This is a genomic window from Streptomyces sp. NPDC091387 (assembly GCF_044756945.1).
Taxonomy (GTDB): domain Bacteria; phylum Actinomycetota; class Actinomycetes; order Streptomycetales; family Streptomycetaceae; genus Streptomyces.
Map to the genome: position 1 here is coordinate 55,827 of NZ_JBIVTZ010000006.1, position 230,686 is coordinate 286,512.

177 protein-coding genes, 9 pseudogenes and 2 riboswitches (1 of these 188 running past the window's edge) are annotated in these 230,686 nt (G+C 71.4%); of the genes and pseudogenes, 110 read left to right on the forward strand and 76 right to left on the reverse strand.

The window, feature by feature from the left end; all coding sequences use genetic code 11:
- The 3 genes in view from ACIQM0_RS14095 to ACIQM0_RS14105 are tightly spaced (each overlapping or abutting the next) and all read left to right on the forward strand, a layout consistent with a single transcriptional unit that may run on beyond the window.
- Positions 1-611: the 3' portion of an FAD binding domain-containing protein gene (locus ACIQM0_RS14095; RefSeq protein ID WP_401286193.1), read on the forward strand. Its footprint begins 382 nt before the window's first position; the window shows 611 of its 993 coding nt (coding positions 383-993); its start codon lies beyond the left edge, outside the window; its stop codon occupies positions 609-611.
- Complete coding sequence (locus ACIQM0_RS14100) at positions 608-2,749, forward strand: xanthine dehydrogenase family protein molybdopterin-binding subunit (protein WP_401286194.1); 2,142 nt, start codon at positions 608-610, stop codon at positions 2,747-2,749. The genes ACIQM0_RS14095 and ACIQM0_RS14100 overlap by 4 nt, the downstream gene beginning before the upstream one ends.
- Positions 2,742-3,890: an XdhC family protein gene (locus ACIQM0_RS14105; RefSeq protein WP_401286195.1), complete on the forward strand. Its 1,149-nt coding sequence runs from the start codon at positions 2,742-2,744 to the stop codon at positions 3,888-3,890. Before ACIQM0_RS14100 ends, ACIQM0_RS14105 begins: the two co-directional genes overlap by 8 nt.
- A gap of 52 nt (positions 3,891-3,942) precedes the next feature.
- On the opposite strand, the gene ACIQM0_RS14110 is transcribed toward ACIQM0_RS14105, so the two are convergent.
- Both ACIQM0_RS14110 and ACIQM0_RS14115 read right to left on the reverse strand, forming a co-directional pair.
- On the reverse strand, positions 3,943-4,203 hold the full coding sequence (locus ACIQM0_RS14110; RefSeq protein WP_401286452.1) for a glycoside hydrolase family 95-like protein: 261 nt from the start codon (positions 4,201-4,203) through the stop codon (positions 3,943-3,945).
- Positions 4,204-4,311: 108 nt separating this feature from the next.
- Positions 4,312-4,673, reverse strand: a pseudogene (locus ACIQM0_RS14115) (winged helix-turn-helix transcriptional regulator); the annotation flags it as partial.
- 349 nt (positions 4,674-5,022) lie between these two features.
- On the opposite strand from ACIQM0_RS14115, the gene ACIQM0_RS14120 reads away from it, so the two are divergent.
- The gene (locus ACIQM0_RS14120; RefSeq protein ID WP_401286453.1) at positions 5,023-5,736 is read left to right on the forward strand and encodes an NPP1 family protein; all 714 of its coding nucleotides are present in this window, start codon (positions 5,023-5,025) and stop codon (positions 5,734-5,736) included.
- A 24-nt stretch (positions 5,737-5,760) separates the two neighbouring features.
- Here ACIQM0_RS14120 and ACIQM0_RS14125 read toward each other — a convergent pair.
- Positions 5,761-5,955, reverse strand: a pseudogene (locus ACIQM0_RS14125) (sugar kinase); the annotation flags it as partial.
- Positions 5,956-5,995: 40 nt separating this feature from the next.
- On the opposite strand from ACIQM0_RS14125, the gene ACIQM0_RS14130 reads away from it, so the two are divergent.
- Complete coding sequence (locus tag ACIQM0_RS14130; RefSeq protein ID WP_401286196.1) at positions 5,996-7,054, forward strand: alpha-galactosidase; 1,059 nt, start codon at positions 5,996-5,998, stop codon at positions 7,052-7,054.
- A gap of 51 nt (positions 7,055-7,105) precedes the next feature.
- Here ACIQM0_RS14130 and ACIQM0_RS14135 read toward each other — a convergent pair whose 3' ends face one another.
- The 3 genes and pseudogenes from ACIQM0_RS14135 to ACIQM0_RS14145 form a co-directional block, all read right to left on the reverse strand.
- Positions 7,106-7,336, reverse strand: a complete 231-nt coding sequence (locus ACIQM0_RS14135) for a hypothetical protein (protein WP_401286197.1) — start codon at positions 7,334-7,336, stop codon at positions 7,106-7,108.
- Between the two features lie 37 nt (positions 7,337-7,373).
- Positions 7,374-8,321 carry a TauD/TfdA dioxygenase family protein gene (locus tag ACIQM0_RS14140; protein WP_401286198.1) on the reverse strand — a complete coding sequence of 316 codons (948 nt, stop codon included), beginning with the start codon at positions 8,319-8,321 and terminating at the stop codon, positions 7,374-7,376.
- Positions 8,322-8,874: 553 nt separating this feature from the next.
- A pseudogene (locus ACIQM0_RS14145) lies at positions 8,875-9,582 on the reverse strand (glycoside hydrolase family 76 protein); the annotation flags it as partial.
- 10 nt (positions 9,583-9,592) lie between these two features.
- On the opposite strand from ACIQM0_RS14145, the gene ACIQM0_RS14150 reads away from it, so the two are divergent.
- Complete coding sequence (locus tag ACIQM0_RS14150; protein ID WP_401286199.1) at positions 9,593-9,850, forward strand: glycoside hydrolase domain-containing protein; 258 nt, start codon at positions 9,593-9,595, stop codon at positions 9,848-9,850.
- On the opposite strand, the gene ACIQM0_RS14155 is transcribed toward ACIQM0_RS14150, so the two are convergent.
- Positions 9,840-12,131: a glycoside hydrolase family 3 N-terminal domain-containing protein gene (locus ACIQM0_RS14155; protein ID WP_401286200.1), complete on the reverse strand. Its 2,292-nt coding sequence runs from the start codon at positions 12,129-12,131 to the stop codon at positions 9,840-9,842. The two genes, ACIQM0_RS14150 and ACIQM0_RS14155, sit on opposite strands and share 11 nt — an antisense overlap.
- Positions 12,132-12,402: 271 nt before the next feature.
- On the opposite strand from ACIQM0_RS14155, the gene ACIQM0_RS14160 reads away from it, so the two are divergent.
- Together ACIQM0_RS14160 and ACIQM0_RS14165 are read left to right on the forward strand one after the other, a co-directional pair.
- Positions 12,403-13,002: a TetR/AcrR family transcriptional regulator gene (locus ACIQM0_RS14160; protein ID WP_401286201.1), complete on the forward strand. Its 600-nt coding sequence runs from the start codon at positions 12,403-12,405 to the stop codon at positions 13,000-13,002.
- A gap of 95 nt (positions 13,003-13,097) precedes the next feature.
- Positions 13,098-13,562, forward strand: coding sequence for a hypothetical protein (locus ACIQM0_RS14165; protein ID WP_401286202.1), 465 nt, complete (start codon positions 13,098-13,100; stop codon positions 13,560-13,562).
- A gap of 22 nt (positions 13,563-13,584) precedes the next feature.
- On the opposite strand, the gene ACIQM0_RS14170 is transcribed toward ACIQM0_RS14165, so the two are convergent.
- Entirely contained in the window at positions 13,585-15,555 is a 1,971-nt protein-coding gene (locus ACIQM0_RS14170) for a SpoIIE family protein phosphatase (protein ID WP_401286454.1), read from the reverse strand.
- A 298-nt stretch (positions 15,556-15,853) separates the two neighbouring features.
- On the opposite strand from ACIQM0_RS14170, the gene ACIQM0_RS14175 reads away from it, so the two are divergent.
- The 4 genes from ACIQM0_RS14175 to ACIQM0_RS14190 all read left to right on the forward strand — a co-directional run bounded on the left by ACIQM0_RS14175 (position 15,854) and on the right by ACIQM0_RS14190 (position 19,432).
- Positions 15,854-16,108, forward strand: a complete 255-nt coding sequence (locus tag ACIQM0_RS14175; RefSeq protein ID WP_401286203.1) for a WhiB family transcriptional regulator — start codon at positions 15,854-15,856, stop codon at positions 16,106-16,108.
- A 74-nt stretch (positions 16,109-16,182) separates the two neighbouring features.
- Positions 16,183-16,500: a YkvA family protein gene (locus ACIQM0_RS14180; protein WP_401286204.1), complete on the forward strand. Its 318-nt coding sequence runs from the start codon at positions 16,183-16,185 to the stop codon at positions 16,498-16,500.
- A 153-nt stretch (positions 16,501-16,653) separates the two neighbouring features.
- Positions 16,654-18,822 carry a discoidin domain-containing protein gene (locus ACIQM0_RS14185; protein ID WP_401286205.1) on the forward strand — a complete coding sequence of 723 codons (2,169 nt, stop codon included), beginning with the start codon at positions 16,654-16,656 and terminating at the stop codon, positions 18,820-18,822.
- Positions 18,823-18,922: 100 nt separating this feature from the next.
- Positions 18,923-19,432: a DUF664 domain-containing protein gene (locus tag ACIQM0_RS14190; protein ID WP_401286206.1), complete on the forward strand. Its 510-nt coding sequence runs from the start codon at positions 18,923-18,925 to the stop codon at positions 19,430-19,432.
- 6 nt (positions 19,433-19,438) lie between these two features.
- On the opposite strand, the gene ACIQM0_RS14195 is transcribed toward ACIQM0_RS14190, so the two are convergent.
- Positions 19,439-20,257, reverse strand: a complete 819-nt coding sequence (locus ACIQM0_RS14195; protein WP_401286207.1) for an AraC family ligand binding domain-containing protein — start codon at positions 20,255-20,257, stop codon at positions 19,439-19,441.
- 141 nt (positions 20,258-20,398) lie between these two features.
- On the opposite strand from ACIQM0_RS14195, the gene ACIQM0_RS14200 reads away from it, so the two are divergent.
- A complete protein-coding gene (locus tag ACIQM0_RS14200; protein WP_401286208.1) occupies positions 20,399-20,830 on the forward strand; it encodes a DUF2000 family protein in 432 nt (143 codons plus the stop codon).
- 60 nt (positions 20,831-20,890) lie between these two features.
- Here the strand turns inward: ACIQM0_RS14200 and ACIQM0_RS14205 are convergent, their stop codons facing one another.
- The 4 genes from ACIQM0_RS14205 to ACIQM0_RS14220 form a co-directional block, all read right to left on the reverse strand.
- Positions 20,891-21,940, reverse strand: coding sequence for a polyprenyl synthetase family protein (locus ACIQM0_RS14205; protein ID WP_401286209.1), 1,050 nt, complete (start codon positions 21,938-21,940; stop codon positions 20,891-20,893).
- Positions 21,941-22,065: 125 nt separating this feature from the next.
- Positions 22,066-23,358, reverse strand: coding sequence for a phosphoribosyltransferase family protein (locus tag ACIQM0_RS14210; RefSeq protein WP_401286210.1), 1,293 nt, complete (start codon positions 23,356-23,358; stop codon positions 22,066-22,068).
- A gap of 152 nt (positions 23,359-23,510) precedes the next feature.
- Positions 23,511-24,209: a formylglycine-generating enzyme family protein gene (locus ACIQM0_RS14215; RefSeq protein ID WP_401286211.1), complete on the reverse strand. Its 699-nt coding sequence runs from the start codon at positions 24,207-24,209 to the stop codon at positions 23,511-23,513.
- A 57-nt stretch (positions 24,210-24,266) separates the two neighbouring features.
- Positions 24,267-24,659, reverse strand: coding sequence for a nuclear transport factor 2 family protein (locus ACIQM0_RS14220; protein ID WP_401286212.1), 393 nt, complete (start codon positions 24,657-24,659; stop codon positions 24,267-24,269).
- A 70-nt stretch (positions 24,660-24,729) separates the two neighbouring features.
- Here ACIQM0_RS14220 and ACIQM0_RS14225 point away from each other — a divergent pair, with 70 nt between their 5' ends.
- From ACIQM0_RS14225 to ACIQM0_RS14250, 6 genes are all read left to right on the forward strand, one after another.
- Positions 24,730-25,293, forward strand: a complete 564-nt coding sequence (locus tag ACIQM0_RS14225) for a PadR family transcriptional regulator (protein WP_401286213.1) — start codon at positions 24,730-24,732, stop codon at positions 25,291-25,293.
- Positions 25,294-25,334: 41 nt separating this feature from the next.
- Positions 25,335-26,036 (forward strand): alpha/beta fold hydrolase, encoded by a 702-nt coding sequence (locus ACIQM0_RS14230; RefSeq protein ID WP_401286214.1) that lies wholly within the window; start codon positions 25,335-25,337, stop codon positions 26,034-26,036.
- Positions 26,037-26,142: 106 nt separating this feature from the next.
- On the forward strand, positions 26,143-26,820 hold the full coding sequence (locus ACIQM0_RS14235; RefSeq protein ID WP_401286215.1) for an ABC transporter permease: 678 nt from the start codon (positions 26,143-26,145) through the stop codon (positions 26,818-26,820).
- Positions 26,817-27,494, forward strand: coding sequence for an ABC transporter permease (locus tag ACIQM0_RS14240; protein WP_401286216.1), 678 nt, complete (start codon positions 26,817-26,819; stop codon positions 27,492-27,494). The genes ACIQM0_RS14235 and ACIQM0_RS14240 overlap by 4 nt, the downstream gene beginning before the upstream one ends.
- Positions 27,491-28,444, forward strand: a complete 954-nt coding sequence (locus ACIQM0_RS14245) for an ABC transporter substrate-binding protein (RefSeq protein WP_401286217.1) — start codon at positions 27,491-27,493, stop codon at positions 28,442-28,444. The genes ACIQM0_RS14240 and ACIQM0_RS14245 overlap by 4 nt, the downstream gene beginning before the upstream one ends.
- A gap of 216 nt (positions 28,445-28,660) precedes the next feature.
- Positions 28,661-29,809, forward strand: a complete 1,149-nt coding sequence (locus ACIQM0_RS14250; RefSeq protein WP_401286218.1) for a serine hydrolase domain-containing protein — start codon at positions 28,661-28,663, stop codon at positions 29,807-29,809.
- A 42-nt stretch (positions 29,810-29,851) separates the two neighbouring features.
- Here ACIQM0_RS14250 and ACIQM0_RS14255 read toward each other — a convergent pair whose 3' ends face one another.
- A complete protein-coding gene (locus ACIQM0_RS14255) occupies positions 29,852-31,015 on the reverse strand; it encodes an ABC transporter ATP-binding protein (protein WP_401286219.1) in 1,164 nt (387 codons plus the stop codon).
- Positions 31,016-31,120: 105 nt separating this feature from the next.
- Here ACIQM0_RS14255 and ACIQM0_RS14260 point away from each other — a divergent pair, with 105 nt between their 5' ends.
- Positions 31,121-32,416, forward strand: a complete 1,296-nt coding sequence (locus ACIQM0_RS14260) for an alpha/beta fold hydrolase (protein WP_401286220.1) — start codon at positions 31,121-31,123, stop codon at positions 32,414-32,416.
- Positions 32,417-32,488: 72 nt separating this feature from the next.
- On the opposite strand, the gene ACIQM0_RS14265 is transcribed toward ACIQM0_RS14260, so the two are convergent.
- Complete coding sequence (locus ACIQM0_RS14265; protein ID WP_401286221.1) at positions 32,489-33,061, reverse strand: rhodanese-like domain-containing protein; 573 nt, start codon at positions 33,059-33,061, stop codon at positions 32,489-32,491.
- Positions 33,062-33,245: 184 nt separating this feature from the next.
- Complete coding sequence (argG, locus tag ACIQM0_RS14270) at positions 33,246-34,697, reverse strand: argininosuccinate synthase (protein ID WP_401286222.1); 1,452 nt, start codon at positions 34,695-34,697, stop codon at positions 33,246-33,248.
- A gap of 150 nt (positions 34,698-34,847) precedes the next feature.
- Between argG and ACIQM0_RS14275 the strand changes: the two genes are divergently transcribed.
- Together ACIQM0_RS14275 and ACIQM0_RS14280 are read left to right on the forward strand one after the other, a co-directional pair.
- Positions 34,848-35,579 (forward strand): PIG-L deacetylase family protein, encoded by a 732-nt coding sequence (locus tag ACIQM0_RS14275; protein WP_401286223.1) that lies wholly within the window; start codon positions 34,848-34,850, stop codon positions 35,577-35,579.
- Positions 35,580-35,670: 91 nt separating this feature from the next.
- Complete coding sequence (locus ACIQM0_RS14280; protein ID WP_401286224.1) at positions 35,671-36,504, forward strand: enoyl-CoA hydratase/isomerase family protein; 834 nt, start codon at positions 35,671-35,673, stop codon at positions 36,502-36,504.
- 1 nt (position 36,505) lies between these two features.
- Here the strand turns inward: ACIQM0_RS14280 and ACIQM0_RS14285 are convergent, their stop codons facing one another.
- Positions 36,506-37,468: an SDR family oxidoreductase gene (locus ACIQM0_RS14285; RefSeq protein ID WP_401286225.1), complete on the reverse strand. Its 963-nt coding sequence runs from the start codon at positions 37,466-37,468 to the stop codon at positions 36,506-36,508.
- A 145-nt stretch (positions 37,469-37,613) separates the two neighbouring features.
- Here ACIQM0_RS14285 and ACIQM0_RS14290 point away from each other — a divergent pair, with 145 nt between their 5' ends.
- The 5 genes from ACIQM0_RS14290 to ACIQM0_RS14310 all read left to right on the forward strand — a co-directional run bounded on the left by ACIQM0_RS14290 (position 37,614) and on the right by ACIQM0_RS14310 (position 44,128).
- A complete protein-coding gene (locus ACIQM0_RS14290; RefSeq protein WP_401286226.1) occupies positions 37,614-40,292 on the forward strand; it encodes a beta-N-acetylglucosaminidase domain-containing protein in 2,679 nt (892 codons plus the stop codon).
- A gap of 175 nt (positions 40,293-40,467) precedes the next feature.
- A complete protein-coding gene (locus tag ACIQM0_RS14295) occupies positions 40,468-41,436 on the forward strand; it encodes an NADPH:quinone oxidoreductase family protein (RefSeq protein ID WP_401286227.1) in 969 nt (322 codons plus the stop codon).
- A complete protein-coding gene (locus ACIQM0_RS14300) occupies positions 41,433-42,620 on the forward strand; it encodes an acyl-CoA dehydrogenase family protein (protein WP_401286228.1) in 1,188 nt (395 codons plus the stop codon). Before ACIQM0_RS14295 ends, ACIQM0_RS14300 begins: the two co-directional genes overlap by 4 nt.
- Complete coding sequence (locus ACIQM0_RS14305) at positions 42,617-43,735, forward strand: acyl-CoA dehydrogenase family protein (protein ID WP_401286229.1); 1,119 nt, start codon at positions 42,617-42,619, stop codon at positions 43,733-43,735. The genes ACIQM0_RS14300 and ACIQM0_RS14305 overlap by 4 nt, the downstream gene beginning before the upstream one ends.
- Before the next feature lie 198 nt (positions 43,736-43,933).
- Positions 43,934-44,128, forward strand: a complete 195-nt coding sequence (locus ACIQM0_RS14310) for a hypothetical protein (protein ID WP_363022616.1) — start codon at positions 43,934-43,936, stop codon at positions 44,126-44,128.
- A gap of 30 nt (positions 44,129-44,158) precedes the next feature.
- Here ACIQM0_RS14310 and ACIQM0_RS14315 read toward each other — a convergent pair.
- Positions 44,159-44,518, reverse strand: a pseudogene (locus tag ACIQM0_RS14315) (MerR family transcriptional regulator); the annotation flags it as partial.
- 26 nt (positions 44,519-44,544) lie between these two features.
- On the reverse strand, positions 44,545-45,306 hold the full coding sequence (locus tag ACIQM0_RS14320) for an SDR family NAD(P)-dependent oxidoreductase (protein ID WP_401286230.1): 762 nt from the start codon (positions 45,304-45,306) through the stop codon (positions 44,545-44,547).
- A 261-nt stretch (positions 45,307-45,567) separates the two neighbouring features.
- On the opposite strand from ACIQM0_RS14320, the gene ACIQM0_RS14325 reads away from it, so the two are divergent.
- Positions 45,568-46,335 (forward strand): hypothetical protein, encoded by a 768-nt coding sequence (locus ACIQM0_RS14325; RefSeq protein ID WP_401286231.1) that lies wholly within the window; start codon positions 45,568-45,570, stop codon positions 46,333-46,335.
- 58 nt (positions 46,336-46,393) lie between these two features.
- Here ACIQM0_RS14325 and ACIQM0_RS14330 read toward each other — a convergent pair whose 3' ends face one another.
- The 3 genes from ACIQM0_RS14330 to ACIQM0_RS14340 all read right to left on the reverse strand — a co-directional run bounded on the left by ACIQM0_RS14330 (position 46,394) and on the right by ACIQM0_RS14340 (position 49,178).
- Complete coding sequence (locus ACIQM0_RS14330; RefSeq protein ID WP_401286232.1) at positions 46,394-46,756, reverse strand: DUF779 domain-containing protein; 363 nt, start codon at positions 46,754-46,756, stop codon at positions 46,394-46,396.
- A 128-nt stretch (positions 46,757-46,884) separates the two neighbouring features.
- Positions 46,885-47,583 carry a response regulator gene (locus ACIQM0_RS14335; protein WP_401286233.1) on the reverse strand — a complete coding sequence of 233 codons (699 nt, stop codon included), beginning with the start codon at positions 47,581-47,583 and terminating at the stop codon, positions 46,885-46,887.
- Entirely contained in the window at positions 47,580-49,178 is a 1,599-nt protein-coding gene (locus tag ACIQM0_RS14340; RefSeq protein WP_401286234.1) for an ATP-binding protein, read from the reverse strand. The genes ACIQM0_RS14335 and ACIQM0_RS14340 overlap by 4 nt, the downstream gene beginning before the upstream one ends.
- Before the next feature lie 218 nt (positions 49,179-49,396).
- Between ACIQM0_RS14340 and ACIQM0_RS14345 the strand changes: the two genes are divergently transcribed.
- The 3 genes from ACIQM0_RS14345 to ACIQM0_RS14355 are packed head-to-tail and all read left to right on the forward strand — an operon-like array spanning position 49,397 to position 52,162.
- Positions 49,397-50,212 (forward strand): ABC transporter ATP-binding protein, encoded by an 816-nt coding sequence (locus ACIQM0_RS14345; protein WP_362963665.1) that lies wholly within the window; start codon positions 49,397-49,399, stop codon positions 50,210-50,212.
- Positions 50,202-51,065, forward strand: coding sequence for an ABC transporter permease (locus ACIQM0_RS14350; protein ID WP_401286235.1), 864 nt, complete (start codon positions 50,202-50,204; stop codon positions 51,063-51,065). Before ACIQM0_RS14345 ends, ACIQM0_RS14350 begins: the two co-directional genes overlap by 11 nt.
- 59 nt (positions 51,066-51,124) lie before the next feature.
- Positions 51,125-52,162 (forward strand): ABC transporter substrate-binding protein, encoded by a 1,038-nt coding sequence (locus ACIQM0_RS14355; protein ID WP_401286236.1) that lies wholly within the window; start codon positions 51,125-51,127, stop codon positions 52,160-52,162.
- A gap of 88 nt (positions 52,163-52,250) precedes the next feature.
- Here the strand turns inward: ACIQM0_RS14355 and ACIQM0_RS14360 are convergent, their stop codons facing one another.
- Positions 52,251-52,568: a hypothetical protein gene (locus tag ACIQM0_RS14360; protein WP_363022603.1), complete on the reverse strand. Its 318-nt coding sequence runs from the start codon at positions 52,566-52,568 to the stop codon at positions 52,251-52,253.
- Positions 52,569-52,779: 211 nt separating this feature from the next.
- On the opposite strand from ACIQM0_RS14360, the gene ACIQM0_RS14365 reads away from it, so the two are divergent.
- Entirely contained in the window at positions 52,780-53,616 is an 837-nt protein-coding gene (locus ACIQM0_RS14365; RefSeq protein ID WP_401286237.1) for a PepSY domain-containing protein, read from the forward strand.
- A gap of 87 nt (positions 53,617-53,703) precedes the next feature.
- Here ACIQM0_RS14365 and ACIQM0_RS14370 read toward each other — a convergent pair whose 3' ends face one another.
- Complete coding sequence (locus ACIQM0_RS14370; protein WP_401286238.1) at positions 53,704-55,605, reverse strand: ABC transporter ATP-binding protein; 1,902 nt, start codon at positions 55,603-55,605, stop codon at positions 53,704-53,706.
- Positions 55,606-55,753: 148 nt separating this feature from the next.
- Positions 55,754-55,996 carry a hypothetical protein gene (locus tag ACIQM0_RS14375; protein WP_401286477.1) on the reverse strand — a complete coding sequence of 81 codons (243 nt, stop codon included), beginning with the start codon at positions 55,994-55,996 and terminating at the stop codon, positions 55,754-55,756.
- A 149-nt stretch (positions 55,997-56,145) separates the two neighbouring features.
- Here ACIQM0_RS14375 and ACIQM0_RS14380 point away from each other — a divergent pair, with 149 nt between their 5' ends.
- Positions 56,146-56,307: a hypothetical protein gene (locus tag ACIQM0_RS14380; protein ID WP_164494445.1), complete on the forward strand. Its 162-nt coding sequence runs from the start codon at positions 56,146-56,148 to the stop codon at positions 56,305-56,307.
- Positions 56,308-56,447: 140 nt separating this feature from the next.
- Positions 56,448-58,325: a SpoIIE family protein phosphatase gene (locus ACIQM0_RS14385; RefSeq protein ID WP_401286239.1), complete on the forward strand. Its 1,878-nt coding sequence runs from the start codon at positions 56,448-56,450 to the stop codon at positions 58,323-58,325.
- Between the two features lie 64 nt (positions 58,326-58,389).
- On the opposite strand, the gene ACIQM0_RS14390 is transcribed toward ACIQM0_RS14385, so the two are convergent.
- The 5 genes from ACIQM0_RS14390 to ACIQM0_RS14410 all read right to left on the reverse strand — a co-directional run bounded on the left by ACIQM0_RS14390 (position 58,390) and on the right by ACIQM0_RS14410 (position 65,496).
- Positions 58,390-59,355 carry an ABC transporter substrate-binding protein gene (locus tag ACIQM0_RS14390; RefSeq protein WP_401286240.1) on the reverse strand — a complete coding sequence of 322 codons (966 nt, stop codon included), beginning with the start codon at positions 59,353-59,355 and terminating at the stop codon, positions 58,390-58,392.
- A gap of 1 nt (position 59,356) precedes the next feature.
- Positions 59,357-61,315: an ABC transporter permease gene (locus tag ACIQM0_RS14395; protein ID WP_401286241.1), complete on the reverse strand. Its 1,959-nt coding sequence runs from the start codon at positions 61,313-61,315 to the stop codon at positions 59,357-59,359.
- Between the two features lie 97 nt (positions 61,316-61,412).
- Complete coding sequence (locus ACIQM0_RS14400; protein ID WP_401286242.1) at positions 61,413-62,462, reverse strand: glycine betaine/L-proline ABC transporter ATP-binding protein; 1,050 nt, start codon at positions 62,460-62,462, stop codon at positions 61,413-61,415.
- Positions 62,459-63,997, reverse strand: coding sequence for a GMC family oxidoreductase (locus tag ACIQM0_RS14405; protein ID WP_401286243.1), 1,539 nt, complete (start codon positions 63,995-63,997; stop codon positions 62,459-62,461). Before ACIQM0_RS14405 ends, ACIQM0_RS14400 begins: the two co-directional genes overlap by 4 nt.
- 14 nt (positions 63,998-64,011) lie before the next feature.
- Entirely contained in the window at positions 64,012-65,496 is a 1,485-nt protein-coding gene (locus ACIQM0_RS14410) for an aldehyde dehydrogenase family protein (RefSeq protein WP_401286244.1), read from the reverse strand.
- Positions 65,497-65,908: 412 nt separating this feature from the next.
- Here ACIQM0_RS14410 and ACIQM0_RS14415 point away from each other — a divergent pair, with 412 nt between their 5' ends.
- Both ACIQM0_RS14415 and ACIQM0_RS14420 read left to right on the forward strand, forming a co-directional pair.
- On the forward strand, positions 65,909-66,766 hold the full coding sequence (locus ACIQM0_RS14415) for a class I SAM-dependent methyltransferase (protein WP_401286245.1): 858 nt from the start codon (positions 65,909-65,911) through the stop codon (positions 66,764-66,766).
- Between the two features lie 139 nt (positions 66,767-66,905).
- Positions 66,906-67,643 (forward strand): SAM-dependent methyltransferase, encoded by a 738-nt coding sequence (locus tag ACIQM0_RS14420; RefSeq protein WP_401286246.1) that lies wholly within the window; start codon positions 66,906-66,908, stop codon positions 67,641-67,643.
- Positions 67,644-67,782: 139 nt separating this feature from the next.
- Here ACIQM0_RS14420 and ACIQM0_RS14425 read toward each other — a convergent pair whose 3' ends face one another.
- Complete coding sequence (locus tag ACIQM0_RS14425; RefSeq protein ID WP_401286247.1) at positions 67,783-68,970, reverse strand: MFS transporter; 1,188 nt, start codon at positions 68,968-68,970, stop codon at positions 67,783-67,785.
- 618 nt (positions 68,971-69,588) lie between these two features.
- Here ACIQM0_RS14425 and ACIQM0_RS14430 point away from each other — a divergent pair.
- Positions 69,589-70,239, forward strand: coding sequence for a fasciclin domain-containing protein (locus ACIQM0_RS14430; RefSeq protein ID WP_401286248.1), 651 nt, complete (start codon positions 69,589-69,591; stop codon positions 70,237-70,239).
- A 122-nt stretch (positions 70,240-70,361) separates the two neighbouring features.
- Here ACIQM0_RS14430 and ACIQM0_RS14435 read toward each other — a convergent pair whose 3' ends face one another.
- Positions 70,362-70,670 (reverse strand): zf-HC2 domain-containing protein, encoded by a 309-nt coding sequence (locus ACIQM0_RS14435; RefSeq protein WP_401286249.1) that lies wholly within the window; start codon positions 70,668-70,670, stop codon positions 70,362-70,364.
- A 743-nt stretch (positions 70,671-71,413) separates the two neighbouring features.
- On the opposite strand from ACIQM0_RS14435, the gene ACIQM0_RS14440 reads away from it, so the two are divergent.
- The 3 genes from ACIQM0_RS14440 (at position 71,414) to ACIQM0_RS14450 (ending at position 76,069) form a co-directional block, all read left to right on the forward strand.
- Positions 71,414-72,979: a DUF4331 domain-containing protein gene (locus ACIQM0_RS14440; RefSeq protein ID WP_401286250.1), complete on the forward strand. Its 1,566-nt coding sequence runs from the start codon at positions 71,414-71,416 to the stop codon at positions 72,977-72,979.
- Positions 72,980-73,091: 112 nt separating this feature from the next.
- Positions 73,092-74,438, forward strand: a complete 1,347-nt coding sequence (locus ACIQM0_RS14445) for a tetratricopeptide repeat protein (RefSeq protein ID WP_401286251.1) — start codon at positions 73,092-73,094, stop codon at positions 74,436-74,438.
- Positions 74,435-76,069: a nickel/cobalt transporter gene (locus ACIQM0_RS14450; RefSeq protein WP_401286252.1), complete on the forward strand. Its 1,635-nt coding sequence runs from the start codon at positions 74,435-74,437 to the stop codon at positions 76,067-76,069. The genes ACIQM0_RS14445 and ACIQM0_RS14450 overlap by 4 nt, the downstream gene beginning before the upstream one ends.
- Before the next feature lie 113 nt (positions 76,070-76,182).
- Here the strand turns inward: ACIQM0_RS14450 and ACIQM0_RS14455 are convergent, their stop codons facing one another.
- Together ACIQM0_RS14455 and ACIQM0_RS14460 are read right to left on the reverse strand one after the other, a co-directional pair.
- A complete protein-coding gene (locus ACIQM0_RS14455) occupies positions 76,183-77,976 on the reverse strand; it encodes an ABC transporter ATP-binding protein (protein ID WP_401286253.1) in 1,794 nt (597 codons plus the stop codon).
- Between the two features lie 107 nt (positions 77,977-78,083).
- Positions 78,084-79,325, reverse strand: coding sequence for a benzoate/H(+) symporter BenE family transporter (locus tag ACIQM0_RS14460; RefSeq protein WP_401286254.1), 1,242 nt, complete (start codon positions 79,323-79,325; stop codon positions 78,084-78,086).
- A gap of 154 nt (positions 79,326-79,479) precedes the next feature.
- Here ACIQM0_RS14460 and ACIQM0_RS14465 point away from each other — a divergent pair, with 154 nt between their 5' ends.
- A complete protein-coding gene (locus ACIQM0_RS14465) occupies positions 79,480-80,094 on the forward strand; it encodes a helix-turn-helix domain-containing protein (protein ID WP_401286255.1) in 615 nt (204 codons plus the stop codon).
- 48 nt (positions 80,095-80,142) lie between these two features.
- Here the strand turns inward: ACIQM0_RS14465 and ACIQM0_RS14470 are convergent, their stop codons facing one another.
- The 6 genes from ACIQM0_RS14470 to ACIQM0_RS14495 all read right to left on the reverse strand — a co-directional run bounded on the left by ACIQM0_RS14470 (position 80,143) and on the right by ACIQM0_RS14495 (position 88,698).
- The gene (locus ACIQM0_RS14470) at positions 80,143-81,828 is read right to left on the reverse strand and encodes an ABC-F family ATP-binding cassette domain-containing protein (protein ID WP_401286256.1); all 1,686 of its coding nucleotides are present in this window, start codon (positions 81,826-81,828) and stop codon (positions 80,143-80,145) included.
- Between the two features lie 81 nt (positions 81,829-81,909).
- On the reverse strand, positions 81,910-83,544 hold the full coding sequence (gene abc-f / locus ACIQM0_RS14475) for a ribosomal protection-like ABC-F family protein (RefSeq protein ID WP_401286257.1): 1,635 nt from the start codon (positions 83,542-83,544) through the stop codon (positions 81,910-81,912).
- Positions 83,545-83,800: 256 nt separating this feature from the next.
- Complete coding sequence (locus tag ACIQM0_RS14480; RefSeq protein ID WP_401286258.1) at positions 83,801-85,087, reverse strand: VWA-like domain-containing protein; 1,287 nt, start codon at positions 85,085-85,087, stop codon at positions 83,801-83,803.
- Entirely contained in the window at positions 85,084-86,352 is a 1,269-nt protein-coding gene (locus tag ACIQM0_RS14485; RefSeq protein WP_401286259.1) for an AAA family ATPase, read from the reverse strand. The genes ACIQM0_RS14480 and ACIQM0_RS14485 overlap by 4 nt, the downstream gene beginning before the upstream one ends.
- A 60-nt stretch (positions 86,353-86,412) precedes the next feature.
- Complete coding sequence (locus ACIQM0_RS14490; protein WP_401286260.1) at positions 86,413-87,816, reverse strand: hypothetical protein; 1,404 nt, start codon at positions 87,814-87,816, stop codon at positions 86,413-86,415.
- A 123-nt stretch (positions 87,817-87,939) separates the two neighbouring features.
- Complete coding sequence (locus tag ACIQM0_RS14495) at positions 87,940-88,698, reverse strand: IclR family transcriptional regulator (protein ID WP_401286261.1); 759 nt, start codon at positions 88,696-88,698, stop codon at positions 87,940-87,942.
- A gap of 324 nt (positions 88,699-89,022) precedes the next feature.
- On the opposite strand from ACIQM0_RS14495, the gene ACIQM0_RS14500 reads away from it, so the two are divergent.
- On the forward strand, positions 89,023-89,379 hold the full coding sequence (locus ACIQM0_RS14500; RefSeq protein ID WP_385036201.1) for a VOC family protein: 357 nt from the start codon (positions 89,023-89,025) through the stop codon (positions 89,377-89,379).
- 268 nt (positions 89,380-89,647) lie between these two features.
- On the forward strand, positions 89,648-92,032 hold the full coding sequence (locus ACIQM0_RS14505) for an ATP-binding cassette domain-containing protein (RefSeq protein WP_401286262.1): 2,385 nt from the start codon (positions 89,648-89,650) through the stop codon (positions 92,030-92,032).
- Between the two features lie 84 nt (positions 92,033-92,116).
- Here the strand turns inward: ACIQM0_RS14505 and ACIQM0_RS14510 are convergent, their stop codons facing one another.
- Together ACIQM0_RS14510 and ACIQM0_RS14515 are read right to left on the reverse strand one after the other, a co-directional pair.
- Positions 92,117-92,800, reverse strand: a complete 684-nt coding sequence (locus ACIQM0_RS14510; RefSeq protein ID WP_401286263.1) for a glutathione S-transferase C-terminal domain-containing protein — start codon at positions 92,798-92,800, stop codon at positions 92,117-92,119.
- 290 nt (positions 92,801-93,090) lie between these two features.
- Complete coding sequence (locus ACIQM0_RS14515) at positions 93,091-93,216, reverse strand: putative leader peptide (RefSeq protein WP_363022557.1); 126 nt, start codon at positions 93,214-93,216, stop codon at positions 93,091-93,093.
- Positions 93,194-93,339, reverse strand: a riboswitch (SAM riboswitch). Its footprint overlaps the gene before it by 23 nt.
- Positions 93,340-93,458: 119 nt before the next feature.
- Positions 93,459-93,567: riboswitch (SAM riboswitch) on the forward strand.
- Between the two features lie 373 nt (positions 93,568-93,940).
- Between ACIQM0_RS14515 and ACIQM0_RS14520 the strand changes: the two genes are divergently transcribed.
- The 9 genes from ACIQM0_RS14520 to ACIQM0_RS14560 all read left to right on the forward strand — a co-directional run bounded on the left by ACIQM0_RS14520 (position 93,941) and on the right by ACIQM0_RS14560 (position 102,987).
- A complete protein-coding gene (locus ACIQM0_RS14520; RefSeq protein WP_401286264.1) occupies positions 93,941-94,945 on the forward strand; it encodes an amino acid ABC transporter permease in 1,005 nt (334 codons plus the stop codon).
- A complete protein-coding gene (locus tag ACIQM0_RS14525) occupies positions 94,942-95,799 on the forward strand; it encodes an amino acid ABC transporter ATP-binding protein (RefSeq protein WP_401286265.1) in 858 nt (285 codons plus the stop codon). Before ACIQM0_RS14520 ends, ACIQM0_RS14525 begins: the two co-directional genes overlap by 4 nt.
- 96 nt (positions 95,800-95,895) lie before the next feature.
- Positions 95,896-96,939: an ABC transporter substrate-binding protein gene (locus ACIQM0_RS14530; RefSeq protein ID WP_401286266.1), complete on the forward strand. Its 1,044-nt coding sequence runs from the start codon at positions 95,896-95,898 to the stop codon at positions 96,937-96,939.
- A gap of 118 nt (positions 96,940-97,057) precedes the next feature.
- Positions 97,058-97,828: a GNAT family N-acetyltransferase gene (locus tag ACIQM0_RS14535; protein WP_401286267.1), complete on the forward strand. Its 771-nt coding sequence runs from the start codon at positions 97,058-97,060 to the stop codon at positions 97,826-97,828.
- 116 nt (positions 97,829-97,944) lie between these two features.
- Complete coding sequence (locus ACIQM0_RS14540) at positions 97,945-98,061, forward strand: putative leader peptide (RefSeq protein WP_385036208.1); 117 nt, start codon at positions 97,945-97,947, stop codon at positions 98,059-98,061.
- Between the two features lie 76 nt (positions 98,062-98,137).
- The gene (locus ACIQM0_RS14545) at positions 98,138-99,352 is read left to right on the forward strand and encodes an LLM class flavin-dependent oxidoreductase (protein ID WP_401286268.1); all 1,215 of its coding nucleotides are present in this window, start codon (positions 98,138-98,140) and stop codon (positions 99,350-99,352) included.
- A 19-nt stretch (positions 99,353-99,371) separates the two neighbouring features.
- Positions 99,372-100,745, forward strand: coding sequence for an NtaA/DmoA family FMN-dependent monooxygenase (locus tag ACIQM0_RS14550; RefSeq protein WP_401286269.1), 1,374 nt, complete (start codon positions 99,372-99,374; stop codon positions 100,743-100,745).
- The gene (locus tag ACIQM0_RS14555; protein WP_401286270.1) at positions 100,742-101,845 is read left to right on the forward strand and encodes an LLM class flavin-dependent oxidoreductase; all 1,104 of its coding nucleotides are present in this window, start codon (positions 100,742-100,744) and stop codon (positions 101,843-101,845) included. The genes ACIQM0_RS14550 and ACIQM0_RS14555 overlap by 4 nt, the downstream gene beginning before the upstream one ends.
- Before the next feature lie 14 nt (positions 101,846-101,859).
- Positions 101,860-102,987: an LLM class flavin-dependent oxidoreductase gene (locus ACIQM0_RS14560; RefSeq protein ID WP_401286271.1), complete on the forward strand. Its 1,128-nt coding sequence runs from the start codon at positions 101,860-101,862 to the stop codon at positions 102,985-102,987.
- A gap of 159 nt (positions 102,988-103,146) precedes the next feature.
- Here ACIQM0_RS14560 and ACIQM0_RS14565 read toward each other — a convergent pair whose 3' ends face one another.
- Positions 103,147-104,061, reverse strand: a complete 915-nt coding sequence (locus tag ACIQM0_RS14565) for a serine hydrolase (RefSeq protein ID WP_401286272.1) — start codon at positions 104,059-104,061, stop codon at positions 103,147-103,149.
- Positions 104,058-104,930 (reverse strand): LysR family transcriptional regulator, encoded by an 873-nt coding sequence (locus tag ACIQM0_RS14570; RefSeq protein WP_401286273.1) that lies wholly within the window; start codon positions 104,928-104,930, stop codon positions 104,058-104,060. The genes ACIQM0_RS14565 and ACIQM0_RS14570 overlap by 4 nt, the downstream gene beginning before the upstream one ends.
- A gap of 238 nt (positions 104,931-105,168) precedes the next feature.
- On the opposite strand from ACIQM0_RS14570, the gene ACIQM0_RS14575 reads away from it, so the two are divergent.
- The 9 genes from ACIQM0_RS14575 to ACIQM0_RS14615 all read left to right on the forward strand — a co-directional run bounded on the left by ACIQM0_RS14575 (position 105,169) and on the right by ACIQM0_RS14615 (position 115,274).
- Positions 105,169-106,821 carry a penicillin-binding transpeptidase domain-containing protein gene (locus tag ACIQM0_RS14575; protein WP_401286274.1) on the forward strand — a complete coding sequence of 551 codons (1,653 nt, stop codon included), beginning with the start codon at positions 105,169-105,171 and terminating at the stop codon, positions 106,819-106,821.
- 156 nt (positions 106,822-106,977) lie between these two features.
- Positions 106,978-107,907 (forward strand): class A beta-lactamase, encoded by a 930-nt coding sequence (gene bla / locus ACIQM0_RS14580; RefSeq protein WP_401286275.1) that lies wholly within the window; start codon positions 106,978-106,980, stop codon positions 107,905-107,907.
- Positions 107,908-108,025: 118 nt separating this feature from the next.
- On the forward strand, positions 108,026-108,901 hold the full coding sequence (locus tag ACIQM0_RS14585; protein ID WP_401286276.1) for a glycosyltransferase family 2 protein: 876 nt from the start codon (positions 108,026-108,028) through the stop codon (positions 108,899-108,901).
- A 312-nt stretch (positions 108,902-109,213) separates the two neighbouring features.
- Positions 109,214-109,975 (forward strand): DeoR/GlpR family DNA-binding transcription regulator, encoded by a 762-nt coding sequence (locus tag ACIQM0_RS14590; protein WP_401286277.1) that lies wholly within the window; start codon positions 109,214-109,216, stop codon positions 109,973-109,975.
- Between the two features lie 125 nt (positions 109,976-110,100).
- Positions 110,101-111,465: an ABC transporter substrate-binding protein gene (locus ACIQM0_RS14595; protein ID WP_401286455.1), complete on the forward strand. Its 1,365-nt coding sequence runs from the start codon at positions 110,101-110,103 to the stop codon at positions 111,463-111,465.
- Entirely contained in the window at positions 111,462-112,442 is a 981-nt protein-coding gene (locus ACIQM0_RS14600) for a carbohydrate ABC transporter permease (protein ID WP_401286278.1), read from the forward strand. Before ACIQM0_RS14595 ends, ACIQM0_RS14600 begins: the two co-directional genes overlap by 4 nt.
- The gene (locus ACIQM0_RS14605) at positions 112,439-113,329 is read left to right on the forward strand and encodes a carbohydrate ABC transporter permease (protein WP_401286279.1); all 891 of its coding nucleotides are present in this window, start codon (positions 112,439-112,441) and stop codon (positions 113,327-113,329) included. The genes ACIQM0_RS14600 and ACIQM0_RS14605 overlap by 4 nt, the downstream gene beginning before the upstream one ends.
- A complete protein-coding gene (locus ACIQM0_RS14610) occupies positions 113,326-114,315 on the forward strand; it encodes a zinc-dependent alcohol dehydrogenase family protein (protein WP_401286280.1) in 990 nt (329 codons plus the stop codon). The genes ACIQM0_RS14605 and ACIQM0_RS14610 overlap by 4 nt, the downstream gene beginning before the upstream one ends.
- Positions 114,312-115,274 (forward strand): PfkB family carbohydrate kinase, encoded by a 963-nt coding sequence (locus ACIQM0_RS14615; RefSeq protein ID WP_401286281.1) that lies wholly within the window; start codon positions 114,312-114,314, stop codon positions 115,272-115,274. The genes ACIQM0_RS14610 and ACIQM0_RS14615 overlap by 4 nt, the downstream gene beginning before the upstream one ends.
- A gap of 12 nt (positions 115,275-115,286) precedes the next feature.
- Here the strand turns inward: ACIQM0_RS14615 and ACIQM0_RS14620 are convergent, their stop codons facing one another.
- Together ACIQM0_RS14620 and ACIQM0_RS14625 are read right to left on the reverse strand one after the other, a co-directional pair.
- Entirely contained in the window at positions 115,287-117,581 is a 2,295-nt protein-coding gene (locus ACIQM0_RS14620) for an FdhF/YdeP family oxidoreductase (RefSeq protein WP_401286456.1), read from the reverse strand.
- Positions 117,582-117,929: 348 nt separating this feature from the next.
- Positions 117,930-118,109 carry a hypothetical protein gene (locus tag ACIQM0_RS14625; protein ID WP_363022525.1) on the reverse strand — a complete coding sequence of 60 codons (180 nt, stop codon included), beginning with the start codon at positions 118,107-118,109 and terminating at the stop codon, positions 117,930-117,932.
- Between the two features lie 231 nt (positions 118,110-118,340).
- On the opposite strand from ACIQM0_RS14625, the gene ACIQM0_RS14630 reads away from it, so the two are divergent.
- Together ACIQM0_RS14630 and ACIQM0_RS14635 are read left to right on the forward strand one after the other, a co-directional pair.
- Positions 118,341-119,168: a hypothetical protein gene (locus ACIQM0_RS14630; RefSeq protein ID WP_401286282.1), complete on the forward strand. Its 828-nt coding sequence runs from the start codon at positions 118,341-118,343 to the stop codon at positions 119,166-119,168.
- Positions 119,169-119,239: 71 nt separating this feature from the next.
- The gene (locus tag ACIQM0_RS14635; protein ID WP_401286283.1) at positions 119,240-119,965 is read left to right on the forward strand and encodes a class F sortase; all 726 of its coding nucleotides are present in this window, start codon (positions 119,240-119,242) and stop codon (positions 119,963-119,965) included.
- Here the strand turns inward: ACIQM0_RS14635 and ACIQM0_RS14640 are convergent.
- Together ACIQM0_RS14640 and ACIQM0_RS14645 are read right to left on the reverse strand one after the other, a co-directional pair.
- A complete protein-coding gene (locus ACIQM0_RS14640) occupies positions 119,941-120,354 on the reverse strand; it encodes a hypothetical protein (RefSeq protein WP_401286284.1) in 414 nt (137 codons plus the stop codon). The two genes, ACIQM0_RS14635 and ACIQM0_RS14640, sit on opposite strands and share 25 nt — an antisense overlap.
- A gap of 866 nt (positions 120,355-121,220) precedes the next feature.
- Positions 121,221-122,567, reverse strand: coding sequence for a hydrolytic protein (locus ACIQM0_RS14645; protein ID WP_401286285.1), 1,347 nt, complete (start codon positions 122,565-122,567; stop codon positions 121,221-121,223).
- 216 nt (positions 122,568-122,783) lie between these two features.
- Between ACIQM0_RS14645 and ACIQM0_RS14650 the strand changes: the two genes are divergently transcribed.
- The 17 genes from ACIQM0_RS14650 (at position 122,784) to ACIQM0_RS14730 (ending at position 143,367) form a co-directional block, all read left to right on the forward strand.
- Positions 122,784-123,506, forward strand: a complete 723-nt coding sequence (locus tag ACIQM0_RS14650) for a LuxR C-terminal-related transcriptional regulator (RefSeq protein ID WP_401286286.1) — start codon at positions 122,784-122,786, stop codon at positions 123,504-123,506.
- 145 nt (positions 123,507-123,651) lie between these two features.
- Positions 123,652-126,834 carry a hypothetical protein gene (locus ACIQM0_RS14655; RefSeq protein WP_401286287.1) on the forward strand — a complete coding sequence of 1,061 codons (3,183 nt, stop codon included), beginning with the start codon at positions 123,652-123,654 and terminating at the stop codon, positions 126,832-126,834.
- Positions 126,831-127,535, forward strand: coding sequence for a DUF4255 domain-containing protein (locus ACIQM0_RS14660; RefSeq protein ID WP_401286288.1), 705 nt, complete (start codon positions 126,831-126,833; stop codon positions 127,533-127,535). The genes ACIQM0_RS14655 and ACIQM0_RS14660 overlap by 4 nt, the downstream gene beginning before the upstream one ends.
- Complete coding sequence (locus ACIQM0_RS14665; RefSeq protein ID WP_401286289.1) at positions 127,532-129,667, forward strand: ATP-binding protein; 2,136 nt, start codon at positions 127,532-127,534, stop codon at positions 129,665-129,667. The genes ACIQM0_RS14660 and ACIQM0_RS14665 overlap by 4 nt, the downstream gene beginning before the upstream one ends.
- Positions 129,668-130,009: 342 nt before the next feature.
- On the forward strand, positions 130,010-131,563 hold the full coding sequence (locus tag ACIQM0_RS14670; RefSeq protein ID WP_401286290.1) for a phage tail sheath family protein: 1,554 nt from the start codon (positions 130,010-130,012) through the stop codon (positions 131,561-131,563).
- Between the two features lie 34 nt (positions 131,564-131,597).
- Positions 131,598-132,038: a phage tail protein gene (locus tag ACIQM0_RS14675; protein WP_363022511.1), complete on the forward strand. Its 441-nt coding sequence runs from the start codon at positions 131,598-131,600 to the stop codon at positions 132,036-132,038.
- The gene (locus ACIQM0_RS14680; RefSeq protein WP_385040083.1) at positions 132,035-132,529 is read left to right on the forward strand and encodes a hypothetical protein; all 495 of its coding nucleotides are present in this window, start codon (positions 132,035-132,037) and stop codon (positions 132,527-132,529) included. The genes ACIQM0_RS14675 and ACIQM0_RS14680 overlap by 4 nt, the downstream gene beginning before the upstream one ends.
- Positions 132,526-132,684 (forward strand): DUF6760 family protein, encoded by a 159-nt coding sequence (locus tag ACIQM0_RS14685; RefSeq protein ID WP_164494501.1) that lies wholly within the window; start codon positions 132,526-132,528, stop codon positions 132,682-132,684. The genes ACIQM0_RS14680 and ACIQM0_RS14685 overlap by 4 nt, the downstream gene beginning before the upstream one ends.
- 2,773 nt (positions 132,685-135,457) lie before the next feature.
- Positions 135,458-135,805 carry a hypothetical protein gene (locus ACIQM0_RS14690; protein ID WP_401286291.1) on the forward strand — a complete coding sequence of 116 codons (348 nt, stop codon included), beginning with the start codon at positions 135,458-135,460 and terminating at the stop codon, positions 135,803-135,805.
- Positions 135,806-135,829: 24 nt separating this feature from the next.
- A complete protein-coding gene (locus tag ACIQM0_RS14695) occupies positions 135,830-136,255 on the forward strand; it encodes a phage tail protein (protein WP_363022505.1) in 426 nt (141 codons plus the stop codon).
- Positions 136,256-136,372: 117 nt separating this feature from the next.
- Entirely contained in the window at positions 136,373-137,095 is a 723-nt protein-coding gene (locus tag ACIQM0_RS14700; RefSeq protein WP_401286292.1) for a LysM peptidoglycan-binding domain-containing protein, read from the forward strand.
- Complete coding sequence (locus tag ACIQM0_RS14705; RefSeq protein ID WP_401286293.1) at positions 137,092-138,906, forward strand: VgrG-related protein; 1,815 nt, start codon at positions 137,092-137,094, stop codon at positions 138,904-138,906. The genes ACIQM0_RS14700 and ACIQM0_RS14705 overlap by 4 nt, the downstream gene beginning before the upstream one ends.
- A 101-nt stretch (positions 138,907-139,007) precedes the next feature.
- Positions 139,008-139,325, forward strand: coding sequence for a PAAR domain-containing protein (locus ACIQM0_RS14710; RefSeq protein WP_401286294.1), 318 nt, complete (start codon positions 139,008-139,010; stop codon positions 139,323-139,325).
- Entirely contained in the window at positions 139,325-139,747 is a 423-nt protein-coding gene (locus ACIQM0_RS14715) for a GPW/gp25 family protein (protein WP_362955306.1), read from the forward strand. Before ACIQM0_RS14710 ends, ACIQM0_RS14715 begins: the two co-directional genes overlap by 1 nt.
- Positions 139,747-141,705 (forward strand): putative baseplate assembly protein, encoded by a 1,959-nt coding sequence (locus ACIQM0_RS14720; protein ID WP_401286295.1) that lies wholly within the window; start codon positions 139,747-139,749, stop codon positions 141,703-141,705. Before ACIQM0_RS14715 ends, ACIQM0_RS14720 begins: the two co-directional genes overlap by 1 nt.
- Entirely contained in the window at positions 141,702-142,265 is a 564-nt protein-coding gene (locus ACIQM0_RS14725; RefSeq protein ID WP_401286296.1) for a phage tail protein, read from the forward strand. Before ACIQM0_RS14720 ends, ACIQM0_RS14725 begins: the two co-directional genes overlap by 4 nt.
- A gap of 4 nt (positions 142,266-142,269) precedes the next feature.
- On the forward strand, positions 142,270-143,367 hold the full coding sequence (locus ACIQM0_RS14730) for an NADase-type glycan-binding domain-containing protein (RefSeq protein ID WP_401286297.1): 1,098 nt from the start codon (positions 142,270-142,272) through the stop codon (positions 143,365-143,367).
- Between the two features lie 28 nt (positions 143,368-143,395).
- Here ACIQM0_RS14730 and ACIQM0_RS14735 read toward each other — a convergent pair whose 3' ends face one another.
- On the reverse strand, positions 143,396-144,169 hold the full coding sequence (locus tag ACIQM0_RS14735; protein ID WP_401286298.1) for an SDR family NAD(P)-dependent oxidoreductase: 774 nt from the start codon (positions 144,167-144,169) through the stop codon (positions 143,396-143,398).
- 206 nt (positions 144,170-144,375) lie between these two features.
- On the opposite strand from ACIQM0_RS14735, the gene ACIQM0_RS14740 reads away from it, so the two are divergent.
- Entirely contained in the window at positions 144,376-145,563 is a 1,188-nt protein-coding gene (locus tag ACIQM0_RS14740) for an amino acid--tRNA ligase-related protein (protein WP_401286299.1), read from the forward strand.
- Positions 145,564-145,618: 55 nt separating this feature from the next.
- Here the strand turns inward: ACIQM0_RS14740 and ACIQM0_RS14745 are convergent, their stop codons facing one another.
- Positions 145,619-146,770 (reverse strand): LLM class flavin-dependent oxidoreductase, encoded by a 1,152-nt coding sequence (locus ACIQM0_RS14745; protein WP_401286300.1) that lies wholly within the window; start codon positions 146,768-146,770, stop codon positions 145,619-145,621.
- A 252-nt stretch (positions 146,771-147,022) separates the two neighbouring features.
- Between ACIQM0_RS14745 and ACIQM0_RS14750 the strand changes: the two genes are divergently transcribed.
- A complete protein-coding gene (locus tag ACIQM0_RS14750; protein ID WP_401286301.1) occupies positions 147,023-147,217 on the forward strand; it encodes a hypothetical protein in 195 nt (64 codons plus the stop codon).
- 261 nt (positions 147,218-147,478) lie between these two features.
- On the opposite strand, the pseudogene ACIQM0_RS14755 reads toward ACIQM0_RS14750, so the two are convergent.
- Positions 147,479-147,684 (reverse strand): annotated as a pseudogene (locus ACIQM0_RS14755) (capsule biosynthesis protein CapD); the annotation flags it as partial.
- Positions 147,685-147,910: 226 nt separating this feature from the next.
- Here ACIQM0_RS14755 and ACIQM0_RS14760 point away from each other — a divergent pair.
- From ACIQM0_RS14760 to ACIQM0_RS14795, 8 genes are all read left to right on the forward strand, one after another.
- A complete protein-coding gene (locus ACIQM0_RS14760) occupies positions 147,911-148,294 on the forward strand; it encodes a VOC family protein (RefSeq protein WP_363022492.1) in 384 nt (127 codons plus the stop codon).
- A gap of 137 nt (positions 148,295-148,431) precedes the next feature.
- On the forward strand, positions 148,432-148,863 hold the full coding sequence (locus tag ACIQM0_RS14765) for an SRPBCC family protein (RefSeq protein ID WP_401286302.1): 432 nt from the start codon (positions 148,432-148,434) through the stop codon (positions 148,861-148,863).
- Between the two features lie 144 nt (positions 148,864-149,007).
- Positions 149,008-149,832, forward strand: a complete 825-nt coding sequence (locus ACIQM0_RS14770) for a FadR/GntR family transcriptional regulator (RefSeq protein WP_363022489.1) — start codon at positions 149,008-149,010, stop codon at positions 149,830-149,832.
- Positions 149,833-150,072: 240 nt separating this feature from the next.
- A complete protein-coding gene (locus ACIQM0_RS14775; protein ID WP_401286303.1) occupies positions 150,073-151,392 on the forward strand; it encodes an ABC transporter substrate-binding protein in 1,320 nt (439 codons plus the stop codon).
- The gene (locus ACIQM0_RS14780; protein ID WP_401286304.1) at positions 151,392-152,354 is read left to right on the forward strand and encodes a carbohydrate ABC transporter permease; all 963 of its coding nucleotides are present in this window, start codon (positions 151,392-151,394) and stop codon (positions 152,352-152,354) included. Before ACIQM0_RS14775 ends, ACIQM0_RS14780 begins: the two co-directional genes overlap by 1 nt.
- Positions 152,351-153,226, forward strand: a complete 876-nt coding sequence (locus tag ACIQM0_RS14785) for a carbohydrate ABC transporter permease (RefSeq protein ID WP_385036046.1) — start codon at positions 152,351-152,353, stop codon at positions 153,224-153,226. Before ACIQM0_RS14780 ends, ACIQM0_RS14785 begins: the two co-directional genes overlap by 4 nt.
- Positions 153,227-153,319: 93 nt before the next feature.
- A complete protein-coding gene (gene manD, locus ACIQM0_RS14790; protein ID WP_401286305.1) occupies positions 153,320-154,534 on the forward strand; it encodes a D-mannonate dehydratase ManD in 1,215 nt (404 codons plus the stop codon).
- Positions 154,535-154,604: 70 nt separating this feature from the next.
- Complete coding sequence (locus tag ACIQM0_RS14795; RefSeq protein WP_401286306.1) at positions 154,605-156,644, forward strand: prolyl oligopeptidase family protein; 2,040 nt, start codon at positions 154,605-154,607, stop codon at positions 156,642-156,644.
- Here ACIQM0_RS14795 and ACIQM0_RS14800 read toward each other — a convergent pair.
- A pseudogene (locus ACIQM0_RS14800) lies at positions 156,613-157,126 on the reverse strand (MFS transporter); the annotation flags it as partial. The gene ACIQM0_RS14795 and the pseudogene ACIQM0_RS14800 sit on opposite strands and share 32 nt — an antisense overlap.
- A gap of 503 nt (positions 157,127-157,629) precedes the next feature.
- Between ACIQM0_RS14800 and ACIQM0_RS14805 the strand changes: the two are divergent.
- The 5 genes from ACIQM0_RS14805 to ACIQM0_RS14825 all read left to right on the forward strand — a co-directional run bounded on the left by ACIQM0_RS14805 (position 157,630) and on the right by ACIQM0_RS14825 (position 162,502).
- The gene (locus ACIQM0_RS14805) at positions 157,630-159,201 is read left to right on the forward strand and encodes a flavin monoamine oxidase family protein (protein ID WP_401286307.1); all 1,572 of its coding nucleotides are present in this window, start codon (positions 157,630-157,632) and stop codon (positions 159,199-159,201) included.
- Positions 159,198-160,583: a glutamate-cysteine ligase family protein gene (locus ACIQM0_RS14810; protein WP_401286308.1), complete on the forward strand. Its 1,386-nt coding sequence runs from the start codon at positions 159,198-159,200 to the stop codon at positions 160,581-160,583. The genes ACIQM0_RS14805 and ACIQM0_RS14810 overlap by 4 nt, the downstream gene beginning before the upstream one ends.
- Before the next feature lie 149 nt (positions 160,584-160,732).
- Positions 160,733-160,957 carry a hypothetical protein gene (locus tag ACIQM0_RS14815; protein WP_363022474.1) on the forward strand — a complete coding sequence of 75 codons (225 nt, stop codon included), beginning with the start codon at positions 160,733-160,735 and terminating at the stop codon, positions 160,955-160,957.
- Between the two features lie 367 nt (positions 160,958-161,324).
- A complete protein-coding gene (locus ACIQM0_RS14820) occupies positions 161,325-162,068 on the forward strand; it encodes a hypothetical protein (RefSeq protein ID WP_401286309.1) in 744 nt (247 codons plus the stop codon).
- Positions 162,065-162,502 (forward strand): hypothetical protein, encoded by a 438-nt coding sequence (locus ACIQM0_RS14825; RefSeq protein WP_401286310.1) that lies wholly within the window; start codon positions 162,065-162,067, stop codon positions 162,500-162,502. Before ACIQM0_RS14820 ends, ACIQM0_RS14825 begins: the two co-directional genes overlap by 4 nt.
- Before the next feature lie 16 nt (positions 162,503-162,518).
- Here the strand turns inward: ACIQM0_RS14825 and ACIQM0_RS14830 are convergent, their stop codons facing one another.
- On the reverse strand, positions 162,519-164,366 hold the full coding sequence (locus ACIQM0_RS14830) for a flavin-containing monooxygenase (RefSeq protein ID WP_401286311.1): 1,848 nt from the start codon (positions 164,364-164,366) through the stop codon (positions 162,519-162,521).
- A gap of 208 nt (positions 164,367-164,574) precedes the next feature.
- Between ACIQM0_RS14830 and ACIQM0_RS14835 the strand changes: the two genes are divergently transcribed.
- Complete coding sequence (locus tag ACIQM0_RS14835; RefSeq protein ID WP_401286312.1) at positions 164,575-165,612, forward strand: SMP-30/gluconolactonase/LRE family protein; 1,038 nt, start codon at positions 164,575-164,577, stop codon at positions 165,610-165,612.
- Between the two features lie 12 nt (positions 165,613-165,624).
- On the opposite strand, the gene ACIQM0_RS14840 is transcribed toward ACIQM0_RS14835, so the two are convergent.
- From ACIQM0_RS14840 to ACIQM0_RS14850, 3 genes are all read right to left on the reverse strand, one after another.
- Positions 165,625-166,215 carry a TetR/AcrR family transcriptional regulator gene (locus tag ACIQM0_RS14840; protein ID WP_401286313.1) on the reverse strand — a complete coding sequence of 197 codons (591 nt, stop codon included), beginning with the start codon at positions 166,213-166,215 and terminating at the stop codon, positions 165,625-165,627.
- A gap of 97 nt (positions 166,216-166,312) precedes the next feature.
- Positions 166,313-167,446 (reverse strand): glycoside hydrolase family 3 N-terminal domain-containing protein, encoded by a 1,134-nt coding sequence (locus ACIQM0_RS14845; RefSeq protein ID WP_401286457.1) that lies wholly within the window; start codon positions 167,444-167,446, stop codon positions 166,313-166,315.
- A 163-nt stretch (positions 167,447-167,609) separates the two neighbouring features.
- A complete protein-coding gene (locus ACIQM0_RS14850) occupies positions 167,610-168,494 on the reverse strand; it encodes a GH25 family lysozyme (RefSeq protein WP_401286314.1) in 885 nt (294 codons plus the stop codon).
- A gap of 1,008 nt (positions 168,495-169,502) precedes the next feature.
- On the opposite strand from ACIQM0_RS14850, the gene ACIQM0_RS14855 reads away from it, so the two are divergent.
- The 3 genes from ACIQM0_RS14855 (at position 169,503) to ACIQM0_RS14865 (ending at position 192,225) form a co-directional block, all read left to right on the forward strand.
- Positions 169,503-169,721 (forward strand): MbtH family protein, encoded by a 219-nt coding sequence (locus tag ACIQM0_RS14855; RefSeq protein ID WP_362955353.1) that lies wholly within the window; start codon positions 169,503-169,505, stop codon positions 169,719-169,721.
- Between the two features lie 401 nt (positions 169,722-170,122).
- Positions 170,123-184,657, forward strand: coding sequence for an amino acid adenylation domain-containing protein (locus ACIQM0_RS14860; protein ID WP_401286315.1), 14,535 nt, complete (start codon positions 170,123-170,125; stop codon positions 184,655-184,657).
- Positions 184,654-192,225: an amino acid adenylation domain-containing protein gene (locus ACIQM0_RS14865; RefSeq protein WP_401286316.1), complete on the forward strand. Its 7,572-nt coding sequence runs from the start codon at positions 184,654-184,656 to the stop codon at positions 192,223-192,225. The genes ACIQM0_RS14860 and ACIQM0_RS14865 overlap by 4 nt, the downstream gene beginning before the upstream one ends.
- 136 nt (positions 192,226-192,361) lie before the next feature.
- Here the strand turns inward: ACIQM0_RS14865 and ACIQM0_RS14870 are convergent.
- Positions 192,362-192,576, reverse strand: a pseudogene (locus ACIQM0_RS14870) (endoglucanase); the annotation flags it as partial.
- Positions 192,577-192,856: 280 nt separating this feature from the next.
- On the opposite strand from ACIQM0_RS14870, the gene ACIQM0_RS14875 reads away from it, so the two are divergent.
- Complete coding sequence (locus ACIQM0_RS14875) at positions 192,857-193,306, forward strand: spore-associated protein (protein WP_401286317.1); 450 nt, start codon at positions 192,857-192,859, stop codon at positions 193,304-193,306.
- Positions 193,307-193,413: 107 nt separating this feature from the next.
- On the opposite strand, the gene ACIQM0_RS14880 is transcribed toward ACIQM0_RS14875, so the two are convergent.
- Complete coding sequence (locus ACIQM0_RS14880) at positions 193,414-194,319, reverse strand: NAD-dependent protein deacetylase (RefSeq protein ID WP_401286318.1); 906 nt, start codon at positions 194,317-194,319, stop codon at positions 193,414-193,416.
- An 87-nt stretch (positions 194,320-194,406) separates the two neighbouring features.
- Complete coding sequence (locus ACIQM0_RS14885) at positions 194,407-194,892, reverse strand: hypothetical protein (RefSeq protein WP_401286319.1); 486 nt, start codon at positions 194,890-194,892, stop codon at positions 194,407-194,409.
- 131 nt (positions 194,893-195,023) lie between these two features.
- Here ACIQM0_RS14885 and ACIQM0_RS14890 point away from each other — a divergent pair, with 131 nt between their 5' ends.
- Complete coding sequence (locus tag ACIQM0_RS14890) at positions 195,024-196,070, forward strand: Gfo/Idh/MocA family protein (RefSeq protein ID WP_401286320.1); 1,047 nt, start codon at positions 195,024-195,026, stop codon at positions 196,068-196,070.
- Position 196,071: 1 nt separating this feature from the next.
- On the forward strand, positions 196,072-197,139 hold the full coding sequence (locus tag ACIQM0_RS14895; RefSeq protein WP_401286321.1) for a Gfo/Idh/MocA family protein: 1,068 nt from the start codon (positions 196,072-196,074) through the stop codon (positions 197,137-197,139).
- Positions 197,140-197,230: 91 nt separating this feature from the next.
- Here ACIQM0_RS14895 and ACIQM0_RS14900 read toward each other — a convergent pair whose 3' ends face one another.
- The 5 genes from ACIQM0_RS14900 to ACIQM0_RS14920 form a co-directional block, all read right to left on the reverse strand.
- Complete coding sequence (locus ACIQM0_RS14900) at positions 197,231-198,493, reverse strand: phosphatase PAP2 family protein (RefSeq protein WP_401286458.1); 1,263 nt, start codon at positions 198,491-198,493, stop codon at positions 197,231-197,233.
- 547 nt (positions 198,494-199,040) lie between these two features.
- A complete protein-coding gene (locus ACIQM0_RS14905) occupies positions 199,041-199,382 on the reverse strand; it encodes a hypothetical protein (protein ID WP_401286459.1) in 342 nt (113 codons plus the stop codon).
- 244 nt (positions 199,383-199,626) lie between these two features.
- Complete coding sequence (locus tag ACIQM0_RS14910) at positions 199,627-200,511, reverse strand: NUDIX domain-containing protein (protein WP_401286322.1); 885 nt, start codon at positions 200,509-200,511, stop codon at positions 199,627-199,629.
- 177 nt (positions 200,512-200,688) lie between these two features.
- Positions 200,689-202,656, reverse strand: coding sequence for an ABC transporter ATP-binding protein (locus ACIQM0_RS14915; protein ID WP_401286461.1), 1,968 nt, complete (start codon positions 202,654-202,656; stop codon positions 200,689-200,691).
- Positions 202,657-203,159: 503 nt separating this feature from the next.
- On the reverse strand, positions 203,160-203,669 hold the full coding sequence (locus ACIQM0_RS14920; RefSeq protein ID WP_401286323.1) for a DUF4232 domain-containing protein: 510 nt from the start codon (positions 203,667-203,669) through the stop codon (positions 203,160-203,162).
- A gap of 469 nt (positions 203,670-204,138) precedes the next feature.
- Here ACIQM0_RS14920 and ACIQM0_RS14925 point away from each other — a divergent pair, with 469 nt between their 5' ends.
- From ACIQM0_RS14925 to ACIQM0_RS14935, 3 genes are all read left to right on the forward strand, one after another.
- On the forward strand, positions 204,139-204,993 hold the full coding sequence (locus tag ACIQM0_RS14925; protein ID WP_401286324.1) for a hypothetical protein: 855 nt from the start codon (positions 204,139-204,141) through the stop codon (positions 204,991-204,993).
- A 32-nt stretch (positions 204,994-205,025) separates the two neighbouring features.
- On the forward strand, positions 205,026-207,998 hold the full coding sequence (locus ACIQM0_RS14930) for a phosphatase PAP2 family protein (protein WP_401286325.1): 2,973 nt from the start codon (positions 205,026-205,028) through the stop codon (positions 207,996-207,998).
- 154 nt (positions 207,999-208,152) lie between these two features.
- On the forward strand, positions 208,153-208,704 hold the full coding sequence (locus ACIQM0_RS14935; protein ID WP_401286326.1) for a YciI family protein: 552 nt from the start codon (positions 208,153-208,155) through the stop codon (positions 208,702-208,704).
- 36 nt (positions 208,705-208,740) lie between these two features.
- On the opposite strand, the gene ACIQM0_RS14940 is transcribed toward ACIQM0_RS14935, so the two are convergent.
- The 3 genes from ACIQM0_RS14940 to ACIQM0_RS14950 all read right to left on the reverse strand — a co-directional run bounded on the left by ACIQM0_RS14940 (position 208,741) and on the right by ACIQM0_RS14950 (position 212,179).
- Positions 208,741-209,478, reverse strand: coding sequence for a class I SAM-dependent methyltransferase (locus ACIQM0_RS14940; RefSeq protein ID WP_401286327.1), 738 nt, complete (start codon positions 209,476-209,478; stop codon positions 208,741-208,743).
- A 163-nt stretch (positions 209,479-209,641) separates the two neighbouring features.
- The gene (locus ACIQM0_RS14945) at positions 209,642-211,249 is read right to left on the reverse strand and encodes an MDR family MFS transporter (protein WP_363025706.1); all 1,608 of its coding nucleotides are present in this window, start codon (positions 211,247-211,249) and stop codon (positions 209,642-209,644) included.
- 207 nt (positions 211,250-211,456) lie between these two features.
- Entirely contained in the window at positions 211,457-212,179 is a 723-nt protein-coding gene (locus ACIQM0_RS14950) for a TetR family transcriptional regulator (RefSeq protein WP_401286328.1), read from the reverse strand.
- Between the two features lie 205 nt (positions 212,180-212,384).
- Here ACIQM0_RS14950 and ACIQM0_RS14955 point away from each other — a divergent pair.
- A pseudogene (locus ACIQM0_RS14955) lies at positions 212,385-212,840 on the forward strand (GNAT family N-acetyltransferase); the annotation flags it as partial.
- Between the two features lie 147 nt (positions 212,841-212,987).
- On the opposite strand, the gene ACIQM0_RS14960 reads toward ACIQM0_RS14955, so the two are convergent.
- Entirely contained in the window at positions 212,988-214,964 is a 1,977-nt protein-coding gene (locus tag ACIQM0_RS14960; RefSeq protein ID WP_401286329.1) for a discoidin domain-containing protein, read from the reverse strand.
- Positions 214,965-215,298: 334 nt separating this feature from the next.
- Between ACIQM0_RS14960 and ACIQM0_RS14965 the strand changes: the two genes are divergently transcribed.
- A complete protein-coding gene (locus tag ACIQM0_RS14965) occupies positions 215,299-216,192 on the forward strand; it encodes a hypothetical protein (RefSeq protein ID WP_401286330.1) in 894 nt (297 codons plus the stop codon).
- Between the two features lie 287 nt (positions 216,193-216,479).
- Here the strand turns inward: ACIQM0_RS14965 and ACIQM0_RS14970 are convergent.
- A pseudogene (locus ACIQM0_RS14970) lies at positions 216,480-216,803 on the reverse strand (hypothetical protein); the annotation flags it as partial.
- A 219-nt stretch (positions 216,804-217,022) separates the two neighbouring features.
- On the opposite strand from ACIQM0_RS14970, the gene ACIQM0_RS14975 reads away from it, so the two are divergent.
- A complete protein-coding gene (locus tag ACIQM0_RS14975; protein ID WP_401286331.1) occupies positions 217,023-217,553 on the forward strand; it encodes a GNAT family N-acetyltransferase in 531 nt (176 codons plus the stop codon).
- A 576-nt stretch (positions 217,554-218,129) separates the two neighbouring features.
- Here ACIQM0_RS14975 and ACIQM0_RS14980 read toward each other — a convergent pair.
- The 5 genes from ACIQM0_RS14980 to ACIQM0_RS15000 all read right to left on the reverse strand — a co-directional run bounded on the left by ACIQM0_RS14980 (position 218,130) and on the right by ACIQM0_RS15000 (position 225,183).
- Positions 218,130-220,787: a family 78 glycoside hydrolase catalytic domain gene (locus tag ACIQM0_RS14980; RefSeq protein ID WP_401286332.1), complete on the reverse strand. Its 2,658-nt coding sequence runs from the start codon at positions 220,785-220,787 to the stop codon at positions 218,130-218,132.
- Positions 220,788-221,383: 596 nt separating this feature from the next.
- The gene (locus ACIQM0_RS14985; RefSeq protein ID WP_401286333.1) at positions 221,384-222,604 is read right to left on the reverse strand and encodes a metallophosphoesterase; all 1,221 of its coding nucleotides are present in this window, start codon (positions 222,602-222,604) and stop codon (positions 221,384-221,386) included.
- A gap of 253 nt (positions 222,605-222,857) precedes the next feature.
- Entirely contained in the window at positions 222,858-223,124 is a 267-nt protein-coding gene (locus tag ACIQM0_RS14990; RefSeq protein WP_401286334.1) for a MerR family DNA-binding protein, read from the reverse strand.
- Between the two features lie 163 nt (positions 223,125-223,287).
- Positions 223,288-224,202, reverse strand: coding sequence for a 2OG-Fe(II) oxygenase family protein (locus tag ACIQM0_RS14995; RefSeq protein WP_401286335.1), 915 nt, complete (start codon positions 224,200-224,202; stop codon positions 223,288-223,290).
- A 540-nt stretch (positions 224,203-224,742) separates the two neighbouring features.
- Positions 224,743-225,183, reverse strand: coding sequence for a hypothetical protein (locus ACIQM0_RS15000; protein ID WP_401286336.1), 441 nt, complete (start codon positions 225,181-225,183; stop codon positions 224,743-224,745).
- Between the two features lie 72 nt (positions 225,184-225,255).
- Between ACIQM0_RS15000 and ACIQM0_RS15005 the strand changes: the two genes are divergently transcribed.
- Complete coding sequence (locus ACIQM0_RS15005; protein WP_401286337.1) at positions 225,256-225,603, forward strand: hypothetical protein; 348 nt, start codon at positions 225,256-225,258, stop codon at positions 225,601-225,603.
- Here the strand turns inward: ACIQM0_RS15005 and ACIQM0_RS15010 are convergent.
- Together ACIQM0_RS15010 and ACIQM0_RS15015 are read right to left on the reverse strand one after the other, a co-directional pair.
- Positions 225,594-226,610, reverse strand: a complete 1,017-nt coding sequence (locus ACIQM0_RS15010; RefSeq protein WP_401286338.1) for a glycoside hydrolase family 16 protein — start codon at positions 226,608-226,610, stop codon at positions 225,594-225,596. The two genes, ACIQM0_RS15005 and ACIQM0_RS15010, sit on opposite strands and share 10 nt — an antisense overlap.
- Positions 226,611-227,277: 667 nt before the next feature.
- Complete coding sequence (locus tag ACIQM0_RS15015; RefSeq protein WP_401286339.1) at positions 227,278-228,681, reverse strand: DUF6056 family protein; 1,404 nt, start codon at positions 228,679-228,681, stop codon at positions 227,278-227,280.
- Between the two features lie 347 nt (positions 228,682-229,028).
- Between ACIQM0_RS15015 and ACIQM0_RS15020 the strand changes: the two genes are divergently transcribed.
- Entirely contained in the window at positions 229,029-230,471 is a 1,443-nt protein-coding gene (locus tag ACIQM0_RS15020; protein ID WP_401286340.1) for a ricin-type beta-trefoil lectin domain protein, read from the forward strand.
- Positions 230,472-230,686: the final 215 nt, after the last annotated feature.

Here is a 230,686-nt window from a genome sequence, read left to right on the forward strand (position 1 = left end):
CGTGCAACAAACGCGCCCCCGGCAGCGGTTGCCCGGCCATCGCGGGCGAGCACCACAACCACGCGATCCTCGGCGCCTCCGAGCACTGCGTGGCGACCCACCCCTCGGACATGGCGGTCGCGCTCGCGGCCTTCGACGCCGTCGTCTCGTACGAAACGGACGACGGGCCAAATGAGTTGCCGATCGCCGACTTCTATCTGCCGGTGGGCGACACCCCGCACATCGAGACCGCCCTGCCGCCCGGCGCACTGATCACCGGCGTCACACTCCCACCGGTCGCGGTCGCCGCGCACTCCCGCTACCGGAAGGTCCGCGAGCGCGCCTCGTACGCCTTCGCGGTCGGATCCATCGCCGCCGCGCTCGACGTCCGGGACGGCGTCGTACACGAAGTCCGCCTCGCGTTCGGGGCGGTCGCGTCCGGGCCGTGGCGGGCCCGTGCCGCCGAGCGGGCGCTGACCGGCCGGCCGGCCGGCGCCGAGGCGTACGCCGCCGCCGCGGACGCCGAACTGGCAGCCGCCGAGACCCTCCCGGACAACGGATACAAGGTGACGTTGATGCGCAACCTGGTCGTGGCCGTGCTCACCGAACTCGCCGAGGAGGCCGCCCGATGACCACGACGACCGACAGCGCGGCATTCACCGGCACCGCCGGCTCCGGCCGCACCCGGGTGGAGGGCCGCGACAAGGTCACCGGAGCGGCCCGCTACGCCGGCGAGATCCCCTTCGCGGAACTCGCCCACGGCTGGCTGGTGCTCTCGACCGTGGCACGCGGCCGGATCCGCCCGGTGGACGACGCGACCGTGCTGGCCATGCCCGGAGTCCTCGCCGTGCTGCACCACGGGAACGCGCCACGCGTCGACACCGACTACGTCGGCATGCTGGGACGGCCCAACCCGGTCGTCGGGCTCTTCCAGCACGACCGGGTGCCCTGCGTGGGCTGGCCGGTGGCGCTGGTCGTGGCCGAGACGTCCGAGCAGGCCAGGGAAGCGGCCGAGGCGCTGGTCGTGCGCTACGACGAGGAACCGCACGACGTGTCGTTCTTCGCCGGGCACCCCGGCGCGTACACGCCGGGGACCAGCACGATGGCCGACGCCGAGACGGCGAAGGGCGACGTGGAGGCCGAGCTCGCGGCGGCCGCCTTCGTCGTGGACGAGGAGTACACCACTCCGGAGGAACACCACAGCTCGATGGAGCCGCACGCGGCGACGGCTCGCTGGGACGGCGGCCGGCTCGACATCGTCGACTCCAACCAGGGCAGCACCTGGGTGGCCACCGAGCTCGCCCAGCTCTTCTCCCTCGACCCGGCCTCCGTACGGGTGCGGGCCGAGCACGTCGGAGGGGCCTTCGGCTCCAAGGGCGTGAGCCCCCATCAGGTGGCGGCCATCATGGCGACGACCCTCCTCCACCGCCCCGTACGCGTGGTGCTGACCCGGCGTCAGATGTTCTCGCTCGTCGGGTACCGCAGCCCCACGGCACAGCGGATCAGGCTCGCCGCCGACGCGGACGGTCGGCTGCGCGCGTTCGACCACCAGGCGCAGAGCCTGACGTCGACCGTGCACGAGTTCGTCGAGACGAGCGCCGCGCTGGGACGCGTCCTGTACGACGCCGACGCGCATCACACCCTTCACACCCTGGTACGGCTCGACGTGCCGTCCCCGACCTGGATGCGCGCACCGGGCGAGGCACCGGGATCCTTCGCCGTCGAATCGGCGCTCGACGAACTGGCCGAGAAGTGCGGCGTGGACCCGATCGTGCTGCGCACACGCAATGAACCCGCGGTGGGGCCGGTGTCGGGGCTGCCGTTCAGCAGCCGCAATGTGCTCGCCTGTTTCGAGGAGGGCGCCCGCAGGTTCGGCTGGGCCGACCGGGACCCGCGCCCCGGCCTGCGCCGGGAGGGGCGCTGGCTGATCGGGACCGGGACGGCCGCGGCCACCTACCCCTCAGGGGTCGGCCCGTCCACCGCGGCCGTGACCGCTGAGCCCGACGGAAGCTTCACCGTACGGATCAACGCGGCGGACATCGGGACCGGCGCCAGGACCGCGATGACCCTGGTCGCCGCGGACGCCCTCGAAGTGGAGCCGGACCGCGTCCTGGTGCGTATCGGGGACAGCGATCTGGGCCCGGCGATGATCGCCGGGGGCTCGATGGGCACCCGCTCCTGGGCCTGGGCGGTAAGGCTCGCGGCGGGTGAGCTGCGGGAGCGGCTGGCCCTGGGCGGAGCCATTGCGCCGGAGGGGATCACGGCCAGGTCGAACACCGCGGAAGCCATCGACGCCCTGCCGAAGATGGAACGGCACTCCTTCGGGGCGCAGTTCGCCGAGGCGGCGGTGGACGTCGGCACCGGCGAGGTGCGGGTGCGCAGGCTGCTCGGTATCTACGCCGCGGGCGCCATCGTCAACCCGCTGACCGCACGGAGCCAGTTCATCGGCGGAATGACCTGGGGGCTGTCCATGGCCCTGCACGAGGAAGCGATCAGGGACCTGGCCTCCGGCGGCCATGTCGGCGCCGACCTCGCCGGCTACCACTTCGCCTCGCATGCCGACGTGCCGGTCATCGAGGCGGACTGGGTGGACGACCAGGTGCCCGGCGACCCCGTCGGGATCAAGGGCATCGGTGAGATCGGCGTCGTCGGCGTGGCCGCCGCGATCGCCAACGCGGTGTGGCACGCGACCGGCGTCCGCCACCGTGAGCTGCCGATCCGTCCCGACCGTGTCCTGCGTGCGGCGGCGGGGGAAGCCCCGCGTGCTTGACATAGCGGACGCCCTGAGCCGCTGGTTCGAGGAGGGCCGGGACTTCGCGGTCGCCACCGTCGTGGCCGTCGGCGGCAGCGCACCGCGCGGTCCCGGCGCCGCCCTCGCCGTCGACAGCGACGGCACCGTCATCGGCTCCGTCTCCGGCGGCTGCGTGGAAGGGGCGGTGTACGAGCTGTGCGTCCAGGCGCTCCAGGACGGGCGGACGGCGCGGGAGCGGTTCGGGTACAGCGACGAGGACGCCTTCGCGGTGGGGCTCACCTGCGGCGGCGTCATCGACGTCCTGGTCACACCGGTGCGCTCGGCGGCGCCGGTGTTCCGGGCCGCGGTGTCGGCCGCGGACCGGGGCGCGACCGCCGCGCTCGCCCGGGTGGCCCGCGGACCGGGCGAACTGCTCGGCAGGGCACTGCTCGTGCACGCGGACGGCTCGTACGAGGGCGGCCTCGGCGGGCATCCGGAGCTGGAACGGACGGCGGTGGCGGAGGCCCGCGCGCTCCTGGACACCGGCCGCACCGGTACCGTCGAGATCGCGGAGGACGGCTCGCGCTGCCCCGGCGGCGTCACGCTGTTCGTGGAGACGAGCGTGCCGCCGCCCCGGATGATCGTCTTCGGTGCCGTGGACTTCGCCACGGCACTCGTGCGGGCGGGCAAGTTCCTCGGCTACCACGTGACCGTGTGCGACGCCCGGCCGGTCTTCGCCACCCGCGCCCGCTTCCCGGAGGCCGACGACCTCGTGGTCGACTGGCCGCACCGGTACCTGCGCGGCACCGCGACCGACGGCCGAACGGTGCTGTGCGTGCTCACCCACGACGCGAAGTTCGATATTCCGCTGCTGGAGACGGCCCTGCGGCTGCCGGCCGCGTACGTCGGCGCGATGGGCTCGCGCCGCACCCATGAGGACCGCGACCGACGCCTGCGCGAAGCCGGGCTCACCGAGGGCGAGTTGGCCCGGCTGCGCTCCCCGATCGGCCTCGACCTCGGCGCCCGCACCCCGGAGGAGACCGCGCTGTCCATCGCGGCGGAGATCGTCGCGTCGCGCCGGGGCGGATCGGGGGCACCGCTGACCGGTTCGGGTGCGCCCATCCACCACGACGCCGACGGACGGCAGGAGGGCGGGTCCCGCTCCCGGGCGGCGGCGTGACCCGTACCGGCCACGCCGCCCACCGTCCGTACCGGCCCCGTGCGGCCCGGGTTCAGAGCTTCCGCAGGGTGACCGAGCCGCCGGGCCGCAGCTCGATCCGCCGCGTCGCGCCCTGCCGGCTCACCTCGGTGATGCGGCCGCCGACGCTGCGGATCCGTGCGTCGCGCACCTTTCCGTCGTGCCAGCTCAGATCCACCAGGAAGCCGCCGCGCGCGCCCATCCCGGTGACGGACCCCGAGCCGGCCCAGGCCGCCGGCAGGGCGGGCAGGAGCTCGATGTGGCCGGGCCGGGAGCAGAGCAGCATTTCGATCATGGCCGTCGGGGTGCCGAAGTCGGCGTCGATCTGGAAGATGCCGCGGCCCGGCTCGGTCTGGTAGATGCCGAACAGGTTCACCGCGGAGGCGTTGCCGCTGCTGACCGAGGGCCGCAGCTTGGACAGCGGCACATGACGGGCCACCCTGACCCGGCAGCAGAGGTCCGCGAGAACGGCGATGACCTCGTCCGCGGTCACCTTGACGCCGATGAACAGGGCACGCCCCCCGTTGACCCGGCCCGGGTTGGCCGGCCGGCCGACCGCAGGAGGCGTGCTGCCGTCGGCGTCCTCGACGAAGTAACCCGTCTCCATGAGCGGGCGCACGGCCTTGGTCACGGCGGCCGAGGAAAGCCCGGTCCTGCGGGCGATCTCCACCCGGGAGAGCGGCCCTTGGGCAGGGCCGTGGTGAACACCAGAGAGGCAGCCGGCGTTGGCGCCGGGAACGTCTCGACGAGGTTGGTCGATGACATGGCCGGAAACGTAGAAAGTTAATTTCCTCTGTCAAGAAAAAAGTCAACCCCGACGAGACGTCGTACGGGCGGCTCGGAACCGCTGGAGCGGGCGCGCGGAGAACCGTGTTGAGCGGGTGCTCGACCATGCCCCGGTACGCCGGGCGGGCCTCTCCCGGCGCGCCGCCCGGCTGTTGGCCGAGCCTTCACCGCTGCGTGGTCCGTCGTACCCGGCAGGGCTTCGGGGTTCCCCGAGTGTGGACATGGGCATGTCATCGCATGGCATGGCCCGACACGCTTCGACCAGGAGGAAGCAGTGAAGAACAGACGACGGATCCGCAAGGTGTCACTCGTGCTGGCCGCGGCCGGGATGTTGGTCCTGGCCTCACCGGGCAGCGCCTTCGCGGACGTGCCGGGTGCTCTGCCCGCGAACGCGGACGGACTGGAACAGACCTTCCAGCCGGCCTACGACTACGACGGTGACGGCTGCTATCCGACCCCCGCCATCGGTCCCGACGGCACCGTCGCCCCCGGACTGAAGACCACCGGCGCCGTCAACGGGAGCTGCCACGACTCCTGGGACCTGGACAACACCAACGGCTACGCACGCTCCAAGTGCAACAACGGCTGGTGCGCCATCATCTACGGCCTCTACTTCGAGAAGGACCAGGCCGTGGCCGGGAGCGGTCTCGGCGGGCATCGCCACGACTGGGAGCACGTGGTGGTCTGGGTGCAGGACAACGAGGCGAAGTACGTCTCCACCTCGGCCCACGGCGGCTTCAGCGTCTACGGCCGCGACCGGATCCAGTGGGACGGGACCCATCCCAAGGCCGTCTATCACAAGGACGGGATCGGTACGCACTGCTTCCGCCCCGCGACCACCGGCGACGAGCCGCCCGAGAACCACTACCACCAGTGGCAGTTCCCCGACCTCGTCGGCTGGAACGGCTACCCCGAAGGCATCCGGGACAAGCTGGTGCAGGCCGACTTCGGCAGTGCCGTCTTCGGCCTGAAGGACGGAAACTTCGCCGCCCACCTGGAGAAGGCGATGCCCGCGGGCATCCCCTTCGACCCCAACGCCTGACGGGGACGGGGCGGCGGGCGCCGGTCAGTGCCCCGCCGCCCCGGACCGGGGGGGAAGCGGGGCGAAGACGCGGTGGGCCGCCATCGCCGCACCGCCGCGCGCCCACGTCTCGAACGGCAGTGGCCGCAGCACGAGTTCGGACCGGGCGGCTGCGCCGAAGGCCTGGTCGGCGAAGGTCCGGCGGATCTCGTCGGAGAACAGGTCGTACGCCGCCACCCCGCGGGTGTGGCCCGAGGGGCTGACCCCGCTGGCGGACCGGGTGCACGCCCACGGGATGCAGTTCGGGCTGTGGGTGGAACCGGAGATGGTGAACCTCGACTCGCGGATGGCCCGGGAGCATCCCGAGTGGATTCTCGGCCCGTCGGCGGGCGCGGGGCCGAGCTCCCGCCACCAGTGCGTGGTGAACGTCGCCGCCGCGCAGGCGTTCGCCCATCTGCTGGAGCGACTTGACGCCCTCGTCACCGAGTACGGCATCGACTACCTCAAGTGGGATCACAACCGGGACCTGCACGAAGCGGTGCAGCGCGGTGCGCACGGCGCCGACCGGCCCGGTGTGCACGCCCAGACGGCGGCCCTCTACCGGCTGATGGACGCGCTCAGGTCGCGCCACCCCGCGCTGGAGATCGAGTCGTGCTCCAGTGGTGGCGGACGTGTCGACCTCGGCGTCCTCGCCCGCACGGACCGGGTCTGGGCATCGGACTGCAACGACCGGCTGGAGCGCCAGTCGATCCAGCGCTGGACCGCGCAGCTGCTGCCGCCCGAGCTCGTCGGCGCCCATGTCGGAGGACCGCGCAGCCATACGACGGGGCGGGTCGCCGACGACTCGTTCCGGCTGATCACCGCGTTGTTCGGCCACGCGGGCATCGAGGACGACCTGACCGCGCGTACCCCCGCGCAACGCGCGGCGCTGGGCCGGTGGGCGGCGCTGTACAAGGAACTGCGCGGACTGCTGCACGGTGGACAGGTCGTCAGGGCGGACCTCGACGACGAGGCCACCCAACTGCACGGCGTGGTCGCTCCGGACGCCGGGTCCGCGCTGTACTGCTGGGCGCGTACGGAGACCTCCGCACCGGGCCAGTCCGGCCGGGTCCGCCTGCCGGGCCTCGCCCCCGGCCGGTCCTACCGGGTCCGGATCCGGACGGAGGCGGGGCTGCCGTCCCTCCACCAGGTCACGGGACCCGTGTGGTGCACGGCGGCACTCGACGGCTGGGTCCCGATGCCGGGCGCCGTGCTGACCGGTGCCGGGCTGCGGATGCCGACGCTCAACCCGGGGCAGGCCCTGCTGATCGAGGTCGCGGCCCAACTGCCCGCGAACTGAACGGCCGCACACCGGCCGGCCCCTCCCGGGCCGGTGTGCCGCCGTGCGGCATCACGGGCTCGCCGCGTCGTATCCGTAGCGCAGCGGTTCCTCGCCTGCGGGCAGGCCGAGCCGGTAGACGTACAGGGCCTCGGCCCGGACGCCGCCCGGCGGGGCCTCCACCTCGCAGGGGCGGGTGACCTGTACGACCGGTGGCCGGTCGGTGACGCGCAGGCGCAGGCCGTGGGCGGGGCCCCCGACGAGCACCGCGTGCTCCTCGCGTGTCGTGCAATCGCTATCCATGACCATACTTTAAAGGTTGCGCAATAAAAGAACTGTGTCATGTCCCTGAAGCTGAGGCGCCGGACGCGATACCGAAGGCCGGGTCGGGCACCTCCGTGGGGCTGATGAGGGTGGAAGGGCGGCCGTCCGTGCCGACGGGGACGTCTCCGTCGATGGTGACGCGGCGCAGCTTCCGCTCGTGGGCGCCGGAGTCGTCCACTCCGTAGTGCTGGGTGGCACGGTTGTCCCAGATGGCGACGTCACCGGGCTGCCACTGCCAGCGCACGGTGTTCTCCGGGCGCTCGATGTGGGACTGGAACAGCTCGACGAGGGCCCGGGAGTCACGGTCGGTCAGTCCACTGATGCGCTGGACGAAGTTGCCGAGGAGCAGGACCCGTTCGCCCGTCTCCGGATGGACGCGGACCACCGGGTGCTCAGTGAGGAACTTCGTCGAGGTGAACACCTTCTGGTACTGGGCGAGCGCCTCGGGCGGGGCGTCCGGACGCAGCGCGACGTAGTCGTAGTCGTTGGAGTGGACGGCCCGCAGGCTGTCGGCCAGAGTGCGCAGCGGTTCCGGCAACTCTGCGTACGCGGCAGCGGTGTTGGCCCACAGGGTGTTGCCGCCGTAGGGCGGGATGACGACCGCGCGCAGGATGGAGAAGGCCGGATAGGCGGGCACGAAGGTGACATCGGTGTGCCACTGGTTGGCCCGGCCGCCGTGGTCGGAGTCGATCCCGAGCGAGTAGCGGCCGTCGGCGGACGGGACGGTCGGGTGGGCGACCGGGGTGCCCAGCAGCCGGCCGAACGCCTCGTGGCTGTCCTCGTCCAAGTGGTCCTGACCGCGGAAGAAGACGACCCTGTTCGCCAGCAGGGCGGCCCGGACGGCCGCGACGGTCTCGGGGGCGAGGTCGCCGCCGAGGCGCACCCCGGAGATGACGGCGCCGATGCGGCCGCCTGCCTTCTGGACGGTGACGGGGGAAGCGGGGGCGGTGGTTGCCGAGGACATGGCGGCATTCCTTTCGAAGGGCACGCCCGGCCCCTGACCGTTCGTGGATCCGGTCAACGGCGGGCTTGATCGATCTCGGAGAGGAAGAAGACGGACCCTTGGGCGGTGAAGGGCCTGTCGCTGGACGCGGAACGGTCCGGGTGCGGATGCGTGGGCGCGGTGGGGCCGCGGGAAGCGGGATCGCGGTGCGACAGCGGCTGGTCAGGCAGCGCTACAGCGGCCCGGACACCCGGGCGGCACTGCGGTGCGGCCGGCGCGCGGGGCGGGCCGCGCATCGGGAGTGGCCGTCGCGAACATCCCCGGAGACTCGCAGCGCCCCGCCGCGTACGTCAAGCACGCACCCGCTGCCCGCGAGGCGTCCGGCAGTGGCCCGCCCGGCGCCCGCACGCAGCCCGCGAACCGTCCGGACGGGTACCACCAAACCCACGACGACCAGGGGGTTTTCCCGTCCTCCCGGACGGCCGCGCGCCCCGCACCGCAAGCCGGCGCGAGGCCCCGCACGATTTCACGCCGCCTTAACGTTGGGCCCGTCCCACGCCTTTGCGCCCGGCCGTCAGCCGTCCTGGGCCGCGTTGAGCAGGTCGAGGGCGCTGTGCTGGCAGCCGTTGCCCGTCGCGGCGAAGGGCCCCGCCCAGTGCGGGCCGTACTGGTCCAGCGAGTTGCGGTTGCGGGCGTACAGGGTGGCGGCCTGCCGGTCCAGGTAGGCGTTGTACGGGTGGTCCGGCAGTTCCTTGAGCTCGTTGGTCACGGCGTTCTTGTAGGGCTTGTCGGTCGCCCACCGCACCCCGCCGCCACACGTGGAGGCCCAGTAGGCGTGCATGTGGTCGGCATCCTTGCGCGCGGTCTCCGGATACCGCGCGTCGCCCGTCACGTCGTACGCGGCCACCCACGCAAGACCCCACCAGCCGGTGTCGTCCAGGTACGCGTTGGTGAAGTCGCCGTCATCGGCGCCGATGAGCTTGTCGTACGTGGTGGAGATCGCGTACCGGTAACTCGGCATCCCGCTGATCCGGATGTTGTCGATCAGGGAGGTGAGGGCGGTCGCCGACGTCCACCAGCCGGCGAACTTCCCGGTGTCCCGGTGGTACTCCGTCATGAGCGATGTCGCCGCGGCGGTGCTCCTGCTCGCCGCGTTCCGGTCGGTGCGCGCCCAGCCGGTGCACGCGATCTCCGCCCGGTTCCCGGCCTTGCCGCGGGCCCGGAGCGCGCCGATCCGGCCGGTGTTCCAGTCGTCCACGTTGTACATCTGTGAGCGCCAGCCGGTGGACAAGGTGCGCGTCGCAGGCCGGGTCGAGGACGAGCTGAAGACGTTCTACACCTCGCTCTACCACTCGCTCATGCACCCGAACACCTTCAACGACGCCGACGGCCGCTACATCGGCTTCGACGACAAGGTGCGTACCCTCCCCGAAGGCCGCACCCAGTACGCCAACTACGTGAACGGCGCGGCGCGGACCGGAGGATCCTTCGCCCCCGGTCCGCGCCCCACCCGGTCCGTCCCGGCGGGTGCGGGGTGGTTCAGCCCTTGACGGTGAAGGCCGCCCGCAGCAGTGCCTCGTCGCGCGAGGACGGGCCGACGAGCAGCCCGAACGCGCCCGGCTCGACGACACGGTGGCCCTCGGCGTCCACCAGGCTGCAGTCCGCGACGGGCAGTTCGATGGCGACCTCACGCGACTCGCCGGGTTCGAGCGTCACCTGACGGTAGGCCTTCAGCTCCTTCTCGGCCCACGTCACCGACGTGACGGTGTCGCTCACGTACACCTGCACGGTCTCCCGCACCGGCCGCTCGCCGGTGTTGCGGACCTGGACGCGCGCCCGCAGGGTGTCGCCCGCGCCGAGAACCGCGGTGAGCACCTCCAGCTCCGTGTACGCGACGCTCGTGTAGCTCAGGCCCTCCCCGAACACGAACGCCGGACTCTGCGTCAGATCGGCGTAACGGGAGCCGTGCTGGCCGCGCACCTGGTTGTAGTACGTCGGCTGCTGCCCCGAATGACGTGCGAAGGAGACCGGCAGCCGGCCGGACGGCTCGACGAGGCCGAGGGCCAGCTCGGCGACGGCCCGGCCGCCGAGCATCCCCGGGTTGAAGGCGTGCACGATCGCCGCCGCGTCGTGCGCCGAGGGCGGCAGCACCAGCGGCTTGGAACTGATGACGACCACCACCAGCGGCTTGCCCGTCGCGGCGAGCGCGTCGAGCAGCGCGACCTGGCCGCCGATCAGCTCAAGGGTCGCGGTCGAACGCCCCTCACCGACCAGCTCGATCCGGTCACCGACGACCGCGACGACGTAGTCGGCTCCCCGCGCCGCGGCGACGGCCTCGTCGATCAGCGAGGCGGACGGCTCCGCCGGGACGACGATCTCCGGCCGGGGCTGCCCGTCGGGGAAGAAGGCCCCCTGGGGGTCGGGCCCCACGGTGAGGATGTCGGCCCCCCGCGCATGGGTGACGGTCCAGCCGTCCGGCACGTGCTCCCGGAACCCCTCCAGCACGGTGCGGATCATGTCGCGCGGCTGACCGTCCGGCAGCCAGTCCGCCTGACCGGAGGACCCCGCCCAGTCACCGAGCTGGGTCTGCGCGTCATCGGCGTTGGGCCCGATGACCGCGACCGTGCGCGGCGCGTCCCCGGCGGCAGCGAGCGCGCGGCCGTCCTCCCCGGCCGTGAATCCGCCGGCCAGCGGCAGGGTGCCGTCGTTGGTGAGGAGGACCAGCGAGCGGCGGGCCGCTTCGAGGTTCAGCCCGGCGTGCCCGGCGCTGCCGATGACCGCGGCCTGCCGGTCCCGGTCGGGGTGGCGCGGGTTCTCGAACAGGCCCAGCTCGAACTTGAGCGTCAGGATCCGGCGGACCGCCGCATCGATCTCCGCCTCTTCGAGGGTGCCCCCGGCGACCGCTTCCTGCGCACCGTCGAAGAAGTCCGGCGTCGTCATCACCATGTCGTTGCCCGCGCGGACCGCGGCGGCGGCCGCCTTCGCGTGGTCGGCGTAGACCCGCTGCTCCCACACCATGCGGCCGACGTTGTCCCAGTCGGTCACCAGCGTCCCGGTGTAACCCCACTCACCGCGCAGCACCTCGTTCAGCAGCCAGTTGTTGACCGTGATCGGGACCCCGTCCATGGACTGGTACCCGAGCATGAACGTCCGGCAGCCCTCCCGGGCGACCCGCTCGAACGGCGGCAGGAACCACGAACGGAGCTTGCGGCGCGAGATGTCCGCCTCGCTCGCGTCCCGGCCCCCCTGGGTCTCCGAGTAGCCCGCGAAGTGCTTGGCGCACGCCAGGATCGCCGTCGGGTCGTCGAGGCCGTCGCCCTGGTATCCGCGCACCATCGCGGACGCGAGCTCGCCGATGAGGAAGGGGTCCTCGCCGAACGTCTCGCTGACGCGGCCCCAGCGCAGGTCCCGGGTGATGCACAGGACCGGGGAGAACGTCCAGTGGACGCCGGTCGCCGCGACCTCGACAGCGGTCGCCCGCGCGATGCGCTCCACGAGTTCCGGATCCCAGGTCGCGGCCATGCCGAGCTGGGTGGGGTAGATCGTGGCCCCCTCCCAGAACGAGTGGCCGTGGATGCAGTCCTCCGCGACGAGCAGCGGAATCCGCAGCCGGGTCCGCTCGGTGAGCGCGGCCGCCTCCAGGACGCGATCGGGGGAGGCGTGCAGGATCGAGCCCGCGTGCATGTCCTCGATGAGGTGCCTGACCCCGTCCTTCGCGTTCAACTGGAGCATCTGGCCGACCTTCTCGGGCAGCGTCATCCGGCCGACCAGATCGGCTACGCGCTCGGGGACGGACAGCGCGGGGTCGAGATAGGGCAGTGAGGAGCCCACAGGAGTTCCTTTCACAACGTCGGTGACGTTCTCATCGGGCGGATACCTGGGTGGTGGAAGGTGCCGGCCGGCGCACGGGCCCCCGACGATCGCCGCAGCCGCGTCATGTCCGTGCTCCTGCTGTCATCGTCCGAGGCCTCCTGCGGTCGGCACGGCACGGCTCAACTCGCCGCCCGGACCCACCGTACGCCGAATCCCGACCGGGTGGTAAGTATGTGGGTATGCGACTGTACTCAGTGATGCCGTCCGAGACGGCCGGGGAGGGTGGCACGTGACCGGCGATACGCGGCGTGGCTACGCCAAGGGCCGGGCCAGACGCGTGGAGATCCTCGACCAGGCCATGGCCATGTTCGGCGAGGTCGGCTACCGGGGCGCCTCGCTGCGCGTGATCGCCACCCGCTGCGGGATCTCGCACCCCGGTCTGCTGCACCACTTCCCGACCAAGCAGTCGCTGCTGCTCGCGGTGCTGGAACACCGCGACGAGGTGGACGGGCAATGGCTCGCCCTCGGCGATCCGAGGGGCGTCGACCGGCTGCGCCGCCTCGTCGCCCTCGCCGCGCTGAACGCCGAACGCCGGGGGATCGTCGAGCTGTTCTCCGTACTCGCGGCCGAGGCGACGTCCGCCGGACACCCGGCCCACACGTACTTCGTGGAGCGCTACCGCACCTCGGTCCTCACCACGGCCGTCTCCTACCGGGAGGCACGGGACGAGGGCGCGCTGCGTGCCGGGATCGAGCCCGACGAGGCCGGGCAGCAGCTGATCGCGCTGATGGACGGACTCCAGATCCAGTGGCTCCTCAGCGGCTGCGTGACGGACATGGCGGGCGTGCTGCGCGCCCACGTGCAGGCGCAGTTGACCGTGGAGCTCTGAGCCGGGTACCCGGGCGGCCGTTCTCTGCGAGCGGTCCGGTGGCCCGCTCACTATGATCGGCAGGGGGCCCTGGACCTGATCTGTGGAGGCTTCCGATGCTGTCGGTGCTCGAACCGCGTGACATCCCCCCGCGCCTCGCCACTGGCGCGTTCATCCTGAATTCCGGCCTGGGCAAGCTCAAGGCCGACGAGGCGACCGCGCAGACCCTGCACGGCATGGCCTGCACCGCGTACCCCTTCCTCGAGAAGATCGAGGCCGAGCGGTTCACCCGGCTGCTCGCCTGGTCGGAGATCGCGGTCGGCGGCGCTCTGCTGGTCCCCGTCGTGCCGACCCGGCTCGCCGGACTGGCGCTGGCCGGGTTCTCCGGCGGGCTGCTCGGCCTTTACCTGCGGGTTCCCGGGATGCGTGAGCCGGGCAGTCTGCGCCCCACGCAGGCCGGCATCCCGCTGGCCAAGGACGCCTGGATGTTCGGCATCGGGCTGGGCTTCCTCGGCGCGGGAGCGCACCGGTGCGGCCCGTCGGCCCGCCGTTGCCGCCGGCACCGCGGGTGCGGCCGCTGAACCACCCCCGCACCGGGCGGTGTCAGTCGCGCACCCGGGCCATCAGCAGTGCCACGTCGTCGTGGTGACTGGGGTCCCGCAGCTTGCGCAGCAGCCGGTCGCAGGACTCCTCCAGCGACGGATCCGGCTCGCGGAGCAACGCGCACAGGGCGTCCAGCCGGGTGTCTATGTCCTGATCGCGGGTCTCGACCAGGCCGTCCGTGTACAGGACGAGCCGGTCACCTGGCCCGAGGTCGAACGTGACGTCGCTGAACGGCACACCGCCCACGCCGAGCGGTGCCCCGGCCGGCAGACCGAGCAGTCGCGGCGGGCCCCCGGCCGGTATCAGCACCGGCGGAAGGTGCCCGGCGGTACTCACCCGGCAGGTGTTCCGGTCCGGGTCGTACACGCCGTAGACGCAGGTGGCGAACCACGGGTCCAGATCGGCGGTGATCTCGTCGAGATGCCGGAGCACCTCCGCGGGCCGGAGGCCGATCCGGGACAGGGTCTGGGTGGCGGTACGCAGCCGCCCCATCGTGGTGGCCGCGTTGATGCCGCTGCCCATGACATCACCGACCACCAGGGCGGTCCCGCCGTCCCGCAGCGGTATGACGTCGAACCAGTCGCCGCCGACCTCGTACCGGGAGGCGGCAGGCCGGTAGCGGGACGCCACCTCCAGCCCGGCCGGAATGTGGTGGTTGTGCGGCAGCATGCTGCGCTGGAGGGTGAGCGCGGTCTCCCGCTGCTGCCGGAACAGCCGGGCATTGTCGATACAGACCGCCGCGCGGGCGGCCAGCTCGCCGGCCAGCACTTCGTCGTCCTCGGTGAACGGCAGCGGATTGTCCGTCCGTATGAGGTCGAGAGCGCCGAGAACCTCGCCCCGGGCGATCAGCGGCACCGCCAGGTAGGAGTGGGCGCCCGCCTCCGCCAGCAGCCCCGCGGAACGGCCGTCGCGGGCGATGCGCGACAGCTTCTCGGCGTCGAGATACGGCTCCCGGACCGGCTTGGCCGTGCGCACGCAGCGGGTGATCAGCCGGTCGGCGCCGTAGTGGGCCGCGTGGCCCGGCGGATCGGCCGCCTCCACGACCGGCGTGGGCCGGGCGGCGACGACGGCCAGAGCCTGGATGAGGGCCGGGCCGTCGGTCTGGCGGGGGCGCCCCTTCAGCACACTGTCCAGGACGTCGACGGCCGCGACATCGGCGAGCTCCGGAACCGTGACCTCGGCCAGCTCCCTCGCCGTCTGCTCCAGGTCCAGGGTGGTTCCGATGCGCACCGAGGCGTCGGCGACCAGCGCCAGGCGGTGCCGGGCCCGCTCCGCCTCGGCCTCGGCCCGGTGGTGGTCGGTCATGTCGATCAGTGAGACGGCGAGTCCCAGTACCTGACCACCGGAGTCGTCCAGCCGGTACAGCGACATCGACCAGACGCGGTCGGTGTCCGGATCGGCCGCGGTGCGCCCCGCCACCTGATGGCCCACCCGCGGCACACCGCTCTTCAGCACCTCGCGCATCGCCGTCTCGACCACGTCGCCGCCGAGGAAGGGCAGCGCCTCCCCGGCCCGGCGGCCGAGATGCTCGGCCGCGCTCAGCCCGTTCATCCGCTCCAGCGCGGGATTGGCCGCCAGATACCGCAGATCGCTGCCCAGGACCGCCAGACCGATCGGGGACTGGTCGACCAGACGCACGGACAGCGCCAGATCGCGCTCCACCTGCCGCAGCGTCGCCCCGTCCGTGGCCAGCCCCAGCGCGTAGAAGTCACCGCGGTCGTTCTGCAACCGCATGTTGCGGAACTCCAGCGGTCTGGTGGTGCCGTCCTTGCACCGGACGGGGAAGCTGCCCGCCCAGGTCTCGCCGCCGCTCATCACCTCGGAGAACAGCCTCAGCACCAGCTCGAAGTGCTCGTCGTCGACCAGGATGCGGGCGGCGAACCGGCCCAGCGCCTCCTGCGGGGTGTAGCCCAGCAGCCGCTCGGCCTGCGGGCTCCACAGTGCGATGCGGCCCTCGGTGTCCAGCACCATCGCGGCGGTGCCGAGGACGTCCACCAGGCCGCCCTCGGGAGAGCGGCGCACGCCTGCCCGCCGGCCGTCGTCCCGGCCGGTCCGTATGTCATCGGTGCCGTCCACGGACCATCCTTCCCAAGCCGTCACCGTGCCCGGACACAAGGTTCGCTGACTCCCATGGTCGCCCCGGACCCACCGCCCCCGCAGCTCCGGCGGATCCAGAGATCCGGCCGCAGGGGGTTTCGGAAGCCTCACGACGGTCACCCGCAGCGTACTGAGCCGAACACCCGAACACGACTGTCAGGAGTGAGATCTCATGGAGAACTGGCGCGAGCACGCGGCTTGCCGCGACACCGACCCCGACCTCTTCTTCCCCATCGGAAGCACCGGCCCCGCGCTCGTACAGACCGAGGACGCCAAGGCCGTGTGCCACGGCTGTCCGGTACGGGAGGCGTGTCTGCGGTGGGCCCTGGAGAACGGCCAGGACTCCGGCGTGTGGGGCGGTCTGGGGGAGGACGAACGGCGCGCGCTGAAGCGCCGCAGCCGCAGGCGGGCCAAGGAGCGCGGATGACGACGAGGGCACTGTCACACCGCCGACGGCCCTTCCGCGTGATGATTGGCCGGCCGCCGGGTACACGATGAAGCATGGACACCACGGCCTGGCTCGTCATCGGAGCGGTTCTCGCGCTGCTCACCATGGGTGTCGCCGGCGTCCTCCTGGTACGGGTGTTCCGTGCCAGGAAACTGCTGGTCGACGCCGGAATCCCCCTGCACAACAAGGCGCTGGTCTGGGCGGCGGTGATCTACACCGTGTCGCCCGTCGATCTGCTGCCGGACCCCGTGTACCTCGATGACATCGGCTTCCTGATGCTGGCGCTGCGTTCCCTGCACGCCGCGGCGCGGGCCGCCGGGGCCGGCGGTCGCGCCGAGCGGGCGGGAGAGACCCGGCCCCTCGTGCCGTAGGACGCGGTCCTCGGCCCCCGCGCGCAGACGGTTCACCGAACCGGACGCGTCAGTCTCGTTGACAGCTGAACGGGTACACGTCACTCTCCTGGGAGAGCGCTCTCCCATTCGGTTACGGGACATCGGTCCCGCACTCTTCTGCCAGGAGTGAATGTGCACAGACCTTGCGCAGCCCTGCCCGCGAGACCGCGTTCGGGCACGCTGCTGATCACCCTTCTCGCCCTCCTCGCGTCGTCGCTCGTGATGCTCACGGCGTCGTCCGCCGGAGCGGCCGAGGCCCTGCTCTCGCAGGGGAGGACCGCCACCGCCTCCTCCCACGAGGGCGAGGGCTACGCGGCCTCCGCCGCCGTGGACGGGAACCTGACCGGCACCCGCTGGGCCAGCGAATGGCGCGACCCGCAGTGGATCCAGGTGGACCTGGGCGCCACCGCGGACCTGAGCCGGGTCGTACTGACCTGGGAGTCCGCCTACGGCAAGGCGTACGAGATCCAGGCCTCCGACAACGGCTCCGACTGGCGCACCCTGAAGACCGTGACCAACGGAGACGGCGGCACCGACGAACTGGCCGTCTCCGGCTCCGGACGGTACGTGAGGATGTACGGCACCGCACGGGCCGGCGGGTACGGCTACTCCCTGTGGGAGTTCCAGGTCTACGGCACCACCGGCCCGCCGCCCGCCACCGGCGGCGCCGTCCGGGTCACCGGATCGCAGGGCAACTGGCAGCTGACCGTCGACGGCAAGCCCTACCAGGTCAAGGGACTGACCTGGGGACCGTCCGTCGCCGACGCGGCGCGCTACCTGCCCGACCTGAGGTCGATGGGCGTGAACACCATCCGCACCTGGGGCACCGACGGTTCCTCCAAGCCGCTGCTGGACGAGGCCGCGGCCAACGGGATCCGGGTCGTCAGCGGCTTCTGGCTCCAGCCGGGCGGCGGTCCCGGCAGCGGCGGCTGCGTCAACTACCTCACCGACGACGCGTACAAGGCCTCCTCGCTCACCGAGTTCGCCAAGTGGGTCGACACGTACAGGAACCACCCCGGCGTGCTCATGTGGAACGTCGGCAACGAGTCGGTTCTCGGCCTCCAGAACTGCTACAGCGGTGACGAACTGGAGAAGCAGCGCAACGCCTACACCGCCTTCGTCAACGACGTGGCGAAGAAGATCCACACGATCGACCCCAACCATCCCGTGACCAGCACCGACGCCTGGACGGGAGCCTGGCCCTACTACAAGCGCAACGCCCCCGACCTGGACCTGTACTCGGTCAACTCCTACGGCGACATCTGCGGGGTCCGCGGGGCCTGGGAGTCGGGCGGCTACACCAAGCCCTACATCATCACCGAGGGCGGCCCGGCCGGTGAGTGGGAGGTGCCCGACGACGCCAACGGCGTCCCGGACGAGCCCACCGACGTACAGAAGGCCGAGGGCTACACCAAGGCCTGGAACTGCGTCACGGCCCACCAGGGCGTCGCCCTGGGTGCCACGCTCTTCCACTACGGAACCGAGCACGACTTCGGCGGCATCTGGTTCAACGTGGTGCCCGACGGCAAGAAGCGGCTCTCGTACTACGCGCTGAAGAAGGCGTACACCGGCTCCACCGCCGGCGACAACACCCCTCCGGTCATCAGCGGGATGACGGTCCAGAACGCCAACGGCGCCCCGTCCGGACGCGAGTTCACCGTCGGAGCCGACATCCGGGACCCGGACAACGACGCGCTGACGTACAAGATCTACCTGAGCGGCAACTACGCCACCGGTGACAAGGCCCTGGTCGAGGCCACCTGGCGGTCCACCGGCAACGGCACCTTCGCGGTGACGGCGCCGGCGCGGCTCGGGGTGTGGAAGGTCTACATCCAGGCCGAGGACGGACACGGCAACGCCGGCATCGAGACCAAGTCCGTGAAGGTCGTCGTGCCGCCGGTCACCGGCACCAACCTGGCCCTCGGACGGCCGGCCATCGCCACCTCCGCCCAGGCCGGCAGCACCGGCTGCCCGTGCACCCCCGCGATGGCGGTCGACGGCAGGATGGACACCCGCTGGGCCAGCGACTGGAGCGACCCCCAGTCGATCCAGGTCGACCTCGGTGAGCGGAAGTCCTTCCGCCACCTCCAGCTGGTGTGGGACCCGGCCTATGCCAAGTCGTACGAGGTACTGGTCTCGGACGACGGCAGCAACTGGCTCTCGGTGTACTCCACCACCACCGGGAACGGCGATGCCGACGATCTCGACATCGCCCGGACCGCCCGCTACGTGAAGCTCAACCTCACGCAGCGGGGCACCGCTTGGGGCTACTCGCTCTGGGAGTTCGGGATCTACGGCTGATCACCCGGCGGCGCCGGTGAGGCATGTTCACCTCACCGGCGCCGCCCGCCGGGGTGTGTCGGTGGCGGGGCCGGGGCAGGAGAGCGGCCATGGTGAGGACATGAACGTCGCAGACATTTTGGTGGAAGGTTTCACCCGCGTCCGGGAGACGGTGCACTCGGCCGTCGAGGGCCTCGAACCCGACGACCTCCACGCCCGGCTCGACGAGGGCGCGAACTCGATCGCCTGGCTGGTGTGGCACCTGACCCGTGTCCAGGACGACCACATCGCGGACGCGGCCGGGACCGAGCAGATCTGGTTCACCCAGGACTGGCCCGCCCGCTTCGATCTGCCCTTCGCCAAGGACGCCACCGGCTACGGGCAGACAAGCAAGCAGGTCGAGGCCGTACGGGTGGGCTCGGCGGAGCTGCTGATCGGGTACTACGACGCGGTGCACCTCCAGACCGTCGGCTTCGTCCAGGGCCTCGACGGCAAGGCGCTGGACCGTGTCGTGGACGAGGCGTGGTCGCCGCCGGTCACCCTGGGCGTTCGGCTGATCAGCGTGCTGTCGGACGACCTCCAGCACGCCGGGCAGGCCGCATTCGTCCGCGGTTCACTGGAACGCCGGTAGCCGTCGTCAGGCGGCGGGCGAGGTGAGCGGTCCCCGGGTGCGGGCGTAGTGCCCCGGGCTGGTGCCCACGACACGCTTGAAGTGACGCGCCAGATGGGACTGGTCGTAGAAACCGGCGGCCGTCGCCACCGCGGGCGCCGGCAGCCCCTGGAGGAGCAGCCGGCGCGCGAGGTCGACACGGCGCCCCGTCACGTACTGGTGCGGTGCCATCCCGAACTCACGGCTGAAGGCCCGCACCAGATGCGTGTGGTGGGCGTGCAGACGCAGCGCCGCCTCCTGGAGGGCGATCCCCTCCACGAACCGTTCGTCGAGCAGGTCGCGCAGCCGGTGCGCGACCCTGCGGTCGTGCACGTACCGGACGGGTTCGAGCTGGTTGCGCAGATGCTGGTCGAGGCGCTCGGCGACCAGGGCGAGCCGGCTCGCCGCCTCCAGCTCGTCGCCCGGTTCGGCGAGCGTCGTGTGGAGCCGGGCGATCCGGCGGCGCAGCGCCGGATCGTGCAGCACGGGGCTGTCGACGGCCGTGCCGATCAGTTCCTCGTCGACCTGCGCGGTGTTGAGATACAGGACGCGTTTGCGGAAGCCCTCCGCGGTCGCGGCGCCGCCGTTGTGCGGGACGTGCGGCGGCAGGAGCGTCACCACGTGGGTGAGCACTCCGTGCTCGTGGTGGTCCAGGTCGTAGCGGACCATGCCCTCGTCCACGATGAGCAGGGTCCACGCGTCGTGCGTGTGCATGGGGTAGGAGTGATCGATGAAGTGGGCGTGGAAGACCTCTTCGATTCCCTCCACGGGCGGACACCACGCGGTGATGTCCGGACGAGCAGCCATGACCCGATCGTACGCCCGGCGGACGCGGTGCCCGCTCCGTGCGGCGGTCGCGGGGCGGGCACCCGGGGCAGCGCCGCACCGCGGTGGTCATGCAAAGTTCGTACAAGACAGCCGGGGGGACGGCCGGGCAGGCTCGGAGCCATGACAGATGATCTCGCCCCCGTCCGTTTCGACACCAAGATCGCCGTCCTGCTCCGGGACGACCTGCAGACCTGGCAGCGGCTGAACGTCACGGCCTTCCTGGTCAGCGGCCTCGGCACGGCGGTGCCCGAACTGGTCGGCGAACCGTACGCCGACGCCGACGGCACCCCGTACCTGCCGATGTTCCGTCAACCGGTCCTGGTCCTCGAAGGAGGGAAGGAGATGCTGACGACGGCCCACACCCGTGCGGTCGGCCGGGGCGTCGCCCTGTCGGTGTTCACGTCCGACCTCTTCTCGACGGGCAACGACCGGGACAACCGGGCCGCCGTCCGGGCCGTGCGGCGGGACGGCATGGACCTGGTCGGGCTGGCCGTCCACGGTCCCCGCAACGCCGTGGACAAGATCCTCAAGGGCGCGTCCATGCACTCCTGAGCGAGGTCACCGCCGGCCCGGCCCGCCGCCCGCCCCAGCGCGGTGCGCCGGGCGGGCAGGTCACACGGTGCGCTCGACGAAGAACGGCAGGAGCGCCAGGAGCTCCCCGACGGCGTCCGGCTCCAGCGCGACGCTCTCCAGACAGGCGCGGGCGTTCTCCAGATGCCGATGCGCCTCGGCCACGGTGGCCGCGCGCCCGCCGGCCTCCTCGACCAGACCGGCCGCCCGCCGGGCCGCGCCGTCGTCGAGCGGCTCGCCCGTACGCAGCAGCGCGCCCAGCTCCAGCGCTGCCCGGTCGCCCGCGGCGAGCGCGGTCAGGACGGGGTAGGTCTTCTTCTGCCGACGCAGATCGCTGTGCACCGGCTTGCCCGTGACCTCCGGGTCGCCCCAGATGCCGAGCACGTCGTCCATGGCCTGGAACGCCACCCCGAGATGGCGTCCCGCCGCGGTGAGGGCGTCGGCCTCCGTCCGCCCGGCCCCGCCGAGCACGGCGCCCAGACCGGCGGCGCAGCCCAGTAGCGCGCCCGTCTTGCGCTCGGCCATCAGCCGGTACTCGTGCGGCCGCACGGCATCGGGACCCGTCCAGGGCCGGGACTCGAAGAGCAGGTCGTCGGCCTGCCCTCGGACCAGGTCGTTCAGCGTCCCGGACAGCAGCCGGATCGCCGGCACGCAGTGCGCCCCCGGGGCGTCGGCCAGGGTCTGCACGGCGAGCGCGAAGAGCGCGTCACCCGCGAGGACGGCGGGCCCGGTCCCGTAGGCCTTCCAGGCGGTGGCCCGCTGCCTGCGGGTCTCGTCGCCGTCCATGATGTCGTCGTGGAGCAGGGAGAACGTGTGGATCAGCTCGACCGCGACAGCGCCCCGCACCGCGCTCTGCGCCTTCGCGCCGACGGCCTCCGCACCGAGCACGGTGAGGGCCTGCCGGATGCCCTTGCCCTGCGCACCGGGGACGGCCCGGCCGTCGGGCCCGTCCCAGCCGAGCGAGAACGCGGTGATCTCGGCGTGCCACGGATGCAGCTGCCGCACGGCCCGGCCGAGAGCCGGACGGACGAGGGCGCGGCAGCGGGCGAGGATCTCCTGCGCTGTGGCCCGCTCGGCCACCGGGGGCGTCATCGGCGGCCCTCTTTGTCGTGTGCGGCGTGCCGCCTTGTTGCGGATCAAGACGGCTGACGCGCGCCGAGGGTTGCTTCGCGATTGGCCGATCCGTACAGAAATTCGTCTCGGAGGCGGTCGCCGGGTCAGCCGGACCGGTCCGCCAGGTGGTCGATGAACCACTCCCGGGCCAGCTCGGCGACCTCGTCCAGCGTGCCCGGCTCCTCGAAGAGGTGCGTCGCACCCGCGACGACGTCGAGCCGGTTCTCGCAGCGCAGTTCCGCCTGCGCCTGCCGGTTCAGCTCCAGGACCCGGGCGTCGCGGCCGCCCACGACGAGCAGTGTCGGCGACCGGACGTCGCCGAGGACGGACCCCGCCAGGTCGGGCCTGCCGCCACGGGAGACGACCGCACCGATCCCGGTGCCGCGCTCCCCGCCGACGGCCGCCGCTGCCCGCAGGGCGGCCGCCGCTCCGGTGCTCGCCCCGAAGACGCCGACGGGAAGGGACTCACGGCGTCGCAGCCAGCCGGTGGCGTCCACCAGCCGTTCCGCCAGGGTCCCGATGTCGAAGACGTGGGCGCGGACCGCTTCCTCGGCCGGTGTGAGCAGGTCGAAGAGCAGGGTGCCGAGGCCCGCCCGGTTCAGTGCCGCCGCCACCGAGCGGTTGCGCGGGCTGTGCCGGCTGCTGCCGGAGCCGTGCGCGAACACCACGAGGGCGCGGGCGGAACCGGCCGCGGTGAGCTCACCCGGCAGGACGACGCCGCCCGCCTCCACGTCCACCTCGACGGCCGTCCGCCCGGGGCCCCGGTCCGCGGCCCGCGCCAGCAGGGCGACGACCTCCTCGTCCGGGGTCTGGCCGAAGTCCCGGTACCACTCACCCACCGCGGAGAACCGGGGCGGCGTGGACAGGCACACCAGCGCGTCCACCCGGCCGCGCAGCCTCTCGGCGGCGTCCGGGGACGCCACCGGAACGGCCAGTACGACGTGGGCCGCACCCTGCGCACGTGCCACCTCGCACGCGGCCAGGGCGGTCGCGCCGGTCGCGATGCCGTCGTCCACGATGATCACGCGGCGCCCGTCGAAACGGATGCGCGGCCGGTCGCCGCGGAAGGTCCGGGCCCGCCGGAGCAGCTCGGCCGTCTCGGCGCGCTCGACGGAGGCGAGATCCGCCGCCGAGGCCCCGCTGCGGCGCAGGATGTCCTCGCTGATGACCCGTACACCGCCCTCGCCGAGGGCCCCGAAGCCCAGTTCCGGGTGGCGGGGGACGCCGAGCTTGCGGACCACGATCACATCGAGCGGTGCGCCGAGCTCCTGGGCGACCCGGAAGGCCACCGGTACTCCGCCGCGGGGGAGACCCAGCACGACGGGATCGCTCCCCGCGAGGGGGCGCAGAGCCTCGGCGAGCCGTTGTCCCGCGTCGGCGCGGTCGGAGAACAGCACGGGGATTCACCCCAGACCGGGAGAGGGGAGGCGGCTACCTGCACACCTCCTTCGAATCAACCCCATGCACCACGGGCCCGCAAGCCGGCGGCGTCCGCCGTTCCGCCGTTCCTCGGGAACGGCAGCAGCGGCGGACGCCGCCGCGCGGACCGTCACAGGACGGAACGCGCCACCCGGAACCCCGTGTCGTCGATCCGGAACGTCGGGTGGCTGCGACGCCGCACCGAGGCCCGGCAGCTCCAGCGCTCGTCGAACCAGCCGCCGCCGCGCAGCACCCGGTAGCTGCCGTAGACCTCGGCGTCGTAGACGTCCCAGCACCACTCCCAGACGTTGCCCAACGTGTCGTACAGCCCCCAGGCGTTGGGCTGCTTTCCGCCCACCTCGCGCATCCGCTCCAGCGAGTTGCCGCGGTGCCAGGCGATGTCGTCGAGCGGGCCGTACCGTGCGCCCGTCGTGCCGGCGCGGCACGCGTGCTCCCACTCGGCCTCCGTGGGCAGCCGGTAGCCGTCGGCCGCCGTGTCCCAGCCGACGTCCTCGGCGCTCCCGTCGCCCGCCGCGGCCTCGGCGCCGGAGCCGAGGCGGTACGCGGGCGTCAGCCCCTCGTGCACCGACAGGGCGTTGCAGAACCGGACCGCGTCCAGCCACGAGACGCCCTCGACGGGCAGCCGGTCGCCCTGCGCGGCACTCGGACGCTCGCCGGTGACCCGCGCGTACTGGGCCTGGGTGACCACGGAGGCCGCGAGCCGGTACGGGCTCAGCCCGACCGCCCAACTCCGCTGTGTGCGCCGGTCCGACAGCGTGACCTGCCCCGCCGGGACGGTGATCAGCTGGATGTCCGTGTCTGTGTCCATGGGGCGGTGATCGTATCAACGCCGTTGGCGGACCGGCCGGTTCGCGCCCGGCCGTGATCAGCCTGCCGATGCCTGGCGGGTGATCTCGCCGAACCGCTCGCCCATGGCCGCGGCCAGCGCCTGCGCCGCGGAGAGGGGCCGGACCATCACCGTCAGGTCGTCGATCCGGCCCGCCTCGTTCAGGTGCAGGAAGTCGCAGCCGTTGATCTCCCGGTCGCCCACTTTCGCGACGAAGACGAGGGCGTGGTCCCGTCCGTCCTCGCTCGCTGTCTCCCGGACGTACCGGAAGTCCGTGAACACCTCGGAGACCGCGCGCAGGATCGCGGCGGTGAGGGGCTTGCCGGGGTACGGCTTGAACGCCACCGGGCTGGTGAAGACGACGTCATCGGCCAGCATCGCCTCGATCGCGTCGAGGTCGTGCGTCTCGACGGCTTTGCGGAAGGGGTGCATGTGCCGCTCCATAGTCAATTCGTTGAATAGGCGTGAAAGAGATTAATCACATCGGTGTTAGCCTGTCCAGATGTCTCTCAAGTACGCGGTCCTGGCGGCGCTGCTGGAAGGTGAGGCCTCCGGCTACGACCTGGCCAAGGTCTTCGACGTCTCGGTCGCGGACTTCTGGTCCACCACACCGCAGCAGCTCTACCGGGAGCTGGACCGGCTGGCGGAGAGCGGCCTGATCGAGGCACGGGTGGTCGAGCAGCGGCGCAGGCCGAACAAGAGGGTGTTCACCCTCACCGGCGCCGGCCGCGCCGCGCTGGCCGCGTTCACCGCCGAACCACCCCGCCCCACCGCCATCCGGGACGAGCTCCTGGTCATGACCCAGGCGGTGGACGGTGGCGACCAGGACGCGGTACGTGCGTCGGTCGAGGAACGCATGGAGTGGGCGCGCGCCAAGCTCGCCCGCTACGAACGGCTTCGGGACCGCATGCTGGACGGCCGCGACGAGGAGACCTTCGTCGCGCAGGCGGAGCGCATCGGCCCCTACCTGACGCTGATGCGCGGACGGGCCTTCGAGGAGGAGAACCTGCGCTGGGGCGAGAACGTGCTGCGGATCCTGGACCGACGGGCGCTTCAACGGCGTTGAGGATCCTGTCGCTGTCAGACCCCTCGGTTAGTTTCTCCCCCATGACTGAATTCGTACTGGTGGCGGGTGCCTGGCTGGGAGCGTCGGCATGGGACGAGGTGGTGCCGGGGCTGCGCGCGGCCGGGCACGGCGCCCACCCGTTGACCCTGAGCGGTGTCGGTGAGAAGCGGGGCCTTCCGGTCGGCCCGCAGACCCATGTGGCCGACATCGTCGACGAGGTGGAGCGCCTCGGCCTGCGCGATGTCGTTCTGGTCGGCCACAGCTACTCGGGCATCCCGGTCGGTCAGGCCGCCGTCCGGATCGGCGACCGGCTGGCCCGTGTCGTCTTCGTGGACGCCGGTGTCCCGGCCGACGGGGAGTCCTTCGTCTCCGCCTGGTGGCAGGGTCCGGCGGCGCTGGAGGCCGAGCTCGCGGGCGACGGCGGCGTCTGGGCGCCGCCGACCGCGCCCGACTTCGACGGCCAGGGGCTCACCGACGAGCAGACCGCGCGGATCGTGGCCGGCGCAACGCCGCACCCGGGCGCCTCGCTGAGCGATCCCGCCGTGCTGAGCGGCCCGCTCGGCGGCCTGCCGGTCACCTACGTCAAATGCCTGCTCGACGGCCCCGAACCGGCCGACGACGTGGCCGCCTTGCTGACCGGAGAGAGCTGGGAGCTGGTCACCCTGGACACCGGGCACTGGCCGATGTTCTCCCGGCCGCAGGAGCTGGTCCGGATCCTGACCGGGGCGGCCGCGCGGTCCTGAGCCGTACCGGGCGGCGACGCCCCGTGCGCGGAACCCCCGCCCGCCGCGCCCACGAACAGTCGATCAGGACGCGCGCCCCCGAGGCGTTCCGGGCTGCAATGGACAGGTGACCGCGCCCCCCGACGACTGCCTCGCGCGCAACGAATGGATCTGCGGCGCCTATCTGACCAGCCGGCGGCACATCCTGTGGGACGCGGTGCTCCAGCACCTCCAGCTGACCGTGATCGCCGTCCTCATCGGCCTGGTCCTCGCGCTGCCGCTCGCCCTCGCCGCCCGCCGCTGGCGCTGGGCGGCCGGTCCGGTGCTCGGGGTGACCACCGTCCTCTACACCGTCCCGTCCCTCGCCATGTTCTCGCTGCTGCTGCCGGTGTACGGACTCTCCGCCGCCCTCGTCGTCGCGGGCCTCGTCCTGTACTCCCTCACGCTGCTCGTACGGAACATCCTGGCCGGACTCCGAGCCGTTCCGGAGGAGACCCGCCAGGCGGCACGCGGCATGGGATACGGCCCCGTACGCCTGCTCGTCGCGGTGGAACTGCCGCTCGCCCTGCCGGCCGCCATGGCGGGCCTGCGCATCGCCACCGTCTCCGCGGTCTCCCTCGTCACCATCGGCGCGATCGTCGGCTACGGCGGGCTCGGCAACCTCATCTACTCCGGGATGAACACCTACTTCAAGGCCCAGGTGCTCACCGCGTCCGTGCTCTGCGTCGTCATCGCCGTCGCCGCCGACCTGCTGCTCCTCCTCGTCCAACGCCTGCTCACCCCCTGGACGCGGAGGCAGTCGTGAACACCCTCGCCAAGGCCTGGTCCTGGCTCACCACCTCCGCGCACTGGTACGGCGACGACGGCATCTGGACCAGGCTCGGCCAGCACCTCTACCTCACCGTCGTCTGCCTGCTGATCAGCTGCCTCATCGCACTGCCCGTGGCACTCGTGCTCGGCCACCTCGGCAAGGGCGGCGCGCTCGCCGTCAACATCTCCAACGTCGGCCGGGCCGTTCCCACCTTCGCCGTCCTGGTACTGCTCCTGCTCACCCCCGTCGGACGGTTCGGAGAGGGGCCGACGATCGTCGCCCTCGTCCTGTTCGCCGTACCGCCGCTGCTCACCAACGCCTACGTCGGGATGCGGGAGGTCGATCAGGACGTCGTACGGGCGGCCCGGGGCATGGGCATGACGGGCAGGCAGCTGCTGTTCCAGGTCGAGGTGCCGCTCGCCCTCCCGCTGATCCTCACCGGCGTACGGATCGCGGCCGTGCAGCTCGTCGCCACCGCCACCATCGCCGCACTGGCGGGCGGCGGCGGCCTGGGCCGGATCATCACCGCCGGATTCAACCTCGCCTCCACCGCCCAGGTGGTCGCCGGAGCGGTGCTGGTCGCCGCGTTCGCCCTGATCGTCGAAGGGCTCTTCGAGGTGGCACAGCGCCTCGCCCCCGACTGGGTGCGCGACGGGAACGCCGGATGAGGGCCCGGCGCACGGCCCCGGTGCTCCCGGTGCTCCTCCTGGCCGTGACCGCATGCACGACCGGGCCCGCGCTGGAGAACCAGGGCGCGGTCACCGCACCGCCCGGCGACAGCGAACACCTCACCATCGGCTCCGCGGGCTTCACCGAGAGCGATCTGCTCGCCCAGATGTACGCCCTGCTGCTCGACCGGGCCGGATACTCCACGAAGATCATCTCCGTCACCAACCGGGAGATCTACGAACCGGCTCTGGAGAGCGGCCAGATCGACGTCGTACCGGAGTACGCCGCCACGTTCGCCGACTGGCTGAACGCCAAGAAGAACGGCGCCGACGCGGCCCCCGTCGGCTCGCCGGACCTCGCCACCACCATGAAGGCCCTGCGCGCCCTGGCCGCACCCCGCGGCCTCACCGTCCTGGACCCCGGTCGTGCCGTCGACCAGAACGCCTTCGCCGTCACCTCCTCCTACGCGACGGCGCACCACCTGAAGTCGCTGAGCGACCTGGGGAAGTCGGGGCTGCCGGTCCGGCTGGCCGCGGGTGACGAATGCGTGCAGCGCCCCTACTGCGCACCCGGCCTGAAGAAGACGTACGGCATCGACATCACCGCCGTCGACCCCAAGGGCGTCGGTACCACCCAGGCCAAGCAGGCCGTCCAGAGCGGACGGGACCAGATGGTGCTGACCACCACCACCGACGCCACCCTGGACACGTTCGGGCTCGTCCTGCTCGCGGACGACAAGCACCTGCAGAACGCCGACTACCTCGTCCCCGTCGTCAACCGGTCCCGGGCGGGCAGCGAGGGCGTGCGCACCGCGCTGGGCAAGCTGAACACCGTACTGACCACCGCGGACCTGGCCCGGCTGAACGAGCAGGTGGACAGCTGGCGACGGCTCCCCGAGGACGTGGCGCGCACCTACCTGCGGTCCAAGCACCTCATCCCGGCCGGCTGACCGCGTCCCGCCTCACCAGGGCAGCTCCGCGAGCCGGGCCGTGATCCGCTCCCGGTCCCACGCCCCGGCCGCGACCACCACCCGGCAGCGCCGGACCGAACCCAGGCCGCGCGCCACAGTGCGGTCAAGAGATCCGGACCGGGGGCGGCGCGGTCCGATGAGTTCGCAGCCCCGGTGGAGTCATCCTGTTGACCCCACAGCTGAGAAGGCGGAGCGATGAGCACCCTGCGCGAAGTACTCGAAACGCATGTCCGTCACGGATCGGTGCCCGGCGCGGTGGGCCTGGTGGCCCGCGGCGAACGCGTCGACGTGGCGGCGGTCGGCTCCGCCTTCACGGACGGCGGCGTGCCGATGGCCCGGGACTCGATCTTCCGGATCGCCTCGATCACCAAGCCGCTCACCGCGGCGGCGGCCATGACGCTGGTCGAGGACGGCCGGATCGCCCTGGCCGACCCGGTGGGGCCGTGGCTCCCCGAACTGGCGTCACCGAAGGTCGTACGCACCCCGGACGGCCCGGTCGACGACGTGGTCCCGGCCGTCCGGCCGATCACCGTGTTCGACCTCCTCACCTTCCGTGCCGGGTACGGATTCCCTTCCGACTTCTCGCTGCCCGCTGTCGCGCCCCTGTTCAGCGAGTTGCACCAGGGCTCCCCGGAGCCGGAGGCCGTCGCCGAGCCGGACGCGTGGACGGCGGCGCTGGCCCGGGTGCCGATGCTGCACCAACCGGGGGAGGCGTGGCTGTACAACACCTGCTCCGACATCCTGGGCGTGCTGATCGCCAGGGTCTCGGGGCAGTCGCTGCCGGAGTTCATGGCGGAGCGGCTCTTCGAGCCACTCGGCATGACCGACACCGGATTCGCGGTACCCGCGGACCGGCTCGACCGGTTCACCGGCTACTACCGGGCCGGTTCGGAGGGGAAGCTCGAACTGGTGGACGCCCCCGACGGCCAGTGGAGCCGCATGCCGGACTTCCCGTCCGGGGGCGGCGGACTCGTCTCGACCGTCGACGACTGGTACGCCTTCGCCCGGATGCTGCTCGACGGCGGGGCCGTGGGCAGCCGCAGTCTGCTGACGCCCGAATCGGTGCGTCAGATGACGACCGATCACCTGACGCCCGCACAGCGCGCGGCCAGCGGTCTCTTCACCGAGGGGCAGGGCTGGGGGTTCGGTGGCTCGGTCGACGTCGAGACGCTCGATCCGTGGAACGTTCCGGGTCGCTACGGATGGGTCGGCGGCACCGGCACGACGGCGCACATCATCCCGGCCACCGGCACCGTCGCCATCATGCTCAGCCAGGTGGCGATGGCCGGCCCCACCCCGCCCGTGCTGATGCGTGACTTCTGGCGGCACGCCACGGGCGTCTGAGCCCCGGACCGCGAAGCGCGCCGGCGGACCCCGGCGCACCCCTCACGCGTCCGCCACCGAGTCGAACTCCACCTCGTCGCGCCCGACCCCCTGCGCGTCCGCGTCCACCGACCGGCGCAGGGCCTCGTGGAGCTTGGACGGGGTCAGTACGCCGACGAACCGTGCCCCGTCCAGCACCGCCACCCACCCGGCGTCGTGCTGGAGCATCTCGCTGAAAGCCTGCTTCAACGGGGCGCCCACCGGCACCCACGCGTCCATCCGGCACGCGAGTTCGCCCACCGTGCCGTGCTCCCCGGCGATCCGCAGCGCATCCGCCGCCACCCAGCCGTGCAGCTCGCCGGCACCGTTCAGGACCACCGCCCACCGCGATCCCGCGGCGCCGAGCCGGGCCGCCGCCACCCGGGCGGGCTCGTCCAGCCGGGCGACCGGGGGCTCCTCCAGATCCTCCGGTTCGATCGTGGTGACCGACAGCCGCTTCAACCCCCGGTCGGCACCGACGAACCGTGCCACGTACGGGGTCGCCGGGGACCCGAGCACCGCACTCGGGGTGTCGAACTGCTCGATGCGGCCCTCTCCGTACACCGCGATCCGGTCACCCATCCGCACCGCCTCCTCGATGTCATGGGTGACCATCAGCACCGTCTTCCTGACCGTGGCCTGCAGGCTCAGGAACTCGTTCTGGAGCCGTTCCCGCACCACCGGGTCCACCGCGCCGAACGGTTCGTCCATCAGCAGCACCGGGGGATCGGCGGCCAGGGCCCGTGCCACGCCGACCCGCTGGCGCTGGCCGCCGGAGAGCTGGGCGGGGTACCGGGAGCCGTACGTCGCCGGATCGAGGCCGACCAGATCCAGCAGTTCGGCCGCGCGCTCCCGCGCCCTGGACCGCTTCCAGCCGACCAGCGCCGGGACCGTGGCGGTGTTGTCGAGGACCGTCCGGTGCGGGAAGAGGCCGACCTGCTGGATGACGTAGCCGATCCCGCGGCGCAGTTTCACCGGGTCGACCTCGGAGATGTCCTTGCCGTCCACCAGGATGCGTCCGGAGGTCGGCTCGATCAGCCGGTTGACCATCATCACCGTGGTGGTCTTGCCGCAGCCCGAGGGGCCGACCAGGGTGACGAGCTCGCCCTCGGCGACCTCGAAGGACAGTTCGTGGACCGCCGTCGTACCGTCCGGATAGACCTTGCCGACCTGCTCGAACCGGATCATGACTGCACGTTAGGAGGCGGCCGGACCCGCCGCACACGGGCCGGGACTGTCCGGGTCACGCGGGTGTGCTGAACTGTCCGGGAAACAACGGATTCAGGAGCACCCTTGAGCAGCTATCGTCAGCCCGGCCTCGTCCTCACCGACCGTCACTTCACCGTGCCGCTCGATCACACCGACCCGGGCGGTGAGCAGATCGAGATCTTCGGCCGGGAGGTGGTGGCCGGATCCAGGGCCGGTGAAGAGCTGCCGTGGCTGCTTTACCTGGAGGGCGGACCCGGCTTCGGCGCCCGGCGCTTCACCGGCGCGGAGGCCTGGCTGGGCCGCGCGGTGCAGGAGTTCCGGGTGCTGCTCCTGGACCAGCGCGGTACCGGGCTGTCCACCCCGGCGAACCGGCAGACCCTGCCGCTGCGCGGCGGCCCGCGGGAGCAGGCCGACTACCTCGCGTACTTCCGGTCCGACAGCATCGTCCGGGACTGCGAACTGATCCGTCCGCAGCTGACCGGCGGTGCCCCCTGGACGGTCCTCGGACAGTCCTTCGGCGGCTTCTGCGCGGTCCGCTATCTCTCCGCCGCGCCGGAGGGGCTCAGCACCGTCCTGATCACCGGTGGTCTGCCCTCGCTCGACGCCCACGCGGACGACGTCTACCGGGCCGCGTACCCGAGGATCGAGCGGAAGGTCGCCGCGCACTACGCCCGCTACCCGCAGGACGTCGAGCGCGCCCGTGAGATCACCGCTCACCTCGCGGAGCACCGCCCGGAGAGCGCCGGACACCGGCTGACGCCCGAGGGGTTCCAGTCGCTCGGCATCATGCTCGGCGGCGGCAGCGGCAGCCACCAGCTGCACTACCTGCTGGAGAACGCCTTCGTCCACACCCCGCACGGCACCGAGCTCTCCGACGCCTTCCAGGAGGCCATGCGCGCGGCCTCCTCGTTCGCGGGGCACCCGCTGTACGCGTTGCTGCACGAGGCCATCTACGGCCAGGGCGAGCGTCCCACCGGCTGGGCGGCCGAGCGGGTGCGCGCCGAGTTCCCGCAGTTCGACGCGGTGACCGCGCTCCAGGGCGACGGCCCGGTCCTCTTCACGGGCGAGAGCATCCACCCCTGGCACTTCGACGTGGACCCGGCCCTGCGCCCGCTGCGCGAGACGGCAGAGCTGCTCGCCAACCGCGGCGACTGGGAGCCGCTGTACGACACCGAGCGCCTGGCCGCCAACGACGTACCGGTGGCCGCCGCCGTCTACCACGACGACATGTACGTCGACACGGCCCACGCGCTGCGGACCGCCGCCTCGATCCGCGGACTCCGTACCTGGGTGACCGACGAGTACGAGCACGACGGCCTGCGCGCGGGCGGCCCGAGGGTCCTGGACCGGCTGCTCGCCCTGGTCCGCGACGAGGTCTGAGCCGCGACGAGGCCCGAACCGTGACGCGTCCGGGCCGCGACCGGTCCGGGCCGTCCGGTGGGCCGGCCGCGGTCAGCCCTGCAGTGCGTCCAGTGTCGCGTCCAGGTTGGCCGCCGCACGCGGGTCACGGTTGTAGGGGAGCCTGGACAGGACCGCGGCCATGCCGCAGGTGTTGGTCGCCGCGGAGAAGACGAGACCGGCGCCGATACCGGCGGACAGCCAGCGCGCGGCCGGGTACCTGACCCCCGCCAGCAGGCCGGCGACCACCAGCGAACCGGCGGCGAGCCGCACCTGCCGATCCATCGGCCAGGTGGCACGGGCGCCGGAGGGGCGGTCCAGGTCGCGGCCCTCGCCCTCCCAGGCGGATGTGCCGCCGGTCAGCGTGGCGGCGTCGATGTCGGCGGCCGAGAGGATGTCACAGGCCCGGGTGGAGCGGATCCCGGAGGCGCAGACCACGAGCAGGGCGCCGCGCGCGGAGGCCGACTTGAGTGCGGGCACCGCCTCGGAGAGGCGGTCGAGCGGGATGTTCAGGGCACCGGGAACGTGCCCGGAGGCGTACTCGCCCGGGGCCCGCACATCGATGACGGTGAACTCCGTGAGACGGGCCGCGGCCTGGGCCGGGGAGAGGGATACGGGGCTGGTCACGAGCAGTGTTTCCTTTCGTTCACCGGGCGGGGCAGGTTCTCGGTCTCTCCTGCCCCGGACAGGCCAGGGTACCCGTCGGGGTATCCGAAGCGGCGGTGTACGAAGCCGGGCGGGCCGCGGGGCCGCCCGGCCGGGGTGCCGCACCGGCACCCCGGCCCGGCGGTCGGACGCGCTCAGGCCCCGGTCAGTCGGTGCCGAACTCCATGGCGGCACGGTCGAGCATCTGGTCGTCGTCGCCCTCGGCCTGGTCGCGGGAGGCGATGACCTCGGCGCCGCCCTGCGGCATGGCGCCGATCAGCCCTGTCGAGGCCGCCTGGGCGGCACCGATGAGCGTGGCGTGCGTATTGCCGACGATGCCGAGATCGGCGTACTGCTCCAGCTTGGCGCGGGAGTCGGCGATGTCGAGGTTGCGCATGGTGAGCTGGCCGATCCGGTCCACCGGGCCGAACGCGGAGTTCTCGGTGCGCTCCATGGACAGCTTGTCCGGGTGGTAGCTGAACGCAGGGCCCGAGGTGTTCATGATCGAGTAGTCCTCGCCGCGCCGCAGCCGCAGCGTCACCTCACCGGTGACCGCCGCGCCCACCCAGCGCTGGAGGGACTCGCGGATCATCAGGGCCTGCGGGTCGAGCCAGCGGCCCTCGTACATGAGACGGCCCAGGCGCCGGCCCTCGTTGTGGTACTGCGCGATGGTGTCCTCGTTGTGGATGGCGTTGACCAGCCGCTCGTACGCGGCGTGCAGCAGGGCCAGGGCCGGTGCCTCGTAGATGCCGCGGCTCTTGGCCTCGATCACCCGGTTCTCGATCTGGTCAGACATGCCCATGCCGTGGCGGCCGCCGATGGCGTTCGCCTCCATCACCAGGTCGACGGCGGAGGCGAACTCCTTGCCGTTGATCGTCACCGGACGGCCCTGGTCGAAGCCGATCGTCACGTCCTCGGTGGCGATCTCGACCTCGGGGTCCCAGAACCGCACGCCCATGATCGGGTCGACGGTCTCGACGCCGGTGTCGAGGTGCTCCAGGGTCTTGGCCTCGTGGGTGGCGCCCCAGATGTTGGCGTCGGTGGAGTACGCCTTCTCGGTGCTGTCGCGGTAGGGGAGGTCATGGGCCAGCAGCCACTCCGACATCTCCTTGCGGCCGCCCAGCTCGTGGACGAAGTCCGCGTCGAGCCACGGCTTGTAGATCCGCAGGTGCGGGTTGGCGAGCAGCCCGTAACGGTAGAACCGCTCGATGTCGTTGCCCTTGAACGTCGAGCCGTCGCCCCAGATCTGGACGTCGTCCTCGAGCATCGCCCGGACCAGCAGGGTGCCGGTGACGGCGCGGCCGAGCGGCGTGGTGTTGAAGTAGGCACGCCCGCCGGAGCGGATGTGGAACGCGCCGCACGTGAGCGCCGCAAGGCCCTCCTCGACCAGCGCCGCGCGGCAGTCGACCAGGCGCGCGATCTCGGCGCCGTAGGCCGACGCGCGGCCGGGCACCGACGCGATGTCGGGCTCGTCGTACTGGCCGATATCGGCGGTGTAGGTGCACGGGACGGCACCCTTGTCGCGCATCCACGCGACCGCGACGGAGGTGTCGAGGCCACCGGAGAAGGCGATGCCGACGCGCTCGCCGGCGGGCAGGGAGGTAAGAACCTTAGACATGGGAAGAGTATGCGTCATTACGCATGATCATGCAACGTGGCGCCTTCGGGTGCGCCGCCGGTCGCACGGGGGAGCGGGGTCGCGTGTGCGGACCGGCGACGGGGCGTGCGACAGCGGGCCGGGCCGGTCCGGCCCGGATAGCCTGCCGGTATGACCGAGCAGCTGGAATCCATGCCCGTGGACTGGCACCGCGCACTCGCCGTCGTCGCTCATCCCGACGATCTGGAGTACGGCTGTGCGGCAGCCGTCGCCGTGTGGACCGACGGCGGGCGCGAGGTCGCCTATCTGCTGGCCACCCGGGGTGAGGCCGGCATCGACACGCTCGCACCGGCGACGTGCGCGCCGCTGCGCGAGCGGGAGCAGCGGGCGAGCGCGGCGGTCGTCGGGGTCTCCGGGGTGGAGTTCCTGGATCATCGCGACGGGGTGATCGAGTACGGCCTGGACCTGCGCCGCGACATCGCGGCGGCCATCCGCAGGCACCGGCCCGAGCTGATCGTCACGCTCAACCACCGCGACACCTGGGGCGGCGTCGCCTGGAACACCCCCGACCACCGCGCGGTCGGCCGCGCGGCCCTGGACGCGGTGGCCGACGCGGGCAACCGCTGGATCTTCCCGGAGCTGGCCGAGCGGGGTCTCGAACCGTGGAACGGGGTGCGCTGGGTGGCCGTCGCCGGATCGGTCACCCCCACGCACGCCGTCGATGTCACGGCCGGACTGGAGCGTTCCGTGCGCTCGCTGCTCGCCCACCGCACGTACATCGAGGTGCTCACGGACCAGGACCCCGAGGAGTACTGCCGCACCTTCCTGACCGGCAACGCCCAGGCGTCGGCCGAGCGGTTCGGCGGGCGGCCCGCCGTGACCTTCGAGCTCTTCGCGCACTGAGCCGGACCGGCTCTGGCCGCCTCCGGGGTTGCGGCCGTACCCTGTGCCGCACAACCTTTCTGACGATGCGTCAGCTACGGAGGGGGCGGCCGTGCTCGACATCCTCGATCACGACATTCCGCACGGCGAGGAGCGGATGACACTCCGGGTCGAGGGCGGCGTGGGCGTGCTGACCCTCTGCCGGCCCGATCGGCTCAACGGCTGGAGCTGGGAGTCCAGCAGGCAGCTCGGCATCATGGCGGACCGGATCAGGTTCGACGAAGCGATCCGGGTCGTTCTGCTGCGCGGTGAGGGCCGGGCCTTCTGCGCCGGGATCGATGTCACCGCGCCCGGCGGCGGCATCACCGGGCGTTCCCCGTCCGAGCGCACCCAGAACTACTACGAGGGCATCCGCTGGGTGCACGAACGCTTTGCCGCGTTCGCCGGGCTCCCGCAGCCGGTGGTCGCCGCGGTCCAGGGCTACTGTCTGGGCTTCGGTTTCGAGCTGGCGCTCATGGCCGATATCCGGATCGCCGCCGACGACGCCGTGTTCGCGCTGCCGGAGGCCGGGATCGGGGTCGCCGTCGACGCGGGCGGCGACATGCGGATCGCCCGCGAGGCCGGGGCGGGCTGGGCGAAGTACCTCGCGCTCACCGGCCGCCGGATCGACGCGCCGACGGCCGAGCGGATCGGGCTGCTCCAGGGCGTCACGCCGCCCGGTGAACTGGAGCGCACCGCGCGGTCCCTGGCCGACGCGGTGGCGGCCAACGCCCCGTTGGCCGTGAGGCACATCAAGCGTTCGGTGGACGCCTTCGCCGATGCCGGGATGGCGGCCGCGCTCGACCGTACGGCGCTGGCGGCGGCGCTCACCCTCACCTCCCGGGACTGCGCCGAGGGCTATGCGGCCAAGGCCGCCCGCCGGCCACCGCACTTCGAGGGCCGCTGAGTCACCGCGCGTCGTCGGCCGCGCTTCGGGGGCCGCCGGCTCCACGCCCCTCGGGGCCGGGCGGCGAGAAGGGGCCTCGGCCCAGTTGTTCGCGCACCGGCACCACGGGTGGGGCGACCAGGGAGCGCCGCTGCCAGTTGGCGCCGTCGACCACGAGGGAATGGCCGGTGATGAACCCGGCGTAGGGCGAGGCCAGGAACGTCGCCGCCCAGCCCAGCTCGCGGGGCAGGCCGACCCGTAGCGCCGGCTGCCGTGCGTCGTGCTCGGGGCTCGTCTCCCCGCCCCGGTCCAGGTGGCCGCGGATGTCGGCGGTCATGTCCTCGTGCGGCATCAGGCCCGGCACCAGCCCGTTGATCCGGATCCCGTACGGACCCCACTCCACGGCAAGGGTCTCGACCAGGTTCTTCACCCCGGCCTTCGCGGCGGCCGAGTGGGCGTAGCCGGGGCCACCGGTCCAGGCGTACGAAGCCCCGACGCAGACGATGGAGCCCGCCGTCCCGGCCGCGAGATGGCGCCGCCCGAACTCCCGGGTCATGAACCAGGTTCCGGTCAGCGTGATGTCGAGTACCGCCCGCCAGGCGTTCGGCGACAAGTCCTCCGCGGGGGAGGGGAAGTTGGCCGCCGCGTTGTTGACCAGCACGTCCGGCGGCCCCAGTTCGGCCCCGGCCGCGTCGAACACCTCGGTGATCCGGTCCGGGTCGCGGATGTCGCCGGGGGCGGTCATGACCCGGCCGCTTGTCAGTGGAGCGAGCTCTTCCCGGGCGGTGGCCAGCCGGTCGGCGTTCCGGCCGACGAGCACCAGATCGGCTCCCAGCCGGGCGAACTCGGCCGCGATCGCCTTGCCGAGCCCCGAGCCGCCGCCGGTCACCAGCACCACCCTGCCGTCGTACGTGCCGGGTGGTAACGCGCTCGCACCCAGCGGCGGCGGAGCGGCGAGTCCGGGGGTGTGCGGGGTCTCTGTCATGGCGCATAAGTACCGCTTCCGAAGGCAAAACTCCAGGTCCACGCAGTGATGTTGTCCAGACCATTGACATGCAAGCGCCAGGATGTTGAATTCGGTGCAGTTGTGTTGCGCGACTCTGATGACTTGAGTGATCAATGGAGGATCTGTGACGCCTCGCCCACCCCGCCTCACCGCTCTCGCCGCGGCGGCGACCCTGCTCGTCGGCGGCCTGCTGGCCGCCGGACCGTCCGCACAGGCGGCCGGCACCACCGGGACCGGCGCTCCGGCCAAGGCCCAGGACAGCCCCGGGACCCCGGCCATCACCCCGACCCCGCAGTCCGTGAAGCGCCGGTCCGACCGGATCACCATCACTCCCACCGTCACCGTGGTGGCGGGCGAAACGGCCGACGCGTCCTCGCTCGCCGTGGTGGAGACCGCCCTGAAGCAGGCGGGTGCCCAGCGCGTCGTCCGGGGCACCCGGGCGCCCGCGAGCGGGCTGACCGTCCACGTCGGCGACCCCGGCGCGCTCACCGCCCAGAAGCTCGAAGGCCCCTCCGGGCTGCCCGCCGACGGATACGTCCTCGGTATCGGCGCGGACCGCGTCGTTCTCGCGGGCAAGGACACCACCGGCACCTACTACGCCGCACAGAGCCTGCGCCAGATCCTGCCGCGGCAGAAGCGGCCGGGTGCCCGGGTCGGCGGGCTCGCGGTGCGCGACTGGCCGGGCACCGCGCTGCGCGGCGTCATCGAGGGCTTCTACGGCACCCCCTGGTCGCACAAGGCCCGCCTGGACCAGCTGGACTACTACGGCGAGCACAAGATGAACATCTACGTGTACTCGCCCAAGGACGACGCCTACCTCCGCGAGAAGTGGCGCGACGCCTACCCGGCCGACCAGCTCGCACAGATCAAGGAGCTCACCGGCCGCGCGGTCCGGCGCCACGTCGAGTTCACCTACGCGCTCTCGCCCGGACTGTCGGTCTGCTACAGCTCGGACGAGGACGCCAAGGCGCTCGTCGACAAGTTCCAGACGATCTGGGACATCGGCGTACGGACCTTCGCGGTGCCGCTGGACGACATCAGCTACACCGACTGGAACTGCGACGCCGACAAGGCGAAGTGGGGGACCGGCGGCGGTGCGGCGGGAGCCGCGCAGGCGCATCTGCTGAACCGGGTCAACAAGGAGTTCATCGCCACCCACCCCGGCGCCCAGCCGCTCCAGATGGTCCCCACCGAGTACTACGACGTCAGCGGATCGGCGTACAAGAAGGCCATCTCCGAGCAGCTCGACCCGGATGTGCTCGTCGAATGGACCGGCGTGGGAGTCGTCGCACCGACCATGACGGTGGCTCAGGCCGACGCCGCCCGTGAGGTGTTCGGGCACCCGATCCTGACCTGGGACAACTACCCGGTGAACGACTACGCGACCGACCGGCTGCTCCTCGGCCCGTACAACGGCCGCGAGAAGGGCCTGCCGGGCAGACTCGCGGGGATCACCGCCAACCCGATGATCCAGCCGTACGCGTCGAAGCTCTCGCTGTACACCGTCGCGGACTACTCCTGGAACGACGCCGCGTACGACCCGCGCACCTCGTGGGGCAAGGGACTCAAGGAGTACGCGGGTGGCGACGCCCGCACCGAGCAGGCGCTGCGCGCCTTCGCCGACGCCAACTACAGCTCCGCGCTCAACACCGACAAGGCACCGGAACTGGCGGCGGAGTTCGCGCGCTACTGGAAGTCCGGCGACTCCAAGCGGCTCACCACCGTGCTCGGAGACCTCGGCGCGGCCCCCGCCCGGCTGCGCGCGGGCCTTCCGGACCAGGGGTTCATCGAGGACTCCGGCCCCTGGCTGGACGCCACCGAGTCCTGGGCGACCGCGTCCCGCACCGCTCTGCGCATGGTCGACGCGGCCCGCGCGGGGAAGGGCGCACAGGCCTGGGAGCTCCGGCAGCAACTGCCGGCGCAGGTCGAGCGGGCCAAGTCCTTCGTGTACACCGGCCTCGACGGCCGCAAGGTGCCGGTCCTCGTCGGTGACGGGGTGCTGGACGCGTTCATCGAGGCGGCCACCGCCGAGCACGACCGGATCCTCGGCGTGAGCGGCCGGCCGACCGCGTCGACGAGCCTCGGGACGTACCAGAACAACACCGCCGCCCGGATCCTCGACGGCGACGACTCCACGTACTTCTGGAGCGACGACGCGCCGGCCGTGGATGACCAGCTCACCGTCGACCTCGGCGCGTCCAGGGACATCGGCGACATCACGCTCGCCATGGGCAAGCCCGGCAGCACCGAGGACTACCTCCACGAGGGGGTGCTGGAGTACTCGGCCGACGGCAAGAACTGGCAGCAGCTCACCGCCTTCTCCGGGAAGGCCGACGTCACGACGGCCGCGCCCGCCGGTACGAAGGCGCGCTATGTGCGGGCGCGGGCGACCGCGGGCCAGACCAGCTGGGTCGTCGTCCGTGAGTTCCACGTCGCGACCACGGACGGCGCGGTCACGGGCAACCCGCCCGCGGCCACCGGATCCGCGCTGAGCGCGGCGGCCGACGGGGACCCGGGCACGGTCTACCGGGCCGCACGTGCCCCGGAGGCCGGTGAGTTCCTCGAGCTGGGGCTCGGCACCGCGCGTGCGGTCGGCTCGGTCACGGTTCTCCAGCCGGCCGGTGCCAAGGGCGCCGCGGACATCCAGCTGCGGAACGCGGACGGCGACTGGCGGACCGTCGGCAGGCTCGGCGGGGCGTACACGACGGTCGACGCGCACGGCCGGACCGCCGACGCGGTGCGGCTGGCCTGGCGCGAGGGCGCCGCAGCGCCGCAGATCGCGGAGGTGGTGGTGGGGAAGTAGCGGGTACCTCCCGCCGTGCGTCCGGCGCCCCCGCGATCCCGCGGACGGGGCCGGGCGCACAGCCATGTCACCGTCCGGCGTGAACGGTCACCCGCAGGCTGTTCCCAGAGCGGCAAGCGACCGCTTAGTATGCGCCGGAGCAGTGGTAATGCCGACAGTGTTGTGGAGGCCCCTCATGCAGGCATGGCGAGTGCACCGGAACGGCGAGCCGAGCGAGGTGATGCGGCTGGAGGAGACGGACCGGCCCACGCCCGGCGACGGGCAGGTGCTCATCGAGGTGCTCGCGGCGAACATCAACTTCCCCGATGCGCTGCTCTGCCGCGGCCAGTACCAGGTACGGCCCCCGCTGCCGTTCACGCCCGGCGTGGAGATCTGCGGCAGGACCGGCGACGGGCGCCGGGTGCTCGCCACCCCCGCCCTGCCGGACGGCGGATTCGCCGAGTACGTCGTCGCGGACGAGGCAGCCCTGCTGCCCGCCCCGGACGCCCTGGACGACGCCGAGGCCGCCGCGCTGCACATCGGCTACCAGACCGGCTGGTTCGGACTGCACCGACGGGCGAACCTGCGGGCCGGCGAGACGCTGCTCGTCCACGCGGCGGCCGGTGGCGTCGGCAGCGCGGCCGTCCAGCTCGGCAAGGCCGCCGGTGCGACCGTCATCGGAGTGGTCGGTGGCGCCGAGAAGGCGAAGACCGCCACCGCGCTCGGCTGCGACCTGGTCATCGACCGGCGCACCGAGGACATCGTCGCGGCGGTCAAGGAGGCGACCGGTGGGCGCGGCGCCGACGTCGTCTACGACCCGGTCGGCGGCGACGCGTACGCCAAGTCCGTCAAGTGCATCGCCTTCGAGGGCCGGGTGATCGTCGTCGGGTTCGCCAGCGGCGTCATCCCCACCCCGGGGCTCAACCACGCCCTGGTGAAGAACTACTCGGTCGTTGGACTCCACTGGGGCCTCTACAACACCAAGGACCCGCAGGCGGTCCGCGACTGCCACCAGGAGCTGACCCGGCTCGCCACCGAGGGCGTCATCAAGCCGCTGATCAGCGAGCGCGTCACGATGGACGGGGCGGCGGCCGCCGTCCAGCGCGTCGCCGACGGCACCAGCACCGGCCGCATCGTCGTCCTTCCGTCAGGAGCCGCCCGATGACCGCCCCCGACGCGGCCGGACTCCGCCGCCTCACCCGGGAACTGCTGGCCGCCCACCCCCCTGCCACCACCGACCGCACCGACTTCCTGAAGGCGCGCTTCGACGCCGGACTCGCCTGGGTGCACTACCCGGCCGGACTCGGCGGCCTCGACGCCCCGCGCTCGCTGCAGCCCGTCGTCGACGAGGAACTCGCCGCGGCGGACGCACCGGACAACGATCCGCGCCGCATCGGCATCGGCCTCGGCATGGCCGCCCCGACCGTCCTCGGCTACGGAACCGACGAGCAGAAGCAGCGCTTCCTGCGCCCGCTGTGGGTCGGCGAGGAGGTGTGGTGCCAGCTCTTCAGCGAGCCGGGCGCCGGCTCCGACCTGGCCGCCCTCGGTACCCGCGCCGTCCGCGACGGCGAGGACTGGGTGGTCGACGGACAGAAGGTGTGGACGTCCAGCGCCCACGTCGCACGCTGGGCGATCCTCATCGCCCGCACCGACCCCGACGTGCCCAAGCACCGCGGCATCAGCTACTTCATCTGCGACATGACCGACCCCGGGGTCGAGGTACGGCCGCTGCGCCAGATCACCGGCGAGGCCGAGTTCAACGAGGTCTTCCTCACCGGCGTGCGCATCCCCGACAGCCGCAGGCTCGGCCCGGTCGGCGAGGGCTGGAAGGTCGCGCAGACCACGCTCATGAACGAGCGCGTCTCCATCGGCGGAGCCCGTATCCCGCGCGAGGGCGGCATGATCGGTCCGGTCGCCCGGACCTGGCGCGAACGCCCCGGACTGCGCACCCACGATCTGCACCAGCGTCTGCTCACCCTCTGGGTGGAGGCCGAGGTCGCCCGGCTCACCGGGGCGCGCCTGCGCCAGCAGCTCGTCGCCGGACAGCCCGGCCCCGAGGGCTCCGGGATGAAGCTGGCCTTCGCCCGGCTCAACCAGGAGATCAGCGGCCTCGAAGTCGAACTTCTGGGGGAAGAGGGCCTGTTGTACGGCGACTGGACGATGCGCCGGCCGGAACTCGTCGACTTCACCGGACGTGACGCCGGCTACCGCTACCTCCGCTCCAAGGGCAACTCCATCGAGGGCGGCACGAGCGAGGTACTGCTCAACATCGTCGCGGAACGCGTGCTCGGCCTGCCCGTCGAGCCGCGCAACGACAAGGACGTCGCCTGGAAGGACCTGTCCCGATGACCGCACGTACCGAAGAGAGCCAGGCGCCGGATCTGCTGTACTCCGAGGCCGAGGAGGACCTGCGGGCCGCCGTCCGCTCGCTCCTCGACGACCGGTGCGCCGCGCCGGCGGTGATCGCCCGCACCGAGTCGGGCACGCCGTACGACCCGCAGCTCTGGAAGGCGCTCGCCGCCGACATCGGCGCCGCCGGACTCTTGGTGCCCGAGGTACTCGGCGGGCAGGGCGCAGGCCACCGCGAGGCCGCGGTGGTCATCGAGGAACTCGGCCGCAGCGTCGCCCCGGCGCCGTACCTGACCAGCTCCGTCGTCGCCACCGAGACGCTGCTGGCGCTCGGCACCCAGGACGGACCGGTGGCCGGACTCCTCACCGAACTGGCCGCGGGCCGCAAGGTCGCCGTGCTCGCCGTCCCCTTCTCCGCCACCGAACCGGGCACGGCCACCATGACCGCCGCCCTCGACGGCACACTCGGCCCGGTCGCCGACGCGGCCGCCGCCGATGTCCTGCTGGTGCCCACCACCGACGGCCTGTACGCCGTCGCGGCGGACACCGCCGGTGTCGCCGTCGAGCCGTGCGTCTCGCTCGACCTGACCCGCCCGCTCGCCACCGTCACCCTGACCGGCGCCACCGGAACCCGCCTCGCGGACGCCGGGACCGCGCAAGCAGCGGTCCGCAGAGGGTTGCTGGCCGGAGCCGGACTCCTCGCCTCCGAACAGCTCGGACTGGCCGAGTGGTGCCTGACAGAGACGGTCCGGTACACCCGCGAGCGCCACCAGTTCAACCGCCCGGTCGGCTCGTTCCAGTCGCTCAAGCACCGGATGGCACAACTCTGGCTGGAGGTCGTCTCTGCGCGGGCGGCCGCGCGCAACGCCGCGGACGCGCTGGCCACCGGCAGCCCCGAGACTCCGCTTGCGGTGGCCGTCGCCCAGGCGTACTGCTCCAGGGTCGCCGTCCACGCGGCGGAGGAGTGCGTCCAGCTCCACGGCGGCATCGGGATGACCTGGGAGCACCCCGCGCACCTGTACCTGAAGCGCGCCAAGGCCGACTCGATCGCGTACGGCACCGCGGGCCGCCACCGCGACACCGTCGCGGAACTGATGGAGCTGCCCGCGCCGTGACACCGGGGGCGGGAACACGGGCCGGCGTGCTCCCGCCGACCAGCCCCGGTACGACTGGCTGACCGGGTCCGCCCTGACCCGTCGGCGGCATCCCAGCTCTACCCGTTTGGCGGGCACGCCAGCGCGCCGGACGGCTCCTCCGCTACGCCAAACTGGCCGCCGAATGCCGCAATTCGGGCGCGGCGGAGGAGGTTGGCCATGGCCATTTCGATCTCACTGGTGCTGCTTCTGCTGATCCTCGCGGTGATCTTCCTCCGCAACGGCGGGCTGAAGGTCTCACACGCGCTGGTCTGCGGCCTGCTGGGGTTCTTCCTCGCGGGGACGAGCATGGCGCCCACCATTCAGGAGGGCATCATGGCCACCGCCGACGTCGTCAGCAGCATCAGGCCCTGAGCCTCTCGCCGGTCCGGTGGCTCCGCCCGGCGGGGCCGGGTCACCGGACAGTGCCCGGAGCGCCGCTGCCAGCCGGTCCCGCGCCTCCGTCTGGGCGGCGATCCGCGCTTCGAGGACCCCCAGCCGCTCACGGGCGATCCGCAGGCCTTGCGCGGAGGGCGGGGTCGCGACGACATCGCCGTCCAGGCAGGACCGGAATGCCCGCACGTCGTCCAACGTGAGCCCGGCGGCCAGCAGATGACGGATATTGCGGACCCGGACCGTCGTGCGCGCCTCGTACACGCGGTAACCATTGGCGGCCCGCTGTGAGGTGATCAGTCCGGCCTGCTCGTAGTGGCGCAGCGCACGCGCGGTCGTACCGGTGGCCCCGGCGAGTTCACCGATCAGCACCCCCACCACCTCCCCGTTCACTCTTATCACCCGACCACCGCACCACCGTCGACGGGAAGAATCGCACCGGTGATGAACGAGGCGTCGGGTGAGGCGAGGTACGTGATCGAGCGGGCCACCTCGACGGGTGTGCCGCGCCGGCGCATGGGGGTGTGCGCCAGCTGCCATTCCCGGAGCGCTGCCAACCGCTCGGGCGTCAGCCCCTGGTGCTTGCCGATCGGTGTGCCGATGGCGCCGGGTGCGACCGCCACGACGCGGATGCCGCGCGGCGCGAGCTCCACCGCCCAGGTGCGGGTGAACAGCTCCATGGCCACCTTGGTCGCCGCGTAGACGGAGCCGCCCGGCCAGCCCCGCTGCCCGATCGACGTACTGATGTTCACGATGACGCCGTGGGAGGCCTCCAGCAGCGGCAGCGCGGCCTGGGAGAGCAGGAGGGGCGCGACCAGGTTGGTGGCGATCTGCGGCTCGATCATCTCGGTGGTCACGGTGCCGAGCGGGGCGCTGCGGACCACGGCGGCGTTGTTGACCAGTACATCGAGCCGGCCGTACGTCTCCTGCGCGGTGCGGATGATCCGCTCGGGCTCGCCGGGGCCCGTGATGTCGGCCACCAGCGGCACGATCCGGTCGCGTCCGGCGGCGGTCTCTTCGAGCGGGCCGGGGCGCCGCCCGATGACGAGGACGGTGGCGCCCTCGGCGGCGAAGGCGTGGGCGGTGGCGCGGCCGATGCCGGTTCCGGCTCCGGTGATGGCGACGACGCGGTTGTCGCAAGGCGCTGGGCTGCTGTTCATGGGGCAATCGTTCAACCCTGCCGCCAACGGTAAGGTCAAGCTGCGGCACGGAATCGCGCACGGGCGGTCCCAGCCGGTCCCGGTCGGTACGCGAACGTCTTGACCGCGGTCATTCGGTTACATCGTGCGGTCATGCGGGGACCCTGGGCATTCGGGTATGAAACGGTCCGCTGAGGCACGGGACTGCGCGTACCGTGGCCCCGTCCGGCACGGCAACGGCTGCCGGACGCCGCACCGAACCGGGACCCGGAGAACGCAGCCATGTCATTGCCGCCACTCGGACGTGAACCGGGCGCCGTGCACCACGAGCACTGCAACAGCAGCCGCTGCTGCCGCTGCCAGCAGCGCCCCTGGACGTCGGCCGTCGGCTTCGAACGGCTCTGCGGTCTGTGCGCCTCCTGCTGCCGGGAGTGCGGCCGGGCGCCCGCCCGGCATCTGGACGGGCTCGACCACGGACTGTGCGGCGACTGCAGAGGCCTGTGCAGCCGGTGCCGCACACCCCTGTCGGCGGACGGCGACTGCCAGTGCCGGAAGTGGCAGCGGGCCGGGGCGGACCCGGTCGGCTATCTCCTGCACGCCCTGCCGCCGCCGCTGATGAGGGAGTTCGGCGGCCGCTACCCGGCCGAACTCGTCGAGATGATCCACCGGGAGCTGGGCCGGCGCAGCGCGGATCAGCTCCTGGACCGGATCGAGCGTCGGTGGAACGCCCGCTGGGCCCACACGCTCCAGGAGAAGGACGAGGACGGCCGGCGCCGCTGGCCGCCCCTGGAGATCGCCGGACATCTGCTGCGCTCGGCTCACTGCGACGACCCGCAGTGCGAGGACGGCCGGCTGATCCACACCGATACGGCGTGCCCGCGGTGCGCGCACGCGCTGCACCGGTTCCTGCCCGCCCAGACGGACCGCAGGGCGACGCCGGACCGGGCCAGGAGCACGGCCGCCGAGATCCGCCGCGAGCTGCTCGACCGTCGCACCGGTGCGCGGCGCGCAGCCGGCGGACCGCGGCGGGGCAAGGGCCTCCCGGCGTGACGTACGGCGTACGCGGGCGGCCCCGGCCGCCCCCGGGACCGTGCGTGTCCGGCGTCGGTCAGCCGCCCACCAGCCGTGAGCGGATCAGGAACCGCACCCCCTCCGGGGCCTCGAGCGAGAACCCGCTGCCCCGGCCCTCCACCACGTCGACGATCAGCCGGGTGTGCGCCCACACCTCGAACTGGCTCCTCGACATCCAGAACGGAATGCTCTCCGCCACCCCGTCGACCTCCAGGGAGGCGAGCAGCACATCGGAGCCGCCGGTACGGAACTCACCGTCCTGGTAGCACATGGGCGCACTGCCGTCGCAGCAGCCGCCCGACTGGTGGAACATCAACGGCCCGTGCAGCTCGCGCAGCCGTCGCAGCAGATCGGCGGCCGCGGGGGTGAGTTCCACCGGGGGCGCGCCCGCGGAGCTCATGGCTGCCGTACCTCGGATCGGTTCACGGATCGGCCTCTCTCGTGGCACCGCGGGGGACGCGGTGCGCGCATGGCCCTCATACAACCCGGCCGGACGTTGCAGAGGGGTTGCGCGGACGGGCACCGTCCTCAGCCCGCCGCCGCCCAGGCGTAGCGGTGTTCCGGGCGGCCGGTGTCCCCGTACTTGAGACTGAGGCTGATCCGGCCCGCCCCCTCCAGGTACTTGAGATACCGGTGGGCGGTCGAGCGGCTCAGACCGGCCCGTGCGGCGACCTCGTGCGCGGACAACGGCTCACCGGCCGCCGACAGGACCTGGCGGATGACATCCGCGGTGGGCGCCGAGTGCCCCTTCGGGAGCCCGGCCGCGGAAACGGCCTCCGAGGTGCGCAGCGCCCCGAAGATCTGGTCGACCTGCTCCTGACCGGCCTCGCCGCGCCGGCTCTCCACCCCCTCCAGGGTGCGCCGCAGCGTCGCGTAGCTCTCCAGTTTGGAACGCAGACCGCCGAAGCTGAACGGCTTGACCAGGTACTGCAGAGCGCCGTAGCGCATCGCGGTCCGTACGGTCACCACGTCGCGGGCGGCCGTCACCATGATCACGTCGGCCGGATGGCCGATCTGGTGCAGCTGACGCACCAGGGTGAGCCCCGTCCGGTCCGGCAGATAGTGATCGAGCAGGATCAGATCGACATGCCGGCGTTCGAGAACCGACAGGGCCTGCGCGGCCGTGTGGGCGCGGGAGACGACGCGGAAGCCCGGCACTTTCGCCACGTACGCCGCGTTGATCTCCGCCACCCGGAAGTCGTCGTCCACCACCAGAACGTCTATCACTGAGCCTCTCCCACTTCGACTCGCTGCCGGACGGCCAGCGCCTCCGGCAGAACGACGGTGAAGACCGCGCCGCCGCCCGCCCTGGCCGTGACCCGGGCCGCGCCGCCGTAGCGCTCGGCGAGGCGGCGCACCAGCGCCAGCCCGAGCCCGCGCTCCCGGTGGGCGGGGGACTCCTTGGTGGACCAGCCCTCGGTGAAGATCTGCTCCCGCACGGCGACGGGCACCCCGGGGCCGTTGTCGCTGACCCGCAGCACGGCCGTGGTGCCCTCGGCGAGCAGCTCCACCTCGACGAGCGTGGCGACGTCCAGCGCGTTGTCGATGAGATTGCCCAGCACGGTCACCAGATCGCGCGGGTCCACCACGACATCGGGCAGCCGGGTGGCGGGGGAGACCAGCAAGGACGCGCCGCGTTCGGCGGCGACGGCGGATTTGCCCACGAGCAGCGCCGACAGCAGCGGATCGTTCACGCGCTCGGCGACCTGCTCGGCCGAGGCCCGGTGCCCGTCGGCCACCTCGGTCACGAACTCCACCGCCGCCTCGTGCCGGCCGAGCTCCAGCAGACCCAGCAGGGTGTGCAGCCGGTTGGCGTGCTCGTGGTCCTGGGCACGGAGAGCGTCGAGCAGTCCGTGCGTGGAGTCCAGCTCACGGCCGAGCAGTTCGAGTTCGGTGCGGTCGCGCAGCGTCACGACGGCCCCGCCGTCCCCGGTCGGCATCCGGTTCGCGATCAGCACCCGACCCCGGGAGACGGTGAGCAGATCGGCGCCGTCGACGCGGCCCGCCAGCACCTCCGTCGTGCGCCCCGGCGGCAGCACTTCGCCCAGCGGGCGCCCGACGGCGTCCGCAGTCAGCTCCAGCAGCCGCTGCGCCTCGTCGTTGAGCAGTCGGATCCGTCCGCGCGAGTCGAGCGCGAGCACCGCCTCCCGGATGCTGTGCAGCATCGCCTCGCGCTCGTCCAGGAGCGCGGAGATGTCCGCGAAGGCCAGACCGTGGGTGTTGCGCTGGACGCGCCGGGAGACGACGAGTGCCGCCAGCACCCCTGCGGCCAGTGCGGCTCCCGCGTACTGCAGGAGTACCGGAATGGTGCCGAGCAGCCCCTCCCGGACGCTCTTGTACGCGATCCCCACCGAGACGGCCCCGACCACGGTGCCCGTCCCGTCGCGCAGCGGGACCTTCGCTCGGGCCGAGCGCCCCAGGGTGCCGATGTCGATCTGCATGACCTCGCGGCCGGCCAGTGCCGAGCTCGGATCGGTCGAGACGCGCTCGCTGATCCGGTCGGTCTCGGTGTGCGACCAGCGCACCCCCCGGGTGTCCATCACCACGATGTACAGCGCCCCGGTGGCCTGCCGGATCCGCTCCGCCTCGGCCTGTACGGGCCCGGAGGGGCTCGGCCGGGTGTTCAGCAGCTTGTCCACCAGGCCGGGTTCGGCGGCGGTGGTCTGGGCGATGGACAGGGCCCGGCGCATCGCCTGGTCATCGAGTTCGTGGCTGAGCGGGGCGAGGAAGAGCCCGGTGACGAGCATGACCACACCCGTCATGATGACCACCTGGGTGAGCAGGACCTGGGCGAAGACACGACGGGGCCAGTGAATGCGCATGTCCGTGTCCTCTGTTCTCCCGCGGCCCTCGAATCCGGTTCTCCGATCCGTTCGGTGTAAACGCAAGGTAAACGCCGCTGACCTCGCTGCCTACCCCTCGTCTCCGCTTCGTTGTACGGGCGTGAGCACAATGAGCAGAACTGCGGGTAACAGGCAGAACCCGGAGTTGTGAGCGCAAGGCTCCCGCCGCGGCCGGACCGCCCCTAGCGTCCCGCCCCATGAACAGCGAAACGAGCCCCGCCATCGAGCTGCGGGGGGCGAGCAAAGCGTTCCCGACTCCGTCGGGGGCGCTCCACACCGCCGTACGCGACCTGGACCTGACGATCGGCAGGGGGGAGTTCGTCGCCGTCGTCGGCCCGACCGGATGCGGCAAGTCCACCACCCTGACCCTGATCAGCGGACTGGAGGAACCCACGGAGGGGGAGGTCCTGGTCTCCGGCGAGCCGGTGCGCGGCATCGGCGACAAGGTCGGCTTCGTCTTCCAGCAGGACGCGGTCTTCCCCTGGCGCACCGTCCTGTCCAACGTCATGGCCGGCCCCCGCTTCCGGGGCGTGCCGAAGGCGGAGGCGAAGGAACGTGCCCGCGAATGGCTCGCCAGGGTCGGCCTCACCTCCTTCGAGGACCGCTATCCGCACCAGCTCTCCGGGGGGCAGCGCAAGCGGGTCGCACTCGCGGCGACGTTCGTCAACGACCCGGAGATCCTGCTGATGGACGAGCCGTTCTCGGCGCTTGACGTACAGACCCGGGCCCTGATGTCCGACGAGCTGCTGGAGCTGTGGGGCGGCACCGGAGCCTCCGTCGTCTTCGTCACCCACGACTTGGAGGAGTCCATCGCGCTGGCCGACAAGGTGGTCGTGATGACCGCCGGACCGGCCACGGTCAAGGAGGTCTTCGAGATCGGCCTGCCGCGTCCGCGCAAGGTCGAACAGGTGCGGCTGGAGCCCCGGTTCCTGGAGATCTACCGCGAGATCTGGTCGTCGCTCGGCGAAGAGGTCCGCATCACCCGCGAGAGGGGTGCGGCCGATGCCGCCTGAGACCGTCACCATGGATGCCCCCGTGACCAGGACCCGGCGGACCGAGGCCAGGGCGAAGGCCGCCCGCAACCGCAGGATGCTGGTGCTCGCCAGCCGGATCGCCGTGCTCGTCGCGGTCGTCGGGCTGTGGGAGTGGCTGGCCAGGACGGCCGTCATCGACCCGTTCAACTTCTCCATGCCGTCGAAGATCTGGGACCAGATCCGCACCTGGGTGACCGACGGCACCGCCCAGGGCTCCCTGTGGGAGCAGATCTGGTACACGCTCTACGAGGCGCTGCTCGGCTGGGTCATCGGCGTGATCGCCGGTGTACTGCTCGGTATCGCGCTGGGACGCGTCCGCTTCGCCGCCGATGTGCTCGGCCCGTACATCAAGGTCCTCAACGCGCTGCCGCGCATCGTGCTCGCCCCGATCTTCCTGATCTGGTTCGGCCTCGGCCCGGCGTCGAAGGTCGCCTCCGCGGTTGTCCTGGTGTTCTTCCCGGTCTTCTTCAACGCCTTCCAGGGCGCCAGGGAGGTCGACCGCAACCTCGTCGCCAACTCCCGCATCCTGGGCGCCAGCAACCGGCAGGTGACCCTTCAGGTGGTCATTCCCTCGGCCACCTCGTGGATCTTCACCAGCCTCCATGTCAGCTTCGGCTTCGCGCTGATCGGCGCCATCGTCGGTGAGTACATCGGTGCCACGAAGGGACTCGGCCTGCTGGTGGCCGCCTCGCAGGGCACCTTCAACGCGGCGGGCGTCTACGCCGCCATGGCCATCCTCGCGGTCGTCGCGCTGCTCGCCGAGGGGCTGCTCACCTTCCTGGAGAAGAAGCTCTTCCGCTGGAAACCGGCCGAGGCCGACACCGCGCGCTGAGCTGCTCCTCCCTCCTCACCTCCCCTCCAGGGAACCCTCTTCACAAGGACGTGAACCAGATGCGTATGTCCTCTCGGATCCCGGCACTCGCCGTCGCCGGAGCGCTCGCCGCGGCGAGCCTTACCGCCTGCGGAGGCGACTCCACCTCCGCGACCGGCGACAAGAACGACAGGGTCAAGATCATGGTGGGCGGTCTGGACAAGGTCATCTACCTGCCCGTGATGCTCACCGAGCGGCTCGGCTACTTCAAGGACGAGGGCGTCGCCGTCCAGCTGCTGACCGAGCCCGCCGGCGTCCAGGCGGAGACCGCGCTGGTCTCCGGCGACGTGCAGGGCACCGTGGGCTTCTACGACCACACCCTCGACCTCCAGGTGAAGGGCAAGCACGTCCAGTCGGTGGTCCAGCTGTCCCAGGCCCCGGGCGAGGTCGAGATCGTCTCGAACAAGGCGGCGGACGACATCGGCTCGGCCAAGGACTTCAAGGGCAAGAAGCTGGGTGTCACGGGACTCGGCTCCTCGACCGACTTCCTGACGAAGTACCTCGCCGTGAAGAACGGCGTGCAGACCAGCGAGTTCACGCCCGTCGCGGTCGGAGCCGGCCAGACGTTCATCTCCGCGCTCCAGCAGGGCTCCATCCAGGGCGGCATGACGACCGACCCGACCGTGGCCACCATCCTGGACAAGAAGCTGGGCCGGATCCTCATCGACATGCGGACCCCCGAGGGCTCCAAGAAGGCGCTCGGCGGGCTCTACCCGTCCTCCAGCCTCTACATGCAGACCGAGTGGGTCAACGCCCACAAGGCGACCGTGCAGAAGCTGGCCAACGCCTTCGTGAAGACCCTCAAGTGGATGTCGACGCACAGCGCGGACGAGATCGCCGCGAAGATGCCGGCCGACTACGCGCAGGGCGGCGGCGCGGCCCTCTACGCGCAGTCCATCAAGAACACCCTGCCGATGTTCACCACGGACGGTGTGATGCCCCCGGACGGGCCGGCCACCGTCGAGCGCGTCCTCAAGGCCTTCAACCCCAACCTCAAGAACGCGGACGTCGACCTCTCCAAGACGTACACCACGGAGTTCGTCAAGAAGGCGAACTGACGAGCCACTGACACGTACCGACAGCCGCCCGCTCGCCCCGCGCGCGGGCGCGTCGGCATGTACCGCTTGTGACGACTCACGGACCGCGCTACTCGGAGCGGGATTTCCCGGCCTGCCGGTCCGGCTCCAGGAGCGCGGTCGGAACCCTGGCCGCGGAACCCAGCCGGACGGCCTCCACCACGGCCTCGTGCAGCGCCCGGCTGTCCTCCTCGGAGGAGCAGGGGACGGGGCTGCCCGACATGGTGAACCAGTCGGCCGCGCCGGTGTACTGCACGGTGATCTGTGCCGTGTCGTCGGCCCATGTGGTGTGGACGGTCAGGTCGCCGGACAGCGGGCCGACCTCCTCGGTGAGCACGCCGCCGTGCCCCGAATACACTCCGCGAGTCGTCCAAGACGCCCAGGTCATGTATCCAGGCTCGCACCAAAACGGCCGGATCGCGACCCGCCAAAGCCAATATCCCGTGCCGCGCGGGCGATCGGACCGGTTTCCACCGCGCCGCCCCGGGCCGTCCGCGGATCCGGCAGAACGCCGAGTCGGAGACCGGAACACGGTTGATCGGGTGACTCCGACCCGTCACCCCACATGCCTGAGCCCGGCTGCGGTTAAGCATCCCGGCATGACATGTGATCGCCGACCGAAGAACACCGGCCTCCTCCGTGCCCACCGCCTCCGCGCGGCCGGCGCCGCCTGCGTCGTCCTGACCGCAGCCCTGCTCACCGGCTGCGGCCAGGACAGCGGCAGCACGTCGACGGGGACGGAGACCTCCGAAGCCGCCCGCGCCGTCCCGGAGCGGACGGCCACCACCTCGCCCAGCCCGAGCGCTTCACTGACCAAGGACCAGCAGAAGCGCAAGAAGCTGCTGGACTCCACCAAGATCACCTTTGACAAGGCCGTCACCACGGCCGAGGGAGCCGTCGCAGGAAGCAAGCTGATCGAGCTCGACCTGAAGGGCCCGGGGAAGTCGGACGACGACACCGACGCGTCCGCGTCCGCGAGTGCCTCCACGAGCGCCTCCCCGTCCGGTGCCGGCTCCTCACCGAGCGGCTCCAGCGCGTCCCCCTCCGCAACAGGCTCGTCCCCGTCCGCCAGCCCGGCCTCCACCGGCCCGGAATGGGTCGCGACCGTCGCCGCCAAGGACGGCACCGAGCACACCGTGCGCATCGACGCGGTCACCGGCAAGGTGCTCCAGACCGTCGAGGACCAAGGCCAGGACGCGCAGGAGAAGAGCCGGACGGCCGAGCGGATCGCCAAGGCCACACAGACGCCCCAGGAGGCGGCCAAGACCGCGAAGGACAAGGCCAAGGGCACCGTGACCTCCGTCGACCTGGACGACAACGACAAGAACGTCCTCGTCTGGTCCGTCGACGTCGTCACCAAGGACTGGAAAGAGACCGAGGTCGACGTCGACGCGGCCAGCGGCTCCGTCACCGGTGAGCACGTGGACAACGACTGACACCTCCACGCCACGTCGTCCCACGAAAGCCGCCCCCGGTCCGCACGGACCGGGGGCACTTCCGTGTTCGGCTGTGTCACCCGGCTGTCATTCGACCGGGACGGACTCCGGGTGCGCCTGGTCCGCCGCCGGCGACTCGAACTGGGTCCGGTACAGCTCCTCGTACCGCCCGCCCGCGGCCAGCAGTTCGGTGTGCGTTCCGCGTTCGGCCACCCGTCCCTCCTCGATGACCAGGATCAGGTCGGCCGCCCGCACGGTCGAGAGCCGGTGGGCGATCACCACGGCGGTGCGTCCCTCCAGCGCCTCGGCCAGCGCCTCCTGCACAGCTGCCTCCGAGGTCGAGTCGAGGTGCGCGGTCGCCTCGTCGAGGATGACGACCCGCTGCTGCGCCAGGAGCAGCCGGGCGATGGTCAGCCGCTGACGCTCACCACCCGAGAGCCGGTAGCCGCGCTCGCCCACCACCGTGTCGAGCCCGTCGGGCAGCGAGGCCACCAGCCCGTCCAGGCGGGAGCGGCGCAGGGCGTCCCAGATGTCCTCCTCGGTCGCTCCGGGCCTGGCGAGCGTGAGGTTGGCACGGACCGACTCATGGAAGAGGTGCCCGTCCTGGGTGACCATGCCGAGCGTCTCGCGGATCGACTCCGCGGTCAGATCGCGTACGTCGACACCGTTCAGCCGCACCGAGCCGGAATCGGCGTCGTACAGCCGGGGCAGCAGCTGGGCGATCGTCGACTTGCCGGCGCCGGAGGAGCCGACCAGGGCGACCATCCGGCCGGGTTCGGCACGGAAGGAGACCTCGTGCAGGACCTCCGTACCGCCCCGGGAATCGAGCGTCGCGACCTCTTCGAGGGAGGCGAGGGAGACCTTGTCGGCGGACGGATACCCGAAGGAGACCCCGTCGAACTCCACCGACACCGGCCCCTCCGGCACCTTGCGGGCATCCGGCTTCTCGGCGATCAGCGGCTTCAGGTCGAGGATCTCGAAGACCCGCTCGAAGCTCACCAGGGCGCTCATCACCTCGACCCGGGCACCGGCCAGCGCCGTCAGCGGGGCGTACAGCCGGGTCAGCAGCAGAGCGAGTGCCACGACCGCGCCCGGTTCCAGACTGCCGCGCAACGCGTAGTAGCCACCGAGCCCGTAGACGAGCGCCAGAGCCAGCGCGGACACCAGGGTCAGCGCCGTGATGAACGTCGACTGCGCCATCGCCGTGCGGATACCGATGTCCCGGACCCTGCCGGCACGGGCGGCGAACTCGGCGGACTCGTCGGCCGGCCGGCCGAAGAGCTTGACCAGGGTCGCACCGGGGGCCGAGAAGCGCTCGGTCATCTGGGTGCCCATGGCGGCGTTGTGACCGGCGGCCTCACGCTGCATCCGGGCCATCCTGGAGCCCATCCGCCGCGCGGGCACGACGAACACCGGCAGCAGGACGAGCGCGAGCAGCGTGATCTGCCAGGAGATCGTGAGCATCACGCCGAGGGTCAGCAGCAGGGTCACCAGATTGGACGCCACACCCGACAGCGTGTTGCTGAACGCCCGCTGCGCCCCGATGACGTCGTTGTTGAGCCGGCTCACCAGGGCGCCGGTGCGGGTGCGGGTGAAGAAGGCGACCGGCATCCGCTGCACATGGTCGAAGACCGCCGTGCGCAGGTCCAGGATCAGCCCCTCGCCGAGCGTCGCCGACAGCAGGCGGGTCAGCAGACCGAGCCCCGCCTCGGCCACGGCGATGACGGCGATCAGCAGGGCCAGCCGGATCACCGTCCCGCTCTCCTTGCCCTGCACGATCGCGTCGACCACCCGGCCCGCCAGCACCGGTGTGGCCACCGCCAGCAGGGCGGTGACCACGCTCAGCACGAGGAAGCGGTAGAGCTCACGGCGCCGCGGCCGGGCGAAGGAGGCGATCCGGCGCACGGTGGCCCGGGAGAGGGGCCTGCGGTCCTGTTGGGCGTTCATCGCACTGTGCAGCGATGACCAAGCGGTGACTTCCATACTCATGCGGTGCCTCCGGGAACGAGTCGATGCTCCCGATGGCCGGACACGGCCAGGGGCGCAGAGAGAACGTTAGGATCTCAAGCTGACTTGAGGTCAACCGCCCGCTCCGCGCCCGGCGCGGGATCCTGGGCCGCGTCGACAACGCTCGTGATCAATACACCTGTCGCTCGTCCGGCGGACCGATCGGCAGGCACACCTGAAACCGGGTGTCGCCCGGCTCCGAGGAGACCCGGATGTCGCCGTGGTGCTTCTCGCGCAGCGCGTCGAGGGCGTCGCCACCGGAGAGCGCCCGCACGATGCGGTAGCGGTCGCCGTACTGACGCCGGAGGTCACGGGCGACCGCCCGGGACACCGCCGGGTCGTCGCCGACGCTCAGGATCGTGGGATTCGCCATGGCCCCATCATTCCCGCAAGGCCCGCGAAAGGGCGGCGGAAGATCGACCACTCCCCGGTGCCGCCCGCGGCTCCGGCGGCGGACCACGTAGAATCGGCCCCTGTTTCCGGCCGAACGATGGCATACCCAACCGATTGAGGCAGTTCGACGTGAGTTTCACAGACAGTTCCGAGGCACCGATCTACGCCGGTCTCGTGGAGGAGCACGGGGACGTCCTGGCGGAGGTGCGCCGAGTGGCTGAGGAGACTCTGCGCGAGGCCGACCGGGCCGTCGACTTCAGCGATGTCCGCAGATCGGCGGCGTACCGCTAACAGCTGACCGGCCCCACTCGGGCGGCACCGCCCCCGGCCTCCGCCACCCCGTCGATCTCCCGTGCCACGGCACCCGGCAGCACCGGTGCCGTGCGCCGCCATGTCCTCTCGCACTGCGGACCGGGCTTCCCCGTCGGAGCATGGAACGAACAGGCGGCGACGGACTCGGGACGAAGGGATGCCGGATGGGTGGTGAACGGCATGAACCGCCGCCGGACGAGTTCGAGGCCGAGCTGGACCAGATCGCCGCACTGAACCGTTTGGATGCCGCTCCTCCGGCGCCGCCCGACGACCGGGGGCCCGTCGCCGACGGCACCCGGTCCGGCGAGGCGGCCAGGCGCCGCGACTCGCTGCTGCTGTCCGCCGGTCACACCGTCGCGGAGTCCGACTCGCTCGACGAGACGCTGAGGCTGGTGGCCGGGCTGTACGCGCCGGAATTCCCCCTGGACGGCCAGTGCGTGTTCGGCGTCGGCGACGGGTCCCTCAGCGCTCTGGCGCAGTACGGATTCAGGCCCGGCGCCGGAGTCGACCAGGGATTCCGGATGCCGATGACCACCGGCTACCCGGCAGCCGAGGCCGCCAGGACCGGCCGGGCGGTGTTCCTGGCCTCGGCGCGGGAGTACCGCAGCCGCTTCCCGGCCACCTGGCACATGTCGGCCCGCAAGAACCGCGAGGCGTGGGCCTTCCTGCCGCTCGTCACCGCGGGGCGGGTCGTCGGAGTGTGGGTCGCGGCCTTCCGCTCCCCGGTTGCCTTCACGACGAGCGAGCGCGCCCTGCTGACCGTGACCGGCCGGATGATCGCCCAGGTACTCGAGCGCGCCCGCGCCAGCGGGGCGGAACTGGCCCTCTCCCGGGGCCTTCGCCGCAGCATGCGCACCGCGAGCCCGGCACTGACCGGCCTCAGCGTCGCGACGCGCTACGTGCCGACCGGGGGAGGGCTCATGGTCGGCGGGGACTGGTACGACAGCATCGACCTGCCCAACGGCCGTCTCGCCCTGGTCATCGGCGACGTGCAGGGACACGATGTGCACGCCGCGGGGCTGATGGCCCAGCTGCGTACGGCCGTGCACGCCTACGCAGCCGAGGGGCACGGCCCGGACGCCGTACTGGCACGGGCCTCCCGCTTCCTGACCACCCTGGACGACGACCGGTTCGCCACCTGCATCTACATCGAGGCCGACCCGTCCACCGGCGACCTGCACATCGCACGGGCCGGCCACCCGCACCCGGTACTGCGCACGCCGGACGGCACGTGCCTGATCAAGCACATCAGCGGCGGGCTGCCGCTCGGACTGATGCCGGGCGAGGAGGACTACCCCGTCGACATCCTGCGCCTGCACGACGGCGAGGTGCTGATGCTGTGCACGGACGGCCTCATCGAGAACGGCGGCCATGACATGTACAGCGGCTGGGTACGGGTGCGCGACGCGTTCTCGCCCGGCCCCGTCGAGGACCTCGAAGGGATGGCCGACCGGCTGATGGCGGCCGTGCTCAGCCCCGAACCGGGCGCCCGGGAGGGCGCCGCCGCACGCGACGGCGACGACATCGCCCTCCTGCTCCTGCGCCGCGACTCCGGACAGCCGCGCGCCGAGGTGAACCAGCGCCGGCTGATGCTGACCATCGGCCAGGACCATGGCGAGGGACTCGCCGAGGCGCGGGCCGAACTGAAGGCGCTGCTGCACGACTGGGCGCGGCCGGACCAGGTGGACACCGCGGTGCTCCTGGCGACGGAACTGCTCGGCAACGTACTCGTGCACACCGATCAGGACGGCTCACTCACCGCGTCCGTCACCGGTCAGACCGGCCGGCGCCGGCTGCTCGTCGAGGTCATGGACCGCGGCGACGAACTGCCTCACCAGCGGACTCCGGTCGAACTGGCCTCTTCCGGCCGGGGGCTGCTGCTCCTCGACATCCTGGCCGACCAGTGGGGCGTGCGGCCCGAACCCGAGGGCAAGACCGCCTGGTTCGCGCTCACCGAGGCGTCCACGGCCGAGTTGGGGGGCGGCGCCAAGGCCTGAGCGCAGGAGCCGGCCGGGCTGCCCCCGGCGGGGCAGGCCGACCGGACGGGAGCAGGCCGCGTCGTCAGCGGGGGATCCAGGCCCGCCACTCCCGCTCGTTCTCGTCGACCCATTTCTTCGCCGCGTCCTCGGGCGACAGCTTCTGATCGGCGATCATCAGGGCGACCTCGTTCTGGTCCTCGGTGCTCCAGGAGAAGTTCTTCAGGAACCCGGCCGCCTTGCCGCCGCTGCCCGCGAAGCGGGCGTTGAGGTACTTCTTCAGCGGTGTCTGCGGGTAGGCGCACCTGATCTTCTTCGCGTCGGCGTCGCAGCCGTCCTTGTACGGCGGCAGCTTCACCTCCGTCATGGGTACCTTCTCGAACAGCCACTGCGGCTTGTACCAGTAGGAGAGGAAGGGCTTCTTCTCCTTGGCGAACTGGTTGATCTGCGTGATCTGCGCGGCTTCGGACCCGGAGAACACGACCTGGTAGTCGAGGCCCAGATTCTGTACGAGCGCCTTGTCGTTGGTGACGTAGGACGGGGAGCCGTCCAGCAGCTGGCCCTTGCCGCCGCTCTCCGCGGTGCGGAACTGGTCGGCGTACTTGTTGAGGTTGTGCCAGTCCGTGACGTCGGGGTGCTTCTCGGCGAAGTACGTCGGGACGAACCAGCCGATGTGGCCGGTGACGCCGAGCTCGCCGCCCGGACTGATCGTCTTCTTGTCCTTGACGTACCGCGCCTCCTGGTCCGGGTGGCCCCAGTCCTCCAGGATCGCGTCCACCCGGCCCTGGCTGAGGGCGTCCCAGGCGGGCACCTCGTCGATCTGGACGGTGTCGACGCGGTAGCCCAGCTCGTGTTCGAGGAGGTACTGGACGACGGCCACGTTCGCCTGGGCGCCGACCCACGACTGCACGGACAGGGTCACGGTCTTCGCGCCCTGCGCGTTGGCGAACGGCGAGGACTGCTGGGTCATGTCGGCCGCGCCGCAGCCGGCCACGGCGACCAGGGCCGTGGCGGAGACGAGCGCGATGAGCGGAGTACGCGGACGAGCCATGTCAGGCTCCCTTTCCGGAGTGGCGCCTCGTCGGCTGGGTGACGCGGTCGAGCGTCAGGCCGAGGAGGACGATCGCGGCGCCGGCGACCAGCCCGGTCGCGAGGTCGCCCTGCGCGAGGCCGAACACCGCGGAGTAGCCGAGCGCCCCGCCCCCGACGAGACCGCCGATGACGACGACGGCGAGCACCAGGACGACGCCCTGGTTGACGGCGAGGAGCAGCGCCGGGCGTGCCAGCGGAAGCTGGACCTTCAGCAGTTGCTGGACGCCGGTCGCGCCGAGGGAACGCGAGGACTCCATGGTGACCGGGTCGACGCCGTTCAGGCCCTGGGTGGTGATGCGGACGACGGCGGGCAGCGCGTAGATGACGGCGGCGGCGACCGCCGGTGCGCGGCCGACGCCGAACAGGGCGACGACGGGGATGAGATAGACGAACTGCGGCATCGTCTGGAACACGTCCAGCACAGGACGCAGCAGCCGCTCCACCCGTTCGCTGCGGGAGGCGGCGATCCCGACGGCGAAACCGGCCACCAGGGTCACCGCGACACCGGCCAGCACCTGGGAGAGCGTGTCGAGCGCCGGGTCCCAGACACCGAGCACCCCGATGGCGGCCATCGCGAGGACGGCGGTCACCGTGGTGCGCCAGGTGCCGATCAGCATGGCGAGCACGGCGATCAGCAGCAGCACGGACCACCAGGGCAGCCACTGCAGTCCGTCGCGCACCGGGTCCAGGACCCAGGTGGTGAAACGTCCCGCCCAGTCCGCCGTGCCGCCGACGACCGGGACGCCGGAGTACAGGTGGTCGGTCATCCAGCCGACGGCCCGGTTGACGGGCTCGGCGACGGCGACCGTCCAGCCGCCCGGCCAGGTCGTCCCGGAGGCGAGGCGTGCCACGACGGCGACGATCACGGTGCCGGCCGCGGCGACGGCCCAGCCCAGCCGGGCGGATCCGGTCCGCGGAGCGGTGTCCAGCCCGTCGCCGGCCGCGCCGGTGACCCGGTCGAGGACCACGGCGAGCAGCACGATCGGGATCCCGGCGGCGAGCGCGGCGCCGACATCGACGGAGGCGAGCGCCTGGTACACGCGGTCGCCGAGACCGCCGGCGCCGATCACGGAGGCGATGACGGCCATCGAGAGGGCCATCATGATCGTCTGGTTGAGACCGAGCAGCAGTTCCTTGCGCGCCAGCGGGAGCCGGGCCGTCAGCAGCCGCTGCCGTCCCGTGGCACCGAGCGAGGCCGCGGCCTCCATGACGCCCGCGTCGGCGCCGCGCAGCCCGAGAGCGGTCAGCCGGGCCATCGGCGGCGCCGCGTAGACGACGGTCGCCAGCACGGCGGCCGGCACGCCTATGCCGAAGACGAGCACCACCGGCAGCAGATACGCGAAGGCCGGCATCACCTGCATGGTGTCGAGCACCGGCCGCAGCATGCGGAACACCCGGTCCGACAGTCCCGCGGCCAGACCGAGGAGCGCTCCGAGCGCCACGGAGACCAGGACCGCGACGACCATCAGCGCGAGGGTCTGCATGGTGGGCACCCACATGCCGAGCAGCCCGCAGCAGAGGAAGGCGACGACGGCGGACAGTGCGAGCCGGACGCCGGCCACCCGCCAGGCGATCAGCGCGACGGCGGCCGTGACACCGGCCCAGCCGGCGGCGAGCAGGACCAGGTAGACGCCCCGCACCGAGAGCACGACGCCGTTGCTGATGTGCCCGAAGAAGTAGAGGAACAGCGGGTGCGTGTCGCGGTTGTCGATGATCCAGTCGCTGACCCTGCCGAGCGGACCGGTGAGGTCGACGGTGAGATCCCCGGGCCAGGCGCCGCCACCGACGAGGAAGGTGCCGAGCACCAGCAGTGCGACGGCCGCGGCGAGCAGGAGCGCGGTGCGGTGCCGCACGAGGGAGCCGGCGGTTCCGGAGGAGGCGAACCCGGTGGGACGTGCGGCGGTGGTGGTCGCGGTCATCGTGGGCACCTCCCGCCCGTGGCGGCGGGCAGCGCGTCCGGCCGCGGGCACGGTGTGGCATGGCGGCCCGGCGGGGCCGGTGAACGGGTCATCCGCATCACGCGGCCTCCTTCACGGTCGGGATCCCCGCCACGACGCCGAGCAGGCACGCGTGGTCGACCACACCCAGGCAGCGGCCCCCGTCGACCACCCGCGCGGTCTCGCCTGTGCGGACGACCGCCTCGATCGCCTCGGAGACCGTGGTGTCCGGTGTCAGCGCCGGACCCGAGACGCTCTCCGCGCCGTCGGCGGGACGCATCGCCGCCCGCACCGTCAGGACCTGTTCGCGCGGGACGTCGCGCACGAAGTCCCGGACGTAGTCGTCGGCCGGTGAGCCCACGATCTCCTCCGGAGTGCCCAGTTGCACGATCCGGCCGTCCCGCATCAGCGCGATCCGGTCGCCGAGCTTCAGCGCCTCGTTCAGGTCATGGGTGATGAAGACCATCGTGCGGCCCTCCTCGCGGTGCAGGCGCACGACCTCCTCCTGCATGTCGCGTCGGATGAGCGGGTCCAGGGCGCTGAACGGCTCGTCGAACAGCAGCACTTCGGGATCGACGGCGAGTGCCCGCGCCAGCCCGACCCGCTGCTGCTGACCGCCGGAGAGCTGCCCGGGACGGCGGTCCTCCAGTCCTTCGAGGCCCACCTTGGTGATGAACTCGGCTGCTCGTGCGCGCCGTTGGGCCCGGCCCATGCCCTGGATCTCCAGCCCGTACGCGACGTTGTCGACGACCGAGCGGTGCGGCAGCAGACCGAAGTGCTGGAAGACCATGGCGGCGCGGTGGCGGCGCAGTTCGCGCAGCCGTCCGCCGTTCATCGACAGCACGTCCTCGCCGTCCATGGTGATCTCGCCGGACGTCGGCTCGATGAGCCGGGTGAGGCAGCGTACGAGGGTGGACTTCCCGGACCCGGACAGGCCCATCACGACGAAGACCTCGCCCTTGCGGACATCGAACGAGACGTCACGGACGGCGGCGGTGCAGCCCGTACGGCTGCGCAGCTCGGCGCCGTCGAGCTCGGCGAGTTCGGCGTCGCCGGGCACGCGGTCGGCCTTCGGCCCGAAGACCTTCCAGAGGTTGTTCACGGAGAAGACGTGCGGCGGTGTGTTCATCGGTCATGACCCCCAGTTGTGGCGCCGAGCAGATCCGCGCATTTCTCCCCGACCATCAGCACCCCGATCATCGGGTTGACGGTCGGCATGGTCGGGAAGACCGAAGCGTCGGCGATCCGGACGCCGTCCAGGCCCCGGATCCGCAGGTCGGGTGCGACCACGGCGAGCGCGTCGTCGGCCGCGCCCATCCGGCAGGTTCCCGCCGGGTGGTAGACGGTGTGCGCGACCCTGCGCGCGTACTCGCTCAGATCCTCGTCCGAGGTGACCTCTGGCCCCGGGCAGACCTCGCGCTTCAGCCAGCCGGCCAGCGGTTCCCGCGCGGCGATCTCGCGGGCGATCCTTATCCCGTCGACGAGCGTCCGTCCGTCGTAGTCCTCCGCGTCGGTGAAGTAGCGGAAGTCCAGGGCGGGTTTGACCTCGGGATCGGGGCTGGTCAGATAGAGCCTGCCGCGGCTCCTCGGCTTCGGGATGTTCGGCGTCATGGACACTCCGTGCTCAGGACGTTCGTACCCGAGCCGCTCCGGATTGTCCGTGAACGGGATCTGGTAGAAGTGGAACATCAGGTCGGGCCCGGGGCTCCGCGGGTCCCGCCGGACGAACAGACCGGCGTCGCTGTCCATCGCGGAGTTCTCGGGGATCGGCCCGTGTGTCTCCCAGACGATGACCGACTCGGGGTGGTCGAGCAGGTTCTCGCCGACACCGGGCAGGTCGTGCACCACGGGTATGCCGAGCTTCTCCAGCTCCGCGCGGTGGCCTATCCCGGAGTGCATCAGCAGCCGGGGCGTGTCCACCGCGCCCGCGCACACCACCACTTCGCGCCGGGCGCGTACGAGCCGCTCCTCGCCGTCCGCGGTCCGCACCCGCACGCCGGTCGCCCGGCGGCCGTCGAGCTCCAGCCGGAACGCCCAGGTCTCCAGCGCGATATGGAGGTTCGGCCGGTCGAGGAAGGGATGCAGATAGGCGACCGAGGCGGAGGAGCGCTTGTTGTTCTCGGGATGGTAGGCGAGGTCGAAGAACCCCACACCGTCCTGGAAGGGCGCCTTGTTGAAGCTTTCGACGCGCGGGACCCCGAGCGCCGTGCGGGCCGAGTCGACGAAGTCGCGGGCGATGGCGTTGCGGTCCGCCTCGTCGACGGGGACGATGTTGTTGCGCAGCCGGTGGAAGTACGGGTCCATCGACGAGGCGTCCCAGCCCTCCGCGCCGGCCGCGGCCCATTCGTCCCAGTCGGACGGCAGCGGCCTGAAGGCGATCAGGGTGTTGTGGGACGAGCATCCGCCGAGCACCCTGGCCCTGCTGTGCCGGATGTTCGAGTTGCCCCGGGGCTGCTCGGTCGTGGGGTAGTCGTAGTCCAGCTCACCGCCGAGGAGGCCCATCCAGCGGCGCAGGGTCAGGACGTCGTCCCGTCCCACGTCGCTCGGTCCGCCCTCGATGAGGGCGACTGTGATGTCGGGGTCCTCGGTGAGCCGGGACGCGATCACCGAACCCGCGGTGCCGCCGCCGACGATGACGTAGTCGTAGTGGGTCATCTGCTCCATCGCCTCTGCCCCCGTCAGCCCGCGAACCAGCGCACCGGGCGCGGGGCGAGGTTCTGGTAGATGTGCTTGGACTCGCGGTACTCGGCGAGACCCGTCGGACCCAGTTCCCGGCCGATGCCGGACTTGCCGAAGCCGCCCCACTCGGCCTGCGGCAGATAGGGGTGGAAGTCGTTGATCCAGACGGTGCCGTGGCGCAGCCGGGCGGCGACCCGGCGTCCGCGACCCGTGTCCGCGGTCCACACGCCGCCGGCCAGTCCGTACTCCGTGTCGTTGGCGAGAGCCACGGCCTCGTCCTCGGTGCGGAACGTCTCGACGGTCAGGACCGGTCCGAAGACCTCCTCGCGCACCACGCGCATGGAGCGGTCGCAGTGGTCCAGCACGGTGGGCCGGTAGAAGTACCCGGGCCCCTCGGGGCGCTCGCCGCCCGCCCGCAGCACCGCACCCTCCTTCAGCGCGGAGTCGACGAACTCCTCGGTCCTGGAAAGCTGTTGAGCGGAGACGAGCGGACCGCACTCGACTCCGTCGTCGGTGCCGCGGCCGATACGGATCAGCTCGGCTCGCCGGGCGAGTTCGGTGACGAACCGCTCGCGCACCGACTCCTCGACGATCAGCCGTGATCCGGCGGAGCAGACCTGGCCGCTGTGGATGAAGGCGGCGTTGAGCGCCTGGTCGACAGCGGTGTCGAAACCCTCCTCGGTGGCGCAGGCGTCCGCGAACACCACGTTGGGGTTCTTGCCGCCGAGTTCGAGCGCGACCTTCTTGACCGAGTCGGCGGCGGCCCGCATCACCTTCGTCCCGCTGGCGAGCCCGCCGGTGAAGGAGACCAGGTCGACACCCGGGTGGTCCGCGAGCCGGGCGCCGACGGTGGCGCCGGGGCCCGTGACGATGTTCGCCACCCCGGTCGGCAGTCCGGCCTCGGCGAGCAGCGCGATGAGCGCGACCGTGGTCAGCGGGGTGATCTCGCTCGGCTTGATCACGAAGGTGTTGCCGGCGGCGAGAGCCGGAGCGATCTTCCAACTGGCCTGGAGCAGCGGATAGTTCCACGGGGTGATGAGTCCGCAGACGCCGACGGGTTCATGCACCACGATGCTGTGGATCTCCTCGGACCCCGCATCGACGACCCGCCCGCCGCTCTCGTTCGTGACGAGGTCGGCGAAGTAGCGGAAGGCGTCGCGCACGCAGTCCACGTCGACCCGGCCCTCTTCGAGCGTCTTCCCGGCGTCACGGCACTCCAGAGCGCCGATCCGTTCCCGGTCGCGCTCCAGGAGACCGGCCACACGCCTGAGCAGTGCGGCGCGCTCCGCGACGGGCGTGTGCGGCCAGGGCCCCGCGTCGAAGGCGGTCCGGGCCGCGGCCACGGCGGCGTCCGCGTCCACGGTGCCGCCCTCGGAGACGACGGCGAACGCGGTCGCGTCGACGGGATCGAGGATCTCGCGCGTGGCGCCGGATGCGGCGGCTCGCCACTCTCCCGCTACATGGATCGTGTGTTGTGCCGACACGTCGTGTGCTGCCCTTTCGATGGCCCGTTCGTCCGACGCCGGGGGAACCCGGCGGTCTGGCCCTCTTCCCCGGAAGGCCGAAGCCATGCGTGGCGGGCGGCGCGAAGTGACCCGGCTCACGGGATCCGCACGTCAGGACGGGGTGCGGTCGGCGGAGAGGGGTCCGCGGCCTGGGTCCCGGAACCCCCTGCGGCGCGGCACGGAACAGCCGCCGGTTCGTCCACCGTCGGTGACCGCCCTACTACCCCCTGCGCTATTTGAGTCAAATAACTGGAAAGTCCATATATAAAACTATTTGGGTAACGTAGTGATTGCTCTGCCGGGCCGCGGGGACGACCGTCCATGATCCCCGCGGACCCCGCGGAGTCTGCGGGCCCCGGCCGGGATCGGACCGTAAGGAGTGGGAGCAGCCATGGCGGACGAGCAGTACGAGGTGCCGGACAACACCGCGGTGCGGGTCGCACTCTGGCGGGCGATGCACGTCCAGGTCGACGCGGAGCCACACGTGTTCGAGGACGAGATCGGCCTGCGGCTGGTGGCGCCCGACGAGGGGTGGCGCAGCCGCCCGGACATGGACCCGCGCGCCACCAGCGGGTTCCGGGCCTCCATCGTGGCCCGCGCCCGCTTCGTCGAGGACCTGGTCGCCGAACAGATCGACCACGGCATCGACCAGTACGTCATCCTGGGGGCCGGGCTGGACACCTTCGCCCAGCGCCGGCCGGAGACCGCCTCCCGGCTGCGGGTCTTCGAGATCGACCAGCCCGCCACCCAGGCCTGGAAGCGCCGGCGGCTGATCGAGCTCGGCTACGGGATCCCGGACCGGCTGCGCCTGGTACCGGTCGACCTCGAGGCGGGTGGGGACTGGTGGCAGGAGCTGGCGGACGCCGGCTTCGACACGGGCCGACCGGCGCTCGTCGTCTGCGCCGGTGTCACGGTGTACCTCACCAAGGACGCCACCGCGGCGACCCTGCGCCGGCTCGCCGGGCTGGCCCCCGGCTCGACGCTCGCCATGACGTTCATGCTGCCGGCCGAACTCGTCGATGACGCCGACCGCGCCGAACTGGAGGCGACCAAGCCGCGGGCGCGGGCATCCGGAACGCCCTTCATCAGCTTCTACACCCCGCAGGAGATGCTCGCACTGGCCCGCGCCGCCGGTTTCGCGGACGCCGGGCACGTGTCGGCAACCCGGCTCGCCGAACGCTACTTCGCCGATCGGACCGACGGATTCCGCCCGTCGAGCGGAGAGGATCTGCTCGTCGCCACCATCTGAAGCCCGCTCGGGCCGCGTTGTGGGGGAGCGCGGCTCAGGCCGGGCGGGATCCCGCGAGTCCGCCGAACCGTGGTGACATTGTCGTGCACCGGGCGGAAAAGCAGATGCACGTGGTCACCGGCGCTGTCACGATGCGCCGGTGAACAGAGAAGAGAGCTCCAGAATCGCGCACGCCCACCACCCGATCAAGTCCCCGCTCGACGACGCGTCGGTACGTCAACTGCTCGACCACGGCATCACACGCGGTGACGAGCGCGTCCTCGACCTCGGCTGCGGTGGCGGGGAGTGGCTCCTGCGCGCACTGTCCGCCCGGCCGGACGTGCGGGCCGAGGGCGTCGACATCTCGGAGGTCGCCCTGGCGGAGGCCCGTTCGCGCGCCGTCGGACTCGGGGTGGCGGACCGCCTGGTGCTCCACAACCGGCCGGCCGCCGACTTCGTCTCCCCGCACGCGTTCGACCTGGTGCTGAGCTTCGGAGCCGCTCATGCCTTCGGCGGGCTGCTCCCGACTCTCGCGGCGGCACGCGGGCACCTGGCTCCCGGAGGGCGCGTTCTGGTCGGCGACGGGTTCTGGGACCGCGAGCCCTCCCCGGAGGCCGTCGAGATACTCGGTGACTTCGCCGACCTGGCGACGACCGTGGACCGTGTCATGGCCGACGGCTGGACGCCCGTCCACGGTCACGTCAGCAGCCGCCAGGAGCTGGACGACTACGAATGGGCCTGTTGGGGGAGCCTGGCCGACTGGGCGCTGGACCACCCCGCTGACCCGGACGGCGCGGAGGCGCTCGCCCTGTCCGCCACCCGCCGCTCCGAATGGCTGCGCGGCTACCGCGACACCTGGGGCTTCGTCAGCCTGGTCCTGCGCCGGACCTCCGACTGAGCGGGGGAGGGCGCGGAATCGAGACCCGCGCTCCGGGGCGGGGGCGCGCCGCGACGGCATCCCCGCCAGGACAACTCGCATCCACGGCGCGGGAGTCGGCGTCCGATCGGCCCGGTGAAAGAGGCGTTCCCGCCGGTTCTCAGGCCCCCGGCGGCGGCCTGAGCGCCGCGTACGTTCCCGCGCCGGCCGCCAGCAGCAACACGCAACCGGTGAAGACGAGTCCGGCCTCGCGCAGCCCGAGCCAGGTGGCCATGGCGCCGACCCCCACCACCGGTACCGAGATCCCGGTGTACGCGACGACGAAGAAGGCCGAAATGGTGCCCCCGCGATGCTCCGCCGGGGCGGCACCGCTGACCAGGGTGAGCGCCGCGCGGAAGGCGAGGCCCTGTCCGATGCCGCCGCACAGCGCTCCCAGGACCAGCAGGAGCAGGGATTCGGCGACCAGCGACGAAGCCACCAGCAGCAGGCCGGCCATGAGGATGCCGCAACCGGCCGGGAGCGCGCGGCGTGCGCCGATACGCTGCGTCAGGGACTGCCCGAAGGTCGAAGCCAGGAACACGGAGAACACCACGGCCCCGGTGACGGCCACGTTGTGCACGCCCAGTGTGTGCGAGGCGAAGCTCGGCGCGACCGCCGTGAACAGCCCGAGCAGCGCGAAGCCGGCGAACGCCGCCAGCGAGGCGGGCACGAACACGCTCCGCACCTCGGGCGGCACCGCCACACCCTGAGGCGTCGGACGCGGCCACCGCTTCGGCTCCGCCACGGTCTCCGGCAGGAACCAGGTGATCCCGGACGCCACGGCCACCAGCCCCAGGTGGACCCAGAACGGCAGCGTCAACGGCCAGGGCGTGTACTGCGCGAGGAGCCCGGACAGCAGCGGTCCGCAGCCCAGGCCGCCCATGTTCGCGGCCGTGGCGGCGAACCCGGCCCGCGCCTTCTGCGCGGGCGCGGCCAGTTCGATGACCGCCGCCGTCGCGGCGCCGCTCAGCAGTCCCGCCGCGAAGCCGGACAGCAGCCGTCCCGCGAAGAGCAGCGGCAGACCGCGTTCCAGGAGGAAGCACCCGGCACTCGCGGCCGACAAGGCCATGGCGCACAGAAGTACGGGTCTGCGGCCGACCTTGTCCGAGTAATTGCCGACCACGAGCAGCACGGTGATGACCGCGACGGCGTAGACGGCGAAGACGACGGTCACCATCAGCTCGGAGAAACCGATCTGCTTCTGATAGAGCCCGTACAGCGGCGTGGGCAGGGTGGTACCAGCCATCCCGATGGCGAACACCACCGCCGCGGCCAGATATCCCGGTCGCCGGTCTCTACTTGCGCTCACTTCACGCTCACGAACGATCACGAATGTCACCCTATGATCGGCCGCCCGGTGAGTCGGCGCTCGGCGCGAGGACGCGCACGACTCAGCCATTCGACTCGGTCCACGGGGACGGGGCGCGGTGGGCCGCGGCCGTGGGCAAGGCAGACCTCGAAGAGGCCACGCGAGGGTTCCTGGAGCAGGTGGACCGGGCGCCGGTCTGCCTCCCGGAGCAACTCAGAAGGGTCTGAGCGGCAGGGGCGACGGCTCCTTTACCGGCACCGACCCCCGCCTGTCTGCGTTTCCGGGAATCTTCTACTGATCGAGTGATTGACCAATCCGCCGGGCGGTCGGCACCGAACCAGTTGCGTGACGATCCCCCGGACCACCTCGATCAACAACGTGCCGGCCGCGCCGAGCGGCCCTGCCGCCGGCTGCGCCGAGCGCACGGCGGCCGAGCCCGCATCCGCTGCTCGAGCCGCCGGCCGAACCGGTGAGGTCCGGACCGGAAACACATCAGAGCCCTTCCCGACAGTGCGGGCGGTTGGCACTCGGTCGTCCTGACCGGCCGCCGCCCGTCGCAGACGCAGCCGTCGACTGCGACCGCTGTCCCCCTCCCCGCATTCCATCAAGGAGAACACCATGAACGCCCTTCGTTACCGCCGCGCAGCCGTTGCCGTCGCCGCGGCCGCCGTGCTTCCGCTGGCACTGACCGCCTGCTCGGACGACAGCTCCGACAAGGCGTCAGAGAGCAAGTCCAGTGCGGCTGCCCCCGCTCCGGAGGCCTCGGACCCGGCCACGGCCGACTCCGCCTCGATGGACAAGCCGTTCGGCCCGGCCTGTGCGGGCGTCCCGAAGGAAGGCGCGGGCAGCTTCGACGGCATGTCCAAGGACCCGGTGGCCACGGCCGCCTCCAACAACCCGGACCTGTCCACCCTGGTCACCGCGGTCAAGAAGGCCGGCCTGGTCGACACGCTCAACAACGCCAAGAACATCACCGTGTTCGCGCCCACCAACGATGCCTTCGCGAAGATCCCGAAGGCTGACCTGGACAAGGTCCTGAGCGACAAGGCGACGCTCACCAAGATCCTCACGTACCACGTCGTGGGCCAGAAGCTCACTCCGAAGCAGCTGGAGAACGGCAGCTTCGACACGCTGGAGAAGACCAAGCTCACCACCGCCGGTTCCGGTGAGTCGTACAAGGTCAACGACAGCGCCAACGTGGTGTGCGGCAACGTGCCCACGGCCAACGCCACGGTCTACATCATCGACACGGTCCTGATGCCCAAGTAGCCGCTGGCGAAGCCAGACAGCCGCCCCGCTGCGGACCCGGCCGGAATCAGCCCCCCGGTCCAGGCCCGCAGCGGGGCTTTCCCGTGCCGTGCACCCCGGTTGGCCCTTGCCCCCCGCCCCGGTCACCGGAGCGCGCAGCGCAGCAGCCGCACGGCCGCGCGATGGCGAAGCCGCCGGGCCAGAGCGCTCGTCCTGCGCCGCCACGGCGGCTGCCTGGGCGTGGCGCGGACGATGTCGAGTACGCGTCCCTTCAGTGCCGCGGGCGGAGTCGTCGTCGACGCCATGCCCAGACGGGCGGCGGTCGCCCGGAACTCCTCGCATTCACGGAGGCACGCGGGGCATCCCGCACAGTGCGCCTCTACGGCTGCGCGTTCCCGCCCCCGCAGCGCGTCCAGTGCGTACGCGCCGGTCAGCATATGAACGTCGGACACCAATTTCTCCTGTACTTGCGGGACGACTGAGTCTCGGGTCCGTCGATTTCCGGTGCGGAGCGAATGTCTGCGCGCGAGGCGGAATCGAAAAAGGTCACGCAGAACGGCGGTGTCGACTTTTCGGTCATCCGAATGCTCGATCGCCGGATATGCGTTGACGCGGCAGAAGATATCTCTGTCCGAATTCCTCTCCGAAGCCGTCCCGGGCGCTGCTTCTTTTAGCGGTTCCCGAGTGATTCGGAGCCGCGCCCGCCCCGGATTGCCTCCCGGTGGAAACTGGCGAAGATCCGGCGAAACTCCATGGTGTTCAGGTGATTTACGGACTTCGCGACAGGCCGTCCGGGTGAACGCACGTGCTGCCGTGGTGAACGAATGACGGCTGCTTATTGCGAAAGGCTCGCAATAAGCAGAGAATGGCGCTTCCGACTCGCCCGGACGCGGTGTCCACCGGCTATTTACCGCAGTTCCGGCCGGTCCCATTCGTGCGTTCAGCTGGGGTTATGCATGCAGGGGAACGTACTGGCGAAAACCTTCCCCGTGAATATGTGAATCCCTGCCGGAGAAATGTGGTTCGCTGTCGCTCCGACGATCGGTGGGGGCATCGCCCCCGTGAAAGGCGTGCGGAATTCCGTCCCGCGCTCGGGGTCGTCGGCCCGTTCCGCCCATCCCAAGGATTGCTCCGTACCCGCACCTGCGCCCCGGCCAGGCGGTGCCGCGGTGATCCCTTGTCGAGAGGACCAGTCTTGACGTCCCCCACTCCGAGGCCGCGCAGCCGGCGCGTCCTCGACCACTCCCTCGTCGTCCTCGGTGCCGGTGCGCTGGCCACGGGGCTCGGCATCCTCACGCTCGCACCCGGAATCAGTGCGGCCTCCAGCCACCGCGAGGCCCCGCTGATCGCCGGTGACCCGCGGGCGGACAACACCGACGTGTACGCGTTCACCAGCCCCGACCGCTCCGACACGGTGACGCTCGCCGCCAACTGGATCCCGTTCGAGGAGCCCAACGGGGGTCCGAACTTCTACCAGTTCGCCGATGACGCCCGGTACAACATCAAGATCGACAACACCGGTGACGGCAACGCCGACGTCACGTACAGCTGGCGCTTCCGCACCATCACCCGGGACGCGGGCGGCCAGTTCCTCTACAACACGGGCCCGGTCACCTCGCTCAACGACCCGGACCTCAACATCCGCCAGGTGTACGACCTCACGGTGACCACCTCCCGCGGCACCTCGACGGTGCTGCGCGGGGCCCCCGTGGCGCCGTCGAACGTCGGCAAGGCGTCCATGCCCGACTACGCCACCCTGCGCTCGCAGGCGGTACGCAACGCTCCGGGCGGCAGCAAGGCGTTCGCCGGACAGGCGGAGGACCCGTTCTTCGCCGACCTGCGTGTCTTCGACCTGCTCTACGGCGGGGACCTCAGCGAGCGCGGGCAGGACACCCTCGCCGGGTACAACGTCAACTCGGTCGCACTCCAGATCCCCAAGAAGGACCTGGCACTGCGGGGCAACACCACCCGCAACCCGGTCGTCGGGATCTGGTCGACCACCGAGCGCCGCGGCGTCCAGGTGACCGACTCACGGACCACGAGCGCCCAGACCGGGTGGAAGCAGGTCTCCCGCCTCGGCAACCCGCTCGTCAACGAGGTCGTCGTCCCGCTCAAGTACAAGGACGCCTTCAACACCCTCAACCCCAGCCAGGACCGGACCGTGCAGCCGGTCGTGGACAAGGTGCTGGACCCGATCCTGCCGAAGCTGATCCAGAAGGTGTACGGCGTACCGGCACCCAAGCCCCCGCGCAAGGACCTGGCGGAGATCTACCTCACCGGCATCTGCAAGGCCTGCGGACCGATCAAGGCCGATCTGAACGCACACCGGCTGAACAAGGACGCCCCGCTCGGGAAGATCGTCCCGGCCGAGGAACTGCGGCTGAACATGGCCGTACCGCCCACCGCGAAGCCCAACAGGCTCGGGGTCCTCGCCGGAGACCTGGCCGGCTTCCCGAACGGCCGCCGGCTCGCCGACGACGTCATCGACATCTCCCTCCAGGCGGTCGAAGGAGCCGCCCAGACCGGCAAGCTCGTCCCCGCCCTCGCGGCCGGCGACAAGGTCGACGCCAATGAGGTGCCCTTCGGAACCCGCTTCCCGTACCTGGCGCTCCCGCACTCCAAGAGCGTCAACAGCGGCCCGTCCGGCCGCGCCCGGCAGTCGGCGATGACGCCGTCGCACGCCGCCGCGATCGGCACCGCGGGCATCGCCCTGCTCGGTGTCGGCGGACTCCGCCTGCGCCGGCGCCGCGCAACGAGCTGACCGGCCCGCCCCTGCTCCGGGGGTGATCCCGGGTCACACCGGTGTCCGGGCCGGTCCCGCCGGTCCGGACACCGCCTCAGCCCCTGCCCGTCCCCCACCACCGGGAGAACCAGTGCCAGCCCCGACCGACCACGTCCCCGCGGCCCCCGCCCGTCGTGGCAGACGACGACTGCGCAGCACGGCGGTCACTCTCGCCCTGGGAGGCGCCCTGTTCACGGTCGGGGCACTCGGCCTGGCTCCCCAGCAGCCGTCCACCCCCACGGTCGCGTCCGGCCCGGACGCACCCCGCGCCACGGACCCGACCGAAGCCCTGCGGACCCGCGTACGCAAACTGCCCGCCGACCCCGACGGCTGGTCGTCCCTCGGCATGGCCTATGTACAGCAGGCCCGGAGCACGGCTGACGCGGCCACCTACGACCGGGCCCGGACCGCGCTCCGCAAGTCCCTCGCCCTCCGGCCGGCCGACAACTTCGCGGCGGAGACCGGGATGGGCGCCCTCGAATCAGCCCGCCACCACTTCGCCGAAGCCCTGACCTGGGCGCAGCGGGCGACCGCCACCAACCCGTACAGCGCACCCGCCCAGGGAGTCCTGGCCGACGCACTCACTCAGCTCGGCCGCTACGAGGACTCCTACGCGGCGGTTCAGCGCATGACCGACCTCAGGCCCGACAGCAGCGCCCTCGCGCGTGCCTCGTACACCTGGGAACTGAGGGGCGACACGGCGCGGGCGCGCGACCTGATGAACAAGTCCCTCCAGGCGGCCGGTACTCCGGCAGACAAGGCGTTCGCCCTGACCCACCTCGCCACCCTCGCCCTGGAGACCGGCGATCCCCGTACCGCCCTGAAGCTGGCCGGCACCGGGCTCGCCGCACAGCCCGGCGACGCCGCCCTGCTGGAGGCACGGGCCCGCGCCCACACCGCACTCGGCCACCCCCGGCAGGCCGTCACCGACTTCACCGCGGCCGTCGCCGCCGCACCCCTGCCCCAGTACCTCCTCGGACTCGGCGACCTCCAGCGGTCGCTCGGACACCGTGCGGAGGCCGAGGAGCAGTACGACGTACTCAGGGCACAGGAGACGCTGCGCAGGGCGAGCGGCGCGGTGCCGGACGCGGACGCCGTCCTCTTCGAGGCCGATCACGGAGACCCGGAGACCGCGGTCGAGATGGGGCGCGCCGCGCTGCGGCAGCGGCCGTTCATCGCGGTCCACGACGCGTACGGCTGGGCCCTGCACCGCGCCGGACGGGACACCGAGGCGGCCGAGCAGGCCGACCTCGCACTGGCACTGGGCACAGTGAGCGCACCGTTCCACTACCACCGGGCGCTGATCAACCAGGCGCTCGGCCGGACCGGGGCCGCCCGCACGGACCTCCGCCGGGCCCTGGAGACCGATCCCCACTTCCATCCGGTGGACGCCCCCCGGGCGCGCACCGCGCTCAGCAGAATCGAAACCGTCCGATGAACAGAAAGCCCTCGCGCGTCCTCGCCTCGCTCACCCTCGCGGGAACGCTGACCGTGCTCCTCGCGGGCCTCTCCACCACGGCGTACGCACACCCCCTGGGCAACTTCACGGTCAATCACCACACCGGGCTGACCTTCCGGAACGACACCGTCGACGCGCTGATCGTGGTGGACCGTGCGGAGATCGCCACCGCACAGGAACACCCACGCATCGACCGGGACCACAACGGCGCCATCGACGCATCAGAGGAACGGTCCTTCGCCACCGGCGACTGCGCCGTGCTCACCCGGCAGTTGCGGCTCGACATCGCGGGCACACCGGTGCGCTGGAAGACCACCGGCGGCACCGTCACCTTCCAACCGGGCGAAGCCGGTCTGCAGACCAGCAGGCTCAGCTGCACCCTCAGCGCCGGTGCGGACCTGGACACGGCGGCGGACATCGACGTGCGCACGGAGTACGACGAACGGCGCGTCGGCTGGCAGGAGATGACCGCACGCGGACGGGGCGTCACCCTGACCCGCTCGACGCTGCCCACCACCTCGCCCACCGACGAACTGCGCCACTATCCCAAGGACCCACTGGCCACACCCCTGGACCAGCGCTCCGCCCGGCTGCACACCGAACCCGGCGAGGGCCACTCCGCCGCCGCGGCGCGCACGGTCCTGCCGGGAGCGGGCCCGGTCACCGCGGCGCTGGACAAGGTGTCCGGGGTCTTCGACGGACTCGTGGGACGACGTGAACTGACCGTCCCCGCGGGACTTCTGGCCCTGCTGCTCTCCCTCGTGCTCGGCGCCTCGCACGCCGCCCTGCCCGGCCACGGAAAGACGATCATGGCCGCGTATCTGGCAGGCCGCCGCGGTACTCCGCGGGACGCCGTCACCGTCGGAGTCACCGTCACCTTCACCCACACCGCGGGGGTCCTGGCCCTCGGCCTCGCCCTGCCGCTCGCGACCTCGCTGGCGGGGGAGACCGTCCTGAGCTGTCTCGGTCTCATCAGCGGGCTGATGGTCACCGGGATCGGTCTGTGGCTCCTGCGCGCGGCGTTGACGCATCGCCCGTCCCACGGCCACAGCCACGGCCACCATCATGGCCACGGCCATCACCACGACCACAGTCACGGCCACGGTCACAGCCACGACACGGCGTCAGATCCGGAGGGCCACGACCACGAGCACGGCCCCGCTTCGCAGCCGCTCGAGGCCGGGCACAGCGGCACGCTCCTCGCCCCGGCCAGGGAGCGCACGCACAACCACGCTCCCGCTCCGGCCACGGCCGACGGCCCGCGCCGGACCGGGACGTCACGCACCGGCCTGATCGGGATGGGGATCGCGGGAGGCCTCGTGCCCAGCCCCTCCGCCCTGGTGGTCCTGCTCGGCGCGGTGGCCCTCGGGCGTACCGCCTTCGGTGTGCTGCTCGTGGTCGGTTACGGCCTGGGAATGGCCATGACGCTCACCCTCGCGGGCCTGCTGCTGGTGCGGCTGCGCGACAGGTTCGAGGCGCGTGCGGACAAGTACGCCCGGCTGCGCGCACCGTTCGCCCGGCTCGCGGGGATCGGCCCGGCCGCGTCCGCCACGCTCGTGCTGGCCGTCGGCGCGCTGCTGACCCTGAGGGCCGCGGCGGGCCCCTGGTAGCCCGGCCGAGCGTGATCCGCCGGAAGCGGGCGAGAGCGGCGGCCATGAACGCCGCACCGGGTCCGGCCGGTTCCGTACGTCTCGGAGCGAGGCGCACGGAACCGGCCTCCGCGTCACGGGCGGGCCGGCTGGAGCCCCGCGTACACCCCGCCCCTGTCCAGCAGTTCGCTGTGCGTCCCCACCTCCGCGATCCGGCCGCCCTGCATCGCCACGATGCGGTCGGCGCCCTGGATCGTGGAGAGGCGGTGGGCGACGACGAAGACCGTCCGGCCGTGCATCAGACGGGAGAGGGCCTCCTGGACCAGGGCCTCCGAGCGGTTGTCGAGTGCGGAGGTCGCCTCGTCGAGTACCAGCACCCGGGGGTCGCGGATCAGCGCCCTGGCGATGGCGAGCCGCTGCCGCTGCCCGCCCGAGAGCCGTGCGCCCCGCTGGCCGACGACCGTGTCCAGGCCGAGCGGCAGATCCCGTACGAAGTCCAGCGCGTTGGCGTCCTCCAGGGCGCGCATCAGCGTGGCCTCGTCCGTATCGCCCATTCCGTACGTCACGTTGTCACGGATGCTGCCTTCGAACAGGATCGACTCCTGCGGCACCACCGAGAGGAAGCGCCGGTAGCTGCGCAGGTCGAGCCCGGCCATATCGGTGCCGTCGAGCATGATGCGGCCGGAGGTGGGCCTGATGAAGCCGATGAGCAGGTTGAGGACGGTCGACTTGCCCGCGCCAGAGGCGCCGACCAGCGCGATCGTCTCGCCCGGCCGTGCGGAGAGGGAGAACCCGTCGACCGCCGGGTCCGCGTCGTCGTAGGCGAATCCGACGTCCTCGAAGTCGATGCGGCCGGTGACCTGCTCCACCTGGGCCTTGCCGGCATTGCGCTCCAGGTCCGGTGCCTGGAGCACCTCACCCGCCGAACGCACCGACTCCAGGCCCTTGGTGAGGACCGGGGCCAGACCGAGCAGAGTGGTCACGGAGCCGGTCAGTACGGTGAAGAACGAGCTGAGCATCACCACGTCGCCGGGGGTGACGGGCATCCAGCCGTGGTAGGCGACCAGGGCCGAACCCGTCAGGCACAGCACGCCGAGCGTGTTGAGGATGACCCAGGCCAGTGACCCGAAGCGGCCGTTGACCGTGTCCAGGCGCAGTCCGGCCGCGAACACCTGGCGCAGGGAACCGTCGACCCGGCCCAGCGCGGTCCGCTCCAGGCCGTGGGCGCGGGTGATGGGGATGAGCGTGGTCATCTCGCCCACCCGGGAGGAGAGCTGCTCGACCTCGCGGCGGAAGGACTCGTTGTGGCTGCGCAGCCGCGCGCGCAGCTTCATCACCAGGAACCCGGCCGCGGGCACCACGACGAGGAAGACGGGCAGGAACGCGGGCACGCGCACGCCGATGACGACGAGCCCGCCGACCAGCGTCACCACGGCGCCGAGGCCCATGTCCGCGCTCTGCTGCATCATCTGTTCCACCGACTCGACGTCGCGGACCACCTTGGCCTGCAGGACGCTCGAACTGACCCGGGCGTGGTAGCCGATGGACAGCTGCTGCATCCGGCGGCACAGCGCGGAGCGCAGGGTCGTGCCCATCCGGCGGATGCTGCCGCCGAGGAGCCGTACGTACCACTGGTGGAGCGGATAGTTGATGACGAGGACGAACAGCAGGACGCCGGTGGACTGCCACAGTCCGGACTCCGGGCCGTGCTGGACGACCACGTCGAGGACGGTCGCGGTGATCAGCGGAAGCAGCCAGATCGGGCTGTGCTTCACGACGAAGACGAGGGCCGCGAGCGCCAGCCGGCCGCGGTCGGGGTGGAACAGGTGGCCGAGGGTGCGTACCGGGTTCTCACCGCGGTAGCGGTGGTCCAGGTGGTCGAAGGGCGCCAAGGATTCGGCAGAGACGGGTGGAAGCGCTTTCTGCATGGAGTTCATCCCACCGCGCTTCCGCCGTGCGCGGCAACCCCCGTCCCACGGACGGGACGGGGGAGGTGGCGGCCGGCGGACCTGTCGGGCACCGGCCCCGACGGGACTCACGGGACGCGGAGTTCGCGTGGTGACGGTTCGGCGGCGGGGGCCGGTTCGGGGGCTTCGCGGGCGGCCCGCCCCCATGAGGCGATCGCGCTGGTGATCAGGCCGGCGACCAGTCCCCAGAACGCGGATCCGATGCCCAGGAGCGTCACACCGGAGGCCGTGGCGAGGAAGGTCACGACGGCCGCCTCCCGGGACGACTTGTCGGCCAGGGCCGTGGACAGGGACGACTCGATGGTGGCGAGCAGGCCGATTCCGGCGATCGCCAGGACCAGCGCGTGCGGCATCGCGGTCAGGAGCGAGGCGACGGTCGCGCCGAGCAGGCCCACGCAGAGGTAGAAGACGCCCGCCCAGACAGCCGCCAGATAGCGCCGGTCCCGGTCGGGGTGCGCCTCCTCACCCGTGCAGATGGCGGCCGTGATGGCGGCGAGGTTGAGGCCGAACGCGCCGAAGGGTGCCAGTACGGCGTTGGCCGCCCCGGTCCACGTCATCAGCGGGGACACCGGAACGTCGTAGCCGGCGCCGCGGATCACGGCCACCCCGGGCAGGTTCTGGGACGCCATCGTGACCACGAACAGCGGGGCGCCGACGCTGACCAGGACCTTCCAGTCGAACTCCGGGGCGACGAACACCGGGGTGGCCAGGGCGAACTGGACCTTCCCCAGCTGCCACCCGCCGGTGAACGCCGTGGCCACCACCCCGGCGCCGAGCGCCAGCAGCACCGCGTAACGGGGGAGGAGGCGCCGGCCCAGCAGGTAGAGCACGAACATCGGGAAGGCGACCGCGAAGCTGCCGTGCATCGTGCTGAACAGGCCCGTGCCGAACCGCAGCAGCACCCCCGCCAGCAGCGCCGCCGCCAGCGGAACCGGGATCCGGCTCATGATGCGGCTGAACCACCCCGTCACCCCGCTGAGGAGGATGAGCAGCGCGGAGAAGACGAACGCGCCGACCGCCTGGGCCATGGACACACCGCTCAGACCGGTCGTGAGGAGCGCCGCCCCGGGCGTCGACCAGGCGGTGACGACAGGGGCCCGGTAGCGCAGCGACAGCCCGATACAGGTGCAGGCCAGGCCGACGCCGAGCGCGAGCATCCAGGAGGAGATCTCGCGCGAGTCGGCTCCCGCCGCCTTCGCCGCGGTGAACACCAGAGCCGCCGAGCTGGTGACCCCGACCATGACGGCGATCAGGCCGGCGGCCACGGCCGAGGGAGGTGCGGCCGAACGAATGCGGGTGATCGCGAACATGAGTGAGCCACTTCCCCTGTGCGGTGCGGGACGCCGTTGACCAGCAGAGGGCAGGCGCGCCGCAGGCATGTTCCGTATACGGAACGTTCTGTTTATGGAACACTAGAGACGCGGGCTGACACCCGTCAACCTGAATGCGAGTGGGTGGACGCCAATGGGGCTGAACGAGGACCTGGGGCGCAGGCTGCGGGCGCTGCGGGCCGAACAGGACCTGTCCCTTTCCGAGTTGGCCCGGCGGTCCCGGGTGGGGAAGGGCACGCTCTCCGAGCTGGAGAGCGGCCTGCGCAACCCCACGCTGGAGACCCTGTACGCACTCGCCACCGCGCTCGGCCAGCCGCTCAGCGCGGTGATCAGCGACCCGGTGCCGGACGGCGGCCCGGGTTCCGGCGCGCCCCTTCCCGGTGTCTCGGGCGCCGCCGTCACCGCGACCCTGCTGGAGCGGCACGAGGACGCGGCAGCGGTCACCGATGTGTTCCGCGTGATCATCCGCGCGGGCGTCACCCAGGAGTCCGCGGCGCACGTCCCGGGCACGGGGGAGAGCCTGATGGTGCTGACGGGCACCGCGGTCGTCGGACCGCCGCACGACACCCGGACGGTCGGCCCCGGTGAGTCCGTGCAGTGGGTGGCCGACGTGCCCCACGTCTACAGCGCACTGGACGTCGATGTGCACGGCATTCTCTTCGTGCGCTACCCGACGGCCGCCCGACGCGGCAAGGGAACCGGGCCGCGAAAGGGCCGTCCGGAGAGCGGCCCCGCCGGACAGGCCTGACCCGAGGGAGCCCCCGTACCCTCGGGCGGGGGACTTCCTCGGGCGCGGTCACAGCAGCCCGGACTCCCCACCGGGTACGCCGCCGCGGGTGCCGGCCCGCGAACCCTCCCCGTCCCCCCGCTCCGGCTGCAAACGGATGTCGCGGCCCTGCCACCGCTTGCGCAGCCAGCGGTCATGGCTGGCCAGGACGACGGCGCCGGGCCCCGTTCCCAGGGCGTCCTCCAGCTCGTCGCAGAGCCGCGGGGAGAGATGGTTCGTGGGTTCGTCGAGCAGCAGGAGCCGCGGCGGCCGGGCCGTCAGCAGGGCCAGCGCCAGCCTGCGGCGCTGACCGACCGACAACTGCCCCACCGGCTTGTCCAGGTCCGCCTCGTGCATCAGGCCGAGCGAGGCCAGCGGCACCTCCTCGGCCCGGTCGACGCCCAGGGCGCGCTCGTACGTGTCGTGGACGGTACGGTCCGGCCGGGCGAACCAGGTGTCCTGCGCGAGCACACCGACCGTCAGCCCCGGCCGCCGGCCCACCTCGCCCTCGGGGACGAGACGCCCGGCGAGCACGGCGAGCAGCGTCGACTTGCCCGCGCCGTTGCCGCCCGTGACCAGGAGCCGTTCGGCCGCCGCGATGTCGAGGCGGTCGATGGCCAGGCGGCCCGGTACGCGCACCCCGCGCAGCGACACCAGGATGCCGTCGGCCGACGCCCCGGCGAGCCCCGAGTGCCGGAACCGCAACGGCTGCGGAGGCTCGCCGGTCCGACGGCGCTCCAACTCGTCCAGCCGGCGGGAGGCGTTGCGGACCCGGCGCGCGATCTGGCTCTGCACCCGGCCCGCCCGGAGGCCGTACCCCATCTTCTCGCTGTCACGCGGAGGGCGGTCCGGCGCGACCTGCCGCGCCGTCACCTCGGCCGAGCGGCGCAGCGCCTCGATCTCCTCCTGCTCCTCGGCGTGACGCCGTTCCCAGCGCGCCCGCTCCGCCCGCTTCACGGCCAGATAGGCGCTGTAGCCGCCGCCGTACCGCACGGGACCGTCGACGGCCGGATCGAGGTCGATCAGGTCCGTGCAGACGGCGTCCAGGAAGGCCCGGTCGTGGCTGGCGATCACGACGGGTCCCGGCATGCCGCGCAGATGCGCCTCGACGAAGGCGGCGGCCTCGTCGTCGAGGTGGTTGGTCGGCTCGTCCAGCAGGAGGGCCGAAGGGCGCCGCACCAGCAGCGCGGCCAGTGACAGGCGGCCGCGCTGCCCGCCGGAGAGCGAACCGAGCGTCCGTTCGTACGGCAGCATCGCGAGTCCGAGCCCGTCGAGCAGGACGGCGGCGCGCCGGTCGGCGTCCCACGTCTCCCGCTCCTCGGCCCGTTCGAGCCGTCGGCCGTAGGTTTCCAGCAGTTCGGCGTAGCCGGCGGAGTCCTGCGGGGTGCGGGCCAGCTCCTCGGTGAGCCGGTCGAGGACCGCGAGGTCCTCCCGGGCCTCGCGGAGGGCGCCGTCCAGCACGTCGGCGATCGTCGACGTGGCGTCGAACGCCATCTCCTGGTGCAGGAAGCCCACATCGGCGGGCCTGGTGACGCTGCCGCCGTCGGGCTCGTCCGTACCGGCGAGCAGGCGCAGCAGCGTCGACTTGCCGACGCCGTTCTCGCCGATCAGGCCGATGCGGTGGCCGGGCGCGACGGTGAGGGACACCCCGTCGAGTACGCGCCTCGAGCCGAGTGTGCGGACGATGTCGTGTGCGAGCAGTGCGGGTGCGGGCATGGTGGTCCCCTGTGAAGTGATCGGTTCTCGGCCCGCCGGGCGGTCTGCCTCGGGTGCGGGCCAGGACGGCACGTCAGCGGCTCACACCTGCGGAGCCCCGGTCTCCAGCAGCTCGCCGTCGGCCAGTTTCAGCCACCGGTCCACCCCGATCCTGGTGAGGAAGCGCTCGTCGTGGCTGACGACCACGAACGCCCCCCGGTAGGAGCTCAGCGCTCCCTCCAACTGGTCGGCACTCGTCAGGTCGAGGTTGTTGGTCGGTTCGTCCAGGAGCAGCAGCTGCGGGGCGGGTTCGGCGCACAGGACACAGGCCAGGGTGGCGCGCAGACGCTCGCCACCCGACAGCACCCGGACCGGAAGGTGGGCGCTGTCGCCCCGGAAGAGGAAGCGCGCGAGCAGGTTCATCCGCTCCGCCTCCGCCCGGTGCGGGGCGGACACGGCGAAGTTCTCCGCCACCGTGCGGTCGGGGTCGAGCAGGTCGAGCCGCTGCGACAGATAGGCGATCCTCCCGCCGGTCCGCCTGATCCCGCCGCCGTCCAGCTGGAGTTCGCCGTTGATCAGGCGCAGCAGGGTACTCTTTCCGGCGCCGTTGGGGCCGGTGAGCGCGATGCGTTCGGGGCCCCGGATCGTCAGATCGACGCCTTCGCCGGAGAACAGGTCCCGTCCGTCGAGCCGTACCCGCATCCGCTCGGCGAGCAGAACGGTCCGTCCGGCGGGGACGACGGTGTCCGGCAGTTCGAGTGTGATGCGCTGTTCGTCGCGTACCGCGCGACCGGCCTCGTCCAGCCGGGCCCTGGCCTCACCGACCCGGGCGGAGTGGGTCTGCCCGGCCCGGCCCGCGGACTCCTGGGCACCACGCTTCATGTTCCCGGCGAAGATGCGTGGAAGACCCGCGCTCTTGAGATTGCGGGCGGCGTTGCTCGCCCGGCGCTCGGCGCGTTCGCGGGCCTGCTGCATCTCCCGCTTCTCCCGCTTCAGTTCCTGTTCCGCGTTGCGCACGTTCTTCTCCGCGACCTCCTGCTCGGCCCGCACGGCTTCCTGGTAGGCGGTGAAGTTGCCTCCGTAGAAGCGCAGTTCGCCGCTGCCGAGTTCCGCGATGCGGTCCATGCGGTCGAGCAGCGCGCGGTCGTGGCTGACGAGCAGCAGCGTGCCGCCCCACGCGTCGAGCGCGTCGTGGAGCGAGTGCCTGGCATCGAGGTCCAGATTGTTGGTCGGCTCGTCGAGCAGCAGCACGTCGGGCCGCTTCAGCGACTGGGCTGCCAGACCGAGGGAGACGACCTGGCCGCCGCTGAGCGTGCCGATGCTCCGGCCGAGGGTGATGCCGGTCAGGCCGAGCCGGTCCAGCTGCGCGCGGGTGCGCTCCTCGATGTCCCAGTCGTCCCCGATGACCGCGAAGTGGTCCTCGCCCACATCGCCGGATTCGACGGCGTCGAGGGCGCGGATCACCGCGTCGACCCCCAGGACCTCGGCCACGGTCGGATCGCCGGTCAGGGGGAGGCTCTGCGGGAGGTAGCCGAGCGTGCCGCCGACGGAGACGGAACCCTTGGTCGGGCCGAGTTCACCGGCGATCAGCTTGAGCAGAGTGCTCTTGCCGGACCCGTTGGGGGCGACGAGGCCCGTGCGGCCGCTCCCCACGGTGAAGGACAGGTCATGCAGGACAGGGGTGTCGTCGGGCCAGGAGAAGGACAGGCCGGAGCAGATGATGGGAGCGTCGGACATGCGGAAGACCTCGCGTGTGATCCGGGACGGCACGGAGTGCGGCCCCGGAGGAGTGGACAGAGGGAACAACGACATGGCCACTGCGGCGGCGCTCCTGGGCGCCTGCCGGTGGCCGGTCAGCTCCGGGTATCACCCGGAGATGTCGTCGTCACCCGCCATGTCTGATCTCCTCCGTACACGCTGAACGGCGTGACCACATTAACAGGCGGGCCCCGACCGGGCCTTCCGGGAACGGCTCCGCCCGTTCCCGGCGGGTTCACCGGCTGCCGGGCGCCGAACCGATGACCACGGTGCGCGCCCACTCGGGCGGGGTGTCCGGCACGTGGTCGGGATGGTCCTCGCTCCACGACCCCCGTGAGTGCCGCCGCGGGAACAGACCCACCACCGTCCGGCACCCCGGTCGCGCCGAGGGCCAGGGCGTCTGACCGTCCGTGAGGACCACGACGACGTCCGGACGGGGCCGGGCCCGCAGCGCCTTGGTGAAACCCGAGCGCAGATCCGTACCCCCGCCTCCCACCAGGGGGATTCCCTCGGCACGGCACAGCGGGTGCACGACCCCGGCGGCCGCGTCGCACGACAGGACGGTGACCAGGTCACGGCGGCCGCCGACCGCACGGGCGATCGAGGCGACCTCAAGGAGCGCGCTGCCCAGTTCGGCGTCACTGACCGAACCCGAGGTGTCGATGATCACGGAGACCCGGGGCGGCCGGCGGCGGAGGCTCGGCAGAACGGCGCCGGGCACCCCGGCCGAGCGCCGGGACGGGCGGCCGTAGCTGTAGTCCTGGCCGGCACCGGACCCCGAGGCCGCCGAGCGCACGGCCGCCCCCAGCAGGTCCCGCCAGGCCTGCGGCGGGTGGAACGCCTCCTCCGCCCACCGCTGCCAGCCCTTGGGCGCGTCCCCCGGCCGGCCGGTGATCCCCTGGGCCACCCGGAACCGGACCGCGTCCCGTTCCTGCGCGCTGAGTCCGTGCGCGCCGTCCGGCCCCAGGTCCCACTCCCTGTCCAGCCCGTCGGCGCCGCTGCCGCAGTCCAGCCAGGCGAGGCTCTGGGTGTGCGGACCGAGCCGGAACTGCCGCAGGTAGTCCTCCATGAGCTTTCCCTCGGGGAGTCCCAGGGCCTTCGGGTCGACGGCGCCCTCCGGCCGGGCCAGGCCCTCGCCGAACACGTCGTCGTTGATCTCGCAGTCCGCGGCGATGTTCATCCGCAGCCGCTCCCCGGGGCCGGTCAGCCCCTGCTCCCGCGCGACCCGGTCGCCGCGCCCGTGATGGTCGCGCAGCAGATGCGAGATCTCGTGCACCCACACCCCGGCCAGCTCCTCCACCGGGGTCGCCGCCACGAAGGCGGGGGAGACGTAGCACCGCCAGTGCCGGTCCACGGCCATCGTCGGCACCCGCCGCGACTCGACGGTGTGCAGCGCGAACAGCGCCGTCGCCAAGTAGGGGCGCACCCGGGCGGCGTGCAGCCGGGCGGCGAAGAGCTTGTCGAGGTCCAGTGGTCCCGGCGCGGCCGGCGTTCCGGGTGCTCCCGGTGGCCTCGGTGTCATCGGCGGGCCTGCGCGGCGGCCGCGGTCCGGGTCGCCGCCCGGTCCGCCCGCCGGGACAGCGACACGACCCCGGCCAGCTGCTCGATCGACGCGGGAACGTCCCAGTCCTCCTGGCGCAGCGAGGCGAGTGTGGTCGCGGGGACGACCACCAGATCCGGGGCCCCGTCCTCCAGCGCCCGGACCAGGAGCGCCCACGCCGCGTCCCAGCGGGACTTCTCCGGACGGTTGCGGACCGCCGCCACCACACCGTCGAGCACGGCCTGACGCAGATCCCCCCGCTCGGGCAGGACCGCGTGTGCCGGGTCGGCGAGCAGGGTCTCGGGGTCGGGGAGGTCCATCCGGTCCAGACTCGCCAGCAACTCCAGCCCCGGGCCGTCCCCCACCGTCCCTCTGACCAGTTCGGAGAGCACATCGCGGGAGGAACCGGCCGCGGTCGCGAAGGCGATCAGTGACAGCGTCATGTCCCAGCTCCGGGGCGACGGCCAAGGGCCGCCCCGGCGAGCCTCGTTGCTGGGCAGCCGGTGTACGAGCGCGGGGCGGGCGGAGAGCAGCCCGCACACCGCACGGCGGGCGAAGTCCACTGCCTCCGGCAGCCTCTCCTGGGCGAGCCGTGGCAGCGTCACACGGGGCCAGGTCCCAGCGAGGCCGCGTACCACGACCTCGTGATCGTGCGTCCACTGAAGATGGACGAACCGGTTGGCCAGGGGAGGGCTCAGCTCCCAGCCGTCGGCGGCCGATGACCGCGGATTCGCGGCCGCCACGATCCGTACCTCGGGCGGCAGTTGCAGGGAGCCGATCCGCCGTTCGAGGACGAGACGGAGCAGGGCGGCCTGAACGGCCGGGGGCGCGGTGGACAGCTCGTCCAGGAACAGCAGCCCGCGGCCGGCCCGTACGAGTCGCACGGCCCAGTCCGGCGGGGCCATCGGAACCCCCTGTTCCGCGGGATCGTCCCCGACGATGGGCAGCCCCGAGAAGTCGGACGGCTCGTGCACGCTGGCGATGACGGTGGTCAGCGGCAGGTCCAGGGCCGCGGCGAGCTGGGTCAGGGCAGCGGTCTTCCCGATTCCCGGCTCGCCCCACAGGATCACCGGCAGGTCGGCGGCCACGGCCAGCGTCAAGGCCTCCAGCTGGGTGTCGGGGCGGGGTTCGGTGTTGGTGTCGCGCAGCAGGGCCAGCAGCTCACCGGCGATGTCGAGTTGGGGGGTCGGGGCGTCGGCCGGCTCTGCGGCGGCAGCGGTCGTTGCGAACGGGGCGTATGCGGGCATGTCTGATCACCTATGGGGTTCGTGGTGGGGCGAGCGGGCGCGGAGGGCAGGGCCCTCGGGTCAGCGGAAGGCGGCGAGGCGCGGGCGGGAGACGTGGTCACGGGAGCGGAGACGGTCCGCGGGGACCCCGTCGGGCCCCGGGCGTCCTCCGGTCAGGCCCGCCCTGAACAGTCCGTAGGTGACCCGCCGCAGCGCGGCCGCCTCCAGTTCGTCCCGCAGGGCGCCGTTGCGCAGCACCGCGTCGGGGCCGAGCAGGCCCTCGACGACGGACAGTGCCCCGGCGATGTCGCCATGGACCAGCCGTTCCCGGACACCGGCGAGACAGTGCGGACGACGGTGCGCCTCGTCGATGGCGCGCAGACAGGGGAGCGGAGTGCCGGTCAGGGCGACCAGCAGCTCCTCGCGGCGGATCTCGGCCGGGTCGTGGTCGAGTGGCACCAGCACCCCGTTGACCAGCCCGATCCGGTGCCGGGCTCCCCGGCACTCCACGAGGCGCGGTCGTCCCGTCGGGTCCGGTTCCCGGCCGGGACCGGGTGGCGAGTGGTCCGGTGCCAGGGCCGAGGCGACCAGCGGGTGCAGCCGGCCCGCCTCGATCGCACCGGCGCGGAGCAGCTCCAGGTCGGGCGGCACCCAGGTCGCCGCGTCGGGCAGGACCGGCAGCGCGGCGGCGACCCCGTCCATGGGCGCCGCCGAGATCCGCAGGGCGGGCGGTCCGTGGCCGTCCCCGTCCGGTTCCAGGAGCAGCCGGTGGCGGGCCCCGCACCGCACGGTGACGGGACCGGTGGGCAGCCCCTCGGCCCGGAGCAGTATCCCGGCCTCCTCCGCCCACCGGTCGACGGCGGCACGGTGCAGTCGCTGCACGGGCGCCGTCAGCCACGGGTTCGGTGCGGGACGGCCGTCGGCGGGCGGCCGGTCGGCGCCGGAGCGGCTCCGCAGCTCGTCGGCCCGGCGCGCGTCCCACAGGTGGCGGTGCAGGTCGAGGCGGAACCGCCGGTGAGGATGGGGGTGCGGGTGCCGGCGGGTACCGGCATCGGAGAGGGATCCGTTCCACAGGGCAAGGCTGATCCGCTGACCGCCGTCCGCCCAGGCCGGTGGGGTCCGGACCACGAGTCGCACCGGGCGCGGACTGTCACGGCCCCCGGCGTCGTACCGGGCCAGGGCGATGGTCAGCCCGGGGCGCAGCAGCCCGTCAGGAGCGATTCTCGGCAGGTGCCAGCGCAACAGGTCCGGCGCAAGATGTCGGAGATCGGCCCGGACCCGGGCCGCGAGTTCACGGCCGTGAGCGCGTGCCACGGAACGCAGGTTCAGATCGGTGTCGATGCCCGCGGCGGCACATGCCCCTGCCCAGTCCCCGGTGGAACGGCGGGCGGTCGCGGTCTCGATCATGGAGGGCGGCACGGCGAACTCACGCACACGCAGCCAGTAGGAAAAGCGGGAATCCCGGTTCGCGGTCTCAGTGAGCATCAGCACTCACCTTGCGCGGACGGGTCCCCCAATCTGTGAACAGAGTGAGTCATCATCGCGGTGACCATATCGCTCCCGGCAGCGGACTTCCAGAGTTCTGGTCGAACTGCCGCGCGCCGGGGGTCAGTCGGGGAGCGAGAGCCCCATGGTCACGCGCAACGCCGCCGACAGCAGCCCGGCACGGACCCGGGAGGTCCGGTACATCCGGTCCGACCGGAAGGAAATGCCGAGCGAGCCGATCCGGTCACCGCTGTAGACGGGCACGGCGACACATGTCGTACCGCGGGCGTACTCCTCCCGGTCCATGACGACCGGTGCTGCCGGTGCGGAGTCGAGCTGCCGCAGCAATTCCTCATGGCGCGTGATGGTGCGGGGCGTGAGATCGGTCAGTGAGTGCCGGGAGAAGTACTCGGCGCGCGCCTTCCCGTCCAGTTCACGCAGCACGCTCTTCCCGAGAGCCGTGGCGTGTCCGGCGTCCTGGAATCCGGCCCAGAGGTCCACGCGCGGCGCCCGAGCGCTGTCGACGATCTCCATGACACGGATCTCGCCCTCCTCGTACAGCGTCAGGTAGACCGCAGCAGCGAGGTCGTTCCGCAAGGACGTCAGGACGGGCCGGACACGGTTCAGGGGCCCCTGCCCGTCCTGTCCGGCGCCCAGGGAGGAGTGCGCGGGGGAGAGGGCGAACGCCCCGCCGTCCAGCTCGGTGAGGTAACCGTCCCGCACGAGCGTCTTCAGCAGCCGCTGGACGGTGGCCGGGGGCAGCCCGGTCTCCTTGACCAATTGGTGCACGGAGGCTGCCGCCCCGTGCGCCCCTGCCGCCTCCATCACTCGGAGAGCACGCTCGACGTACGCGGCGAGCTCGGGGTCGGCCTCGTCACCCATGCCCATAAGCATGGACCCGGTGCCGGAAGGCGGCAATATGTCCTGTGCACGGCCCTGACCTGGGGCGAGCACAGCGGCGAAGAGTTCTCGCACGGTCCCGGGCGGCCGACCTGACCGATCAGGAATGGAGAAGCGCGGTCACCGAGCCGCAGCTAGCGTGATGGCCGGGCACCGAGCATCCAGGCACCGAGCGTCCGGACGACGAGTCCCCGACAGACACCGGGGCCCGGCCGCCGACCGCGACCGCCGACTCCACGCCTGGCCGTGGGCTCGGCGCCACCGTCCGCACCGGGCCGATATGACCCACGAACGACAGGAGCGATCATGACCAGCTCGACCACCCAGGGAATCAAGACCGTGCTGCACCCCGTGTCCGACCTGGCGGCGGCCAAGGCGGTGTACACGGCGCTGCTCGGTGTACAGCCGCAGGCCGACGAGTCCTACTACGTGGGCTTCGAGGCCGGGGGCCAGCACATCGGGCTGGTGCCGGCCGGGGCACAGCAGGGCATGACCTCACCCGTGGCGTACTGGCACGTGCCGGACATCGAGGCGAAGCTGGCCGAGGTCACCGCCGCGGGCGCCACTGTGAAGGACCCCGCGCACGATGTCGGCGGCGGACGCCTGGTGGCCACCGTCACCGACCCCGACGGCAACGTCCTCGGACTGCTGCAGGACAGCTGAGACCCGAACCGTCGGACGGTTGTCCACGGGGTGTCCATCACCGCGGGCGGACGCGCGACGGCCGCCGGGCGGTCCGGCGGCCGTCGCGCCGCTCCCGCACCCGACGACCGGGCCACGACACGACCGGGCGGGCAGCGGACCGTTGCCACAGGCCGCACCGACGAAGTAGAACGTGCGTACCGCCCTCAGCTACTCGCATCGAGCCGGACGACGCCGACGGGGACCAGGATCACGGCCCCGACCGACAGACAGATGGAGAACGATAAGCATGGCCACCAGGACGGACGCGCAGTCGCCCGCGCCGCACCCAGCCGACATCCACGATGTGATCCGCGTGCACGGCGCGCGCGTGAACAACCTCAAGGACGTCAGCATCGAGATCCCGAAGCGGCGGCTCACGGTCTTCACCGGCGTCTCCGGCTCGGGCAAGACCTCGCTGGTGTTCAACACGATCGCCGCGGAGTCGCAGCGGCTGATCAACGAGACCTACAGCGCCTTCGTGCAGGGCTTCATGCCGACGCTCGCACGGCCCGAGGTCGACGTCCTGGACGGGCTGACCACCGCGATCATCGTCGACCAGCAGAAGCTGGGCGCCGATCCGCGCTCCACGGTCGGCACGGTGACCGACGCCAACGCGATGCTGCGGATCCTCTTCAGCCGGCTCGGGAAGCCGCACATCGGCCCGCCCGGCGCCTACGCCTTCAACGTCCCCTCGGTCCGGGCCAGCGGTGCCATCACCGTCGAGCGCGGTGCCAAGAAGGCGGTGAAGGCCACCTTCAACCGCACGGGCGGCATGTGCACGCGTTGCGAGGGCCGGGGCAACGTCTCCGACATCGACCTCACCCAGCTCTACGACGACTCCAAGTCGCTCGCCGAGGGCGCCTTCACCATCCCCGGCTGGAAGTCCGACAGCTTCTGGACCGTCCGGGTCTACACGGAATCGGGCTTCCTCGACCCGGACAAGCCGATCCGCAAGTACACCAAGAAGGAGATGCAGGACTTCCTCTACCGGGAGCCGACCAAGGTCAAGGTCGAAGGCGTCAGCCTCACCTACGAGGGTCTCGTCCCCCGGATCCAGAAGTCGTTCCTGTCCAAGGACAAGGAAGCGCTGCAACCGCACATCCGGGCGTTCGTGGAGCGGGCCGTCACCTTCACCACCTGCCCCGAGTGCGAGGGCACCCGGCTCAGCGAGGGAGCCAGGTCGTCGAAGATCAACCGGATCAGTATCGCCGACGCCTGCGCGATGCAGACCAGCGACCTGGCCGCCTGGATCCGCGACCTCGACGAACCCTCGGTGGCACCCCTGCTCACCGCGCTGGGGCAGACCCTCGACTCGTTCGTGGAGATCGGACTCGGCTACCTCGCGCTCGACCGGCCGACGGGCACGCTGTCGGGGGGCGAGGCACAGCGCGTCAAGATGATCCGCCATCTCGGATCCTCGCTCACCGACACCACCTACGTCTTCGACGAGCCCACCGCGGGCCTGCACCCCCACGACATCCAGCGGATGAACAACCTGCTGCTGCGCCTGCGGGACAAGGGCAACACGGTGCTCGTCGTGGAGCACAAGCCGGAGACGATCGCTATCGCCGACCACGTCGTCGACCTCGGCCCCGGCGCCGGAACAGCGGGCGGAACCGTCTGCTTCGAGGGCAGCGTCGAGGGACTGAGGGCCGGGGACACCGTCACGGGCCGCCATTTCGACGACCGGGCGACCCTCAAGGACACCCTGCGCAAGCCCACCGGCTCGCTGGAGATCCGCGGCGCGCAGACGAACAACCTGCGCGACGTCGACGTCGACATCCCGCTCGGGGTCCTCGCCGTCGTCACCGGCGTCGCCGGTTCCGGCAAGAGCTCCCTGATCCACGGTTCGGTCTCGGGCCTGGACGGGGTGGTGGCGATCGACCAGGGTGCGATCCGCGGCTCGCGACGGAGCAACCCCGCGACGTACACCGGACTGCTCGATCCGATCCGCAAGGCGTTCGCCAAGGCCAACGACGTGAAACCGGGCCTGTTCAGCGCCAACTCCGAAGGTGCCTGCCCCGGTTGCAACGGTGCCGGCGTCATCTACAGCGACCTTGCGATGATGGCGGGTGTCTCCACCGTCTGCGAGGAGTGCGAGGGCAAGCGGTTCCAGGCCTCGGTGCTCGAATACCACCTCGGCGGCCGCGACATCAGCGAGGTGCTCGCCATGTCGGTGACCGAGGCCGAGGAGTTCTTCGGCGACGGCGAGGCGCGCACACCGGCCGCGCACCGCGTCCTGGGCAGGCTCGCCGACGTCGGGCTCGGCTACCTCAGCCTCGGCCAGCCGCTCACCACGCTGTCCGGCGGTGAGCGGCAACGGCTCAAGCTGGCCACGCACATGGGCGAGAAGGGCGGCATCCTCGTCCTCGACGAACCGACCACCGGCCTCCACCTCGCCGACGTCGAGCAACTGCTCGGCCTGCTCGACGGGCTCGTGGACTCCGGCAAGTCGGTCATCGTGATCGAGCACCACCAGGCGGTCATGGCGCACGCCGACTGGATCGTCGACCTCGGCCCCGGCGCCGGCCACGACGGCGGCAGGCTCGTCTTCGAGGGCACCCCCGCCGACCTCGTCGCCGACCGCTCCACCCTCACCGGCCGGCACCTCGCGGCCTACGTCGGCGCCTGAGGGAGCCGTTGGACAAGAGGTTGACCTGAATGTCGCGTTGAACGAGAGGTGCACCGGGGCCTTCACCGGCTCCGGTGCGCCCAACTACGCGGGCCGGAGGCCGTCGTCCCGCTCCTGCGCGTCGGGGAAGGCGGGGTGGTCGCGCAGGCGGCCCACGTACTCCCGGAGCCGAGGACGGTCGCCGAGTGCGGCCGGGCCGAGACGGACGAGCGCGACCCACAGGTCCACATCCGCCGCCGTCAGTTCCCCGCCCAGTACGTAGGGCCGCAGGTCGAGGCGGTGATCCAGCAGGTCCAGCGTCGCCGATCGCTCCGCGGGCCCGGCGTCCGGGGTGACGTCGCAGTCCAGCAGGTCACGGAGGGCGTCGATGTCCGCGATGAGTCCCGGCGGGCGCAGAGCGGAGGGGCAGGCCTCGTCATGGCCGGACAGCAGGCCCGCGAGGTCGCGCAGGATGTCGGGGGTGTGGTTGCTGACGATCCGTCCGCTCCACCGGTCGCACAGCGCGGGCGCCGTCAGCGGTCCGTCGTAGTGGTGCATCGTCGCCTCGTACGCGCTGCGCAGCGAGGCGAACGCGCCGGGTGTCTCGGTGGGGTGTCCCAGGATCGTGGTGGCGACCGAGTCCTTGAGGCCGAGCAGGCCGAGAGTGATCGAGATGCGGAGCGAGCGCGGACAACTCGCCGACAGGAAGAGCTCGTAGCGGTGCGGCGCCGGGTAGAAGCCGCCGGCCAGACCGACACCGATACGGCTGTGGATGCGGGAGGGCTGCACGGCAGCCGCGGGACGAGGCTGCGTGGCGCACGGACTCGGACCCGGGGAAACCGGGCCGCATGCCATCGAGTTGCCTGTGCCGGAACTGCGCGAACCGGGACCGCGTGAACTGGAACTGCGCGAAACTGTCTCGGGCATGACTCTCCTATGGGAATCCCGGTGGGAATCCCTGCGGGAACGAGGAAGCCACCGCCGCCTTGTGGGCACCAGCGGCCGGATGTGGAATGGCTGCGCTCTCGTACCGGTCCGGACGGACCGAGCGGTCCGGTACGCGTCCGGATCTGTCCGGGCTAGTAAGCGCTGGAGACACGCAGCAGATCGATGTGCAGGCGCCTCGTCAAGCCGTTCCTGGACAATTCCCACCGGTCCCGACTTCGGGGCTCGCGAGACGCGAGACCACGCTTGCCCCGCCGCACCGGCGGGACCCGGTCGTCACCCGGGGCACCCCGTCGCGGTGGAAGGGTTGCCTGCCAGCGGGCCGGGGCCGATAACCGCCTGAGCAGGAGAATCCCGCACAGGAGGCGCTGACAATCGTGACCGTCCATGTCAGTTTCGGTGCGTCACGTGACGCAGTCAAGAAGGCCGCACGGGCCGTCTCGCCTGGTGGTCACCGGCGTTGACATTCGTTTCCGGCCGTGCCTAACTTGCGGCGCAGAACGGTCATGAGCGTCAGCGGAAATCCCTGGTGCGCCGGCCGGCAACCCTCGTACGCGGTGGGGTGCCCAGGTTCGGTCCGGACCGGATGACGTTCGGCGGGAGTGTAGGCCCCACGGGGCGGAATGGTGACGGTGAGAGCGATGCACGCAGCTGAGGGGATGGCTGCCTGGCGGTCCCGCGGCCGCGCCCTGCTGCTCTGCGCGGACCGCTCCGTCGACCTGCAGCGCGTCAACAGCGCACTGTGTAGCGCCGTTTCACGCGTGCTCTGTCAAGCCTGACGGCATTCCCGGCCCAGCCCTTCCCGGCCTCTGCCTTCCGGGCCTCTGCTCTCCGCGTTCTTGACGTCCACCGCTGTCGCGGTGCGCCCTCTCCCTGCCCGGCCCCCGTCCCGTGCCGTGTGCCGCGTCCCGCCGATTCGTCCCCGATCGGTGCGGCGTCGCCGCCGTCCGCGGTCCGGACTGTCCGAATCCGCTGGAGCCCTCCGTGAGTGAATCCCCTGGCATCGCTGTGTCCTCCGGATCAGCGCCGCCCGCCGAGGCGGCCCCCCGCCTCCACCCGCCCGCCGCGCCGAAGCCCCTGGCGGCGCAGCGGGTCCTTCCCCTGCTGCGCCCCGGCCGCTGGATCATCACAGCCGTCGTGCTCGTGCTGGTCGCCCAGATCGTCCACGGCCTGGTGACCAATCCCTTCTACCAGTGGGACCGGTTCTCGTACTGGTTCCTGCGGCCCACGATCCTCGACGGCCTGCTCATCACCCTCGAAGTCACCGTGTACAGCGCCGCTTTGGGACTGCTCGGCGGCGTACTGCTGGCACTGGCCAGGCTCTCCCCGAGCCCGGTGCTGCGTGGGGTCAGCTGGGGCTACACCTGGCTCTTCCGATCGGTGCCGCTGATCGTGGTCCTGCTGTTCCTCTACAACTTCAGCGCGCTCTACCGGACGCTGAGCATCGGAGTGCCGTTCGGCCCGGCGTTCTTCACGTTCGACGAGTCCCGCCTCGCCACCGACATGGCCGTCGCCGTCATCGGCCTGAGCCTCAACGAGGCGGCGTACGCCTCCGAAGTGGTCCGCGGCGGCATCCTCTCCGTCGACCAGGGCCAGCACGAGGCGGCCTCGGCCCTCGGCCTCCCGAGGCGCTACCAGTTCGCGAAGATCGTGTTTCCGCAGGCCCTGCGCTCCATCACCCCGAACTACGTCAACCAGCTGATCGGCCTGATCAAGGGCACCTCGCTGGTCTTCTACGTCTCTCTGCTCGACCTGTTCGGCTCCGTGCAGAGCATGGGCAGCAGCTACCCCGGCGACATCGTGCCGCTGCTGCTGGTGGCCACCGTCTGGTACCTGATTCTCACCAGCGTCGTGTCCGTCATCCAGTTCTACGTCGAGCGGCACTACTCGCGGGGCGCGCTGCGCACCCTGCCGCTGACCCCGTTGCAGAAGCTGCGGACCGGCCTCGGCGATCTGCGGGCCCGGGTCCGGAAGGAGACGGCGATATGAGCGCCGAGACGACCGAGAAGACCGGGACGGCCGAGAAGGCGGAGGCGGCCGGTACGGCTGGGGCGCAGGAGACCGGCCGAGTGCTCGCGGTACGCCCCGCCGCGGTCGAGGTGCACGATGTGCACAAGTGGTACGGATCCCAACGCGTTCTGGAAGGCGTGGCGTTGACCGTAAGGCCCGGCGAGGTCACGGTCGTCCTCGGGCCGTCCGGCTCCGGCAAGTCCACGCTCCTACGGGTGATCAACCACCTGGAGAAGCCCGAGATCGGCCATGTCAGCCTCAACGGCGAGCTGATCGGCGTACGCAGGCACCGCGGTCGCCTCAAGGAGCTGAGCGAGCGGGCCATCCTGGCGCAGCGCAGCCGGATCGGCTTCGTCTTCCAGAACTTCAATCTCTTCCCGCACCTGACCGTGCTGGACAACGTGGCCGCGGCTCCGGTGGCGACCGGAAAGCTGACCAGGCCCCAGGCGAGGGAACTGGCCCGCGGCCTCCTCGCCCGCGTGGGGCTCGCGGACCGGACCGCCGCCTACCCGCGGCAGTTGTCCGGCGGGCAGCAGCAGCGCGTGGCCATCGCCCGCGCCCTCGCCCTGCGGCCCGGCGTCATCCTCTTCGACGAGCCGACCTCCGCGCTCGACCCCGAGCTGGTCGGCGAGGTGCTGGCCGTGATCAAGGACCTGGCCGGCAGCGGAACCACCCTCCTGGTCGTCACGCACGAGATCGGGTTCGCCCGTGAGGTCGCCGACCGGGTCGTCTTCATGGACGAAGGCCGAATCGTCGAACAGGGCCCGCCCGAGCAGGTGCTGGACCACCCGCAGCACGAGCGGACCAGGGACTTCCTGAGCAAAGTGCTCTGATCCCGAAACCTCCAACCCAACACCCCTGATCCCGTACCCACTTCACGGCGCGACCTCACCCGTACGCCCTCACCGCACCCGACAAGGACAGCCATCATGCGCACCCTCGCCCTCACGCCCTCCCCCAGTCGCCGCAGCAGATTCCTCCGCGGCGTCACCGCCGCCGCGGCCGTCGCCTCTCTCGCCGCCGGGCTCGCCGCGTGCGGCGGTGCGGGTGACGCCGCGACCAGGACCGACAGCGCGCCGGCCGGATCGGTCACCATCGGCGCACTCTCCAACGGCGCCGCCAAGCAGACCGAGCTCAAGGTGTCCGAGGTGACGTCGATCAGCGCAGGGCTCCCCAAGTCGGTGGCCGAGAAGGGCACGTTGGTGATCGGCTTGGGCGCGCTGCCTGCCGGGTACCCTCCGCTGGTATACGTGGGCGAGGACCAGAAGACCTTCACCGGCGCCGAACCCGACCTCGGCCGGCTGATCGCCGCGGTCCTCGGGCTCAGGCCGGAGATGAAGAACTCGACCTGGGAGAACATGTTCGTCGGCATCGACAGCGGCAAGTTCGACGTGGCGCTGTCGAATGTCACCGACACCGAGGAGCGCAAGAAGAAGTACGAGTTCGCCTCCTACCGGGCGGACAACCTCGCCTTCGAGGCGCTGAAGAAGAGCACCTGGAACTTCGACGGCGACTACCGCAACCTGGCGGGCAAGACCGTCTCCGTCAGCGCCGGCACCAACCAGGAGCGGATCCTGCTGGAGTGGAAGGCGAAGCTGGCGAAGGAGGGCAAGAAGCTCACCGTCAAGTACTACCAGGACGGCAACGCCACGGCCCTGGCGCTGTCCAGCGGGAAGATCGACTCCTCCTTCGGCCCTAATCCCGGCATCGCCTACCACATCACCCAGACCGCGAAGACCCCCACGCCGACGCGTAGCGCGGGCCAGTTCTCCGGCGCCGGCGCGACGCTCCAGGGGCTCATCGCCGCCACGTCGAAGAAGGGCAGCGGACTGGCGAAGCCCATCGCCGCCGCGATCAACCACCTGATCAAGAACGGCCAGTACGCCAAGTGGCTCGCCGCCTGGAACCTCTCCGACGAGGCCGTCCCCACCTCCCTGGTCGACCCGCCCGGACTGCCGCTCGACAACTCCTGACCCGCGTCCGCGTTCAGATCCGCATTCACGTCCACGCCCGCGCATCTGCCGCCGGCCCGCGCTGCCATGAGCCGGCGCCGGCCCGGCCGCCTTCCGGATACGGAGACTCCGCACCGCCATGTCGACCACCGTCCATCACGCCCCGCCCCCGGTCCCGACGGAACCGCACATCCTGGACAACGCCGCCTGGGCCGCGCTGAGCGGTCCCCACGCCGGCCTCGCCGAGCGCGTGGGCCGGGCCGCCCGCTACCCCACGGACATCTCCCCGTTCAGCGCCCTCGACGACCCCGCCGACCCCCGGGCCTGGGCCGATCTGGCCGCACTGGTCGGACCCGGCACCGCCACCCCGGTCTCCGGAGCCCTGGAGGTGCCCGACGGCTGGACGATCGAGCGCGGCGGCGACGGCGTTCAGCTCATCGCCACCACGCTGTACGCCGAACCCGCCCCAGAGGCGGAACGGCTCGGACCCGCCGACGTACCCGAGATCCTCGACCTGGTCGCCCTCACAGAGCCGGGCCCCTTCCTGCCCCGCACCATCGAACTGGGCAGCTACCTGGGCATCCGGGACCGCGGACGGCTGATCGCCCTGGCCGGTGAACGCCTGCGCCCGCCGGGCTGGACGGAGATCAGCGCCGTCTGCACCCACCCGGACCACCGCGGCCGCGGCCTGGCCACCCGGCTGGTCCGCGCGGTCGCGGCGGGCATCAGGGAACGCGGGGACACCCCCTTCCTCCACGCGGCCGCGAGCAACACCCACGCCATCCGGCTCTACGAGTCGATCGGCTTCACCCTGCGCCGCCGCACACGGTTCCTGCTCGTGCGCACACCGGACGGGCAGCCGGAAGCGCCGCAGGAAGAAGAAGCCGGGCAGCCGGAAGAAACGGCGTAGCCGTGCGGTTGTGCCTGAGAACGACCGAGCGGCGCCCCGAAGGGCACCGCGAGCGCGAGAGCGGCGCGGACCCCGGGGTCCGCCGCGCCGGATGGGTGGAGGTGGAGCACGTGCGTATGCCTGCCGTGACCCGCCGCCGCGCCGCGAACACCGCCATGCCCAGCCGCCCGCGGCTGTACTCCCGGCAGCACATCGATCTGTTGCGCGTCGCCGGCGCGCTCTGTTGCTCCTGACCTGTTGCCCTCGCAGCCGCTCCCCGCGTCCGGGGGCCGGCTTCTTCGTACGGTCGATCAGGAAGGCACCTCTCTCGTGTCGTCGTCACCCTTCCCCCTGCATCTCGCCGTGTCCCTGGACGGAGCGGGCTGGCACCCGGCCGCCTGGCGCGAGCCCGTCGCCCGCCCCCGTGAACTGCTCACCGCCGCCTACTGGACCGACCTCGTCACGGAGGCCGAACGCGGACTGCTCGACTTCGTGACCATCGAGGACGGGCTCGGCCTCCAGTCCTCGTCCCACGCGGAGCCGGACGGGCGCACCGACCAGGTCCGCGGCCGGCTCGACGCCGTCCTCATCGCCGCTCGGGTTGCGCCGCTGACCCGGCACATCGGTGTGGTGCCGACCGTGGTGGTCACCCACACGGAGCCGTTCCACATCTCCAAGGCCATCGCCACCCTCGACTACGTGAGCACCGGCCGCGCGGGCCTGCGCCTTCAGGTCACGGCCCGACAGCACGAGGCCGCGCACTTCGGCCGCCGCCGGTTCCCCGCGTTCGGCATCGAGTACTACCGGACCCCCGCCGGACAGGAGCTGGCGGCCGGCCTGTTCGACGAGGCCGCCGACTACGCCGAGGTCGTGCGGCGACTCTGGGACAGCTGGGAGGACGACGCGGAGATCCGGGACGTCGCCACCGGACGCTTCATCGACCGGGCGAAACTGCACTACATCGACTTCGAGGGCACGCACTTCCGCGTGAAGGGCCCCTCGATCACCCCCCGGCCGCCCCAGGGCCAGCCGATCGTCAGCGCGCTGGCCCACGCGACCGCCTCGTACCGGCTGGTGGCCCGCTCCGCCGACATCGGCTACGTCACCCCGCACGACGCCCAGGAGGCCCGCGCCGTCGTCGAGGAGATCCGCGCCGAACAGGCGGCGGCCGGCCGCGCCGACGAGACCCTGCACGTCTTCGGCGACCTGGTGGTCTTCCTGGACGACGACCACGCCGCGGCCCAGGCCCGCCGGGAGCGCCTGGACGACCTCGCCGGCCGGCCGTACACCAGCGACGCCCGGATCTTCACCGGAACACCCAGCGGGCTCGCCGATCTGCTCCAGGAGCTGGCGGCGGCCGGACTGACCGGCTTCCGGCTCCGTCCCGCCGTGGCCGGCCACGACCTCCCGGCGATCACCCGGCACCTGGTCCCCGAACTCCAGCGCCGCAACGCCTTCCGCCGGGCGTACGAGGCCGACACCCTGCGCGGGCTGCTCGGTCTCGCCCGTCCCGCCAACCGCTACGCCGCCGCCACGACCGCCTGAGCCGGAAGGACCCCCGATCATGAGCAAGCCGCTCAAGCAGATCCATCTCGCGGCCCACTTCCCCGGAGTCAACAACACCACCGTGTGGAGCGACCCCGAGGCCGGCAGCCACATCGAGTTCAGCTCCTTCGCCCACTTCGCCCGGACCTCCGAGCGCGCGAGGTTCGACTTCCTGTTCCTTGCCGAAGGACTGCGACTTCGCGAACAGGGCGGACAGATATACGACTTGGACGTCGTGGGCCGCCCGGACACCTTCACCGTCCTCACCGCGCTCGCCGCCGTCACCGAGCACCTGGGCCTGACCGGCACCATCAACTCGACCTTCAACGAGCCCTACGAGGTGGCCCGCCAGTTCGCCAGCCTCGACCACCTCTCGGGCGGACGCGCCGCCTGGAACGTGGTCACCTCCTGGGACGCCTTCACCGGCGAGAACTTCCGCCGCGGCGGCTTCCTCCCGCAGGACGAGCGCTACTCCAGGGCCAAGGAGTTCCTGTCCACCACGAACGAACTCTTCGACTCCTGGCACGGGGACGAGATCGTCGCCGACCGGCAGACGGGCACCTTCCTCAGTGACGCGAAGGCCGGAGCCTTCGTGCACACGGGACAGCACTTCGACATCGAGGGCCAGTTCAACGTCCCGCGCTCCCCGCAGGGAAGGCCGGTGATCTTCCAGGCGGGCGACTCGGAAGAGGGCCGCGAATTCGCCGCGTCGAGCGCGGACGCGATCTTCAGCCGGTACTCCACCCTCAAGGAGGGGCGAGCGTTCTACACGGACGTCAAGGGCCGCCTCGGCCGCTACGGCCGGCGCCCCGAGCAGCTGCTGATCCTGCCGGCGGCCACCTTCGCCCTCGGCGACACCGACGCCGAAGCGGAGGAACGCGCCCGCGAGGTGCGCCGCCGCCAGGTCAGCGGCGCCACCGCGATCAAGCACCTCGAGTTCGTCTGGAACAGGGACCTGTCCGCGTACGACCCGGACGGCCCCCTCCCCGACATCGACCCCGACCCCGGCGAGCACACGATCGCCCGCGGCCGCGCCCAGGTGCGGATGTACCGTGACCCGCTGGCCACCGCCCGCGAGTGGCGGGAGCGGGCCGCCGCCAACAAGTGGTCCATCCGCGACCTGGTCATCGAGACCGGAAACCGCCAGTCATTCGTCGGCTCCCCGGCCACCGTCGCCGCCACGATCAACGAATTCGTCCAGGCCGACGCCAGTGACGGCTTCATCCTCGCCCCGCACATCACGCCGGGCGGCCTCGACGAATTCGCCGACAAGGTCGTCCCGCTGCTCCAGGAACGAGGCGTGTACCGCACGGAGTACGAGGGCACCACCCTGCGCGACCACCTCGGCCTGGCCCACCCCGACGAGGTGCGCGAAGAGCGTGAGGCCTCATGAAGTTCCTCGCCATCACCCTGATCGTGCACAGCCCGGACCCCGTGACGGGTGTGCGGAAACCGACCAGCGACCGCTTCCGCGAAGTGGTCGACAACGCGGTCCTCGCCGAGGAACTGGGCTTCGACGGCTTCGGTGTGGGGGAGCGGCACGAGCGGCCCTTCATCTCCTCCTCACCACCGGTCGTACTCAGCCACATCGCCGCCCTCACCTCCCGGATCCGGCTGTTCACCGCCGTCACCACGCTCAGCCTCCTCGACCCGGTGCGCGCGTACGAGGACTACGCGACCCTGGACCACCTCTCCGGCGGACGCCTCGAACTCATCATCGGCAAGGGGAACGGGGCCGCCCAGCGGGACCTGTTCCAGGTGACACCCGACGACCAGTGGGACCGCAACGCCGAGAGCTACGAGGTGTTCCGGCAGATCTGGCGCCAGGACAAGGTCACCGCCGCGACCCGCTTCCGTCCGGAACTCAAGGACGCGGAGGTGTGGCCCCGCCCCCTCCAGCAGCCGATCCGGGTCTGGCACGGCAGCGCGACCAGCAGGGAGTCCGTCGACCTGGCCGCCCGCTACGGCGACCCGCTCTTCTCAGCCAACGTCACCAACCCCATAGAGCCCTACGCCGAGTTGATCCGGTACTACCGTGAGCGCTGGGTACACCACGGCCACGATCCGGCCGGTATCGCGGTGGGCGCGGGAACCGCGGGCCTCTACGCCGCCCGGACCTCCCAAGAGGCGCTCGCCGCCTACCGGCCCGTGTTCGAGGGCAACCTGGCGTTCCAGAGGCGGCTGGGCCTGGACCCGGTGTTCACGACCCTGGAGGACTTCGTCGAGCGCAGCTCGGCACTCGTCGGCAGCCCCCAGCAGATCATCGAGAAGGTTCACCGCTACCACGAGCAGTTCGGGCACACCGTGCTGCATCTGCACGCGGACGCCGGGGGACTGTCGGACCGCCGGCACCGGGACTCGCTCGCACTCTTCCAGTCCGACGTGGCACCCCTGCTGCGCCGGGAGATCCCCGACCCCCCGTTCGCCTGGGGCCCGGTCTCCGCGGCGCCCGCGTCCGCCCCCGTACCCGCATCCGTGCCGGCCGGCCGCTAGAGGAGACCTCCGCCATGTCCGACATTCCTCTCGGGGTCCTCGACCTGGTCCCGGTCCCGTCCGGCTCCACCGCCACCGACGCCCTGCGCAACTCCATCGACCTGGCCCGCCGCGCCGAGAGCTTCGGCTACGCCCGCTACTGGTTCGCCGAACACCACCTCAACCCGGGCGTGGCCGGGACCTCGCCCGCGGTCGTCCTCGCCCTGACCGCCTCCGCGACCTCGGCCATCCGGCTCGGCGCCGGTGCCGTGCAACTCGGCCACCGCACGGCCCTGTCCACGGTCGAGGAGTTCGGCCTGATCGACGCGTTGCACCCAGGGCGCCTGGACCTGGGCCTCGGCCGCTCCGGCGGCCGCCCGCCCGCCGGAGCGGCCGCCCCGCCGCCGTCCGCGACCCCGGTGGTCGACGGACGCACCCCCAACGGCCTCCGCATCCCGGCCCGCTTCTCCTTCGAGCACCTGCTCGGCTCCCCGCGCATCGCGCTCCAGCGCAGACTGCTCCAGCAGCCGCATGCCGAATCGCAGGACTACGGTGAGCAGATCGACGACATCCTGGCCCTGCTGGCGGGCACGTACCGTTCGGCGGACGGCGTCGAGGCCCATGCCGTCCCGGGCGAGGGCGCCGATCTCGAGCTCTGGATCCTGGGCAGCAGCGGCGGCCAGAGCGCCCGGGTCGCGGGCCGGGGCGGTCTCAGGTTCGCGGCGAACTACCACGTCAGTCCGGCCACCGTGCTGGAGGCGGTGGAGGGGTACCGCGCCGCGTTCCTGCCCTCGGACGTACTCGACAAGCCGTACGTCAGCGTGTCCGCGGACGTCGTGGTCGCCGAGGACGACGAGACCGCCCGCGAACTCGCCACCGGCTACGCCCCGTGGGTCCGCAGCATCCGTTCGGCCGAGGGCGCGATCGAGTTCCCCACGCCGGACGAGGCCCGCGCCCACGTCTGGTCGGATGCGGACCGGACCTTGGTCCAGGACCGCCTCGAAACCCAGTTCGTCGGCTCCCCGGGCCGGGTCGCCGACGAACTGACCCGGCTCCAGGAGGCGACCGGTGCGGACGAGTTGCTGATCACCACGATCACCCACGGGCACGCGGACCGGGTGCGGTCCTACGAGCTGCTGGCCGAGGAGTGGCGCAAGAGGTGACCGGCCCGCCGGCGAGGGGGTGGTACGTCTCGGGACCGTGCGGGTACCGGGACGCACCGCCCCCCTGGGCGGATGCCGCCGTGCGGTGGCGGCCGCGTCGTCACCTCATGTGGAGGTCACGCCAGGCGGCTGCCCGCACGGCAGGGGGAGCCCGGTCGGTCAGGTGGCCTGGTTCCCTCGCAGCTCCTCGACGGCGACCCGGGCAGCGGCCCCGATCACGGCGTCGGCGCGCGGCAGTCTGCTGTCGGCACGGGCGGCCTGGGTGAAGACCACCGCGGTGTAGGTGCTGCCGTCCGCGAGTTCGACGACGCCGGCCTCGTGGCGCAGTGAACCGAAGGTGCCGGTCTTGCCGTAGACGGTGACGTCGTCGTAGGGAAATCCGGAGGCGAGCCGGTGCGTCCACGGCTGCCGGCGCATGACGTCGCGCATGAAGGCGCAGCGGTCCTCGGACGCGGCCTCGCCGGTCCAGACGGCCCGCAGGAGCCGTGCCATGTCCGCCGGTGTGCCGGACGCCTTGAAGGCCGGGTCGTACACCCCGGCCGGCACGACGGTGTCGTTGTCCGCCACGCGAGCCAGGGCGGCGTCCAGCGACGGCGCACCCGTCTCGGCGACCAGCCGGCTGAACGTGCTGACGACGCCACCGTGGATACGGGTGTCCGGCAGGCCCAGGTCACGGCAGACGGCGTCGACCACGTCGGGGCCGACCGCTCGGAGGACGGCGGCGGCGGCCGTGTTGTCGGAGACGGTCATCATCAGCGTCACCAGGTCGCGCAGTGACATGGTGACGGGGTCGTGGAGGACGGAGATGCCGGTCGGACCGGGAACCCGGTCGGCGGCCTCCAGGGTCAGCCTGTCGGACGGGTCGACCAGCCCCGCATCCGCGAGCCGGCAGAACGCGACCATGAGCGGCACCTTGTAGACCGAACCCAGGGGCAGCTGCTCGTCCGGATCGATGACCACGTGGGCCGACGGGCGGTGCAGCTCCGCCACGTGCAGCCAGCCTCGGACGCCCGCGTCGTCGAACATGTCGCGGATGGCGCGCTCCGCACCGGTGCCGCGCCGCGGCTCTCTCACGGTGCCACCTTCCGGGCCAGGGCGTCCTCGAGCAACCGCGCCGTCTCCGCGGTCTCCTTCGCTCCCGGACGCCGCGGATCCCAGGCCACCCGCAGCCGCAGGGGGAGCGGTGGGTCCGTCGCCGTGCGGCGCTCGACGCCGGAGGCCATCAGCGAGTGGTCCGCCGTGACGAGTACCGCCTGGCCCGCCGCCACCAGGGCGAGACCGGCGCGCTCGTCGGAGACCACCACGGTCTCCACGCGGCGGCCGCGACTGGCCAGGGTGTCGATGAACAGATCATGTGCCGCGGGAGCTTCGGCGCGCGGGCGCACCGCGACCGGCAGACGCGACGGCATCGTGTCACCGGCCCCCTGGAGGCCGACGGGGGCGAGGACCCAGGTCGGCAGGAGGATCACCCGGCCCGCGGAGAGGCCGTGCAGCACGGAGGGGTGCCGGATCACCGCGATGTCGACCCGCCCGGCCGCGACGTCACCGAGCAGGGTGGCGGTCGACGCCGTCACCATGCCGATCCGGGCCCGCTCACCGGCCCTGACCGGCGCGGCCGCCGCCTCGGCCGCGAGGGGAGCCGGCACCTCCGGGGCGAGCCCGAGCCGCAGCCGGCGTCCGTCGGCCCGCTCGCGCGCACCGGTCTCGCGGAGCTCCGAGAGCGCGGCCAGGGCGCGGCGTGCGTGCGGCAGCAGCAGAGCCCCCTCCTCGGTGAGGGACACCCCTCGCTCACGGTCGAACAAACGGACGCCGACCAGGGCCTCCAGCCTGCGCAGCCCCTGTGACAGAGGCGGCTGGGTCATGCCCACACGCTGGGCGGCGGCCCCGAAGTGTTCCTCCTCCGCCAGCGCGACGAAGATTTCCAGGTGCCGTTCGGTCAGCACTCCGTACCTCCTGGCGTGCGGTGATATGGCTTGTGAATGAGGTTGATGCCGAGATCGTATTCGACATGCGGCCGGGTGGCGGACTTGACTCCCGGACAGGGGCAGGCGCCGCACCGCTCGGCAGGCCGTACCGGTGTCGGCAGGCCGTCGCGGTCCGACACCGTGCACAGGTGCCCCGTCGACGCCGGGGACCGTCCCCGGCGGGCCGATCCAGGCCGGACCCAGAACGGAGCGCACCATGGCGCGCGCAGACAGCCGGAACAGTCCCACGCGGTACGGGCGGTGGCACGTCGACCGGCGGCTGCTCGGCATCCTCGTGGCCCTTCTCCTGCTGGCGGGAGGCGGGTACGCCGCCTTCGGCCTCCGGGGCGGCGCTTCGCAGGAACCGGATCCGCAGGTGGCGGCCGCCCGGAAGCCCCTCACGGCGTTCCTCGCCGCGTGGGCCGCGCACGACGCCCGGAAGGCGGCCGGCCACACCGACACACCCGACAACGCAGCCTCACTCCTCACCTCGGTGCTGACCAACCTCAAGCCCTCGGAAACCACGATCGCTCCCGGTGGAGGCAGGCGGAAGGACGACGGCGAGGTGGACTTCCCGTTCTCCGTGGCCATGACGGTTCCGGGGGCGGGCAAGGTCACCTGGAGCTCCCGGGCACAGGTGCTCCGTACGTCGGGGGAGTGGAAGGTCGAGTTCACCTCGCCGATGATCCACCCGGAGCTGAGACAGGGGCAGACCCTGGCGCTCAAGAGTGACGGTGGCCGGGCGAAGGTGCTCGACAGCAACGGCGACCCGCTCCGTGCCGACTCCCTCGTCGGCACCGTCGACCCGGTCAGCGGCAAGGGCGTATCCGGTCTTGAGGCCCGCTACGACGCGATGCTGTCCGGGGGCAGGAAGGCAGCCAAGACCCTCGTGGTCGCGGACCGGCAGAGCGGGCGCGCTCTCAAGAGCCTCACCGCCACCGCACCGGCCGAGGGCCGAGCGGTGCGTACCACCATCGACCCGCGTATCCAGAAGGCGGCGGCCGACGCCGTGACCGGGGTCGATGAGAACGCGGCCGTCGTCGCGATCGACCCGCGCAACGGCCGCATACTCGCCGCCGTCAACCGGCCCGGCGGCCTCAATCGCGCACTCGAAGGGCGGTACCCGCCCGGTTCCACCTTCAAGGTCGTCACGGCAGCGGCACTCCTGAAGAGCGGCATCCGGCCCTCGGACCCCGCGGCGTGCCCCAAGTTCGCAGGCGTCAACGGGCAGCGCTTCGAGAACCAGGGACAGTTCGAGCTCCCGACGGGATCGACCTTCACCGACGTCTTCGCCCAGTCCTGCAACACCTACTTCGTCAACGCCCGCAGCCGGCTCTCCGGCACCGACCTGCGCGACACGGCCCGTGCGTTCGGCATCGGGGGCAGCTGGGACGTGGGCACAACCACCTACGACGGCAGTGTCCCCGCCACGACGAGCGACAACGACAAGGCCGCCGCCACCATCGGGCAAGCACGCGTTCAGACATCACCGCTGGTGATGGCGTCCATCGCGGCCACCGTCAAGAACGGGACGTTCCAACAGCCGATGCTGGTGCCGGACGCGGTGAAGAAGAAGTTCAGTGCCCCGACGGCGCTGGACGCGGAGGTCACCCGCCGCCTCCAGGAGCTGATGCGCGCCACCGTGACCTCGGGTTCCGCTCATGCGTTGAAGGATCTGCCCGGTCGGCCGCACGCGAAGACCGGAACAGCCGAATTCGGCACCGCGACCCCGCCGCGCACGCACGCCTGGATGATCGGCTACCAGGGCGACTCCGACCTCGCCTGGGCGGTGCTCCTGGAGGACGGGGGTTCCGGCGGAGCCGACGCCGGACCGGTCGCAGCGCGGTTCCTGCGCAATCTGACCGGCTGAACGGACGGCGCCGTACGGGCCCGCCCCGCCGTAACCATCCAGCCCAGCCCATCCCCGTGCGGGCCCGCTGCGTGTCGGCAGCGCGCCACCACCGTCATCAGGCGCTTCACCCCCGGCGGTGGAGACGCACCTCCTCAAACAGAAAGCCCGCATGCCATGCGCTCTCGCACTCCCGTGTCCCGTCGTGCCGTACTGGCCGGGCTTGCCGCCCTGCCCCTCACCGGATGCACGACCGGCCCGGACACCGCCTCACCCGCCTCGTCCGACCATGCCCCCTCCAAGTCCTCCGCGCCGCCCCCGGATTCCCGTACCGAACAGGCATTCCGTGAACTGGAGCGGAAGTTCGACGCCCGGCTCGGGGTCCACACGCTCGACACGGGCAGCGGCCGGACCGTCACGCACCGGCCCGACGAGCGCTTCGCCTACGCCTCCACCTGCAAGGCACTGCTCGCCGGTGCCGTACTGGACAAGCGCTCGCTCCGGCAGATGGACCGGCTCGTGCGCTACGGCCGCGACGACCTCGTCAGCGCCTCGCCGATCAGCGAGAAACACCTCGCCACCGGACTGACGCTCCGTGAGCTGTGCGACGCGGCCATCCGCTACAGCGACAACACCGCGGCCAACCTCCTCTTCCGCGAACTCGGTTCCCCCAGGGCCCTGCAGGACGCCCTCCGCGCGTTCGGCGACAACGTCACCCGCTGCGACCGCTACGAAACCGCGCTCAGCGATGCCACCCCTGGCGACCTCCGCGACACCAGCACACCCCGCGCCATGGCCACCGACCTGCGGGCGTACGTCCTCGGCAGCACGCTCCCCGCGGACAAGCGGGCCGTGCTGACCGACTGGCTCAGGCGCAACACCACCGGCGACCACACCATCCGTGCGGGCGTACCCGGCAACTGGCAGGTCGGGGACAAGACCGGCACGGGCGGCTACGGCACACGGAACGACATCGCCGTCATCTGGCCTCCCGGCGCCGCCCCGATCACCCTGGCCGTCCTCTCCCGCCGCGACACCAAGGACGCCGAACGCGACGACGCCCTCATCGCCCGAGCCACGGAAGTCGCCCTCGGCGCGCTCGTGTAGCCGGGCCCGCGGACCAGTGATCCTCCGGGGGGCGAGTGCGCCGGCCGGTGTCCGTCACGGCGGGGCCGGCTCGGGCACTAACATCAGCTTCTTTCGCCGACCGCTGGAGCAAGCCGCCATGCCATTGCCACGCCTCGGAGTTGTCATCGTCACGATGGGCACCCGCCCGAGGGAGCTGGCTGCCCTGCTCGCCTCGGTGGAGAAGCAGGACGTGCCGGCGGCCAGAGTGGTCCTGGTCGGCAACGCGACGCCCCTCACCGGCATCACGGCGGACGTCACCAAGATCCCGCTGGGGGAGAATCTGGGCTGCCCCGGCGGCCGCAACGCCGGGCTGCAGATGCTGAGCGAGTCGGGTGAGGTGGATGTCGTCGTCGAACTGGATGACGACGGCCTGCTCATCGCCGACGACGTGTTCCGCCGGGTCCAGCGGCTGTTCGCGGACGACCCCGCGCTCGGCATCGTCGGGTTCCGGGTCGCCGACGAGAACGGGCTCACGGAGCGCCGCTGGGTTCCCCGCCTCCGCGCCGGCGATCCGATGCGGCGTGGTCCGGTGACCGCCTTCCTCGGGGGCGGACACGCCTTCTCGATGCCCATGCTCGGCGGGATCGGCCTGTGGCCGGCGGAGTTCTTCTTCGGGCACGAGGAGTCCGACCTCGCCTGGCGTGCCCTCGACGCGGGCTGGAAGATCCTCTACGAGCCCGAACTCGTCCTCCAGCACCCGAGGACGTCGCCGGCCCGGCACGCGGCCCATTACCGGTTCACCGCCCGCAACCGGGTGTGGCTGGCCCGCCGCCGTCTCCCGGTGCCGCTGATCCCGGTCTATCTCGGCGTGTGGATTTCCCTCGCCATGCTGCGGATGCGGTCGTCGGCCGGTCTGCAGGCCTGGTGGGGTGGTTTCGCCGAGGGGCTGCGGACGCCGTGCGGCCCGCGCGAACCGATGAAGTGGCGCACCGTGTGGCGTATGACCCGGCTGGGACGCCCTCCGGTCCTCTGACGGCCACCACCGCACCGGCGGAGGACCGGGGCGGGCGTCCTGCGGAAACGGGCAGTGACCCGGCCCCCGAAGCGGAGACTGCCGACCGCCGCGGGCGCCGTTCGGGCGCAGCCGCGGCCTCATTCGGGCATCGGTCCGGGCGGGGGAAACCGGTTCCTGCGGACTGACCAGCCGATACGACCTCGGCGAAACGGTCACGAACGGGCACAGGCGAAGCTGTGAAGAGCCTGGTCGCCATGGGTGCCTTGCTTGTACAAACGACTTATGAGCCCGAACGGGGCCTGGTTCGCAGCAAACGCAGGGAAGTGTGTCGTGGACACCGACGAGCGCCGACGAGAGATCCTCAAGATCGCCCGACGTGACGGGTCGGTGGAAGTGACCGCACTGGCCGGGACGCTTCAGGTGGCCAAGGAGACCGTCCGGCGCGATCTGCACACCCTGGAGGAGCACGGTCTCGTACGCCGTACCCACGGCGGCGCCTATCCGGTGGAGAGCGCGGGCTTCGAGACGACGCTGGCCGCACGCGCCAGCCGGCTCATACCCCAGAAGTCCAGGATCGCGGCGGCCGCGGCCGACCTCATCGGTGACGCGGAGACCGTATTCATCGACGAGGGTCACACGCCCATGCTCGTCGCCGAGGTGCTGCCCAGGAGCCGGCCCCTGACCGTGGTCACCGCGTCGCTCGCCGTGGCGACCGTTCTCGCCGACGCGGAGAAGATCACCGTGCTGCTTCTCGGCGGCAGACTGCGCGGCTCCACGATGGCCACGGTCGACCACTGGACGACCCGGATGCTCGCCGGATTCGTCATCGACCTGGCGTACGTAGGAGCGAACGGGATCTCCCGTGAGTTCGGCCTGACCACGCCCGACCCGGCGGTGAGCGAGGTGAAGGCCCAGGCCATGCGCAGCGCCCGACGGCGTGTCTTCGCCGGGATCCACACCAAGTTCGGCGCCGTGAGCTTCTGTCGCTTCGCCGAGGTCGGCGACTTCGAGTCCATCGTCACCGACACGGGTCTGCCCTCGGCCGAGGCGCAGCGCTACTCGCGACTCGGCCCGCAGGTCATCCGCGTCTGACGCCCCTCGCGGGCCCCGTCCCCGCGGTCTTCGTACCGAGTACCCGGAAGCCCCGCCCGTCAGCCGGGATGGCTGACATGCCCCTTACAGGAAATCCCTCGATGACGAGTGATCAGGAGAACCACATGCTCCACCACCAGGAACGTCGACGCAGGCTGAGTGTCCGTCTGGGTACGGGCGCCGCCCTCACGGCCCTGCTCGCCGGGTGCAGCGGCGCGGGCGGCGGCACCTCGTCCAGCGGCAACGACGAGATCAACGTGCTCATGGTGAACAACCCGCAGATGGTCGAGTTGCAGAAGCTCACCGCGGACAACTTCACGAAAGAGACCGGCATCAAGGTCCACTTCACGGTCCTGCCGGAGAACGACGTCCGCGACAAGATCACCCAGGACTTCTCCAACCAGGCCGGCCAGTACGACGTCGCCACCATCAGCAACTTCGAGGTGCCGTTCTACGCGAAGAACGGCTGGCTGCACCCGCTCGACGACTACACGGCCAAGGACAAGACCTTCGACCAGAAGGACATCCTGAAGCCCCTGCAGGAATCCCTCACCGCCGAGGACGGCAAGCTCTACGCCGAGCCGTTCTACGGCGAGTCGTCCTTCCTCATGTACCGCAAGGACGTCTTCGCCGAGAAGAACCTGAAGATGCCGGCGAAGCCCACCTGGCAGCAGGTCGCCGATCTCGCGGCCGAGGCGGACGGCGCCAAGACGGGTATGAAGGGCATCTGTCTGCGCGGTCTGCCCGGCTGGGGCGAGGTCATCGCCCCGCTGACCACCGTCGTCAACACCATGGGCGGCACCTGGTTCGACAAGGACTGGAACGCGAAGCTCGACTCCCCGGAGTTCAAGAAGGCCGTCCAGTTCTACGTCGACCTGGTGAGGAAACACGGCGAGGCGGGTGCGCCCCAGGCCGGCTACGCCGAGTGCCTCAACAACATGACGCAGGGCAAGACGGCCATGTGGTACGACGCCACCGCGGGCGCCGGATCGCTGGAGGCCTCCGGCTCCCCGGTCAAGGGCAAGGTCGGATACGTGGCCGCCCCCGTCGAGAAGACCGACAGCTCCGGCTGGCTCTACACCTGGGCCTGGGGCATGCAGAAGGCCTCCAAGAAGACCGACAGCGCCTGGAAGTTCATCTCCTGGGCCTCCGGCAAGGAGTACGAGAACCTCGTCGGCAAGACGGTCGGCTGGCCCAACGTGCCCGCCGGCAAGCGCGCGTCGACGTACTCCAACCCCGACTACCTCAAGGACGCCTCCGCGTTCGCCAGTGTCACCCAGCAGGCCATCTCCAGCGCGAACCCGCGTGACCCCGGCACCCAGCCCCGGCCGACCGTCGGCATCCAGTTCGTCGACATCCCGGAGTTCACCGACCTGGGCACCAAGGTCTCGCAGGAGATCAGCTCCGCCATCGCTGGCCGCCAGTCGGTGTCCGACGCCCTGAAGGCCTCGCAGGCGCTCGCCGAAAAGGTCGGCAAGGAGCAGAAGTGAGTGCCCCAGTCTCCACTCCGGAACTCGTCCCGGCCGGCGCGCCAGACGTCTCCCAGCCCCGCACCACCGCAAAGGCGCCCGGCCGGGCCCGTGCCTGGGCCACCCGCGCCCCGCTGCTGCCCGCCCTGATCTTCCTGATAGCCGTGACCCAACTGCCTTTCGTGGCAACGGTAGTGGTCTCGTTCTTCGACTGGAACTCGCTCTCGCCCGACGAACGCAGCTTCAGCGCGTTCGCCAACTACGGGGAGGTGTTCAGCGATCCGAGCCTGCGGGACTCGGTGTTCACCACGGTCCTGCTCACGGCGAGCGTCGTGATCGTGAGCGTCGTGCTCGGGCTCCTCCTCGCCCTGCTGCTCGACCGCAAGTTCATCGGTCGCGGATTCGTCCGCACGCTGCTGATCACGCCCTTCCTGCTGGTGCCCGTCTCGGCGGCGCTGATGTGGAAGCACCTGCTGTACAACCCCGAGTACGGCCTGCTGAACGGGGGCTGGGCATGGTTCACCGGACTGTTCGGCGTCGACAGCCCCGGACAGCCCGACTGGATCTCCGACATGCCGCTGGTCGCGGTCGCGACCGCCCTCGTCTGGCAGTGGACCCCGTTCATGATGCTCATCCTGCTCGCCGGGCTGCAGAGCCGCTCCAGCGAACAGATGGAGGCCGCGCGGCTGGACGGCGCGAACGCCTGGCAGATGTTCTGCTACCTGACACTGCCCCACCTGCGCCGTTACCTGGAGCTCGGCGTACTGCTCGGCTCGATCTACATCGTGCAGAACTTCGACGCGGTGTTCACCATCACCGCCGGCGGCCTCGGCACGGCCAACCTCCCCTACACGATCTATCAGACCTTCTACCAGGCTCACGAATACGGACTGGCGTCCGCCGCAGGCGTGGTCGTGGTGATCGGCACCATCGTCGTCGCGACGTTCGCCCTGCGTGTGGTCTCGTCCCTCTTCAGCGAGGAGGCACGCCGCGCATGAGTACCCTGACCGCTCCGCACACCCCAGAGGCGGGCCGCGGCGACCACGCCCGCGCGGCACGCAGAGGCAGGCGACGCTCCACCGTTCTCGGCCTGATCGCCTGGGTCGTCGGCATCGTCTTCTGCGCACCCGCACTCTGGATGCTGCTCACCTCCTTCCACTCGGAGGCCGACGCGGCGACCAACCCGCCGTCGCTCGGCGCCTCCCTCACCCTCGACGGCTACCGGGTGTTCTTCGGCGCCGACGGAGGGGCGAGCCCCTGGCCGCCGCTGATCAACTCCCTGACGGCATCCGTGTTCTCCACGCTCTTCGTGCTCGTGCTGGCGCTCCCCGCCGCGTACGCGCTCTCGATCAAGCGCGTGGAGAAGTGGACGGACGTGATGTTCTTCTTCCTGTCCACGAAGATGCTGCCGGTCGTCGCGGGGCTGCTGCCCGTGTACCTGTTCGCCAAGAACACCGGGATGCTGGACAACATCTGGTTCCTCGTCATCCTCTACACCTCGATGAACCTGCCGATCGCGGTGTGGATGATGCAGTCGTTCCTGGCGGACGTGCCGGTCTCCATCATCGAGGCCGCACAGGTCGACGGCGCCCGGCTGCCCACGGTGCTGATCAGGGTGGTGGCGCCGGTCGCCGCGCCCGGTATCGCGGCCACCTCGCTGATCTGCTTCATCTTCAGCTGGAACGAGCTGCTCTTCGCCCGGGTGCTCACCGGGGTGGCTGCCGGGACCGCACCGGTCTTCCTGACGAGCGTCGTCACCAGCCAGGGACTCTTCCTCGCCCAGCTGTGCGCCGCGTCCGTCGTCGTGTCCCTGCCGGTGCTCGCCGCCGGCTTCGCCGCCCAGGACAAACTCGTCCAGGGCCTTTCTCTTGGAGCTGTCAAATGAGGGCTGCGATCATCGAGTCCATCGGCAAGGTGTCGGTCGAGACCGTCCCCGACCCCACCCCGGGCCCCCGCGACGTGGTCGTCGCCGTCAAGGCCTGCGGACTCTGCGGCACCGATCTGCACATCCTGCAGGGCGAGTTCGCACCCGCGCTGCCGATCATCCCCGGCCACGAGTTCGCGGGCGAGATCGTCGAGACCGGCTCCGAGGTGACCGAGCTGTCCGTCGGCGACAACGTCGCCGTCGATCCGTCGCTGCACTGCCACGAATGCCACTACTGCCGCAGCGGCCGCGGGAACCTCTGCGACAACTGGAACGCGATCGGGGTCAGCAAGCCCGGCGGGGCCGCCGAGTTCGCCGTCGCCCCGGTGGCGAACTGTGTGAAGCTCCCGGACCACGTCGACGTACGTACCGCGGCGCTGATCGAACCGCTGTCCTGCGCGGTGCGCGGCTACGACGTGCTCAGGTCCACGCTCGGGGCCAACGTGCTCATCTACGGCTCCGGCACCATGGGGCTGATGATGCTGGAGCTCGCCAAGCGCACTGGCGCCGCCTCCGTGGACGTGCTGGACCTCAACCCCGACCGGCTGACCACCGCGGAGAAGCTCGGCGTCTCGCGCTCCGCCGCCTCGGCCGACGAGCTGGAGACGGTACGCGGCTGGGACGTCGTCGTCGACGCCACCGGCAACGCGGGCGCCATCCAGGACGGGCTGGGCCGGGTCGCCAAGGGCGGCACGTTCCTCCAGTTCGGGGTCGCCGACTACGCGACGACAGCGGTCATCGAGCCGTACCGGATCTACAACCAGGAGATCACGATCACCGGCTCGATGGCGGTGCTGCACAGCTACGAGCGGGCCGCCGCTCTGTTCGCCGGGGGAGTGATCGACCCCGCGGTCTTCATCAGCGACCGGCTGCCGCTGGAGCAGTACCCCGCGGCCCTGGAGCGGTTCAAGGCGGGGCTGGGCCGCAAGATCGTGGTCGAGCCGTGAGCGGTGGCCCCGATGCCGTACTGGTGATGGGCGAGGCGCTCATCGACCTGGTGCCCGCCGCGGACGATCCGGGGACGCACCGGGCCCAGCCGGGCGGAGCCCCCGCCAACGTCGCCGTCGGGCTCGCCCGGCTGGGCACGCCCAGCTGGTTCGCGGGGGCGCTCGGCGGCGACGGATTCGCCCGGCTGATCGAGGAGCGGCTGCTCTTTGCCGGTACGGAACTGGGCCTGTGCGCACGCTCGGAGCTGCCCACCGCACTCGCGGTGGCAGACCCGGGCCCCGACGGCACCGCCGGCTACCACTTCCATCTGCGGGACACTGCCACCTTCCGGCTGCCGGAGCGCACGGCCGACGTGGGCCGCTTCGGCGCCGTGTACGCGGGCGGACTCGCCGCGGTCGTCCCGCCCGCCGCCGAGGCGGTGGCCGCGACCGCGCGCGCCGGGGCCGGGCACTCCGTGCTGGTGGTCGACCCCAACGTGCGCGAGGACCGCACGCTCGACCACCGGTCCGCCGTGCGCCGGCTGCGGGACCTGTGCGAACTGGCCCAGGTCCTCAAGGTCAGCGACGAAGACATGGCAGCGCTCTGGCCGGGCGCCGCCCCAGAGGAGACCTGCGCACAACTGGCCGCGGAGAACCGTTTGGTGGTGCTCACCCGTGGTCCCGCGGGCAGCACGGCCTTCACCCGGGACCTGGGACAGGTCTCCGTCCCCGCGGTCCGGGTCGACGTGGTCAACACGATCGGCGCGGGCGACGCGTTCATGGCGGGGGTGCTCAACTGGCTGGGCGATGCCGGAGCGTTCCGCGACGGCGGCGCCACACGGCTGTCGCGCGAACGGGCGGCCGAGATGCTGACGTTCGCCTCGCAGGTGGCGGCGACGGTGGTCACGCAGTCGGGGACCGAGCCCTCCCGGCCACGCCGCGACGGCACACCGACGCCGGCCGGGGTGAGACAGGGGTGACACGGCCTCCCGTCAGGGCGCGTCCGGCGACGCGTCCTGACGGGCGCTGACGATGGTGACCTTGACGTGCTTCATGATCGGCTGGTCGCTCTGGGTGCTGTAGTCGCTGAGCGCGCACAGCACGTTCATCTCCGGCATGTAGCCCGCGGCGCAGCCTCGGGGGATGTCGTGGGGGACGGCGAGGTAGCCGTGGAGAGACCGCTGACTGCCGTCCTTCGCGGTGCTGGTGATGTCCACCGGCCCCAGGTCGGCGATTGCGCGTTCGCGCATGTCGGCGCGGTTCATGAACACGAGCGTGCGCAGGTTCTTGACGCCGCGGTAGCGGTCGTTGTCGGAGTAGATGGTGGTGTTCCACTGGTCGTGGGACCGCATCGTGCCGAGCGCCAGGGTGCCGGGGGCCGGAACGACGTCGGGCAGGACGGCGCTGGAGAACTCGGCGCGTCCGGACGGGGTGAGGAAGACCAGCTCGCGGGCGGGCTGCTTGATCCGGAAGCCGAGGGGCAGACGCACCCGGCGGTTGAAGTCCTCGAAGCCGTCGAGCACCTTGGCCATGGTGTCCCGGATCCGGTCGTAGTCCTCGATGTACCACTCCCAGGGCGTGGCGCTGTCGGGCAGGGCCGCGCGGGCCATCCCGGCGACGATCGCCGGCTCGGACAGCAGCTGCGGTGAGGCGGGGCGCTTCATGCCGATCGACAGGTGGACCATGCTCATGGAGTCCTCGACGGACGTGCTCTGGACGCCCTTGCGCTGATGGTCCTTCTCGGTACGGCCGAGACACGGGAGGATGAGGGCTCGGCGGCCGTGGACGATGTGGCTGCGGTTCAGCTTGGTGCTCACCTGGACGGTGAGGTCGCACGACCGCAGCGCCGCGTACGTGTACGGGGTGTCGGGCGCGGCGAGGGCGAAGTTCCCGCCCATGCCCACGAACACCTTCACCTCGCCGCTGTGCATCGCCGGGATGGTGCGGACGGTATCCAGGCCGTGCTCGCGGGGCGGGTCGATGCCGCAGACCTCGGCGAGGCGGTCGAGGAACTCACCGGAGGGGCGGTGATCGATGCCGCAGGTGCGATTGCCCTGGACGTTGCTGTGCCCCCGCACGGGGCAGGGGCCCGCTCCCTCACGTCCCAGATTGCCGCGCAGCAGGAGCAGGTTGACGATCTCCCGGACGGTGTCGACGCCGTGTTCGTGCTGGGTGAGACCCAGACACCAGCTGATGATGCTGCGGTCGGCCTCGCCGTACACGCGTGCGGCCTTGAGGACGTCCGCGCGGGTCAGCCCGGACTGGTTCTCGATCTCCTCCCACGACGTGGCCTCGCACAGTGCGCGGTATTCCTCGAAGCCCGTGGTGTGGCGGTCGATGAACTCCCGGTCCAGCGCCTTGGGGTCCGTCGCGGACTGCTCCAGGACCGCCTTGGCCATGCCCCGCAGGAGAGCCATGTCGCCGCCGATGCGGGGCTGCAGGTTCAGTGTGCTGGTCCGGGTCGGCCGGAAGAGGGCCATGTCCACGAAGTCGTGGGGGACGATGGTACGCGTGGCAGCGGCCTCGACCATCGGGTTGACGTGCACGATCCGGGCACCGCGGCGGTAGGCCTCGGCCAGGGCGGTGAGCATCCGGGGCGCGTTGGAGGCGGCGTTGACCCCGAGGATGAACAGCGCGTCGGCGCTCTCCCAGTCCTTGAGGTCGACCGTCCCCTTGCCCGTGCCCAGAGAGGCGCGCAGACCTCGGCCGCTGGCCTCGTGACACATGTTGGAGCAGTCCGGCAGGTTGTTCGTACCGAGTTCACGGGCCATCAGCTGGTAGAGGAACGTGGCCTCGTTGCCGAGGCGGCCCGACGTGTAGAACGATGCCTGGTCGGGGCTGTCCAGCCCGCGCAGAGCACCGCCGACCAGCTCGAACGCGTCCTTCCAGCTGATCGGGACGTAGTGGTCGCTGTCGGCGTCGTAGACCATCGGCTCGGTCAGCCGGCCCTGGTTCTCGAGGTTGTAGTCGCTCCACCCGGACAGCTCGGTCACCGAGTGGGCGGCGAAGAACTCACGTCCGACCCGCTTTCGGGTCATCTCCCAGGTGACGTGCTTGATCCCGTTCTCGCAGATGTCCAGATGCAGCCCCTTGGTGTCGTCGGGCCAGGCGCATCCGGGGCAGTCGAACCCGGAGTTCTCGTGGTTCATCCGCATGATCGCCCGTGGACCGTCCACCGGCGCGCCCTCCCGTACCAGAAAACTGGTCACGCTCCTGGCCGCGCCCCAGCCCGCAGCGGGGTGGCGATACGGGTGGAACTCCGGGTCCCCTTCGGGTGTGGGCCCCATTTCGGGCTCCAGGCGTTCCGGGTCGTCACTGTCGGCGCTCACAACTCTCGACCTTCCGGTATCCAGGCAAAGGGGGCGGAGTGCTACTTCTGGGCAAAGTATGTCCGCGCGTCGGCGCGCGCCACCCCGAATGCCCGTCCCGGCGGGCCACGCATTTTCATGCGCTCCAATATCACGATGTGTACGCGGTTGCGTATATTCCGTGCCATTCGACGCTCGCGGCCGGGCAGCACTCATGACTCATGAGTACCGGGACCACGCGGTCGTGTACGCCCCCCCGCCCCTCGCGAGCCCGCCCCCAAGTGACGTTCCACCTGGGGGCGGGCTCGGATGCGGCCGGACCGCGGATCAGCGTCTGTGCGACCTGCCGGGCCCCCAGCCACTGCCTACCCCGGCCACGTGCAACGCCAGGACCGTCAGACCGAGCAGCATCACGTTCACGGAGGAGAACGTGTCGTTGGTCGCGATGTCGGCGGCGTTGATCAGGAAGGAGACGAAGAAGAGTACGGCTGCGACTATTCCGAGCATGGATGGAACTCCTGTTCTCATGTGGGTGAAACCCATGTGCCCACGTTCCACCCGCTCATACGTCAACGCGGCCGCCGCTGCTCACGCCGACGTGCTCCGCCCCCGCCCCGCCACCGCGGCGGATGTCGTGCTCCGACCAATCCTTCCGGCCGATGGCACCGAATAGACGACATCAGCGACCGAACGCGGTTCCGGTTTCGTACCGGTACCGCCGGAAGGGGATGCGTCTTCGTGAAAGCCCGCCGTTCAACCCGTCTGACCGCTCTGCTGGCCGTACCCGCCGCGCTCACGCTCTGCGCGGCCGCGCCTGCCATGGCGCACGACGGTCATGCCGCCGGCGGCACCGTGAAAGCTGCCGGCGGTGACACGTACCAGATCGATCTGAAGCAGTTGAACGACTCCGGCGCGAGTGGCACGGCCCTGGTCAGCGTGGAGGGCGACAAGCTCACGGTGAAGATCGAGGCCGAAGGTCTGGTGCCCGGTCAGCCGCACGCCCAGCACATCCACGGTTCGACCGACGGCCATGACTTCAGCTGCCCGGACATGAGCGCGGACAAGGACGGTGACGGCATCGTCAGCACGGCCGAGGGCCTGCCGGTGTACGGGGACATCAACATCTCCCTGACGACCAAGGGAGACACGTCCAAGGACAGCGGCCTCGCCGTCGACCGGATGCCCGTCGCGGACGAGGACGGCAAGCTGAGCTACTCCCGGACGATCGCGGTCTCGCAGGCCGTGACCGAGCACATCAAGGATCTGCACGTCGTCCAGCACGGCATCGACCCGAACAGCAACGACAAGTACGACTTCGGCAAGGGCAAGAGCGAACTCGACCCGAAGCTGCCTCAGGAGGCCACCGCTCCGGCGAGCTGCGGCATGGTCAAGGGCGCTGCCGTCGGCTCCATGCCGGCCGGCGGTGTCGAGACCGGCGGCGGGACCACCGCGGGCGTGGAGTCGCCCGGTCTGCTCGCAGCGGGTGGCGCGGCCGTTCTCGCGGCCGGCGGACTGTTCGTCGTACGGCGCCGGGCGCGCACGGCGGACGCCCGGCACGACGGCTGAGGCGTTCCGCACCGATGGATGATGCCCCGTCGGATACTCCGTGACGGCCGGACGCAGGGACAGGTGAAGCGATGAACGGGACGCCCGACAACGGAGAGCACCGCACGAGATCCCGGCGGCGCGATGTCACGCTCGTCGCCCTCGCCGCCGCTCTGCTTCTGACCGGTGGGCTGCTGCTGGCGCTGGGAACGAGCCGGCAGCAGCCCGCTCCGCCCGCCCCCGCCGCCGGCAAGGGAGGCCCGGCCCGCACCGCACAACCCCCGGCGCGGCAGGAGGCGGGGATCGCGTCGCCGTCCGGCGAGCCGCGCACCGCGCCGCTGCCCGCGTCCCGGCCCGTCAGCATCACGATCCCCTCGCTCAAGGTGACCTCCACCCTGGAGGAACTCGGGCTCGGCAAGGACCGCGCCATGGAGACCCCCCGGGACCCGGACAAAGCGGGCTGGTACCGCCCCGGAGCCACGCCCGGAGCCGTGGGGCCCGCCGTGATAGCGGGGCACGTCACCTGGAACGGCGCCCCGGGGGTGTTCTTCGGGCTCGGCCGGCTCGGTCCCGGCGACCGGATCAGCGTCAGGCGCGCGGACGGCCGGACCGCAGAGTTCACCGTCGACCGGACCGCCCGCTACCCCAAAGACCGGTTCCCGACGGTCGAGGTCTACCGCAACCTGGACCACGCCGGGCTCCGCCTGATCACCTGCGGTGGCGACTACTCCAAGAGTGACAGCCGCTACGCCGACAACGTCGTCGTGTACGCCACTCTCACCGGCAGCCACGGTCAGGCATGGAGCGTGTCCCGTTGAGGGGATAGCCAGGAAAAGGGGTTCCCGGACGGGCCGAACCTGACGATCGCGCACTCGGCCGCCCACGCGGGGGCCTTCGAGGCGGTCATGGCCATGCCGGCAGAGGGCGGTGGGTTGCGTCCGGCGACCGGTTCGAGCACCCAGCCGCCTGATCGGGCCGCGAGCCGCAATACCCCGGCCCAGTTCGCGATCCTCCCGATGCGCACGTGCCACGAATCCTCTGCGAACGGGGCCAACCGCCCGCTGTGGAGGGGGTTGGTGGCGGCGCCGATGTCTTTGATCACGTGCCGTTCGACCGCGTCACGGTCCCAGCGGCCTTCCTGCGCTTCTTCTACGGCGGCCTCCCACCACTTCCACCCGTCGTCGAGCCGGGCCGCGAACGTGTCCATAGGGTCAGGCTTCCATCCACGAGGCTGCGGATCGGTAGATCGGCTGACCAAGGAGACAGACAGGACTTCTCGGACACGACCTGGGGGCTCCTGGGCCCGAACAGGTGAAGGCGGTGCCGAATCCAGCCCGGTTTCCAATCCGCGGGCGCCGCCGCTCCGAATGACTGCTGAGGCGGGGCTCACGGCGAGAGGTCCGCCTCAGCCGCTCGGGGCCGGGTCGGCAACCTGGCAGGATCCGGCCCCGAGCGTGTGTCACCCCATGCGTGCACCGGGCGTGTCGGCGGGACCCAGCCACCCCACGGGACCGCGGTCCGGGGAGCCGGAACTCCTTTGGTGGCTCCCGCCGTCCGGTGCGCAGGTCCCGTGCCGGCTGCACACCTCCACTCGTCGAGCCGGGGCGGGACCAGCGGTCTGCCAGTGCCTGCAACTGGCAGGCCGCACCCCTCCTTCAGGCCTCGATGCGCCCGGTCAGCGCCGGCGGCTCCGTCGCGGTCCGGGCGAGAGGCCGTGTCGACTGCCTGACCTGCGGTTATTCCCGGACGGATGAATTCCTCGCCGCGGGCCTCGACTGCCCGGCCCCGGACGCTCGCGCCGACACGGCGAATGTCGGCCACTTTGTGATCCACGCGGGGCGTTCCGGCTACGGGGTGCCGAGGAGCCGACACCATCCGTCGCGGGTCGAATCACGCGTGGTGGCGCGGGTGCGGTGACGGATCACCTCAGGATCCGCCTCCCCGCGCCGCCGTTCCTGGCCCCGGATCGACGCGTGGCCTATTCCTGGACGCGGTGTCGATTTTCAGACGAAACGTTAAATCTGCCGTTTCGGACGGCACCGCACTGGCCGATATTGTCCCGGAAGGCCTGGTTCATTGTTTGGTGGGGATGAGCACACCGCTCACGTTCAGGACTTCGTGGCACTCCTGCGCCCGACGCCCGGTGGCCGGTGTGCCCGGCTTCGCACAGGTCACGTTGATGGTCACGGTGTCGTTCTCAGTGATCTTGATAGGGGTGACCCAGTGATAGTCCTGGTTACGGAAGGTCTCCAGCGCGATCGTGGTGATCTTGCGGTCGCCGAACTTGATCGTCATCACCCCTTCGTCGCCCTGGAAGTTGGCGACGACGATGTCCGTGATTCCGAAGGTCCGGTCCTCGGGCACCGGATACGTACCGGTCTTGGTCGCCCCGCTCGGGGTCTTCAGGTCGATGGTCGCCGAGCTCTGCTGGCCCGCGCCCCCCGAGGTGTCGCCGCCCGTTCCTGCCGTGGTCCCGGGGCTCGCTCCCGGCTGCGCGCCCTTGTCCCCGCCGGGCTGGGAGCCCGTGTCGCCGCCGGAACCGGTGCCCGGCGACTGCCCGTCCTGCGTCCCGCCCGGATTGGGGCGTGCCTGGACCTCCTTGGTGGCGGCCTCCTTCGCCGCGCTGCGCACCGCCGGACGGACCAGGGTGAACCAGGCGAGCAGCAGTGCGAGCAGCGCCGCGAGCACCACGAGCAGCCACTTCGGGAAGATTGGAATCTGGACGAACTCGGCGCTGAGGGGCGGCCGGACTACGGTCTCGTCCCGCCGTTCCTCCTTCTGCTCACCGGACTCACTGGACTCGGTGGTGTCGACGGTGAACGGCCACACCACGGGGGAGCCGAACCACACCGGCTTGCCCGTGCGGACCCGCAGCCGGACCTCCGCCGATGCGCCGGGCTCCAGCTTCGGCTTCGCCGGGCTGAAGGTGAACCGCAGCTCCTCGCCCGCCTGACCGGGCGTGAAGCCCACCTGTGCCGAGGAGTTGCCCAGGTTGCGCACCGCCAGCCGGTAGCGGCCGCGCAGCCAGCCGCGTCGGCGGCGCGGCGCGAGCTCGGTGTGCAGCTCGCGGAACTCCTCGACGTGCACCGTGGTTTCGGGGACTCGCGCCGACTCGGGGTGCTCGGCCGGCAGCACCCGCACGCCGAGGGGTATCTCACCGGGCCGGGTATCCGGCGAACGCGGTGGCTCCAGGCGGATCGTCACCGTCTCGGACGTGCCGGGATAGAGGGAGACCCGCGGGGGCTCCACGGTGGCCCAGGGAGCGCAGTCCCCGACGACCTCCAGGCTGTACGCCTCGACGATGTCGCTGTCGTTGCGGACGGTCAGGCTGGTCGTGGCAGTGCTGCCCGGCGCCACCGTCACCGCCGGGATGTCGAGGCCGGGCGCGCTGGGGCCGGAAGAGGCTGCAGAAGGCGTCACACCGCCACGGTAGGACCGCACCACGCCCGCGACGAGGAGCGCAAGGGCAAGACCCGGGCAGTTGCGGTGCCCGGGAAGTCCAGACCAACTCCACTATCTCGATGAGCTGTTGATCCATACGTCCCCTCACGCGCGCCGCCCCAGGGGCGCTCGCACCGGCCGTCGATCCGCTCTCACTCCTTCCGACCGCGAACTCATGAAACAGGAACTCCGCCCATGACCTGCCCAGAGCAGTACCGCCCGGCCGTCTCCGCCACCACCCCACGTCTCTCCGTCCAGGCACCGGCCGCACACCGGAGCTCCCACCCCGATCGGCAGGACCAGGTCACCGTCGCCGTGTACGCCGCCGATCCGGTCCTGCACGTCGGCGTCGTCCAGCAGTTACGCCGACGCCCCGAGGTCAGCCTGCTCGACGAGGCCGAGGCGGAGCACGCCCAGGTCTCGCTGGTGGTCGTCGACAGCGTCGACGACGACGTGACGGCCCTGCTGCACCGCCTGCGGCACAACACCGCGACCCGCACCGGCCTCGTGGTCGGCACCCTCGGCGCGGGCGCGCTGCAACGCGTCATCGAGTGCGGCGTCTCTGCGGTACTGCGCCGCGCCGAGGCCGACCAGGACCAGCTCCTCCATCTGGTCCTGGCGATAGCCAACGGCGAGGGCGTGCTCCCCGGCGATCTGCTCGGCAAGCTCCTCACCCACGTGGGCAGCCTGCAGCGTTCGGCGCTCGACCCCCGGAGCCTGTCGCTGTCCACGCTGACCACACGCGAGGCGGACATGCTGCGCCTGGTCTCCGAGGGCCTGGACACCGTGGAGATAGCCCGCAAGACCGCGTACTCGGAACGGACCGTCAAGAACGTTCTGCACGAGATCATCACGCGCCTGCAACTGCGCAACCGGGCCCACGCGGTCGGCTACGCACTGCGCAACGGGCTGATCTGACGTCGGCCGGGCACCCCGGCACTGCCCGAAAGCGCACCGCACGTTTCCCCCGGGTACGGCCCCGCCGCCCTGCCGCGCCGCGCGCGGCCGTCGCAGGGTGGCGGGGGACAGCCAGATACCGCACCAGACAGCGAGGTGGACCGTGATGCGCACCGCCGGCCCCGGTGGGCGGTTCCGCCCGGGAAGACTCGGGGCGTCGTTGCTGCTCCTGATCCCCCTGCTCGCGGTGACCACGGCTTCCGGGGAGGGCAGCGCCGAGCCCCGGCCGCAGGCGGCCGACGCCGCGGCCACCCGGATCGCCTACGCCGGTACCCGGCACCGCAGCCTCGGCGAGGTGGGCGCGGACACCGATACCTACAGTGCCCCGCTCTTCGGCACGGGCCCGGCCCACTTCGACCTCCAGCCCTCCGCCCTCGGGGACACGATGGTCTTCGTGAGCCGGCGCGACGAGAAGGCCCCGCAGGTCTATCTGCGGACCGCCGACGGTTCGGTGCGCCGTCTCACCAGCGGCCGGTACGCCGGGCATCCCCAGCTGACACCGGACGGCCTGTCCGTCGTGTTCGACTCGGCGGAACCCGGTGGCCCGGACGGCCGGAAGCAGCGCGACCTGTGGAGGGTGCGCACCGACGGCACCGGTCTCACGCGGCTCACCGACACACCCTGGGACGAGGAGTGCCCGACGGTGTCCCCGGACGGGCAGCGCCTGGCGTACTCCGGCGGCAGCGACCCGGTCGCCGGCATGCAGATCTACGTACGGCCCCTGGGAGGCGGCGCCGCCATCCGGGTCACCGACCCCCAGAACGGCGAGGCCACCGAGCCGGCCTGGAACCCGGTCGACGACCCCGCGCACCGGGACCTGATCGCGTACACCGCCTCCGGGCCGCCGGGGCCCCGGCTGCGGGTGACGGACGGGCGCACCGACGGGCCGCTGCTCGCGGGCGCACAGGCAGAGTGGCGTACCCACGGGGCAGCGTGGCTGCCCGACGGGGGCGACGTGCTGTTCCTGAGCCCCGACCGCACCTGTGACTGCGAGGGCGACTGGGACCATGTGTTCCGGGCGACCCCGCACTCCGGCGACACACCGGAGCTGAAGCTCAGCGAGGACCGGGAGGTCGAGTCGCCCACCTGGATCGGCACTCTCGCCGACGGCCGGGTGGTGGTCGAGCGGATCTCGGCCACCGGACCGCACGAGGTGACGCTCCAGGACGCCCGCTCGGACGGGTCCGATCCCCGCGACCTGGGGCTGCCGATCCTCAACGAGGACCCGGCCGCCGACACCGACACCGATCCGTCCCACGACCCGCTCTTCCGGCCCGCGGCCGGGTCCGACCCGTGGACCGAACGGCAGAACTACACGCCCGACGGCCGCCAGATCGTGCTGACCCGCTTCGAGGGCACCGCCGACAACCGGGTCGAGCGGATCTGGCGGGCGGATGCCGACGGCACCAACGAGGCGTACATGAAACTCGACGGACGTGGGCCGAAGGACTGGGACACCGATCCGACGTTCTCCCCGGACGGCAAGTACCTCGCCTTCACCCGCGTTTCGCCGGGCGGCGTCGGTGACGCGGCGGGACCCAGCAGCATCCTGATCGCGGACGTCGCGAGCGGCGAGATCCGTGACCGGATCACCGCGCCGGCCGGGCAGCCCCAGGGCGGCGACGCCCAGCCCACCTGGTCCTCCGACGGCACCACCCTGGCCTTCACCCGCAACCAGGTGATCGGCGGGACCGGCGGCAACAAGCACATCTGGACCGCGCCGGTGAACGACCTGGCCGCCCAGCGCGACCTGAGCGCCACGATCTGCCCGGGGGACTGCGAAGTCATCGACGACAGCCCGGCGTTCTCGCCGGACGGGCGCGGTGTCGCCTTCAACCGCAAGAACGGCGGCGGCCGGATCGACGAGCACAACGGCATCCTGCTGACGTCCCTGGCCGACGGCGCCTGCCAGGTGCTGCTGCCGGAGGCCGCCCACGACATCCCCGACAGCTGCCGCCAGGAACTGCCGGACACCTCCGCCACCGGCCCGTTCCAGCCGCGTGACGCCGCCTGGACGGCCGACGGCACGGGCCTGGTGCTCAGTTCCCGCGAAGCCCTCCCGGCCAACAGCCCCGAGAAGCTGTACCTCCTGGACGTCGCGACCCGCGCCCTCAGCCCGCTCACCACCGGTCTCCCGGGCCGGCAGAAGGAACCCAGCGTCCAGCAGTCCGTGGACCTCGCGGTGCAGGCGCCCGGCAACGTCCCGGCGGTCGCCGTCGGCCACTCCACGACGGTCCGCGTCGACGTGGTGAACAACGGCCCCGCCGCCTCCCCGGGCACTCGCCTGACCGTCGCACCACCGCCCGGAGCGAGGATCACCCGGCTGACCCCGCCGGAGGGGACGTGCGATGCCGCCTCCCTCCAGTGCGACGTCGGTGTGGTCCCGCCCGGTGCGACCGTCCCGGTGAACGTCACCGTCGTCGGAGTCACCCCCGGCGACGCGCCGTTCGACTGGTCGGTGACGGGCGCCGTGGTGGACCCGCAGCCCAGCGACAACACCGGGCGGACCGTGGTGCCGGTGCGCGAGGACACCCCGCCCCCGACGACGACACCGGCACCGCCGACACCGACCCGCGTACCACCCACCACCCCGCCTCCCACCACCGCACCGCCCACCGTGCCTCCGGCGCCGGACGAGCCAGAGGCGGGACCCGGGGTACGTGTCACGGCCCAGCCGAACCCCGGCTACGTCGGCGGACGCGTCGTGGTCACGTACACCGTGCGCAACGGCCGCGAGGCACTGGCGACGGGGCTGCGGCTGAAGGTCGGTCTGCCCCGGGGCATCCCGGACAACGGCCCGCCGCCGGGCTGCGACCGCACCTGGGTGTGCGCGCTGCCGGACCTGGCCCCCGGCGCGAACACCGTCGTACGCGTCGTCCTCAGCCCGGACAAGGCGCTGACCGCCGACGTCACCGGCCGGCTCACCACCACCGGCACGGACGCCGACAAGCGCGACAACACCGCCCGCCAGCGACTCCGCATCCTCCAGCCGCGCATCGTCGCGGTGCCGCCGATCGGCAAGCCCGGCTTCGTCACCTCGGTGCGCGGCAAGGACTTCCCGCCGGGAGCGCCCGTGCGGTTCACCTGGAAGCCGGGGATCACCGCCGCGGCGGCGCCGACCGTGCCACAGCCGGACGGCACGTTCATCGGACAGCTGCTCATCCTCGCCAAGGACGAGACCGGCCCGCGCGTCATCACGGCCAGAGGCCCCGGGTTCTCCCCGGTGAGGACCGACTTCCTGGTGGTCATCGGCAACTGGCAGCCGCCCGGCGAGATGACCCGCCGGTGATCCACGAGGTCGACGAGGGAATGCGCCGCCTGCTCGCCGGATCCGGCCTGGAGGCATCGGGCGTCGACGTGGTCTTCGACGCCCCCACCAAGGACTGGGCGGCACGCCGCAACGCCCCGACGGTCTGCGTCTTCCTGTACGACATCCGCGAGGACGTCACCCGGCGCGGCAGCGGCGCCGGGGAGGTGTACGACGCGGACGGGAACGTGGTGGCGCGACGCACCCCGCCGCGCTGGTTCGAGCTGACGTACCTGGTCACGGCGTGGGCGAGCCGCCCCCAGGACGAGCACCGGCTGCTCTCGCAGGTGCTCGCCTGCCTGGTGGCCACCGACACGCTGCCCGCCGGCCTCCTCACCGGCACGCTCGCCGAACTCGGCCTGACCGTGAGCCTGGACACCGCCGGGGGCAAGCTCGACGCACCGGCCGCCTCCGATGTGTGGTCGGCGCTCGGCGGGGAGCTGAAGGCGTCCCTCGGGGTGGTGGTGCGCGCGCCGCTCGCCGGGGTGAGCAGGCCCGTCGCGTCGCCGGTCACCGAAGGGCTCGTCGTGCGCTCCGCCGCCCGGAGCGAGGGCGGGGAAGCGGTGCCGGGACGTCGGCTGCGCTATACGGGGACGAGCGAGGCGGGCCCGGACGGCTTCGCGGGTCCGCGCGAGCGGCGGCCCGCCCCCGCCCGGCGAAGCCGAGGGGACCGCCAGCCGTGACCCACACCGCCGAACCCCCTGTCCTTGCCGCGCCCGGCCCCGCGTCTCGTCCCGCACCGGATGCCGTCTCCGCCGACGTCTCCGCCAACGTGGAGCACCTCTGGGCGCGGATCCGCCTGATCGAGGAGCGGGTACGGCGGGCGGTGGCGGCCCGCCGCGCCGCCGACCCCGACCCCGACGACCCGTACCGGGGCCAGTACTTCACCCCCGAGGCGATCACCCGCATCCTGGACGATCCGGGCGGCCTCGACGTACCGGCCCACGAGCCCTGGCAGCCGCCTCCCGGGTCCGTTCTCGAAGGCCTCGCCGCGCGGTTCGGCCTGTCGGCGCTGGATCTGGACCTGCTCCTGATCGCGGTGGCACCCGATCTCGACGCCCGGTTCGAACGGTTCTACGGCTATCTCAACGACGACCTGACGCGCCGTCGACCCACGGTCGGCCTCGCCCTTGAGCTGTGCGGGCTGGCCGGCGCGACAGCCGCCCGATTCCGGCTCGCCCCGGGGGCGCCGCTGGTCGAGGGAGGCCTGTTGGAGATCACCGAGCCGGAACGGCCACCGCTCTCCCGGGTGCTGGCGGTCCCCGACCGGGTGTCCGGGCACCTCCTGGGGAACGCGCGGCCCGACGCCCGGCTCGCCGGGGTGCTCGGTGAGGTCGGCGAGGACCCGACCGCCGAGGCGGCAGAGGTCCACCGGGCCGCGGCCGCGGCCGGTACGGGCACCGGCCTCGTCCACCTGCGCAGCCGGGGCGGCGACGCCGAGGGCCTGGCCACCGCGGCCCTGCGCGCGGCCGGGCTGCGTCCGCTCGTCCTGGACGCGGCGGCGCTGGCCCGGCGCTCCGGCGATGTGCCGGAACTCGCCCGGATCGCCGCCCGTGAGGCCCGACTGACCGGCGCGGGCGCCGTCCTCGGACCGCTGGAGGCGCTGCCCGCGGAACCCGCCGAACGGGCCCGTACGCTCGGGGCGTTGTGCGCGGCGCTGCGGGGAATCCCGCTGTTCACGCACGGCACCACCGGCTGGGACCCGGCGTGGGCGGCCGACGCCCCCGTCGTGCTGACCGTGGCGGCGCCCTCTCCCGGCCGGCAGGCCGCGCGCTGGCGGCACGCCCTCGACCGGGCCGCCGGTGACGACTCGGCGACCGGCGACGCCGAGGTGCTCGCCAGGGCGGTCGCCGCGCACCGCCTGGACGCCGGGCAGTTGCGCCGTGCCGCCGACGCGGCGGTCCGCACGGCCGCCCTCGCGGGCGGCCCGGTCCGCCCCGACGACCTGCAGAGCGCCGTACGCGCCCAGAACGGCGCGGGCCTCGACCGGCTCGCCCGCCGGGTGGAGCCGGGGGTCGGCTGGGACGACCTGGTCCTCCCGCCGCTCACCCACCGGCGGCTGCGCGAACTCGCGCTGCGCGCCCGCCACCGCGAGCAGGTGCTCGGACAGTGGGGGATGCGGCCCGGCGGCGGACGGGGGCGCGGCGTGATCGCCTTGTTCGCGGGTGAGTCGGGCACCGGCAAGACCATGTCCGCCGAGGTCGTCGCCGCGGACCTGGGCATGGACCTGTACGTGGTGGACCTGTCCACGGTCGTCGACAAGTACGTCGGCGAGACCGAGAAGAACCTGGAGCGGATCTTCACCGAGGCGTCGGCGGTCAACGCGGTCCTGCTCTTCGACGAGGCCGACGCGATCTTCGGCAAGCGCTCCGAGGTGAAGGGCGCGCACGACCGGCACGCCAACATCGAGTCGGCGTATCTGCTCCAGCGCATGGAGTCGTTCGACGGGATCGCGGTGCTGACCACCAACCTCCGGGCCAACCTGGACGAGGCGTTCACGCGCCGCCTGGACGTGGTGGCGGACTTCCCGGTGCCCGACTCCGGTCAGCGCCTCGCCCTCTGGGACCGGTGCCTGGGCGAACGGCTGCCCAGGGCCGACGACCTGGACCTCGGCTTCTGCGCGGACCGCTTCGAGCTGGCCGGAGGCTCGATCCGGGCCTGTGCGGTGACCGCGGCGTACCTCGCCGCGGAGTCCGGCAGCCCGCTCACGATGCGGCAGGTGGTGACCGCCGTCGTGCAGGAGTACCGCAAGCTCGGACGCCTGGTCTTGGAGGGCGAGTTCGGCCCGTACATGGCGGATGCCGGCGGAGCCTGAGGGACGGGGCCGCCGGCCCCCGGGTCCCGGCCCGCCTCGGTGCGTTGCCCGAACGACTGTGCCCGCTGCCTCTCCGCCGCCCTCCCGCCGGCCCCTCATCGGCGCCGTCCTGCCGCGCTCCTGCCGCGCCCCCGGCGGGCCGCGCGGGCCGACGGTGCGTCCGGGCTGGTGGGCGGGGGCGCGAGGGCGGCGGTGGATGACGTCCGGACGGCCAGCGCGGGGAGTCCGGAAAGGCAGCGGTCCTGCCCCCGGCCAGGTCCGCGCGTCCCTGTCGCTGTGGCGGACCGGCGGCGAAGACTCGGCCTGGACACAGGTGACCCGTAAGGACGCGAAGGAGCGAGTATGCCGACGTACCTCACCCCGGGTGTGTACGTGGAGGAGGTGCAGTCCGGTGCCCGACCGATCGAAGGGGTCGGCACCGCCGTCGCCGCGTTCGTGGGGTTCGCCCGGAACGGACCGTTCCACGCACCGACTCTGGTCACCTCCTGGGACCAGTACACCCAGCTGTTCGGCGGTTTCACCGAGGGCACCTATCTGGCCCACGCGGTCTACGGGTACTTCGCCAACGGCGGAGGCGCCGCGTACGTGGTGCGGATCGGCGGCCCCGCGGAGGGAGCCTCCGCGGCCGACGGCGCGCAGCGGCCGGAGGCCGGGGCTGCGCAGCCCGTGGAGCTCGGCGGCTTCCTGGTCGTGGCCCGGCCGGGCCTCTCCGGGGTGTCGGTGGAGATCGCCGACGCGGACGGCGAGAACCCGCCGGAGGACCGCTTCAAGGTCCTGGTCCGCCAGGGCGACAAGGTCGTGGAGACGTACGAGGCCTCGACCCGGAAGAACGTCAAGGGGTACCTCGTCAGCCAGGCGCGTGCCTCCAGCCTGATCGAGGTCACCGAGCAGCGCAACGCCCCCCAGAGCAGGCCCGCCGGCCAGACCGTGGCCCTGCCCGACGCCCCGGCCGCACCCGCCGCGCCCGGCTCCGGCGAGGTGGCACGCCTCGACGCGTCCGAGTACGTCGGCGACGTCGCGGCCCGCACGGGGTTCGGCGGCCTGGAGACCATCGACGAGATCACCATGGTCGCGGTGCCTGACCTGATGAGCGCCCACCAGCGCGGCGACATCGACGCGGAAGGCGTGCGAACGGTGCAGCTCGCCGCGATCGCCCACTGCGAGCAGATGGGCGACCGGGTGGCCGTCCTGGACACCCCGCCGGGACTCACCGCCCAGCAGGTGCGCACCTGGCGCAACGACGAAGCCGGGTACGACTCCCGGTACGCCACCCTCTACTACCCGTGGGTGCGGGTCTTCGACCCGGCCGCCGGCCGCAACACCACTGTCCCGCCCAGCGGCCACATCGCCGGGGTGTGGGCACGCAGCGACGCCGAGCGCGGCGTGCACAAGGCGCCCGCCAACGAGGTGATCCGGGGCGCCGTGGACCTGGAGCTGCGGCTCAGCAAGGGCGAGCAGGACCTGCTGAACCCGATCGGCGTGAACTGTGTACGGGCCTTCTCCGGCCGTGGCGTCCGGGTGTGGGGCGCCCGCACCCTCTCCTCCGACCCGGCCTGGCGCTACCTGAACGTGCGCCGGCTGTTCAACTACCTTGAGGAATCAATCCTCCTGGGCACCCAGTGGGTGGTCTTCGAGCCCAACGACGACCGGCTGTGGTCGAGCATCCGGCGCAACGTCACCGCGTTCCTCACCGAGGAGTGGCGCAGGGGCGCGCTGTTCGGCCGCACCGCCGAAGAGGCGTTCTACGTGCGGTGCGACCGCGACAACAACCCGCAGGAGTCCATCGACCAGGGCCGGGTCATCTGTGAGATCGGTGTCTCGCCGGTCAAGCCCGCGGAGTTCGTGGTGTTCCGGCTGGCTCAGTTCTCCGACAGCACCAGCCTCATCGACGAGTGACCCGCGGGTCCACAAAGAAAGGTGACAGACAGTCATGGCAGAGGGCGATGCTCTTTCCACTCACGTCTTCGGCGTGCAGCTCGGCGGCTACCTGGTCGAGTCGATTCAGGAGATCAGCGGGCTGACCGTCGAGGAGGAAGTCGTCGAGATCCGCCAGGTCAGCGCGGAGGGCAAGCAGATCATCCGCAAGCAGCCCGGCGCCCGGCAGGCCGGTGAGGTCACGATCACCCGGGGACTCGACCAGAGCAGCGAGTTCACCACCTGGATCAAGGAGACCCTGAACAAGGGTGCCGTGGACACCGCGCGGCAGAACCTCACCATCGAGATCAAGGACTCCGAGGGCAGCACCGTCAGGCGCATCCAGCTGATGCAGGGCTGGGCCTCGAAGTGGGAGGGCCCGTCACTCAAGGCGGGCGAGTCCGCCGCGGCCACCGAGACGGTCACGATCGTCTTCGAGGAGATCGTCGTCGAATGAGGCGTCGTACGGTGTCCGCGGGCAGCCTGGAGGAGATCCTCCAGGCGACGGAACCCGCCCCGGCTCCGGAGCGGGCGGCGGCCACCCCCGCCGCCGCCCCGGCGGCCGGTGAGGAGCACAGGCTGCGCACCGAGTTCGAGTTCGAGCTCCCGCGCGGATACGTGGACGAGGCGGGCACGGTGCACCGTCACGGCTCGATGCGCCTGGCGACCGCCCGGGACGAGCTGCGGCCCCAGATCGACCTGCGGGTCAAGGAGAACCCGGCGTACCTGAGCGTGGTGCTGCTGAGCCAGGTGATCACCCGGCTCGGCGCGATCACCGATGTGCACGCCGGGGTGGTGGAGCGGATGTACGCCACCGATGTGGCGTTCCTCCAGGACTTCTACCGGCGCGTCAACAGCGAGGGCCACACGCGGGCGGCGGTGACCTGCCCGCACTGCGAGGGCGGCTTCGAGGTCGACCTCTCGGGTGGGCGCCTGGGGGAATCGTGACGTACGCCCTTCCCCGGCTCCGGGAGGAGATCGCGTACATCGCCTACCACTTCCACTGGCAACGCGAGGAGATCCTCGACCTGACGCACGGCGAACGCCAGCAGTGGGTGTCCGAGATCGCCCGCATCAACACCCATGTGAACGAAGGCGGTTGAACGCATGGCATGGCGGGACAGGCTGCGCCGCCGGGCTGCCGGGCCGGACACCGCGGACCGCCCCCGGCGTACGGAGCGCGCCGGGACGGGCGGCTCGTCCGGCGACGGCCCGGACCGGAGCGGATCCGGTGCCCCGGGTTCCTCCGTGCCCGGCGACTGGGACGGCGGCTGGCGCAGCACCACACCGCCGGAGCTGACCGTGGCCCGCGCCCCGATCGTCGTCAGCGACGGCCTCGCCTTCCGCGCGGGCCTCGCGGCCTGGCAGAACCCGTCGTTCGACGCCGGCCTCGGCCACGCCCTGCTGCCCACCGCCCCGACCGGCCTGGTACGCGGCGTCACTCCGCCCGCCGCACCCCAGCCCACCCGCACCGGCAGGGGCCCGCTGCTGCTCAGGGCCCTGCGCCCGGCGGGGGCGGACAGCCCGGACCGCGGCACATCGACCCCTGGTGCTCCGACTGCCGTAGCCCCGAACGCCGGCGCTCCGAATGCCGGGAGCGCGGACGGTGCCGCGCGGCTGCCGGCCGCCCGGTCACCGCAGGTCTCGCGCCGGACACGTCCGGGAGCGCGGCAGGCCGGTCCGGCGCCGTCCGCCGCGCAGCCCTCCGCCACACGGCACTCCCATGGCGACGGGGGCGGGGGCGGCAGGGAGGCGGTGGGCGCCGGCCCCGGTCCGGAGCCGGCGGCCGCGGCGGCTCACCCCGGCGACACACCCGCTGTGGAGAATGGCCGTTCGGGAGACATCTCTCGGACCCGTGGCATCACGTCCTCGGAGTCCCCCGCCACGCTCGGCCCGTCACGTCCTCCTGTCCAACGGGCAGCGACGCCGGGAACGGGTCCGGTTGTGACCCCCACGGACACGGGCGCCGGCCGCGAGCCGGCCGCTCCGCACATTCCGCTGGTACGACGGGTGTCGGTGGTCCCGGGCACCGCCGCCAACAGCCCCGTGGCCCGGTCCGCCTCCGGTGGCCGTGCCGCGCGGGCACCGTCCGGCACGTCCGAGCCGCACTCCGAGCGGGCGTCCCGTCCGTCGGCCGGTTCGGGGAGCCGTACGCCGTCCGGCCCTGCCCTCCAGCGCACCGTGACGGGAACGACGGAGTCCAGGGCAGCCCGGGGACACCGGCACCGAGAGTCATCCCGCGCCCCTGAGGCCGAGGTGTCCCGCGAGGCCGTGCGGCTCCGCCCGGTGGGCCCTTCGCCGACCGCCGCCCGCCGAACGGCCGGCCCACCCGTGCGCCGGCTTCCTGCCCTGCGCCCCACCACCGTCCCGGCGCCCGGCAACGGCACCGGCACCGAAGCGCCGGGCCCCGACACCACCGCGACGGCCCCGGCCGGGTCAGGGGCACGCCCGGCCGCGCCCGCACAGCGCACCGTCAGCCGTGCGCCCCTCGGCGCACCGCTGAGCGAACTGCCTCCCACGTCCTTGCCGTTGGCAGCGGATGCCACGGCCGTCCCCGCCGCGCCCAGTACCGGACCCGCGTCCAGCGCCGGACCCGCGATCGGTCCGGCGCTTCCCGTCGTCCAGCGCCGCTCCGAGGGCACGGCCGGTACCCCGACTCCGAACGCCGGCGGCTCGAAGGGCACGCCCCCCGTGGCGTCGGACGGCACCGCCGACCGGGCCGATGCCCCTGGGCGGACCCCGGGCCGTCGCTCCACGGCACGCGCGCGCGGCGGCCTGGGCGCGCCGTTGTCCGAGCTGCCGCCCAGCGCCGGTCCGGCGGGTTCCACCGTGTCCGGTGCGCGTGCCTCCCGTACAGCGCCCGGATCCGACATCCAGCGTGCTCCCGCACGTCAGGACCGGAGTTCCGGCGCGACTCCCGCGCCGCCCGCGGCGGACCGGGCCCGGACGCGCGCCGAGGGCGCACCGCTTGCCCCATCCTTCGCCGTGCCCCTCGCACAGGCAGGGGGCGGAGCAGACGCGCCGCTGCTGAGCGCGAGTGACGTACAGCCCCGTCTCACCTCCAGCGCCGGAACGGGCGACGTCCAACGCAGCCTCGCCGACCGCTCCTCCACCGGAAGCACCGCGTTGCCCGGTCCCACGGACCACGGAGACGGACCCGCCGGGCCCCTGGTCGCGCCGTCACGGGCCGCCGCCACCCGCCATCCGACCGGGGAGAGCGCACGGGAAAGCCCCACAGCCGGCACAGACACCGCACGACTGTCTGGCACCGGGCGATCGGCAGGCGGCACCGGCACCGCAGGCACCACGGGTAGTACTGGCGGCGCTCGGACCCTCAGCGCCGGCGGCCCGCGCCCGTTCGCCGTGCCCCGCGCCGGAACGCACTCCGCTCCGACGGCACCCCACACCAGCACCGCCACCCGCACCCTCTCGCTGCTCGCCGCGCGCCCGCTCCGCCTGAACACCCGGGCTCCGGAAGGCGTGGCGGCGCCCGCCGGCCCCGGTTCCGGTGGCCGCCCCGTGGTGGCCGCACGCTGGCCCGGCACACCGGCTCCACACCGGAGCGGCCCCGCACAGCAGTCACCGGGTCCGTCCTCAGCGGCCCCGGTGGCCCCGGCTGCGCCGCAGGTCCAGCGGGCCGCCGCCGGGCATCCCGGCCCCGGACCGGTGGGGCGCGCAGTCGGAGGCACCGGCGCTCAGGGCCCCGTACAGCGCGTCCCGGTCGTCAGGCCCGCGCCGCCCCTCCGGGGGACGCCCGGGGAGGCATCCCCGGGAAGTGCCGTACCGCTGCGGCCCCTCCCGGTGACCGCTCCGCAGGCGCAGGCACTCGCGGGCCGCCCCCCGGTCACACCGGCACATGCGACACGAACCGTCCCCGTGGTCCGGCCACGGACCGTCCCGCCGGGCCCCGCAGCGGCGGTCGGCGGAACCGGCCGGGCAGCGCCCCCCGTCCAGCGAGAGGTCACCGGTGCCGGTGAAGGTGCCGGTGACGTCTCCGTATCCAAGGGCGGACCGGCCGCCAAGGCGGAGACGGAGCAGCGGTCGGCCGCGGCGTCGGCCGCCCCCGGCAGGGGCGCGGCCGGACAGGCCGGGATTCCGCAGGGCACCGGGGCCGAACTGGACGAGCTGGCGCGCCGCCTGCTCGACCCCATGGCCCGGCTGCTGCGCACCGAACTGCGGCGCGGCAGGGACCGCACGGGCCGCCCCTACGACGGACGCCGCTGAGAGCACGGAACGGATGACGGACCAATGACAGACAGCATCTTCGCGACCAGCGTGTTCTTCCGGCTCGCGATTGCCGGGAACGACCTCGGCGCCTTCCACACCTGCTCCGGCATGGGCGCCGAGGTAGAGATGGAGAGCTATGCCGAGGGCGGCAACAACGGCTTCACCTGGCAACTGCCCGGACGCGTGACCTGGACGAACATCACGCTCACCAGGCCGGTCACCGCCGACACGGCGAAGATCGGCCGCTGGCTCGACGAGACGCTGCGCCGGGTGGAGCCCAAGGACGGCGAGATCGTGGCGCTGAAACCGGACTTGACCAGGATCATCAGCTGGCAGGTGTTCGGGATCGTCCCGGTCCGCTGGCAGGGGCCGTCCTTCGACCCCGCACGATCGGAGGCCGCCGTGGAGACCCTGGAGATCGCCCATCAAGGCCTGCGTCCTTCCTGACACGCCCTCGTGAAGCCTTGGCGGGCCGGGCGGTAACCACCTGACCGGCAACAAGCCCCTGTATCCGCTGTCCACTCCCTCCGCCCACGCAACCCGCACCGGAAAGGAACTCCAGGCATGTCTCCCGCGGTGCGCTCCAGCCGGGCCAGAGCCCAGCTGACCCTGAAGGAGCCCCCGGCCTCGGTCGGCGCGAAACCCGGCGGGACGGTCGCGCGGCTCGACCTCCAGTTCAACCCCTCCACTCTGGAGCTGCGCAAGACCACCGAGTGGCGGCGCTCCCCGTCCCGGATGGCCGGGCAGTCGGCGCTGCCCGAGTTCGTCGGCAGTGGCCCGCGCACACTGAGCCTCGAAGTGTTCCTGGACGCCACCGCCACCCATGACAACTCCGTGGAGCAGGCGGTGGAGAAGCTGATGAAGGCGTGTGTGCCGACCCCGGCCAGTCTGGGCCGCAAGAAGCCCGCCAGCCCATGGGTCCGGTTCGAGTGGGGCACCGCGCGGACGACCGCGTTCGACGGGGTGCTGTCCAGCCTGTCGGTGAGCTACACGCTGTTCGACGTGGACGGCAAGCCGCTGCGGGCCACCTGCTCGCTGTCCATCGAGGAGGCGAGCGTCGACCCGGCGGGCCAGAACCCGACGTCCGGCGCACGCACCGCCCGCAGTACGCACACCGTCGTGGCGGGCGACAGCCTCGCGATGCTGGCCTGGCGGGAGTACGGCGACCCGACGGCCTGGCGGGTCATCGCGGAGGCGAACGGAATCGACGACCCGATGGCGCTCGCGCCCGGCACCGAACTGGTGGTGCCGGCACTGCGGGACACGGGGAATGAGGAGGAACGGTGAGCACAACCGAGGCCCAGGGCAGCCGGTCGTTCACGGCGGACCCAGTCGTGGAGACGCCCGCCGAACTCCCACAGGTCTGGGCGGCCCAGCTGGTGAGCTGTGTGGTGGACGAGAACGTGGGCCTGCCCGACGCGGCGGTTCTCACCTTCCGCGACCCCGATCACGAGTTCCTGCAGGCGACCGGCGTCACCATCGGCACCCCGCTGCGGGTCTCGGTGGTGACCGCCTCCGGGCAGGCGCGCGAGCGGCTGTTCGACGGTGAGGTGACGGCTCTGGAGCTGGACCGGGACGGCACGGGCTCGTTCACCGTGGTGCGCGCGTACTCCAAGGCGCACCGGCTCCAGCGGGGCCGGAAGGTGGTGGCGTACCGGAACATGACGGCGGCGGCGATCGTCCGCAAGGTGGCCGCCGGAGCCGGGCTGGCCTGCGGAACGGTGCAGGCCGCACCGGTCACGTATCAGCAGCTCTCGCAGGCGAACGTGTCCGACTGGGACTTCCTGCAGTACCTGGCGGGCGAGAGCGGGGCCCAGGTGCGCGTCGACGACAAGGGGCTGCTCCAGTTCACCCGGCCGCAGAAGGCGTCCGGCGCGCCCGCGCCGTCGACCTCGGCCACGCGAAGCCCGATGGTCCTGGAGTACGGCCGCAACCTCCTCGCGCTGCGGGCCTCGCTGTCGGCCGCGGACAGCGCGGCGTCGGTGGAGGTGCGCGGCTGGGACGTCACGACGAAGCGGCCGCTGGTGGCCCGGAATCCGTCCGTGGTCAGCGAGACGGCGGTGCCGGGTCTGAGCCCTTCGGTGAGTGCCCGGTTCGGCACGGCCAAGGTCACCGTCACGGACACCCCGTACCGCACCCAGGCCGAGACGACGGCGGTCGCGGACGCGACGGCCGCCCAGGTCAGCGCGGGCTTCGGGGAACTGGAAGCGGTGGCCGAGGGCAACCCCCGGCTGCGGGCCGGCAAGCCCGTGGCGCTCGGCAACGTCGGGCAGGCGTTCTCGGGCCGCTACACGGCCACGGCGGTGCAGCACGTTCTGGAGCCGCACAACGGGTACCGGACCACGGTCTGGGTCGGCGCGGGCCCGGACCGCTCCCTGACGGGCCTGGTGACCGGCGGGCCGGACCGCGGCCCCCGGATGCCCGGTCTGGCGATCGGCGTGGTGACGGACGTACGCGAGCCGGACGGCGCGGAACGTGGCGCCGTGCGGCTGAAGTTCCCCTGGCTGGACGAGAGTTACGTCACCGACTGGGTGCGCACCGTGCAGTGGGGCGGCGTCGGCGGGGGAGGGGTGGTGAGCGCGGAGGTCAACGACGAGGTGCTGGTCGGGTTCGAACAGGGCCTGCTGGACAGCCCGTACGTCATCGGCGGGCTCTACAACGGCGTGGACCAGCCTTCGCCCCATGACGTCCCGCTGATCGACAGGACCAGCGGAAAGGTCAACCGCCGGTCGGTGGTGTCGCGTTCGGGGCACCGGGTGGAGCTCCTGGACGCGAGGGCGCCGGGCCCGTCCGGGCTGCGGCTCCTGACCGGTGACGAGCGCCTCGAAGTACGTCTCGACGACCGCAGGAACCGGATCGAACTCACGGTGTTCGCGGGGCGTGGCCGCCCCCTCACCTCCGTCGTGCTCGACAAGGACGGCATCACCCTGGACGCGAAGCTGGGCAACGTGAGCGTTCGGGGCAGACAGGTGGACATCGACGGGACGGACGGGGTGCGGATCGGCGGCCGGTCGGTGAAGGTCACCGGCGGTTCGGACGTCACCGTCGACGGCGGTCTGCTGGGCGTCCTCAAGGCCCGGCTCATCCGGATCAACTGAGAGCCGGCCCGTGCCCACCCCCGGCCCCCGCGCCCAACCCGTCCCACCGACCGAATCCGCGACCGGCCCTCGGGCCCATGACCTTCCGCAAGGAGTGCCGTATGCCAGCCGCAGCCCGTACCGGCGACCCCACCAGCCACGGTGGGGTGATCGCCGCCCCGCCGCCCGGCGCCGCCGCCGCGGTGATGCGCGTGCTGATCGGCGGCCGTCCCGCCGCCGTCGTGGGCAGCCTCCACACCTGCCCGATACCGCCGCACGCACTGCTGGGGCCGGCCAACGTGATCCTGCCCGACCCGGCCGCGCTCGCCACGGGCATGGTGCTGATCGGAGGGCTGCCGGCCGCACGGGCGGGCGACCGCACGGCGTGCTCCGGGAACATCGTGACCGGAGCCCAGAACGTGCGGATCGGGGGCATGTGATGAGCGAGCGGTTCATCGGGCGCGGCTGGGCGTTCCCGCTTCGGGTCGGGCCGACCGGCGGGATCGCCATGGTCGAACGGGCGCAGGAGATCGAGGAGGCGATCCGCCTCGTGCTCGGTACCGCGCCCGGCGAGCGCCCCATGCGCCCCGAGTTCGGCTGCGGCATCCACGACTACGTCTTCGCCCCCGGCAACGGTGCCACCGCCGGACGCATCGCGCAGCAGACACGCGAGGCCCTTGAACGCTGGGAGCCGCGCATCGCGGTGGACGACGTGGTGGTCGCCTTCGACGCCGTCGAGGACGGCACCCTCTACATCGACGTGCACTACACCGTGCGTTCCACCAACGACCGGCGCAACCTGGTCTTTCCCTTCTACACGATCCCCTCGGAAGAGGAGACCGAGGAATTGGTCGCGGACTGATGGCTCTGGACTTCCCCAACCTGGACGACCGCCGGTTCCAGCAACTCGTCGACGAGGCGAAGCGGTACGTGCAGCAGCGCGCCCCGGAGTGGACCGACCACAACGTCTCCGACCCGGGCGTCACCCTGATCGAGACCTTCGCCTACCTCGTGGACCAGCTGCTGTACCGGCTGAACCGCGTCCCGGACAAGAACTACACCGCTTTCCTGGACCTGTTGGGCATCTGCCTGTTCCCGCCGGCGGCGGCCGGGGCCGAGGTCGACTTCTGGCTGTCGGCCCCGCAGCCCGAAACGGTGGCGCTCCCCGCGGGCACCGAGGTGACCACCGTGCGCGGCGAGACCGAGGAGGCCGTGGTGTTCACGACCACGGACGAACTCCACATCATCCCGAGCGAGTTGACCGGTCTGGTGACCGCGCCCCGGACCGGTGAGCAGAGCGACCGGACCCGGACCCTCGCCGAAGGCCTCGACGTGCCCTGCTTCCAGGCGACACCGGAGCCCGGCGACGCGCTGCTGTTCGGCCTGCCGACGCCGGTGCCGCGCTGCGTGGTCGCGGTGCGCGTGGACAGCAGGGTGGAGGGCATCGGTGTGGACCCGCGCCAGCCCCCGCTGGTGTGGGAGGCGTGGGACGGCGGCGGCTGGCGGGAGTGCGAGACCGGCACGGACACCACCGGGGGGCTGAACCGTCCCGGCGAGGTCATCGTCCACGTACCGGCCGGGCACACCGCGTCGGTGATCGGCGGGACCCGCGCCGGCTGGCTGCGCTGCCGCGTCACCGAGCCGGAGCCGGGCCAGCCGTTCTACTCGGAGTCCCCGACGGTGCGCGAGGCGGCGGTGTTCACCGTGGGCGGCACCATGTACGTCGAGCACGCCGAAACGGTGACCGACGTACCTCTCGGGACCTCGGAAGGCGTCGCGGGGCAGACGTTCCGGCTCGGCCGCCCGCCGGTCCTCCTCGACGGCGAACCCCCGGTGGTGGAGGTGTCCTCGGCCGAGGGATGGCACCGCTGGGAGGTGGTCGAGCACTTCGGCCGCTCCGGGCCCGCCGACCGGCACGTCCGCGTGGACGCCACCAGCGGCGAGTTCACCTTCCCCCCGGTGCTGCGCGAACAGGACGGCACGCTGCGCCAGTGCGGCGCCGTACCGCCCAAGGGCGCGCAGATACGGGTGGCCCGCTACCGCACCGGCGGAGGCCCGGCGGGCAATGTCGCACGCGGAGTGATCTCCGTGCTGCGCAGTTCCGTGCCGTACGTGGCGCGGGTCACCAACCGGGAGGCGGCGCGCGGCGGGGTCGCCGGTGAGACCGTCGCCAACGCCAAGCTCCGGGCGCCGGACGCGCTGCGGATGCAGGAGCGCGCGGTGACCGCGGAGGACTACGAGATCATCAGCCGCCGGGCGGCTCCCTCGGTGCGCCGGGTCCGCTGTCTGCCCGCGGGGGACGGTGCGGGCGCGGTGCGGGTCCTGGTGGTGCCGGACGCGGTGGCCGACGAGGGCGACCGGCTCCGCTTCGAGCAGCTGATCCCCTCGGACCAGGTGCTCCAGGCGATCACCGCGAGCCTCGACGAGCGACGGCTGATCGGGACCCGCCTCGTGGTGGAGCCGCCGGTCTACCAGGGCGTCACCGTCGTGGCCCGGCTCACGGCGGCGCCGGGCGACACCGACCGGGTGCGCGACGCCGCGCTCGCCGCACTGTTCCGGCTCCTCAACCCGCTGCACGGCGGTCCGGACGGCACGGGGTGGCCGTTCGGGCGGCCGGTGCAGTACGGGGAGGTGTTCGGCGTGCTGCAACGCGCCACCGGCAACGCGCTCGTGGAGGAGATCCGGCTGTTCGCCGCCGACCCGACGACGGGCCGACGGAGCGCGCCGTCGGACCGCATCGACGTGGGCGCGGGCGCGCTGGTCTTCTCGTACCAGCACCAGGTGGTCGTCACCGCGATCGAACCGGAGGTACGGGGATGAGCCGCGCCGCCGTACCCGGCCTGCCCAGCAGGTACCCGATCGGGGAGCAACTGCCCGCCCTGTACGCCGACGACGACTTCGCGCAGCGGTTCACCGCAGGTCTCGACACCGTGCTCGCCCCGGTGTTCGCGACCCTCGACAACCTGCCCGCCTACTTCGACCCCCGGGTGACCCCGGCCGACTTCCTGGCCTGGCTGGCTTCCTGGGTGGGTGCGGGCGACGACCCGCAGTGGCCCGTGGAACTGCGCCGGGAGGCGGTCGTCCACGCGGTGGAGCTGCACCGCTGGCGCGGCACCAGGCGTGGCCTGGTCGAGGGGTTGCGGCTCGGGCTCGGCGTCCATGCAGAGGTGACGGGGGACGGCGGTGCGGTGTGGTCGCGTACCTCCGGCGCCGACCTGCCGCCGCGGCCCCCCGCCGAGATCCTGGTCCGGGTGTGGCCGGGCCGCGAGGCCGCGGTGGACGCGACCCGGGTCAACGAGATCGTCCGGGCCATGTGCCCGGTGCACACCGTCTGCCGGGTGGAGGTCCTGCCCGGCCCACCCGCCGATGAAGGGAGGTGACGCGATGCGCGCGTGTCCCACGTGCGGGGCGTCCAACGGCTCAGCGGACGACTTCTGCGGCAACTGCGGTGCGTACCTGGGGTGGTCGGACACCACACCGCCCCCGAGCACACCCTCGCCCGCCCCGGCCGCACCCGAACCCACCCCGCGTGACACCACCGCGGCGCCCGCCGCGAACGAGCCCGCGTCGGTGGATCCTCCCACCGACGGCCCGCCCGGCGCCGCACCCCCCGCGCCCGCGCCGACTCCTGCCGAACCCGGCCCGGGGGCGCGCCCACCGCGGCCCCCGGCCTCACCCGCCCCCGAGGCGTCCGTACCGGACCCCGTGCTGCCCGTACTCCCCGCGAAGCCGGTGGCCAGGCGCCCCGTCGTGCGGTCCGCGGCGGTGCAGGAAGAGGCGGCGGGGGTGCCCTGCCCGGCCTGCGACACGCCCAATCTGCCGGACCGCCGGTTCTGCCGACGCTGCGCGGCTCCGCTGAACCCCACCGCGAAGCCCGCCCCGCTGCCGTGGTGGCGGACCGTGTGGCCGTTCCGCCGCCGCCGGGCGCGGGCGAGTTCGGGCCGGGTGGTCCGGGGTCTGGTGATCCTGGCCGTGCTGGTGGCCCTGTGCGCGGGAGGCTTCCTGCTGCTGCCGGCCGGCCGCGCCCTGATCGAGGACACCCGGGACAAGATGGGCAAGCCCAAGGCCGTGACCCCGGTCGCCATCGCCGCGAGCGCCGAGATCCCCCGGCACCCGGCGAAGAACACCACGGACGGGCTGAGCAACCGCTACTGGGGCGCACCCGGGCCGCAGGCCTCGGTGACGTACACCTTCAGCAAGCCGTTCCGGCTGGTCGACGTGCTCATCACCAACGGGGCGTCCAAGTCCCCGGAGGCCTACGCCCGTGAGGCACGCGCGCTCCGGATCGACCTGGAGGTGACGACGGAGGACGGCGAGAAGCACACGAAGCAGGTCACCCTCAGCGACAAACCGGGCGCGCAGCCGGTTCCCACCGGGATCAGCGACGTGAAGACGGTACGCCTGATCCTGCACTCGCCCACGGGCCTGACCGAGGGCCGTCATCTGGCCCTGGCGGAGGTGGAGTTCTTCCAGCGGAGCTGACTCGCGGCCAACCGGCGGTCCGTCCCGGTCACAGGTGCTGGCCGCCGTCGATGACTATGCTGCTGCCGGTGCTGAGCCGCAGGGAGGTGACAGCACCGATCAGTGAACAGGCGACGTCGTCCGGGTCGGCGACCACCGGGAGAGGCGCGGACTCCGCCTGTGCCCGGAGGGTGGCTGGATCCCGGCCGGGTACGAAGTTCGTGTCGACGGCTGCCGGGGAGAGGCTGAAGACGCGTATGTGCGGGCCGAGCACGCGCGCGAGGGAGGCGGTCATGACGTCCAGGCCGGCCTTGGCGGCACAGTAGGCGATGCAGCTGCCCAGCCCGGTGAAGCCGGATATCGAGGAGATGTTGGCGACGGCGGCGTCGCCGGAAGCGCGTAGCAGCGGCATGAAGGCGCGGATCACCGAGAAGGTGCCGCGCACGTTCAGCGTCAGGACGCGGTCGAAGGCCTCGTCCGTGAGCGCTTCGAGGTCGGCGTGTGACACCTTCTCGGTGACGCCTGCGGAGTTGACGAGCACGTCCACCGAGCCATGGCGGCGGGCGGTTTCCTCTGCGGCTCTGCGGATGGCCGAGGAGTCGTCGAGGGGAATGTGCGCCGAGCTGTGTCCGGTGCCGGGCAGGGTGGCGATGAGTTCCTGTGCGCGGCTGCCGCCCGTGTTGTAGCCGACGACCACGGCGGCCCCGGCCTCGGCGAGGCGTCGCGCGCAGGCGGCCCCGATGCCGCTGCTTCCACCGGTGACCACGGCCACCTTGCCGTCGAGATCGAAGAATCCCAGTCCGCCCGACCGTATTTCAGCCATGAGTACGCCCTTGTCTTGGCTCATTCACGTGAGTTCTCAGCGCATGAGTCATCGTATCAATTCGATGCTTATCCATGGGGTGCGTTGGCTGCCCGCAGGTGCGAAGTGAAACGGAATACCTTCATCCGGCCGAACGAATACACCACGAAGATGACAAGGGTTTCATTCCGGCCATGTGTTCACCCATTATCATTCACGTATGAGCAATGTTTATTGATGTTGAAAATGGGCTAGGATCACAGGATATTTCATACTGCAATCGTGCGTCCGGTCCCGCTGACGAATACGCGACTGTGAAGGGGGCTCCGTTCGAGGAGATCGCAGGCGAGTCGGATCGATCCGACGAGATCTCCGGCGTCTGTGGCTTCGAAGTCAGCCCTCGGCACAGCGATTGCCTCATCCCTGGGAGTGTAGTGAGCCTGTCTTCCGCGCAGTCGTACCTATGGACCGGTCGGGTACTGCAGTCGTTGCGCCGTAGCCTTCTCGAACATGACTTCCTCGAAATACTTCCGGCCCTGCTCTCGTCCGAGGCGGAGCCGGGCGCGCGGCACTCGGTGGCGGTCCTCGGCGACAGGGCGAGACCGAAGGTGACCGCGGAGAGCGACGGCCGGGTCTCGGTGGACGGGAAATGGGCGTACCAGTTACCCGTGAGTCACTCGGTGGAAAAGCAGATGGCTCTTGAGCACGCCGACCGGGTCTACTGCCTGACGCCGTGTCTGAGACTCCTCATGGACGGAGAGGAGGCGTCGGGCAAGCACCTCTACACGTTCTTCCAGGTGGTCGTCGAGTGGCGGGCCGCGGACGCGGACGAGGCCCTCACCGTCACCGAGAGCATCCTCGGGAGCCTGGCCCGCCATATGAAGCCGATTCTCCCCGATGACGCGGGCACGGCAGTCACCCGGCTCCAGGGACTGCGAAGCGCTCCCTACCCCCGAGTCTCCTTCGCGGACGCGCTCAAGCTCGGCGGCCGCAAACCGGACGAGCCGCAGAACAGTGATCTGACCCGCGAGGAGGAGCGGACCCTCACCGACAGCTTCGACTCACCCTTCTGGATCCACCGGTACCCACTCGGTGTGCGTGACTCGCTCTATCAGCGAGGTGAGGACGGTCTTCAGGAGACCTACGACCTCATGCTGCCCGCGGGGTACGGCGAACTCGCCACCGGCGGACTGCGGCCGCGGGACAAGAGGGAGATCACCGAACAGTCCCGGCTGCTGGGTGGCGAGCCCAATCCGGTGTACGCCGACTGGAAGGAGCGTTCAGGGATCCAGACGGCCGGTTTCGGTCTCGGCTTCGAACGGCTCGTGCGGTACTGCGCCGGTGCCGACAGCGTCCTGGATCTCCTCGCGGCTCACGATTCCGGACCCAATCGACGCATCGGGGCACACGAGTAGGCCACCGAGTACCGACCGCCACCGCGGTGAAGAGCCAGGCCGGGCGGGTCGGTCGTCACTGGCCCGAGTCGAGTGCGACGGCGGTCGTGTGCCCAGTCGCGACTCGGGACGGATGGGCCCACAGGCCCATGGCGGTGAGCAGCGGCAGGACGCCTTCACCGAACCAGTAGGCCTCCTCCAGATGAGGCTGACCCGAGAGGACGAACTCGTCGATGCCGAGCCGGTGGTACTCCACGATCCGGGCGGCCACCTCCTGATGGCTGCCCACCAGGGCGGTACCCGCGCCGCCTCGGACCAGGCCGATACCGGCCCACAGATTGGGCGCGACCTCCAGGGCGTCGCTACGTCCGCCATGCAGCGCGGCCATGCGGCGCTGGCCTTCCGATTCGCTGCGGGCCAGACCCTCCTGGACCGAGCGGATCACCTCCGGGGTGAAACCGTCGAGCAGCCGCTGGGCCTCGGCCCACGCCTGCTCGGCGGTGTCCCTGGTGATCACGTGGAGCCGGATGCCGAAACGCACAGGGTCGCGCCCCGCCGGGGCGAGGGCCCGGACGCGGGACAGCTTCTCGGCCACTTGGGCGGGGGGTTCCCCGAAGGTCAGGTAGACATCGCTGTGGCGCGCGGCGACCTGGATGGCGGACGGTGAGGATCCTCCGAAGTAGACGGCCGGAACCGGATCGGGCAGCCGTCCGAGCCTGGCCGCCTCGACCCGCAGATGCGACCCGGCGAAGTCGACGGTCTCGCCCCTCCAGAGCCGACCGACGATTTCCAGGAACTCACCGCTCCTCACGTAACGGGCTTCCTTGTCGAGGAAGTCGCCATAGGCGCGCTGCTCGTGGCTCTCGCCGCCCGTCACCACGTTCAGGAGCAGCCGGCCCCCGGAGTGACGCTGAAACGTGGCGGCCATCTGGGCGGCAAGCGTCGGGGAGACGAATCCGGGCCGGAACGCGACCAGGAACTTGAGGCGCTCCGTCTCACGCGCCAGCATGGCCGTGGTCAGCCAGGCGTCCTCACACCAGGCACCGGTCGGAGTGAGTGCCCCCTCGAAGCCCAACAGCTCTACCGCGGAGGAGACTTGCGTGAGGTACTCGATGGTGGCAGGCCGCTGCTCCTCAACTGTGGCCCCGGCAGGCAGGTCATGGCCACCGCCGACGACATGGCGACTGTCACCGTAGGTGGGCAGGAACCAGTGGAAGGTCAGGCTCACTCAGGTCTCCAGTTCTTCTCGGTGGGTCACGCGAGTCCGTGGCTGGTGGCGCCGGCCAAGGGGCGGGGGCGTCTCCCGCAGGCTCCTTGGGAACCGTCGAAGGCCAGGTCGGCGATGCGGGCTGAGAGAACCGTTCCCCTTTCGAGTCCGGGATCACTGCTGTTCACGCCGCCGGCTCCGATCCCATTCCCGTGACGTCGGCGCATATATTACGCGCCTGCGATGAGCAGCTGATGAGGAAGGGGCATCCTCATGGAATTCGGGTCGTTCATTCTGCGTGCAGTGGAGGTGATCGTGATTCGCGCACAGGCATGGATTGTCTGGATCGCGGCGTCGACAATGGATGTGGGAAGTGTCGTTGCGCTGTCATTGAGCCCCGCGAATCCAAAGGCTGTCAGAATGGAGTCCATGTGGGTAGAGGGCGTCACCGGCCGCCTATCGGCGTGATCGCGGGCAAGGCTCCGTGCTCAGGATATCGAGGATCTGACGGAGATGACCACCGGCCTGCTCGACGAAGGCGACTTCGACCCCACCCTTCAACGACTCGACGACCAGTGACCGAACAGGCCCCGTTCCGGAAGATGAGTCAGACTTTGCCGAGCTGTTCGGCCGGCCCGTCGGCGTACAGGTCGAACCGGTCAGAGACGGTGGGCGGGTCGCCGCCGGGCCGGGCGACGAATGCGCAGCCCCAGGTCCTGGGCACCGCGCAGGTCCCTCTCGGCCCAGCGCTGCCGCGATGGCCCGACCTGTCGGCGGGCGGTGACCGGCGCCGGACCGGTCAAGGCGTACGTGCGCCCCTGATGGCCGGGCTCGGTCAGTGCCACCCGTGCCACCGACGCGATGTCCGCAGGGTGGATGGTCGGCAACGCGGTGTCCGCGTACGGCGCGCGGACGGTCTCGTGATCACGGATGGAATCCGGTCAAGGAACCCTTGGCTGCCGGCCCTGCCAAGCAGGTGACCTCACGTGTGCGCCGGCGCACACGGCCCCGAATGCGCCGACAGCCGCAACGCGCGCGCTCTCGCCGAGCCGGCCCGAGCACCGGACGGCCGTTTCCGTTCGGCGGTGGGTGTGGCCCTCCTCGGCGCGGGTACTCGGGACGAAGTCCGGAGACCGGATGCCCAATGACAGGAGGATGGCGATGGCGGTGCCGAAGACGAGCGTGCTGGTGCTGGACTGCGCGGAGCCGGAGGAACTGGCCGATTTCTACGCCGCGTTGCTCAACGCGGAAGTTCGTGTCGGGAACGAGCTCGATATCGTCGAGATCGTGGGCCACAGCGGGGTGCATCTGGCGATCCGCAGGGACCACGGTTACGCGCCGCCCAGCTGGCCGCGGCCCGATGATTCCCAGCAGGCTCATCTGCGGATTCTGGTGGCACGCGAGGACATCGACGAGGCGGAGCGCGAGGCGGTCGGGCTCGGAGCGCGTCCGCTGGACACGAAGAACAACGGGGGCGCCCGTGACACGCGCCTCTATTCAGATCCCGCCGGACATTCCTTCACCCTGGCCGCACACGACCAGTGAGAGTCACGCCCCGCGCGAACGCGTCCAGCTGCCGTGCCGTGCGGGACGTAGCCCTGCGAACCCGCGAGGAAACGCCCCCACGGCCGACCGGCGGCGTTCGTGAACGTATGAATCCACCCACCTGCGAAGGAGCCCTCATGTCCTCCTCGATCGTCGAGACCGTCGATATCAAGGCCCCGGTGTCCATCAGCTGGGCGCTGTGGAGCGATGTGGCCCGGTGGCCCAGGTTCCTGAGCCATGTCCAGCGCGTCGACCCGCTGGACGAGCGTCGCTTCGCCTGGCAGCTCGCCCTGCCTGGTGTCGACAAGGTCTTCGTCGCCGAACTCACCGAAGTCGTGCCGGAGGACCGGATCGCCTGGAAGACGACGGAGGGCGTCCACCACGCCGGCGTCGTCACGTTCCACCGGCTGGACGACGAGTCGAGCCGGCTGACTCTGCAGATCGAATACGACCCCCATGGCTTCGTGGAGCACTTGGGAGCCCTCACCAACCTTGACTCGGTCCTGGCCAACTACGACCTCGGCGAGTTCCAGAAACTGGCCGAGCGGACTGCGGCGGGCGACTTCTGAGCATCGGGGGACCGTCATCGCCACCGGCACCACCACGTCGTCGTCCGAGGCGCGTACCGAGGTCCTGGGGAGGGGCGGACCTGTGCCGTACGCAGCCGGGCCCGGGGGCACGTACCGGCCGTGACCGGCCTGTACGCTGCGAGCATGCAGCCGTCCGCCCCTTCCTCCCCGTCAGATTCCGAGCGGTCGGGCCCGGTCGCGGACCCCGCCCGGCGTGGACTCCTGACGGAGCGCATCGCCCGCCAGCTGGAACACGACATCAGGTCCGGAGAGATCGCCGTCGGGACGAAGCTCCCCTCGGAGCGCGAGCTCGCCGCCCAGTTCGGCTCCAGCAGGAACGTCGTGCGCGAGGTGCTGCGACGGCTGGAGGCCCAGCACCTGATCGAAGTCGCCCCGGGGCGGGGTTCCTTCGTCCGTGAACAGTCCTCCGGGCAAGCCAGGGGGTACGACGCACTGTACCGGGCCGGCCGCCCCACCGTGCGGCAGCTCATCGAGGCGCGGATCCCGCTGGAGGTCGAGATGGTCCGCCTGGCGGCCCAGCGGGCGACGGACGAGGACATCGCGGTCATGCGGTCCGCACGTGACGCCCTGGAGGCGGCGACCGACGTCGTCGTCAAGGCCCAGGCCGACATGGACTTCCACGACGCCATCGCGGTGGCGAGCAAGAACCCGGTCCTGCGGATCATGCTGTCCTCGATCAGCGGGATGATGTTCGAGATGATGCTCCGCTCGAACTCGGATCCGTCGATCGGTGAGGCCGGTGTGCCGCACCACCCGGAGATCTTCGAGGCGGTCGAGGCGCGGGACGTGGACCTCGCCTGCGCGCGGATGCGGGAGCACCTGCTGCTGGGGCTGCGTACCTACGGGGCGGATCTCGATCTGCAGGTCGACACCATGGCACGCAACCACATCGAGACCCTGCTCGGCCAGGCCGAGGGGCGCCGGGGCAGGAACCGGACGGGCGAATAGCCCGGCGACCGGCCCGGCGGCGCTTCCCCGCGTCTGACTCTCCTTCACCGAGCCCTCCTCCGGGGCTTGTCTTCCGCCGGGGGCTGGTCGACATGCCTCTTCTGCTGTTACGGTCCCGTCTGAACCATCTGGTCCTACCAGTTGGACCAGATGGGTCGGAGCGGTGCGGGCCGGGACGCGACGCGCACCGCCCCGGCACCACGAGACTCCGTACGACACCGCAGAGAGACGAGGACAAGGATGTCCACGAGCAGCCAGCTCCTGAGCCGGCGCGCCTTCGGGAGGCTGGCGGCAGGGGTCGCGGGAGCCGCCGGGGCAGGGGCGCTGAGCGCCTGTTCGGCCGGGGGCGGTAAGCCCTCGGCCGGCACCCCGCTGCGAATCATGGCGATCAACCACGTGTGGTCCCAGGCGATCCGGCGCCGCACCAAGGAGTTCGAGGAGCGGATCGGGCGCCGGGTCTCGATGACCCTGCTCACCGCCGACCAGCTTTCGAGCAGCTACAACGTCAAGCTGAACGCCTCCGGCACCGACGTGGACGTGATGATGGTCCGCGCACTGCAGGAGCAGCTGGTCTTCGGCCACAACGGCTGGCTCGCCGACCTCAGCGACCGGGTCACGGACGACACGGAGTTCGACTGGGCGGACTTCCAGAAGGCCCCGCGCGAGGCGTCCGTGACCGCGGGCAGGGTGCTGAGCGTCCCGGTGGTGACGGAACGCCCGGCGCTCTACTACCGCAAGGACCTGGTCGAGGACCTCGGCGGACCGCCGCGCACCCTGGACGCGCTGATGGACGCCGCACAGGAACTCACCCGCCGCAAGCAGGGCTTCTACGGCTACGTCGGCCGGGGCCAGCGCAGCGGCGCCGTGTCCCAGTGGTCGAGCTTCCTCTACTCGCACGGCGGCGACTTCGTCGTGGACGGGAAGTCCGGCATCGGCACTCCCGAGGCCCTGGCCGCGTACGAGTACTACGGCAGCCTGCTGGCCAAGGCCGGGCCGCCCGGGGCGACCAACATGAGCCTCGAGCAGGCGATGCCGATCTTCGCGCAGGGCAAGGCGGCCTTCTACATCGACGCCGACGCGATCTACAGCAGCTTCCTCGACCCCAAGGTGTCCAGGGTCCGCGAGAGCGTCGGCTTCGCACCGTTCCCGGCCGGGCCTGCCGGTGCCAGGCCGCACAACATCCCGTCCTGGAGCCTCGGCATCAACACGTACTCCCTGCTCCGCGACGACGCCTGGGAGTTCATCAGATGGGCCGCGGGTCCCGAGATGTCGGCCGCCCTCCAGTCGGACGGCATACCCGGTGCCCGCTCCTCGGTCTGGTCCGACCCCAAGACGCTGGCCTCCTTCCCGCCGGACCTCGCCGAGGCCATGCGGATCAACGCCGAGCGCGGCCGCGGCTACGACCGGCCCCGGGTCCTCCAGGTCGGCCGGGCCCGCGACATCGTCGGCCGCCCACTGGTCGCGGGCATCCTCGGCGAGTCCGTCCCGCCTGTCGTGCGCGACGCGGACGCGGAGTTCGCCGAGTTCCTCGTACGCGACAACCGCCACAAGGAGTCCTGATGTCCACCACCGAGGTCTCCACGGCCCGCACCGCCGCGCGCCCGCCGGAAGCGAAGCCGCCCCGCGTACGCGGGCCGCGCACCTTCGAGCAGGCCAACCGGCGGCTGAAGTGGACGATGCTCGCTCCCGCGCTGCTCTTCGTGGGCCTGATGATCGTCTTCCCGCTGGCCTTCACGCTCGACCTCAGTCTCACCGACGCCTTCGGCGCCGTGAACGCCGACAAGGCGCACATCGGCCTGCGCAACTTCACCGACGCACTGGGCGACACCCGCAGGTTCTGGCCGGCCGCCCGCCGCACCCTGGTCTTCACCGTCGGTGCGGTGGTACTGGAGACGGTGCTCGGGCTCGCCCTCGCGATGCTGATGCGCAAGCCGTTCCGCGGGATGCGCTGGGTGCGCACCGTATTGATCGTCCCGCTGCTCGCCACACCGGTCGCGATCGGCATCCTGTGGCTGCTGATCCTCGACCCCACCAACGGCATAGCCAACCACCTGCTCGCCGCCGTCGGCCTGCCCCGGCAGGAGTTCCTCGGCTCGGTCAGCCAGTCGCTGCCGACACTGATGCTCATCGACGTGTGGCAGTGGACGCCCATGATGACGCTGCTGCTGCTCGCCGGGCTGACCACACTGCCCGAGGAGCCCGAGGAGGCCGCCCTGGTCGACGGGGCGAACAGCTGGCAGCGGTTCCGGCACGTCATCCTGCCGATGCTCGGGCCGACGCTCGCCACCGCACTGGTGCTGCGTGCCGTCGACGCGCTGAAGACCTTCGACATCCTCTACGCCACCAAGGGCGCCGGCGGCGGTTCGGACTTCGAGGTGGAAACCCTCAACGTCTACGCCTACGGGCTCACCTTCGACTACCAGGAGTACGGGCTGGCCGCCGCCGTCCTGGTCCTGTTCACGCTCTTCATCATCGGCGTCGTGGTGCTGCTGCGCCGCCGTGGCGGAAGGAAGAACGCATGAGTGCCACCGTCTCCCGTGCCGCCCGTCCGCAGGCCGCCCCGCACCCCGCCCCGCGGGCCCGTGGGCGCCGGACCGGGGCCTGGCTGCGCGGCACCGCCATCACGATCGTGACGCTCGTCTTCGCGCTCCCGCTCGTGTGGATGTTCGCCGCGGCCTTCAAGACCAATGTGCAGGTCACCGACCCGTCGGTGGGCCTGTGGTTCAGGCCCACCCTGGACAACTTCCGCAGCATCGTCGAGGCCGGGCAGATCGTGCGCTCGATGGGCAACTCGCTGCTGGTCGGGGTGGTGTCGACGGTGCTCTCCGCCGTCATCGCCGTACCGGCGGCCTGGGCGGTGGGCCGGTTCAACATGCACCGCACCGGCTCCCTGATCCTGGTCGCGCGCATCGTCCCGGCGATCTCGCTGCTCGTCCCCTGGTACTACCTGTTCGCGCGGATGGGCCTCGTCGGCTCCTACACCGTCCTGGTGCTCAGCCACATGTTCGTCTCTGTCCCGCTGATCATGTGGATCATGATCAGCTTCTTCGCGGGGCTGCCGGTCGAACTGGAGGAGGCCGCCCGCACCGACGGGCTGAGCGCGTTCGGCGCCTTCTGGCGCATCTCGCTGCCGCTGGCGGCGCCGGGCACCGCGACCGCCTCCCTGCTGGCCTTCGTCTTCAGCTGGAACAACTTCATGTTCGCGCTGGTCTTCGCCGACGACCGCACCCAGACCGTGCCGGTCACCCTGTTCAACTTCATCTCCTACGCGAGCACCGACTGGGGCGGGCTGATGGCAGCCGCCACCCTCATCACCGTGCCCGTCGTGCTGGCCGCCGTCCTCGGACAGAAATACCTGGTCGCCGGGCTGACCTCCGGCGCCACCAAGGGCTGAGAAGCCCCCGCCCAGCGGCAGCCGGAGCACAGCTTCCGCACCGGCCCAGGGCTGCCCCCCCACACCCCCGACACCCGGAAAGAGAACACACGCATGAAGATCGTCGACGCGAAGGTCGTCGTCACCAGCCCCGGCCGCAATTTCGTCACCCTGAAACTGACGACCGACGAGGGCCTCACCGGCCTCGGCGACGCCACCCTGAACGGCAGGGAACTCGCCGTCGTCAGCTACCTCACCGACCACGTCGCGCCGCTGCTCATCGGCCTCGACCCGCACCGGATCGAGGACACCTGGCAGTCGCTGTACCGGGGCGCGTACTGGCGGCGCGGGCCGGTGACCATGGCCGCCATCGCCGCCGTCGACGTCGCGCTGTGGGACATCAAGGCCAAGGCCGCGGGCCTCCCGCTCTACCAGCTCCTGGGCGGCGCCAGCCGCGAACGCGTCCGCACCTACGGCCACGCCAACGGCCGCGACATGCCCGAACTCCTCGACTCCGTAAGGGCCAGGCTCGCCGAGGGCTACCCCGCCGTCCGCATCCAGTCCGGCATTCCCGGTCTCAAGGCCGTCTACGGGGTGTCCGACACCGACGACGCGGGCGCACCGGTCCTCCACCAGCAGGCACGCCCCCTGGTGGAGGACTGGGACACCGAGGCCTACCTGCGCCACACGCCCGCTGTATTCGAGGCGGTACGCGCCGAGTTCGGCGCCGAACTGCCGCTCCTGCACGACGCCCACCACCGGCTCACCCCGATCCAGGCCGCCCGGCTCGGCAAGGACCTGGAACCCTACCGGCCCTTCTGGCTGGAGGACTGCACACCCGCCGAGAACCAGGAGGCACTGCGCCTGGTACGCCGCAACACCACCACGCCACTGGCCATCGGCGAGGTCTTCAACACGGTGTACGACTACCAGACGCTGATCACCGAGCAGCTGATCGACTACGTGCGGTCCGCGGTCACCCACTTCGGCGGTGTCACCCCGCTGCGCAAGCTCTTCGACTTCGCCGCCCAGTACCAGATCAAGAGCGCCGTGCACGGACCGGAGGACATCTCCCCGGTCGGGATGGCCGCCGCCGTCCACCTCGACCTCGCCGTCCACAACTTCGGCATCCAGGAGTACTCGGGCCACACCCCCCTCACCGGGGAAGTGTTCCGGCACTCCTACACGTTCACGGACGGCCACCTGCACCCGGGCGAGGCTGCCGGGATCGGGGTGGAGCTGGACGAGGAGCTCGCGGCGGCCCACCCGTACGACCCGGCGTACCTGCCGGTCAACCGCCTCCACGACGGCACCGTCCACGACTGGTGAGCCCCTGCCGAGCGTGCGGCATCAGGGCAGGTGGTCCCGCCGCGCGCCCCGGGCCTGCACAATTCTGTGTGTGATCGAAAACGACCCGTACCTGTGGCTGGAAGACGTCGAGGGTGAGGCCGCGCTCGCGTGGGTGGCCGAACGGAACGCCGAGACGGCGGCCGCGCTGGCCGCCGACGCGGGGTTCGCCCCCCTGAAGGAGCGTCTGCGGGAGGTGCTGGACGCCTCGGACCGTATCCCCTACACCGTCCGCCGCGGCGCGTTCCTCTACAACTTCTGGCGGGACGCCGGGCATGTGCGTGGGGTGTGGCGGCGCACGACGTTCGAGCAGTACCGCAAGGACGCTCCGGAGTGGGAGGTCGTCCTCGACGTCGACGCGCTCGCCGCCGCGGAGGGCGAGAAGTGGGTGTGGGCCGGCGCGCGGGTGCGCCGGCCCGAGCACGACCGGGCACTGGTGCGCCTGTCGCGCGACGGCGGCGACGCCGTCGTGGTCCGTGAGTTCGACCTCGCCACCCGGACCTTCGTCGAGGGCGGCTTCGAGGTGGCGGAGGCGAAGACGCGGATCGGGTGGATCGACGCCGACACCGTCTTCATCGGCACCGACTTCGGGCCGGGCTCGCTGACCGATTCCGGCTATCCACGGACCGTCCGCAGGTGGCGGCGCGGCACGCCGCCGGAGGAGGCCGCCCCGGTGTTCGAGGGCCGCACGGAGGACGTGTCGGCCGGGGCCTGGCACGACAGCACGCCTGGCTTCGAACGGGACTTCGTCTTCCGGTCGCTGGACTTCCACCACAGCGAGACGTACCTCCTGACCCCTGACGACTCCCTCGTCAGGATCGACGTTCCGGACGACGCCGACGCCTACGCCCATCGCGAGCATCTGATCGTGGGCCTGAAGTCCGCCTGGCTCGGGCACCGGGCGGGCTCCCTGCTGGCGTTCGGCTTCGACGCCTTCCTGGCGGGCGACCGCACCGCGCAGGCGCTGTTCACCCCGGACGAGCGGACGGCCCTGGCCGGGCACTCCTGGACCCGTCACCACTTGATCCTGGAGACGATGCGCGACGTCAGCACCCGCATCGAGGTGCTCACCCCGGCCCCCGGCGGTGGGTGGGACCGCGGACCGCTCGCGGACGTTCCGGCGCTGTCCGCCGTCAGCGTCGTCGACACGGACCCGGACGTCTCCGACGAGTACGTCCTGGACGTGTCGGGGTTCCTGCAGCCGTCCACCCTGTACCACGGGGAGATCGGGGCCGGCTCGGAGATCCTCAAGCAGGCCCCGGCCCGCTTCGACACCACAGGCCTGGCGGCCGAGCAGTTCTTCGCGACCTCCGACGACGGCACACGGGTGCCGTACTTCGTGATCGGCCCCGACCGATCCGCCGCCGGCTCGGCACCCGGTCCCGCCCTGCTCTACGGCTACGGCGGCTTCGAGGTCTCCCTGACCCCCTACTACGGCGCGTTGACGGGCCGGGCATGGCTGGAACGCGGCGGCACCTACGTGATCGCGAACATCCGGGGCGGCGGCGAGTACGGACCGGACTGGCACCGGGCCGCACTCGGCGCGGACCGGCCGCGAGCCTTCGAGGACTTCGCGGCCGTCGCCGCTGACCTCGTCGCGCGGGGCATCACCACTCCGGCCATGCTGGGCGCCGCCGGAGGCAGCAACGGCGGGCTGCTCATGGGCGCGATGCTCACCCGCTGTCCGCAGCTCTTCGGCGCGATCGTCGCTCAGGTGCCCCTGCTGGACATGCTCCGCTTCCACGAACTGCTCGCCGGCGCGTCATGGACCGCCGAGTACGGCAACCCGGACAACGCGTCCGACCGCCCCCACCTCCGCGCGCTCTCGCCGTACCACCGGCTCACCGCGGACCGGACCTATCCGCCGGTGCTCCTGACGACCTCCACCCGTGACGACCGGGTCCACCCCGGCCACGCCCGCAAGGCGGCGGCACGGCTGCGTGAACTCGGCCACCCGGTGCTGCTCCACGAGAACACCGGTGGCGGCCACGCGGGCGCCGGCGACAACGAGCAGGCCGCCCACAACACCGCCCTGATGCACACCTTCCTTTGGCAGCACCTCACTCCACCGGTTCGGCCGGCCGCCGGCTGACCGTGCGGGCGTCCGCGGGCACTCCCGCGGACGCCGACCGGTCGGTGACCGGCTCGACGCCCGCGAGATCCCGGTGCCGGGTCTCCTTGGCGCAGACGACCGCCAGCACGGTGATCAGCACCGCGGCGATGACGTACAGCGCGATCGGCGTCGAGCTGTCGTACTCCGCGAGCAGGGCGGTGGCGATCAGCGGGGCCGGGGCACCGGCCGCGACCGAGGAGAACTGCGCGTCGATCGACGCATCGGGTCGCGAACATCTCGGAGAAGAAGGCCGCCTGCGGCGCGTACATGGCGCCGTGGAAGATCAGCCCGACGGTGACGGCGAGCAGCAGACTCCCGAAGCCGCGGGTGTCGATCAGCGCGAAGAACGGGAACATCCACAGCCCGACCCCGACGGCGCCGATCAGGTAGACGGGCCTGCGCCCGACCCGGTCGGACAGTGCGTCCCACATCGGGATGACGGCGAAGTGGACGGCCGAGGAAGAACAGCTTGTTGAAGACGAGGGCGGCCGCCGAGCCGTAGAGGAAGAAGTCGTACCACTCGATGGTGGTGCCGATGAGGCTGGCCGCGACGATCCGCGGGAGCTTGGAGGCGCGTGGGGGAGCGGCTGCTGGGGTGGTCATGGGTACCACTTCCGGACGGTTGGTGGGGACGGTTCCGTGTTGCCACACCGTAGGAAGGGGCCTAGCAGGGGCGTATGTGGTGGGACACCACAGTTGGGGCGACGGGTGTGCCGGTGGGGTGTCCGGATCGGTATCCGTTGCCGGACTCCCTGAATTTCGCTGTCGCGCAGAGCGAGCCGGGAGCGGATCGGCCACTCCGACCCAGGCGAATCCCCGTCCCTGACCCGGTCAAGAACGATTGAGCGTTTCGCCAGTGGTGCTGATGACCATTCATATTCTGTGCTCGTGGAACCGAGCGAACGTCGTTGAGGTGGGCGCAGGCCGTCCGAGGAAAGACGTGTGAGCAGAGGAGTGTGAAGAGTTGTTCGATCAGTGCTTTGCGTTTCCGGACGAATTGCGAGTGGCGGCGCCCGCTCACCCCGCGCGTGTGGGAATCATCGGTGGTGGCCTGGCCGGGCTGGTTTCGGCCTATGAACTCCAGCGGCGTGGGGTGGATGCCGTGGTCTACGAGCGAGCCGAGCGCCCCGGGGGACGGGTGCGCACGCATCGGTTCTGGGACGGCACCCACGCAGATGTGGGAGCGATGCGCATTCCCGGAAATCATGAATGCGTGCTGCACTACGTTCAGGAGTTCGGGCTGCGGACTCGCCCCTTCATCAATCTGAATCCTGATGGGTACTACCACCTGCGCGGCCGAAGGGTGCGATTAAGCCAAGTGCGCCAGCTGTATCCGGCCTACGGTCTCCGTGTCACCGAACGGGACGACCCGAGGAGGTGGCTGGACCGTGTACTGCGTACGGCGTGGGACGCGCTCAGTCCCGCACAGCAAATGAGTGTTCTGGAGGGCGACTGGCAGGACGCGGCTCTGGACGAGTTGATGTCGACCTCCTTGTGGCAGTTCGCACGGCGGCAGTTCTCCGAGGACGTCTGGGACCTGCTCGGGCACGCCAGCGGCCTGGTGCACTATGAGCAGGCCTCGCTTCTCGAGGTGCTCGTCGACTACTTCGGCCTCTTCCACGCTGCGCCCCTCGAAATCGTCGGTGGGATGGACACGCTGATCAGTGAGTTCGTCCGGCGCCTGAGGCCGGGAACGCTCCGCCTGTCCGCGCGCGTCGACGCGGTGGATCTGTTCTCGGACGGTGCACGGATCAGCGGTCAGTGCGTCGGTCGGCCCCTCGATGAGACACACGACGCGGTGCTGGCCTGCGTCCCGCTGCCCACGCTCGACCAGATCGTCATCACCCCGGCACTGCCCCATCGGCAAGCACAGGCCGTGCGCGGTCTCACCTATGCGAGCAGCACCAAGACTCTCGTGCACCTGCGTAGGAGAACGTGGGAACTCGACGACGGCATCTACGGCGGCGGGAGTTTCACCGACCTTCCTGTCCAGCAGTGCTGGTACCCGTCGGACAACGCCCGCGCCGTCCCCGGTACAGGCATGTCTTCGACACAGCGGCTGACAGCCTGGAACACCGACCTTTCGCATGAGCCGGGGGTACTCACGGGCGCCTACCTCTGGGGCCCGCATGCCCGGCGGTTCACCGCACTGCCACCCGCGGACCGCGACAGGATCGTGATGCGAAGCCTGGAGCAACTGCATCCGGGCATCTGCGACGACATCGACGACGTCGTGCACTGGGACTGGGACAGCCGGCCCGGGATGGGTGGAGGTTCCTTCGCCTACCTCGCGCCGGGCGAGCACACGAGATACCTCGACGGCCTCGCGGCGCCGCACCCGGCGGGCGATCCCCGCCTCTTCTTCGCAGGTGAGCACCTCTCGGCCGCCCATGCGTGGATGCAAGGCGCCGCCCAGTCGGCACTCCGCACGGTCGGCCACCTGCTCAATCGTCTGTCCGCGACCACGGAAGGCGTGGGCAAGCAGCGCGGGGAGCGCGAAACGGAAGACTTCATCAGGGAAGGAGCGGTGTCATGAGCGCGCAGGACATGGAGAACGTCCGGGCTCGCATCCCCTTGCGCATGTCGGACCTGCGCGAAGCATTTCTCACCCCCCACGGCACGCGCGAACGCATCGGCCTGGAAGTCGAGGCAGGGGTGCTGGGCGAGACGACCGGTCTCGCTGCCCCCTACGCCGGGCCACACGGCATGGCCGCCCTCTTGCACCAGGTACGGGGGGAGTGGGGCGGTGCACCGCAGTGGGCCGGAGACGTCCTGACGGGAGTGCACCTCCCTGACGGGACGAAGCTGACGCTCGAACACGGCGGCCAGTTGGAATACTCCTCCCCTCCCGCGGATGACCTGGTCACTCTGGTGACGGCCATGCGGGGCACCATGGAAGCCCTGGCCGCCGTGGCTCAGCGACACGGGCTGGCCATCGTTCCCGGGGGGAACCTCCCCTTCAACCGGGTCGACACCGCCACCTGGGTTCCCACGGTGCGCGGTGGAGTCATGCGCACGTACTTCGCCGGCCTCGGCCCCGAAGGGCGGGGGGCACCGCACATCATGAAGCTGTCGACCTCCACCCAGACCACGCTGGATCACGTTTCCGAGGACGACCTGGCTTCGAAGCTGCGCGTTCAAGTCGCCGCCTCGCCCGTTGTCGCGGCGCTGCTCGTCAACTCGCCGCTGTACGCCGGCCGCCTCGACGGTGTTCTCTCCCACCGCTGCCGCGACTGGCTCCGCATGGACCCCCGGCGATGCGGAGCCCCGCGCCCCGCACTGCGGTCCCCGCTCACGGCGGAGGCACTCACTGACTGGGCACTGGGCATGCCCATGATCTACCGCCACGGTCCCGGCGGCTACTGCCTTGCCGGAGCGCGGACGTTCGCAGACCATGTTCGTCACGGTTTCGACGACGGCACCGCTCCTCATTGGGAGGACTGGCTCTCCCACCTCGATCAGATCTACACCACCGTCCGGGTGCGCCGGACTCTGGAGACCCGTGCTCCGGACGGCCCCCCGTATCCGCACATTCCCGCTGTGCCGGCCCTGTGGACCGGACTGACCTATCACGCTCCCAGCCGCGCGGCCGCCTGGGAGCTCCTGCGGCACTACACGCCCCAGGAGAGCGACGCGGCGCAGCGAGCCCTGCCCACGGACGGGCTGGCCACGCTCCTGGGCAAGGACAGCGTTCGCGACGTGGCCCGGCACTTGCTCGGGCTGGCACGCGCGGGCCTGCAGGCCCGCGTCCACGCCGGGCTCGAACAATCCGGCGCGGTCGCCTTCCTCGACCCGCTCGACGAGATCCTGGACACGAACGAGACCTTCGCCGAGCAGACGGCCCGTCGCTGGCAGACGACCCACCGTAGTGACCCGTCCCGCTATGTCAGGGCTCATCGAATCCCACCCGCCACCTGATGAGGATCTCCGTCGGACAGGGACCGTGACGAGGCGGAACCGGACTGCTCCACTCCAGCCGGTGCATCGCGGGCACACGTACCAGGCCCCTGCGGGTACCCGGATCCGGTCCGGATGCGGGTACCGGAGGTACGGGCCACGCTGGAGGTATGGCTTCGCCTCCGATCGTGATCCACCGGCCGGCACCATCCGGCGCCCGGCTCGTCACCGTGCACATCGCCGGCCGTGAAGAACGGCTCGGCCTCGCCCACAGCGACCACGACGTCATCGTGTTCCTCGCCGACGCCGGGATGGCGGACCCCGAGCGAGCTCTCGACACACCGTCCCTCACCGAGTGGCAGGGCGCCCCCGCCCACGAGTACCCGGCTGCCTGACCGTGTCGAGCGGGGCCAGGGTTCAGCCGCGTGTGATCGCCGGGCTGTGCGGAGCCCTGCTGATCCGTACCCGGGCCGAGGGCTGAGGCGCCGGACCGTGGACGCGAGGGCCGAGCAGTTCGGTGCTCTCCCCGGTGTCACCGGCGACGGAGACTCGCCCCAAGGAGACGGGGAGCAGAGTTCCGCCCGATCGCAAATTCATCGATACATCCGATGAAAGCTTGCCGCGGTAGACGTATCAACGGGACGGTTCACCCCTATCCATGCCGGGGAGTCAGACGTGCACCGCAGCTCAGACGGAAGACCAGGAAGCAGAGCCGCCCGGAAACGACGGCTCTCGACAGCGGCGGTCCTCACCGTGATGGCCGTGGGCGTGGCTCCCGCGCTCACCGCGGGCACCGCGATGGCGGCCCACGCCCCGTCGGGCAGGGACATCTACGTATCGGCGTCCGGCAGCGACCGGAACTCCGGGCACTCCACCCGTCAGCCCCTGCTCACCCTGGCGGCCGCGCAGGCCGCCGCGCGGAAGGCGTCCAGAGCGGGGCACCCGGTCCATGTGTGGGTCCGCGGCGGGACCTGCCACCTCGCCGCGACCCTGAAGTTCAGCGCCGCGGACTCGGGCAGCACGTCCGCCCCGGTGGCCTACTCCTCCTACCCCGGAGAGCGAGCCGTGCTCAGCGGCGGCCGCAGAGTTACGGCGGCATGGAAGACCGACCGGCAGAACGACACGATCCGGGTGGCGGACATCGGCGCGCACCGGAAGATCGACGGACTGTTCGTGGGCGGCACCCGGCAGGTCCTCGCCCGCTACCCCGACAAGTACACCGCGGACAGAAATCTGTTCTGGGCCAACGGCGGGCCGGTCGCCCTGCCCGGTGTCTGGAGCGCCGCCGCCCTGGACACCCACTCGGTGACCGCGGACCCGCGGTTCGCCGGAGGATCGCCGTGGGACTCGCCCGGCATGACGGACTACACGCCGGTCGCGGACTCACCCGCCAGGACCCTGGGATTCGTCAGCTTCCCGATGAACCGGTTCGGCACCGGAAGGAAGGGGGAGGCGACACCCCCCACGCGGTCCAATGGCCTGCCGCCCCGCAGCCCGACGCCGTGATCGAGACCCGGCCCGAACCGCTGATGGGCGCCACCACCGTCAGCTTCGTCAAGCCCACCGGGCCGCAGGAGTCCAACAACACCGAGGGAGTGACCTGTACCGGGACCGGCTGGGGATGGCGTGGTGCCGCGGCGGGCGGCCAGAACTCGTTCCAGAACGACATCGACGCCACCACCACCATCGGTGATTCCTTCACCCTCACCTTCAACGGCACCGGAGCGGACTTCCTCACCGAACTGAACGCGGACGAGGGAACGATCGGCATCGCCGTCGACGGGGTCCGCCGGGAGACGGCCGACGCCACCAGCGACTCCCGCCAGTACCAGCAGAAGCTCTACTCGGTCAGCGGTCTCCCGGCCGGGGTGCACACCCTCACCGGAACGATGAAGACCGGGCAGTACATGATCGTGGACGGCTTCACCGTACGGAGCTGACGCACCGGCCATCCCCTCAAGTCAGCTTGTCAGGAAGGACGTTCGGCCCTCGGTTCGCCGCGGGCCGAACGGTCCTGGGCCGGAGGATCCCGCCGATGGACTCCTCGCGCCAGCGCTCCAGCAGCGCGTGGAAGGCGAACGCGCCGTGGGGATAGGCGGTGGGGCCGTTCGGCCGGCCGCGTCCTTCACGGTTGTAGTAGCCGGGGGTGCACTCGGCGTGGAACCACTCGTGGTCGGGGGCGTCCTCGGCGAGTTCGGCGACCCAGGCGCTCTCTGCCTCGCGGGACGGCTCGACGAGGGCACCCGCGGCCTCGGCGGCAGCGACGAGCGCGGCGGCGTGGCCTGCCTGCTCGTCGAGGATGTGCGTGTAGTTCACACTGCTGGCGTTCTGCAGCGAACCCATCTGGATCAGGTTCGGGAAGCCGTTGCTGGTGAGGCCGTGCAGAGTGCGCGGGCCCCGCTGCGCCCAGGTGTCCAGCAGCTGGGTGCCGCCCCGGCCGTGGACGGGGAGCTTGCCGGAGTGGATTCCGGAGGTTCCGACGGAGAACCCCGTGGCGAAGATCAGGCAGTCGAGTTCGTACGCGGTGTCCCCGACCACGACCCCGTGTTCGGTGATCCGCTCGATGCCGTGGGTGTCCGCGGTGTCGACCAGGGTGACGTTGCCGCGGTTGAACGCCGGATAGTACTTGTCGGAGAACGTGGGGCGCTTGCAGGCGTACCGGTACCAGGGCTTGAGCCTCTCCGCCGTGTCGGGGTCCGTGACGGTTCGCTCGACACGGCCGCGGAGCTCGTTCATCTTGCTCGCGTCCGCGGCCTCGTAGGCCGCTTCGAAGGCCTTCCGGTCGCCCTGGCGGCGGAAGCTCGGCAGGAGTTTCTCCAGGAGGCCCGCCGAGTGGGTCCAGCTGTCGGCCACGAGATCCTGCTCGGCCGGTTCGCCGGAGACGATGCGGAGATAGTTGTCCCGGCGCTCGCGTGCCCAGCCGTCGCGGTCGGCGCCGACGTCCCCGGCCGTGGTGCGGCGGTTGGCGCGCACGTCCACGGTGGAGGGGGTGCGCTGGAAGACGTATACGTGCCCGGCGTCCTCGGCCAGCATCGGGATCACCTGGACGCCGGTGGCTCCGGTGCCGACGATGCCCACCCGCTTCCCGGCCAGGCCTTTCATCCCGCCGTCCGGGGTGCCTCCGGTGTAGCCGTAGTCCCACCGCGAGGTGTGGAACGTGTGGCCCGCGAAGTCCTCGATGCCGGGTATCCCGGGGAGCTTCGGCTCGGAGAGGGTGCCGGTGGCGGTGACGACGTACGTGGCGCGGAAGGCGTCGCCGCGGTCGGTGGCCACGATCCACGTCTCGGAGGCCTGGTCCCACGTCAGGGAGGTGGCCGCGGTGGAGAACAGGGCGTCGGTGCGGAGGCCGTACTTCTCCGCCAGGCGCACCGCGTGGCGGCGGATCTCCTCGCCGGGGGAGTACTTCCACTCCGGTACGTACCCGGTCTCGTCGAGCATCGGCAGGTACACGTGCGACTCGATGTCGCAGTGGATGCCCGGATACCGGTTCCAGTACCAGGTGCCCCCGAAGTCACCGCCCTTCTCGACGATCCGCACGCGCCTCACACCCTGCTGCCGCAGCCGCGCCCCGGCGAGGATGCCGCCGAATCCACCGCCGACGACGGCGACGTCGACGGTGTCGTGCAGCGGTTCGCGTCCGGCCGGCTCTCCCGCGTACGGATCGGCGGCGTAGTAGCCGAACTCGGCTTCGGTGGGACGGTACTGGCGGGCGCCGTCCGGCCGTACCCGCCGCTCGCGTTCAAGGCGGTACCGCCGCCTCAGTGCGGCGAGTTCGTCGGGAGCCGGCGCGTGAGGGGATGTCATGTGGGGGCCTCTCGATCCTGCCTGTCGAGCCGCCCAGGTGTGAGCGGCCGTCCGTTACGGTAACAACTACCGGACAGTGCTGTCCGGTTGGAGTGCGGGGGGTGCGACGGCTTTCGGCCAGGGCGCGTCAGCGCTCCGGACGGGCTCACGCACGTCCCGCGCCCGGCGAACGGCACCCGCGCGCGACGGACAGGAAGAGCGATTTCCCATGCGACGACGACCCCCGATCCGATCCCTTGCCGTGCTCGCCACGATCGGCGTGCTGGCGCTGACCGGATGCGGTACGGACACGGGCAACTCCGTTGGCTCCGCTGACCGGGCGGCCTCCGCCGGCGCGGGCCGGACGATCCACGCCCACCAGGTCATGCGGCTGACACAGGTGCATGAGGAGACCGGGATGACGCTGCTGGAAGGCCCCACCTTCAACGAGGACGGCGACCTGTTCGTCGTCGATGTCACCGCACCCGCCGGCAAGCCCAAGGTGATGCGCGTCAACGTCCGGAAGAAGACGTCACGGCCGGTCCACACCGACGGCCGGGGGGCCTACACCTCGGCGCAGTTCAGCCCGTACGACGGACGGCTCTACCTGACCGACTACGCCCACGGGGAGGTCGTGAGCCTGGCTCCGGACGGCGGCGACGCGCGGACCTTCTTCTCCGGGAAGGTCGAGGGGGCGCAGATGAATCCCGACGACATCGCCTTCGACGAGGCGGGCAACCTGTACATCAGCGACTCACGGGGCCTGTCCGAGGGGAAGGCGCTCGGGCGGGTGGTGCGGATCGACCGCGACGGCGGGACGGCCACCGTCCTGGCCCGGGACCTGGCGTCGGTCAACGGGATCTCCTTCGACGCCGACTACCGCGGGCTGTGGTTCAGCGAGCTCACACAGAACCGGATCTCCTACCTGCGCCTCGACGGAGAGGGAGAGGTGACGTCCCGGCACACCGCGATCCGTGTCGACGCCGGGGTCGCCCAGACCGACTCGATCGCTGTGGACGCACACGGCAACCTGTACCAGGCACTCCACGGCAGGCCCGCGATGGTCGTGTACGACAAGTACGGCGAGCGCCTGGCGACCGTCGAGATACCCGCCCGCGCCGCGGCCGCGGGACTCGAGTCGGCGACGAACGTGGCGATCACACCTGGTGGCACCACGGCGTACATGACCGTCAGCGGGCCCGCCGGGGGATACCTGTTCGCCTTCGACGCCCTGGCCGAAGGCATCCGGCAGTCCAACGGCGGCTGACGCCGACCGCGATCACCCCTCGAAGGGCCGGACCGGTCCCACCTCGACGCCGAGCAGCCGCCAGGCAGCCGACGCCCGGCGTCCCCGCTCCGCGCGGGTGGGGCCGGTGATGGCGCCGGAGACCATGGCGATCGTGAGCATGAGGTCGTCCGCGGCGCCCAGCCGGTGGCCGTCCGGAAGGTGTCCCCGCAGGACTCGCTCCACCCGCTCGGACAGGGCGAGGGCGTGCGCCCCGATGCGGGAGCGGTTGCCCGCGCTGTCGGCGTGCAGGAGACCGATGAAGGCCGCGGACTCCGTGAGATGCCACGTCAGCACACCGAGAACGTCGGCCAGGGTCGCGTTCTCGGCCGCGGACGCCTGCTCGACCTGCCGCACGTTCTCTTCGAGGACCGCGGCCGCCAGGGCGGCCCGGTCAGGGAAATGCCGGTACAGCACGCCCTGCCCCACCCCGGCCCGACGCGCGATCGCGGAGAGCGCGGCGTCCAGTCCGTGCTCCGCGTAGATCTCGCGGGCAGCGGTGATCAGAGCGGCCCGGTTGCGTGCGGCGGCCTTCGGCCCGTCGTTCGCGGGCCGCCGCCCGTCCGGCACGGAGTGCTGCGTCACTCCGGAAGCGTACCGGCCGGACAGGTACCCCGTGCCCGCTGTCGGCCGGGCCGGGCCGGCAGCGGGGGCCACCTGGCGGGCACGGGCGGTGGACCGGTCAGGACAGGCCGGCGCGGAGGGCGTTGACGCGCCCGGCGCCCGCGTCGAAGGCGGCCCCGTCGAGCGTGCCGGCCGCCAGCGCCTCGCTCAGCGCGGTCACCGCCTCCGCCCCCTGGTCGGCGTCGCGGGCCGAGCACAGGATCAGGTCCATGCCGGCCGCGGCGGCCAGCACGCTGCGCTTCGCCGTGCTGCCGTAGGCCTGGAGAGCCCCGGCCTCCAGGGCGTCGGTGACCGTCACGCCCGTGAAGCCGAGCCGGTTCCGCAGCTCGCCGACCACGGTCGCGGACAGGCCTGCGGGCCGGTCGGCGTCCAGCGCCGGGTAGACGGCCCAGGACAGCATGACCAGCTTGGTCCCGGCGGAGATCGCCGCCCGGTACGGCACCTCGTCGACGCCGCGCAGCGTGGCCGCGGACGTGGTGAGGGTGACGGGACCCAGGTCGGTGTTCTGGCCGGCGGAAGCGGCTCCGAGGCCGGGGAAGTGCTTGGCGGTGGCCGCCACCCCGGCGTCCTGCTGCGCGGTGACGAAGGCCGAGCCGCAGGCGCTCACCGCCGCCTGGTCCTTGCTGTACGAGCGCTTGTACTGGTCGGTGAAGTCGCCGGCCGTGCGGTACACGTCGAGCACCGGTGCCAGATTGACGTTCATGCCGACGCCCGCGAGGTTCATGCCCGCACCGCTGCCGGTGAACTCCGCATGGCCCTCCGGGTCCGTGGAGGCACCGACCTCCTTCGCGGACAGCACGGGCTCGCCGGGCAGACGGCGCACCAGGCCGCCTTCCTGGTCGGTCATCAGGAGCAGCGGGGCCTTCACGGGGGCCGAGGCGCTCGCCTCGTTCATCTCCTGGATGACACCGTCTATCTGGGTCAGGTTCTTGATGTTCTCCCCGAAGAAGATCACCCCGGCGGTACGGCCCTGCCTGATCGCGTCCATCAGCCCGGCCGGAGGCGTGAGTCCGGAGTAGGAGTGGATGACGCGCTGCCCGGCGCGCTGGGCCGGGGTCAGGGCGGCCAGGGGGGAACGTGCTCTTCCGTGAACGCGCACGGCCGCGTCCGTACGGCCCGCCAGCCCCAGCCCGCCGGCCAGGGCCGCCGTTCCGGCGAGCAGAGCGCCGCGCCTGCTGAGGGGCTGTGGTATCGAGCTCATGACATTCTCCTTCGCGAGCTGGTGTGGTTCCGGCCGGGCCCTCAGCCGGAACTCCGGGCCGGAGCAGATCAGTTGGCCTGCACCGGCCCGCGGTTCCGATCATGCCGGGGTCGTGGGCCCCCATGCGGAGGTCAACGAACCCTGCGACCCACTGTCACGGGGTGTTGTTGGCCAGGGCCAGCAGACGGGAGCGGTCGCCACTGAAGCGGTCACGGTCGACGTTCCCGGAGATGCCGCTCACCGAACCGGTGGACGTGTACTGCCAGACGGTCCAGAACGGGAAACCCTGCGGGATGCTCGGGCTGCCCGCGGAGGTCCAGTGGGCCACCCACAGCGGGCTCCTGGCGGACATGCCGGTCCAGCCGCCGGTGCAGGAGTTCCACCAGCTCGCGCTGGTGTAGATCACGACGTCACGGCCGGTGCGGGCCTTGTACGTGTTGTAGAAGTCGAGGATCCAGGACTGCATCGCCGCGGCCGTCTTGCCGTAGCAGGTGCCCTCGATGTCCAGCACGCCGGGGAGCGTCAGGTTGTCGCGCGACCAGGCGCCACCGTTGCTCGCGAAGAAGTCGGCCTGCGCCGCGCCACCGGACACGTCGGGCCGCGCGTAGTGGTACGCGCCCCGGATCACGCCGGCGTTGTAGGCGCCCAGGTAGTTGGCGCTGAACGTGGAGTCCTTGTACGTGGTGCCCTCGGTCGCCTTCATCCAGGCGAACTCGATGCCCGCGCCGCGGACCGAGCTCCAGTTGATGCTGCCCTGGTAGCCGGAGACGTCCATGCCCACGGGGTTCGCCAGGAGGTTCGCTTCCGGCTTCGTGCCGAGGTCCAGCTGCCGGGTGTCCGGCTTGAAGTCCTTGCTGTCCTGGACGTAGCCCACGCCCATGTAGCCCTTGCCCAGTGGCACGGTGCTGTCGGACGGCAGCGGCGCGGCGGCGGCGGTGCCCGACATCAGGCTGAGGGTCAGTGCGGCGCTCATGCCGAGGACACCGGCCACGGTGAGTCTCTGCTGTACGGACTTGCGGGAAAGGCTCCGGGGGAACATGGATTCCTCCTGCTGTGGGGGGTGGGGTTCTGTGGTGCCGAAGACGCGGTGCGGTGGAACCTGGCGCGCCGGTGCGGGAACGGTGCGCCAGACGGAGAGGTCAGGGTGCGTTCGGTCAGGAGGAGACGGCCGCACGCTTCCCGGAGAGGGATCTACGCGCGTCCACATGACGCGAACACGACACAGTGAGCCACAGGAACGTGCATGCGGTAAATAGTTTTCCGATTCGTTAGTGGTCTAGACCTTTCTGTACTCCGGTGAGCTGCGGAAACGGATCGAGCCTGGGCAGAATTTTCTCCAAGTGACGTGAGTGGAGCAGAAATTGACGGTCCGAATGCCGGTTGCCCGGGTCCTTCCTCCTTCGCCCGTGTGGGTGTCGCGTGGCCGCGCGACCGTGTCCTCGGCACTCCGGGGGCCGTTGACCGCATGGACGCGTACCGCGGGACAAGGCGGCGGAGGGCGTGGTTGCCGAGGGCGTCGGTGGTGACGGGGGCCGCCTCCGGTCGGCCGGCTGGGTGGGATGGGGGCGCGAGCGGGCGCGCGTGCCCGGCGCACGGGAGCGCGATGTGATCTGGGTATGCCGGAGAGTGTGCGGGCGTACGCCAGCGGCTATCCGGATTTGATCGGGTCGTACGCAGCGATACTCGCACAATAGGGGCAGGTGATGGCTGAATGTTTCTGTTGGAGTCGGGTCGGCGTATGTCTTGGGCGGGTCGCGGCCCTTGCCGGTCCATTGAGTACATGTGGGCAATGGGCTGAATTTGCGTCTTCGGCCGACGAGGGTCCTCTATTGTGATTGACGCGAGCGAGTGAAGCCGGGGGTTCCGGCTCGGCTATCGGCGTAAGTCGGTATCCCGAGGCGTAACGTATCTCCGCCCGCGTCGTCGAGATCGCACCGTGAGGGGACGGGCGGTCCGGCGGGTGGCTGCATGAATTGATCGGTGCAGCATGCCCGGAAAAGACTGATGAACATGTCGTGGAAAGTGCGAGAACAGGTGGGGGACGGTCGTGGCTAATCCTTTCGATGACGAGTCGGGGCGGTTCGTGACGCTGGTGAATGGCGAGGGGCAGTACTCGCTGTGGCCGGCGCACATTGATATCCCGGGCGGCTGGCGCGTCGGCGGCCCGGAAGGGTCGCGTCAGGAGTGTCTGGACGCGATCGAGGCCGCGTGGACCGACATGCGGCCCGCCAGCCTCGTGCGGTTGATGGAGGCCGACGCCGGATAGGGGGCGTCCGAGCCGTCGGAGGTGTCGTAGGCCCCCACCGGGGCGGGCAGGTTCTGGCACTCCCGTCTGATCGAAGTCGCTCCCAAACCGAGCAGAATCGATCAGACGGGAGTGATATTCAGTCATGCCTCGCCTGTAAGCGTTCATGTCGCCTTCACGTAGTTTTCATGAATCATCGGTGGACTGCCTCGTGGCTCGTCCTTGAATACGTGAAGGCACCGGGCTGCCTTGCGGGTTGTCCTGCCCCGTAGCGCCCCTTGAGTGCCTGCTGTCACAGCTGCGCGATTTCCCTCTTCGCTAGCTCCGGCCGCCGTCGGCTCTGGACGCCGCATCGGCGCGGGCCGGTTTCCGTCGCGCCTTCTTCGTCCCCACGAAAACTCTCCCCAAAGGTGTGGTTCCGCATGCGCGAAAAAGAATCAGTCCCCGTAGTCCCGGTTCTCGAGGCGGACTTCGGGATGACCGCGGCCCAACTAGGTGTCTGGTACGGGCAACTGGTCGATCCGAAGAGCCCTAAATACAACATCGGGGAATGCTTCGAGATTCGGGGCGACCTCGACGAGGCCGTTTTCGCCGCAGCGCTCGACCGAGCGGTCGCGCTGTGCGACAGCCTCAACGTCGAGTTCGTCAGCACGGACGACACGGTCCGCCAGCATGTGGTCCGGCGCCCCCCGGCCGAGACCGGCCGGCTCCGCCTGGTCGACCTGACCGACGCCGACGATCCCGCCGGCGTGGCCGAACGCTACCTGGCCGAGGACATGGCAGCCGTCGACAGGCTCGACGCCCCGCACCACCACTTCGCGTTGCTCCGTCTCGGCGACCGGCTGCACTACTGGTACGTCCGCTTTCACCACATAGCCGTCGACGGTCTCGGCGGCGCCGTCTTCGCCCGCACTGTCGCCGACCTCTACGGACGCGCCGTGCGGGGCGAGGACCTCGCCACAGTCGAACTGCCCGCCGCACCGCTGCGCGATCTCGTCGCCGACGAGGAGGCCTACCGCGGATCCGACCGCTACGAGGCCGACCGCGCCTACTGGATCGGCCGGTTCGCGGACCTGGTCACCGACCGCGCCACCGGCACGCCCGGTGCCGACGAAGCGGACGCGCACAGCGGCAGGGCGCTCATCCGCCGGCGCACCGACGCTCCGGCACCGGCCGCCCTCGACGGGCCGGGCATCGGCCTGCACACCGGAGAGACACTGCCCGGCGCCGTCCTCGACAGCCTCCGCGCGCTCGCCTCCGCCCACCGCACCGGCTGGAGCGCCGTCCTCGTGAGCGCGGTCGCCGCCTACGTCGGCCGGGTCACCGGATCACGGGACGTCACCGTGGGCCTCGCCTCCAACGGCCGGCACGGCGGACTTCGGCACATCGTCGGCATGACCGCCAACATCCTGCCGCTGCGCCTGACCGTCACCCCCGACATGACGGTCGGAGCCCTCGTACGTGCCGCCGCCGCCGAGATGCGCGGCGCCCTGCGCCACCGCCGGTTCTCCCGCGAACAACTCGCGCGTGAAATGAACATGGCCGACGACGCGGCCCGCCTCACCGGTGTCGTCGTCAACTTCATGGGCTACGACTACGACCTCGACTTCGCGGGCAGCCCCGGCGTCTCCCGCGTGCTGTCCATCGGGCCCGTCGACGACGTGTCCCTCTTCGTCTCCGAACGGGCCGAGGGCAAAGGGCCGTTGATCGGCTTCGACGCGAACCCGGAGCTCTACCGCCCCGAGGACGCGCGACTTCACCAGCAGGCCGTTGTCTCCTTCCTGTCCGCCCTGGCCGACGCGGACCCCGAAACGCCCCTGCGCGATCTGCCGTTCCTCGACGCGAACACCGCCGCCGACCTGCACGCACAGGGGTGCGGCGACGCCCTGCCCGCCGAAGCCGTGGCATCGAGCCTGCCGGAGGCGTTCGGCGCGCAGGTGCGCCGGACACCGCGGGCCCCGGCGGTGGTGGACGGAGCCGTCACGCTCACCTACCGGGAGCTGGCGCGGGCGGCGGACGAGCTCGCGGGCGCCCTGGCCGGCTGGGGGGTCGGTGCAGAAGACGGCGTCGGCGTCCTCGTCGGCCGATCGGCGGCCGTACTGACCGCCACACTCGGCGCGGTCGGCGCGGGAGCGGCGTACGTACCGATGGACCCCGCCTGGCCGGCCGAACGGCTCGACCGCGTCGTGGAAGCGGCCCGTGTCCGCGCCCTGGTGGTCGACGAGGCGGCCGCCGGTCAGCCGTGGGTGCGGGAGGCGGCCGCCGGCCTGCCGTTGATCGTCCTCGGCGCGCACGGCGACGTGTTACGCGGCGCCCCTCCGCGACAGGGCCCCCTGCCGCGCGGGATCCGCGGCGACCGGCTCGCGTACGTGATGTTCACCTCCGGCTCGACCGGACTGCCCAAGGGCGTCGGCGTCACCCACACCGACGTCCTCGCGCTGGCCGCCGACCGCACCTGGACGGACGGCGTGTCCGACGCCGTGCTGATGCACTCGGCCTATGTGTTCGACGCGTCCACCTTCGAGATCTGGGCGCCGCTCCTGAACGGCGGCCGCGTGGTCGTCGCACCCGGCGGCGTCCTGGAGGCGCGGGTCCTCCACGACCTGGTGGACCGGCACGGCGTCACCGCGCTGTTCCTGACGACGGCCCTGTTCAACGTGATCGCCGAGGCGGACCCTGCCGCGTTCACCGGGCTCCGCCTGGTCGCCACGGGCGGCGAGGCAGCCACCCCGGACCTCATGCAGCGGGTCGCCGCCGCGACGCCCGGCACACGCGTCCTGCACGTCTACGGCCCCACGGAGACCACGACCTTCGCCGCGCGCCACCCGGTCGCCCCCGGCGCCGGGGGCGTGCCGCCCATCGGCCGGCCCCTCGACGGAACGAGCCTCTACGTCCTCGACGACTCCCTCGGCCTGGTGCCGCCCGGCGTCGTGGGGGAGCTGTACGTGAGCGGCCACGGCGTCGCCCGCGGCTACCAGGGCAGTACCGCGCTCACCGCCACCCGGTTCGTCGCCGACCCGTACGACGCGTCCGGTCTCCGGATGTACCGCACCGGCGACCTCGTGCGCTGGACCGCCCACGGCGACATCGAGTACGTCGGGCGGGCGGACGGCCAGATCAAACTCCGCGGCTTCCGCATCGAACCGGCCGAGACCGAGAACGTCCTGCTGACCGACCCGGACGTGCGCGGCGCCTGCGTCGTGGTCCGTGAGGACACACCCGGCGACCGGCGGCTCGTCGCCTACGTGGTGCCGGCCCCCGGCGCCCGGCTGGACGACTCCGCCCTGGCCCGCCGGGTCGGACGCGCACTGCCCGCGTACATGGTGCCCTCCGCGTTCGTGCCACTGGACGCGCTGCCCCTGAACCCCAACGGCAAGGTCGACCGCCGCGCCCTGCCCGCCCCCCGCGCCGTCACCGCCGGGGGCCGCGCCCCCAGGACCGCCTACGAGGAGGTCCTGGCCGGGCTGTTCGCCGATGTCCTCGGCGTACCCGGGGTCGGCATCGACGACAACTTCTTCTCCCTGGGCGGCCACTCACTGCTCGCCACCCGCCTCACCGGCCGGGTGCGGACGGCCCTGGGCGCCGAACTCGGCCTGGGTACCCTGTTCGACCATCCCACGGTCGCCTCCCTGGCCGCCGCCCTGGACACCACCGGGGCGGTCCGGCCCGTCCTCTCCCCGCAGCCGCGCCCCGACGCCGTACCGCTGTCCTTCGCGCAGCAGCGCCTCTGGTTCCTCAACCGGGTGGAGGGGCCGGGTGACGCCTACAACGTTCCGCTCGTCCTCGAACTCGACGGCCCTCTGGACACGGACGCCCTGCGCGGCGCCCTCGCCGACGTGGTCGCCCGGCACGAGAGCCTGCGCACGGTCTTCGCAGAACACGACGGCGTCGCCCGTCAGGAGGTCCTCGACGCGGACGCCGCGCAATCGCTCGTCCCCCTCCTCGTCGAGCGCCCCCCGGCCGGGGGGAACGCCGACGCCTGGGCCGAGAGCACCGTGCGCCACCTGACCACCACACCCTTCGACCTCGCGGGCGACACCGCCGTCCGCGCCCGCCTCCTCCGCCTGGACCCCACCCGCCACATCCTGGTTCTCGTCCTGCACCATGTCGTCGCCGACGGCTGGTCCCTCGCCCCGCTCAGCCGCGACCTCGGCGTCGCCTACCGGGCCAGGACCGAGGGCACGGGCACGCCCGGCTGGGCACCGCTGCGCGTGCAGTACGCCGACTACGCCCTGTGGCAGCGCCGGCTGCTCGGCGACGACAGCGACCCGGACAGCCTGGCGGCTCGTCAGCTCGCCTTCTGGAAGGAGGCGCTGCAAGGCGCCCCCGACCTGCTGGATCTGCCCCTCGACCGGCCCCGCCCGGCCGTGCCCAGCCACCGGGGCGGCGCCGTCCCCTTCGAGCTTCCCGCCCCCGCGCACGCCGCCGTGATCCGGCTCGCCCGTGCCGCCGGCTGCACACCCTTCATGGTGCTCCAGGCAGCCCTCGCGGTGACGTTGCAGGCCCACGGCGCCGGCTCCGACATCCCGCTGGGCACCGCGGTGGCCGGGCGCACCGACGAAGCCCTCGACGATCTGGTCGGGTTCTTCGTCAACACCGTCCTCCTGCGTGCGGACCTGTCCGGCGACCCGACGTTCCGCGAACTGCTCGACAGGGTCAAGGCGTTCGACATCGCTGCCCTCAGCCACGGCGACATTCCCTTCGAACGGATCGTGGAGGCCCTCAACCCCGAGCGGTCCGGCGACCACCACCCCCTTTTCCAGACCATGCTGGTCCTTCAGAACCAGGAGCGGGCGGACCTCGATCTGCCCGGCGTCACCGTCCGCGACCGGTCCCGGCACCGCGGGGGCAGCAAGTTCGACCTGACGTTCTCGCTCACCGAAGTCACCGAAGTCAGCGGAGCCGGCGAAGAACGGGGATCCGCTGAGGACAGCAGAGCCGCCGAGCTCACCGGACCCATCGGAGCCGCTGAACCGGCCGACTCGCCGCAGCGCGCCGCCGCGGACACCCTGCCCGGTGCCGGAGGCATCGGCGGATACCTGGAGTACGCGACCGACCTCTTCGACGCCGCCACCGCCCGCGCCCTGTGCACCCGTTTCGCCCGCGTTCTGACCCTGGCCGTCAGCGACCCCGGCCGGGCCGTCAGCGACCTGGACCCCCTTGCCCCGGAGGAGCGGGACCGTCTCCTGGCCCAGGGACGCGGCGTGGGGCGGCCCGTGGCCTCCCGCACCGTTTCCGAAGCTGTCCGGGACCGGGCCGGGCGCACCCCCCACGCGGTCGCCCTGCGCGACGCGCACACGAGCCTCACCTACGCCGAACTTGATGCCAGGACCGACGCCCTCGCCCAGGCCCTCAGGGGGCGTGGCGCGGTCCGTGAGACCAGGGTGGCCATCGCGGCGCCGCCGTCCGTGGACACCGTCGTCGCCATGCTGGCCGTGCTGCGGGCCGGCGCCGCCTACCTGCCGATCGATCCGCACTACCCGGCCGCCCGCATCCGCCACATGCTGGACGACGCCCGCCCCGTCCTGCTGCTCACCACCGCGGACGTCCACGCGGACCTGTCCGACTGCGACGTCCCGTGGCTGGCCCTGGACGAACCGGCCGGCCGGGCCACGGACCGCGCCGAAAGCCTGCTGGGCGCCCCCTATCCGGCCGACCCCGCCTACGTCATCCATACCTCCGGATCCACCGGCCGCCCCAAGGGCGTGGTCGTGTCGCACGCGGCCCTGGCCAACCACATGGCCTGGATGGCGCGGCACCTGACGATCACTCCGGACGACCGGGTCCTCGCCCGTACCTCCTTCAGTTTCGACGCCTCCGTGTGGGAGCTCTGGCTCCCGCTGATGAACGGCGCCGAAGTCTGTGTGCTGCCGGACGGCGCCAATACGGACCCCCGCGCCCTGGTCTCCTGGATGAGGCGATTCGGCGTCACCGTCGCCCAGTTCGTTCCCTCCCACCTGGCCCTCGTTCTCACCGAGGCGGCGCACGCGGCGCCGCTGCCCGGCCTGCGCGCCGTCCTGTGCGGCGGCGAACCGCTGCCCCGCACGCTCGCCGACGAGGTGGCCGGGCTGTGGCGGGCCGAGGTGCACAACCTCTACGGGCCCACCGAGGCAACCATCGACGCGACCGCCCACCGGGTCGACGTCCCGCAGCGCGGCGGACGCGCGAACACCGCGACGCCGTACGAGACCGTGCCGATCGGCCGCCCCGTCGACGCCATGCGCGCCTACGTTCTCGACGGCCGGCTGCGGCCCGTACCGCCCGGCGTCACCGGCGAGCTGTACCTGTCGGGTCCCAATCTCGCCCGCGGCTACCTGGACCGCCCCGGCCTGACCGCCGCCCGGTTCGTCGCCGACCCGTTCGACGGCGAGGGCGGGCGCATGTACCGGACGGGCGACCTCGTGCGGTGGAACCGTCACGGTCTGCTGGACTACGTGGCCCGCGCCGACGATCAGGTCAAACTCCGCGGCTTCCGCATCGAGTTGGGGGAGGTCGAGGCCGCGCTGCTGGCGCGCCCCGGCGTCACGGCCGCCTGCGCCGTGATCCGTGAGGACACCCCCGGCGACCGCCGCCTCGTCGGCTACGCCGTCACCGGTGACCCCGGCCTGCGCCCCGTCACCCTGCGCGACGCCCTGGCCGAGAGCCTGCCACAGTACATGGTGCCCGGCGCCGTCGTCGTGCTCGACGAGCTTCCGCTCCTGCCCAACGGCAAGGTGGACCGGCGCGCCCTGCCGGAGCCCGCGCCGGGCACCGCCGCCACCGACGGTGCGGGCCGGCACAGCCTCCAGGAGGGCGTGCTCGCCGGTATCTTCGCCGACGTTCTGCAACGGCCCCTGGTGAGTGCGCACGACAGCTTCTTCGACCTCGGCGGGCACTCGCTCCTCGCCATGCGCGTCGTCAGCCGCGTCCGCGCCGTCCTGGGTGCCGAGATCGCCGTACGCACCCTCTTCGACCATCCGACGGTCGCGGGACTGGCCCGCGTCCTGGACCTGCGGGACCGGCCCCACCCGCCGGTGGTGCCCGCGGCACGGCGGCCCGATCCGCTGCCGCTCTCCTTCGCGCAGCAGCGCCTGTGGTTCCTCAACCGGCTCGAGGGCCCCAGCTCCGCCTACAACATCCCGCTCGTGCTCGAACTCGGCGGCGCCCTGGACACGGACGCCCTGCGGGCCGCTCTGCGCGACGTGGTGGAGCGGCACGAGGCGCTGCGCACCCTGTTCCCCGAACGGGACGGTGTGCCGCATCAGTTGGTTCTTCCCGCCGCCGACGTCACGCCCCGGCTGCCGGTCGTGAGCACGGCACCCGCGGACCTGGAGGCGGTCGTGCTCGCCGCCGTGCGCGAGCCGTTCGACGTCAGCACGGACCCGCCCCTGCGCGCCCTGCTCCTGCGCTCCGCACCCGGCCACCACGTCCTGGTCCTCGTCCTGCACCACATCGCGGGTGACGGCTGGTCCCTCGCCCCGCTCGCCCGGCACCTCGGCGAGGCCTACGAGGCCCACCTCACCGGCCGGGAGGCCGGGCCGGTGGCCGGCACCCCGCTCCAGTACGCCGACTACACCCTCTGGCAGCACGCCGCGCTGGGCGACGGCATCGCACCGCGGAGCGTCCTGCGACAGCAGCTCGACCACTGGCACAACGCCCTCGCGGGCCTGCCCGAACTGATCGACCTCCCACTGGACCGGCCGCGCCCGGTCACCATCGACCCGGCGGGAGCCGTCCACACCTTCGACGTGCCGCCCGCTCTGCACGCCCGGCTCATGCGGCTGTCGAGGGAGTCGGGCAGCAGTCTGTTCATGGTGCTCCAGGCGGCGGTGGCCACCCTGCTGCACCGGCACGGCGCGGGTGACGACATCCCACTCGGCTCGCCCGTCGCCGGCCGCACGGACGAGGCACTGGAGGATCTCGTCGGCTTCTTCGCCAACACGCTGGTCCTGCGCACGGACCTGTCCGGTCATCCGACCTTCCGTGAACTCATCCTGCGCGTAAGGGAGTTCGACCTCGCCGCTTACGCGCACCAGGACGTGCCCTTCGAGCGTCTCGTCGAGAGCGTCAACCCGGTCAGGGCGCGCAACCACCATCCGCTGTTCCAGACCATGCTGGTCCTGCAGAACCAGGAGACCGCCCGCCCCGAACTGCCGGGCCTCACCGTGGAGAGCCGGCTCCTGCACAACGGCCTGAGCAAGTTCGACCTCACCTTCGCGTTCGGCGAGGAGCCGGGCGAGGGCGGGCTCACCGCGGGGATCGAGTACGCCACCGCGCTCTTCGACCGGTCCACCGTCGAAGCGCTCGCGGACCGCCTGGTCCGGCTCCTGGAGCAGGTGGCCGACGACCCCGCCCGGCCACTGGCGGCCTACGACCTGATGACGCCGGACGAGCACACCCGCGTCACCCACTGGGGCACCGGCGGCAATCTGCCCGCACCCGCCGAGAACGCCACCCTGCCCGCGCTTTTCGCGGCCCAGGCGCGCCGCACACCGGACGCCATCGCCGTCGGGGACGACGACACCGCCCTCACCTACGCCGGACTCGACCGGATCTCCGCCGACCTCGCCCGAGCCCTGGCGGGCCTGGGCATCAGCCCCGAGTCCGGGATCGGCGTGCTGCTCACCCGCTCGCCGGCGGTCGTGGCCGTGTCCCTGGGCGCGGTCCGAGCGGCCGGTACGTACGTACCGCTGGACGCCCGCTGGCCGGGGGAGCGGCTCGAACAGGCGGCCGCGGTGGCGGCCGTGCGGGTCCTCGTCGTCGACGAGGCCGCCCTCGGCTCGCCCTGGGTGAGCGAGACGGCCCGCCGGATCCCGGTCGTGGTCGTGGACCGGCTCGGCCGGATCGTCCGCGGCGCGCCCGAGCGGCCGGGGGACCCCGCCCCCGTGGCGGGCCCCGGAGCCCTCGCCTACGTGATGTTCACCTCCGGCTCGACCGGACTGCCCAAGGGAGTCGGCGTCACGCACGCCGACGTGGTGGCGCTGACGGCCGACTCCGCCTGGCAGGGCGGCGCCGCCGACGCGGTCCTGATGCACTCGGCGTTCGTCTTCGACGCCTCGACGTTCGAGATCTGGGCCCCGCTCCTGCACGGCGGCAAGGTCGTCGTCGCACCGGACGGAGTGCTTGAGGCGCGTGTCCTCGGTGATGCCGTCCACGAACACGGAGTGACCGCCGTCTTCCTGACGACGGCCCTGTTCAACGTCATCGCCGACACCGATCCGGGAGCACTCGCCGGCCTCCGGCTCGTCTGTGCCGGAGGAGAACTGGCCTCACCGGACGCGATGCAGCGGGTCGCCGCCACCGTGCCCGGCGTGCGCGTCCTCCACGTGTACGGCCCCACAGAGACGACGACCTTCGCCACCCGCTACGACGTAGTGGCCGACCTGCCGTCGGGTCCGCCGCCCATCGGGCGCGCCCTGGACGGCATGCGGCTGTACGTCCTCGACGGCTCGCTGGGCCCGGTCCCACCGGGCGTCACGGGAGAGCTGTACCTCGCCGGGCGTGGTGTGGCACGCGGGTACACCGGCCTTCCCGGCCTGACCGCCACCCGCTTCGTGGCCGACCCCTTCGACACGTCGGGCGGTCGCATGTACCGCACCGGCGACCTCGTCCGGTGGACCCGCGACGGGCAGATCGCCTATGTCGCCCGCGCCGACAACCAGGTGAAGCTGCGCGGCCACCGCATCGAACTCGGCGAGATCGAGGGCGTGCTGGCCTGCTGCGAAGGGGTCGCCGACTCCTTCGCCGTCGTCCGAGAGGACACCCCCGGCGAGCGGCGGCTCGTCGCGTACGTGGTGCCCGCCAACGGGGCGCGTCCCGAGCCCGCCGACCTCGCCCGCGCCGTCGGCCGGTCCCTGCCCGCCTACATGGTGCCCTCGGCGTTCGTCCTGATCGGGGCGCTGCCGCTGACCCTCAACGGGAAGGTCGACCGGACCGCTCTGCCCGAGCCCGCACACCACACACCCCTTCCCGGGCGCGCCGCCCGCACCGTGCGCGAGGAGGTCCTCTGCGCGCTGTTCGCCGACGTGCTCGGCCTCGACCGGGCGGGCGCCGACGACAACTTCTTCGCGCTGGGGGGCCACTCCCTGCTCGCCACCCGCCTCGCCGCGCGCATCCGTACCGCGCTCGGGGTGGAGGTCCAGGTCAAGGCCGTCTTCGAGCACCCCACGCCCGCCGCGCTCGCGGCCACGCTGGACGGTGCGGAGGGAGCCAGGAGCCCGCTGGAGCGTGCCCCGGGCCGGCCCGATCCGCTGCCCCTGTCCTTCGCCCAGCAACGCCTGTGGTTCCTCAACCGGTTCGAGGGGCCCAGCGCCACGTACAACGTGCCGCTGGTGCTCCGCCTGGACGGCCCGCTCGACGCGGACGCCCTGGGCAGCGCCCTCATTGACGTCGTCGAACGCCACGAGAGCCTGCGCACCGTCTTTCCCGAGACCGACGGCGTGGCGCGCCAGGTCATCCGCGACGCGGGTGGCGCCGACCTCGACCTGAGCCCCTGCCACACCGCCCCCGGCCGGCTCGACGCGGTCCTGAGGGCCGAGGTGGCGCACCCCTTCGACGTGAGCGCCGAACTGCCCGTACGGGCCCGGCTGCTGCGGCTCGGCGCCGAGTCCCATGTCCTCGTGCTGATCGTCCACCACATCGCGGGCGACGGCTGGTCCCTCGTCCCGCTCGCCCGCGACCTCGGCGACGCCTACCGGGCACGTTCCCAGGGTGAGGAGCCGGGCTGGACGGAACTCGGTGTCCAGTACGCCGACTACACGCTGTGGCAGCGCGCGCTGCTCGGCGCAGAGGACGACCCCTCCAGCCAGGCCGTCCGCCAGCTGGACTTCTGGCGCCACGCACTCGCCGGCGCCCCCGACCTGCTCGACCTGCCGTGCGACCGGCCGCGCCCCGCCGTCACGGCGTACCGCGGAGACGCGTTCGCCTTCCCCGTCGACGCCGAGACCCACCGGGCCCTCGCGGAACTCGCCCGGTCGCGCGGAAGCAGCCTCTTCATGGTGCTCCAGGCGGCCGTGTCGGTCCTCCTGTCCCGGCACGGCGCCGGTGAGGACATCCCGCTCGGCACCGCCGTCGCCGGACGGACCGACGAAGCACTCGACGATCTGGTGGGCTTCTTCGTCAACACGCTCGTTCTGCGCACCGATCTGACGGGGGACCCCACGTTCGCCGAAGTGATCGACCGGGTCCGGGAGTTCGACCTGGCCGCCTTCGCCCACCAGGACGTCCCGTTCGAGCGCCTGGTGGATGCCCTCAGCCCGGCCCGGGCCCAGAACCACCACCCGCTGTTCCAGACCATGCTCGTCCTCCAGAACCAGGCGGACACCACCGTCGACCTGACCGGTCTCACGGTGACCGGGCAGCCCGTGCCCACCGGCATCAGCAAGTTCGACCTGACCTTCACCTTCACCGAGACACGTGACGGCGAGGGCCGCCCCGCCGGCCTCGACGGCGTCCTGGAGTTCTCCACCGAACTCTTCGCCCACACCACCGCCCACGCCCTGGCCGCCCGCCTGACCCGGCTGCTCGCCTCACTCGCCGCCGACCCCGGCCGCCGCGTCCATGCCGTCGGCCTCCTGGAGGCGGCCGAGCTGGCGGATCTGACGCGGGCCGCACACGGACCCGTCCGGCCCGCGGCGGCGCGCACAGCGCCCCAGGCGTTCCGCCGACAGGCCGCCAGAACCCCCGACGCGATCGCCGTGCGAGACGGCGCTTACCAGCTCACCTTCCGCGAACTGGACTCACTCTCCAACGACCTGGCGCACCACCTGCACGACCGGGGCATCGGCCGCGGCGACCTCGTCGCTCTCGCCCTGGAGGGCACCGCCGACCAGGCCGTGGCGATGCTGGCCGTGGCCAAGGCCGGGGCCGCCTACCTGCCGCTCGACCTGGAGTACCCCGAGGCGCGCGTCACCTACATGCTCGACGACGCCCGCCCGGCGCTGCTCCTCACCCACGGCACGGCCCGCACCGCACGGTACGTCCCCTCCGTGCCCTGCCTCGCGCTCGACGACCGGGCGGCCTGGTCCACGGGGCGCCCGGCGCCGCTCCCCGCCGCGCCGGACCCGCTCGACGCCGCGTACGTCATCTACACCTCGGGCTCCACCGGCCGCCCCAAAGGCGTGGTCGTCACCCATGCGTCCCTGACCAACCACATGGCCTGGATGGCCCGCCACCTCGGCCTCACCGACGACGACCGGATTCTCGCCCGCACCTCGCCGAGCTTCGACGCCTCGGTCTGGGAGACCTGGCTGCCGCTGCTGCACGGCGGCTCCACCTGCCCCGTGCCGCCCGCCGTCAACCACGACCCCTCCGGCCTGCTCGCCCGGATGCGGGACGCCGGGGTGACCGTCGCGCAGTTCGTGCCCTCGCACCTCGCGCTCGTCCTCGCCGAGACCGGCCCCGAAGAGGCACCCGCGACCCTGCGCGCCGTCCTGTGCGGAGGCGAACCCCTGCCCAGGTCCCTGGCCGAGCGCACCGGACAGGCCTGGCGGGTCGAGGTGCACAACCTGTACGGGCCCACCGAGACCACCATCGACGCCACCGCCCACCACCACCGGACCGGGGAGCAGGACACCACGGCGGGGGAGGGTGGCGTGCCGCTCGGCCGCCCCGTCGACAACACCCGCGCCTACGTCCTGGACGCCGGGCTCCGGCCGGTGCCGCCGGGAGTCACCGGCGAACTCCACCTCGCAGGCGAGGGGCTCGCACGCGGCTACCTGGGGCGCCCCGGCCTGACCGCCGCACGGTTCGTCGCCGATCCGTACGGCCCCGCCGGGAGCCGCATGTACCGCACGGGCGACCTCGTCAAACGGGGCACCGACGGCCTGCTCACCTACGTCTCCCGCGCCGACGACCAGGTCAAGCTGCACGGCTTCCGCATCGAACTCGGCGAGATCGAGGCCGCGCTCACCGCGCTCGACGGCATCGCCGCCGCCTGCGCGGTCGTCCGCGAGGACCGGCCGGGCGAACGGCGCCTGGTCGCCTACACCGTCCCCGACAGGCGCGGCGGCGGCGCACACCCCGGCGACGCGGAACTGCGCAACCGGCTCACGTCGGCCCTGCCGCCGTACATGGTGCCCGCCGTCTTCGCCTCCCTCGACGCGCTGCCGCTCCTGCCGAACGGCAAGACCGACCGCAAGTCCCTGCCCGCCCCGGCGCGCCCCGCCGCCACCCGGCCGGGCGGCCGGCCCCGCACCGCGCGGGAACGCGTCCTGTGCGACGTGTTCGCCTCCGTCCTGCGTACCCCGGCCGTCCGCACGGACGACGACTTCTTCGCGCTCGGCGGCGACAGCATCCTCTCGATCCAGCTCGTCAGCCGGGTACGCGAGGCCGGCCTCCGGGTCCAGCCCCGCGATGTCTTCCTCCACCGCACCCCCGAGGCCATCGCGGCCGTCACCACCGCGCTCGACGAACACACCGCCGCGCCGGCCGACCAGGGCACCGGCGAGATGCCGCCGACGCCCATCGCCGCCTGGCTCCTCGCGCGACCCGGCGCCACGGACGGGTACAACCAGTCCGGGGTCCTGAGCACGCCCGCCGGGGCCGACGAGGACACCCTCGTCGCCGCCCTCCAACTCCTCCTCGACCACCACGACATGCTCCGCCTGCGGGTCACCCTTCCGGACGGCGGCGAACCGGTGCTCGAAGCCCTGCCGCCCGGCACGGTGGACGCCCGCCGCCGCTTCACCCGCGTCGACATCGCGGGACTCGACGCGGAAGCCGTGCGGGCCGCCCTCACCGAGGCGGGCGAACAGGTTCGCAGGCGGCTGCGTCCCTCCCAGGGGGACGTCGTCGAAGCGGTCTGGTGCGACGCCGGAGCGCACGAGCGCGGGCGCCTGCTGCTCGTCGTGCACCACCTGGCCGTCGACGCCGTCTCCTGGCGCATCCTCGCCTCCGACCTCGCCCGCGCATGGCAGACGGTCACCGAGGCCGCCGCAGGGCAGCGCCCCGACACGGCCACGGCGCTCCCCGCCGTCACCACGTCCTACAGAGGCTGGGCGCACCTGCTCGCCTCCCAGGCGCGCACTGCCGCGCGGGAAGCCGAACTGCCCCTGTGGCAGGACGTGCTGAGTACCCCGGACCCGCAGCTGGGATACCGGCCCCTCGACCCCCACCTGGACACCGCCGACGGGACACGCACCCTGGTCACCCACCTTCCCGCCACCTGGACGCAGTCCCTGCTCACCACCGCTCCCGGCGCCTTCCACGCCGGCGTGGACGACATCCTGCTCACGGGCCTCGCCCTCGCCGTCTGCGCCTGGCGCGCGGAACGGGCCCCCGGCGCGTCCCGCCCGGCCGGCACCGGCGTTCTGCTCGACCTGGAGAGCCACGGCCGCGAGCAGATCGCAGACCACATCGACGTGTCCCGGACGGTCGGCTGGTTCACCAGCCTCTACCCGGTCCGGATCGACCCCGGGCCCGTCGACGCCCGAGGCCCCGGCGGCTTCGACGCCGCACTGGTCGAACGCGCTGTCAAACGGGTCAAGGAACAGCTGCGGACCGTCCCCGACCACGGCGTCGGACACGGAATGCTCCGCCACCTCAACCCGGCGACCGGCCCCCGGCTGGCCACCGCGACCGAACCCCAGATCGGCTTCAACTACCTGGGGCGATACGCCGCTTCGCACGAGGCGGCAGACGGGGGCCCAGGCGCCGACTGGGCCGTACTGCTCGACGGCGGCGGGCCGCGCAGCCAGGACCCCGACATGCCCGTGCACCACGTCCTCGACATCAACGCGCACACCGAGGACCTGCCGGACGGCCCGCGCCTCGTGGCGCGCTGGACCTGGCCCAGCGACCTTCTCAAGGAGGAGGACGTGGGCGCCCTGTCCGACGCGTTCACACGGGCGCTGCGCGCCATCGCCGACCATGCCGAACGACCCGACGCGGGCGGCTACACGCCGTCCGACCTTCCCCTGGTGTCGCTCAACCAGGCCCAGATCGACCGACTGCAGAACAAGTGGGGTGGACGCAAGTGACCGGTTTCCAGCTGGAGGACGTACTACCGCTGACGCCGCTTCAGGCAGGCATGCACTTCCACGCCCTGTACGACTCCCGTGCCGTGGACGTCTACACCGCCCAGTTCGTCTTCGACCTCGAAGGCCCCGTCTCCGTACCCGCGCTGCGCGCCGCCATCGCCGCCCTGCTGCGCCGGCACGCCAACCTGCGGGCCGGCTTCCTCCACGAGGACCTGGACGAGCCCGTACAGGCCATAGCCGCCGCGGTTCCGGTACCACTGGAGGAACTGGACCTGACCGGTACGGACGGCACGGGCGGCACGGAGGAACGGCTCACCGCGTTCCTCGCCGCCGACCGCGTCCGCCGCTTCGACCTGACCACCCCGCCGCTGATGCGGTTCACCCTGGTGCGCACCGCGCCGCAGCGCCACCGGCTCGTGATGACGAGTCATCACATCCTGTTCGACGGCTGGTCGATGCCCCTCATCGTGCGGGAACTCTTCGAGCTGTACGCGACTCAGGGTGACGACAGCGCCCTGCCGCGTGTCACCCCCTACCGGACCTACCTCGGCTGGCTCGCGCAGCAGGACCGCACCGCCGCGCTGGACGCCTGGGCCACCGCCCTGGCCGGGATCGAGGCGCCCACCCTGCTCGCCGGGCCCAGTGGCGCGGGCGCGCAGAGCGCCGCCGAACTGCCCGAGACCCTGGTCCTTGAGCTGGACGTGGCCACGACACTCCGGCTGCGCGAGACGGCCCGCGCCCACCGGCTCACCCTGAACACCCTCGTCCAGGGCGCCTGGGGCCTGGTGCTCGGGCACCTCACCGGGCGCCCTGACGTCCTGTTCGGCGCCACCGTGTCCGGCCGCCCGCCGGAGATCCCCGGCATCGAGTCCATGGTCGGCCTGTTCATCAACACCGTGCCCGTACGGCTCCGCCCGGAGCCCGGCGAGACCCTGGCCGGGCTCCTGACCCGGCTCCAGGAGGAACAGGGCCGCCTCCTCGGCAGCCAGCACGTCGGCCTGAGCGAGATCCGGGCCGCCACCGGCCTGGACGAACTCTTCGACACCCTCACCGTGTTCGAGAACTATCCGATGGACGACGAGTCCCTGCGCACCGCGCAGCAGGGGCTGCGGGACCTGGCCGTCACCGGCTTCAGCGGCACGGACGCGGCCCATTACCCGCTCACCCTGACCATCGCCCCCGGCGACTGCCTGCGGATCACGTTCGGCTACCGGGCCGCCGTCCTCGACCGCGACGGCGTGGCCCGGACGGTCGCCCGAATGCGGCACGTGCTGACGTCGATGGCGCAGGGGCTCGACCGCCGCGCCGACACTCTGCCCGTCCTGCTGGACGGTGAGCGCGAGACCCTGTTCTCCCAGGCGGCCGGCGCCGAACTGACCGGCGGAGCAAGGGGCATGAGCATCCCGGACGCCGTGGCCGGGCAGGCCGCCCGGTACCCGGACGCGGTGGCCGTGTCCGGTGCGGGCGAGCAGCTGACCTACCGCCGGCTCTGCGACCTCTCCGACGAGCTGGCCGGTGCCCTGGCCGGGCTCGGGGTCGGCGCCGAGGAGGGCGTCGGCGTCCTCGTGGGCCGCTCGACCGCCACGGTCACCGCCTCCCTGGCCGCCCTGCGCGCGGGCGCCGCCTACGTGCCGCTCGACCCGCGCTGGCCGGCCGAAAGGCTCAGCCGCGTCGCCGAAGTGGCCGGCCTCCGTACCCTGATCGTCGACGAGACCACCCGCACCCACCCCTGGGTGAGCCAACTCGGCCCGGACACCGGCGTGCTGACCGTCGACACCGAAGGCCGTGTCCGGCGGGGCGGACCGGCCGCCCCGGGCACCCTCCCCGCGGTCACCGGCGGAGCCCGGCTCGCGTACACCATGTTCACCTCCGGCTCCACCGGCCTGCCCAAGGGCGTCGGCGTCACCCACGCCGACGTGACCGGCCTCGCGGCGCACCGGGCCTGGGCCGACGGCGCGGCCGACGCCGTCCTGCTGCACTCGGCGTACGTCTTCGACGCCTCGACCTTCGAGATCTGGGCCCCGCTCCTCAACGGCGGCCGCGTCGTCGTCGCGCCCGAGGGCACGCTCCAGCCCGCCGTGCTCAGAGACCTCGTCACCCGGCACGGCCTGACCGCGGCGTTCCTGACGACCGCCCTGTTCAACGTCCTCGCGGAAACGGACAGCGACGCCCTCGGCCTGCTGCGTCTGGTCGCCACCGGAGGCGAGGCCGCCGCACCGGGCGTCCTGCAACGCCTCGCCGCCGCCCACCCCCACACCGCCGTCCTCCACGTCTACGGACCCACCGAGACCACCACCTTCGCCACCGCCCACCACGTCCGCCCCGACGACAACCCCACCGGTGCCGCCCCCATCGGGCGCCCACTCGACGGCATGCGCGGCTACGTCCTGGACGCGGCGATGCGGCCCATACCACCTGGCGCCGAGGGCGAGCTGTACGTCGCGGGCGCCGGTGTCGCGCGAGGCTACCTCGGGCGGCCCGGCCTCACCGCCACCCGCTTCGTCGCCGACCCCTTCGACGGCACCGGCGCGCGCATGTACCGCACCGGCGACCTCGTGCGCCGGGGCGTCGACGGCACCCTGCACTACGTGGCCCGGACCGACCAGCAGATCAAACTGCGCGGCCACCGCATCGAACCCGCCGAGATCGAGACGGTGCTCCGCGCCGACCCGTCCGTGGACGCCGTCTGCGTCCTGGTCCGCGAGGACCTGCCCGGCGACCGCACCCTCACCGCCTACGTCGTCCCCGCCCCCGGGTACGCCCCGGACCCCGCCCAACTCGCCGCACACGTAGGCCACCACCTGCCCGCCTACATGGTGCCCTCCGTCATCCAGCCGATCTGCGCGCTGCCGCTGACCCCCAACGGCAAGCTCGACCGGGCGGCCCTGCCCGAGCCCACCGGCCCGTCGGCCACCGATGTCCGGCCGCCACGCAGCGCCCTGGAGGAGATCCTCGCCGGGCTGTTCGCCGACGTGCTCGGCGTGGCACGCGTCGGCATCGACGAGAGCTTCTTCGCCCTGGGCGGCCACTCCCTGCTCGCCACCCGCCTCGTGGGCCGTGTCCGCGCCGCCCTGGACACCGAGACCGAGATCCGCACCCTCTTCGAGAACCCCACCGTCGCCGCACTCGCCACCGCCCTGGAGACGGCGGGCCGGCCCGCCCGCCCCGCCCTGGTCCCGCAGGAACGCCCCCACACGCTCCCGCTGTCCTACGCCCAGCAGCGCCTGTGGTTCCTCCACCGGCTCGAAGGCCCCTCCCCGACGTACAACATCCCCTTCGCCGTACGCATCGACGGACCGCTCGACACGGAGGCCCTGCGCCGCGCCCTGCACGACGTCGCCGGCCGGCACGCCGCCCTGCGCACCGTCTTTCCCGAGGGCGACGGCGGACCGCACCAGCACATCACCGCCCCGGACGACGTCCGCCTCCCGTTCACCCTGGAGACCGTCGAGGAGGACAAGCTCCACCACCGGATCAGAGCCGCCACGGCGGAGCCGATCGACATCGAGAACCGTCCTCCGCTCCGGGCCACCCTGCTGCGCCTCGCCGACGACGCCCACGTCCTGGTGCTCGTCATCCACCACATCGCCGCCGACGGCTCGTCCCTCGCGCCCCTGGCCCGCGACCTCGGCGCCGCCTACCGGGCTCGTGCCGGTACCGGGGAACCCGCGCCGACCGCACTGCCCGTCGACTACGCCGACCACACGCTCTGGCAGCGCCGCCTGCTCGGCGACGAGCACGACCCGGACAGTGTCGTGTCACGCCAGCTCGCCTACTGGAAGGACGCGCTGGACGGCCTGCCGGAGATGGTCGAGCTGCCCTGGGACCGGTCGCGCCCGGCCGTGCCCCGGCACACCGGTGCCACCCACGACTTCACCGTCGGCCCCGCCACCTCCCGACGGATCGCGGAGCTCGCCCGTACCGGCGGATGCAGCGTCTTCATGGTGCTCCAGGCAGCCCTGTCGACCGTCCTGTCCCGGCACGGCGCCGGGGACGACATACCGCTGGGCACGGCCGTCGCCGGACGGACCGACGAGGCCGCCTCCGACCTCGTGGGTCTCTTCGTGAACACCCTCGTCCTGCGCACGGACCTGTCCGGCGACCCGACCTTCCTCGAACTGCTGCACCGGGTGAAGGAGCGCGACCTCTCCGCGTACGCACATCAGGACGTCCCCTTCGAGCGACTGGTGGAACTGCTCAACCCCGCGCGCTCGCAGAGCCACCATCCGCTCTTCCAGACCATGCTCGTCCTGCAGAACCACGCCCCCGCCGCCCCGGTCGACCTGCCGGGCCTGACCGTGAGCGGCATTCCGGTCGACGCGGGGGTCAGCAAGTTCGACCTCTCGTTCACCTTCACCGAGACGTACGACGACAGCGGAGCCCTCAACGGCATGCGGGCCGCCGTCGACTACGCGACGGAACTCTTCGACGCGGCGACGGTCCGCGACCTCGCCGACCGGCTCGTCCTGCTGCTCGACGCCGTCGGCGCGGACCCCGACCGCCCCTTGCACACCTACGACGTGCTCACCACCGCCGAGCACACCCGAATCGCCGCCTGGGGGACCGGCCCCGTCGAGGACCTGCCCGAGTCGACGCTTCCCGCGCTCTTCGCGCAGTGGGTCCGGCGCACCCCCGACGCCCCGGCGGTCCGCGACGCCGGCACCACCCTCACCTACGGCGAACTCGACACCCGCGCGGACGCACTCGCCCACCACCTCGCCGCCCACGGCATCGGCCCCGAGGACCGGGTGGCCGTCGCCCTGCCCCGCACCCACCACCTCGTCGTCGCCCTGCTCGCCGTCCTCAGGACCGGGGCTGCCTACGTGCCGATCGACCCCGACTACCCGGCCCGGCGCCTGTCCTACATGCTCGACGACGCCGCCCCGCGCCTGCTCCTCACCACCCCCGCCATCCACCGCGCCCTTCCGGACACCGCCGTACCGCACCTGTACGCCGACGAACTCGCGGACAGCCCGCGCACGGGCGGTCCCCGCACCGTCCCCGCCCCGTTCCCGTCCCTCGACCCGGCACACCCGGCCTACGTCATCTACACGTCCGGCTCCACCGGCCGCCCCAAGGGCGTCGTGGTCACCCACCTGGGCGTCGGTGCCATGGCCCGGACACAGAGCGAACGGCTGCGCGTCACCCCCGGCAGCCGGGTCCTGCACATGGCGTCCGTCAGCTTCGACGCCGCGTTCTGGGAACTGTGCATGGGGCTGCTCTCCGGAGCCTGCCTGGAGATCGACGCACGCGAAGCCCTGCTGCCCGGCCCCACCCTCGCCGCCCTGGTCCGCGAACGGGGCATCACCCACCTCACCCTGCCGCCCGCCGCACTCGCGGTGATGCCCCCCGGCTCGCTGCCGCCCGGCACCACGATGGTCCTCGCCGGGGAGGCGTGCCCGCCCGCCCTCGTTCACGCCTGGGCGCGGGACCGGTTCCTCGTCAACGCCTACGGGCCGACGGAGACCACCGTCTGCGCCACCATGAGCGGCTACCAGCAAGCGGACGGCCCGCCGGCACCCGACCGGACGGTGCCCATCGGCACCCCGGTCAACGGCACCCGGGTCCACGTCCTCGACGACCGGCTGGCCCCCGTACCGCCCGGCGTGGTCGGCGAGTTGTACGTCTCCGGCGCGGGAGTCGCCCGCGGGTACCACGGCCGGGCCGCGCTCACCGCGTCCCGGTTCCTCGCCGACCCGTTCGACCGCACCGGGGGCCGCATGTACCGCACCGGCGATCTGGTGCGCTGGACGGCGGCCGGAGAGCTCGTCTACGTCTCCCGGGTCGACGACCAGGTCAAACTGCGCGGCTTCCGCATCGAACTCGGCGAGATCGAGGCGGTGCTCGCCTCCCTGCCCGGCGTCGCCGCGGCCTGCGCCGCCGTCCGCGAGGACCGGCCCGGCGACCGCCGCCTCGTCGTGTACACCGTGGCCGCGGACGGTGCGCCGGGCCCCGACGAGGCCGAGGTGCGCGCACACCTCGCCGCGAGCCTGCCCGCCCACATGGTCCCCGCCGCCCACGTCAGCCTCGGGGCCCTGCCCGTCACACCCAACGGCAAGACCGACCGGCGCGCCCTGCCCGCACCCCACCGCGCCGGGCCGGCCGGGGGCCGGGCGCCGCGCACCGCACGTGAGCGCGTCCTGTGCGAGGTGTTCGCGGAGACGCTCGGCGTGCCCGGAGTGGGCGTCACGGACGACTTCTTCACCCTGGGCGGCCACTCACTGCTCGCCGTGACCCTGGCCAGGCGGATCGGAGAACGATGCGGCGTACGCCCGTCCCTGCGCGCCCTGTTCGCGGCGCCCACGGTCGAGGGCGTCGACCGTCTGCTGGGGAGCGAGGCGGGGGAGGAGGACCAGGAGAACACCGCATCACCTGACCTCGCCTCAGAGGTCGTGCTGGCAGCGGACATCACGGGCCGGGCCGCGTCGGCCCACGTGCCCGCCCTGGCACACAGGCACCCGCGTCCGTCTCCCCGGCCGCTGCTGACCGGCGCTTCCGGCTTCCTCGGCGCCTTCCTCCTGCGCGACCTCATCGAGACCACCGATGGCCCCGTCGACTGCCTCGTACGCGCGGCGGACGACCACACCGCGGCGCAGCGGCTCCGGGCCAACCTGGAACGCTACGGCCTGTGGCGTCCCCGGTACGCGGAACTGATCCGCCCCGTCCCGGGCGATCTCGCCGCCCCCGGCCTGGGTCTGTCAGCCGCGGACCGGACCGCTCTGCTCCGCCGCCTCGGCCCGGTCCTGCACAACGGCGCACGCGTCAACTTCGCCGCCGCATACGGTGATCTGCGCGCCCCCAACGTGGCCGGCACCGAGGAACTGCTGCGCCTGCTCGCGGACTCCGCCTCACCCGGGATGCACTACATCTCGACCACCGGTGTCTACGCCCCGGCGCCCGGCCCCGTCACCATCACGGAGTCGACCCCGACGGGCCCGGCACCCGGCCTGCCCGACGGGTACGCGCAGAGCAAGTGGGTCGCCGAGGGACTCGTCGGCCTGGCCCGCGAACGCGGCCTGCCGGTGACCGTCCACCGGCCCGGCCGGATCAGCGGCGACACCGCCACCGGCGCCTGCCAGGACCGCGATCTGCTGTGGCAGCTCATCAAGGGCTGTCTCCAGGCGGGAGCGGTGCCGGACCTGCCGTACGGGTCGACCGACTGGGTGCCCGTCGACTACGTCAGTGCCGCGGTCGTGGCCCTCGCCGCGTCAGGCCGGACCGGGACGGGGACGTATCACCTCACCAACCCGGACGCGCCCGGCCTGGGCCGCGTCTTCGAAGCGGCCGCCGGCCTCGGGCACGAGCTGTGCACCGTTCCCGCGGCGGACTGGCAGGCCCGGGTGGCGGCGCAGCCCGACAACGCGGCGCAACTGTTCCTCGGCGACGAGGGCCGGACCCGGAGCGAGGCGACGGACCTCCGCCGCTTCGACTCCCACCGGACAGCCGGCGCCGCGGCGGCCGCGGGAATCCACCAGCCGCCCCTGACCGACGAGGTCCTGATCCGCTACCTGACGTACTTCCACGAAACGGGATTCCTGCCCGCCCCCGGGGTACCGGCCAGGTCGTAGCTGCCGGTGGGCAGCGGCGTCCGGGTCAGCCGCTGCCCCTGGACGCCGCCGCCCACGCGAGGGAGGTGGGCCCGCCCGGAGTCGCGGAGGCACCGGTGCCGCTGGCGTCACCTCCGCCGCCGTCAACGGAGTTGGGGGAAGAACAGGCGACGCTGGTCGCGTGGTCGTGAGCCGAGTAGACCACCCGGTGCGCCACGTTGAGCTCCACCGGATACTGACCGACACCCATGAGGTTTCCGCCCAGCAGGCGGGGCCGTGCGGCTCGTTGTGCAGGTCGATGCCGATCATCGCGTCGTTGCCCACGTAGCGGGCGGCCGGCGCTTCGAGGTTGGCCAGCCAGGTGGATTGTGGTGCCGTGGGTGGTCCTCGTTCCCGCCGAAGGTTGAAGTTCCTAGCTGCGGTGCGGGAGTTGGTGAATGACGGCCGGCGCCATAGAAGCGATAAAGCAATGGACATGGAGATGGTGTGCGCGGTGTCCAGGAGGTGAAGCCACGCCGCTCGCTCCCTGGCGCCGACCCGTCGGGGACGGGGAGCGGCTGACATCTCTGTACGCACCCGGCACAACCATCCTTGCCGTTCGAGGGTCACATCAAGTGGGAGCAATCCGCTCTCGGGAACACAAGGGGGATATATGCGAAGCATGCGTAATGTCGCGACTGTCGGGGCTCTGGCCACACTGATGCTGGGCACCACGGCCGCGTTCGGCACGATCGCCTCTGCCGCGCCCAATGTCACGCCGCAGGGCGTCTGCGGTGGTTCCTACAAGACGGTGAACTCGGTGCCCGTCGGATCGCTGGGTACCGTCTACCTGACGTACAACTCCGCGAACGGCAAGAACTGCGTCGCGACCATCCGTGCCAACCCGGGGGCGGCCAAGGACATGGCCACGTACATCTTCGTCTCCGACACCGACGACTGGGCCGGGGACTCCGGGAACTACACCTCGTACGCGGGTCCCAGCTACGTCTACGGCAAGGGCCACTGCGTGAGTTGGGGCGGCCACATCGCCAACGTGTACGCGGCGGTGGAGAACTCCAACTGCGCGAAGCTCAAGGAACACCGGGTCACCGAGGTCCGCTGACCCGGCGCGAGGCGACGTCCGTGAGAGCTGCCGTATCCGGCGGACGTCGCCTTCGGCGCGGAGACCGTGCTCGGCCCGATCCCGGCGGGCAGGGAACACTGGCCCCTCTACGCAGGCCCTGCTGTCTCGTCGTCGACGGTGACGCCCACCTGGTCGGCCACGGTGGTGAGGGCCGTTCCCAGCGGGAGCGCGACTCGGGTGACGGCGTGCCGGTCCCCGCGGGTCGGGTCCCGGTTGACGATCAGCACCGGTTTTCCGGCCTGAGCCGCCTGGCGGACGAACCGGAGCCCGGACATCACCGTCAGTGAAGAACCAAGGACCAGAAGCGAGGAAGCCTCGCGGACCAGTTCGCGGCAGTCCTCGACCCGCTGCGGGGGCACCGCCTCGCCGAAGAACACCACGTCCGGTTTGAGGACGCCGTCGCAGACCGTGCAGGCCACCGTACGGAAGTCCCCGATCTGCGCGTCGGTGAGGTCGGCGTCACCATCCGGATTGATCGTGGCGGCCACTGGCTGGAAGCCCGCGTTGGCCTCCTCCAGCCGTCGCGCCAGTTCGTGGCGCGAGGTGAAGGTGCCGCAGGAGAGGCAGACGACCCGGTCCAGGCTTCCGTGGAGTTCCACGACGTCCTCGCTGCCGGCGGCCTGGTGCAGGCCGTCGACGTTCTGTGTGATCAGCCCCGCGAGCAGGCCCTGCCGTCCGAACGCGGCCACGGCCCGGTGCCCGGCGTTGGGGCGGGCGCGGCCGAAGGTGCGCCAGCCGAGGTGGCTGCGCGCCCAGTACCGGCGCCGCGCCTGCGCGCTTGCCGTGAAGTCCTGGTACGTCATCGGAGTGTGCCGGCTCAGGCTCCCGCCCTCGCCCCGGTAGTCGGGGATGCCCGACTCGGTGGAGATACCCGCCCCGCTCAGCACCAGCACGCCGCCGGTGCTCAGGGCATCGGTGATCGGCTCCAGATCCGTGGTGGCGGGCGGCAGGTCCTCGGTGGGGGCCCAGCTCAGAGTGGGGCGCATGCGCATGCCTCAAGGGTACGGAACCGGCTGCCGTCCCCCGCTCGCGGCACCGCCGACGCGGCTCCGCCGGTCGGGAGGGCGAGGTCGGCGCTTTCAGTCCTGCCGCACCACAGGCACCGACGCGCAGCCGCGGAGCCCCGCGTCCCCGCGTGCCCGGCCGGGAGACGTCCCGGTTCCCACTACCCGGCCTTCGAGGACCGCGAGCCAGCCGCCATCGGGCAGGCCGGCCCGCAACCCCTCCTTATCGGCGGGTTCGAGGGCCTTGAGCAAGGCCGGGTCGGGGTTTGTCGGGGGCGCCGCCGCTGCCGCCCGCGATGCTCCCCGGCGCCACTCGGCCACGGTCCGTTCTGCTCCCCGTACCCGTACCCACAGCACGTGCTGGACCACGATCAGCGGACCGAGTGCCGTCAGGAGCGAGAACGCCCCGGTCAGCGCCCCGAGGGCGAACAGCGCACTGACCGCGGCGGACACCGCCAGCCCGATCCCGGCCGCGAGGAGACCGGCGGCCCGCCCGAAGGCCTTGAACGCCACCAGCGGGAAGACCACCAGGAGCAGCAGGTCGCCCAGTCCCAGCGCCACGGGCGGATCACCCCGTGTGACGGCCAGCAGTGGAGCGAACGGCAGCCCCATGACCTGGGCGGCGAACCGGTCTTAAACATCAGACGTAAGATGTCTGACGTTTAAGGTTGTCGTCGAGTGAGGAGTCGCGGATGAGCCACGCCCCAGTGCCCGGAGAGAAGAGGTCGCGTGATCCCGGACAGCAGGGAAGCGAGCACCGCGTGGCTGTCATCGGTGCGGGCGCCATCGCCCGCGACCATGCCACCGCGATCGCGGCCGTTCCGGGAATGCGGCTGACCCACGTCGTCGACCGGCACCCCGAACGGGCCGCCGCGCTGGCCGCGCTCGCCGAGGGCGCCACATGGTCCACCGATCCGGCGACCGCGTGGTCCGACGGCATCGACGTCACCGCGGTGTGCACCTCGCCCGAGTCGCACACCGAACTGTCCGTGTCCGCCCTCGAAGCCGGCCGAGCGGTCCTGCTGGAGAAGCCCGCCGCCCTGAACGTGGCCGACGCCGACCGGATCCTCGCGGCCGCGAAGACGGCCGGCCGGCCCCTGCTGGTGGCCCAGACGGCTCGCTTCCAGCCCGTCCACCTCGAGATGGCCCGAGCGGTCGCCGAAGGCGCGATCGGCACGCCCCGGCTGGCGCACCTCACCTGGTACACCGGGCACGTCTGGCCCGGCGGCTGGCGGGGCTGGCAACTGGACCCGTCCCGTTCCGGCGGCCATGTCGCCCACAACGGCGTGCACGCCCTCGACCTGCTGACCTGGCTCATGGACGACGAACCGGTCCGGGTGTTCGCCCGTCCGTGCCGTACGTGGGCATCCGGGATGCCGACCCCCGACAGTTTCCAGATCCTCGTACGCTTCGCCGGCGGCGCTCTCGCCACCATCGAGCTGTGCTACGCCCTCGTCGCACGCGGCACGTTCGTCCGCCGCCTCATGCTCTCCGGCACGGCCGGCACCTTGCACCACAGCAGCGAGGACGAGCCGCGAGCGCACTCCGCGTCGCCCGTCGCACCCGCGTCGATCGAGGGTGCGATGACCGAGCAGACCAGGCACCTGCGCGATGTGCTCGACGGTGTCGCGGCCCCGCTGACCGCACCGCACCACATACGCGCGGCCCTCGCCGCCGCGCTGGCAGCACAGCTCAGCGCGGACGAAGGCCGCCCCGTCGACGTCAAGGAGGTCTGCTGACATGAGAATCCTCATCGCATCCGGGGTCCGGCACGCCCGTGACTACGTACCGCTGCTGAGGTCCCTGCCCGGCATCGATGTCATCGGTTGTGCGGACACTGCCGACAGCCCCTTCGCCGAGGACAGCGCCGCCCTCGCGGGCGCGACGGACATCCCGCTGCTCGACCTGGACGAGGGCCTCGCCTCCTGCGACATCGCCCTCGTGTGCAGCGAACCCACCCGTCACGTCGACCTCGCGGTGAGAGCGCTCGAAGCGGACCGGCACGTACTCGTCGACAAGCCCGCCGCGACCGACACGCGAGGCGCGCAGCGCCTGTGGGACGCCGCCGACCGCTCGCGCGGGCTGCTCAGCGCCGTGCACCGCCTCTACTCCCCGCAGATCGCTCGCGCCCGGCGCATCGTGGACTCCGGTGCGATCGGTCTGCCCCTGGCCGTCGACGCGGAGTGGCTCGCGGCGGGCGGGCTCGACGGAGCGACCGTCGAGCGCCCTGAACTGGTCTGCGACCCCGCGCTGTCCGGCGGGGGTGAACTGATGAACTTCGGGTGGTATCCGGCTCTGGCGATCCGGCATCTGACCGGCCTGGAGGTGGAGGAGGTCGTCGCGTTCAGCAGCGCAGCGCCCCGAACGCCGCTCTTCGACGGTCCGCACGGTACCTACGGGGTCGAGGACGCGGCGGTCCTCTCGCTCCGGCTGGGCAATGGAGTGGTGGCCACGGCCACCGTGGCCCGCACTCCCGTCGGTGTCGGCCCGGCCCCCGTCTCGTCCACCCTGCGCGTCCTCGGCTCGCACGGTCACGTACTCGCCGACGAGGACGCTCCCTCGGTCGCCGTGCGCGGGGCGGACGGCGTCAGCGTCTCCCGCCAGATCGGCGGGCCCGCCGGGTTGACGGCGCTGCGGCTGCTGTTCACCGAGTTCTGCGACGACATCCGTTACGGGCGCACTCCGCTGGTGACGGCGGCCGATATTCACGCGGCCGTCGCGGTGGTCGAGGCCGCTCTCTCCTCGGCACGCGAGGACGGCGTCCCGGTCGCCCCCGCCGTCCGCACGACTGCCACGGGCGCGGCCTGAGGGGCGTGCGTGACCCGTGCCCGGCGAACCCCGCCCCGACCAGGGGCGGGGTTCGCCGGGAGCTTCCCGCCTCCTGCTGAGGCGGCATGACTCAAACCGGTTCGGGCAGCGGTTCCGGTTGCCGTACCGGGGCGGTCTTCGGTTCCCACCGTTCGGTGGTCCGTACGTAGCCGTGGATCACCGAGGCCATCGCCAGAATGAGAAGTGGACCGAACACCCACGGATGGTTGGCCATCTGCATCGACAGATAGCGGTACGAGACCAGGAGTGCCGCGAAGACGGTCGCACCGTAGGCGACGAGCTGGATACCCGACCGGTCCCAGCCGCGGTCGAGTGCGCGCAGAGCCGCCTCGATCGTGAGCGTGAACACCACGCCGGCGATGATGTCCGCGCCGTAGTGGTAGCCGAAGCCCAGGGTCGCGGCGAGTGTGGCCACCAGCCAGAAAGCGCCCGCGAATTGGAGGAAGCGAGGGCCCTTGCGGGAATGGATGAAGATGGCGGTCGCCCATGCCGTGTGCAGGCTGGGCATGCAGTTGCGCGGCGTGATCTCGTCGAACGACATGTGCTGCGGGGCGATGATCGGCGGCGTCGTGTTCGGCCACAGGTTGGACACCGCCCAGTGTCCGCCGTCGGCGCCGTAGGCGAAGATCGGCCCGACCACCGGGAAGAGCACGTAGATGCCCGGCCCCAGGAGGCCGATGACCAGGAAGGTGCGCACCAGGTGGTGGCCGGGGAAGCGGCGGTCGGCCGCCACGTTGCGCAGCTGGTACAGCGCGACGAAGACCGCGGCCACCGCGAGCTGGGTGTAGACGGAGTCGAGGAAGTGGGCCCCGATCGGGCCGGTGGCCGTGACCATCCGGCCCACCAGCCACGACGGGTTGCCCAGCGCGTGATCGGCGGTTGCCACGTACTGGTCGAGCACTTCCGGACGGGTCTTCGATGTGATGAGCAGCCAGGTGTCACCGGTCTTGCGGCCGGCCACCAGGAGCAGGCCCAGCCCGACGCCCTTCAGCAGCAGGATGCGTTCCGCGCCCGTGCGGCGTGTGACGGCGATGACCGCGTAGCCCAGAATCACCCACAACGCGCCGTTGCCGAAGGGGTGGCCGTGGGTCACCTCGGCGTCGAGCGCCCATCGAACCAGCAGAATGGTGACGTCGATTCCGACCGCGACACCGACCGCGATGAACCGTTGCCGCCAGGTGAGCACCACCATCATCAACGCCATGCTGGCGTAGAGCAGGAAGCCCGACTGGGGGGCGACTATTACCTCTTGCACCTGGGTGGTGATCGGCCCCGGCAGGCCGTAGTGACGCGCGGCGATCTCCAGAGCGATCAGGAAGCCGAGGGTCACCACACCCGCCGTGGCCCACAGTATCGTCCTCGGCTGACGCCACGCGGCGAACGTGATTCTGCTGGTTATTCGCGAAAACACCCGCGATGCTATAGGTATCAATTGTTTGGCCGATTTGCTAGACGTTGGTTGAGTAAGTCACTCTTCGCGCCGGAAAGACCGGTTTTCCGGTGAATGACGGGCGATGAGGGCGCTCGTCGTGAGTTCGAACATGCTAGCGGAGGTACGCGGGTGCGTTCGCTGGTCACGGGTGGTGCGAAGTTGACTCGACCCCGCGCCATGGCCGAGAACGGGGGCGTGGGGGAGGGGGTCGGGAACCGTCAGGCCCGGGCGGGTCGCCAACTGCTTGGCCAGGGGCCGGTGTCCGGTCGCGGCGACCACCTCGTCCACCGGTTGTCGTGCGGGCGTGGCAGGTACGCCGTGCTGCGCGTGGCATCGGCCCGGGCCGGATATGACCGGCCTGTTCTGCCGCCGGTTGATCTTCAGGAGTCCGCGCAACCCCCGATGATCAAGCGGTGGCTGCTGGTGCGCCGCTGTGGATCCGGGCGTGTTACGGCTGATCCGGGGTGGTGTCCGGGGTGTCGTGGCCGTCGAGGAAGCCATGCAGCACAGCGGCCTCCGCGCGCAGGCGCGCGACCCGGTCCGCGTGAGCGGGTGCCTTCAACTGTGCTGCCACGTCGAGTCGTTCCGCCGCCTCGGCTCGCACGATGTCCGTCACGTCGCGCTCGCTCAGCTCACGTCGCACTGCCTCGGTGACGCCGACGCCGACCGGTGACTCCTCGAGGGACGGACCCCGTGACCCGGCTTCGTCCACGGGCACCGCCTCCGCGTTGTCCAGCGCCGAGAGCGTCGCGCGCAGAGCGCTCACCGCGACCTTGTCGCGGGCGCGCATCGCATCCGGGAGGGCCTGGCGCATTCGCCTACGTAGAGACATGACAGGACCCTATGACCGTTGCTGCCGGCCCTCACAACGGGGATCCCCACAGGGCGGACTTCTCCCCGGAAACACTGATTTGCTCAGCTTCGACAGCTCATGCGCACACGCACGACCGGGCGCCGCACCCAAGTGATCCGGTCGAACCGGTCCGCGACCGCGGTGGCCACGGGGGTGTCGGGTGAGGCGCCCGGCCGGTTGCTCACTGGTCTTCCCAGTCCCATGAATCGAAGAAGGCCGCCGTGCCCGTACGACGAGCCTCCATCACGGCCTCCAGCCGGGCGAAGTCCCGCCGTGGCATGAGCGGCTGCCATTCAGGAAGGGGCAGGACGCGTGCGTCGTCGTGTTCGGCCGGGTCCAGGACCACGGACCGGATCTGGTCGGAAGTCAGCCGGCCGCCCTCGAAGACGAAGCCGATCGTGGCGTAGGGCCATTCCTTTCCCGGCTGGCCGAAAATGGACGCGAGGAGCTTCGCGGGACCCTCGAAGGCGATTCCGGTCTCTTCGCGGCACTCCCTCAGGGCCGTCTCCCACGGCCGCTCGCCCGGATCCATGGTCCCGCCGACCAACTGCCACGGGTGGGTCCTGGAATACACCGCCCTCAGCTGCAGCGGGTTGTCGTGCTCGTCGGTGAAGAGCAGGCACGCGAACGCGGTCGCCTTCAGCACCGTCTCGGCGTACTGCTCGGCGGGCATCCACGCCGGGCTCACACTCTGGCGGCCGTGCCCCGCCTGCGGCTGGACGCCCTTCGCGAGAATGCGGGGTTCCTCATGAACATGGTTCGCGGTCAAGAGCTCTGATCCTTCTGAACGATGACGGGATTCCGAGGTGGCAGCGCGGCCCGCTCGGCTCTGGTGGGCGAGGATCATGCGGTGTGCCCAGGCGCACATGGTCAGCTGCTCCATCGTCTCCACGTCGAACCAACGGAACATGATGCCGTCGGTGACGGGCAGGGCCTCGGCGGCGTCGTCCCGCTGTCCGACATAGACCTGAATATGCCCTTCGGAGACGTGTGGCCCGGTCGCTCGGGTGCGTGCGAAGGGCACCAGACCGGGGATGGCCAGCCCCGTCTCCCTCGTGAATCTCACGGACGATGGCCTCGTCGAGCGACTCCGCGTGCGGGGACGGGAGCCCGCCGGTTGATGTGGGGGGCTCCGTACCTCTCCCGTGCTGCGGTGTTCGCCTGTTCCGGTTCCGTCTTCGGCTCCGTTGGGGTGTCAGGTGAGTTCGTGGGCGAGGTCCCGGCCGGTGGAAGGCGCCCGGCGCTATGCGCGTTCCGGGACGGGTGGTGTGCCGGGGTGCGGAACGGTGGCACGGGGCTGCGCCGCGTACTGGGCCGCCTGAGTGGCGAACATGGCGGCGTAGCGCCCCTGAGCGGCCATGAGCTCGTCGTGGCTGCCGTGTTCGGTGAGGCGGCCCCGGTTGAGGACGTAGATGGTGTCGGCGTGGCGGACACCGGACATGCGATGGGTGACGAGCACGACGGCACGGTGCGGCGCCGCAAGCCGGCGGATGGCGTCGAAGGCGGCGATCTCCGCTTCGGGATCGAGGGCGGAGGTGGGTTCGTCGACGATCAGCACACTGTCCGCCGGACAGGTTTCGGTACGCCAGTGGGTGCGGGCCAGACCGATCTTCTGCCACTCGCCGCCGGAGAGTTCGCTGGCACCCCGGAACACACGGGCCAGCAGACTGCTCAGGCCGTGAGGGAGTTTCGCGATGACGGGGGCCGCGCCGGCGTAGTCGACGGAGGGCTGGAGTTCCTCGTGCTCGGCGTGCCGGTCGGGGCGGCCGATGCGGATGTTGAGGGCGGCGGTGACCGGCCAGCGCTGGAAATCCTGGGTCAGCAGGGCCACCCGGTCGAACAGCCGCGAGCGGTCGAGGCCGGAGAGCTCGTGCGTGCCCCAGTACACCGTGCCGTCCTGGGGCAGCAGCAGGCCGGCGAGAACCTTCATCAGAGTGCTCTTGCCCGAACCGTTCTCGCCCACGACCGCGGTCACCGACCCCATGGGAAGCGTGATCGAGACCCCGTCCAACGCGGGGGCGTCGCGGTCCGGGTAGCGGTAGGTGACGTCGTTGAGCACGACGTGGCCCACCCGCTCCGGGAGGTGCTGCCCGCCGTCGGGGATGGCTCGTTGCGCGGCCTCGGCCAGGAACCGGTCGTGGTCCCGCACATAGAGGCTCTCCTCGTGCAGCTGGTTGATGTTCATGACCAGCGCCCCCAGACTCGCCGACCCGGACCGCACGGCGATCACCGCGGTCCCGGCGACGGCCAGGCTCATGTGGCCGGCCATGATCAGCCAGAGCATCACTCCGTACGTACCGGCCATCGCCAGGCCGGACAGTGCGGCAGCCACGAGTTCGGTGATCGCCTTGCCGTTCGCGAGCCGCTTCTGCTCGGCCTCCGCGCTCTCCGCCATGCCGCGGTACCGGTCCAGCAGGAACGCACCGACGGCGTGGATCCGCACCTCCTGCGCCGCGCTGCGCTCGGTCAGCAGGTTCCCGATCAGACGGCTGGCTCGCACGTGTTCGACCCACGTCATCACCGACACGTACCGCTCCTGAGCCACGCGCATCGCTCCCCAGCCCCGCGGGGCCGCGATCAGCAGCAGCATCGGAAGCAGCGCCGGGTGCAGGACGGTCAGGATGCTCGCCGTCGCGATCAAGGAGATCGTGCCGTTGAGGGCGGCCACGCAGGCGCCGATCATGCGCCGGGCGGAGGCGGCCCCGTACTGGGCCACATCGATCAGGCGGCGAAACTCCGGATCCTCGATCGCCTCCAGTTCGACCACCGTGGCCGCAGCCAAGTACTCCGTCGTCGCGGTCCTCTCGACCAGCGGCTCCAGACGACCTGCCCGTGACGTGGACAGGCCGGCGAGGCCCGCGTTCACCACGGCGACCACCGCGCCGACGACCAGCGCGGGCACCGCCACATGCAGCCGGTCGACGGGTTCCCCGCTGCCCAGCAGGGCATGCATCACGGAGTTGACGGCCAGAAGCCCCACGGCGGCCGCGATGCCCTGCCCGATCTCGCTGAGGCCGACGACGAGCAGCGCGGGCCGGTCGGCCGCCCATGCCCGGCGCAGTGTGCTGCCGACCAGCCGCGGCATGGCCCGGATCGCCGAGACCATCGTCAGATCCAGCCTGGCGTGCTCGTGCTCGGCGAAGCCCATGTCGTAGCGCAGCGGGCCGCCGAACAACTCCTGCTCGGCCGCGGAGATGGCCGGCTCGACCATCCGGACCCGGCGTAAGTACTTCCTCACGTGCTGCCTCCTCGGGCGGTGGCCGTCCGGGTGGGAGGCCGGGTTCGACGGGCTTGCGGTGAGCGTGCGAATGATCGCCACGGGTGCGGGGGGTGACGGCGCGGCCCGGAGGGCGCTCCCTCGGCGCTCAGAGCAGACCGTTGGATTTGCCGGGCTGCGCGTTGTGCGAGTTCGCTCCCGTCCAGGGCCGCGCGACGCATGCGGCTCCGAGCCGCCCCCCACTACCCACCCCGACGCTACCGACGGACCGAGGGCCGAGTCGGCGAATCCGGATGCGTCCTTCGATGGTGTGATGTGTGCGGCCGGTGCCGCCGCGTACCGGTCTCGCCGTGGCGGCATCCCCGTTCCGGTCGGCGCAGCAAAGCGGCGCCCGCCGGAACGGACGCCGCGAAGCACTGGCTTTCCAGAGGAGGGGAGCGGGCGGACGGGACTTCGGAGAGGCGACGGGCCCGGACCCGGAAGGCGGGGGAAGGCGCTCAGGCGCCGCGCTGAACCGGACCGACCAGGGTGCCGCTGGCCACCGTAAGCTTGCCTTCGGCGACGGACGTGCCCGGGATCTCCCCGCCCGGGGCGCGGAGCGTGAAGGACGCCTCGTCCGCGGCGACGCCACGGACGTTGTCGGGAACCTGGATGTCGAAGTGCACCGGGTGCCCCGGGCCGAAGGTCACCGCGGTCCGCTGGTTGCCGTAACGGCCGGCGGTGATCCTGTCCTCCGAGCCGTGGTTCGAGAACCGCACACCGGTGGGCGAACCGGCCAGCCGGCACGGGGCGTACCCGCGCGGCGCGGTCAGGGTGACGCGGTAGTGGCGGTGTCCCGCGCTGCTGGGCGCCTTGGTGATCTTCGCGAGGTGGTTGGCCGGACGGCATGCGGAGGGTGCGGTGCCGGCGGCCTTCACGGACGCGGCCTGCGCCGTTTCCCCACCCGCAGCGCCCAACAGAGCTGTGGCGGCGAAGGCGACGGCGATCTTCCGGGCGGTACGCATCATGAACCTTCCCTGCTGTGCTTGATGGCCCTACGGGTGAGTCTCCGTCAGGAGCATGGCCTGGAGGACGCGTGGCCCTCGTTCTCACCCTCACGGGGGTTGTTCCAGGGCTATCACGGTGGTGCCACCAGGACGTGTAACCCAAACGGCTCGTGGTGGTTCGACCACGCGCCCGGCGGACGGGCCCGCGAGACGTGTCCGGCTTCGGCTCTCGGCCCCGGGCGCGTTCCTCGTCAGGGCGGTCTTCTCTCCGCCCGTCGTCGCCGCTGGTGTCCTTCTCTGCCTGACCCGCCGTTCAGGCTCGAACTCCCGATCTCAGCACTCAACGTTTCTGCCGGCGCTGGAGCCGACGCCGACGCGGCCTTCGATTCCGCGCCGGCGTCACCTGGACGACTCCTGGCGGTGGGGAGCGGAACCCTCTCGACGGGCGCCGCCCGCCCGGACCGTCCCACCGCGCGGCGGAAGGTTCACGGTGGCCCCGCGGCACGGGCTCCGTCGTACCGCAGCGGATCTCTCCCGTACCGCACCGGATTTCCGCCGTAAGGCACGGTGGTCTCGCCGCACCGGGGCGGATCGGACCGGAACCGCCTCCTACCGTTCCGCGCTGCGGACGCCCGGCGCGGCGGCCATCTTCCTGGCAGCGGCTCCCGCCCGGGCCGGGGTGGCCATGGTCGGCTTCGGCATCGTCTGGCTGGTCCATGCAGAGACCGGGTCCTTCGGGGTGGCCGGCCTGGTCACCGGCTCCTTCGCCGCGGCGGAGACCCTGGTGGGCCCGCAGGCGGCCCGTCTGATGGACCGTTTCGGGCAGCCGCGCGTCCTCGTCCCCCCTCCTGTGCGCCCACGCCGACGCGATCGCCGCCCTGGTCGCACTGGCCCTGACGGGGGCGCCCGTCGTGGCGCTCATGGCGGCCGGTCTCGCCGCAGGGGCGACCAACTCGGCCTTGCCCTGCTGCTGCCCGGCGCGGGCGTCGCGCCCTGCGTCATCGTCTCCTCGACGCTGGTCGACTCAGTCATGGACCGGTCGGTCCTGACCCAGGCCTTCACCTGGACGAACTCCGCGAGCGCGGCAGGCATCGCCGTTTCCGCCGCGGCGGTCGGTCGACTCGTCGACGGTCCGGGCGGCACCCGAACCGGATTCGCCGTCCCGCTCCTCGTCCTGACCGCGACGGCAGTTCTGACCTGGTCCGGCCGTCACGCCCTCACCACGGCCGACAAGGCTTCCGGGCAGTCGGCAGCCACTGCCCCCGGACCGGTTGTCGAGCGCACCCCTTCCCGTTCTGTTCAACTCCAGCCCTGCGAAAGAGACACACGGTCTCCTGAGCGTTGACATGTCTCCTACCGAGCCCTCAGGCTCGCCTGATGACAACGTTGTCTGCAGAGAAGAGGCGAGTCGTGCGGGTGTTCAGGAGACGTGGGCGAGGTGCGGGGGCCGGTGCCGTCGTAGCGGTGCTCGTGGCAGGGTCGCTCGTCGCGGGGTCCGCCTCGGCTGCCTCGGCCGACGTGGTGGACAAGGCAGGTGCGGCGTCGGAGGTGGGTGGGTACTGGGCCACGTCCTACGAGCCCGGGACGCCCCGGCCCGCCGGGTTCCCGGCTCAGGGGGCGGCGCGGAACCTGCGCGGCGAGACCACCCGGATCACCACCACCGTGCGCGACGTACGCTCCGATCACCCCAACGACACGAGTGCGCAGGAAGGCGTCGGCAGCCTCGCCGATCAGGACCCGGGCACCAAGTGGTACGCGCGTGACAGCGGCCGGCCCACCGGGGAAGAACCCGTGTACGCGCTCTACACCCTGCGCACCCCGGCGGCCGTCACCGGCTACTCGCTCACCTCCGCGAACGACGCGCCGCCGCGCGACCCGGCCGCGTGGACCGTCCTCGGGAGCGACAGCGACTCCGCCGGAAGGGACGCGGACGACTCCTCCTGGAAGGTCCTGGACCAGGAGAAGGGGCAGCGCTTCGGCGCCGGTGGGCAGAGCAACTTCTACCCGATCGGCACCTCGCACGCGTACCGCCACTACCAGCTCCGCATCACCGACAACTGCGCCGACCGGTGCCAGGGTTCGGCCGGTGACGGCGATAAGCTCCAGCTCGCCGACTGGACCCTGCGCAGTTCCGCGGGCTCCCCGGCCTCGGCACTCGGCGTCGCGGTCGAGAACGCCGACTCCGTGGGCGCGGCGGACGGTTCGGCCGCGCTGCGGTACGCGGGCCGCGTACTCGCCCCCGGACCTGCCTCCTCCACGGTGGTCCTGCGCTCCGGCCTCGATGTCCCGCTCGTGCGCAAGTCGAGGCTGAGCTACGCGATCCGCCCGGACGACGCCGCCTCGGCCCACGTCGCACTCGACGTCGTCTACACCGACCCGGACGGCCGGCACCCCCGCACCCACGAGGCGAGCACGAGTAGCAGAACACCCGTCCCGGGGGAGTGGAACACCGTATCGGCCGACCTCGGCGCGCTCGCCGGGAAGCGCGTCAGCGAGATCCGGCTGCGCTACGAGGACGCGCACGCCAAGTCCGGTGCCGAGCCCACGGGCTGGATCGACGATCTCAGCATCGGCAAGGCGGTCGTCGACCCCTCGACCTCCTGGAGCTACCTCGACACCCCCGGCGTCGACCCGGCGCGCGGGGACGAGAACCGCACGGCGTGGACCAAGGCCGGCTTCGACGCGGGCGACGTTCCCTGGAAGACGGCCACCGGTCCCTTCGGCGCGAAGAACGACGGCACCGACCTCGGGGCCGGCTTTCCCGTCCGCACCAAGCTGAGGCTCCGCAAGGACACGGGGGACAGCGCCGAGGCGTACTTCTTCCGGACGTCCTTCTCGATGGACCGCACCTCCCTCGACGCGATCACCGGACTCCTCGGAACGGTTGTCTACGACGACACCGTGACCGTGTACCTCAACGGCCGTCGCATCGCCGGCCACGGCGACGGGAAGATCGAGAAGAACCTCCAGTACGAGACCCCGGACGGTACCTCCGGCGAGGGCGACCCGGCCACCGCCCGCTTCGGCGTGCCCGCCTCGGCCCTGCGCGTGGGCACCAACACCCTGGCCGTCGAGGTACACCAGTGCAACAGCACCAGCTCCGACGTCTACCTCGGGCTCGGCTCGCTCACACAGACCGCCGGCTCCCTGCCCTTCACCGACGAGCAACTGGGCACCTCCTACGCCTCCGACACCCAGCCCACCGCGCCCGGCGGCGGTGACTACTTCACCTGGCTGCTGCGCTCGTTCGACGCCGCGCGGAACACCCCGTCCGTCATGGGAGCCAACGAGGCACTGCCGAAGGGAACGACGTACGAGGAACTGGCCGCGCTCAACGACCGGACCGTCGTCGACATCAACAACGCCCCCTCCGCGCGCACCGATCCCCAGGTGCACAAGGCACTTGTGGACGGAGCGAACAGCCCCTACCGAACGATGGCGGACGGACTGGGCGCCACCCTCGGCCGACTCTACGAGCAGGCACTGAAGAACGGCGAACTACCCAAGACGCAGACGCTGTTGTCCGGACGTGTCGAACACACCCCGGACTCCCCGGCCGACTGGTACCAGAACGCCAAGAACAACTACCGGTACAAGCGCCCCTTCGTCCGCATGGGATTCACCGACGAGGAGGGGCTCATCGAGCCGTGGGACAGCGCCGGCAGCTACGGCGGTCTCGCGGGAGACGGCTCCTTCCCGAGCGGGCACACCAGCCACGGCTACGCGCAGGGCATCGTCCTCGCCACCCTGCTGCCCGAACTGGCACCGCAGATCCTGGCGCGGGCCTCCGAGTACGGCAACAACCGCATCCTGCTGGCCTTCCACTATCCGACCGACATCATGGGCGGCCGGATCGTCGGCGAGCAGACCGCCCAGCTGCGGTGGTCCGACCCCGGGTTCCGCGACCTCCTGGAGCAGGCCAAGGCGGAGCTGGAAGCCGTCCTCGTGCAGAAATGCCGAGAGGCCGGTGCGGGCGCTTCGCTCACGCGGTGCGCCGACGGCGCGAAGCCGTATCTGCCCACGGCCGAGGCGCTCAGGGTGTACAAGGAGCGGATGACGTACGGCTTCCCGCACATCGGCGCGGAGGGCCGGCCGCCGGCCGTTCCGGCCGGGGCGCAGGACCTGCTGCGCACGGCGCACCCGAAGCTCACCGACGCCCAGCGGCGTACCGTCCTCGCCGCCACCCAGATCCCCTCCGGCTCGGTGCTCGACGAGCATGGTGACGGGGGGAGTTGGCAGCGCATCGACCTCGCGGGCGCGATGGCCGCGAAGGTCACCGCGCACCGGGACGGGACCCTCACCGTCGACGGGGTGCGCGTGAACGCCGAGGGCGCCCGGCTCGGACAGTAGTCACCGTCCCGTGGGGCCCGACCGTCGCTCGGCCGGGCCCCACGGCAGCCGGCGCACCTCCCGGGATCCGGCGGAGCGGGAGCGCGGCAGGTGCGGGCAGCTGTCGTTGTGAAACCCGCTGGACCTGGATGCCTCGCTGGAGGGACTCTTGGGCATGGAGTTTCTCTGCTACCATCGCGACCGGCCCGGCTCCCTGACGCTGCGCGAGGAGCTGCTGGAAGAGCACTGGTCGTACATGGACCGGTACGCGAAGGAGATGATCGCCCGGGGTCCGACCCTCGCCGACGACGGCGACACGCCCACCGGCAGCGTGCACATCGTCGACCTGCCCGATCCGGCCGCCGCCCGCGCCTTCGCCTTCGACGAGCCGAACTACCAGGCCGGCGCCTACCGGGACGTACTGCTGCGACGGTGGCGCAATCTGCTGGGGCACACCATGTGGGACTTCTCCGGCGGACCCACCGATGGAAACCGTTACCTGGTGCTCGGCCTCGGTGCGGGGGAGGCCGTCGACCTCGCGGTGCCGTCCGACCGGGACGAGCTGATCGCCTACGGGCCCCTCTTGTCCGACGACGGCGCCACCTGGCTGGGGACCGCGGTACTGGCCCGGTCGACGGACCCCGAGACGGCACGCGCCATTCTGACCTCGGAGCGGTACGCGGACGTCGAGGTGCACAACTGGCAGTTCGGTGGGCGCCCGTCATAGCCGAAGAGGACCGACGTACAGCGGGCTGTCGAGCCACTACGGTTCGTAGCGCCGGCGGGCGAGATGGACGATGACGTCGGCGGAAATCTCGACCGTCCCGGGCAGGACCTGCATGATCTTGCTGAATACCTGCTTCTGTGCCGGGGGCGGCAGTACGAGACAGGCCGAGATGGTCGAGAGATGGCCGACGTAGTCGCGAGCACTCATCGTCAAGCGCCGCTCGATCACGGACTGCTGAACCCCGGTGAACCACTCGGACCGTTGGAGCTCCGTACCCGGCCACTGCATGTCGCTCTCCGGAGGTGTCCCGTCCGGGGACGGGACACCGTCGCTCTCCAGGAACGGTGCCCGTGCCGCGCGGACAGCCTCCTGCACCGCCGGATCAGTCAGCTGGACCGGCCCGCCGAACGAGGCGAACACGCCACCCGGCTCCAGCAGCTCGGCCATGCGTGACCACCGGCCTTCCGGCTTCGTCCAATGCAGCGCGGCCGCCGCGTAGACCAGCCCGTACCGCTCGCCCGGCCGCAGGTCCTCGAACGCGGCCCGTTCCGTCCTGACACCCGTCGGTACGTGCCTGCGCAGCTCGGCGAGCATGGCCCCGTCCGGCTCGGTCGCGGTGACCGCGACCCCCCGCTGAACCAACAGGCGGGTCGCCTTGCCCGTCCCGGCGCCGATCTCCAGGGCGGTCCGCACCGGTTGGCCCGCGTACGCCATCACCACGTCGAAAAGCTCCACGGGATACCCCGGCCGGAACCGTTCGTATGCTTCCGCCATCACTCCGAAGCTCAGCGCGCGACCAGACACGCCGAGCATCCTGACACGGGCTGAGCCGTCGTTCATCCGCGGGCGACCGTTCTCCCGGCCCGTCCGGCACGTGAGAGCCCGCACGGCCCGGACGGGCGGTGCGGGCTCTCACGTGTGAGGTGCTCGGTGCGGGTCAGTCCTTCTCGGCGCCGGCCGCGCCACCGGTCGCGGTGGTCTCGGGGGCATGGCCCGCCTCGTCGCGGGGTGCCGGGACATCGGAGGGGGCGCCTTCCGCGGCGAGGCGCTCCATGCCGCTGGTCGTCTTCAGGGGCTTCTCCTTGAGGAAGAGGACCGCCAGAAGGCCGAGGAAGGCGAACGGTGTGGCGATCAGGAAGAGGTCGCCGGTGGCGACTCCGTAGGCGTGCTCGACGATGTTCTTCATCGGCTCGGGAAGCTTGGTCATGTCGGGCACGGCGCTGCCGTGACCGCCGGCGGGTGCCGGGAGGCCGTTCTCCGCGAGCCCCTTGGTCATCTCGCTGGCGACCCGGTTGGCGAGCACCGCGCCGAGCACGCTGGTTCCGATGGTGCCGCCGAGACTGCGGAAGAAGGACAGGACGGACGTGGCCGCGCCCAGTTCGTGCGCCGGTACGTCGTTCTGGGCGGCGAGAACGAGGTTCTGCATCAGCATGCCGACGCCGATCCCCATGAACGCCATGTAGAGGCTGAGCAGCCCGAAGTGTGTGTCGGCGTCGATGGTCGACAGCATGCCGAGCCCGGCCGTCATGATCACGGCACCCGCGACGAGGTACCGCTTCCACTTGCCGGTCGCGGAGATGATCTGCCCGGCGACGGTCGAGGACACCAGCAGACCGCCGATCAGCGGAAGGCTCATGAAGCCCGCCACGGTCGGGGACTTGCCCAGGGAGATCTGGAAGTACTGCGAGAGGAAGACGGTTCCGGCGAACATCGCGATACCGACGAAGAAGCTGCCCAGGGTGGTGAGCGTGACGGTGCGGTTGCGGAAGATGTCCAGCGGGATGATCGGCTCCGCGGCCCGCGACTCGACGAACACCGCCGCGGTCAGCAGCACCACACCGGTGACCACCAGTGCGGCGGTCTGCCAGGAGGCCCAGTCGAAGTTGTTGCCGGCGAGCGAGGTCCAGATCAGCAGCGCGCAGACGCCCGCGACGATCAGGAAGGCACCCAGCCAGTCGATCCTGACCTTACGGCGTACGGTCGGCAGCTTCAGGGTGCGCTGGAGCAGCATGATCCCGGCCAGCGCGAACGGCACGCCGACGAAGAAGCACCAGCGCCAGCCGAGCCACGAGGTGTCCACGAGGACACCACCGATCAGCGGTCCGGCGACCGTGCCGACGGCGAAGACGGCGCCGAAGATGCCCGCGTACTTGCCCAGCCTGCGCGGCGGGATGATGGCGGCCATCACGATCTGGGCGAGCGCGGTGAGGCCACCGGCGCCGACGCCCTGGATGACCCGGCTGACGATCAGGGTGTTGACGTCCTGTGAGAAGCCGGCGACCAGGGAGCCGACGACGAACAGGCTGAGTGAGAGCTGAAGCAGCAGCTTCTGGTTGAAGAGGTCCGCGAGCTTGCCCCAGAGCGGCACGGTGGCCGTCATCGCGAGGAGTTCGGACGTCACGACCCAGGTGTAGGCGGACTGGCTCGCGCCGAGGTCGGCGATGATGCGCGGCAGGGCGTTGGCGACGACAGTACCCGCGAGGATGGCGACGAACATGCCTGCCATCAGGCCGGACATCGCTTGGAGTATCTGCCGGTTGGACATGGAGGACGGCGCCTGATCGGGCGCCTCTACTGCGGTCACGGAGTCCTTCTTCGGTGCTGGGACAGAACAGAGGTTGGTGTGAGGAGCGGGGTCGGGCAAAGGGGCCGGACGGGCAGGGGAGAGGTGAGCGGCTGACCGGCGGAACGATGAGCCGCCGAGCCGATGAACCGGCGAACCGCCGAACCGCCGGGCATTCGAACCGCGGGACTACCCGGGTGGTCGTGGCAGGCCTTGGGCCAGTTGGGCGAAGACTTCCTGGAACGTGTCGGCGAGTTTCACCTCTCCGGGGTGGTCGCACCAGTGCTCGACGGCGACCCGCACGGCGGTCTGGGCGACCGCGGCGAGCAACTGGGGGAAGAGGCTGTCGCCGCCGTGCGCTGTTGCGGAGTCCGGATGCGCCGCACGTTCGCGGCATCCGCCCCGGCCCGTCCCCGTGGCGGCGGTCCCGGACTTCAGCCAGTCGGCAATGGCGGCGGCCAGTGCCCGCTGGTCCGCGACTTGGGCCTGGAGGCCGCGCTGGATGAGGTGGGGGGAACGCTGGAGGACCCTGGCCTGCAGCGCCCAGAACTCCTGGCGCTGCTCGAATCCGTCGAGCTCGTCGGCGAGAGCCTCGCGGACCACGTCGAGTGGCGGACGATCGGCCGGGGCACGGCGAACGGACTCCCTGATCCGCTCGCCCACCTCCTCGTCGATCAGCACGAACGCGTCATCGTGGCTGGGGAAGTAGTTGAAGAACGTCCGGGGCGAGACGCCGGCAGCTTCGCTGATGGCCTCGACCGTGACGTTCTCCACGCCGTGTTCGGCGGCCAGACGTACGGCTGCTTCCGCGAGGGCGTTGCGGGTCGCCTGCTTCTTGCGTTCCCGAAGCCCCGGCGAGGACGGCCTCCTACGCTCCGGCGGCCCCGATGCGGATGGCTTCTGGGTGGGCACATCTTGCATAGTAGGCAAAAATGCAGAACCTGCAAAATTATCGCCCACTCGTCAGCCGATGCGCCGGTCGTCGGTCGATGCGTGGGGCGGTCGTCGGTCCGCTCGATCGCCCGCAGCGGGGTGATTGGCATCAGAAATGCGACAAGAGCTCAGGTGTGGCCGGCGGCTGGCCGCATCGGAGTGTCGACGTGAAGTCTCATCAACACCGGAGCCGCGCCCGGCGGGCCGGGGCCGCGTCGTGGGAGAGGTGGACCGCGCACAACTCATCCGCTTCTGTCGTGAGTTCGCCGCCGACGTCGGAGAGGTGCCCGCCGTGCACGCCCGTACCTGGGCCGGCTCGCGCTTCGCCGACCGGCACTTCACGTTCTGGGAGACCCTGGACGGCACCCCCGTCGCCATGGCGGCCGTGACCTCGATGATCGCCGGCATGGTCCGGGTGGACCCGGTCTACACCCCGGCCCGCCTCCGGGGCCGAGGCTATGCGGGCGCCTTGACAGCCGAGGTGAGCAGGGCCGCGCTGGCCGGAGGCGCGACGGACGTCGTACTGTTCGCGGACCCGGCCAACTTGACCAGCAACGCCCTCTACCAGCGCATCGGATACGTCCCGGTCACCGACTTCGTCGCGTACGACTTCTCCCGTCACGCACCAGAAGCCGGTTGAGAACGCCCGGAACCGCGGTCCAGGGGGCGCCGCCCGCTTCCGGCATGGCTACCGAACGGCTCGCCCGGCGCGAGCGGGCCACAGGAGGCCGAGTGGCAGAGGCCCGGAGCGCGGACGGCGCCCGCGCTCCGGCCCGCTGCCGCCGGCTCAGTCCGCGTAGACCTTGAACCCGGAGATCTGGGCGGCCGGCCACCCGGTGTTGGCCGTGAAGGTCAGCCGTACGTACCGGATGGTGGAGCCCGTCGGCAGGGTGAGGGTGGCGGTGTTGCCGCTCGCCGGGTCGAACCTGTGGTCCGACGTGGCGAGCACCTGTCCCAGGCTGCCGCCGGCGGTGCCGCCTTGTACCGAGAGCGTCTGGGTGCGGGCGCCCCAGGCGCTGGACGGCGGCAGTGTGAGCACGATCCGCCGGACGGCGGTCGCTGAGCCCAGATCGACCTGGATCCACTGCGGGAAGGCACCGTTCGCCGACTCCCAGTAGCTGTTCGCGTCGTCGTCCACCGCGTTGCCGGAGCCGTAGCCCTGGGTGTGGCCGCTCTCCGTGGTCGGCCGGCGCAGGGCGAGGTCAGTGCCGCTCCCAGCCGTGCCGGTCGTGGCGGTGACCTGGTTCGACGGCAGCGAGACGCCGCCGGCCGCGTCGAGCGCGGCCACGTGGAAGGTGTATCCGGTGGACGGCGCGAGACCGGTGACGGTGAACGAGGTGCCGGTGACGGTGCCCACCTGGGTGCTGGCCGGGCCATCCACCCGCAGCACCCGGTAGCCGGTGACGCCGACGTTGTCCGTCGCCGCATTCCAGTTCAGTGTCACCGAGTTGCTGGAGCGGTCGGTGACGCGCAGGTTCGTCGGTGAGGTGGGCGGGGTCGTGTCGGAGCCGCCCGAGGCCGTCGGCGGGGTGGGGCGGACCGCGGTGAGGCCGATCTCGCCCTTGAGCATCCGGCCGCCGTCGCCGGTCAGTCTCAGGTAGTAGTCGGACGAGCAGACGGTGCCGTCCTCGTCCAGCGCCAGGAAACCGGACCCCACGGGGACCGAGGCCTGGGACTCGGCAGTCTTGGCGATCTGGTTGCCCTCGTTGTACTCGTCGAACATCGATATGTAGATGCCCTGCACCCCGGCGCGGCACATGTTGTAGAACTGCCGCCACATGAAGTCGCCGTGCGCTCGCTGGCGGCCGGATATGTCGCCGGGCAGCACGCACGGCTGGTAGTCGATGTTGTGCGCGACGCAGTCCGCCTCGTCGCCGACCGTGTAGGTGGAGTAGGCGTTGTCGGAGTCGCCCGCGTTGCCGATCGCGCCGACCATCCACGGGGAGATCATGTGGAAGGCGTGGTAGACGTCCGTGTACCCGGTGCGCGTTCCCGCGCCACCCGTGCGCCATTCGCGTGGCACCCCACCGATGACATAACAGCCCTGCGCCTTGAACCAGTTGATGACATCAAGGCAGGCTTCGGCGGAGAACGGATGGTTGCCGTCATTGAAGCCGAAGCCCCAGATGCACACCACGGGCTGCCCGTTCTGGGTGGCGTACTGCGGTGAGGCCGTGTGCGCCTTCATCTTGTTCGTCCAGTCGGCCTTGATCTCCGACTGCATGCCGGTCCAGCCACTGACGTCGTACATCACATAGAACTTCACGCTGTGCGACTCGGCGGCGGAGCGCACCTTGACGGCCATCGCGTCGCGAGTCGGTCCCTCGCCGCCGGTCGGGTTGAAGCGCTGCAACGCGGCGGTGTCGATCCCGTACTGACGCATCCACCGGAAGTGGGTGTCGACGGTCTGCTGGTCGTGGGACGAGAAGAGCGTCGCGGGCTGCCCGTTGCCGAGGCTGTCGTAGGCGGTGGGGTAGCTGTGCGTGTACTCCCGCATGTCGGGCCAGCACTTGGTGCCGGTGTTCGACGGGGACGGCGGCCGGCTCCAGTCCTGGGTCCAGTGCCACCAGCCATTGATCGGGGCCCCGTCACCGGTACAGGCGAACCAGCCCTGATAGCCGACGGTGACCTTTCCCACCACGTCGCCCGGCGGACTGCCTGCGGCCACCGCGGCCCCGGCGAGGGCGGTCTGCGCGCCCCCTGCCGCGCCCACGGCGGTGACCGCGATCACCGCTTGCATAAATGTCCGGCGTGTGACACCCATCTGGACGCTCCTCCGAGTTGGTCAACACCGGTGCCCACAGGGCTGGTTGGGCACGGGGCGGGCCGGGGATCCGTTGCGGGGATCGTAACGACGGGGTTACATCTGAGCAATAGTGCGAGCACATCACGAAATTATTTACTGATGTAACGCAATAATCCTCCTATTCGGTCTCTGGTTGCCGTGCAGGTGGGCGGGCGGTCGACTATCGGTCGTAAGGCCCTGTGCCGTTGACCAGGTCGCCTTGAGTGGAGTGCGTTCGAAACCAGCCGTCTCCACAGCCGTCCGGGTCGGGCCTCTGCTCAGACGCTGCCTGTGCCTCTCGTAGGCTCCCGGCATGTCTTACGGGGTGGACGCGCGGGAACTGTACGAGGCCCTGGGGCAGTACGAGGGGATGGAGCCGTACGAGAAGATCGTCGCGCCGTGGCTCGATCGGGCCCAGGGCGGCTACCGCGCCTGGCTGGCCACAGCGGCCGAAGACGGCTCATGGTGGACCGGGAAGTGCACGGAGCCCACCGGGCAGGAACTCGTGTGGGAGCTCTACGCTCTGCACCGGGTCAGCGACCGGCTGCTGTTCACTTTCCAACGTTCCTCCGACGGGCCCGGCTGCCCGGACCCGCGGCCCTTCCCCTCGGAGCGGCGGTACCGCGACGTGTTCACCTCGCTCGGCATGACACCGTTCGAGGACGGCGTTGCGTTCGACCCGTTCCTCCACGAGATTGTCGAGGTCGAACAGGCCGATGACCCGCACGCTCCGATCGAGATCACCGAGATCCTCTGGCCTGGCCTGATGCTGGGCCAGCTGCTGTTCAGCCGCGCCGGCGTGCGGATCCGCGCCGGCATCAAGCACGCCCAGCGCGGCGTCGCGGACCGCTCACCGCTGTACTGGGCTTTCCGGCGCCGCCACCGGCCGACGGTAGACCTGTCCCAGGGCTGGGGCAGCAATTCCCAGTGGCGTACTGACTTCCGCCTCGACTACCGGAGCCCGGCCGGCGATCGCCTCAACGTGGCGGGGGACCGCCCGATCGACGGCAGTGCCGACCTGCACCCCGACCACCCGGAGAATCTCAGCCCCGAGGAGAGGCTCCTGACATCGGGTGAACGGCGCGAGCTGTTGCGCCACCGCTGTCTTCTGCGCGCGCCCGAGGCCGCTGACGAATGGGTCGGATCGCCCGCCTGGGAGCGGGATCTGATGCCCTTCGACTGGCGGCTTCCGAACTCCGAGGCTTGACCCCGGGGCGGCCGGGAGCCGGGGGACCAAGACGGCCGGACCTGCCTGTGCCGTGATGGCAGCCACTTGCGGCCATCGCTCGTGGGCGGGATGACTCACACTGTGGCGCATACGAAGGTGCGTCGGTCCCGGGGGCTGTTTGGCACAGTCCATCCTGCCGGTGGTACCGACTCCTGATGATCGTTGGCCGTGGAGGGTGAACGGCGGGCGGCGACGGCGGTCTCGGTGGTGCTGGGGACGGACATCCGCGAGCGGTTGGTACGGAAGGCGGCCTCGGTGAAGTCCGAGCTGTCCCCACCACTGGTGTTGAACGCGATGGCAGCCTGGGGTGCATGGCGGCGGATCAGGTTCACGATCTGCTCGAAGAACGGAAGCAACTGCTCCGTCTTCCGGATTCCGGCGCCGACAACCACCATGTCCCAGGCGTGCTCGGCCGGCGACGCGACAAGTGTGGGCCCGGCCGACGTGCCGAACGCGACCAGCGTCATGGCCGCCTCGATATGGTGCTCTGCGAACCGGTCCAGCTCCTTGTCCAGGGCCGCGCGGAGGCCCTCCGCATTGACACCGGGTATTGCCTGCGGGGCATAGCCAACAACAAGTACGGACGACATACAGCCAAGCTGCTCGCGCTTCCCCGAGCGTGATCCGCCGGACAAGCCTGACCGAGTGCGCCGGCCGCTGCCCCTGCTCCCGCCCTCCGGGCTCCCGCTGCGCGCTCGGCCCATGAAGGGCGCCGCACTGTCCCCGTCCTGCTTTCGTGGGTGCGGCGGCGCCGACGCCCTCGCATAGGCTGGCCGCCTCATCCGGCGCACCGCGACGAGGATCAGCCCATGCGCAGCAGCACCACCAGGATCCGCCTGATCGAGCCCGGCGACGCAGCCCCGATAGCCGCCCATCGGGTGCGGGACTTCGAGGCGTTCCGGCCCTGGGAACCGGCCCAGCCGGCCGACTTCTTCACCCCGGAGGGCCAGGCGGAGCGGATCGACGGTCTGTTGGCCGGATACCGGGCCGGCACGGTCTGGCCGGGTGTGGTGCTCGCCGACGACCAGGTCATCGGGCAGATCACCGTCGGAGGCATCCTGCCGCAGCCGCACTTGCGACGCGGCTCCGTCGGATACTGGATCACCCGCCTCGCCCAGAAACAAGGGCACGCCGGTCACGCCGTCGGGCTCGCACTCCGGGTGATGACGGACGAACTAGGTTTGCACCGCGCCGAGGCGTCCACCAACCTGGAGAATCTGCCGTCGCAGCGGGTGTTGCGCCGCAACGGGTTCACCCCGTACGGCGTCGCGCACTCCTCGATCTTTCTCGACGGGAGCTGGCGGGACGGGCTGCTGTGGGAGCGGATCCTCGGCGACTGAGCTTGTTCTCCATGGGCCGAGGCCGAAGAAGAACTCCCACTTGATGAGAGGTTCGGCTGTTCGCCTTCCACGGATTCCGGCCGACCGGGGACAAAGCCGCACACTGAGGCGAAGACGGTGCGGGACGGCGCTGAGGGGCTACGAACTCGTGGACGTATCCTTGTACGGCGCTCCGTCCCCCAGTTGTGCAAGGTCCGCACCGAGAGCCATCAGGGACTCTTCAGTCTCGATACCGCGGGCCGCTGTCAGGGAGATATGGCCTCGCATCCCGGACACGCCTTCCGCGTTCGTGTAGCTGTATGCGCCTAACCAGGCGATCCCCTCAGGCATACCAATCACACTATCGACCCAGCCATTCGTGGCATAAGTATCCGGCCTGTCTTCCCAAACAGCGTCCAGGCGCCGCGCACTTCGCCGGCCCGACATCACGACGACAGGTTCAGTAGTCAGGGGGAACGGGCGAATCTGTGTGTGAAGAGGTAGTTGAGCTGCCGGCGCACCCACTGGCCAGGGGCGAGCCGCACTGCCGCAGGGCGGCACCCGGTGGGGTGCCGCCCTCGGCCGCCTGAGGTGACGTCAGCGCACGGTGAACGTCCACACGCCCGAGCCGACCCGGTAGACGGCGGTCCGGTCCGTGCCCCGGGTGTGCTCGGCTCCCCGCGGCGCCTCGACCCGGTCGTGCCGCGCGGTCACCGGAACGTGCACCATCGCCTGGCTGTTGGCCGGAATCGTGACGGTCAGCCGCAGCGAACCCCCGGACCGTTCCCACGTGCTGGCGACGCGCCCGCGCACGGTCTCCAGCGCGGCGGAGACGCGGTCGAGGGAGGCGGGCGCCGTGGGCGCGACGGTGATGTCGCCGTAGCCGGCCTTCGCGGGCCTGATGCCCGCGAGAACGGTGTACAGCGAGGTGTTGACGCCCGCGAACATCGCGTGGTCGTGCGTCTCCATGGCGGAGTCGTAGAGCCACTGCTCCCAGCTGGCCGTGGCGCCGTGGGCGAGCTGGAAACCGAAGCCCGGGTAGTCGGGCTGCTGGAGCATGGTCAGCGCGAGGTCGGTGCGGCCGATGCGGTCCAGGGCGTCCACCAGGTGGCGGGTGCCGAAGATGCCGGTGTCCAGATGGCTGTCGTTCTTCTCCGTGATCGTCCGCACCAGCTGGTCGCCGACGGCTTTCTCGCGTGCCTCGGGCACCATCCCGAAGGCGAGCGGCAGGATGCTCGTCACCTGGCGGCCGCTGCCGTAGGTATCGCCGGCCTCGTTGAGGAAGTGCGCGTTGAACGCGTCCTTGATGCGAGCGGCCAGCTCCTCGAAGTGGCGAGCGTCCTCGGAGTGCGCCAGCGCGTCCGCGGCCTGCCCGGTCACCTCGGCCTGCCGATAGGACAAGGCGGTGTTGACCAGAGACACCTCGCTGGTGCAGTCGCCCGCGCCGGGACTGCCCATCCCGCCGTTCGCCTCGGGTCCGTGGTCGGGCGGGCACCAGTCACCGAAACCCTTGTCCTGCGGCCAGATGAGCCCGGGTTCGTCCGCGGCGTTGCGGTCGACGAATCGCTTCATGTCCGGGTACGCCGTCTCCAGCGCGTCCCGGTCGCCGTACTGCTCGTACACCGTCCACGCCAGGACCACCTGGCCGCCGGCCATGTCCGGGTACTGCGCCTTGACGTCGTCGGAGGGCAGGGCCGTGCCCGGCGGCATGTCCTGCAGGTACTTCGCGTAGAAGCTCCCCATCCCGAACTCACGCACGGCCGCGTCCCCGTAGGCCTGGACGTCCATGGCCGGTGGGGTGCGTTCGTCCCGGACCGGAGTGTCCGTGGGGGTGCTCATGGAGTTGTTGATGATGCTCCAGCGGTTGTTGCGCCAGATGCTGTTGAGCATGTCGCTGGAGGAGCTGAAGCTGCCGGTCGACGGCACGTCGGCGTGCACGACACGCGCCTGCACGGCACCCTTCGCAGGACGCCCGGGGGAGCCGGTCACCTCCAGGTACCGGAAGCCGTGGTAGGTGAAGCGCGGCTCGTACGTCTCCGGCTCGCCCGTGCCGGCGAGCGTGAAGGTGTCCGTGGCGGCGGCGTCCCGGTTCGTCGACGTGTCGAGCAGACCGTCGGGCCCGAGCTCCTCCGCGGTCCGCAGCGAGATACGGGTGCCCGCGGTGCCCTCGGCCCGCAGTCGGGCCCAGCCGGCGATGTCCTGCCCGAAATCGTAGACATAGGTGCCCGGCCGGGGCTCGGTCACCTTCCGCGGATCCAGAGTGTCCGCCACCTCGACCGAGGGCATGGTGCTCGCGCGCAGTTCCCCCTCGGGTGCGTTCGCACCGCTGACCGGCTGCCACGCGCCGTCGTCGAAGCCGGGCCGGTCCCAGCCCCGCTGCTCCTTGCGGGCATCGTAGGACTCGCCGTCGTAGAGGTCGTCGGCGGTGATCGGACCGGTGGACCACTTCCAGGTCGGATCGGTCGTCAGACGGCTGTGGCTGCCGTCGGCGTACGTGACGTCGAGCAGCATGATCGCCTGCCGCTTGCCGGTCCAGCGAAAGCCGTACGGGCTGAAGTTCGCGCCGTACCCGTTCCCGAGCCACAGCCCCACGGAGTTGGCGCCGCCCCGCAACTGCCGGGTCACGTCGTAGGTGTCGTACAACACGCGCCGGTCATAGGGGGTGTTGGCCGGGGCGAGAACGTGATCCCCCACCTTCGCCCCGTTCAGGCGCAGTTCGTGGAGGCCGAGCCCCGCCACATAGGCGCGAGCGCTGGCAACCTTCTTGTCGGCGACGCGGAAGTCCTTGCGCAGCAGCGGGGCTTCCGCCTTGTCCTCGGACGGGGTGATCCACTGCGCGCCGTGCCAGTCGTCGGCCGTGCGCAGTGCCGTGTCCCAGTGCGCGGGTGCGCTCCACGCGGACGCCCTGCCGTGTCCGTCCCAGACGCGGACCGTCCAGTAGTAACGCGCACCCGGGGCAAGCGGTTTGCCGCCGTACTCCACGGCGACCGACTCACTCGAACGACGCCTGCCGCTGTCCCACGCACTGCCGTGCCCGCGTGCCAGATCAGCCGGGTTGCCCGCTACCAGGACCTGGTAGGCGGACTGTGTCGCGTTGCGCTCCCCGCTGGTCAGCTTCCAGCCCAGCAGCGGGTGTTCGGCCTCGACGGCCGACGGATCGGTGCGTCCGCCGACGGTGACGCCTTGCAGGTGGAGCCCACCGGACGCGGCGGCGGGATGGGCGCTGCCGGTGAGCAGCGCCACCGTCAGGAGCACGGCGGCACACAAGGGTGCCGGCGCTCTCCGGTGTGTGGCGCGGGTGCCGCGTAGAAGCATGGGGGGAGCCTTTCGCAGGCTGCAGTTGCCGGGCAGGGGCCGTGATGGGCAGGGGGCCGCTTCCCGTGCCGTGTGACGCGAGGCGCGGGAATGAAACGTTTCACGAGACCTTAGGCGGCTGCTGTGAGCAGCGTCAACGGTTACGTCAGGTTCACCGTTCCTCGCGCCCCACGCAAATGCGACTTGCCCCGGACGGCTGCCCGCAGCGTCCGACTGCACGCGCAGGACGCCAGGAATGACGCCAGGAAGGTCTGTCTTCTTCCTGGCGCACGGTCTCTACGGCATCCGGTCCGAGTCGTGGAACGAGCAGCAGACCCCGGCACAGGGGATCGACCGCGTCGCGGCGAAGCGACCGGGAGGGTCCGCCTCGGCCTGTACTGTCCGGCGGTCTCAAGGCGGACGTGTCGGATAGCGCTGCGCCGTCAGCGAAGCGTTCTGGGTGGGGGTGGCCGACCGGCGACGTCCGCGCAAGGGAGGACGAGGCGGACTTCGCCTTCGGTGAACCGGGGGGTGCGGGATTGGCGGCCCGCTCCGTGTTACGGCGTGGGGGGCTGCTTCGGGGAGCGGAGTACGAGCAGGGTGATCTCGCTGGGGGCGAAGATGCGGAACGGCGGGCCCCAGAAGCCGGTGCCGCGGCTGGTGTAGAGGAGGGTGCGGGCGCCGTGGCGGCTGAGGCCGGCGAGGGCGGGCTGATCGAGGCGGACGAGGTGGTGGAAGGGCCAGATCTGGCCGCCGTGGGTGTGGCCGGAGAGCTGGAGGTCGATGCCGCCCGCTGCGGCCTGGTCGATGAACTTGGGCTGGTGGGCCAGGAGCAGGACGGGCAGGTCGGGGTCGGCACCGTCCAGGGCCCCGGCGAGGTGGGCGCGGTGACCGGCCAGGCCGGAGGACTCGGCGGTGACGTCATCCACGCCGGCGACCACAAGGGTGTCGCCGCCGCGTTCGAGCAGCAGGTGCCGGTTGCGCAGCGGCTCCCAGCCCAGCTCGTCCATCAGGTCGACCCAGCCCTGGGCCTCGCTGTAGTACTCGTGGTTTCCGGTGACGTAGACCCGGGCCCGGGCGGCTCGCACGGTGCTGAGCGGGGCGGCCTGGGCACGGCGGCGTTCGGCCGTGCCGTCCGCGATGTCTCCGGTGTGGCAGACCAGGTCGGCTTCGAGCGTGTTGACCGTCTCGCAGACCTGTTCCGACCAGCGGGCGCGGTCGAGCGGGCCGTAGTGGGTGTCGGTGATGAGGGCGACGCGCGTGCCGTCCAACCCGGACCCCAGACGCGGGAGATGAACGTCGAGTCGGCGAACCCGGGGTACCCGGCGGGCCTCGGTATACCCCCAGGCCAGCAGCACGGCCGCTACACCGAGGACCGCCCAGGTGACGATCCGGGCCCGGTTCTGCCCGTCGCCCACGCCGGTCACGGTCAGGGCGAGGCGCAGCAGGGTGCCGAGCAGGACGGACCAGGTGAACAGTACCCAGCTGGCCCCGAGGAGGGTGTCCCCGATGATGGCCGCCCAGTCCTGCTGCCGCCGGCCGTGGCCGCGCACCATCGCGAGCGGCATACCGATCAGACCGAGGACGAACAGGGCGGTGCCGCCCAGCGCCACGGGGAGCGGCCAGTTCTGACCGGCGTGCAACAGCACCCAGCAGGGCACGGCCCACAGCAGGACGGGCGCGATCAAGGGGATGTAGCGCATCAGGCGGCGCAGTGGGCTCTGCTGGGGTGCAGGTGCCGCACCGTCCGCGGATCGGGCTTCGCTGATGTCGGTCACGCTTCCCTCCTCAAGTAACCAGACTGCCAACGCGGCACTGTATCCGGTCGTCCCTGGGGGACGTTCTACCGGTCATGGATCGTGCTGGACGAGTGGGCCGGCGAGGTCGGGGGCGCGAGCACCGGCACCACGGTCCGTTCTGAGCAGGTCCCGGAATGCGAACAGCTCCCGACCGACCGATTCGGAACGTGGGCGCGCGTCGCCGCATCTCATCTGCAGGGGCGCGCAGTTGCACGGAGGTGGGTGTCCGCGGTCAGGGCGCCGCGTCCGTGGGATTGAGCAGTACGCACTGATCAAATTTCATGCAGCCGCACTCCAGACAGTCCGCAACCGCCTTCCGCAGGACCTGAGCCTGCGCGATGTGCCGATCGAGTTCGGGCAGCTTGCGCGCAGCCATCTCCCGCCACTGGCGGGTGGCGGACGGAGTGGTGTCATCGGCCAGCAGCTGCGTGATCTCGGCGAGGGTGAACCCTGCCCGCTGCGCCATCTTGATCAGGGCGACCCGACGGACAGTGGCCACGGGCCACACTCGGCGCCCCCCTTCGCGAAGCGCAGGAACTTCAGCCCTTCGGTGTGCTGGGCGACCATCGCCGTGGTCAGCCACGCGTTCTCGCACCAGGCGCGGCATCGCGACGTGTGCAACCAGGTAGCCCAGGATGGAACAACGGGACGGACCTCCCTCTTCAGTTGCCCAGGATCGACCTGAGCACGGCCACGTACTCGGGGCCGGTGTTCAGCGGTCCGTACGCGGGTGGGTCTTCCGGACCGGTGAGAGCGTCCAGCGGCCGGATGACGACGCCGTAGTCGGGCCGGTGCTTGTACTGGATCGACATCCGGTCACGGCGCACCCTGACCACCCGGTGCGGTGCCGCCCGGTGCAGCCCGTTCGACCACCGCTGCACATAGTCGCCGAGGAAGAGGAACAGGGCGCCGGGAACAGTGGGGACGTCCAGCCAGTGCCCGTCGGAGTCACGGACCTGAAGGCCCGGTTCGTTCTGGTCCAGAATGGTCAGCAGAGACAGGTCGATGTGCGGCGACATCGCGTGGCCGGAACCGGATCGGGTGTCGGGCGGCCGGCTCGCACCGTAGTGGTTGAAGCCCAGCCGGTGCAGCGGACTGCCTGCCAGGTACGGGGCGAACGCGTTCTCCTCCAGTCCCAGATCCAACGCGCATGCGGCGAGGATCCCGTCGCCCAGGCGAGCCAGATGCCCGAAGAGCTCCAAGGACTTGGGGAACGGTGTGTGGTAGAAGTCCGCCGGTGAAGGCAGGGGAAGATCGTCGGTGGTGTTGCCGACCCGGTACTGCTCGCAGCTTTCGGTGCCGCCGTGGGTGCGACTGCGTTCCCTGCCGAGCCTGCGGTACCCCAGGAACTGAGACTGCTCGCAGGCGTCGTACTGCCCCTTCTCCGCCGGAGGCAGCGAATAGAACCGCCGGGTTTCCTCGTAGACATCGGTGATCAGGTGAGCCGGAATCCCGTGGTTGTGAACGAAGAGGAATCCCTCGGACCTGAAGCTCCCGCCGAGACCGGCAGAGACTGCCGACCGGTCCTTCGAGGTCCAGCCGGCCGCATGTCCCGGAACCTCTAAGTGCGATATCAACGGTTTCCTCCTACTTGATCGCCGATCGGAATATGTGAGGCCCGGCTCCTCGACTCCTCCGAAAAACCCGATCAGAACCAGAAGCCAGAAACGCCCCGCAGTCTGAAGGCCGCAGAAGAGTCCGTACAGCCCGCAGGATCGGCTTCCGGCCAACCTGCCGGAGCTCCTGCCGCACGCCGATGGTCAGCGCCGGTGAAGCGGTAGTCGGCGAACTGTCCGGAGGGGCGGTTCGAGGCCAGCACCTCGTGGTAGGCGCCGCTGGGTAAGAGGACCAGGGTGTCGTGGTCGGGTTCGATCGTGCGGTAGGTGTCTCGGCAGGCTCTGTGCGGCCGTTGCTTACGGCGGTGTCGTACTCCCTCAGCCGTCCGCCCCGGAATCCGCGCGGGCACCGGTGCATGGAGTAGATCGCGGACATGGCCTGTGCCGGGTCCGCGACCTTGGTCGCGTCGATGTGAATGCCACGGTCGGCTGGCTCCCAGAGGGGGAACCGGTGTGGGGCCAGCGCTCAGCCCGACGCGAGCGTGCGCTGGTGAGTCCTGGTCAGCGGCGGCCGGTGGCCAGGGTGACGAGGAACTGACCGCCGCCCGGCTCGATGGCGGCGGTCACCGGCAGCCCCGGCACGAGTCGGGAGAACCGGTCCACCAGCCAGTCCGCCGCCTCTTGGGCGTCCCGCATGGTCGGACAACGACCCACCATCTCGCGGCCCCCCTTGCGCTCCAGCCTCCCGGCAACGGTGATCAACGCCGCGGGCTCGACCACGTACAGGTGCTCGGGCCAGGCGATGACCACCTTGACCGCGCCCTTGCGGGTGTTGCATCCGCGGTGCGCGAGCCGCTCGGCGATCTTGGCCTTCCGGTCGGCGGTCCGGCTGTCGACGCTGGGCCCGCGCGGGTCGTTCACCGACTCGTCGGGGTCGACCGCTTCGTCACACACCCAGCATCGCCAGCCGTCACGCTCGGCCACATCATCAAGGAGACTCATCCGAGCAAACTAGCCTGCCCGGCTGCTACCCCGCGCACGAGGGCCCCGGCAAAGCCTTAACAGCGGCCAACAATGCTCCAACGCCTGGCAACCAGCGTCACCGATGCTTTGACCTGTGTGAATGCCGATGCCCTGATCTCCAACCGAGGTATCGGGGGCGGTGAGCCCGAGGGCCATGAAGGCACCGACGGGGAACTCTGGTGTGTTCGGGCCATCACCTGCATCTTCATCGACCACCACCAGGCATCCCTGATGACCACCACCCGCAGCCCGGCCTTCTCGCAGAGTGGCCCATCGGCAGCTGATCACGCACAGGCCCGGCACCCTTGGCTGGTGCCGGGCCTGCGGGGCGCCGCGCCGCTGCTCGGCGCCGGCGGTTCGGATGGGTCCGGGCTATCGGCCTCCGCGGTTCACGACTGACTGACCTCGGCTGAGAACCAGTCCACGCTCATCCCCGCGCCGGAGCTGATGTCGGCCGAAGGAGAGGTACAGCCGCAGACCTTGTCGGGATACGAACCACCGATCGCCACGTCGAAGATGGCGAAGTACCCGTGGTCGACGGCGGCCTTCCAGGTCGCGTCGGACACCTCGTTCTGGTTCACCGCGAAGGTCTGGACACCGTCCAGGTAGAAACGCAGCTGCTCGGCCGCCGTGTCTCTGCGGTCGACGGTCACCGAGTACGTGTGGTAGCCGGACTGGCAGCCGTCACAGGCCTGCAACCCGCTGCTGATCCCGTCGGGGTCGTGGCACTCGCCGGCCCACTGGCCGCAGTGGAAGGTGGTGGAGTGCTGACTGAGTGCGTTGACGTCTTCCATGATGTCGAGCTCGCCGATGCTGGGCCAGTTGGTGGCCCCGGCAGGGCGGGCGTCGGCGCCCATCGCCCAGAAGGCCGGCCAGTAGCCGAGTCCGCTGGCCGGGTCGGGCTGTTTCAGGGAGGCGCTGAGCTGCATCTGTCCGCCTGCAGGTGCGGCGAAGTCGGTGCGTTGGGTCTCCACCCGGCCGGACGTCCAGTGTCCCGAGGCGTCTCGTATGGGTTTGATCACCAAGTGACCCGAGCCGTCTTGGTAGACGTTTTCCGTCGAGTCCGTGGATGTTTCGATCTCGCCGGTACCCCAGTTGGCGGCGCCGCCGGGGTAACTGGTGCCCTTGTCGTAGAGCCAATCGGCTGTGTCGAGGCCTGTGCCGCTCGCGCCGTCGAAGTCGTCCCTGAACATGGTGGTCCAGTCGGCGGCTGTACGGGCCTTCGCGGCCGGTTCGACAGCCGTGGCGGTGCCGGAGAGCCCGGCGGGATCCGCCAGTCCCGTGAGCCCGGCCAGTGGTAGGCAGAGCGCGAGTGCGGCGAGCGCGACCGGCAGACGCCGCCGGGTGCGGCCGCCGGGGGCGGGAGAGGTACCTGGCGACCTGCCGAGGAAAGCGATCCTGTTCATGGGGGCTGCTTTCGTGGGGGTGGGGGGAGAGGAGGCTGAGAGCGCTCTCAGTCGCCGTGCGAACGACTGTCGGGCACGGTGGCTGACCCCGTCAAGGCGCTTGCAACGTTCACTTTGTGAAACCAACTAGACGTGTAGGCTGGCTAGTTGGCACGTCTTCTTCATCTGTCGATGCCGCGAGGGGCGTACGTGACGACGTGTGTTCAAACCGCGGTGGCCTCTCAGACCAGTTCGAGGTGCGTCCGATGCCGCTGGGGACGCCTCGCGGTCCGCATCCTGCGGCTGGAGGCCCGCGCCGGTACCCCCGTGACCCTGGCCTGCGGTATGAGCATCGGCAGTGCCGGAGCCATACTCATCCCCACCACGATGCCCGACCGGCCGCAGATCCTGCTCCCGTTCTGCGTGATGCTGACCCGGGCGCACCGGGCGCACCGGGCGCACCGGGCGCACCGGGCGCACCGGGCGCCCCGGGCCAGCTCCCGCGACCGCGCGAGCCCGATGCCTGATGCGGGAACCGGGGAGCACAGTCACCACCGGGTCGCGGGCAGCGGTGAGGCGGTCGCCGTCCCTGACGACCGGCCCGTGCCAGCACCATCGGCGCGTTGCGGGAAGTCACCGGCGGCCCGTATGAGGTACGCGCGCCGTTGACCGAGCCGGCCCCGTCCGGTCAGGGCAACTGCGGCGAGTAGTTCACGTGCTTCACGTCGTAGTAGCGGGCCACGCACGCCGTCGACCAGCTTCGCTTCCCGTTGCCGAACGGCTCTGTCATCTTGCCGATGGGCGTCGGCGTGTACGGGACGACCTGGGCCCCGTGTGCAACCCGGGCGCGGATCCAGTGGTCCTGCCGTTCCCAGTCGTGCGCCCGCACCCGCATCTGACTGCCCAGGTGGACGAGCGGGGGCGCGAGGCCGATACATGTGCCGGCGCACAGCACCGCGGCGACCCAGCGCAGGGCGGCGACGTGCGGCCGGAACCCCTGGAGCGCCTGCCCCAGGAGCGTGCCGAGGCCGGTCAGCAGCACGATGTACAGGAAGAGGAAGTCGTTCCAGAGCCGGGTGGAGGCGACCACACCGGCTTTGAAGACGGGATACGCGACGAGCGTGGCGAGATAGCCGCTGACGAGGAAGGTGACCACTCCGGCGCCCACCAGCAGGACCGGGCGGCGGGGTGGGCTCGGCGTGGCGCCACCGGGGCCCCGCAGCACCAGACCGAGCAGGACACCGGCCGCGACCGCCCCCAGGTACGGCCACGCCGAGAACGTGTCGGTCATGATGTGCGCGAAGCTGCGGGCGGCCCCGGCCAGGGAATCCGGGGCGATCAGCGAGGTGTCCTTCGCGGCGCCGAACCGGTCCCTTCGGCGCCGCGAGCCCGGAGACGTCACCAGGATCAGCGCACCGGCCACTGTTCCGGCCAGGCCGACGGCGAACCAGACCCGCAGCCGACGGCGTTGCTCCCCGCCCGCCGCCCAGAAGGTCAGCACGAGCGCGGCGAGCAGTACCACCAGCACGACGACGGTGCTCTGCTCCGACAACGTTCCGATGCAGATGCCGATGACGAGGCTGATGGCCAGCGCGGCAGCTCTGGCCCTGCGCGACCGGGCGAGGAGGAACGGAATCACCGCCGCGCAGGCCAGGACCGGGGGCAGCGTGTGCGAGACGGATGCGGCGGGCCAGTAGAACGTCTTGTAGGTGTTGGGCGATCCCAGAAGGAAGACCACCGTCACCATGGACGCCACAAGAAGGGAAACCCCGCGCGGCACCGCGAGTGACGCCCTGCGCAGGGCCAGCGCGGTCACGGCCCACAGAATCCCCAGCACGAGCACGGCGCTGATCGGGGCGAACCACTGCTGCCCCGCCACGCCGAATCTCCCGTAGACCCAGACCAGCACACCGTTCATGACCCGCCCGTTGTCATGGTCGTAGAACTTGCTGACCATTCCGGAGAATCCGTGGTCGCGGATGACCGGCAGGAAGCACCATTCATCGCCGCTCGGCCGCACCCACTGAGCGAACGTCGAGGCCAGTGCGAGGAGGCCCAAGGGGAAGAGACAGAGGACGTACGCCCACGGCACGGTCCGCGGCCTCCGGGAGGTGGGACCGCTCGCACGCGCCGGCTGCTCTTCTTCTCCCACTGCGGAATCCGTCCTCGATCGGCCACCGGCGATCCGAGAATCCCCCGAGGCTGCCCATTTCCGTCGTGTCCGCAGTACCTCAGGGGTCCGCCGGCCGGGATTCCGCACACGCGAACTGCGTGGCCAACGCAACACGAACAGCCGATCCCGGTGCGCTCTTCCGGCGCACTTGGGTGTCGGCCCGGCCCGGTGGCCGGTGGGAACGACGGGCGTTATGGAGCATCTACTACTGCGTAGTCGCGTGATGCTGCGAAGGCGTACGAGCGAGCGAGGTGGTGGAGGGCAGGATGCGTGTGATCCGTGCGGATGAGAAGGCGAACGCGGCCAGACGCCGTTCGCTCCTGCTGCGCTGGGCGGTGCCGTGCCTGGCGGCGGCTCTTCTGCTTCTCCCTCCCTTGCTCGACAGGCGGCCGGTCGGGGTGTCCGCCGACCGGGTCTCCGCGCTCCTCGATGGACCCGGGGACCGAATCCGCTCTCGCGTCTGCGAGCACACGATGGTCGGGGTGGCGCATCAGGACGACGACCTGCTGTTCATCAATCCGGAGATCCAGCAGTCCGTGGGGCCGCGATGCACTTTCAGCACGGTCTATCTGACCGCCGGGGACGCCGGCCGGCCTTACGACGAGGGCGACTACGTACAGAGCAGAGAGGAAGGCGTGCGAGCGGCCTACGCCGAGATGGCGGGCGTCCCGGACCACTGGACGCGGGCGGACTTCCACACGGCTGGCCGCACCATCGCCTCCTACACCCTGAACGGGAAGACCGGGGTAAGGCTCTCCTTTCTCAGGCTTCCTGACGGAAGTCCGGACGGCAGCGGAAACGCGAGGTACTCCCACCAGAGCCTTCTGAAACTCTTCCGCGGCGAAATCCGAACCATTCAGCCGGTAGACGGGACGCGGAGCTACACAGAGCGGCAACTCGTCGATTCACTCACCATTCTCGCCAGGCGGGACGGAATCAAGCGCATCCTCACTCTTGACTACGACAACGCAACCTTCGGACACACATATGTGCCGGGCGCCGATCACAGCGACCACGGAGTGGCCGCCAGGTACTTCCGACGCGTCGCGTTCGGTCTCTCGGGCGGATCTCAGGACGCGGCGAGGGGATATCTCGGATACGGCATGTCCCGTCTCCCCGAAAACCTCGACCCGATCCGGGCGCGGCAGAAGGACGCGATTTTCCAGTCCTATCGCAGAGGTGCGGGGTGCGGATCCAGCCCGTGTCCGGCCGGGCATTACATGAGCGGGAAACACCAGGAGTGGGTGCGCCGGGAGTACTCCCTGAAGCCCCGGGCAGCGCGCCCAGGAGAGATCGTCTCGGCGATGGGCCTGGCGAATCAAGCAGGGCGACACGAGCGCTGCCTCGGTTCGGCGGGCCGCCCGAAAGGCTCAGGAAAAGCCCTGGCAGCCAGCACGTTCGACTGCGACGGCAACGTCACCCAGTCCTGGCGCATCCACGTCGGAACCCTCGGAGCCCCCGGAACTCTCGAATCGAAGGCCAATCGACTTTGTCTTACGGCTGCTTCACGAAGGATCACCGTTTCGACGTGTGATGGTCGGCCTCACCAGAAATGGCGCCTGGACAAGCACGGGCGGATCGAATCCGGCGGGCACTGCCTGTTCCAGGACGACTTGGCAGCCCCAAACCCACGACTGGTTCTGGGGCCTTGCACCCCGCAACGACCGGAGCTGCGCTGGTACGGGACAGCGGTAATGCCGGGCTCGTAGCTGAAAGCCTCCAGGAGATTCTTCGTCTGCCGGTGATACATGACCCGCACCTGTGATGACCAGCGAATACGGGTGACCTGGTGCACCTTCGGCGGGACCTGGCCCGGGAATGGCCCGGATCCTGGAGTACTGCAGTATTCGATTGCCCGTCCGCGATCCTGATGAGCCTCTTCTCCTCTGCCCGCCCGGCTTTCGTGAGGGCACGGTTCGCTGGA

Excerpts from the sequence above, each read along its gene's own strand:
- ACIQM0_RS14100 (WP_401286194.1), top strand. The coding sequence starts at position 608 with ATGACCACGACGACCGACAGCGCGGCATTCACCGGCACCGCCGGCTCC.
- ACIQM0_RS14110 (WP_401286452.1), bottom strand. The coding sequence starts at position 4,203 with ATGATCGAAATGCTGCTCTGCTCCCGGCCCGGCCACATCGAGCTCCTG.
- ACIQM0_RS14120 (WP_401286453.1), top strand. The coding sequence starts at position 5,023 with ATGTTGGTCCTGGCCTCACCGGGCAGCGCCTTCGCGGACGTGCCGGGT.
- ACIQM0_RS14135 (WP_401286197.1), bottom strand. The coding sequence starts at position 7,336 with ATGGATAGCGATTGCACGACACGCGAGGAGCACGCGGTGCTCGTCGGG.
- ACIQM0_RS14140 (WP_401286198.1), bottom strand. The coding sequence starts at position 8,321 with ATGTCCTCGGCAACCACCGCCCCCGCTTCCCCCGTCACCGTCCAGAAG.
- ACIQM0_RS14165 (WP_401286202.1), top strand. The coding sequence starts at position 13,098 with ATGCTGTCGGTGCTCGAACCGCGTGACATCCCCCCGCGCCTCGCCACT.
- ACIQM0_RS14170 (WP_401286454.1), bottom strand. The coding sequence starts at position 15,555 with ATGGTGCTGGACACCGAGGGCCGCATCGCACTGTGGAGCCCGCAGGCC.
- ACIQM0_RS14175 (WP_401286203.1), top strand. The coding sequence starts at position 15,854 with ATGGAGAACTGGCGCGAGCACGCGGCTTGCCGCGACACCGACCCCGAC.
- ACIQM0_RS14180 (WP_401286204.1), top strand. The coding sequence starts at position 16,183 with ATGGACACCACGGCCTGGCTCGTCATCGGAGCGGTTCTCGCGCTGCTC.
- ACIQM0_RS14190 (WP_401286206.1), top strand. The coding sequence starts at position 18,923 with ATGAACGTCGCAGACATTTTGGTGGAAGGTTTCACCCGCGTCCGGGAG.
- ACIQM0_RS14195 (WP_401286207.1), bottom strand. The coding sequence starts at position 20,257 with ATGGCTGCTCGTCCGGACATCACCGCGTGGTGTCCGCCCGTGGAGGGA.
- ACIQM0_RS14200 (WP_401286208.1), top strand. The coding sequence starts at position 20,399 with ATGACAGATGATCTCGCCCCCGTCCGTTTCGACACCAAGATCGCCGTC.
- ACIQM0_RS14205 (WP_401286209.1), bottom strand. The coding sequence starts at position 21,940 with ATGACGCCCCCGGTGGCCGAGCGGGCCACAGCGCAGGAGATCCTCGCC.
- ACIQM0_RS14215 (WP_401286211.1), bottom strand. The coding sequence starts at position 24,209 with ATGGACACAGACACGGACATCCAGCTGATCACCGTCCCGGCGGGGCAG.
- ACIQM0_RS14220 (WP_401286212.1), bottom strand. The coding sequence starts at position 24,659 with ATGCACCCCTTCCGCAAAGCCGTCGAGACGCACGACCTCGACGCGATC.
- ACIQM0_RS14225 (WP_401286213.1), top strand. The coding sequence starts at position 24,730 with ATGTCTCTCAAGTACGCGGTCCTGGCGGCGCTGCTGGAAGGTGAGGCC.
- ACIQM0_RS14230 (WP_401286214.1), top strand. The coding sequence starts at position 25,335 with ATGACTGAATTCGTACTGGTGGCGGGTGCCTGGCTGGGAGCGTCGGCA.
- ACIQM0_RS14245 (WP_401286217.1), top strand. The coding sequence starts at position 27,491 with ATGAGGGCCCGGCGCACGGCCCCGGTGCTCCCGGTGCTCCTCCTGGCC.
- ACIQM0_RS14250 (WP_401286218.1), top strand. The coding sequence starts at position 28,661 with ATGAGCACCCTGCGCGAAGTACTCGAAACGCATGTCCGTCACGGATCG.
- ACIQM0_RS14255 (WP_401286219.1), bottom strand. The coding sequence starts at position 31,015 with ATGATCCGGTTCGAGCAGGTCGGCAAGGTCTATCCGGACGGTACGACG.
- argG (WP_401286222.1), bottom strand. The coding sequence starts at position 34,697 with ATGTCTAAGGTTCTTACCTCCCTGCCCGCCGGCGAGCGCGTCGGCATC.
- ACIQM0_RS14275 (WP_401286223.1), top strand. The coding sequence starts at position 34,848 with ATGACCGAGCAGCTGGAATCCATGCCCGTGGACTGGCACCGCGCACTC.
- ACIQM0_RS14285 (WP_401286225.1), bottom strand. The coding sequence starts at position 37,468 with ATGACAGAGACCCCGCACACCCCCGGACTCGCCGCTCCGCCGCCGCTG.
- ACIQM0_RS14295 (WP_401286227.1), top strand. The coding sequence starts at position 40,468 with ATGCAGGCATGGCGAGTGCACCGGAACGGCGAGCCGAGCGAGGTGATG.
- ACIQM0_RS14300 (WP_401286228.1), top strand. The coding sequence starts at position 41,433 with ATGACCGCCCCCGACGCGGCCGGACTCCGCCGCCTCACCCGGGAACTG.
- ACIQM0_RS14305 (WP_401286229.1), top strand. The coding sequence starts at position 42,617 with ATGACCGCACGTACCGAAGAGAGCCAGGCGCCGGATCTGCTGTACTCC.
- ACIQM0_RS14310 (WP_363022616.1), top strand. The coding sequence starts at position 43,934 with ATGGCCATTTCGATCTCACTGGTGCTGCTTCTGCTGATCCTCGCGGTG.
- ACIQM0_RS14320 (WP_401286230.1), bottom strand. The coding sequence starts at position 45,306 with ATGAACAGCAGCCCAGCGCCTTGCGACAACCGCGTCGTCGCCATCACC.
- ACIQM0_RS14325 (WP_401286231.1), top strand. The coding sequence starts at position 45,568 with ATGTCATTGCCGCCACTCGGACGTGAACCGGGCGCCGTGCACCACGAG.
- ACIQM0_RS14330 (WP_401286232.1), bottom strand. The coding sequence starts at position 46,756 with ATGAGCTCCGCGGGCGCGCCCCCGGTGGAACTCACCCCCGCGGCCGCC.
- ACIQM0_RS14340 (WP_401286234.1), bottom strand. The coding sequence starts at position 49,178 with ATGCGCATTCACTGGCCCCGTCGTGTCTTCGCCCAGGTCCTGCTCACC.
- ACIQM0_RS14345 (WP_362963665.1), top strand. The coding sequence starts at position 49,397 with ATGAACAGCGAAACGAGCCCCGCCATCGAGCTGCGGGGGGCGAGCAAA.
- ACIQM0_RS14350 (WP_401286235.1), top strand. The coding sequence starts at position 50,202 with ATGCCGCCTGAGACCGTCACCATGGATGCCCCCGTGACCAGGACCCGG.
- ACIQM0_RS14355 (WP_401286236.1), top strand. The coding sequence starts at position 51,125 with ATGCGTATGTCCTCTCGGATCCCGGCACTCGCCGTCGCCGGAGCGCTC.
- ACIQM0_RS14360 (WP_363022603.1), bottom strand. The coding sequence starts at position 52,568 with ATGACCTGGGCGTCTTGGACGACTCGCGGAGTGTATTCGGGGCACGGC.
- ACIQM0_RS14365 (WP_401286237.1), top strand. The coding sequence starts at position 52,780 with ATGACATGTGATCGCCGACCGAAGAACACCGGCCTCCTCCGTGCCCAC.
- ACIQM0_RS14370 (WP_401286238.1), bottom strand. The coding sequence starts at position 55,605 with ATGAGTATGGAAGTCACCGCTTGGTCATCGCTGCACAGTGCGATGAAC.
- ACIQM0_RS14375 (WP_401286477.1), bottom strand. The coding sequence starts at position 55,996 with ATGGCGAATCCCACGATCCTGAGCGTCGGCGACGACCCGGCGGTGTCC.
- ACIQM0_RS14385 (WP_401286239.1), top strand. The coding sequence starts at position 56,448 with ATGGAACGAACAGGCGGCGACGGACTCGGGACGAAGGGATGCCGGATG.
- ACIQM0_RS14390 (WP_401286240.1), bottom strand. The coding sequence starts at position 59,355 with ATGGCTCGTCCGCGTACTCCGCTCATCGCGCTCGTCTCCGCCACGGCC.
- ACIQM0_RS14395 (WP_401286241.1), bottom strand. The coding sequence starts at position 61,315 with ATGACCGCGACCACCACCGCCGCACGTCCCACCGGGTTCGCCTCCTCC.
- ACIQM0_RS14400 (WP_401286242.1), bottom strand. The coding sequence starts at position 62,462 with ATGAACACACCGCCGCACGTCTTCTCCGTGAACAACCTCTGGAAGGTC.
- ACIQM0_RS14405 (WP_401286243.1), bottom strand. The coding sequence starts at position 63,997 with ATGGAGCAGATGACCCACTACGACTACGTCATCGTCGGCGGCGGCACC.
- ACIQM0_RS14415 (WP_401286245.1), top strand. The coding sequence starts at position 65,909 with ATGGCGGACGAGCAGTACGAGGTGCCGGACAACACCGCGGTGCGGGTC.
- ACIQM0_RS14430 (WP_401286248.1), top strand. The coding sequence starts at position 69,589 with ATGAACGCCCTTCGTTACCGCCGCGCAGCCGTTGCCGTCGCCGCGGCC.
- ACIQM0_RS14450 (WP_401286252.1), top strand. The coding sequence starts at position 74,435 with ATGAACAGAAAGCCCTCGCGCGTCCTCGCCTCGCTCACCCTCGCGGGA.
- ACIQM0_RS14455 (WP_401286253.1), bottom strand. The coding sequence starts at position 77,976 with ATGCAGAAAGCGCTTCCACCCGTCTCTGCCGAATCCTTGGCGCCCTTC.
- ACIQM0_RS14460 (WP_401286254.1), bottom strand. The coding sequence starts at position 79,325 with ATGTTCGCGATCACCCGCATTCGTTCGGCCGCACCTCCCTCGGCCGTG.
- ACIQM0_RS14465 (WP_401286255.1), top strand. The coding sequence starts at position 79,480 with ATGGGGCTGAACGAGGACCTGGGGCGCAGGCTGCGGGCGCTGCGGGCC.
- ACIQM0_RS14470 (WP_401286256.1), bottom strand. The coding sequence starts at position 81,828 with ATGCCCGCACCCGCACTGCTCGCACACGACATCGTCCGCACACTCGGC.
- abc-f (WP_401286257.1), bottom strand. The coding sequence starts at position 83,544 with ATGTCCGACGCTCCCATCATCTGCTCCGGCCTGTCCTTCTCCTGGCCC.
- ACIQM0_RS14480 (WP_401286258.1), bottom strand. The coding sequence starts at position 85,087 with ATGACACCGAGGCCACCGGGAGCACCCGGAACGCCGGCCGCGCCGGGA.
- ACIQM0_RS14485 (WP_401286259.1), bottom strand. The coding sequence starts at position 86,352 with ATGCCCGCATACGCCCCGTTCGCAACGACCGCTGCCGCCGCAGAGCCG.
- ACIQM0_RS14490 (WP_401286260.1), bottom strand. The coding sequence starts at position 87,816 with ATGCTCACTGAGACCGCGAACCGGGATTCCCGCTTTTCCTACTGGCTG.
- ACIQM0_RS14495 (WP_401286261.1), bottom strand. The coding sequence starts at position 88,698 with ATGGGTGACGAGGCCGACCCCGAGCTCGCCGCGTACGTCGAGCGTGCT.
- ACIQM0_RS14500 (WP_385036201.1), top strand. The coding sequence starts at position 89,023 with ATGACCAGCTCGACCACCCAGGGAATCAAGACCGTGCTGCACCCCGTG.
- ACIQM0_RS14505 (WP_401286262.1), top strand. The coding sequence starts at position 89,648 with ATGGCCACCAGGACGGACGCGCAGTCGCCCGCGCCGCACCCAGCCGAC.
- ACIQM0_RS14525 (WP_401286265.1), top strand. The coding sequence starts at position 94,942 with ATGAGCGCCGAGACGACCGAGAAGACCGGGACGGCCGAGAAGGCGGAG.
- ACIQM0_RS14530 (WP_401286266.1), top strand. The coding sequence starts at position 95,896 with ATGCGCACCCTCGCCCTCACGCCCTCCCCCAGTCGCCGCAGCAGATTC.
- ACIQM0_RS14535 (WP_401286267.1), top strand. The coding sequence starts at position 97,058 with ATGTCGACCACCGTCCATCACGCCCCGCCCCCGGTCCCGACGGAACCG.
- ACIQM0_RS14540 (WP_385036208.1), top strand. The coding sequence starts at position 97,945 with ATGCCTGCCGTGACCCGCCGCCGCGCCGCGAACACCGCCATGCCCAGC.
- ACIQM0_RS14550 (WP_401286269.1), top strand. The coding sequence starts at position 99,372 with ATGAGCAAGCCGCTCAAGCAGATCCATCTCGCGGCCCACTTCCCCGGA.
- ACIQM0_RS14555 (WP_401286270.1), top strand. The coding sequence starts at position 100,742 with ATGAAGTTCCTCGCCATCACCCTGATCGTGCACAGCCCGGACCCCGTG.
- ACIQM0_RS14560 (WP_401286271.1), top strand. The coding sequence starts at position 101,860 with ATGTCCGACATTCCTCTCGGGGTCCTCGACCTGGTCCCGGTCCCGTCC.
- ACIQM0_RS14575 (WP_401286274.1), top strand. The coding sequence starts at position 105,169 with ATGGCGCGCGCAGACAGCCGGAACAGTCCCACGCGGTACGGGCGGTGG.
- bla (WP_401286275.1), top strand. The coding sequence starts at position 106,978 with ATGCGCTCTCGCACTCCCGTGTCCCGTCGTGCCGTACTGGCCGGGCTT.
- ACIQM0_RS14585 (WP_401286276.1), top strand. The coding sequence starts at position 108,026 with ATGCCATTGCCACGCCTCGGAGTTGTCATCGTCACGATGGGCACCCGC.
- ACIQM0_RS14595 (WP_401286455.1), top strand. The coding sequence starts at position 110,101 with ATGCTCCACCACCAGGAACGTCGACGCAGGCTGAGTGTCCGTCTGGGT.
- ACIQM0_RS14605 (WP_401286279.1), top strand. The coding sequence starts at position 112,439 with ATGAGTACCCTGACCGCTCCGCACACCCCAGAGGCGGGCCGCGGCGAC.
- ACIQM0_RS14610 (WP_401286280.1), top strand. The coding sequence starts at position 113,326 with ATGAGGGCTGCGATCATCGAGTCCATCGGCAAGGTGTCGGTCGAGACC.
- ACIQM0_RS14620 (WP_401286456.1), bottom strand. The coding sequence starts at position 117,581 with ATGGGGCCCACACCCGAAGGGGACCCGGAGTTCCACCCGTATCGCCAC.
- ACIQM0_RS14625 (WP_363022525.1), bottom strand. The coding sequence starts at position 118,109 with ATGCTCGGAATAGTCGCAGCCGTACTCTTCTTCGTCTCCTTCCTGATC.
- ACIQM0_RS14635 (WP_401286283.1), top strand. The coding sequence starts at position 119,240 with ATGAACGGGACGCCCGACAACGGAGAGCACCGCACGAGATCCCGGCGG.
- ACIQM0_RS14640 (WP_401286284.1), bottom strand. The coding sequence starts at position 120,354 with ATGGACACGTTCGCGGCCCGGCTCGACGACGGGTGGAAGTGGTGGGAG.
- ACIQM0_RS14650 (WP_401286286.1), top strand. The coding sequence starts at position 122,784 with ATGACCTGCCCAGAGCAGTACCGCCCGGCCGTCTCCGCCACCACCCCA.
- ACIQM0_RS14655 (WP_401286287.1), top strand. The coding sequence starts at position 123,652 with ATGCGCACCGCCGGCCCCGGTGGGCGGTTCCGCCCGGGAAGACTCGGG.
- ACIQM0_RS14670 (WP_401286290.1), top strand. The coding sequence starts at position 130,010 with ATGCCGACGTACCTCACCCCGGGTGTGTACGTGGAGGAGGTGCAGTCC.
- ACIQM0_RS14675 (WP_363022511.1), top strand. The coding sequence starts at position 131,598 with ATGGCAGAGGGCGATGCTCTTTCCACTCACGTCTTCGGCGTGCAGCTC.
- ACIQM0_RS14680 (WP_385040083.1), top strand. The coding sequence starts at position 132,035 with ATGAGGCGTCGTACGGTGTCCGCGGGCAGCCTGGAGGAGATCCTCCAG.
- ACIQM0_RS14695 (WP_363022505.1), top strand. The coding sequence starts at position 135,830 with ATGACAGACAGCATCTTCGCGACCAGCGTGTTCTTCCGGCTCGCGATT.
- ACIQM0_RS14700 (WP_401286292.1), top strand. The coding sequence starts at position 136,373 with ATGTCTCCCGCGGTGCGCTCCAGCCGGGCCAGAGCCCAGCTGACCCTG.
- ACIQM0_RS14710 (WP_401286294.1), top strand. The coding sequence starts at position 139,008 with ATGCCAGCCGCAGCCCGTACCGGCGACCCCACCAGCCACGGTGGGGTG.
- ACIQM0_RS14715 (WP_362955306.1), top strand. The coding sequence starts at position 139,325 with ATGAGCGAGCGGTTCATCGGGCGCGGCTGGGCGTTCCCGCTTCGGGTC.
- ACIQM0_RS14720 (WP_401286295.1), top strand. The coding sequence starts at position 139,747 with ATGGCTCTGGACTTCCCCAACCTGGACGACCGCCGGTTCCAGCAACTC.
- ACIQM0_RS14725 (WP_401286296.1), top strand. The coding sequence starts at position 141,702 with ATGAGCCGCGCCGCCGTACCCGGCCTGCCCAGCAGGTACCCGATCGGG.
- ACIQM0_RS14730 (WP_401286297.1), top strand. The coding sequence starts at position 142,270 with ATGCGCGCGTGTCCCACGTGCGGGGCGTCCAACGGCTCAGCGGACGAC.
- ACIQM0_RS14735 (WP_401286298.1), bottom strand. The coding sequence starts at position 144,169 with ATGGCTGAAATACGGTCGGGCGGACTGGGATTCTTCGATCTCGACGGC.
- ACIQM0_RS14740 (WP_401286299.1), top strand. The coding sequence starts at position 144,376 with ATGTTTATTGATGTTGAAAATGGGCTAGGATCACAGGATATTTCATAC.
- ACIQM0_RS14750 (WP_401286301.1), top strand. The coding sequence starts at position 147,023 with ATGGAATTCGGGTCGTTCATTCTGCGTGCAGTGGAGGTGATCGTGATT.
- ACIQM0_RS14760 (WP_363022492.1), top strand. The coding sequence starts at position 147,911 with ATGGCGGTGCCGAAGACGAGCGTGCTGGTGCTGGACTGCGCGGAGCCG.
- ACIQM0_RS14765 (WP_401286302.1), top strand. The coding sequence starts at position 148,432 with ATGTCCTCCTCGATCGTCGAGACCGTCGATATCAAGGCCCCGGTGTCC.
- ACIQM0_RS14770 (WP_363022489.1), top strand. The coding sequence starts at position 149,008 with ATGCAGCCGTCCGCCCCTTCCTCCCCGTCAGATTCCGAGCGGTCGGGC.
- ACIQM0_RS14775 (WP_401286303.1), top strand. The coding sequence starts at position 150,073 with ATGTCCACGAGCAGCCAGCTCCTGAGCCGGCGCGCCTTCGGGAGGCTG.
- ACIQM0_RS14780 (WP_401286304.1), top strand. The coding sequence starts at position 151,392 with ATGTCCACCACCGAGGTCTCCACGGCCCGCACCGCCGCGCGCCCGCCG.
- ACIQM0_RS14785 (WP_385036046.1), top strand. The coding sequence starts at position 152,351 with ATGAGTGCCACCGTCTCCCGTGCCGCCCGTCCGCAGGCCGCCCCGCAC.
- manD (WP_401286305.1), top strand. The coding sequence starts at position 153,320 with ATGAAGATCGTCGACGCGAAGGTCGTCGTCACCAGCCCCGGCCGCAAT.
- ACIQM0_RS14810 (WP_401286308.1), top strand. The coding sequence starts at position 159,198 with ATGAGCGCGCAGGACATGGAGAACGTCCGGGCTCGCATCCCCTTGCGC.
- ACIQM0_RS14815 (WP_363022474.1), top strand. The coding sequence starts at position 160,733 with ATGGCTTCGCCTCCGATCGTGATCCACCGGCCGGCACCATCCGGCGCC.
- ACIQM0_RS14830 (WP_401286311.1), bottom strand. The coding sequence starts at position 164,366 with ATGACATCCCCTCACGCGCCGGCTCCCGACGAACTCGCCGCACTGAGG.
- ACIQM0_RS14835 (WP_401286312.1), top strand. The coding sequence starts at position 164,575 with ATGCGACGACGACCCCCGATCCGATCCCTTGCCGTGCTCGCCACGATC.
- ACIQM0_RS14850 (WP_401286314.1), bottom strand. The coding sequence starts at position 168,494 with ATGTTCCCCCGGAGCCTTTCCCGCAAGTCCGTACAGCAGAGACTCACC.
- ACIQM0_RS14860 (WP_401286315.1), top strand. The coding sequence starts at position 170,123 with ATGCGCGAAAAAGAATCAGTCCCCGTAGTCCCGGTTCTCGAGGCGGAC.
- ACIQM0_RS14875 (WP_401286317.1), top strand. The coding sequence starts at position 192,857 with ATGCGAAGCATGCGTAATGTCGCGACTGTCGGGGCTCTGGCCACACTG.
- ACIQM0_RS14880 (WP_401286318.1), bottom strand. The coding sequence starts at position 194,319 with ATGCGCATGCGCCCCACTCTGAGCTGGGCCCCCACCGAGGACCTGCCG.
- ACIQM0_RS14890 (WP_401286320.1), top strand. The coding sequence starts at position 195,024 with ATGAGCCACGCCCCAGTGCCCGGAGAGAAGAGGTCGCGTGATCCCGGA.
- ACIQM0_RS14895 (WP_401286321.1), top strand. The coding sequence starts at position 196,072 with ATGAGAATCCTCATCGCATCCGGGGTCCGGCACGCCCGTGACTACGTA.
- ACIQM0_RS14905 (WP_401286459.1), bottom strand. The coding sequence starts at position 199,382 with ATGCGCGCCCGCGACAAGGTCGCGGTGAGCGCTCTGCGCGCGACGCTC.
- ACIQM0_RS14915 (WP_401286461.1), bottom strand. The coding sequence starts at position 202,656 with ATGGTCGAGCCGGCCATCTCCGCGGCCGAGCAGGAGTTGTTCGGCGGC.
- ACIQM0_RS14920 (WP_401286323.1), bottom strand. The coding sequence starts at position 203,669 with ATGATGCGTACCGCCCGGAAGATCGCCGTCGCCTTCGCCGCCACAGCT.
- ACIQM0_RS14930 (WP_401286325.1), top strand. The coding sequence starts at position 205,026 with ATGACAACGTTGTCTGCAGAGAAGAGGCGAGTCGTGCGGGTGTTCAGG.
- ACIQM0_RS14935 (WP_401286326.1), top strand. The coding sequence starts at position 208,153 with ATGGAGTTTCTCTGCTACCATCGCGACCGGCCCGGCTCCCTGACGCTG.
- ACIQM0_RS14940 (WP_401286327.1), bottom strand. The coding sequence starts at position 209,478 with ATGGCGGAAGCATACGAACGGTTCCGGCCGGGGTATCCCGTGGAGCTT.
- ACIQM0_RS14945 (WP_363025706.1), bottom strand. The coding sequence starts at position 211,249 with ATGTCCAACCGGCAGATACTCCAAGCGATGTCCGGCCTGATGGCAGGC.
- ACIQM0_RS14960 (WP_401286329.1), bottom strand. The coding sequence starts at position 214,964 with ATGGGTGTCACACGCCGGACATTTATGCAAGCGGTGATCGCGGTCACC.
- ACIQM0_RS14965 (WP_401286330.1), top strand. The coding sequence starts at position 215,299 with ATGTCTTACGGGGTGGACGCGCGGGAACTGTACGAGGCCCTGGGGCAG.
- ACIQM0_RS14975 (WP_401286331.1), top strand. The coding sequence starts at position 217,023 with ATGCGCAGCAGCACCACCAGGATCCGCCTGATCGAGCCCGGCGACGCA.
- ACIQM0_RS15000 (WP_401286336.1), bottom strand. The coding sequence starts at position 225,183 with ATGAGTCTCCTTGATGATGTGGCCGAGCGTGACGGCTGGCGATGCTGG.
- ACIQM0_RS15005 (WP_401286337.1), top strand. The coding sequence starts at position 225,256 with ATGCTCCAACGCCTGGCAACCAGCGTCACCGATGCTTTGACCTGTGTG.
- ACIQM0_RS15010 (WP_401286338.1), bottom strand. The coding sequence starts at position 226,610 with ATGAACAGGATCGCTTTCCTCGGCAGGTCGCCAGGTACCTCTCCCGCC.
- ACIQM0_RS15020 (WP_401286340.1), top strand. The coding sequence starts at position 229,029 with ATGCGTGTGATCCGTGCGGATGAGAAGGCGAACGCGGCCAGACGCCGT.